This window comes from Rhodanobacter sp. Soil_C_14 (assembly GCF_057657335.1).
This window is the reverse complement of sequence record NZ_JBDGIQ010000001.1, coordinates 115,344-339,442: the sequence shown is the minus strand read 5'-3', so window position 1 is coordinate 339,442 and position 224,099 is coordinate 115,344. Positions and strand designations below refer to the sequence as shown.

General features: G+C 66.5%; 210 protein-coding genes, 7 tRNA genes and 1 other RNA gene (2 of these 218 cut by a window edge). 145 read left to right on the top strand and 73 right to left on the bottom strand.

Annotation, left to right across the window (positions count from 1 at the left end; all coding sequences use genetic code 11):
* Both AC3A56_RS01580 and AC3A56_RS01575 read left to right on the top strand, forming a co-directional pair.
* Positions 1-424 carry the 3' portion of a copper resistance protein B gene (locus AC3A56_RS01580; protein WP_487769121.1) on the top strand. 566 nt of this gene lie to the left of the window's left edge, so the window shows 424 of its 990 coding nt (coding positions 567-990); its start codon lies off the left edge, out of view; its stop codon occupies positions 422-424.
* Between the two features lie 151 nt (positions 425-575).
* Positions 576-3,467, top strand: a complete 2,892-nt coding sequence (locus AC3A56_RS01575) for a ligand-binding sensor domain-containing diguanylate cyclase (protein ID WP_487769120.1) — start codon at positions 576-578, stop codon at positions 3,465-3,467.
* A 3-nt stretch (positions 3,468-3,470) separates the two neighbouring features.
* Here AC3A56_RS01575 and AC3A56_RS01570 read toward each other — a convergent pair whose 3' ends face one another.
* Positions 3,471-4,400 (bottom strand): DMT family transporter, encoded by a 930-nt coding sequence (locus tag AC3A56_RS01570; protein ID WP_487769119.1) that lies wholly within the window; start codon positions 4,398-4,400, stop codon positions 3,471-3,473.
* Between the two features lie 171 nt (positions 4,401-4,571).
* Between AC3A56_RS01570 and AC3A56_RS01565 the strand changes: the two genes are divergently transcribed.
* Entirely contained in the window at positions 4,572-5,366 is a 795-nt protein-coding gene (locus tag AC3A56_RS01565; RefSeq protein ID WP_487769118.1) for a DUF4349 domain-containing protein, read from the top strand.
* A gap of 41 nt (positions 5,367-5,407) precedes the next feature.
* Here the strand turns inward: AC3A56_RS01565 and AC3A56_RS01560 are convergent, their stop codons facing one another.
* Complete coding sequence (locus AC3A56_RS01560; protein WP_487769117.1) at positions 5,408-7,570, bottom strand: AsmA family protein; 2,163 nt, start codon at positions 7,568-7,570, stop codon at positions 5,408-5,410.
* 128 nt (positions 7,571-7,698) lie between these two features.
* Complete coding sequence (locus AC3A56_RS01555) at positions 7,699-8,634, bottom strand: peptidylprolyl isomerase (RefSeq protein WP_487769116.1); 936 nt, start codon at positions 8,632-8,634, stop codon at positions 7,699-7,701.
* A gap of 150 nt (positions 8,635-8,784) precedes the next feature.
* On the opposite strand from AC3A56_RS01555, the gene AC3A56_RS01550 reads away from it, so the two are divergent.
* Together AC3A56_RS01550 and AC3A56_RS01545 are read left to right on the top strand one after the other, a co-directional pair.
* Complete coding sequence (locus AC3A56_RS01550) at positions 8,785-9,150, top strand: PadR family transcriptional regulator (protein WP_056718696.1); 366 nt, start codon at positions 8,785-8,787, stop codon at positions 9,148-9,150.
* Positions 9,147-10,070 carry a sensor domain-containing protein gene (locus AC3A56_RS01545; RefSeq protein WP_487769115.1) on the top strand — a complete coding sequence of 308 codons (924 nt, stop codon included), beginning with the start codon at positions 9,147-9,149 and terminating at the stop codon, positions 10,068-10,070. The genes AC3A56_RS01550 and AC3A56_RS01545 overlap by 4 nt, the downstream gene beginning before the upstream one ends.
* A 15-nt stretch (positions 10,071-10,085) precedes the next feature.
* Here the strand turns inward: AC3A56_RS01545 and AC3A56_RS01540 are convergent, their stop codons facing one another.
* The 3 genes from AC3A56_RS01540 to AC3A56_RS01530 form a co-directional block, all read right to left on the bottom strand.
* On the bottom strand, positions 10,086-11,288 hold the full coding sequence (locus tag AC3A56_RS01540) for a DUF1501 domain-containing protein (RefSeq protein ID WP_487769114.1): 1,203 nt from the start codon (positions 11,286-11,288) through the stop codon (positions 10,086-10,088).
* Positions 11,289-11,306: 18 nt separating this feature from the next.
* Positions 11,307-12,887, bottom strand: a complete 1,581-nt coding sequence (locus AC3A56_RS01535; RefSeq protein WP_487769113.1) for a DUF1800 domain-containing protein — start codon at positions 12,885-12,887, stop codon at positions 11,307-11,309.
* Between the two features lie 98 nt (positions 12,888-12,985).
* The gene (locus AC3A56_RS01530) at positions 12,986-13,273 is read right to left on the bottom strand and encodes a hypothetical protein (protein WP_487769112.1); all 288 of its coding nucleotides are present in this window, start codon (positions 13,271-13,273) and stop codon (positions 12,986-12,988) included.
* Between the two features lie 137 nt (positions 13,274-13,410).
* Between AC3A56_RS01530 and AC3A56_RS01525 the strand changes: the two genes are divergently transcribed.
* On the top strand, positions 13,411-14,019 hold the full coding sequence (locus AC3A56_RS01525) for a class I SAM-dependent DNA methyltransferase (protein WP_487769111.1): 609 nt from the start codon (positions 13,411-13,413) through the stop codon (positions 14,017-14,019).
* Between the two features lie 24 nt (positions 14,020-14,043).
* Here the strand turns inward: AC3A56_RS01525 and nth are convergent, their stop codons facing one another.
* A complete protein-coding gene (gene nth, locus AC3A56_RS01520; protein ID WP_487769110.1) occupies positions 14,044-14,679 on the bottom strand; it encodes an endonuclease III in 636 nt (211 codons plus the stop codon).
* The gene (locus AC3A56_RS01515; protein WP_487769109.1) at positions 14,676-15,296 is read right to left on the bottom strand and encodes an RnfABCDGE type electron transport complex subunit B; all 621 of its coding nucleotides are present in this window, start codon (positions 15,294-15,296) and stop codon (positions 14,676-14,678) included. Before AC3A56_RS01515 ends, nth begins: the two co-directional genes overlap by 4 nt.
* 68 nt (positions 15,297-15,364) lie before the next feature.
* Between AC3A56_RS01515 and AC3A56_RS01510 the strand changes: the two genes are divergently transcribed.
* The gene (locus AC3A56_RS01510) at positions 15,365-15,655 is read left to right on the top strand and encodes a hypothetical protein (protein WP_056718702.1); all 291 of its coding nucleotides are present in this window, start codon (positions 15,365-15,367) and stop codon (positions 15,653-15,655) included.
* Between the two features lie 61 nt (positions 15,656-15,716).
* On the opposite strand, the gene metG is transcribed toward AC3A56_RS01510, so the two are convergent.
* Positions 15,717-17,816: a methionine--tRNA ligase gene (gene metG, locus AC3A56_RS01505; protein WP_487769108.1), complete on the bottom strand. Its 2,100-nt coding sequence runs from the start codon at positions 17,814-17,816 to the stop codon at positions 15,717-15,719.
* A 299-nt stretch (positions 17,817-18,115) separates the two neighbouring features.
* Here metG and AC3A56_RS01500 point away from each other — a divergent pair, with 299 nt between their 5' ends.
* Genes AC3A56_RS01500 through AC3A56_RS01490 form a run of 3 tightly spaced genes read left to right on the top strand, consistent with a single transcriptional unit; the run spans position 18,116 to position 20,656 of the window.
* Positions 18,116-19,183 carry an MFS transporter gene (locus tag AC3A56_RS01500; protein WP_487769620.1) on the top strand — a complete coding sequence of 356 codons (1,068 nt, stop codon included), beginning with the start codon at positions 18,116-18,118 and terminating at the stop codon, positions 19,181-19,183.
* A 26-nt stretch (positions 19,184-19,209) separates the two neighbouring features.
* The gene (locus AC3A56_RS01495) at positions 19,210-19,872 is read left to right on the top strand and encodes an HAD family hydrolase (protein WP_487769107.1); all 663 of its coding nucleotides are present in this window, start codon (positions 19,210-19,212) and stop codon (positions 19,870-19,872) included.
* The gene (locus tag AC3A56_RS01490; protein WP_487769106.1) at positions 19,865-20,656 is read left to right on the top strand and encodes a DeoR/GlpR family DNA-binding transcription regulator; all 792 of its coding nucleotides are present in this window, start codon (positions 19,865-19,867) and stop codon (positions 20,654-20,656) included. The genes AC3A56_RS01495 and AC3A56_RS01490 overlap by 8 nt, the downstream gene beginning before the upstream one ends.
* A gap of 84 nt (positions 20,657-20,740) precedes the next feature.
* Here AC3A56_RS01490 and AC3A56_RS01485 read toward each other — a convergent pair whose 3' ends face one another.
* Entirely contained in the window at positions 20,741-21,205 is a 465-nt protein-coding gene (locus AC3A56_RS01485) for a DUF2147 domain-containing protein (RefSeq protein WP_487769105.1), read from the bottom strand.
* A gap of 189 nt (positions 21,206-21,394) precedes the next feature.
* On the opposite strand from AC3A56_RS01485, the gene apbC reads away from it, so the two are divergent.
* The 4 genes from apbC (at position 21,395) to AC3A56_RS01465 (ending at position 24,306) form a co-directional block, all read left to right on the top strand.
* The gene (gene apbC / locus AC3A56_RS01480) at positions 21,395-22,489 is read left to right on the top strand and encodes an iron-sulfur cluster carrier protein ApbC (protein WP_487769104.1); all 1,095 of its coding nucleotides are present in this window, start codon (positions 21,395-21,397) and stop codon (positions 22,487-22,489) included.
* A 14-nt stretch (positions 22,490-22,503) separates the two neighbouring features.
* Complete coding sequence (locus AC3A56_RS01475) at positions 22,504-23,028, top strand: NADPH-dependent FMN reductase (RefSeq protein ID WP_487769103.1); 525 nt, start codon at positions 22,504-22,506, stop codon at positions 23,026-23,028.
* A 94-nt stretch (positions 23,029-23,122) separates the two neighbouring features.
* Positions 23,123-23,689 carry a dCTP deaminase gene (gene dcd / locus AC3A56_RS01470; protein WP_056718709.1) on the top strand — a complete coding sequence of 189 codons (567 nt, stop codon included), beginning with the start codon at positions 23,123-23,125 and terminating at the stop codon, positions 23,687-23,689.
* Positions 23,690-23,802: 113 nt separating this feature from the next.
* Positions 23,803-24,306 carry a hypothetical protein gene (locus AC3A56_RS01465; protein WP_487769102.1) on the top strand — a complete coding sequence of 168 codons (504 nt, stop codon included), beginning with the start codon at positions 23,803-23,805 and terminating at the stop codon, positions 24,304-24,306.
* 76 nt (positions 24,307-24,382) lie between these two features.
* Here the strand turns inward: AC3A56_RS01465 and AC3A56_RS01460 are convergent, their stop codons facing one another.
* Positions 24,383-24,799 (bottom strand): HIT domain-containing protein, encoded by a 417-nt coding sequence (locus tag AC3A56_RS01460; protein ID WP_487769101.1) that lies wholly within the window; start codon positions 24,797-24,799, stop codon positions 24,383-24,385.
* Complete coding sequence (locus AC3A56_RS01455) at positions 24,796-25,467, bottom strand: dienelactone hydrolase family protein (protein ID WP_487769100.1); 672 nt, start codon at positions 25,465-25,467, stop codon at positions 24,796-24,798. Before AC3A56_RS01455 ends, AC3A56_RS01460 begins: the two co-directional genes overlap by 4 nt.
* Positions 25,468-25,729: 262 nt before the next feature.
* Between AC3A56_RS01455 and rimO the strand changes: the two genes are divergently transcribed.
* The 3 genes from rimO to AC3A56_RS01440 all read left to right on the top strand — a co-directional run bounded on the left by rimO (position 25,730) and on the right by AC3A56_RS01440 (position 29,027).
* Positions 25,730-27,067: a 30S ribosomal protein S12 methylthiotransferase RimO gene (rimO, locus tag AC3A56_RS01450; RefSeq protein ID WP_056718712.1), complete on the top strand. Its 1,338-nt coding sequence runs from the start codon at positions 25,730-25,732 to the stop codon at positions 27,065-27,067.
* 8 nt (positions 27,068-27,075) lie between these two features.
* Complete coding sequence (locus AC3A56_RS01445; RefSeq protein WP_487769099.1) at positions 27,076-27,885, top strand: DUF3025 domain-containing protein; 810 nt, start codon at positions 27,076-27,078, stop codon at positions 27,883-27,885.
* 125 nt (positions 27,886-28,010) lie between these two features.
* Positions 28,011-29,027, top strand: coding sequence for a phosphate/phosphite/phosphonate ABC transporter substrate-binding protein (locus AC3A56_RS01440; protein WP_487769098.1), 1,017 nt, complete (start codon positions 28,011-28,013; stop codon positions 29,025-29,027).
* Between the two features lie 25 nt (positions 29,028-29,052).
* On the opposite strand, the gene greB is transcribed toward AC3A56_RS01440, so the two are convergent.
* Together greB and AC3A56_RS01430 are read right to left on the bottom strand one after the other, a co-directional pair.
* Positions 29,053-29,565: a transcription elongation factor GreB gene (gene greB / locus AC3A56_RS01435; protein ID WP_056765746.1), complete on the bottom strand. Its 513-nt coding sequence runs from the start codon at positions 29,563-29,565 to the stop codon at positions 29,053-29,055.
* Between the two features lie 13 nt (positions 29,566-29,578).
* Positions 29,579-31,084: a helicase HerA-like domain-containing protein gene (locus AC3A56_RS01430; protein ID WP_487769097.1), complete on the bottom strand. Its 1,506-nt coding sequence runs from the start codon at positions 31,082-31,084 to the stop codon at positions 29,579-29,581.
* 115 nt (positions 31,085-31,199) lie between these two features.
* Between AC3A56_RS01430 and AC3A56_RS01425 the strand changes: the two genes are divergently transcribed.
* Positions 31,200-32,681: a lytic transglycosylase domain-containing protein gene (locus AC3A56_RS01425; protein ID WP_487769096.1), complete on the top strand. Its 1,482-nt coding sequence runs from the start codon at positions 31,200-31,202 to the stop codon at positions 32,679-32,681.
* Between the two features lie 35 nt (positions 32,682-32,716).
* Here the strand turns inward: AC3A56_RS01425 and AC3A56_RS01420 are convergent, their stop codons facing one another.
* Complete coding sequence (locus AC3A56_RS01420; protein WP_056718718.1) at positions 32,717-33,154, bottom strand: hypothetical protein; 438 nt, start codon at positions 33,152-33,154, stop codon at positions 32,717-32,719.
* Between the two features lie 177 nt (positions 33,155-33,331).
* Positions 33,332-34,177, bottom strand: coding sequence for an archaetidylserine decarboxylase (gene asd, locus AC3A56_RS01415; RefSeq protein WP_056765752.1), 846 nt, complete (start codon positions 34,175-34,177; stop codon positions 33,332-33,334).
* Positions 34,178-34,346: 169 nt separating this feature from the next.
* Here asd and prmB point away from each other — a divergent pair, with 169 nt between their 5' ends.
* The 10 genes from prmB (at position 34,347) to AC3A56_RS01365 (ending at position 44,378) form a co-directional block, all read left to right on the top strand.
* A complete protein-coding gene (gene prmB / locus AC3A56_RS01410; protein ID WP_487769095.1) occupies positions 34,347-35,306 on the top strand; it encodes a ribosomal protein L3 N(5)-glutamine methyltransferase in 960 nt (319 codons plus the stop codon).
* Positions 35,307-35,309: 3 nt separating this feature from the next.
* Positions 35,310-35,864: a GNAT family N-acetyltransferase gene (locus AC3A56_RS01405; protein WP_056718721.1), complete on the top strand. Its 555-nt coding sequence runs from the start codon at positions 35,310-35,312 to the stop codon at positions 35,862-35,864.
* Positions 35,865-35,898: 34 nt separating this feature from the next.
* Positions 35,899-36,987 (top strand): chorismate synthase, encoded by a 1,089-nt coding sequence (gene aroC, locus AC3A56_RS01400; protein WP_487769094.1) that lies wholly within the window; start codon positions 35,899-35,901, stop codon positions 36,985-36,987.
* 30 nt (positions 36,988-37,017) lie between these two features.
* Positions 37,018-38,007, top strand: coding sequence for a 2-hydroxyacid dehydrogenase (locus AC3A56_RS01395; protein WP_487769093.1), 990 nt, complete (start codon positions 37,018-37,020; stop codon positions 38,005-38,007).
* 37 nt (positions 38,008-38,044) lie between these two features.
* The gene (locus AC3A56_RS01390; protein WP_487769092.1) at positions 38,045-39,076 is read left to right on the top strand and encodes an aspartate-semialdehyde dehydrogenase; all 1,032 of its coding nucleotides are present in this window, start codon (positions 38,045-38,047) and stop codon (positions 39,074-39,076) included.
* A 1-nt stretch (position 39,077) separates the two neighbouring features.
* Complete coding sequence (locus AC3A56_RS01385) at positions 39,078-39,374, top strand: hypothetical protein (RefSeq protein WP_487769091.1); 297 nt, start codon at positions 39,078-39,080, stop codon at positions 39,372-39,374.
* A gap of 171 nt (positions 39,375-39,545) precedes the next feature.
* Positions 39,546-41,876 carry a motility hub landmark protein FimV gene (locus AC3A56_RS01380; RefSeq protein ID WP_487769090.1) on the top strand — a complete coding sequence of 777 codons (2,331 nt, stop codon included), beginning with the start codon at positions 39,546-39,548 and terminating at the stop codon, positions 41,874-41,876.
* A gap of 101 nt (positions 41,877-41,977) precedes the next feature.
* Complete coding sequence (truA, locus tag AC3A56_RS01375; protein ID WP_487769089.1) at positions 41,978-42,748, top strand: tRNA pseudouridine(38-40) synthase TruA; 771 nt, start codon at positions 41,978-41,980, stop codon at positions 42,746-42,748.
* Positions 42,745-43,368: a phosphoribosylanthranilate isomerase gene (locus AC3A56_RS01370; protein WP_056718728.1), complete on the top strand. Its 624-nt coding sequence runs from the start codon at positions 42,745-42,747 to the stop codon at positions 43,366-43,368. The genes truA and AC3A56_RS01370 overlap by 4 nt, the downstream gene beginning before the upstream one ends.
* 5 nt (positions 43,369-43,373) lie before the next feature.
* A complete protein-coding gene (locus AC3A56_RS01365; RefSeq protein ID WP_487769088.1) occupies positions 43,374-44,378 on the top strand; it encodes a cupin-like domain-containing protein in 1,005 nt (334 codons plus the stop codon).
* A 14-nt stretch (positions 44,379-44,392) separates the two neighbouring features.
* Here the strand turns inward: AC3A56_RS01365 and AC3A56_RS01360 are convergent, their stop codons facing one another.
* Positions 44,393-45,286 (bottom strand): LysR family transcriptional regulator, encoded by an 894-nt coding sequence (locus tag AC3A56_RS01360; RefSeq protein WP_487769087.1) that lies wholly within the window; start codon positions 45,284-45,286, stop codon positions 44,393-44,395.
* 126 nt (positions 45,287-45,412) lie between these two features.
* Between AC3A56_RS01360 and trpB the strand changes: the two genes are divergently transcribed.
* The 3 genes from trpB to accD are packed head-to-tail and all read left to right on the top strand — an operon-like array spanning position 45,413 to position 48,337.
* Positions 45,413-46,624, top strand: coding sequence for a tryptophan synthase subunit beta (trpB, locus tag AC3A56_RS01355; RefSeq protein ID WP_056719136.1), 1,212 nt, complete (start codon positions 45,413-45,415; stop codon positions 46,622-46,624).
* The gene (gene trpA, locus AC3A56_RS01350) at positions 46,621-47,421 is read left to right on the top strand and encodes a tryptophan synthase subunit alpha (RefSeq protein ID WP_487769086.1); all 801 of its coding nucleotides are present in this window, start codon (positions 46,621-46,623) and stop codon (positions 47,419-47,421) included. Before trpB ends, trpA begins: the two co-directional genes overlap by 4 nt.
* Before the next feature lie 46 nt (positions 47,422-47,467).
* On the top strand, positions 47,468-48,337 hold the full coding sequence (gene accD, locus AC3A56_RS01345; RefSeq protein WP_487769085.1) for an acetyl-CoA carboxylase, carboxyltransferase subunit beta: 870 nt from the start codon (positions 47,468-47,470) through the stop codon (positions 48,335-48,337).
* A 444-nt stretch (positions 48,338-48,781) separates the two neighbouring features.
* On the opposite strand, the gene AC3A56_RS01340 is transcribed toward accD, so the two are convergent.
* Both AC3A56_RS01340 and AC3A56_RS01335 read right to left on the bottom strand, forming a co-directional pair.
* Positions 48,782-49,345, bottom strand: coding sequence for a phosphatase PAP2 family protein (locus tag AC3A56_RS01340; protein ID WP_056765779.1), 564 nt, complete (start codon positions 49,343-49,345; stop codon positions 48,782-48,784).
* Positions 49,314-50,474 (bottom strand): glycosyltransferase family 4 protein, encoded by a 1,161-nt coding sequence (locus AC3A56_RS01335; RefSeq protein WP_056766062.1) that lies wholly within the window; start codon positions 50,472-50,474, stop codon positions 49,314-49,316. The genes AC3A56_RS01340 and AC3A56_RS01335 overlap by 32 nt, the downstream gene beginning before the upstream one ends.
* A 113-nt stretch (positions 50,475-50,587) precedes the next feature.
* Here AC3A56_RS01335 and AC3A56_RS01330 point away from each other — a divergent pair, with 113 nt between their 5' ends.
* The 16 genes from AC3A56_RS01330 (at position 50,588) to hisIE (ending at position 62,728) form a co-directional block, all read left to right on the top strand.
* Positions 50,588-51,022 (top strand): DUF4399 domain-containing protein, encoded by a 435-nt coding sequence (locus AC3A56_RS01330; protein WP_487769084.1) that lies wholly within the window; start codon positions 50,588-50,590, stop codon positions 51,020-51,022.
* Positions 51,023-51,087: 65 nt separating this feature from the next.
* Complete coding sequence (gltX, locus tag AC3A56_RS01325; protein WP_487769083.1) at positions 51,088-52,503, top strand: glutamate--tRNA ligase; 1,416 nt, start codon at positions 51,088-51,090, stop codon at positions 52,501-52,503.
* A gap of 33 nt (positions 52,504-52,536) precedes the next feature.
* Entirely contained in the window at positions 52,537-52,839 is a 303-nt protein-coding gene (locus AC3A56_RS01320) for a hypothetical protein (RefSeq protein WP_487769082.1), read from the top strand.
* A 28-nt stretch (positions 52,840-52,867) separates the two neighbouring features.
* Positions 52,868-53,356 carry a transcriptional repressor gene (locus AC3A56_RS01315; protein WP_056718737.1) on the top strand — a complete coding sequence of 163 codons (489 nt, stop codon included), beginning with the start codon at positions 52,868-52,870 and terminating at the stop codon, positions 53,354-53,356.
* A 94-nt stretch (positions 53,357-53,450) separates the two neighbouring features.
* Positions 53,451-53,885, top strand: a complete 435-nt coding sequence (locus tag AC3A56_RS01310; RefSeq protein ID WP_056718738.1) for a MerC domain-containing protein — start codon at positions 53,451-53,453, stop codon at positions 53,883-53,885.
* A 46-nt stretch (positions 53,886-53,931) separates the two neighbouring features.
* Positions 53,932-54,900 carry a cation diffusion facilitator family transporter gene (locus tag AC3A56_RS01305; RefSeq protein ID WP_487769081.1) on the top strand — a complete coding sequence of 323 codons (969 nt, stop codon included), beginning with the start codon at positions 53,932-53,934 and terminating at the stop codon, positions 54,898-54,900.
* Between the two features lie 66 nt (positions 54,901-54,966).
* On the top strand, positions 54,967-55,128 hold the full coding sequence (locus tag AC3A56_RS01300) for a 30S ribosomal protein THX (RefSeq protein WP_007805033.1): 162 nt from the start codon (positions 54,967-54,969) through the stop codon (positions 55,126-55,128).
* Positions 55,129-55,315: 187 nt separating this feature from the next.
* Positions 55,316-55,651 (top strand): YerC/YecD family TrpR-related protein, encoded by a 336-nt coding sequence (locus AC3A56_RS01295; protein ID WP_056718740.1) that lies wholly within the window; start codon positions 55,316-55,318, stop codon positions 55,649-55,651.
* Positions 55,648-56,541: an ATP phosphoribosyltransferase gene (hisG, locus tag AC3A56_RS01290; RefSeq protein WP_056718741.1), complete on the top strand. Its 894-nt coding sequence runs from the start codon at positions 55,648-55,650 to the stop codon at positions 56,539-56,541. The genes AC3A56_RS01295 and hisG overlap by 4 nt, the downstream gene beginning before the upstream one ends.
* A gap of 13 nt (positions 56,542-56,554) precedes the next feature.
* Positions 56,555-57,853 (top strand): histidinol dehydrogenase, encoded by a 1,299-nt coding sequence (gene hisD, locus AC3A56_RS01285; RefSeq protein ID WP_487769080.1) that lies wholly within the window; start codon positions 56,555-56,557, stop codon positions 57,851-57,853.
* A complete protein-coding gene (gene hisC / locus AC3A56_RS01280; protein ID WP_487769079.1) occupies positions 57,850-58,941 on the top strand; it encodes a histidinol-phosphate transaminase in 1,092 nt (363 codons plus the stop codon). Before hisD ends, hisC begins: the two co-directional genes overlap by 4 nt.
* On the top strand, positions 58,938-60,005 hold the full coding sequence (gene hisB / locus AC3A56_RS01275) for a bifunctional histidinol-phosphatase/imidazoleglycerol-phosphate dehydratase HisB (RefSeq protein WP_487769078.1): 1,068 nt from the start codon (positions 58,938-58,940) through the stop codon (positions 60,003-60,005). The genes hisC and hisB overlap by 4 nt, the downstream gene beginning before the upstream one ends.
* The gene (gene hisH / locus AC3A56_RS01270; protein ID WP_487769077.1) at positions 60,005-60,595 is read left to right on the top strand and encodes an imidazole glycerol phosphate synthase subunit HisH; all 591 of its coding nucleotides are present in this window, start codon (positions 60,005-60,007) and stop codon (positions 60,593-60,595) included. Before hisB ends, hisH begins: the two co-directional genes overlap by 1 nt.
* On the top strand, positions 60,592-61,320 hold the full coding sequence (gene hisA / locus AC3A56_RS01265) for a 1-(5-phosphoribosyl)-5-[(5-phosphoribosylamino)methylideneamino]imidazole-4-carboxamide isomerase (protein WP_056718746.1): 729 nt from the start codon (positions 60,592-60,594) through the stop codon (positions 61,318-61,320). The genes hisH and hisA overlap by 4 nt, the downstream gene beginning before the upstream one ends.
* Positions 61,314-62,084 carry an imidazole glycerol phosphate synthase subunit HisF gene (hisF, locus tag AC3A56_RS01260; protein ID WP_487769076.1) on the top strand — a complete coding sequence of 257 codons (771 nt, stop codon included), beginning with the start codon at positions 61,314-61,316 and terminating at the stop codon, positions 62,082-62,084. The genes hisA and hisF overlap by 7 nt, the downstream gene beginning before the upstream one ends.
* A 17-nt stretch (positions 62,085-62,101) precedes the next feature.
* The gene (hisIE, locus tag AC3A56_RS01255; RefSeq protein WP_487769075.1) at positions 62,102-62,728 is read left to right on the top strand and encodes a bifunctional phosphoribosyl-AMP cyclohydrolase/phosphoribosyl-ATP diphosphatase HisIE; all 627 of its coding nucleotides are present in this window, start codon (positions 62,102-62,104) and stop codon (positions 62,726-62,728) included.
* Between the two features lie 30 nt (positions 62,729-62,758).
* Here hisIE and AC3A56_RS01250 read toward each other — a convergent pair whose 3' ends face one another.
* Positions 62,759-63,610, bottom strand: a complete 852-nt coding sequence (locus AC3A56_RS01250; protein WP_487769074.1) for a LysR family transcriptional regulator — start codon at positions 63,608-63,610, stop codon at positions 62,759-62,761.
* 130 nt (positions 63,611-63,740) lie between these two features.
* Here AC3A56_RS01250 and AC3A56_RS01245 point away from each other — a divergent pair, with 130 nt between their 5' ends.
* Positions 63,741-64,742, top strand: coding sequence for a zinc-dependent alcohol dehydrogenase family protein (locus AC3A56_RS01245; protein WP_487769073.1), 1,002 nt, complete (start codon positions 63,741-63,743; stop codon positions 64,740-64,742).
* 124 nt (positions 64,743-64,866) lie between these two features.
* Here AC3A56_RS01245 and AC3A56_RS01240 read toward each other — a convergent pair whose 3' ends face one another.
* Positions 64,867-65,631: an SDR family NAD(P)-dependent oxidoreductase gene (locus AC3A56_RS01240; protein ID WP_487769072.1), complete on the bottom strand. Its 765-nt coding sequence runs from the start codon at positions 65,629-65,631 to the stop codon at positions 64,867-64,869.
* Between the two features lie 125 nt (positions 65,632-65,756).
* Between AC3A56_RS01240 and AC3A56_RS01235 the strand changes: the two genes are divergently transcribed.
* Positions 65,757-66,662: a LysR family transcriptional regulator gene (locus AC3A56_RS01235; protein WP_487769071.1), complete on the top strand. Its 906-nt coding sequence runs from the start codon at positions 65,757-65,759 to the stop codon at positions 66,660-66,662.
* A gap of 176 nt (positions 66,663-66,838) precedes the next feature.
* Here AC3A56_RS01235 and AC3A56_RS01230 read toward each other — a convergent pair whose 3' ends face one another.
* Entirely contained in the window at positions 66,839-67,654 is an 816-nt protein-coding gene (locus tag AC3A56_RS01230; RefSeq protein ID WP_487769070.1) for an MliC family protein, read from the bottom strand.
* Between the two features lie 244 nt (positions 67,655-67,898).
* On the opposite strand from AC3A56_RS01230, the gene AC3A56_RS01225 reads away from it, so the two are divergent.
* A complete protein-coding gene (locus tag AC3A56_RS01225) occupies positions 67,899-68,603 on the top strand; it encodes a DUF4386 domain-containing protein (protein ID WP_056765818.1) in 705 nt (234 codons plus the stop codon).
* Entirely contained in the window at positions 68,600-69,007 is a 408-nt protein-coding gene (locus AC3A56_RS01220; RefSeq protein WP_056718778.1) for a DUF6326 family protein, read from the top strand. The genes AC3A56_RS01225 and AC3A56_RS01220 overlap by 4 nt, the downstream gene beginning before the upstream one ends.
* Before the next feature lie 9 nt (positions 69,008-69,016).
* Here the strand turns inward: AC3A56_RS01220 and AC3A56_RS01215 are convergent, their stop codons facing one another.
* Genes AC3A56_RS01215 through AC3A56_RS01200 form a run of 4 tightly spaced genes read right to left on the bottom strand, consistent with a single transcriptional unit; the run spans position 69,017 to position 71,987 of the window.
* On the bottom strand, positions 69,017-70,030 hold the full coding sequence (locus AC3A56_RS01215; protein WP_487769069.1) for a C13 family peptidase: 1,014 nt from the start codon (positions 70,028-70,030) through the stop codon (positions 69,017-69,019).
* A gap of 19 nt (positions 70,031-70,049) precedes the next feature.
* Positions 70,050-70,736 carry an acireductone synthase gene (gene mtnC / locus AC3A56_RS01210; RefSeq protein ID WP_487769068.1) on the bottom strand — a complete coding sequence of 229 codons (687 nt, stop codon included), beginning with the start codon at positions 70,734-70,736 and terminating at the stop codon, positions 70,050-70,052.
* A 52-nt stretch (positions 70,737-70,788) separates the two neighbouring features.
* Complete coding sequence (locus tag AC3A56_RS01205) at positions 70,789-71,340, bottom strand: 1,2-dihydroxy-3-keto-5-methylthiopentene dioxygenase (protein ID WP_487769067.1); 552 nt, start codon at positions 71,338-71,340, stop codon at positions 70,789-70,791.
* Positions 71,337-71,987 (bottom strand): methylthioribulose 1-phosphate dehydratase, encoded by a 651-nt coding sequence (locus AC3A56_RS01200; RefSeq protein WP_487769066.1) that lies wholly within the window; start codon positions 71,985-71,987, stop codon positions 71,337-71,339. Before AC3A56_RS01200 ends, AC3A56_RS01205 begins: the two co-directional genes overlap by 4 nt.
* Before the next feature lie 164 nt (positions 71,988-72,151).
* Between AC3A56_RS01200 and AC3A56_RS01195 the strand changes: the two genes are divergently transcribed.
* Positions 72,152-72,484 carry a high-potential iron-sulfur protein gene (locus AC3A56_RS01195; RefSeq protein WP_056718783.1) on the top strand — a complete coding sequence of 111 codons (333 nt, stop codon included), beginning with the start codon at positions 72,152-72,154 and terminating at the stop codon, positions 72,482-72,484.
* 409 nt (positions 72,485-72,893) lie between these two features.
* Here AC3A56_RS01195 and AC3A56_RS01190 read toward each other — a convergent pair whose 3' ends face one another.
* Together AC3A56_RS01190 and AC3A56_RS01185 are read right to left on the bottom strand one after the other, a co-directional pair.
* Positions 72,894-74,354 (bottom strand): amino acid permease, encoded by a 1,461-nt coding sequence (locus AC3A56_RS01190; RefSeq protein WP_487769065.1) that lies wholly within the window; start codon positions 74,352-74,354, stop codon positions 72,894-72,896.
* Positions 74,355-74,443: 89 nt separating this feature from the next.
* On the bottom strand, positions 74,444-75,973 hold the full coding sequence (locus tag AC3A56_RS01185; RefSeq protein WP_487769064.1) for an amino acid permease: 1,530 nt from the start codon (positions 75,971-75,973) through the stop codon (positions 74,444-74,446).
* Positions 75,974-76,150: 177 nt separating this feature from the next.
* Here AC3A56_RS01185 and AC3A56_RS01180 point away from each other — a divergent pair, with 177 nt between their 5' ends.
* Positions 76,151-76,696 (top strand): NUDIX hydrolase, encoded by a 546-nt coding sequence (locus AC3A56_RS01180; protein ID WP_487769063.1) that lies wholly within the window; start codon positions 76,151-76,153, stop codon positions 76,694-76,696.
* Positions 76,697-76,702: 6 nt separating this feature from the next.
* Here AC3A56_RS01180 and AC3A56_RS01175 read toward each other — a convergent pair whose 3' ends face one another.
* The 5 genes from AC3A56_RS01175 to msrA all read right to left on the bottom strand — a co-directional run bounded on the left by AC3A56_RS01175 (position 76,703) and on the right by msrA (position 82,685).
* A complete protein-coding gene (locus tag AC3A56_RS01175) occupies positions 76,703-77,224 on the bottom strand; it encodes a 3-hydroxyanthranilate 3,4-dioxygenase (RefSeq protein ID WP_007805084.1) in 522 nt (173 codons plus the stop codon).
* Positions 77,225-77,333: 109 nt separating this feature from the next.
* Complete coding sequence (locus tag AC3A56_RS01170) at positions 77,334-77,927, bottom strand: fasciclin domain-containing protein (protein ID WP_487769062.1); 594 nt, start codon at positions 77,925-77,927, stop codon at positions 77,334-77,336.
* Positions 77,928-78,052: 125 nt separating this feature from the next.
* Positions 78,053-79,942, bottom strand: a complete 1,890-nt coding sequence (gene parE, locus AC3A56_RS01165; protein ID WP_487769061.1) for a DNA topoisomerase IV subunit B — start codon at positions 79,940-79,942, stop codon at positions 78,053-78,055.
* Positions 79,943-80,017: 75 nt separating this feature from the next.
* Positions 80,018-81,862, bottom strand: coding sequence for an ABC transporter ATP-binding protein (locus AC3A56_RS01160; protein ID WP_487769060.1), 1,845 nt, complete (start codon positions 81,860-81,862; stop codon positions 80,018-80,020).
* 112 nt (positions 81,863-81,974) lie between these two features.
* Positions 81,975-82,685, bottom strand: a complete 711-nt coding sequence (gene msrA, locus AC3A56_RS01155; RefSeq protein ID WP_487769059.1) for a peptide-methionine (S)-S-oxide reductase MsrA — start codon at positions 82,683-82,685, stop codon at positions 81,975-81,977.
* A gap of 170 nt (positions 82,686-82,855) precedes the next feature.
* On the opposite strand from msrA, the gene AC3A56_RS01150 reads away from it, so the two are divergent.
* Positions 82,856-83,674 (top strand): arylamine N-acetyltransferase family protein, encoded by an 819-nt coding sequence (locus AC3A56_RS01150; protein ID WP_487769058.1) that lies wholly within the window; start codon positions 82,856-82,858, stop codon positions 83,672-83,674.
* 1 nt (position 83,675) lies between these two features.
* Here the strand turns inward: AC3A56_RS01150 and AC3A56_RS01145 are convergent, their stop codons facing one another.
* From AC3A56_RS01145 to AC3A56_RS01135, 3 genes are read right to left on the bottom strand one after another with little or no spacing between them, the layout of a single operon-like run.
* Complete coding sequence (locus AC3A56_RS01145; protein WP_056765838.1) at positions 83,676-83,939, bottom strand: RNA-binding S4 domain-containing protein; 264 nt, start codon at positions 83,937-83,939, stop codon at positions 83,676-83,678.
* 23 nt (positions 83,940-83,962) lie between these two features.
* On the bottom strand, positions 83,963-84,400 hold the full coding sequence (locus AC3A56_RS01140) for a barstar family protein (RefSeq protein ID WP_487769057.1): 438 nt from the start codon (positions 84,398-84,400) through the stop codon (positions 83,963-83,965).
* Positions 84,397-84,822: a guanyl-specific ribonuclease gene (locus tag AC3A56_RS01135; protein WP_487769056.1), complete on the bottom strand. Its 426-nt coding sequence runs from the start codon at positions 84,820-84,822 to the stop codon at positions 84,397-84,399. The genes AC3A56_RS01140 and AC3A56_RS01135 overlap by 4 nt, the downstream gene beginning before the upstream one ends.
* A 148-nt stretch (positions 84,823-84,970) precedes the next feature.
* Between AC3A56_RS01135 and AC3A56_RS01130 the strand changes: the two genes are divergently transcribed.
* The gene (locus AC3A56_RS01130; protein WP_487769055.1) at positions 84,971-86,524 is read left to right on the top strand and encodes a POT-type proton-dependent oligopeptide transporter; all 1,554 of its coding nucleotides are present in this window, start codon (positions 84,971-84,973) and stop codon (positions 86,522-86,524) included.
* Between the two features lie 8 nt (positions 86,525-86,532).
* On the opposite strand, the gene AC3A56_RS01125 is transcribed toward AC3A56_RS01130, so the two are convergent.
* A complete protein-coding gene (locus tag AC3A56_RS01125) occupies positions 86,533-87,366 on the bottom strand; it encodes a DUF72 domain-containing protein (RefSeq protein ID WP_487769054.1) in 834 nt (277 codons plus the stop codon).
* On the bottom strand, positions 87,363-88,145 hold the full coding sequence (locus AC3A56_RS01120; RefSeq protein WP_487769053.1) for a phosphatase PAP2 family protein: 783 nt from the start codon (positions 88,143-88,145) through the stop codon (positions 87,363-87,365). Before AC3A56_RS01120 ends, AC3A56_RS01125 begins: the two co-directional genes overlap by 4 nt.
* 160 nt (positions 88,146-88,305) lie before the next feature.
* Between AC3A56_RS01120 and AC3A56_RS01115 the strand changes: the two genes are divergently transcribed.
* Together AC3A56_RS01115 and AC3A56_RS01110 are read left to right on the top strand one after the other, a co-directional pair.
* A complete protein-coding gene (locus AC3A56_RS01115; protein ID WP_487769052.1) occupies positions 88,306-89,979 on the top strand; it encodes a serine hydrolase in 1,674 nt (557 codons plus the stop codon).
* A 63-nt stretch (positions 89,980-90,042) separates the two neighbouring features.
* The gene (locus tag AC3A56_RS01110; RefSeq protein ID WP_487769051.1) at positions 90,043-91,671 is read left to right on the top strand and encodes an alpha/beta hydrolase; all 1,629 of its coding nucleotides are present in this window, start codon (positions 90,043-90,045) and stop codon (positions 91,669-91,671) included.
* Positions 91,672-91,773: 102 nt separating this feature from the next.
* On the opposite strand, the gene AC3A56_RS01105 is transcribed toward AC3A56_RS01110, so the two are convergent.
* Positions 91,774-94,176 carry a DUF3772 domain-containing protein gene (locus AC3A56_RS01105; RefSeq protein ID WP_487769050.1) on the bottom strand — a complete coding sequence of 801 codons (2,403 nt, stop codon included), beginning with the start codon at positions 94,174-94,176 and terminating at the stop codon, positions 91,774-91,776.
* A 172-nt stretch (positions 94,177-94,348) separates the two neighbouring features.
* Here AC3A56_RS01105 and AC3A56_RS01100 point away from each other — a divergent pair, with 172 nt between their 5' ends.
* On the top strand, positions 94,349-96,190 hold the full coding sequence (locus AC3A56_RS01100) for an ABC transporter ATP-binding protein (RefSeq protein WP_487769619.1): 1,842 nt from the start codon (positions 94,349-94,351) through the stop codon (positions 96,188-96,190).
* Positions 96,191-96,221: 31 nt separating this feature from the next.
* On the opposite strand, the gene arsH is transcribed toward AC3A56_RS01100, so the two are convergent.
* A complete protein-coding gene (gene arsH, locus AC3A56_RS01095; protein WP_200950336.1) occupies positions 96,222-96,989 on the bottom strand; it encodes an arsenical resistance protein ArsH in 768 nt (255 codons plus the stop codon).
* Between the two features lie 74 nt (positions 96,990-97,063).
* Between arsH and AC3A56_RS01090 the strand changes: the two genes are divergently transcribed.
* The 3 genes from AC3A56_RS01090 to AC3A56_RS01080 are packed head-to-tail and all read left to right on the top strand — an operon-like array spanning position 97,064 to position 99,022.
* The gene (locus AC3A56_RS01090) at positions 97,064-97,567 is read left to right on the top strand and encodes an arsenate reductase ArsC (RefSeq protein WP_487769049.1); all 504 of its coding nucleotides are present in this window, start codon (positions 97,064-97,066) and stop codon (positions 97,565-97,567) included.
* A complete protein-coding gene (gene arsB, locus AC3A56_RS01085; RefSeq protein WP_487769048.1) occupies positions 97,564-98,649 on the top strand; it encodes an ACR3 family arsenite efflux transporter in 1,086 nt (361 codons plus the stop codon). Before AC3A56_RS01090 ends, arsB begins: the two co-directional genes overlap by 4 nt.
* A gap of 4 nt (positions 98,650-98,653) precedes the next feature.
* The gene (locus tag AC3A56_RS01080) at positions 98,654-99,022 is read left to right on the top strand and encodes an ArsR/SmtB family transcription factor (protein ID WP_056718802.1); all 369 of its coding nucleotides are present in this window, start codon (positions 98,654-98,656) and stop codon (positions 99,020-99,022) included.
* A gap of 20 nt (positions 99,023-99,042) precedes the next feature.
* Here the strand turns inward: AC3A56_RS01080 and AC3A56_RS01075 are convergent, their stop codons facing one another.
* Positions 99,043-99,513 carry a cupin domain-containing protein gene (locus tag AC3A56_RS01075; RefSeq protein WP_487769047.1) on the bottom strand — a complete coding sequence of 157 codons (471 nt, stop codon included), beginning with the start codon at positions 99,511-99,513 and terminating at the stop codon, positions 99,043-99,045.
* A 9-nt stretch (positions 99,514-99,522) separates the two neighbouring features.
* The gene (locus AC3A56_RS01070; protein WP_487769046.1) at positions 99,523-100,320 is read right to left on the bottom strand and encodes an MBL fold metallo-hydrolase; all 798 of its coding nucleotides are present in this window, start codon (positions 100,318-100,320) and stop codon (positions 99,523-99,525) included.
* A 91-nt stretch (positions 100,321-100,411) separates the two neighbouring features.
* Between AC3A56_RS01070 and pdxR the strand changes: the two genes are divergently transcribed.
* On the top strand, positions 100,412-101,851 hold the full coding sequence (gene pdxR, locus AC3A56_RS01065; RefSeq protein ID WP_487769045.1) for a MocR-like pyridoxine biosynthesis transcription factor PdxR: 1,440 nt from the start codon (positions 100,412-100,414) through the stop codon (positions 101,849-101,851).
* 12 nt (positions 101,852-101,863) lie between these two features.
* Here the strand turns inward: pdxR and AC3A56_RS01060 are convergent, their stop codons facing one another.
* Positions 101,864-103,042, bottom strand: coding sequence for a mechanosensitive ion channel family protein (locus tag AC3A56_RS01060; protein ID WP_487769618.1), 1,179 nt, complete (start codon positions 103,040-103,042; stop codon positions 101,864-101,866).
* 133 nt (positions 103,043-103,175) lie between these two features.
* Positions 103,176-103,628, bottom strand: a complete 453-nt coding sequence (locus tag AC3A56_RS01055) for a PA2169 family four-helix-bundle protein (RefSeq protein ID WP_487769044.1) — start codon at positions 103,626-103,628, stop codon at positions 103,176-103,178.
* A gap of 215 nt (positions 103,629-103,843) precedes the next feature.
* Between AC3A56_RS01055 and AC3A56_RS01050 the strand changes: the two genes are divergently transcribed.
* From AC3A56_RS01050 to AC3A56_RS01015, 8 genes are all read left to right on the top strand, one after another.
* Entirely contained in the window at positions 103,844-104,269 is a 426-nt protein-coding gene (locus tag AC3A56_RS01050) for a heavy metal-responsive transcriptional regulator (protein WP_487769043.1), read from the top strand.
* Positions 104,266-106,764, top strand: a complete 2,499-nt coding sequence (locus AC3A56_RS01045) for a heavy metal translocating P-type ATPase (protein WP_487769042.1) — start codon at positions 104,266-104,268, stop codon at positions 106,762-106,764. Before AC3A56_RS01050 ends, AC3A56_RS01045 begins: the two co-directional genes overlap by 4 nt.
* Before the next feature lie 109 nt (positions 106,765-106,873).
* Positions 106,874-107,038 carry a hypothetical protein gene (locus tag AC3A56_RS01040; RefSeq protein ID WP_487769041.1) on the top strand — a complete coding sequence of 55 codons (165 nt, stop codon included), beginning with the start codon at positions 106,874-106,876 and terminating at the stop codon, positions 107,036-107,038.
* Positions 107,039-107,114: 76 nt separating this feature from the next.
* A complete protein-coding gene (folC, locus tag AC3A56_RS01035; protein ID WP_487769040.1) occupies positions 107,115-108,413 on the top strand; it encodes a bifunctional tetrahydrofolate synthase/dihydrofolate synthase in 1,299 nt (432 codons plus the stop codon).
* A 64-nt stretch (positions 108,414-108,477) separates the two neighbouring features.
* On the top strand, positions 108,478-109,491 hold the full coding sequence (locus AC3A56_RS01030; RefSeq protein WP_487769039.1) for an SPOR domain-containing protein: 1,014 nt from the start codon (positions 108,478-108,480) through the stop codon (positions 109,489-109,491).
* Between the two features lie 24 nt (positions 109,492-109,515).
* Positions 109,516-110,145, top strand: a complete 630-nt coding sequence (locus AC3A56_RS01025; protein ID WP_487769038.1) for a CvpA family protein — start codon at positions 109,516-109,518, stop codon at positions 110,143-110,145.
* A gap of 27 nt (positions 110,146-110,172) precedes the next feature.
* Positions 110,173-111,648, top strand: coding sequence for an amidophosphoribosyltransferase (gene purF, locus AC3A56_RS01020; protein WP_056765882.1), 1,476 nt, complete (start codon positions 110,173-110,175; stop codon positions 111,646-111,648).
* Positions 111,649-111,659: 11 nt separating this feature from the next.
* Positions 111,660-112,472 (top strand): ferritin-like domain-containing protein, encoded by an 813-nt coding sequence (locus AC3A56_RS01015; protein WP_487769037.1) that lies wholly within the window; start codon positions 111,660-111,662, stop codon positions 112,470-112,472.
* Positions 112,473-112,568: 96 nt separating this feature from the next.
* Here AC3A56_RS01015 and AC3A56_RS01010 read toward each other — a convergent pair.
* A tRNA-Pro gene (locus AC3A56_RS01010) sits at positions 112,569-112,645 on the bottom strand.
* Positions 112,646-112,809: 164 nt separating this feature from the next.
* Between AC3A56_RS01010 and hisS the strand changes: the two genes are divergently transcribed.
* The 3 genes from hisS to AC3A56_RS00995 all read left to right on the top strand — a co-directional run bounded on the left by hisS (position 112,810) and on the right by AC3A56_RS00995 (position 116,686).
* On the top strand, positions 112,810-114,198 hold the full coding sequence (gene hisS, locus AC3A56_RS01005) for a histidine--tRNA ligase (protein ID WP_487769036.1): 1,389 nt from the start codon (positions 112,810-112,812) through the stop codon (positions 114,196-114,198).
* A gap of 117 nt (positions 114,199-114,315) precedes the next feature.
* A complete protein-coding gene (locus AC3A56_RS01000; protein WP_487769035.1) occupies positions 114,316-116,262 on the top strand; it encodes an HAL/PAL/TAL family ammonia-lyase in 1,947 nt (648 codons plus the stop codon).
* A 25-nt stretch (positions 116,263-116,287) separates the two neighbouring features.
* A complete protein-coding gene (locus tag AC3A56_RS00995; protein ID WP_007805148.1) occupies positions 116,288-116,686 on the top strand; it encodes a DUF6165 family protein in 399 nt (132 codons plus the stop codon).
* A 12-nt stretch (positions 116,687-116,698) separates the two neighbouring features.
* Here the strand turns inward: AC3A56_RS00995 and AC3A56_RS00990 are convergent, their stop codons facing one another.
* Entirely contained in the window at positions 116,699-117,751 is a 1,053-nt protein-coding gene (locus AC3A56_RS00990) for a glycosyltransferase family 9 protein (RefSeq protein ID WP_487769034.1), read from the bottom strand.
* Between the two features lie 35 nt (positions 117,752-117,786).
* Here AC3A56_RS00990 and AC3A56_RS00985 point away from each other — a divergent pair, with 35 nt between their 5' ends.
* The 8 genes from AC3A56_RS00985 to AC3A56_RS00950 all read left to right on the top strand — a co-directional run bounded on the left by AC3A56_RS00985 (position 117,787) and on the right by AC3A56_RS00950 (position 122,926).
* The gene (locus tag AC3A56_RS00985; protein ID WP_487769033.1) at positions 117,787-118,518 is read left to right on the top strand and encodes a 3-deoxy-D-manno-octulosonic acid kinase; all 732 of its coding nucleotides are present in this window, start codon (positions 117,787-117,789) and stop codon (positions 118,516-118,518) included.
* Positions 118,515-119,273, top strand: coding sequence for an MBL fold metallo-hydrolase (locus AC3A56_RS00980; protein ID WP_056765896.1), 759 nt, complete (start codon positions 118,515-118,517; stop codon positions 119,271-119,273). The genes AC3A56_RS00985 and AC3A56_RS00980 overlap by 4 nt, the downstream gene beginning before the upstream one ends.
* Positions 119,274-119,367: 94 nt before the next feature.
* A tRNA-Ser gene (locus AC3A56_RS00975) sits at positions 119,368-119,457 on the top strand.
* Positions 119,458-119,674: 217 nt separating this feature from the next.
* An RNA gene (gene ffs / locus AC3A56_RS00970) (signal recognition particle sRNA small type) lies at positions 119,675-119,771 on the top strand.
* Between the two features lie 81 nt (positions 119,772-119,852).
* On the top strand, positions 119,853-121,526 hold the full coding sequence (dnaX, locus tag AC3A56_RS00965; protein WP_487769032.1) for a DNA polymerase III subunit gamma/tau: 1,674 nt from the start codon (positions 119,853-119,855) through the stop codon (positions 121,524-121,526).
* Positions 121,526-121,849, top strand: coding sequence for a YbaB/EbfC family nucleoid-associated protein (locus AC3A56_RS00960; protein ID WP_040672683.1), 324 nt, complete (start codon positions 121,526-121,528; stop codon positions 121,847-121,849). Before dnaX ends, AC3A56_RS00960 begins: the two co-directional genes overlap by 1 nt.
* Before the next feature lie 108 nt (positions 121,850-121,957).
* On the top strand, positions 121,958-122,557 hold the full coding sequence (recR, locus tag AC3A56_RS00955; protein WP_007805160.1) for a recombination mediator RecR: 600 nt from the start codon (positions 121,958-121,960) through the stop codon (positions 122,555-122,557).
* Positions 122,558-122,581: 24 nt separating this feature from the next.
* Positions 122,582-122,926, top strand: coding sequence for a histidine triad nucleotide-binding protein (locus tag AC3A56_RS00950; protein WP_487769031.1), 345 nt, complete (start codon positions 122,582-122,584; stop codon positions 122,924-122,926).
* Between the two features lie 48 nt (positions 122,927-122,974).
* Here the strand turns inward: AC3A56_RS00950 and AC3A56_RS00945 are convergent, their stop codons facing one another.
* From AC3A56_RS00945 to AC3A56_RS00920, 6 genes are all read right to left on the bottom strand, one after another.
* On the bottom strand, positions 122,975-123,556 hold the full coding sequence (locus tag AC3A56_RS00945; RefSeq protein WP_056765904.1) for a Slp family lipoprotein: 582 nt from the start codon (positions 123,554-123,556) through the stop codon (positions 122,975-122,977).
* 48 nt (positions 123,557-123,604) lie between these two features.
* Positions 123,605-125,569, bottom strand: coding sequence for a transglutaminase TgpA family protein (locus tag AC3A56_RS00940; protein ID WP_487769030.1), 1,965 nt, complete (start codon positions 125,567-125,569; stop codon positions 123,605-123,607).
* On the bottom strand, positions 125,566-126,519 hold the full coding sequence (locus tag AC3A56_RS00935; protein ID WP_056765907.1) for a DUF58 domain-containing protein: 954 nt from the start codon (positions 126,517-126,519) through the stop codon (positions 125,566-125,568). The genes AC3A56_RS00940 and AC3A56_RS00935 overlap by 4 nt, the downstream gene beginning before the upstream one ends.
* Positions 126,519-127,460 carry an AAA family ATPase gene (locus AC3A56_RS00930; RefSeq protein WP_056765909.1) on the bottom strand — a complete coding sequence of 314 codons (942 nt, stop codon included), beginning with the start codon at positions 127,458-127,460 and terminating at the stop codon, positions 126,519-126,521. The genes AC3A56_RS00935 and AC3A56_RS00930 overlap by 1 nt, the downstream gene beginning before the upstream one ends.
* 70 nt (positions 127,461-127,530) lie before the next feature.
* Positions 127,531-128,127 (bottom strand): Maf family protein, encoded by a 597-nt coding sequence (locus tag AC3A56_RS00925; RefSeq protein ID WP_487769029.1) that lies wholly within the window; start codon positions 128,125-128,127, stop codon positions 127,531-127,533.
* The gene (locus AC3A56_RS00920) at positions 128,124-128,579 is read right to left on the bottom strand and encodes a hypothetical protein (RefSeq protein ID WP_204111122.1); all 456 of its coding nucleotides are present in this window, start codon (positions 128,577-128,579) and stop codon (positions 128,124-128,126) included. Before AC3A56_RS00920 ends, AC3A56_RS00925 begins: the two co-directional genes overlap by 4 nt.
* Positions 128,580-128,761: 182 nt before the next feature.
* Here AC3A56_RS00920 and AC3A56_RS00915 point away from each other — a divergent pair, with 182 nt between their 5' ends.
* The 39 genes from AC3A56_RS00915 to AC3A56_RS00725 all read left to right on the top strand — a co-directional run bounded on the left by AC3A56_RS00915 (position 128,762) and on the right by AC3A56_RS00725 (position 170,689).
* Entirely contained in the window at positions 128,762-129,235 is a 474-nt protein-coding gene (locus AC3A56_RS00915) for a YceD family protein (protein WP_487769617.1), read from the top strand.
* Positions 129,236-129,298: 63 nt separating this feature from the next.
* Positions 129,299-129,493 (top strand): 50S ribosomal protein L32, encoded by a 195-nt coding sequence (gene rpmF, locus AC3A56_RS00910; protein WP_007081784.1) that lies wholly within the window; start codon positions 129,299-129,301, stop codon positions 129,491-129,493.
* A gap of 157 nt (positions 129,494-129,650) precedes the next feature.
* Positions 129,651-130,625, top strand: coding sequence for a beta-ketoacyl-ACP synthase III (locus AC3A56_RS00905; RefSeq protein WP_487769028.1), 975 nt, complete (start codon positions 129,651-129,653; stop codon positions 130,623-130,625).
* A 145-nt stretch (positions 130,626-130,770) separates the two neighbouring features.
* Positions 130,771-131,718: an ACP S-malonyltransferase gene (fabD, locus tag AC3A56_RS00900; RefSeq protein WP_487769027.1), complete on the top strand. Its 948-nt coding sequence runs from the start codon at positions 130,771-130,773 to the stop codon at positions 131,716-131,718.
* Between the two features lie 39 nt (positions 131,719-131,757).
* A complete protein-coding gene (gene fabG / locus AC3A56_RS00895) occupies positions 131,758-132,501 on the top strand; it encodes a 3-oxoacyl-ACP reductase FabG (RefSeq protein ID WP_056718830.1) in 744 nt (247 codons plus the stop codon).
* A gap of 197 nt (positions 132,502-132,698) precedes the next feature.
* Positions 132,699-132,938 carry an acyl carrier protein gene (gene acpP / locus AC3A56_RS00890; RefSeq protein WP_007805185.1) on the top strand — a complete coding sequence of 80 codons (240 nt, stop codon included), beginning with the start codon at positions 132,699-132,701 and terminating at the stop codon, positions 132,936-132,938.
* A 242-nt stretch (positions 132,939-133,180) separates the two neighbouring features.
* Positions 133,181-134,419 (top strand): beta-ketoacyl-ACP synthase II, encoded by a 1,239-nt coding sequence (fabF, locus tag AC3A56_RS00885; protein WP_007805186.1) that lies wholly within the window; start codon positions 133,181-133,183, stop codon positions 134,417-134,419.
* Between the two features lie 10 nt (positions 134,420-134,429).
* Entirely contained in the window at positions 134,430-135,776 is a 1,347-nt protein-coding gene (locus AC3A56_RS00880) for an aminodeoxychorismate synthase component I (protein WP_487769026.1), read from the top strand.
* On the top strand, positions 135,776-136,603 hold the full coding sequence (pabC, locus tag AC3A56_RS00875) for an aminodeoxychorismate lyase (RefSeq protein WP_487769025.1): 828 nt from the start codon (positions 135,776-135,778) through the stop codon (positions 136,601-136,603). The genes AC3A56_RS00880 and pabC overlap by 1 nt, the downstream gene beginning before the upstream one ends.
* A complete protein-coding gene (mltG, locus tag AC3A56_RS00870) occupies positions 136,600-137,634 on the top strand; it encodes an endolytic transglycosylase MltG (RefSeq protein ID WP_056718833.1) in 1,035 nt (344 codons plus the stop codon). The genes pabC and mltG overlap by 4 nt, the downstream gene beginning before the upstream one ends.
* On the top strand, positions 137,631-138,269 hold the full coding sequence (gene tmk, locus AC3A56_RS00865; RefSeq protein ID WP_487769024.1) for a dTMP kinase: 639 nt from the start codon (positions 137,631-137,633) through the stop codon (positions 138,267-138,269). The genes mltG and tmk overlap by 4 nt, the downstream gene beginning before the upstream one ends.
* A complete protein-coding gene (gene holB, locus AC3A56_RS00860; RefSeq protein WP_487769023.1) occupies positions 138,266-139,201 on the top strand; it encodes a DNA polymerase III subunit delta' in 936 nt (311 codons plus the stop codon). Before tmk ends, holB begins: the two co-directional genes overlap by 4 nt.
* Positions 139,198-140,151, top strand: coding sequence for a PIG-L deacetylase family protein (locus AC3A56_RS00855; RefSeq protein ID WP_487769022.1), 954 nt, complete (start codon positions 139,198-139,200; stop codon positions 140,149-140,151). Before holB ends, AC3A56_RS00855 begins: the two co-directional genes overlap by 4 nt.
* Before the next feature lie 191 nt (positions 140,152-140,342).
* A complete protein-coding gene (locus tag AC3A56_RS00850) occupies positions 140,343-143,192 on the top strand; it encodes a sensor domain-containing phosphodiesterase (protein ID WP_487769021.1) in 2,850 nt (949 codons plus the stop codon).
* A gap of 84 nt (positions 143,193-143,276) precedes the next feature.
* Complete coding sequence (locus AC3A56_RS00845; RefSeq protein ID WP_007805201.1) at positions 143,277-143,630, top strand: PilZ domain-containing protein; 354 nt, start codon at positions 143,277-143,279, stop codon at positions 143,628-143,630.
* Between the two features lie 285 nt (positions 143,631-143,915).
* Entirely contained in the window at positions 143,916-144,272 is a 357-nt protein-coding gene (locus AC3A56_RS00840) for an NADH-quinone oxidoreductase subunit A (RefSeq protein ID WP_007805203.1), read from the top strand.
* Positions 144,263-144,820 carry a NuoB/complex I 20 kDa subunit family protein gene (locus AC3A56_RS00835; protein ID WP_007805204.1) on the top strand — a complete coding sequence of 186 codons (558 nt, stop codon included), beginning with the start codon at positions 144,263-144,265 and terminating at the stop codon, positions 144,818-144,820. The genes AC3A56_RS00840 and AC3A56_RS00835 overlap by 10 nt, the downstream gene beginning before the upstream one ends.
* A 23-nt stretch (positions 144,821-144,843) precedes the next feature.
* Positions 144,844-145,572: an NADH-quinone oxidoreductase subunit C gene (locus AC3A56_RS00830; RefSeq protein ID WP_487769020.1), complete on the top strand. Its 729-nt coding sequence runs from the start codon at positions 144,844-144,846 to the stop codon at positions 145,570-145,572.
* A gap of 2 nt (positions 145,573-145,574) precedes the next feature.
* On the top strand, positions 145,575-146,828 hold the full coding sequence (locus tag AC3A56_RS00825; RefSeq protein WP_056718839.1) for an NADH-quinone oxidoreductase subunit D: 1,254 nt from the start codon (positions 145,575-145,577) through the stop codon (positions 146,826-146,828).
* A gap of 21 nt (positions 146,829-146,849) precedes the next feature.
* The gene (gene nuoE / locus AC3A56_RS00820; RefSeq protein WP_007805207.1) at positions 146,850-147,419 is read left to right on the top strand and encodes an NADH-quinone oxidoreductase subunit NuoE; all 570 of its coding nucleotides are present in this window, start codon (positions 146,850-146,852) and stop codon (positions 147,417-147,419) included.
* Positions 147,419-148,744, top strand: coding sequence for an NADH-quinone oxidoreductase subunit NuoF (gene nuoF / locus AC3A56_RS00815; RefSeq protein ID WP_487769019.1), 1,326 nt, complete (start codon positions 147,419-147,421; stop codon positions 148,742-148,744). The genes nuoE and nuoF overlap by 1 nt, the downstream gene beginning before the upstream one ends.
* A gap of 265 nt (positions 148,745-149,009) precedes the next feature.
* Complete coding sequence (nuoG, locus tag AC3A56_RS00810) at positions 149,010-151,331, top strand: NADH-quinone oxidoreductase subunit NuoG (protein ID WP_487769018.1); 2,322 nt, start codon at positions 149,010-149,012, stop codon at positions 151,329-151,331.
* Positions 151,332-151,335: 4 nt separating this feature from the next.
* Entirely contained in the window at positions 151,336-152,364 is a 1,029-nt protein-coding gene (gene nuoH, locus AC3A56_RS00805) for an NADH-quinone oxidoreductase subunit NuoH (RefSeq protein ID WP_056718842.1), read from the top strand.
* A 7-nt stretch (positions 152,365-152,371) separates the two neighbouring features.
* On the top strand, positions 152,372-152,863 hold the full coding sequence (nuoI, locus tag AC3A56_RS00800) for an NADH-quinone oxidoreductase subunit NuoI (RefSeq protein ID WP_007805211.1): 492 nt from the start codon (positions 152,372-152,374) through the stop codon (positions 152,861-152,863).
* Positions 152,864-152,871: 8 nt separating this feature from the next.
* Complete coding sequence (locus AC3A56_RS00795; RefSeq protein ID WP_487769017.1) at positions 152,872-153,516, top strand: NADH-quinone oxidoreductase subunit J; 645 nt, start codon at positions 152,872-152,874, stop codon at positions 153,514-153,516.
* Complete coding sequence (gene nuoK / locus AC3A56_RS00790; RefSeq protein WP_007805214.1) at positions 153,513-153,818, top strand: NADH-quinone oxidoreductase subunit NuoK; 306 nt, start codon at positions 153,513-153,515, stop codon at positions 153,816-153,818. Before AC3A56_RS00795 ends, nuoK begins: the two co-directional genes overlap by 4 nt.
* A 4-nt stretch (positions 153,819-153,822) precedes the next feature.
* A complete protein-coding gene (nuoL, locus tag AC3A56_RS00785) occupies positions 153,823-155,865 on the top strand; it encodes an NADH-quinone oxidoreductase subunit L (protein WP_487769016.1) in 2,043 nt (680 codons plus the stop codon).
* 13 nt (positions 155,866-155,878) lie between these two features.
* Positions 155,879-157,387 (top strand): NADH-quinone oxidoreductase subunit M, encoded by a 1,509-nt coding sequence (locus AC3A56_RS00780; protein ID WP_056765937.1) that lies wholly within the window; start codon positions 155,879-155,881, stop codon positions 157,385-157,387.
* A gap of 12 nt (positions 157,388-157,399) precedes the next feature.
* Positions 157,400-158,854, top strand: a complete 1,455-nt coding sequence (gene nuoN / locus AC3A56_RS00775) for an NADH-quinone oxidoreductase subunit NuoN (RefSeq protein ID WP_487769015.1) — start codon at positions 157,400-157,402, stop codon at positions 158,852-158,854.
* Between the two features lie 77 nt (positions 158,855-158,931).
* Positions 158,932-159,008 (top strand) — tRNA-Met (locus AC3A56_RS00770).
* A 197-nt stretch (positions 159,009-159,205) separates the two neighbouring features.
* Positions 159,206-159,736 (top strand): ribosome maturation factor RimP, encoded by a 531-nt coding sequence (locus tag AC3A56_RS00765; RefSeq protein WP_056718847.1) that lies wholly within the window; start codon positions 159,206-159,208, stop codon positions 159,734-159,736.
* Between the two features lie 118 nt (positions 159,737-159,854).
* Complete coding sequence (gene nusA / locus AC3A56_RS00760) at positions 159,855-161,360, top strand: transcription termination factor NusA (protein WP_007805223.1); 1,506 nt, start codon at positions 159,855-159,857, stop codon at positions 161,358-161,360.
* Between the two features lie 131 nt (positions 161,361-161,491).
* On the top strand, positions 161,492-164,305 hold the full coding sequence (infB, locus tag AC3A56_RS00755) for a translation initiation factor IF-2 (RefSeq protein ID WP_487769014.1): 2,814 nt from the start codon (positions 161,492-161,494) through the stop codon (positions 164,303-164,305).
* 148 nt (positions 164,306-164,453) lie between these two features.
* Positions 164,454-164,837, top strand: coding sequence for a 30S ribosome-binding factor RbfA (rbfA, locus tag AC3A56_RS00750; RefSeq protein ID WP_056765942.1), 384 nt, complete (start codon positions 164,454-164,456; stop codon positions 164,835-164,837).
* Between the two features lie 27 nt (positions 164,838-164,864).
* Complete coding sequence (gene truB / locus AC3A56_RS00745) at positions 164,865-165,791, top strand: tRNA pseudouridine(55) synthase TruB (RefSeq protein WP_487769013.1); 927 nt, start codon at positions 164,865-164,867, stop codon at positions 165,789-165,791.
* A 167-nt stretch (positions 165,792-165,958) separates the two neighbouring features.
* Complete coding sequence (gene rpsO / locus AC3A56_RS00740; RefSeq protein WP_007513234.1) at positions 165,959-166,228, top strand: 30S ribosomal protein S15; 270 nt, start codon at positions 165,959-165,961, stop codon at positions 166,226-166,228.
* An 83-nt stretch (positions 166,229-166,311) separates the two neighbouring features.
* Positions 166,312-168,420, top strand: coding sequence for a polyribonucleotide nucleotidyltransferase (pnp, locus tag AC3A56_RS00735; RefSeq protein WP_487769012.1), 2,109 nt, complete (start codon positions 166,312-166,314; stop codon positions 168,418-168,420).
* Positions 168,421-168,517: 97 nt separating this feature from the next.
* Positions 168,518-169,606, top strand: a complete 1,089-nt coding sequence (locus AC3A56_RS00730) for a poly(R)-hydroxyalkanoic acid synthase subunit PhaE (protein ID WP_487769011.1) — start codon at positions 168,518-168,520, stop codon at positions 169,604-169,606.
* 12 nt (positions 169,607-169,618) lie between these two features.
* Entirely contained in the window at positions 169,619-170,689 is a 1,071-nt protein-coding gene (locus AC3A56_RS00725) for a class III poly(R)-hydroxyalkanoic acid synthase subunit PhaC (RefSeq protein WP_487769010.1), read from the top strand.
* Positions 170,690-170,851: 162 nt separating this feature from the next.
* Here the strand turns inward: AC3A56_RS00725 and AC3A56_RS00720 are convergent, their stop codons facing one another.
* Entirely contained in the window at positions 170,852-171,811 is a 960-nt protein-coding gene (locus AC3A56_RS00720; protein ID WP_487769009.1) for a TolB family protein, read from the bottom strand.
* A gap of 109 nt (positions 171,812-171,920) precedes the next feature.
* Between AC3A56_RS00720 and mtnA the strand changes: the two genes are divergently transcribed.
* Both mtnA and gyrA read left to right on the top strand, forming a co-directional pair.
* Positions 171,921-172,946 (top strand): S-methyl-5-thioribose-1-phosphate isomerase, encoded by a 1,026-nt coding sequence (gene mtnA, locus AC3A56_RS00715; protein ID WP_056718854.1) that lies wholly within the window; start codon positions 171,921-171,923, stop codon positions 172,944-172,946.
* A gap of 302 nt (positions 172,947-173,248) precedes the next feature.
* A complete protein-coding gene (gene gyrA / locus AC3A56_RS00710; protein ID WP_487769008.1) occupies positions 173,249-175,861 on the top strand; it encodes a DNA gyrase subunit A in 2,613 nt (870 codons plus the stop codon).
* 74 nt (positions 175,862-175,935) lie between these two features.
* Here gyrA and AC3A56_RS00705 read toward each other — a convergent pair whose 3' ends face one another.
* Positions 175,936-176,424, bottom strand: a complete 489-nt coding sequence (locus tag AC3A56_RS00705; RefSeq protein WP_056765949.1) for a peroxiredoxin — start codon at positions 176,422-176,424, stop codon at positions 175,936-175,938.
* A 136-nt stretch (positions 176,425-176,560) separates the two neighbouring features.
* Here AC3A56_RS00705 and AC3A56_RS00700 point away from each other — a divergent pair, with 136 nt between their 5' ends.
* Together AC3A56_RS00700 and AC3A56_RS00695 are read left to right on the top strand one after the other, a co-directional pair.
* A complete protein-coding gene (locus tag AC3A56_RS00700) occupies positions 176,561-177,013 on the top strand; it encodes an Hsp20/alpha crystallin family protein (protein ID WP_487769007.1) in 453 nt (150 codons plus the stop codon).
* Between the two features lie 68 nt (positions 177,014-177,081).
* Positions 177,082-177,981 carry a DnaJ C-terminal domain-containing protein gene (locus AC3A56_RS00695; protein ID WP_487769006.1) on the top strand — a complete coding sequence of 300 codons (900 nt, stop codon included), beginning with the start codon at positions 177,082-177,084 and terminating at the stop codon, positions 177,979-177,981.
* A 69-nt stretch (positions 177,982-178,050) separates the two neighbouring features.
* Here the strand turns inward: AC3A56_RS00695 and pilH are convergent, their stop codons facing one another.
* The 11 genes from pilH to AC3A56_RS00640 form a co-directional block, all read right to left on the bottom strand.
* Positions 178,051-178,416 (bottom strand): twitching motility response regulator PilH, encoded by a 366-nt coding sequence (gene pilH, locus AC3A56_RS00690; protein WP_056718859.1) that lies wholly within the window; start codon positions 178,414-178,416, stop codon positions 178,051-178,053.
* Between the two features lie 69 nt (positions 178,417-178,485).
* The gene (locus AC3A56_RS00685) at positions 178,486-179,484 is read right to left on the bottom strand and encodes a YhdH/YhfP family quinone oxidoreductase (protein WP_487769005.1); all 999 of its coding nucleotides are present in this window, start codon (positions 179,482-179,484) and stop codon (positions 178,486-178,488) included.
* A gap of 14 nt (positions 179,485-179,498) precedes the next feature.
* On the bottom strand, positions 179,499-180,095 hold the full coding sequence (locus AC3A56_RS00680) for an LOG family protein (protein ID WP_487769004.1): 597 nt from the start codon (positions 180,093-180,095) through the stop codon (positions 179,499-179,501).
* Positions 180,096-180,124: 29 nt separating this feature from the next.
* Entirely contained in the window at positions 180,125-181,012 is an 888-nt protein-coding gene (locus tag AC3A56_RS00675) for a hypothetical protein (RefSeq protein WP_487769003.1), read from the bottom strand.
* A gap of 3 nt (positions 181,013-181,015) precedes the next feature.
* Entirely contained in the window at positions 181,016-182,230 is a 1,215-nt protein-coding gene (locus tag AC3A56_RS00670; RefSeq protein WP_487769002.1) for a hypothetical protein, read from the bottom strand.
* 243 nt (positions 182,231-182,473) lie between these two features.
* Positions 182,474-183,898, bottom strand: coding sequence for a dihydrolipoyl dehydrogenase (gene lpdA / locus AC3A56_RS00665; protein ID WP_487769001.1), 1,425 nt, complete (start codon positions 183,896-183,898; stop codon positions 182,474-182,476).
* Between the two features lie 101 nt (positions 183,899-183,999).
* Positions 184,000-185,205, bottom strand: a complete 1,206-nt coding sequence (gene odhB, locus AC3A56_RS00660) for a 2-oxoglutarate dehydrogenase complex dihydrolipoyllysine-residue succinyltransferase (protein ID WP_487769000.1) — start codon at positions 185,203-185,205, stop codon at positions 184,000-184,002.
* An 83-nt stretch (positions 185,206-185,288) separates the two neighbouring features.
* A complete protein-coding gene (locus AC3A56_RS00655) occupies positions 185,289-188,129 on the bottom strand; it encodes a 2-oxoglutarate dehydrogenase E1 component (RefSeq protein WP_056765956.1) in 2,841 nt (946 codons plus the stop codon).
* 325 nt (positions 188,130-188,454) lie between these two features.
* The gene (locus AC3A56_RS00650) at positions 188,455-189,405 is read right to left on the bottom strand and encodes a GNAT family N-acetyltransferase (protein WP_487768999.1); all 951 of its coding nucleotides are present in this window, start codon (positions 189,403-189,405) and stop codon (positions 188,455-188,457) included.
* Positions 189,406-189,415: 10 nt separating this feature from the next.
* Positions 189,416-190,612 (bottom strand): JmjC domain-containing protein, encoded by a 1,197-nt coding sequence (locus tag AC3A56_RS00645; protein WP_487768998.1) that lies wholly within the window; start codon positions 190,610-190,612, stop codon positions 189,416-189,418.
* Between the two features lie 30 nt (positions 190,613-190,642).
* Entirely contained in the window at positions 190,643-191,395 is a 753-nt protein-coding gene (locus AC3A56_RS00640) for a sulfite exporter TauE/SafE family protein (protein WP_204111153.1), read from the bottom strand.
* A 159-nt stretch (positions 191,396-191,554) separates the two neighbouring features.
* Here AC3A56_RS00640 and AC3A56_RS00635 point away from each other — a divergent pair, with 159 nt between their 5' ends.
* From AC3A56_RS00635 to AC3A56_RS00620, 4 genes are all read left to right on the top strand, one after another.
* Complete coding sequence (locus AC3A56_RS00635) at positions 191,555-193,408, top strand: assimilatory sulfite reductase (NADPH) flavoprotein subunit (protein ID WP_487768997.1); 1,854 nt, start codon at positions 191,555-191,557, stop codon at positions 193,406-193,408.
* Between the two features lie 77 nt (positions 193,409-193,485).
* Positions 193,486-195,171 (top strand): assimilatory sulfite reductase (NADPH) hemoprotein subunit, encoded by a 1,686-nt coding sequence (gene cysI, locus AC3A56_RS00630; RefSeq protein WP_487768996.1) that lies wholly within the window; start codon positions 193,486-193,488, stop codon positions 195,169-195,171.
* The gene (locus AC3A56_RS00625) at positions 195,168-195,890 is read left to right on the top strand and encodes a phosphoadenylyl-sulfate reductase (protein WP_487768995.1); all 723 of its coding nucleotides are present in this window, start codon (positions 195,168-195,170) and stop codon (positions 195,888-195,890) included. Before cysI ends, AC3A56_RS00625 begins: the two co-directional genes overlap by 4 nt.
* A gap of 56 nt (positions 195,891-195,946) precedes the next feature.
* Positions 195,947-197,704, top strand: a complete 1,758-nt coding sequence (locus AC3A56_RS00620; RefSeq protein ID WP_487768994.1) for a bifunctional sulfate adenylyltransferase/adenylylsulfate kinase — start codon at positions 195,947-195,949, stop codon at positions 197,702-197,704.
* Between the two features lie 38 nt (positions 197,705-197,742).
* Here the strand turns inward: AC3A56_RS00620 and AC3A56_RS00615 are convergent, their stop codons facing one another.
* Entirely contained in the window at positions 197,743-198,732 is a 990-nt protein-coding gene (locus AC3A56_RS00615; RefSeq protein ID WP_204111157.1) for a LysR substrate-binding domain-containing protein, read from the bottom strand.
* A gap of 307 nt (positions 198,733-199,039) precedes the next feature.
* Between AC3A56_RS00615 and cysG the strand changes: the two genes are divergently transcribed.
* The 12 genes from cysG to AC3A56_RS00555 all read left to right on the top strand — a co-directional run bounded on the left by cysG (position 199,040) and on the right by AC3A56_RS00555 (position 211,620).
* Positions 199,040-200,509: a siroheme synthase CysG gene (gene cysG, locus AC3A56_RS00610; protein ID WP_487768993.1), complete on the top strand. Its 1,470-nt coding sequence runs from the start codon at positions 199,040-199,042 to the stop codon at positions 200,507-200,509.
* Between the two features lie 60 nt (positions 200,510-200,569).
* The gene (gene cysK, locus AC3A56_RS00605) at positions 200,570-201,511 is read left to right on the top strand and encodes a cysteine synthase A (RefSeq protein WP_487768992.1); all 942 of its coding nucleotides are present in this window, start codon (positions 200,570-200,572) and stop codon (positions 201,509-201,511) included.
* A gap of 167 nt (positions 201,512-201,678) precedes the next feature.
* Positions 201,679-202,296: a glutathione transferase GstA gene (gstA, locus tag AC3A56_RS00600; protein ID WP_487768991.1), complete on the top strand. Its 618-nt coding sequence runs from the start codon at positions 201,679-201,681 to the stop codon at positions 202,294-202,296.
* 293 nt (positions 202,297-202,589) lie between these two features.
* Positions 202,590-202,674, top strand: a tRNA-Leu gene (locus tag AC3A56_RS00595).
* A gap of 90 nt (positions 202,675-202,764) precedes the next feature.
* Positions 202,765-204,057 carry a trigger factor gene (gene tig, locus AC3A56_RS00590; protein WP_487768990.1) on the top strand — a complete coding sequence of 431 codons (1,293 nt, stop codon included), beginning with the start codon at positions 202,765-202,767 and terminating at the stop codon, positions 204,055-204,057.
* A gap of 62 nt (positions 204,058-204,119) precedes the next feature.
* Positions 204,120-204,749, top strand: coding sequence for an ATP-dependent Clp endopeptidase proteolytic subunit ClpP (gene clpP, locus AC3A56_RS00585; protein ID WP_007805278.1), 630 nt, complete (start codon positions 204,120-204,122; stop codon positions 204,747-204,749).
* A 109-nt stretch (positions 204,750-204,858) separates the two neighbouring features.
* Complete coding sequence (gene clpX, locus AC3A56_RS00580; RefSeq protein ID WP_007805279.1) at positions 204,859-206,151, top strand: ATP-dependent Clp protease ATP-binding subunit ClpX; 1,293 nt, start codon at positions 204,859-204,861, stop codon at positions 206,149-206,151.
* Between the two features lie 169 nt (positions 206,152-206,320).
* Entirely contained in the window at positions 206,321-208,792 is a 2,472-nt protein-coding gene (gene lon, locus AC3A56_RS00575; protein ID WP_056718879.1) for an endopeptidase La, read from the top strand.
* A gap of 333 nt (positions 208,793-209,125) precedes the next feature.
* Positions 209,126-209,398, top strand: coding sequence for an HU family DNA-binding protein (locus AC3A56_RS00570; protein WP_007511239.1), 273 nt, complete (start codon positions 209,126-209,128; stop codon positions 209,396-209,398).
* A 19-nt stretch (positions 209,399-209,417) separates the two neighbouring features.
* Positions 209,418-209,492 (top strand) — tRNA-Val (locus AC3A56_RS00565).
* A 10-nt stretch (positions 209,493-209,502) separates the two neighbouring features.
* Positions 209,503-209,579: transfer RNA gene (locus AC3A56_RS00560), tRNA-Asp, on the top strand.
* A gap of 139 nt (positions 209,580-209,718) precedes the next feature.
* The gene (locus AC3A56_RS00555) at positions 209,719-211,620 is read left to right on the top strand and encodes a SurA N-terminal domain-containing protein (RefSeq protein ID WP_056718881.1); all 1,902 of its coding nucleotides are present in this window, start codon (positions 209,719-209,721) and stop codon (positions 211,618-211,620) included.
* Positions 211,621-211,725: 105 nt separating this feature from the next.
* On the opposite strand, the gene AC3A56_RS00550 is transcribed toward AC3A56_RS00555, so the two are convergent.
* Both AC3A56_RS00550 and gloB read right to left on the bottom strand, forming a co-directional pair.
* Positions 211,726-212,721: a transglycosylase SLT domain-containing protein gene (locus AC3A56_RS00550; protein WP_056765978.1), complete on the bottom strand. Its 996-nt coding sequence runs from the start codon at positions 212,719-212,721 to the stop codon at positions 211,726-211,728.
* 200 nt (positions 212,722-212,921) lie between these two features.
* Positions 212,922-213,686, bottom strand: coding sequence for a hydroxyacylglutathione hydrolase (gloB, locus tag AC3A56_RS00545; protein ID WP_487768989.1), 765 nt, complete (start codon positions 213,684-213,686; stop codon positions 212,922-212,924).
* A gap of 249 nt (positions 213,687-213,935) precedes the next feature.
* Here gloB and AC3A56_RS00540 point away from each other — a divergent pair, with 249 nt between their 5' ends.
* Genes AC3A56_RS00540 through dnaQ form a run of 3 tightly spaced genes read left to right on the top strand, consistent with a single transcriptional unit; the run spans position 213,936 to position 215,792 of the window.
* Positions 213,936-214,655, top strand: a complete 720-nt coding sequence (locus AC3A56_RS00540) for a class I SAM-dependent methyltransferase (protein WP_487768988.1) — start codon at positions 213,936-213,938, stop codon at positions 214,653-214,655.
* On the top strand, positions 214,648-215,091 hold the full coding sequence (gene rnhA / locus AC3A56_RS00535) for a ribonuclease HI (RefSeq protein WP_204111167.1): 444 nt from the start codon (positions 214,648-214,650) through the stop codon (positions 215,089-215,091). The genes AC3A56_RS00540 and rnhA overlap by 8 nt, the downstream gene beginning before the upstream one ends.
* Positions 215,088-215,792, top strand: a complete 705-nt coding sequence (gene dnaQ / locus AC3A56_RS00530) for a DNA polymerase III subunit epsilon (RefSeq protein WP_056718890.1) — start codon at positions 215,088-215,090, stop codon at positions 215,790-215,792. The genes rnhA and dnaQ overlap by 4 nt, the downstream gene beginning before the upstream one ends.
* A 498-nt stretch (positions 215,793-216,290) precedes the next feature.
* Here dnaQ and AC3A56_RS00525 read toward each other — a convergent pair whose 3' ends face one another.
* From AC3A56_RS00525 to AC3A56_RS00505, 5 genes are all read right to left on the bottom strand, one after another.
* The gene (locus tag AC3A56_RS00525; protein WP_487768987.1) at positions 216,291-216,482 is read right to left on the bottom strand and encodes a hypothetical protein; all 192 of its coding nucleotides are present in this window, start codon (positions 216,480-216,482) and stop codon (positions 216,291-216,293) included.
* Positions 216,475-216,672 (bottom strand): hypothetical protein, encoded by a 198-nt coding sequence (locus AC3A56_RS00520; protein ID WP_487768986.1) that lies wholly within the window; start codon positions 216,670-216,672, stop codon positions 216,475-216,477. The genes AC3A56_RS00525 and AC3A56_RS00520 overlap by 8 nt, the downstream gene beginning before the upstream one ends.
* A 5-nt stretch (positions 216,673-216,677) precedes the next feature.
* Entirely contained in the window at positions 216,678-217,697 is a 1,020-nt protein-coding gene (locus AC3A56_RS00515) for a phage major capsid protein (protein ID WP_487768985.1), read from the bottom strand.
* Positions 217,698-217,850: 153 nt separating this feature from the next.
* Positions 217,851-219,542: a hypothetical protein gene (locus AC3A56_RS00510; RefSeq protein WP_487768984.1), complete on the bottom strand. Its 1,692-nt coding sequence runs from the start codon at positions 219,540-219,542 to the stop codon at positions 217,851-217,853.
* 448 nt (positions 219,543-219,990) lie between these two features.
* A tRNA-Ser gene (locus AC3A56_RS00505) sits at positions 219,991-220,080 on the bottom strand.
* 111 nt (positions 220,081-220,191) lie between these two features.
* On the opposite strand from AC3A56_RS00505, the gene AC3A56_RS00500 reads away from it, so the two are divergent.
* Positions 220,192-220,893 (top strand): PP2C family protein-serine/threonine phosphatase, encoded by a 702-nt coding sequence (locus AC3A56_RS00500; RefSeq protein ID WP_487768983.1) that lies wholly within the window; start codon positions 220,192-220,194, stop codon positions 220,891-220,893.
* 255 nt (positions 220,894-221,148) lie between these two features.
* Positions 221,149-224,099, top strand: the 5' portion of a protein-coding gene (locus tag AC3A56_RS00495) for an RHS repeat-associated core domain-containing protein (protein ID WP_487768982.1). Its footprint extends 1,705 nt past the window's final position; the window shows 2,951 of its 4,656 coding nt (coding positions 1-2,951); its start codon is at positions 221,149-221,151; its stop codon lies beyond the right edge, outside the window.

The following is a 224,099-nucleotide window of genomic DNA, read 5'->3' as shown; positions in this document are numbered from 1 at the left end:
CCGCCAGCTGGGTGTCCGCCACGATATCGGCAATGGTCCGGCACGCAGTTGGATCGCCGTTGGCGTGCAGGGGCTCGCTCCGTACTGGTTCGAGCTGGAGGCCACCGGTTACGCCGGGGCCGGCGGGCGGACGGCCGCGCGCTTGCGCGTGGACTACGAGTTGCTGTTGACCCAGCGGCTGGTGCTGCAGCCGGAGCTGGAGGTGAACCTGTACGGCCGGCGCGATCCGCAGCGCCGCTTGGGTGAGGGCTTGTCCGACATCCAGTTCGGCCTGCGTTTGCGCTACGAGATCCGGCGGGAGTTTGCGCCCTATCTCGGAGTGAACTGGATACGTCGGGTCGGCGCGACCGCCGACTATGCACGCCACGACCAGCGGGCGGTGCGGGAGCGGCAATGGCTGGCCGGGGTACGGTTCTGGTTCTGAGATCGCGTATCGTCAGGGTGAGTCGACCCTTGTGGGCCGGTTGACGTATAACGGCATGGCACGCGTGGCGTGCCCTCGACGAACCCAACGGCAGGCGAGCTTGCAACTGATGCGACGGAGACGGACCTCACCGGGGTGGAGCCAGCGCTGCGTGCTGCTGCTGATGGCCGCGCTGCTGTCGCTGTTCGGCCTGTCCGCGTCGGCCCAGCAGCATTCGCTGACCACCTACGACCGCAAGTCGGGCCTGGAAAGCCAGGCCATCAACGTGCTGCTGCAGGACCGGCGCGGCTTCGTCTGGGCCGGCACCGAGATGGGCCTGTACCGCTTCGACGGCGGCAGCTTCGAGCGCATGGGTGCGGCGCAGGGCTTTGCCCGGGGCGAGTACGTCACCGCGATGGTGCAGAACCCGCGCATCGACCTGCTGTGGGTGGCCACCCAGTCCGGTCTGCGCGTCGGCGACGGCCTGCACTTCAGCAAGGTGGAGCCGGCGGGACAACCGCTGGTGGTCGACGTGGGCCGGCAGATGGTCGCGCTGGATGACGGACGGCTGCTGCTGGTGAAGAACGACCGGCTGATGGTGCTTTCCGGTGGTCGTGGCGGCCACGACTGGCAGTTGCGGCCGATGTTCGACGAGGCGCAGCTCGCCGCCGTGCCGCAGCTGCGCCGGATCACCGTGATCCACGCCACGCCCGGCCGCCTGTGGATCGGCTGCGATGGCTCGCTGTGCAGTGTCGATGACGCGGGCAAGGTGACAGTGCACGGAGAGGCTGAGGGCGTGCCCCGCGGCAGCTGGACTGGCCTGTTGCTGGACAGCCACGGCAGCCTGTGGCTGCGCGGCGTGCATCACCTGCGCACGCTGCCGGCGGGCGCCACCCGCTTCGTTCCGCGCGACCTGCCGGCGGGCGACATGGGCGTGGTGAGCGACAACGAAATCCTGGTGGAGGATGCGCAAGGGCACGTGCTGACGCCGACCAATCGCGGCCTGGCGCGCTGGGAGGGTGCGGGCTGGACCTTGATGGACAGTACCAACGGCCTGCCCGACATCGAGATCACCGCACTGCTGTTCGACCGCCAGGGCACGCTCTGGCTGGGAACCTACGGGCGCGGCATCTCGCGCTGGAACGGCTATGGACTGGTCGAGGGCTGGGGCCGCGGGCAAGGTTTCGACAGCGTGCCGAACTGGTCGATCCTGCGCTTCGATGCGCAGCACATCTGGTTCGCCAATGAGCTCGGCGGCAGCGTGCTGGCCGACGGCCAGACCCGTCTGCAGCCGTGGCCGATCCGCTTCGATCCGGCGCCGCGACAGATCCTCAGCCTTGCCCGCGCCAACGACGGCGCGATCTGGGCCGGCCTGTACGACCGCCGCGTGCTGCGCTACGACCCGACCAGCCAGCGCACCACGTTGGCGGCCGAATTGCCCGCATTCGTGAAGTTCCTGCATTTCGATCGGCAGGGCCGGCTGTGGATCGCCACCGTCAACGGCATCTACCGCATCGATCACGTCGACGCGCTGGCCGTGCGCGTTCCGGCGACGCAGACCACCGACCAGCAGTGCTCGGACATCGCCGAGGCCGCCGACGGAACCTTGTGGTTTGCCTGCAACGCCGGACTGCTGCGCTTTGCCGGCGGGCAGTGGACGCGCATGGACACCGGCAGCACGAGCATCGCCTCGGGCTTCAGCGCGGTGGCGGTGGGCACCGATGGCAGCCTGTGGCTGGGCGCGAACGAGCCCGGGTTGTTCCACGCCGCGGTGAGCGGCAGCCGGCTGTCGCTCACGCGCATCGTCGACACCTGGCTGGACAACACCCTGGTGTACTTCGTGCGCCGCGACCATCGGGGCTGGATCTGGGTGGGCGGCAGCGGCGGCGTGGACGTGTACGACGGCGCGCGCTGGACGCACTTGTCACAAGCCGATGGCCTGCTGTGGGACGAGACCAGCCAGAACGGATTCTTCGAGGATCGCGATGGCTCGATCTGGATCGCCACGGCGATCGGCGCCAGCCACATCCTGCAGCCGCAGGCCATGCTGGCCTATCAGCCCGGCAAGGTCCTGATCACCTCGGTGATGCAGGGATCGGCGCCGGTGAAGTCCGGCGACAGCATCCGTCTCGGCGGCCGGCACGCCGCGTTGACCGTGCACTACGCGCTGCTGGGGAAATCCTCGGGCGGACAGCCGCGTTATCGGTATCGACTGCAGGATTCGGAGTGGATCGAAACCGGCGCGAACGTGATCAATCTCGCCGGCCTGCCGTCCGGCGACTACCGCCTCGAGATCGAGGCGATCGACGACGACCACCGGACCGTCTCGCCGCCGGCCCAATTCGATTTCGGCGTGCCGCCGCCGTGGTGGCTGAGCTGGTGGGTCGGCCTGCTGGCGGTCTCGCTGCTGGCTTTGCTGATGGCGCTCAGCTGGCGCTGGCGTTCGCGCCGCCTGCGTCGGCACAACCGCCGGCTGGAAGCGATGGTCGCCGATCGCACTGTCGAGCTCACCGAGGAGAAGCGCGAGCTGGAACGGGCCCGCGCCGAGCTGTACCACCAGGCCACCCATGACAGCCTCACCGGCATGCACAACCGGCGGGCGATCCTCGACCAGCTGGCGGCGCTGCTGGAACCGGGCCAGCGTCCGCTGCCCGGGCTCGCCGTGGGGCTGATCGATGCGGATCACTTCAAGCGCATCAACGACACCCTGGGCCACCAGGCCGGCGACGCCGCGTTGCTGGCGATCGCCCGTCACCTGCAGCTGCACGTGCGCGACGACGACCGGCTGGGACGCTACGGTGGCGAGGAGATCCTGCTGCTGTTGCCCGGCATCGATCGCCCGCATGCCGAGCAGCGCATGCGCGACATCCAGACGGCGGTGAGCGCGGTGCCGCATCATTGGAACGGGCACGCGTTTGCGGTGACGCTAAGCATCGGCATGGTCTGGATCGGTGCCGAGGCGACTTCGGTCGAGGACCTGATCCGGCGCGCCGATGCGGCGCTGTACCAGGCCAAGAGCGGCGGTCGCGATCGCGTCGTGGTCGAGGCAGCGGGCGCCGACTGACGGTCAGTCGATGATGTTGTGGCTTTCGGTGGTGCCCAACAGCTCGGCCTGTTCCGGCATGCGCCGGCGCCGATGCAGCAGCGGGTGCATGAACACCGCAGCCAGGATCACCGCCACGCCGGCGTAAAACCACTGATCCAGCTCGTGCTGCTCGCCCAGCAGCACGATCGCCAGCACGATCGCGTAGACCGGTTCCAGGTTGGTCACCATCTGCGTACCGAACGCGCTCATGTGACGCAGCGCCACCAGCGCCAGCGCGAACGGCAGCAGGGTGCAGCCGAACGACAGCGCCAGCAACAGCAGCGCGTCGTGCAGGCCCGGCAGCACGAAGGCCGGCCCGACGTGCGGCAGCAGGGGCGCCAGCAGGGCGAGGAACACGGTGCCGGTGCCCAGTTCGATGAAGGTCACCGTGAGCGGATCGCCGTGTTCGACCAGGCGTTTGTTGAGCGAACCGAAGAACGCCACGAACAGCGCCGACAGCACGCCCACCGCGATGCCCAGACGCATGTCGTGGGGCACGCCGCCCACCACCATCACCACCCCCGGCACCACCGCCACGCCGATCAGCAGTTCGCGGGCATCGAACCTGCGTCGGGCGATCCATGGTTCGATGAAAGCCAGGAACACCGGGCCCAGCGCGATGCAGGTGGCGCCGACCGAGGCGTTCGAAAGCTTGATCGCCGCGTAGAAGGTGAGCCAGTGCAGCGACACCAGCACGCCGATGCCGGCATACGCCCAGATCAGCCGCGCAGGCATCGCACGCAAGCCGCGCCAGACTTGCGGCACCAGCAGCAGCGCCAGCGTGACCAGGGCCATCCGCCACAACACCAGCGGCAGGGCCGGCAAGGTGATCAGCTTGCCCAGGATCGCGGTGAAGCCCCACAGCAACACGCAGAAATGGATCTGCAGACGGGCCTGGCTGACGGCTTGCATGGGTATTCGCAGGGAAGGGCGGTGCGACATTCTAGCGTCCGCATCGGGGCAGGCGGATTCTCACAAGGCGCCTGCAATGACCGGTTTGGCCGGGCCTGTCGCTGCATCGTGGTTTGAGTTTGCATGCGGCTGTGGCAGATTGCCCGGACTGTCCTGCGCCGGGGGAATCGCATGTCACGTAACCGTTATGCCTGGATGGCGCTGTTGCTGCTGGGAGTGCTGCAGGTTCTCGCCGGATGCTCGAAGAAGCAGGAAGTCTCGCCGGCACCGATCAGCGGGGAAAGGTCGAAGGCCGGCGCGATGCTGGCCTACGAACATGTGCTGCGGATCAGGTTGCCCGGCGCCGAGATCGCCGGTCGCCTGGCGGCGGCCCGGCGGGCCTGTGAGACGGCCCGCTTCGGCGCCTGCAATGTGTTGCGCATCGAGCAGGCCGAACACGATGCCGAACTTGTCGTGCGGATCGTTCCGGACGGCGTCGAGCCGATGGCGAAGCTGGCCGCGCAGGGCGGCACGGTCGGATTCCGGCAGACCACGGCGGAGGATCTCGCTGATGCCGTCAACGACAACCAGCGTCAGCGCGAACTGCTCGAGAAGCATGGACAGCACCTGGCGGAACTGGCGGCACGCAAGGACATCGCCGTTGCCGATCTGATTGCGCTCAGCCACGAGCAGGCTTCGGTGGAGAGCCAGCTGCAATCGCTGCAGGCGGTGGCTGCCAACCAGCAACGCCGGCTGGATACCAATCGGCTCGAACTGCATTTCCGCGATGCCGGCACCTACTCGCGCAGCGGGCGTATCGGCGATGGTTTTTCCAGCCTGCTCGACGAAGCCACCGAGGGCGTGACCGATGCCCTGGGCTTGCTGGGCTATGGCCTGCCATTCCTGCTGCTGGCCTTCCCGCTGGCGCTGCTGTGGCGTCGGTTGTGGCGGCGGTTTACCCGCCGTGGATCAACGCAGGAGCGTTGACGAGGCGTCGCCTGGCCATTGGCGCCGGGCCGACGCAGCGCTTACTTCTTCGCCGCCGGCTTGCCCGCTGGCATCATCTTGCCCGAGCTGCGCAACTGCTGCAGCACGGTGCGGCAGGTGTTCTCGCCGTCGTCGTCATGGCTGGGCGCGACCAGGGCGAGCAGGGCGGCGGCCGGCGCCGCGACCACGCTCAACGCCACCGCGCCGGCGCCGCGGGCGATCAGTGGGCCGGGATGCACGCCGACGTTGGGGTTCTTCAGCGTGCCGTTGACGTACAGCGGCGAGCGCAGCGAGAACACGCGGAAGCCCTTGGTGTGGGGCGTCACGTCCAGGTCGAGTTTCTCGCTGGCCAGGTTCACCGTGCCGGTCACGTTGATCACCGCGTCGTCGGTGTCGAACACGAACAGGCGCATGTCGAACAGTCCGTCGCTGGCGGCCATGTCGGTGGCCGCGCAGTTGATCTCCACGGTCTTGTCGCCGAACAGCTTGCCGATGACGATGTTGCCCACGTTGAGGCCGGCGGTTTCCAGCAGGTTCTTGCTGATCGCGCCGTCGTTCATCAGCAGCTTCAGTTCGCCGTCCGCGCTGCCGAGCAGGGCGGCGATGGAATTGCCCTGGGCGCTGAGGTCGGCGTCGCCGTTGATCTCGCCGAAGCTGGTGTGCATCGGCTCGAAGGTGGGAAACAATTGCTTGAGCTTGAGATGGCGCGCGTTGAGTTTCAGCAGGCCGCGCATCGGCGTGCGGCTGCCGTCCAGCGTGATGTTGCTGCGCACCTTGCCGCCGGCCACGCCGAAGCTGAGCGGGTCCAGGTAGAGCGCGCCGTTGTTCATCACCAGGTGGGTGGCCAGCGAGTCGATCGGCAGTGCCTCGCCATGCACGATGCGCTCGCTGCTGAAGCTCACGTCGGCGTCCATCGCCTGCCAGCGTTCGGTGCGGAACGGTGCGACCGGCAGCAGTTTGTCGGCCGGCTGGGCGGGGCGATCATCGGCGGGCGCGGCCTTCGAGCTGCCGCCGATCAGCGGCGCGAGGTCGGCGAACTGCAGCAGTTTCGAGTGCAGCTTGCCGGTGAGTTTGGGGCGCTTGCCGCCGGTGACGAACAACAGGTCGCCAGACAGGTCGCTGCCGCCGACCCGACCGCGGAAATCCTGGTAGTGATAGCGGCTGCCCTTGGAGTGCAACTCTGCACTGAGATGACCCTCGGTCGCGTACGGCGGGGTGTCCGGCAGGGTGACGCCGGTGAGCGGATACAGCTTGGCCATGCTGGAGCCGGAGAACCACAGCTGCACGTCCAGCGCGCCCAAGTGCAGCGGATCGGTCAGGGTGCCGACCAGCGCGATGTGCGTGTCGCCCAGGTTCACGTCGGCCTGCAGGGGGAACGGCCGACCGGCGTCCTGCAGGGCGAGCATGGCGCCGGTCTTGCCGCGGCCCTTCAGCGGATTGCCCTGGTAGCTGCCCTCGGCGGTCCAGCCGAACTGGTAGGTGATCGCGCTGTCTGGCCGGTGTTGCCTGTCGGCGGCTGCGTTGTTTGCGCTGTCCGGCAAAGCCTTGTTCGTGCTCTCGGGCAAAGCCTTGCCCACGGCCTTGCTGGCTTGCTCGCGGGCGTCAGCGGTCTGCTGCGCCACGATCTGGTCGTAGGGAATCGCTCCCTGCAGCGGTTCGATGGTGGCCTTGAGCCGGGTGCGACTCGGCGCGTCGTCCAGGCTCAGCTGGCCTCGGTCGAAGCCGACCGTGCCCACGTCCAGCGTCCAGCTCGACGGTTGCTCGTTCCGGGGAAAACTGAAGTCCCAGCTGGCGCGGCCCTGCTTGTCGCGCTCCAGGTCCACGCTGGGCTTCACGAGTTGCAGCGACGGCACCTCGATGCGATGGGCGATCAGCGGCAGCGGCGAAAGCCTGAAGCGCAGCGCCTGCAGTCGGGCGAACTGCGGTTGCTGTGCCCACGGGGGATTGGCGATGCTGATGTCGCGTGCGGTGAACTCGGGCCACGGCAGCAGCGAGGCCAGCCAGCTGCCGTTGCGGTCGCGCCGCCAGTCGACGGTGAGGTCGCCGTTGATCGCGAATGGCCGTCCGATCGCCTTGCTCACCTTGTCGCTGATGAACGGACGCATCCGGTTCCAGTCGAAGGTGGCGATCACCACGACCAGGATCAGCAGCACCGCCAGCACGACTCCCACGATCCATGCGAGGACTTTGCGGCTGCGCTTCATGCTGGTCTCCTGTCACGGGGTCGCGAAGTCCATGCATAGCCCCCCGCGTGACAAGATTTCGTGGTGAAGTCCCTGCTGGCGTCAGCGGGGATTCATCCCCGCAGCGGCCGCGGGTGCGCCCGCCCGGTTCAGTGCACCGGTTTGGCGTCGCGCACCGGCACGGTGAGGCTGCACAGGCCGACCTTGCCCACCGGCTCGGGATAGAACGCATTGTGGCCCTGGCGGCTGGCATCGATCAGGGCCGCGAAGCTGGCGCTGTCGGTGCGCAGCACCTCGATCGCCGGGCGCTCCGGCGCCGGCATGTCGGCGGCCAGGCGCACCGACTCGATGCGGGTACGGCGGGCGGGATCGGCATAGAAGCCCATCGGCTCGGGCCCGCGCGGCAGGCCGGACAGCAGGGGCATGCCTTCCAGCACGCGGCCGGCGACGGCGAGGTTGTGATCCAGTTTGCGCGCCTGGCCGATCACCGCGTATAGCGAGCTGCCGCTGCCGCTGTCCGGCGCCACGTCGCGCGCCACGCCGACCGTGCCATAGCAATGCGCCACCCACTCCTTGCCGCTGGCCGGATCGCGGCCCACCGGGAAGCCCCCGCTGAAACCGACTTCGGGTGCGTAGACATCGCCATCCGGCAGTGGCGTCCACGGCTGCTTCGCAGCGATCGCGCGGCTGAACTCCGGCGGCAGGGTCTTGCTGGCCTTGCCCAGCGAACGGATCTTGTCCTTGTCGCCGTTCTCGTCATCGTTCGGATCGCCCCACTGGGTGACGAAGTTGTCCTGCACGCGGATGATCGCCAGCCCGTCGAAGTAATGCTGGCGCACCAGGGTGCGAATGTTCGCCGCATGCAGCGGGGTGAAATCCTGGGCCAGCTCGATCACCACGCGACCCGTCGGCAGCTGCATCACCAGCAGGTTCTGCGGATCGGGCCTGCGCCATTCGGCCGGCGCGGATTTCGCCAGGATTTCCTTGGTCGTCGGCGTGGGCTTGCCCTGCTCGGCAGCGAGGGCCGGCAACGCGGTCAGACTGCTGGCCAGCGCGAGACCGGCGATGAGATGGCGACGACGCATGGCATTCCCCTTGGGTGACCGATAGGCGAGGGCTGCAACTTAGCAGAGTGCCGCGACCAGTTGATCGCAGGCATGACTTCAGGCCCATGTACTAGTGTCAAGTTAATACTATGATTCACCTCAGTCTAAGCAGCAGTGCGGGTGAGCGGGATGGACGACAGCGTCAGCCAGTTGAAGAAGTTCCAGAAGGAGCTTTCCAGCGGCACCGTGTCGCTGGTGCTGTTGGCGGTGCTGGGGCAGTCGCGCCAGCCGATGTACGGCTACCAGATCGCCAAGCGGCTGGAGGAGGTGGGCGAGGGCGTGCTGGCCGGCAAGCAGAGCGCGCTGTATCCGGTGCTGCGCAATCTCGAAGCCGCCGGCCTGCTGGGCAGCGAAGTCGAGCCGTCCGTCAGCGGGCCGCCGCGCCGCTATTACCGCATCACCAAGCCGGGGCGCGAAGTCCTGCGCGAGTGGATCGCCGCGTGGAACGCCACCCGCGATTCCGTCGATAACGTCTTGCAAGGAGGGGTGTCATGAACGCGCCACGCAGCATCGCCGAATATCTTGAACAACTGCGCGCCGCCCTGCGTGGCGCGGACCCCGCCCTGATCCAGGATGCGCTGTACGACGCCGAGGAACACCTGCGTTCGGAACTGGCCGAGCAGCCCGAACGCGACGAAGCGGCGATGCTGGAACACGTGGTGGGCAGCTACGGCGCGCCGGACGAGGTGGCCGAGATCTATCGTGATCAGGAAATCCGCATCCAGCGCGCACTGCGCCCGCCGCCGCTGCCGAAGCGGCGTTCGCTGGCGGGGCGCTTCTTCGGCGTGGCGGCCGATCCGCGCACCTACGGCGCGCTGTTCTACATGCTGCTGTCGCTGGCCACGGGCATCTTCTACTTCACCTGGGCCGTCACCGGACTGTCGCTGTCGGCAGGTCTGTCGGTGCTGATCATCGGCCTGCCGTTCATCGTGCTGTTCTTCGGCAGCGTGCGCGTGCTGTCGCTGGTCGAGGGGCGCATCGTGGAGGCGATGCTGGGCATGCGCATGCCGCGGCGGCCGGTGTATCCCACCCAGGGCATGAGTCTGATGCGGCGCATCGGTCGCATGTTCACCGACGTGCACACCTGGACCACGCTCTGCTACATGTGGCTGATGCTGCCGCTTGGCATCGTGTATTTCACGCTCGCGGTGACCTTGCTCAGCGTATCCGTCGCCTTCATCGGCGCGCCGTTGGCGATGATGTTCCACAACGACTGGATGCCCGGGCTGTACGTGAACCACCAGGTTCTCGTGAACTGGGGCTTCGGCGCGCACGCGCCAGGTTGGGGCGACGCGATCGCGATGTGCGTGATCGGCATCGTGCTGCTGTTCGCCACCCTGCATCTGGCGCGCGGCCTGGGCCGGCTGCACGGCTACATCGCCAAGCACATGCTGGTGCCGCGTACGGCCGACTGAACGCGCGAACCTCGCTCAGACCAGTTGCAGGTCGCGCGGCCGTGCCTGCGGGAAGACGCTCTGCAACTGCTCGTTCGACAGCTCCCAGGTTCGCGCCAGCAAGCCGCCCAGGACGTCGCGGTAGTTGTTGAGCACCGGGTAGTCGCGGTTCTGCAGCAGGCCGGCGGAGTTCACCGCCGCCTGTTCGCCGGCGATGCGGCCACCGTTCACCTTGCCGCCCAGCACCCAGTGCACGGTGCCGTGGCCATGGTCGGTGCCCTTGTCGCCATTCTCGCGGAAGGTGCGGCCGAACTCGGACAGCACCACCACGGTGGTGTTGTTCCATTCGTCGCCAAGCACCTCGGCATAGGCGGCCAGGCCTTCGCCCAGGTTGCGCAGGTTGTTGGCCAGGCCGCCGCTGACGCTGCCCTGGTTGACGTGGGTATCCCAGCCGCCGATGTCGACGAAACCGAGCCGGTACTGGTCGCGCATCAGGGTGGCGATGCGCCGTGTCTCGCTGGCGAAGCTGCGGGCGCTGGGCGCGCCGCCGCTGGCCTTGATCATCTCGTTGCGCAGGTCCTCGGAGATCGATGCCGGCAGCGCGAGCCCGTCGGCGGTGGCGGCGGCCAGCGGCGTGCCCTTGTACATGTCGCCGAGGATCGCCGACTGGCGCGCATTGAAACGGGCCTTCGGATCGGCCTTCATCGAGATGTTGGGGATGTCCTTGCCGGCGCCCTGGAAACTCAGCGGCAGGTTTTTGGTGAAGGCGATCGCGGGCACGCCGCTGAGCTGGCCGGACAATCGCGCCAGGAAGCCGGACCGGAAACTGCCCCGGTGCGCGGTGGGCTGTCCCGATTCGATATTGTTCTGGGTCTCGAAGTGGCTGCGCGACAGGTCGTCGGTGCCGGCGAACGGCACGAAGGCGAGCTGCTTGCGCTGCCACAGCGGCAGCACCGATTCGCGCAAGACCGGATTCAGTCCCCACTGCGCATCCAGCGCGATCGCGCTGGCGGGATTGGCGGGGTCGGGCCTGGCGATCGCCAGGGTGGGGCGTGATTCGTAATAGAAATCGCTGGCGTACGGCACCAGCAGGTTGTTGCAGTCGTAGCCGCCGCGCAGGAACACCAGCAGGAAGCGCGGTGAGCTGGCGGGCGCGGCGAACAGGCTGCCGCTGAAGGACAGGGCGGGCAGGGCCGCCGCGGCGGAGGCGGCGGCCAGCAGGAATTGGCGACGGTTCATCATGGCTTTGCGGAAACCTCAGCGGTAATTGAAATCCGGCGACGACAGCAGGTAGGTATTCCATTCCGCTGCCGAAGTCGCCTTGCCCAATGCCGTCCGGGTGGCTTGCGACAGGCGCGGTTCGACCACGGCGCGGTAGAGCGGCGAGTCCAGCGCGGGCACGGCCGGGCGTGCCCGCGGCGTGGCCGGGTCCGGCTCGTCGGTGATGAACAGCTTGTTGCGGCCACTGCCGATCGCGCGGGCCACTTCGAATCGGGTCGCCATCTGGCCCGAGCCCGACCAGCTGGCGCTGTCCAGCGGCCAGCCGTCGGGCGTGACCCGGCCGAACACCGGCTCACCCATCTGGTTGAGCCAGTTGACCAGCGGCTGCGCGTTGCTGATCGGCTGGCCGTCGTAGGCAAGCTTCATCGCGGAAACCAGGAAACGGGTGGGGTCCTTGAACTTCCTCGCCTCGCCGTCGGTCAGCTCCGGCGAATCGAACATCGTGCGCAGTACCGCGGCGATGTCGCCGTCGCTGCGCTGGAAGGTTTCCGCCATCGCTTCGATCAGGGCCGATGGCGGCCGATCGGCCACGAAATACTCGGCCAGCTGGCGCGAGACGAAACGGGCGCAGGCCGGCTGCCGGGTGATCAGATCCATCGCCTGTTCGATCTCGCGATAGCCGCTGCCGTGGATGTGCTGGCCGAGCAGGGTCTTGTCGCTGAAGTCGTGCCGGTCCGGATTGAACACGAACAGGCCGTCGCGCACGAAGCCCGGCCGCGTGCGGCCGAAGCGACCGGCTCGCCGTGGTGCCGCCGGTGCGATGCCCGCGCCGGTAAGGATCAGCGCCAGTTGCTGCACGTCCTGCTGGGTGTAGCCCGAGCCGACGCCCAGGGCGTGCAGTTCCATCAGCTCACGGGCGTAGTTCTCGTTGGTCTTGCCCTTCACGTTCTTCGCGTTGTCGAGGTATTCCAACATCGCCGGGCTTTTCAGCGTGGCCAGCAGCAGGTCACGGAACTTGCCCAGTGCATGCGGCCGGATCGCGCGTTCCTCGTAGTCGGCCGCCAGCAGACGCACACGGCCCTTGGCGGCATACACGCTGAAGTGGTTGAGCCAGAACCACACCAGCTGCTCCTTCAACGGGTTGCTGCCGTAGATCGCATGCAGCAGTTCGGCCTGTTGCGCCTGCTGGGCCAGTTCGCGAGCCTGTTTTTGCAGGTTCTTCTTCGCGGCGACCCTGGCGTCGCCCTCAGGCATCGACTTGAGTTGACGCCGCGCTTCGGCGGCTTGGGCCAGCAGTTCCTGCGGCGGCGTGCTTATCGCCGGGTAACTGGCGATCAGGCGGGCGATGGCCGGAGGCAACGTGTCGTCGTGATTGGCCAGCTGGACATCGAGCCAGCGCTGGCGGCCGAGCTTGCGGTAGCTGGCCAGGCTGGCCGAGTCGACGCCGAAGGTCGCCCGCTGCAGCCAGCGCACGTCGGACGGAGCCAGCGGTCGGCCCGCGGAGTCCGGCGCATGCGCCGAGGCGGCGACAGACAGCAGCAAGGCCGCGGTGAACGGGAGCAGACGGCGTTGGAGCCTGCCGTGCCGAGCTTCAAACCGGGCGGTAGAGGGTTGCATGGCGGAACCTTGGCTGGGAGGCGCTGCGCGTCACGGCACCACAGAAGGCTTCAACGCCGCGCCCGCCCAACGGATGACACGGGCGTGGTTCCTGCCGTTCAGAACTCGTCCACGAACTCGATGCCGGCGGCCGCTTCCCCGGCCGCCTCCTCGGCGCGTGCGCGCACGTCGTCCGCGACGCCGTCATCGGGCGTGTCCACTTCGATGCGGTAGACGTGCCCCTCGCTGTCGCTCACCGAGTCGCTGGAGCTGGAGTCGTCGCGCATCCCGGAGACCAGGTCGTCGATTTCCTCGACGTGCTCGATGCGGTCGAGGCCGTGCAGGGTCGCGATGACGGCATCGGCGTCGGCGCGGCTGCCGATCAGGCGGAAGCGGACCATGGGCATGGGATTCTCCTCGGGGCGGCGATGGAAGCTGGCGGCGATGCTTGCATCGGCAGCGCATGCAGAAAGTGATGCCGCATCCGGATCGGCGGGTCGGGCGGGATACCATGGACGCTGCCCACGCTTGCCCGGACCTCTGCATGACCAAGACCTACGACCGCGCCTATTTCGACAAGTGGTACCGCGACCCGCGACATTCCGTGGCGTCGGCGGCCGAACTGCGGCGCAAGGTGGCGATGGTGGTGGCGCAGGCCGAGTATTACCTGGGGCGTCCCATCCGCAACGTGCTCGACGTGGGCTGCGGCGAGGCAACCTGGCGCGCGCCGCTGCGCGCGTTGCGGCCGGGGATCACCTACCGCGGCCTGGACGCCAGCGAGTACGTGGTGGCGCGCTACGGCCGCAGCCGCAACATCGGCCTGGCCCGCTTCGGCCAGCTGGAATACCTGCGTTTCGACGAGCGTTTCGACCTGGTCGTGTGCACCGACATGCTGCATTACCTGAAGCCGGCGGAAATCCGCGCCGGCCTGCAAGGCATCGGCGAGATGCTCGAAGGCGTGGCCTTCCTTGAAGTGTTCACCAGTCGCGACGACGTGGCCGGCGACCACCAGGGTTTCGTCTCGCGCGCACCGGCCTGGTATCTGCGCGAGTTCGGCGAAGTCGGCCTGCTGCCATGCGGCTCGCACTGCTACCTGGGGCCGCGGCTGGAACGGCACATCGCGGCGCTGGAGCGGGCGCAGTTGGCGGGGTGACTAGCGAGGAACGGGGCTCCTTCTTCACTCCACCGTCTTGTCCCTGTACCGGCACAAGTCGCGGATCACGCAGTGCGGGCAATCGGGCTTGCGCGCCTTGCACACGTAGCGGCCATGCAGGATCAGCCAGTGATGGGCGTCCTGCTTGAACTCCGCCGGCACCACTTTCTCCAGCTTGTCCTCGACCGCGCGCACGTCCTTGCCCGGCGCCAGGCCGGTACGGTTGGAGACGCGGAAGATGTGCGTGTCCACCGCGATGGTCGGCACGCCGAAGGCGGTGTTGAGCACCACGTTGGCGGTCTTGCGGCCCACGCCGGGCAGCGCTTCCAGCGCCTCGCGGGTGCACGGCACCTCGCCGTCATGCTGCTCGATCAGCAGGCGGCACAGCGCGATCACGTTCTTCGCCTTGGCGTTGAACAGGCCGATGGTGCTGATGTAGCGCTTCAGTCCTTCCTCGCCCAGGGCCAGGATGGCCTGCGGCGTGTTCGCCACGGGGTAGAGTTTGCGGGTGGCCTTGTTGACGCCGACGTCGGTGGCCTGCGCCGACAGCACCACCGCCACCAGCAGCTCGAACGGCGTGGTGTACGCCAGTTCGGTGGTGGGATGCGGGTCCAGTTCGCGCAGCCGCGAGAACAGCTCGATCACCTCGGCGCGCTTCACGGTTTCGACTCCTGCTGCTTCGCCCTGGCGCGGGCCAGCGCGGCCTGCACCGGGTTGACTGGTCCGGCCGCCGCTTCCACGGCAAGCTTGCGCGCCGCCAGCTCGGCCTCGCGTTCGGCGCGCTGGCGTTCGAGGCGCGATTCACGGCGCTGGAAGTGTTCGCGCGCCGCATCGGCATGGGCGACATCGATCTGCGCGGGCGGCATCGGTTCGAGCACGATGCAGTCGACCGGGCAGGCCGGCACGCACAGTTCGCAACCGGTGCAGTCGTCCGCCACCACGGTGTGCATCAGCTTCGAGGCGCCGATGATGGCGTCGACCGGGCAAGCCTGGATGCATTTGGTGCAGCCGATGCAGTCGGCCTCGACGATGCGCGCCAGCATGCGCGGATGTTCGATGCCATGCGCGGGGTCGAGTGGCAGTGCAGGGCGCTCCAGCAGGGCGGCCAGCTTCTCGATGCCGGCGATACCGCCGGGCGGGCACCGGTTGAAGGGCGCCTCGTTGCGGGCGATCGCCTCCGCATACGGTCGGCAGCCGTGATAACCGCATTGCTCGCATTGGGTCTGCGGCAGCACGGCGTCGATGCGGTCAGCGAGAAGGGTGACGGGATCACTCATGCGCAATGGCGGGGCGGGCGATAATCGGCACCCATTGTCCCGCAATTGCCATCGGTTGGAGTGTTGCCATGAAATCGTCGTTTCTCGCCTCGTTGTTGCTTACCGCCGTGCTGGGTGCCGGTGGTGCGATCGTGCTGACCCATGCCACTCCCGCGCAGGCGGCGTCGTCCGAAGTCCCCGGCGACACGGTGACCGTGTTCGTCGATGCCACCCTGGGTTTCCGCAAGAAGCACATGGCGAACCAGCTCACCAAGTCGCATGCCGACTACGCCGCGCGCGGCTACCGCTACGTGGACATGGCGCCGTACAACGAGAACGGCGACCTGGTCGGATTCTTCGTGACTTACACGAAGCAATAGCGGTTTTGGCCATTCATTTGTAGGAGCGCACCCTGTGCGCTCCTACAACGGCGTGGTCGTGTCAGCGGACGGTGGCGCCGGGCTTCGCGCCCTGGTCGGCGTCGAGCAGGAACAGGTCGCTGCCGCCGTCACCGGCGGACAGGATCATCCCTTCGGACAGGCCGAAGCGCATCTTGCGCGGCGCCAGGTTGGCGATGAACACCACGTTGCGGCCGACCAGCTTTTCCGGCTCGGCGTAGGCCGCGCGAATGCCGGAGAAGATCTGCCGCGTGCCCAGCGGGCCGGCGTCCAGTTCGAAGCGCAGCAGTTTGTCCGAGCCCTCGACGAATTCGCACGCGCTGACCTTGCCGATGCGCAGGTCGAGCCTGGCGAAGTCGTCGATGCCGATGGTGCCGGCGTCCGCGCTCTGCGACGCCGGATTCGATGCGGCAGGCTTGGTGTCTTCGGTCATGGGCTTCTTCTTCGGGGTTTTGGGGGCTTCGGCAGGGGCGCCGAGTGAATCCTTCGACGATTCGATCATCGCCTCGATGAGCCTGGGATCGATGCGGCCCATCAGCGTCTCGAATGCTTCGATGGTGTGATTGTGCAGGCTGCTGCGGGCGTCGTCGAAGTCGACGATGGGTGCGGCCAGGAATTTCTCGGCAGCGCCGACCGTGGCCGGCAGGATCGGCTTCAGCATGCCGGCCAGCAGCCGGAACGCGCCCAGTGCAAACGAACAGACATGGTGCAGTGCTTCGCGCTGGGTTTCATCCTTGGCCATCGCCCATGGCGCCTTGGCGGCGATGTGGCCGTTGACGATGTCGGCCATCAGCACGAAGCGGCGGGTGACTTCGGCGAATTCGCCGCTGTCGTAGAGTTCGGCGACGCCGTCGTAGTGCTCCAGCAGGCTGTTCCACAGGGCCGCTTCCTCGGCGCCGAACTGCGCGGCCAGGCGGCCGTCGAAGAACTTGTGGACGAAGCCGGCGGTGCGGCTGGCGATATTCACCCACTTGCCGACCAGGTGCGAATTGACCCGCTCTTCGAAGGCCTTCAGGTCGAGGTCCACGTCGACCGGCGTCTCGTTGAGCATGCTGGCGAAGTAGTAGCGCAGGAACTCCGGATGCAGGCCCGAATCGAGATAGGTGCGCGCCTGGATGAAGGTGCCGCGCGACTTGGACATCTTCGCGCCGTTCACCGTCAGGTAGCCGTTCACGTGCAGCGCCGTGGGCGTGCGGAAGTTCGCGCCGTGCAGCATCGCGGGCCAGAACAGGCCGTGGAAGTTGATGATGTCCTTGCCGATGAAGTGATGCATCTCGGCGTTGCTGTCGGCGGCGAGGAAGTCGTCGAACTGCAGGTCGGTCCGGTCGCACAGCGCCTTGAAGCTGGCCAGGTAGCCGACCGGCGCGTCCAGCCACACGTAGAAGAACTTGCCCGGCGCGTCGGGGATCGGAAAGCCGAAATACGGCGCGTCGCGCGAGATGTCCCAGTCCTTCAGGCCGCCGTCCAGCCATTCGCGCAGCTTCGCGGCCACGCCGCTGTTGGCCACCGGCTTGCCACCGGTGAACGCGCCGGCGAACCAGTCGCGCAGCAGGCCCTCGAACTTGCCCAGCTCGAAGAAGTAGTGCTCCGAGTCGCGCAGCACCGGGGTGGCGCCGGACATCACCGAATAGGGATTGATCAGGTCGGTCGGTGCGTAGGTGGCGCCGCAGTTCTCGCAATTGTCGCCGTACTGGTCCGGTGTCTTGCAGACCGGGCAGGTGCCCTTGATGTAGCGGTCCGGCAGGAACATCTGCTTTTCCGGGTCGAACAGCTGCTGGATGCTGCGCTTGGCGATGCTGCCGGCGTCGCGCAGACGCGTGTAGATCAGCGTCGCCAGTTCGCGGTTCTCGTCCGAATGGGTGGTGTGGTAGTGGTCGAACGCCACGCCGAAGGCGGCGAAGTCCGCCTCGTGGCCCTGGCGGATGCCTTCGATGTAGTTCTCCGGCGTCATGCCGGCCTTTTCTGCCGCCAGCATGATCGGCGTGCCGTGGGCGTCGTCGGCGCAGACATAGGCCACTTCGTTGCCGCTCATTCGCTGCGCGCGCACCCAGATGTCGGCCTGGATGTAGCCCAGCAGATGGCCCATGTGCAGCGGGCCATTGGCGTAGGGCAGGGCGTTGGTGACGAGCAGGCGACGACTCATGGTGGGCGGGCACTCCGGGATGACTGCGCATTATGCCATGCAGGTCCATCCCGATCGTGCGCCGACGCACGGGTCGCGGCGGGCCCGCCGTGCTCGTGGCGATGCCAGCGCGCGCCATCCGGTCGCCGGGACAGGCATCGACTGGTTTGCATGTTTTATCTTGTTTTTATACATTTGTGCACGTTTTGAACGCACTGGAAACCATCAGCGTGTCGAGAGAGTCCTTGCAGGCCGGGCAGCAGCGTTTGCCCGGCGCCATCCGCGCCACGCGCCTGATCTTCCTGGTGTCCGGTATCGGCATGGCCAGCTGGGCGCCGATGGTGCCGTACGTGAAGGCGCGGCTGGGACTGGACGACGCGGCTCTGGGCCTGGTGCTGCTGGCTTTCGGCGGTGGCTCGATGCTGTCGATGCCGCTGGTCGGCCTGCTGACCCACCGTTACGGCAACCGCCGGGTGATCAGCGTGGCCGGGCTGCTGCTGTGCGTGGCGATTCCCGTGCTCGCGATCGTGCCGGATGTGCTGATGCTGGCCATGACGCTGCTGTACTTCGGCGCGATGCTTGGCGCGGTGGACGTGGCGATGAATGCGCATGCGGTCGAGGTGGAGCGGCGCGACGGCCGCGCGTTGATGTCGGGCTTTCATGGGCTTTTCAGCATCGGCGGCCTGGTCGGCGCCGCGCTGATGAGCGCCTTGCTGGCGCTCGGCCTGCCGCTGGTGGTCGGTGCCCTGGCGATCGCGCTGCTGTTGATGCTGATCGTGCTCGGCCAACGTCGCGACCTGCTTGCCCGCGTGGGCGATGTGGCCAGGCAGACGGTGAAGTTCCGGCTGCCGCGCGGATTGGTGCTGCTGCTTGGCGTGTTGTGCTTCGTCAGTTTCCTGGCCGAGGGCGCCATGCTCGACTGGAGCGCGGTGCTGCTGCGTGACTTCCACGGCTTCTCCGCGGCGTCCGCCGGCATTGGCTACGCGTGTTTCTCGGTGGCCATGGCCGGCGGTCGGCTGGTCGGCGACCGGGTCATCGCGCGGCTGGGTCCGGTGTGGACGGTGCGCGTCGGCGCCGGCGTGGCGGCGTTCGGATTTCTTCTGGCTTCGATGGCGAACTGGCCGCCCGCTTCGTTGACCGGCTTCGTGCTGATTGGCCTGGGCGCCTCCAATATCGTGCCGCTGATGTTCAGTGCGGCGGGTCGCCTGCCGGGCCAGCCGCCGGCGATTTCGATCGCCACGGTGACTGCGCTGGGTTATGCCGGCCTGCTCAGTGGCCCGGCCTTGATCGGCTTCATGGCCCATGCCAGCAGTTTGCCGGCCGCGCTGGCCGTGGTCGCCGGCATGTTGCTGCTGGTCGCCGCCTCGGCGCGGATCGTGCGGCGTTGAATGACAGGTAACGCGAGGATGACGACATGAGCGAGCGCACGACCCGACGTGCCATGCCGGACACGGTGATCTTCGATCTCGGCGGCGTCCTGATCGACTGGAACCCGCGTTATCTCTATCGCCACCTGTTCGATGACGAGTCATCGATGGAGCAATTCCTGGCCGAGGTTTGCGATGGTCAGTGGAACGAACAGCAGGATGCAGGGCGCAGCTGGGACGAAGCCATCCGGCTGCGCAGTGCGGAGTTTCCCGAACATGCGGCCCTGATCGCCGCCTACCGCGCGCGCTGGGACGAGATGCTGCGAGGCCCGATGCACGACAGCGTGGCGATTCTCGAGGAACTGCGCGCGCGTGGCGTGCGCCTGTACGCCTTGACCAACTGGTCGCAGGAGACCTTTCCGCTGGCCTTCGAACGCTACCCGTTCCTGCAGGCATTCGAGGGCATCGTGGTGTCCGGGCAGGAGCGGATGATCAAGCCCGATCCGGCGATCTTCCAGCTGCTGCTGAATCGTTACGGGGTCGATCCGGTCCGTGCCGTGTATGTCGACGATGCCCCGCGCAATGTGGATGCGGCGGCGAAACTCGGCATGCATGCGCTGCAGTTCCGTGATGCCGCGTTGCTGCGTGGGGAACTGGTCGCGCTGGGGCTGCTCGATGGCACAGCACCGGAGGTGCGCCAGCATGGTTAAGGTGAATCCCGGCGAGATGCTGCCGCAGGAACGCCAGCAATGGATACTCGATCGACTGCGCCAGCGCGGTCGCGTGGTGGCGGTGGAGTTGGCGACGGAATTCGCGGTGTCCGAGGATTCGGTCAGGCGCGACCTGCGCGAACTGGCGACGCTGGGTCTGTGCAAGCGCGTCTACGGTGGTGCCTTGCCTATTTCCGCTACCGTCGCGCCGCTCAAGCAGCGACGACAGGAACATGCCGGCCGCAAGCTGGCGCTTGCCCGCAAGGCGGTGACCCTGGTGCGGCAGGGGCAGGTACTGCTGATCGACGCCGGTTCGACCAACGCAGCTATCGCCACCGCGCTGCCGCCGAATCTGGGGCTGACCGTGGTGACCAATGCACCGGATATCGCGCAGATCCTGCTCGAACGTGAAGGCTTCGACATCCTGCTGATCGGCGGTCGGGTCGATGCACGGATCGGCGCCGCCGTTGGCGCGCAGGCGGTGCAGGAAGTTCAGCGCGTGCGCGCCGACCTGTGTTTCCCCGGCGCCTGCGCGATAGATGCGAGCGGTGGGCTGTGGGGTTTCGACAGCGAGGAAACGTTGCTGAAGCGGGCGATGGTCGAGGCCAGTGGCGAGGTCGTCGTCGTCGCCACCAGTGACAAGCTCGGCACGGTGGCGACGCATCGGGTGGCAGCCATCGACGAAGTGCAGCATCTGGTGGTCGAACACGAGGTCGGTCGTGCGCTGCGTGCCAGCTTCACTGCCCGTGGCCTGACCGTGCATCGGGCCGACGCGCCCGCGTGAAGCAGGCTTGCTCGCCTAAAAGAAAAGCCTCATGCCAGGATCGCTGACATGAGGCTTGGCGCAGGGTGGAGCGATTGAACTGCGTCAGTTCTGGCGTTCCCAGGTCTGGCTGCGGCCGACCCAGGAGAAGCCGATGTAACCGCGCACGTTGAGCTTCTGCCCGCCGTCGAGCATCGACAACTTCACCTTGTAGACCTTGCCGGATTTCGGGTCGAGGATCTTGCCGCCATCCCAGACGTCGTCGTTGCGGTGCACGCCCCACATGATGTTCATGCCTTCGACCGGCTTGTCCTTGCGTTCGCCGTCGCACTTGCGGCACATCGCCACGGCGCCGTCGCGGGCGATGTCTTCCGGGCTGCGGTTGAGCAGCTTGACGATGTGCGCCTGCAGTTCGCCGTTGTTGTCGGTGATCTCGACGATCGACTTGGCCTGGCCGGATTCGTCGTCGATGGTCTTCCAGGTGCCGACCGGTGTGTCATTGGCTGCCATTACGGTACCGGCGCCAAACAGCAGGCTGGCGGCGATGACCCAACGAAATGCGTGCTTCATGGTGTTCCTCCCGTACGAAAGCGTATGGATGGGAGACTGGCGAGGATGGGGAAGGTCGTCAAGCTGCATTGCGCAAATGCTTGCGGCGCCCCGCAGCGCGCCGGCCACGGCCGGTTCGCGCTGATCTGGGTCAGCCGACCGAAGCCGGCGGGCTGGCATAATGGCGGCCCCGCATTCCCCCGAGCAGACATGACACAGGCGAACGAAGCCCTGGTCCGCCAGATCCTTGGCGGCCTTATCGATACCCACACCGGCGCGTCGCTGGGCGAAGCCGTGCGCGCGGTGGGCGTGGACGGCGGCAAGGTCTCGGTGGACCTGCAGCTGGGCTATCCGGCGGCCGGCGCCATCGACGTCATCGTCAGCCGGGTGCGCCAGGCGCTGGAGGCCGGTCCGGCGATCGAATCGGCCACCGTGTCAGTCACCAGCCGCGTCCACGTGCACAAGGTGCAAGGCACGCTGGGGCCGCTGCCGAATGTGAAGAACATCATCGTGGTCGCCTCGGGCAAGGGCGGCGTGGGCAAGTCGACGGTATCCGCCAACCTGGCGCTGGCGCTGCAGGCCGAGGGCGCCAGGGTCGGCGTGATGGACGCGGACATCTACGGCCCGAGCCAGCCGACCATGCTCGGCGTGCACGGCAAGCCGGCCTCGCCCGACGGCAAGAGCATCCTGCCGATGCAGGCGCATGGGATGCCGGTGATGTCGATCGGCTTCCTGGTGGAAGAGGACACGCCGATGATCTGGCGTGGTCCGATGGTCACCCAGGCGATGATGCAATTGCTCACCGATACGCGCTGGGAGCAGCTCGACTACCTGATCGTCGACCTGCCGCCGGGCACCGGCGACATCCAGCTCACGCTGTCGCAGAAGGTGCCGGTGGCCGGTGCGGTGATCGTCACCACGCCGCAGGACATCGCCCTGCTCGACGCGCGCAAGGCGCTCAAGATGTTCGAGAAGGTCGAGGTGCCGGTGCTGGGCGTGGTGGAGAACATGGCCACCCACGTCTGCTCGCATTGCGGCCACGAGGAAAACATCTTCGGCGAAGGCGGCGGCGAGCGCATGGCCAGCCAGTACGGCGCGGCTTATCTCGGTTCGCTGCCGCTGGACATCCGCATTCGCGAGCAGGCCGACAGCGGCAATCCCACGGTGGCGGCCATGCCCGATTCCGACCTCGCCATGCGTTATCGCGAGATTGCCCGCAATGCGGCGGGCCGCTTGTCGCGCCAGCCGCGCAACAAGTCGCTGGGCCTGGGCAAGATCGTGGTGCAAGGCGCACCCGCCGCATGAGGGTGGCGGCGCAGGTGTTATGCCTTTCCGGCAGCCTGCGCCGCGTGTCGTCGAACTCGGCGGCGCTTGAAGCGGCGTATCGCTTGGCGCCATCGACGCTGGAGCTGCTGCTCTACAAGGGTCTCGGCGAACTGCCGCTGTTCAGTCCCGATGCGGAGACCGCCCCGCTGCCGCCCGCGGTTGCCGAATTGCGGGAAGCGGTGGACTCGGCCGATGCCTTGCTGATCGCCTGTCCCGAGTACGCGCACGGCGTGCCAGGCGCGTTCAAGAACCTGCTGGACTGGCTGGTCGGCAGCCCGGACTTCCCCGGCAAGCCAGTGTTGCTGCTGAACACTGCGGCGCGTGGTTCGTATCACGCGCAGGAGGCGCTGGCCGAGATCCTCACCACCATGTCCGCGCAACTGCTGGCGGCCCAGCCGGTGATGGTGGCCTTGCCTGGCGCCGGCTGCTCGGTGACGCAGGTGCTGGAAAATGCCGATCGCTGCGCCGAATTGCAGGTGGCGCTGCGGCTGTTGGTGGAAGCGTTGGCGGCGCATTGACGGGCTTCGGCTGGCGCCGCGATGCCCTGACCGTGTATTTTTGACGATTGCGCCCCGGCCGTTCCGGGCTGCCAAGCCAACCAGCGGAGACAGCGTGAGCATCAAACCCGACAAGTGGATCCGCCGCATGGCCGAGAGTCACGGCATGATCGAGCCGTTCGAGCCGGGCCAGGTGAAGCTGCGCGACGGCAGCAAGCTGATTTCCTACGGCACGTCGAGCTACGGCTACGACGTGCGCTGCGCCCGCGAGTTCAAGATCTTCACCAACATCAACTCCACCATCGTCGACCCGAAGTCGTTCGATCCGACCAGCTTCGTCGACGTCGAGGCGGACGTGTGCATCATCCCGCCGAATTCGTTCGCGCTGGCGCGCACGGTGGAATACTTCCGCATTCCGCGCAAGGTGCTGACGATCTGCCTGGGCAAGAGCACGTATGCGCGCTGCGGCATCATCGTCAACGTGACGCCGCTGGAGCCGGAGTGGGAAGGCCACGTGACGCTGGAGTTCTCCAACACCACGCCACTGCCCGCAAAAATCTACGCCAACGAAGGCGTGGCGCAGATGCTGTTCCTCGAATCCGACGAGGAATGCGAAACCAGCTACAAGGACCGCGGCGGCAAGTACCAGGGCCAGCAGGGCGTGACCTTGCCGCGTACCTGAATGCCGTGACCGGACGGGCCCCCTGGGCACGTCAGTCGTTGCAGTCCGCGCTACACTTCCATCGATCCCGTCGTTTGATGGCTTCCATGTCCGATTGCTTCCAGGAGACCCGCATGATCCGTTTTTCCACGATGCTTAAGCGAGCCGCGGCCGCGCTCATGCTGGGCGGCGTGCTGGTGCTCGCCGGTTGCCACTCCGGCAGCACCAAAAGCGACGTCAGCACCGCTTCGATGAAGGGGCAGTTCGACGCCACCATCGAGTCCTACAAGGATGGCCAGTTCCTGCTGGATGGCGCCGTGCTCTCCGCACTCGACATGGGCAGCCATTTTGCCTATCTGAAGGATCAGGGGAAGCTGCCAAAAACCGTTCTGCTGCTGCCCAGCGACGATGCGAAGATCCGCAAGCGGCACCTGGAATACATGGCGCGCATGCAGATGGATTACGGCTTCACCGTGTTCTACGACAACAAGGGCACGCTGACCAAGATCAATCCGGTCGATACCAAGGCTCGCGCACTCGAAGATCATCATGCGCCGATGCAGTTGCCCGATTCGCAGAAGGGCAAGGAGGCCAGCAGTGGCGGCTTCGATCCCCAGCAGCAACAGCAGCAGTACTGACGGTTGATGGTGAAAGCGGAAATTGCCTGAATCCCCAAAGGCCGCAGCTCGTGCTGCGGCCTTTTTTGCGCAGATCCTAGCTGGCAAGTGCGTCGCGCAGCGCGGCAATCAGCTGCTCGCGTTGCGCGGCGGCGTAGGCCATCGCGCTGCCGTTTCCCCACACCGGCCCCGGCCAGGCGGAGTCACCATTGCGGCGCCCGACCACGTGCACATGCAGTTGCCGCACGATATTGCCCAGGGCGCCCAGGTTGAGCTTGTCGAACGGTGCCACGGTACGAAGCGCAGCGCCAGCGCGGGCCACCTCCTGCCACAGCAGGGTCTGCTCGTGGCTGCCGAGGTCGCCGACCTCGACCAGGCCGGTTCGACGCGGCACCAGGATCAGCCACGGATAGCGCGCGTCATTCATCAGCAAAACGTCGCACAAGGACAGTGAGGCCACCGGGCAGGTATCGGCTGCCAGTCGCGGGTCGAGGATGAAGCCCGCCTCGCTCATGCTGCGCCGGCCAGATGCTGGTCGAAGAAGGCCAGCGTGCGCTGCAGTGCGAGCCGGGCGCTGGCCTCGTGGTAGCTCGGGCTGCCATCGCGGTTGAACGCGTGATCGGCGGGGTAGGTGAAGGTGTCCATGTGCGGCAACGCCTCGCGATGTTTCGCCACCGCTTCGGGCGTGATGCTGTGGTCTTTCTCGCCGAAGTGGAACATCACCGGCGCCTTCGGTGTTTCGTGCAGGAACGGCAGGTTGCGCGCGCCGTAATAGCTCACGGACGGCAGCCCCAGACGCAGTGCGGCGAGCAGCGCGACGGTGCCGCCCCAGCAATAACCGACCGTGCCGATCCTGCCGGCCGAGCTGATCGATTCGGCGGCGCTGGCCACGTCCTCGAGCGCGCGCTCGAGCCCCAGTTCCGCCACCAGCTGTTTGCCGCGATTCGCGCCGACCATGTCATAGGGCAATTCGACGCCGCTTTCCAGCCGGTCGAAGAACGCGGGTGCGATCGCGGTATAGCCGTAGTCGGCGAAGCGGTCGGCCAGGTCACGGATGTGCGCGGTGACGCCGAAGATTTCCTGGATCACCACGATGCCGCCCTTCGGCGTGCCCGCCGGTTGGGCCAGGTAGGCGCCGATGCACTGCGTGCCGGAGGTAGGGATGTTGATGGACTGGCCCATGATGCGGCTCCTGCGGGGGAGTGACGATTCTAGGCATTGTGGCGGCAGGGAACAGGGAACGGGGAACAGGGAACAACAGCGAACGCGAACGCGGCGATGCTCTGGCCGTTCCCCGTTCCCCGTTCCCCGTTCCCCGTTCCCCGTTCCCCATTCCCCATTCCCCATTCCCCATTCCCCATTCCCCATTCCCCATTCCCCATTCCTCATTCCCCATTCCCGTATAATCGCCTGTTACCCCACAGCTTTTCACGGTAACCCGGCCATGTCCCAGGCTTCGCACAAGATCGGTTTCGTCAGCCTCGGCTGCCCCAAGGCGCTGGTCGATTCCGAGCGCATCCTTACCCAGTTGAAGGTCGAGGGTTACCAGATCGTGCCCAGCTACAACGAGGCCGACGCGGTGGTGGTGAATACCTGCGGCTTCATCGACGCGGCGGTGCAGGAGTCGCTGGATTCGATCGGCACGGCGCTCAACGAGAACGGCAAGGTCATCGTCACCGGTTGCCTGGGCAAGCGCGAGGCGCTGATCCGCGAGGCGTATCCGGACGTGCTGTCGGTCAGCGGCCCGCAGGACTACGCCAGCGTGATGACGGCGGTGCACAAGGCGCTGCCGCCGGTGCGCAACAAGTTCATCGACATCGTGCCGGACACGGGCGTGAAGCTGACCCCGAAGCACTATGCCTACCTGAAGATTTCCGAAGGCTGCAATCACCGCTGCAGCTTCTGCATCATTCCCTCGATGCGCGGCAACCTGGTCTCGCGCCCGGTCGACGAGGTGCTGCTGGAGGCCGAGCGCCTGGTCAAGGGCGGCGTGAAGGAGTTGCTGGTGATCTCGCAGGACACCAGTGCCTACGGCGTGGACCTGAAATACGCCGAGCGCGAGTGGCGCGGCAAGGCGTATCGCACGCGCATGACCGAGCTGTGCGAAGGCCTGTCGGAACTTGGCGTGTGGGCACGCCTGCACTACGTCTATCCGTATCCGCACGTGGACGAGGTGATGCCGCTGATGGCAGCCGGCAAGCTGCTGCCGTACCTGGACATCCCGTTCCAGCACGCCAGCCCGCGCATCCTGAAACTGATGAAGCGCCCGGGCAACATCGACCGGACGCTGGAGCGCATCCAGAACTGGCGCAGGCAGGTACCGGACCTGACCATCCGCAGCACCTTCATCGTCGGCTTCCCCGGCGAGACGGAGGCGGAGTTCGAGGAGTTGCTGGACTTCCTGCGCGAGGCAGAGCTCGATCGCGTGGGGGCGTTCGCCTATTCGCCGGTCGATGGCGCGAAGGCGAACGAGCTGCCCGACCCGGTCTCCGAGGAGCTGAAAGAAGACCGGCTGGAACAGTTCATGGCGGTGCAGGCGGAAATCTCCGCGGCGAAACTGCAGCGCAAGATCGGCCGCACGATCAAGGTGCTGGTCGACGAGGCCGGCGCCGATGGTGCGGTGGCGCGTTCGGCCGCCGATGCGCCGGAGATCGACGGCAGCGTGCTGATCGCCGACGGCCAGGCGCTGCGTCCGGGCCAGTTCGTCGAGGTGGTGGTGGAGTCGGCCAGCGAGCACGACCTGCACGCACGGCTGGCCCATCCGCAGCTCAAGGTCGTCTAATACCCGCCATGCGCTACGTCGCGCCGGCCCGCGACTGCGTCGATCCGGCGGTGTTCGCGCGGATGCCACTGGCGGCCTGGCGCGAATGGGCCGATCTGCTCGAAGGCGCGCGCTGGCCAACGATCGACGCGTTGAACCGGTACTGGCCGCACGACAGCCGCCCGCGATTCGTGGCGCAAACCCCCGCCTTGCTGGACGACGGCCTGCATTACGAACAGCGCATCGCCGAGCGTGGCCAGATCGCCACCCGTGAAGGCAACTGGCACGACCTTCTCAACGCGCTGGTCTGGCTTCGTCATGCCGGCCTGAAACAGGCGCTCAACGATCGCCAGGTTGTCGAGATCGCACGGATGGGGCCCAAGCGTCGTTCGGGCGCCCAATATGCGTTGACCCACTTCGACGAGGGCGGCGTCATGGTCGGCACCAGCGATCCCTCGCTGCTGGAGCTGTGGGATGCCCATGACTGGCACGGCCTGTTCTGGCGCAGGCGGCAGGCCTGGCTGGACGGAACGATCCGGTTGGAGCTGTTCGGTCATGCCCTGTTGGAGCTGGCGTTGAACCCGGGCAAGCTGCTGGTGGCCAAGGCGCTGGTGTTTCGTGTCGATGCCGGGAGCGATCTGGCGGCGCCGTGCGCCACGGCCATCCGCTCCGGCCGGCTGTTGAATGATCCGCTCGAACTGCGGCCGCTGCCATTGTCCGGACTGCCGGGCTGGGGTGAGCACAACGCCGATGAAGCCTTCCATCTGAGCACGCCCTGCTATCAGCCGCGTCGCGCGGGGCGCGATTATCCGCCGCCCTTCGTGGTGGTCCAGGCCTGAGCGCACGCCTTGCCCCGCCGGCCGATCACGACTATATACAGTGCATCGGGACACGGCTCGGGGAGTGCACGGCATTGGCCATCGCAAGCGCTTGGTGGTGCCATCGGCGGGGCAGACGCTGGTTCATGTCACTGGTCGTGGCGCTGTGCATCGCGCTGTTCGGCATCGGCCCTGCGGCGGCGGCGAAGGTTCCTGCTCCCGCGGAGACACCGATCCGTTTCGGCATCCTGCCGATCGGCAGCGCAGCCGAGTCCCTCGAGCAATGGCGTCCCCTGCTGGATGACGTCAGCAGGCGACTGCACCGCGAGGTGGTCACGGTATCGGTGGGCAGTTATGCCAGCCTGTCCAGTGCGATCGCCGGACAGCGGGTCGACGTCGCGTTCCTGTCCGGCCGGCTGGCCGTCGAGGCGGTGACCCGGCAGAACATGCAGGTGTTCGCGCAGTTCCAGCGCAGCGACGGTGCGCGAGGCAACGTGGCCACCCTGGTGGTGCGCGACGACAGCCCGATCCGCAACCTCGACGACCTGCTTGCCACGCCCGGTCAGGGCTGGCGTTACGCCCGCAGCGAGCACCTGTCGGTGACCGGCTACATCGCGCCCGAGGCCTATGTCTTCGCGCCGAAGGGACTCAACTCAGACACCTTTTTCGCCAGCGTGCGGGTGGGCGATCACCAGAGCAACTTGCTGGCCGTGGTCAACCGCGAGGCGGACGTGACCAGCAGCAACAACCCCGACATGGATCTGTTTCGCCGCAACTTTCCTCGCGAAGCGGCCCAGCTCAGGGTGATCTGGCGTTCGCAGCTGATTCCCTCCGGCGTGCTGGTGATCCGCGACGGCATGTCCCGGCGGTTGCGCCAGAAACTGACCGCGATCCTGCTCGACTACGGCAAGTCGCGCGGCGAGGCGGGCGAGCGGGAGCGCGCCGCGCTGGCGCGCATTCCGGATCTCGGCGGCTTCGTGGCGGTGGACAGTCGTGTGCTGACGCCGTTTGTCGACATGCAGTACACGCTGTTGCGGCAACAGGCCAGCCACGGTCAATGGGTCAGCCCGCAAGCCCTGCAGAATCGACTGGCGAAGATCGAGCAGGAACATCGGCAGGCCTTGCGGCTGCTGTCGCCGCATGGGGATGCAGACGGCAAATAGGCAGGCGGGCCATCCGGCTTGCCGTTCAGGCCCCGTCGTCGGCGTAACTCACGGCGACGATCGCGAACTCCGTGGGGCCACCGGGAAGCTCCGCCACGAATTCGTCCTCGACACGCCGTTTCAGCACTGCCCGCGCCAGCGGCGAATCGATGCTGATGAAGCCACGCCGTGCATCGGTCTCGTCCGGGCCGACGATGCGGTAGCGGACGATCTCGCCGGTGTCGGTGTTCTCCAGCTCGATGTGCGCGCCAAAGAACACCGCGCGGCGATCGGCCGGTGCGCCTTCGGCCACCTTCAGCGCGGGAATGCGCTTGCTGAGATAGCGCGCCCGGCGATCGATTTCGCCGAGCTGCTTCTTGCGATAGGTGTACTCGGCATTCTCCGAGCGATCACCCTCGGCTGCCGCCGCGGCCAGCGCCTTGACCACCTCTGGACGGCGCACGTGCCACAGATGATCGAGTTCGGCCTTGAGCCGCTCGAAGCCCTCGCGGGTGATGATCGCGGTGGAGCCGGGTGAGGGTGGTCGCCAGCGGCTCACGCAGCAACGCGCCTCAACGCTTGCCGCCGAAAATGCCGCCCAGCACGCCGCGCAGGATCTGCCGACCGAGCTGGCTGCCCGCGGTGCGCACCATCTGCTTGCCCATCGTCTCGATCATGCCCTGGCGTCGCTTGGTACCGAACAGGGCGTCGTGCACGGCGCCGCTCCAGCCGGGCTCCGCATCCTTGGCGGCACCCTTGGGTGCGTCGGCCGCCACGGTGGCAGCATCGGCGGCCTTGTCTTCGGCGCACTTGGTGAGCATCTCCGCGGCCGATTCGCGATTGACGGTGGTGTCGTATTTCGCGCCCACCGGCGAGCGCTGGCGGATGGTGCCGCGCTCGGCGTCGGTGATCGCGCCGATGCGGCAGCACGGCGTGGTCACCAGCACCTGTTCCACCGGCGTAGGCACGCCGCCATTGGCCAGAGTGGAAGCCAGCGCTTCGCCCACGGCCAGTTTGGTGATCGCCTCGGTAACGTCGAGTTTGGGATTGACGACAAAAGTTTCCGCAGCGGCCTTGACCGCCTTCTGGTCGCGTGGTGTGAATGCGCGCAGGGCGTGCTGGATACGGTTGCCGAGCTGGCCGAGGATCACGCCGGGCACGTCGTCGGGATTCTGCGAGCAGAAGTACACGCCCACGCCCTTGGAGCGGATCAGCCGCACCACCTGTTCGACCCGTTGCAGCAACGCCGGCGAGGCGTCGTCGAACAACAGATGTGCCTCGTCGAAGAAGAACACCATCTTCGGCTGGTCGAGGTCGCCCACTTCGGGCAACTGCTCGAACAGCTCGGACAGCAGCCACAGCAGGAAGGTCGAGTACAGCCGCGGCTTCATGATCAGCTGGTCGGCGGCCAGCACGTTGATGATGCCGCGGCCGCTCATGTCCTGGCGCATCAGGTCGGCCAGTTCCAGCGCCGGTTCGCCGAAGAACTGGTCGGCACCGTCACTTTCGAGTTTCAGCAGCGCGCGCTGGATCGCCGCGATGCTCTGCGTGCTGATCAGGCCGTACTGGGTGGACAGCGCCTTGGCGTTCTCGGCGGCGTAGGTGAGCAGGGCGCGCAGGTCGGCCAGGTCCAGCAGCAGCCAGCCCTGGTCGTCGGCGGCCTTGAACACCACTTCGAGCACGCCTTCCTGGGTGTCGTTCAATTCCAGCACGCGGCTGAGCAGGGTGGGGCCCATCTCGCTGACGGTGGCGCGCACCGGATGGCCGAGCTTGCCGTAGATGTCCCAGAACACCACCGGGTTCGCCTGCGCTTTCCAGTCGGTGAGCTTGAGCCTGGCCAGCCGCGCCTTGAGCTTGTCGCCCGGCTCACCGGCGGCCATCGCCAGGCCTGCCAGGTCACCCTTGGCGTCGGCCAGGAAACACGGCACGCCGAGGCGCGAGAAGCCCTCGGCCAGTACCATCAGCGAGACGGATTTTCCGGTGCCGGTGGCGCCGGCGATCATGCCGTGGCGGTTGCCGTAGTGCGGGTCCAGGTTGACGCTGGTGCTGTCGTTGCGGCCGATCAGGATCTCGGTCATGGCGTTCCATCCGGTGGTGTTTGCGTGATTGTAGCCAGAGCGTCGCGTGGCGGCGTGCGTTGAGTCGAGTCCCCGCGCCCGCTATGGTGGGCGTTTTCCGGGGGTGGTGTTTCTGATGTTGTCGTGTTCGGTGATGCGTTCCATCCGCCTGGCGTCGATCGCCGTGGCGGCCAGTCTTCTCGGTGCCTGTGCCAGCGGCCCGGCAAAACCTTCGGCCCAGGTCGGTGCGCTGTATGGCGAACTCGACGTCGCCAGCAAGGGTTACGAAACCGCCTTGCAGCAATCGCGCGAGGGCGACCTGCAGGCCTCGCAGGCGACCCTGACCCGGTCGCTGGATCGCCTGAAGGATGCATCGGCGCGCTGCGGGAATACTGCAGGCTGTGATCCGCAGCGCTTCTTCTCGACCTTTGATCACCTGCTGCGCCTTAAAGACGGCGATTTCGGCGGCGCGCAGGACCTGGACAGCGACGTCGATCCCGCGCAGGCGGCGCAGGCCATTGCCGGCAAGACCGGCGCGGCCAGCCTGCCGCAGGCTCAGCGCAGCGTGACCTTGCTGCATGGCCAGAAGCTTTCGCAGCTGATCGCGATGAACGGCCCGGTCAAGGCCGCGCTGGAGATGTGGCTGACCCAGTGGCGGCCGCAATTGATGGACGCGTACGTCAACTATCAATACATGCGCTACCAGATGTGGCCGGCCTACGAGAAGGCGGACCTGCCCGAGGCGCTGCTGTTCGGCATCATGGCCAAGGAATCCGGCGGCAAGGTCCACGCGGTCTCGCGTTCGGGTGCGGCAGGCCCGTTGCAGTTCATGTACGCCACCGGCATGCGCTTCGGCCTGGTCAGCGACGACGGCTTCGACACCCGCTTCGATCCGGCGGCCTCGGCGCGTGCCAATGCCGAGTACATGAACGAGCAGCTGCGGATTTTCAACGACAACCTCGAACTGACCATCGCTGCCTACAACGGCGGCGAAGGCCGCATCCGGCGGCTGGTCGGCGACGACACCTCGGTGAGTTTCTACGATCCGCGGATCTACAACGACCTGTCGCAGGAGACCCGCGATTACGTGCCCGCGGTGCTGGCCGCGGCCTGGCTGTTCCAGCATCCGGACAGCTACAACCTGCGCTTCCCCCGACTCGACGTCGTGCCCGGCACGATCACCCTGAAGCGGCCTGCGTCGCTGTCGGAGCTGACCGTCTGCCTCGGTTCGGCGGGCGGCATGAGCGACGGCTGGTTCCGCACGCTGCGCAACCTCAACCCCCGGCTCGATCCTCAGGTGAACCAGCCGGCCGGCACCGTGTTGCAGTTGCCGAAAGTCCTGGAGCGGTCCTACGCCTCGCGTTGTGTCGAGGGTCCGTGGCCGATCCTGGCCAGCGACCTGCACAAGGCGGTCATCCCGGTGGTCGCCACACCCGTGGCCAAGGCGCCGGCGAAGAGCCGGGGCACGAAGAACTATCGGGTGCGCCGCGGCGATACGCTGATCAGCATCGTGCGCAAGCTGCAGTGTTCGAGCGTGCAGGAGATTGCCGAGATGAATGGCATCCGCCACCAGCATCTGCGCATCGGTCAGCAGCTGAAGTTGCCGGTCTGCCGCTGAGCGGCGCGACCGGCAGCCGCTCAGGCGACGGCGGGTCAGGCGACGGCGGTCTGCTGCATCCAGCTGTCGACCGTGTTGCCCTGGCTCTGCGCTTCCTTCAGTTCGCGCAGCAGCTGCATCAGCTGGCGGTACTGCGGCTGCAGGCTCGCGTGGGGCGAGTTCTTGGTCTCGTGGTAGGCCACGGCCAGCCACAGCGCGATGCCGCGCATCGCCACTTCGGCATTGCCCGAACGGGCGCGCTCGTAGCCGGCTTCGGTGCCCTGGCCCCAGGGCAGGTAGCGCGCTTCGGGGGCGGTGCCGTGCAGGTGCGGGAAATCGCTGCGTGACGCCTGGCCGATTTCGCGCAGGGTGAGGGTGCTGAGGCGCTCATGGCTGCGCTTGGGCAGCGCCCGGACAATGCGTTCGATGTCGCGGAATTGGCGGCCAAGCTGGCGCGCGCGCATCATCACAAGGAATGGCGTCAATATTTGCATGAGATCCCCTCGGCGCTTGAATTCAACCGTGCCCCCTGCGCACGACTCCGACGCGGAGTGTAGCGGGTCAAACCGGTCAATTGCGCGCAGGACGTCACATACTGACGTGTCGCGTCAGGTCGGCCGGCCGCGCCGGCGACTTTCCGGCGGGGTCGACTCTCTGCCAGCGGGGCTGCTTCAGCCCGGGCGGTGGCCCAGCCGCTGACCGACCTGCACCGCCTGCTGCGGCGCGAGCGGATCCAGCTCGGCCATGCCTTCGGGCAACAGCATGATCACGGTGGAGCCCATGTTGAAGCGCGCCATCTCGGCGAAGCGCTCCAGGGTGATGTTCTGGCCGGCGAAGGACTTGCGCCTGATCGACGAGGCGTAGGGCGGAATCACCAGGCCGTCCCACACGGTGGCCACCGACGAGACCAGGATCGCGCCCACCATCACCACCACGAACGGCCCGTGCTCGCCATCGAAGTGGCAGACCAGCCGCTCGTTGCGGGCGAACAGGCGGGGGATTGCGGCCACCGCGAACGGTGCCACGCTGAAGATCCGGCCAGGCACGTGCACGGTTTCGCGCAGCGTGCCCTGCAGTGGCATGTGCACCCGGTGGTAGTCGCGGGGCGACAGGTAGACGGTGACGAAGCGGCCGTTGTGGAAAGGTGCGGCCGCGGCCTCGTCGCCGCCGAGCAGTTCGGCGGCGGTGTATTCCTGCCCCTTGGCCTGGAAGATGCGCCCCTCGACGATGGCGCCGGACTGGCTGATGCGGCCGTCGGCAGGCGAGACCAGGGCGGCCGGATCGGCGTCGGCCCGGCGTGCATCCGGGCGCAGCTTGCGGGTGAAGAACGCATTGAAGTGCTGGTAGGCCAGTGGGTCGGGCTGCGCCGCCTCGGCCATGTTCACCTGGTAATTGCGCACGATGGTGGTGATCAGCCAGTTCTTCCACGGCGCGAAGGTCCAGCGCGTGGCCCAGTAGACCAGGCGCGACAGGAAGCGGTGGGGCAGGGCGTACTGGAGGAATACTTTGAAAGTCATCCGCCCAGTATAGAGGGATACCGGCGCCGTTCACCCCGGGCGCAGGTTTGCAGGTGGAACGACCGGCCACTCGTGGTGATGCCCCTCGACTCCGCTGCGCCACGCCCCGGGCGAACGGTTGAGGTTACTGCCGAACCGAGGGCCAGCCGGCCCCGCTCCTGGCCGTATAATGCCCGGCCCCTCGCCGCACCCATGGATCGCCGTGACCGCCGAACTTGCCACCATCATCGACTTCATCCGTTATGGCGCCAGTCGCTTTTCAGCCGCCGGGCTGACCTTCGGCCACAGCCACGACAACCCGATCGACGAGGCCACCCACCTGGTGCTGGCCAGCCTGCATCTGCCGCCGGACATCCCGCCTGCCTACGGCGCGGGTCGGCTCACGGCCGAGGAGCGGGCGAACGTGCTGGCGCTGATCGAGCGTCGCGTGGGCGAGCGCCTGCCGGTGGCCTACCTGGTCGGCGAAACCTGGTTCGCCGGGCTGAAGTTCAAGAGCGACCGCCGCGCCCTGGTGCCGCGTTCGCCGATCGCCGAACTGATCGAGTCGGGCTTCGCGCCATGGCTGGATGAGCGCCACATCGAGCGGGCCCTGGACCTGTGCACCGGCTCGGGCTGCATCGGCATCGCGATGGCCGAGTACAACCCTGAGTGGCGGGTCGACATCGTCGACATCAGCGACGAGGCGCTGTCGCTGGCGCGCGAGAACATCGTGTTCCAGCACGTCGAGGACCGGGTCGAGGCGATCCGCTCCGACCTGTTCGCGGGCGTGGCGGGGCGTCAATACGACCTGATCGTGTCCAATCCGCCTTATGTCACCGAGGATGAGTACGCCGCGCTGCCGGGCGAATACGCGCACGAGCCGAAGCTGGGCCTCACCTCCGGCATCGACGGCCTGGACCTGTGCCTGCGCATGCTGGACGAGGCGGCCGACTACCTCACCGAGGACGGCCTGCTGATCGTCGAGGTGGGCGAGAGCGAGCATGCGCTGGCCGCGCTGCTGCCCGAAGTGCCGTTCATCTGGATCGAGTTCAAGGTCGGCCAGATGGGCGTGTTCGCGCTGGAGCGGCGCGATCTCGTCGAGCATGCCGACGCGATCAAGGCCGCGGCTGCCGCGCGCCGCCCGGGCTGAACGATGGAGCTGGTCACCGCGCGACTGCGGATCGATGCGCTGCGACCAGCCGACGCGCAAGCCCTGTTTGCCTGCCGCGCCGATCCGCGGGTGGCGCTTTATCAAGGCTGGTGCCCGGCCGATCTCGCCGCGGCCGGCGAGTTCATCGCGGCGCAGCCGGCGTCGCCTGCGCATGGCTGGTTCCAGAGCGCGATCCGCTTGCGCGAAGACGGCGCCCTGGTCGGCGACCTGGGCGTGTGCCTGCCCGAGGATCCGCGGGATTCGGTCGAGTTCGGCGTCAGCCTTGCCCCGGCCTGCCAGGGGCTTGGCTACGCCAGCGAGGCCGTGCGGGCGCTGCTGGCCTTCGTCTTCGGCGAGCTTGGCCGCCATCGCGTCCATGCCTCGGTCGATCCGCGCAATCTGGCCAGCATGGTCATGCTGCGGGCGCTGGGCATGCGCCAGGAGGCGCATCATCGCGAAAGCCTCTGGTTCAGGGGCGAATGGGTCGATGACGTGATTTTCGCCATGCTCGACCACGAGTGGCGCGCGCAGCAGGCAGGCGAGGCCCATCACGGTTAAGCTGTGCCGGTTTCCCTGTGGACGTCCAAACCCCGTGTCCAGCAACGCGTTCGGCAAACTGTTAACCGTCACCACCTTCGGCGAGAGCCACGGGCCGGCGATCGGCTGCGTGATCGACGGCTGCCCGCCGGGGCTGGCGATCGGCGCTGACGAATTTCGCACCGACCTCGATCGCCGCGCCACCGGCCGCAGCCGCTACACCTCGCAGCGGCACGAGGCGGACGAGGTGGAGATTCTTTCCGGCGTGTACCAGGGCAAGACCACCGGCACGCCGATCGCGCTGCTGATTCGCAACACCGACCAGCGCAGCAAGGACTACGGCGAGATCGAACAGACCTTCCGCCCCGGTCATGCCGACTACACCTACTGGCAGAAATACGGCATCCGCGACCCCCGCGGCGGTGGGCGGTCCTCGGCCCGCGAGACCACCATGCGGGTGGCCGCCGCGGTGATCGCCAAGAAGTGGCTGGCCGAGCGTCATGGCGTGCGCGTGCGCGGCCACCTGGCGCAGATCGGCGAGATCCGGCCCGCCGCCTTCGACTGGGATGCGGTGGAGCAGAACCCGTTCTTCTGGCCGGATGCGACCCAAGTGCCGGCGCTGGAGGACTACATCAACGCGCTGCGCAAGTCCGGCGATTCGGTGGGTGCCCGCGTCAACGTGGTCGCCGATGGCGTGCCGCCGGGCTGGGGCGAACCGATCTACGGCAAGCTCGACGGCGACCTGGCCAGTGCGCTGATGTCGATCAACGCGGTCAAGGGCGTGGAGATCGGCGACGGTTTCGCCGCCGTCGCCCAGCGCGGCAGCGAGCATCGCGACGAGATGCATTTGGACGGCTTTACGTCCAATCATGCCGGCGGTATTCTCGGCGGCATCAGCAGCGGTCAGCCGGTCACCGCCTCGATCGTGCTGAAACCCACCTCCAGCATCCTGATTCCCGGCCACAGCCTGAACCTGGCCGGCGAGCCGGTGGACGTGGTCACCAAGGGGCGGCACGATCCCTGCGTCGGCATCCGCGCCACGCCCATCGCCGAAGCGATGATGGCGCTGGTGCTGATGGACCACGCGTTGCGCCACCGGGCGCAATGCGGCGACGTGGGTGCGGTCGCGCCGCGCATCGCCTGACCTTCAACCGCAGCATCCGGAATCACGCCGATGACCGACAAGCCGCGCGTCTGGGTTTCCCGGCCCACCTTTCCGGGGATCATTGCCCGGCTGGAGCCGCATTTCCAGGTGACCGTCGAGGCGGAGGAGCGCAAGTTCAGCCAGTCGGAACTTGCGGCTCGGCTGGCCGGCCAGGACGCGGTGATCGTCGGGCTCAAGGATCGCATCGGCGCGGCCGAGATCGGCGCGGCGGAGCGCCTGCGCATCGTGGCCAACCTGGGCGTGGGCTACGACAACATCGACCTGGACGCCATGAGCGCCGCCGGCATCGCGGTGTCGAACACCGCCGACGTGCTCAACGAAAGCGTGGCCGACTACACCTGGGCCTTGCTGTTGGGCGCCGCGCGCCGGATGGGCGCCGCCGAGCGCTGGCTGCGCGCCGGACACTGGCAGGCCACCGAATTCAAGGCCTGGCTTGGCACCGACGTGCGCGGGCGCACGCTGGGCATCCTGGGCATGGGTCGCATCGGGCAGGCGATCGCGCGGCGCGCACTCGGGTTCGGCATGCCGGTGATCTACCACAACCGCACGCCCCTGCCCGAGGCGGACGAGCGGGGCTGCAACGCGCGTCATGTCGACAAGCAGCCACTGCTGCGCGAATCCGACTTCCTGGTGCTGGCGCTGCCGCTGACCACGCAGACCCGCCATGCCGTGGGCGCCGCCGAACTGGCCCAGATGAAGCCGACCGCGATGCTGATCAATATCGCCCGCGGCGGCATCGTCGACGACGCGGCGCTGGCCACGGCGTTGCGCGAACGCCGCCTGGCCGGTGCGGCGCTGGATGTTTTCGAGGGCGAGCCGAAGGTTCATCCGGGCCTGCTCACGCTCGACAACGTGGTGCTCAGCCCGCATATCGCCAGCGCCACCACCGAAACCCGCCGCGCGATGACCTCGGTGGCGGTGGACAATGTGCTGGCGATGTTCGGCCACGGTTCGCAGGCCGGGCGTCCGCCCAATATCCTCAACCCGAACGTGCTGTGAGCGGCACGGTCTTCCTATTCCGAGAGCAAGCCACCCCATGAGTCAGAAGAGCAGTTACAAGGTCGCCATGGTCGGCGCCACCGGTGCGGTCGGCGAGACCGTGCTGGCGATCCTCGCCGAGCGCGATTTCCCGGTCAGCGAGCTGGTGGCGCTGGCCAGCGAGCGTTCGGCCGGCGGCAAGGTCAGCTTCGCGGGCCGGGATATCACCGTGCAGTTGCTGGACACCTACGATTTCGAAGGCGTCGACATCGCGTTCTTCTCCGCGGGCGGCTCGGTCAGCCGCGAACACGCGCCGCGGGCGGCGGCAGCCGGTGCGGTGGTGATCGACAACACCTCCGAGTTCCGCTACCAGGACGACATCCCGCTGGTGATCAGCGAGGTCAACCCGCATGCGATCGCCCAGTACACCAGTCGCGGCATCATCGCCAACCCGAACTGCTCGACCATGCAGATGCTGGTGGCGCTGGCGCCGATCCATCGCGCGGCGCAGATCGAGCGGATCAACGTGGCCACCTACCAGTCGGTTTCCGGCGCCGGCCGCAGCGGGATGGAGGAACTGGGGCGGGAAACCGCGGCCCTGCTGAACTTCCAAAGCGTGGAGCCGGGCAAGAAATTCCCGGCCCAGATCGCGTTCAATGTCATCCCGCAGATCGACGACTTCCAGCCCAACGGCTACACCAAGGAGGAAATGAAGCTGGTGTGGGAGACCCGCAAGATCCTGGAGGACGAGTCGATCCAGGTGAATCCGACCGCGGTGCGGGTACCGGTGTTCTATGGCCATTCCGAGGCCGTGCACATCGAGACCAGCGAAAAGATCACTGCCGAGCAGGCCCGCGAACTGCTGCGCCAGGCGCCGGGTGTGGTGCTGGTGGACGAGCGCAAGCCGGGTGGCTATCCGACCCCGGTAGGCGAGGCGGCCGGTGCGGACGGGGTCTTCGTGGGACGGGTGCGCGAAGACATCTCGCACGACCGCGGGCTGGACCTGTGGATCGTGTCGGACAATATCCGCAAGGGCGCGGCGCTCAATGCGGTACAGATCGCCGAGTTGTTGATCGAGGACTATCTCTGAAATGCGTTTGATCCAGGTATTTGCATTGGCTTGTTTTGTGTCGGCGGGGGCAGCCTGGGCGACAGCCCCGGCGCAGGCGCAGCCGGGAGCCGCTGCTGCCGCCCGGGACGGGGCCAGCGCGCAGCGGAAGGTGGCGCGCAGCGAGGCCGAGGTCAAGCGCCTGAAACGCGACGTGCAGCGCCGGGAATCGGACAGCAAACGGGCTGGCGAGCGCCTGCAGGAGCAGGACAAGACGATCGCCGAGCTGCAGAAGCAGCTGCAGGAATTGCAATCCGGCCAGTCCGGCGGGCAGCATTGAAAGGCGATGCCGGGGTGAGAACACACCGCAGCAATGTATCGCAAGTATTCGTCGCGCCTATTGTTGATTGGCCTTCATGTAACTAAAGTGGCACCTCGATTGGGGTCGTGGTCGTCAATCGCGGCAACGCCAACCTAGAGAGTTGCGTCAGGATCGTTCGGGGGAACACGCATGAATCGTTCGTTGAAATTGTCGGTGCTGATCGCGCTGGCGCTGGGCACCAGCCAGGTGATGGCCATGGATCTGGGTCAGATCCAGGTCAAGTCGGCGCTGGGCCAACCGCTGCTGGCTGAGATCCCGCTGCATTCGGACAATCCGGCGGAGCTGCAGAATCTCAGTGTCCAGCTGGCTTCCAGCGAGGAATTCGCACGCGCCGGCATCGTGGGCGGACGCACCTCGATCCCGCTGCACTTCAGCGTGGCCAACGCCGGCGGCGCCCATCCGGTGATCCGCATCACCAGCAGTACGCCGGTGGATGACCCCTTCCTCGACCTGCTGCTTGAGGTGAACGGCAAGGCGGGCAAGAGCGTGCGCGAGTACGCGATCCTGCTCGACCCGCCGAATGCCGCCGCGAAGGCCCCGGTGGCGGCGACTCCCGCGCCCGTCCGCCCTGCGTCGCACCCGAAGGCAGCTGCCGCACCCGTCGCCGCAGCGCCGAAGGCGACCGCGCCGGCCCCCGTGACAAGGCCGGCCGCGCCGGTGGCCAGCAACGGCCAGCTCGGTCCGGTCGAGCGCGGCCAGACCCTGTCCGGCATCGCGCGCAACGTGGCTCCGTCCGGGGTCGACGTGCAGCAGATGATGCTGGCGCTCAAGCAGGCCAACCCTGACGCGTTCTACCGCGACAACATCAATGCATTGAAGAGTGGCGTGGTGCTGCGCGTGCCGACCTCGGCCGAGGCGCAGGCGATGTCCATCGCCGCCGCTGCCGCCGAAGTCCGTCGCCAGAACAGCGACTGGCGCGCCGGCGTGCCGGGCAAGCCCACCATCGTGGCCGATGCCGCCACCAGCGGGTCGACCTCCAGTGCCTCCACCGGCGCTGCCGGCAACGGCGACCGGCTCGCACTGGTGCCGGCCAGGCAGGGCAGTGGTGCCGGAACCCAGGGCGCGGGCTCGAGCGACAAGTCCACCGCCAGCCTCCGCCAGGATCTGCTGCGGAGCCAGGAAAGCCTGGCCAGCCTGCAGCAGCAGAGTACGGACCTGAAGACCCGGCTGAAGGACCTGGGCGACATCAACAGCAAGAACGAACGACTGCTGTCGCTGAAGGACAACGAGATCGCCGAGCTGCAGGCCAAGCTGGCCGCCGCGAGGAAGAGCGCCGGCATGCCGGCGGTTGCCGCCAGTGCGGCCAGGGTGACGGCTGCTCCGGCACCCGCCGTGCCCGCGCCGGTTGCGAAGACCGAGCTTGAGGCGGCCCATGCCAGCACGGCCATGACGCCGGCTGCAGCAAACACGCCCGCGCTGGCATCCACCGCGGCCAGTGCCCCGGTTTCCTCCGCCACCACGGTGACCACACCTCTGGCGGACTCGGCTGCAATCAAGCCGGTCGAACCGGTCAAGCCGGCAGTGACCAAGCCGGTCGCGCCGGCTCCCGCGCCGGTCGAGGAGCAGCCGTGGTACATGCAGACCTGGGCGTGGGCTGCCGGTGCCGGCGCGATCGTGCTGCTGATCCTGCTGGCGATGCTGGGCCGTCGCCGCAAGCCGGCTGCCGCGGCAGCCAAGTCGTCCACATCGCTGGCCGACCGTTTCGGATCCGTGCCCGGCGCTGCCGACCAGGATCTGCTGGGCGACGACGTCGACCAGGAAGAGTTGCTCGACCAGCTGGCCGAGCATCCGGATGACATCGGCCTGCACCTGGAACTGGTCACGCTGTATTACTCGCGCCGCGACGTCGATCATTTCGAAGCCGCCGCCGAGGCGATGCACGCCCACATCACCGATCCGCAGCAGGACGAGTGGCAGGACGTGCTGCACATGGGCGAGGACCTGGTGCCCGGTCATCCGCTGTTCGATCACCACGAAGCGTCCGCCGCGCACGACGAGGCCGACGCACGCGGCGAGTTCAACATCGACGACTACGCCGACGAGAGCGACGCGCCCACGGTGGTGTCCTCGATGCCGCCGCTGCCAGGCGCCGGCCCGAAGAAGGTCAGCGAGTACAACTTCAACTTCGATCTGACCCATCCCGCCGCAGCGCCGCCGGCGCGCCCGGAAGCGGCGGCAGAAGACGTCACGGTGGTGGCGCCCCGCACTCCCGCGGCGCCGGCGGAACCGGCTTCGGACTGGAATTTCGATGAGGCCGAGCGTGCCCCGGCGAGCCACGACGATGGCCAGGATCTGGGCGAATTCAACGACGATCCGGTGGACACCAAGCTCGACCTGGCGCGTGCCTATGTCGACATGGGCGACGCCGAAGGCGCCCGCGCCATGTTGGGCGAAGTGATGAAGGAAGGCAGCCAGATGCAGCGTGACGTGGCCAAGCGGCTGCTGGACAGCCTGCACTGAGTTTCCTGCTTCGTCTGGATGACGTCGGGTCGGCCTAGCCGGCCCGATGTCGTTTTGGCCTGCTAATCTTCGACGTTTCCCCCTCAGGTTCTGCACGATCCATGCGTATCGCTCTGGGCATCGAGTACGACGGCACCGACTTCTGCGGCTGGCAGCGGCTGAAGCAGGATGTCAGCGTGCAGGGCGCGCTGGAGCGCGCGCTGTCGATGGTGGCCGCGCATCCGGTCGAGGTCAGCTGCGCCGGTCGCACCGATGCGGGCGTGCATGGCCGCTGCCAGGTCGTGCATTTCGATACTGACGCCAGCCGCGACATGCGTGGCTGGGTGCTGGGCAGCTGCTCCAACCTGCCGAACAGCGTGGCCGTGCTGTGGGCGCAGCCGGTGCCGGACAGTTTCCACGCGCGTTACGCCGCGCGCAGCCGGCGCTACCGCTATCACCTGCTGAACCGGCCAGTGCGCGCGGCGCTGGATGCGCGCTATGTCACCTGGGAGCGCCTGCCGCTGGACGCCGGGCGCATGCACGCCGCCGCCCAGGCACTGCTGGGCGAGCATGATTTCAGCGCATTCCGCGCCTTGTCCTGCCAGGCGGCGCACCCGCGGCGAAGCGTGCTGGCGGTGAGCGTGCGGCGCGAGGGCGAACAGCTGTTCGTGGAGATCGAGGCGAATGCCTTCCTGCATCACATGGTGCGCAACATTGTCGGCTCGCTGCTGCCGATCGGCCGCGGCGAACAGCCGGTCGAGTGGATGGGCGAACTGCTGGCCGGTCGTGACCGCCAGGTGGCCGGTCCCACGGCGCCGGCTTCGGGCTTGACCTTCATCGGTCCACGCTACGAGCGTCACTGGCATCTGCCGGACGAGGTCAGCCAGCCATGACCCGGATCAAGTGCTGCGGCATGACCCGGGTCGACGACGCCGTGCTCGCCGCACGGCTGGGTGTCGATGCGATCGGGCTGGTGTTCACCGCGCGCAGCCGACGCCAGGTCGGCCTGCGTCAGGCCCGCGACATCGTCGAGTCGCTGCCGCCTTTCGTGGCGACCGTGGCCTTGTTCATGGACGACGAGGTGAGCCTGGTGGAACAGGTGCTGGAGCAGGTGCGGCCAGCGCTGCTGCAGTTCCACGGAGAGGAAACCGACCCCTGGTGCGCGCAGTTTGGCCATCCATTCCTGAAGGCGCTGGCGATGGGCGAGGGCGCTGCCGGTCTGTCGCGCCGGCACGATTACCCGCATGCCGCCGGCCTGCTGCTGGATGGCCATGCCCGTGGCGAGGCCGGTGGCAGCGGCAAGACGTTCGACTGGTCGCTGCTGGCGGAAGTGCGCGAGAAGCCGCTGATCGTTGCTGGCGGGCTGGACCCGGGCAACGTGGCGGAGGCCGTGCGCATGGCGCGACCGTGGGCGGTGGACGTGGCCAGTGGCGTGGAATCCGCGCCCGGCATCAAGGACCCGGCGCGGCTGGAAGCCTTCGTTCGCGCGGTGCGCGCGGTCGACGCGGAGTAGGCCGCATGCCGACTGCGATCGAGGAATATGGCCAGCGCGGCCAGCCACTCGAACTGGACGATCTGGTCGGCGGCGAGCGGCCGCGGGTGATCCGCGGACTGTGTCGCGACTGGCCGCTGGTGGGCTGGGCGCGGCAATCGGATACAGCGTTCGCGCAAGGTCTTGCCGCATGGGACAACGGCAGTGACGTCGACGCCTTGCTGATGGCGCCGGCCGAGGGCGGCGTGATCGGCTACAACAGCGCCTTCGACGGTTTCAACTATCAGCATCACCGGGTCTCGGTCACCCAGGTGCTGCAGCGGCTGGCCGCCTGCAGCCGACTGCCCGACCCGCCCGGTCTGGCCTTGCAGAGTGCCTTGATCGCCGAGTGCTTGCCGGGTTTTCTCGAACACCATGCACTGGCCTTCCTCGACCCGCAGATCCAGCCGCGCCTGTGGATCGGCAATCGCGTCACCACCCCGGCGCATTTCGACGAGTACGCCAACATCGCCTGCGTGGTCGGCGGCAGTCGGCGCTTTACCCTGTTTCCCACCGATCAGGTGCACAACCTCTACATCGGGCCGCTGGATTTCGCGCCCACCGGTGCGGCGATCAGCATGGCCCGGCTGGACCAGGTCGATGATCCGCGTTTCCCGCGCTTGCGCGACGCGCTGACCCATGCGCAGGTGGCCGAACTGCAGCCGGGCGACGCGATCTACATCCCGCCGCTGTGGTGGCACCACGTGGAGTCGTTGCAGCCGCTCAACGCGCTGGTGAATTACTGGTGGATTCCCGGCAGCGGCCGTGGCCGCGCCATGCCGACGGCACTGGATGGCCTGCTTCACGCCATCCTCAGCTTCAAGTCGCTGGACCCGGTCGATCGCGCGGCGTGGCGCACGCTGCTTGAGCATTACGTGTTCGGAGAAGAAGACCCCGCAGCACACATTCCCGCATCGGCGCGCGGCGTGCTGGGGCCGCTGACGCCAGCGCGGGCCGAGCAGCTGAAAGAGATGATCCGCCGCTATTTGTGACGTGTCGCCGCGGCTCAGCCGCCGGCCAGTTCCTGGCGCAGCCACCGGGCCAGTGCGACGGCGCGACGATCGCCGGAGCGCTGCGGCGTGGCCAGGATCCAGTGGCCCGTGGTGGGCTGGAATCCCCACGGCGCCAGCAGGCGCCCGGTCGCCAGATCGTCGGCCACCAGCGGCGCTGGTGCGATCGCCACGCCCAGCCCGGCGATGGCCGCTTCCAGCAGATGGTAGAGGTGCGGAAAACCCGCGCCGCCGGGCGGGCGCGGGGGCGGCAGATCCATGCCACGCAGCCAGTCCGGCCAGGCCTGCGGACGCGAGGTGGTGTGCAATACCGGCTCGTCGAGCAGGCAGCCGGGCGGCTGCCCCTGCAGTCGCGGCCAGCCGCCGTAGCGCGGGCTGACCACCGGGCCGATCCGTTCCGGCGCCAGCGTGTCGACCTGCCAGCCTGCGGGCCAGGGCGGCGCCGACAACAGCAGCAAGGCGTCCAGCCTGCCCAGTTCCGCCGTCGGCGATGACTCCTGTGCCGACAGATGCAGTCGCAACCCGGGCAGGTCGTGCGCCAGCCGATCCAGCCGCGGGATCAGCCAGCGCGCCAGCAGGCTGCTGGCGCAACCGAGCACGAACGGCGCCTGCGCGTTGTGCTCGCGCAGGGCGGCCCAGCTGTCGCGCAATTGCTCGAAGGCGAGGCCGGCGCCGGCGTGTAGTTGTTCGCCCGCAGCGGTCAGCACCAGTCCACGGCCCTGGCGTGAAAACAGCGGTCGGCCCAGCGCTTCGTCGAGCAGGCGCAGTTGCCGGCTGACCGCGCCATGGGTGACGTGCAGTTCCGCCGCGGCCCGGCCCACGCTGTGCAGTCGCGCCACCGCCTCGAAGGCGCGCAAGGCATTCAACGGTGGCAGTTCGCGCCCTGACATGATTGAGTTTTCCTGAGGTATGGAGGCGATCTTATCGCTTTTCCGCGCAGTCACGACTGCGATAATCTGCAGGACATTCCCGATCCGATGATCGGGATCTTCAGTTTTTCGCACAGGAATCCCGCCATGCCCCCGATCCAGGACTACCACCGCTGGCCCGACGAGCACGGTCGCTTCGGCGACTACGGTGGCAGTTATGTCGCCGAGACGCTGATGGCGCCGCTGGCCGAGCTGGCCGAGGCCTACGAGCGCCTGCGCCAGGATGCGGGCTTCCTCGCCGAACTGGACCGCGACCTGCAGCACTACGTGGGGCGGCCCAGTCCGGTCTATCACGCCGAGCGGCTGTCGCAGCATGTCGGGGGAGCACGCATCCTGCTCAAGCGCGAGGACCTGAACCACACCGGCGCGCACAAGATCAACAACACCGTCGGCCAGGCGCTGGTGGCCCGGCACATGGGCAAGCGGCGGATCATCGCCGAGACCGGGGCTGGCCAGCACGGCGTGGCCAGCGCCACCGTGGCCGCGCGCCTGGGCATGCAGTGCGTGGTCTACATGGGCGCGGTGGACATCGAGCGGCAGAAGATCAACGTCTACCGGATGAAGCTGCTGGGCGCCGAGGTGGTGCCGGTGACGTCCGGTTCGAAGACGCTGAAGGACGCTTTGAACGAGGCGATGCGCGACTGGGTCACCAACGTGGCCGACACCTTCTACATCATCGGCACGGTGGCCGGCCCGCATCCGTATCCGAAGATGGTGCGCGACTTCAACGCCATCGTGGGCCGCGAGGCGCGGGCCCAGGTGCTGGCGCAGTACGGCCGCCTGCCCGACGTGCTCACCGCCTGTGTGGGCGGCGGCTCGAATGCGATCGGCCTGTTCCACGCCTTCCTCAACGACGCCGGCGTGCGCATCGTCGGCGCCGAGGCGGCAGGCGAGGGCATCGCCACCGGTCATCACGCCGCTTCGCTGGCTGCGGGTCGCCCCGGCGTGCTGCACGGCAACCGCACCTATGTGCTGTGTGACGACAACGGCCAGATCACCGAGACGCACTCGATCTCGGCCGGACTCGACTATCCGGGCGTTGGCCCGGAGCACGCGTTCCTGAAGGACGCCGGGCGCGCCGAGTATGTCGGCGTGACGGACGACGAAGCGATGGAGGCATTCCACCTGCTGGCCCGCACCGAAGGCATCCTGGCAGCGCTGGAGTCCAGCCATGCGGTCGCCCAGGCGATGAAGCTGGCGCGCGAGCTGCCGAAGGACGGCATCGTGCTGTGCAACCTCTCCGGTCGCGGCGACAAGGACGTGCACACGATCGCCGCGCGCGAAGGAGTCGAGGTATGAGCCGCATCGATCGCCGCTTCGCCAAACTCAAGGCCGCCGGCCGCACCGGGCTGATCCCGTTCGTCACCGCCGGTGATCCCGCGCCCGGGCACATGGTTGCCCTGATGCATGCGCTGGTCGATGCCGGCGCCGACCTGATCGAACTGGGCGTGCCGTTCTCCGATCCGATGGCCGACGGTCCGGTGATCCAGCACGCCAGCGAGCGGGCGATCGCCCAAGGGGTCGGACTGAAGGAAGTGCTGGGTTGGGTCGGCGAGTTTCGCCGCCGCGATGCAGACACGCCGATCGTGCTGATGGGCTATCTGAATCCGGTCGAGATCCATGGCTACGCGCGCTTCGCGCAGGAGGCCGTGGCGGCCGGCGTCGATGGCGTGCTGCTGGTCGATTGCCCGCTGGAGGAATCGGCCGTGCTGCAGCCGCTGCGCGACGCCGGATTGCAGCAGATCCTGCTGGCCGCGCCCACCACCGCACCCTCGCGTATGGCGCAGCTGTGCGGTTCGGCCGAGGGTTTCCTGTACTATGTCTCGTTCGCCGGCATCACCGGTGCGGCACACTTGAGCACCGGCGATATCGCCACACGCGTGGCGGACATCCGCACCCGGGCGAAGGCGCCGGTGGCGGTGGGCTTCGGCATCCGCGATGCGGCAAGCGCGAAGGCGATTGCCGGTTTCGCCGATGCGGTGGTGATCGGCAGTGCGCTGGTCGAGCGGTTGTCGGGTGCCACCGACGCGGCGGAAATCACCGCCCGTGCGCAAGGTTTCCTGCAGCCGATCCGTGCGGCGCTGGATGCACACTGAAACGGTCGCCTGGCCGTTTCGGGTCAGGAACGTTTGAGGTGTTGCGATGAATTGGCTGCAGAAGATCATGAACCCGCGGACCCGTCCGCAGGGAACCAACGGCGGCAAGGGTTCGGTGCCCGAGGGTGTGTGGGAGAAGTGCGGTGGTTGCGGCACCGTGCTGTACAAGCCGGAACTGGAGCGCAACCTGATGGTGTGCCCCAAGTGCGGCCATCACCACTACATCAGCGCGCGGATGCGGCTGGACGCGCTGCTCGACGACGGCTCGGCGCAGGAACTGTGGGCCAGCCTCGAGCCCACCGATCCGCTGAAATTCCGCGACTCCAAGAAGTACCGCGACCGCATCACCTCGACCCAGAAGAAGATCGGCGAGAAGGATGCGATGGTCGCCATGAGCGGCAAGCTCAAGGGCCGGCCGTTGATGGCGGTGGCCTTCGAGTTCGCCTACATGGGTGGCTCGATGGGTTCGGTGGTGGGCGAGAAATTCGCCCGCGCCGCCGAGCGTGCGCTGGCCGACAAGAGCGCCCTGGTGTGCTTCTCCGCCACCGGCGGCGCGCGCATGCAGGAAGCGCTGTTCTCGCTGATGCAGATGGCCAAGACCTCGGCGGCACTGGCGCGCCTGCGCGATGCCGGCGTGCCCTACATCAGCGTGCTGACCAACCCCACCACCGGCGGCGTCTCCGCCAGCCTGGCGATGCTCGGTGACATCAACATCGGCGAGCCGAAGGCGCTGATCGGTTTCGCCGGTCCGCGGGTAATCGAGCAGACCGTGCGCGAGACCCTGCCGGAAGGTTTCCAGCGTTCGGAGTTCCTGCTCGACCACGGCGCGATCGACATGATCGTCGACCGCCGCGAGATGCGCGACAAGCTGGCCGACCTGTTCGGCATCCTGACCCGGGCCGATCGCGCCGCCTGAGTCGAGGCATTCGGTTGATCATGAGCGATGCCGCCTGCAGGCGGCATCGTCGTATCCGCCGCAGGGTTTTCCACAGCGGTTGTGGAAGTGTTGCGGCAAACCCTGTGGACAAGCGCGATTCCCCACTTGCCGATCAGTGACTTGCTACGCGCTGGTCACGAACTGTCCAGATCGCGGTGACCGGTTTCGCGCGTTCGCCGCATGCGTGCGACGCCAAGTTTTCCACAGCTGGTGTGGGTGTCTTCTGTACAAGCCTGTGGACAATCGTCGTTCGCCTTTTGCCGGCAGACACTTGGCTCACTTTGTCGATTTCTTGAGCGGTCGCGCGAAGTTCTCCACAGCGATTGTGGAGCGTGCCGGGTAAAGCCTGTGGACAAGTAGGCTATCTGTCTGAGCACAAAGGAACTCGCTACGGCGTGCGCAGAAGCTGCACAGCGAGCCGGCTCAGATCGTCATCGGCCACAGCCAGATCGATGCGCCACCCACGCCGCCGCCAAGCGCGATGGCGGCGAGCACGTCACTGGGATAGTGCAGCCCCAGGACCACTCGCGAAACTCCCACCAGCGTGGTGAAGCCCAGCAGCAAGGGTGCCAGCTGCGGATACCAGGCGAGTGCCACCACGGTGAAGCCCGCGGCCTGCATGGTGTGCCCGGAAGGGAAACTGAATTCATCCAGCGGCGGCATGCGGGCGATGACGCCGGGGCAGGCGCGGTAGGGGCGGGGTCGCCGGGTCCAGCGCTTGAGCACGCGGTACAGCAGCAGGGCCGTCAGGCCGGTGAGTGCCATGTGCAAGGCCGCGGACAGGCCGCGCTGACCACCAAGCATGGCCAGTGCAAGCATCAGCGTGTACCAGAACACGCCGTCGCCGAGCCGGCTGACGATGCCGAAGAGCATGCCCACCATGCGCCGTCCGCCCCAGTGGTTGGCGATTACGCAGACGCGGCCATCCAGTGCGAAACGCGGCCCGGGCAGGAGATCAGAAGTGGGCAGTGACGGCGGCGTGCTCATGCAGGTTCTCCTCGGCCATCTCGCGCAGCAGGGTTTCGAAATCGCGAATCACCGCTTCCGGTGAAAGTCCGGCCACGCTGGCGCGGGCAGCGCGGCCCATGTGGCGGATCAGGGCGGGGTTGCCGGCGAGCCGCACCGTGGCATCGATGAAACCCTGCGCATCGCCGGATTCGATGCCATAGCCGTTGATGCCGTGGTCGAGATGTTCGCGCGCCGCGCCTTGCGCATAGGCAACCACCGGCAGGCCGGCGGCGAGAGCCTCGATGATCACGTTGCCGAAGGTTTCGCTGAGGCTGGGGAACGGAAACAGGTCGGCGCTGGCCACGTGACGTGCCAGCGCCTCACCGCGCTGCATCCCGGCGAAGATGAAGTCCGGGTGCGCCGCCTGCAGTGCGGCCCGCGCGGGACCATCGCCGACCCAGACATAGCGCGCCTGCGGCTGTCGCTGGCGGATCGCGCCGAAGGCCTCGATCGCCAGCCCGAGATTCTTTTCCGCAGCGATGCGTCCCACGTAAAGCACCACGGGTGTGGCGGCGTCGACGCCCCAGCTGGCGCGCAAGGCGTCGTCGCGCCGACCCGGATGGAAGAGCTGCGTGTCCACGGCGCGGCGCAGCACGCGTGCGTTGGTGATGCCCATGGTGCGCAACTCCCGTGCGAGTGTGTCGGTCGGCACCAGCGTGGTGGCGGTGCGCAGGTGAAAGCGGCGCAGGTAGCCGCGCAGCAGCGGCGCGAGCAAGCCCACGCCGTAGTGGCTGGCGTAGTGATCGAAGCGGGTGTGGAAACCACTGCACAGCGGAATATCCAGTTGCCTGGCGGCACATGCCGCCGACCAGCCAAGCGGACCTTCGGTGGCGACATAGACCACGTCGGGCCGTTGCCATGTCCATTGCCGCTGCAACGCACGTCCGGCCGGCCAGCCGAAGCGCAAGCCCGGATAGCGGGGCAGGGAGGCGCCGCGCAGCTCGATCATGTCGATGCCGGGTTCAGCGCGGGATGGTTGTGGCTGGCGCGGCCGCACCAGCTGGATCTCATGTCCGCGGGCGGCGAGACCGCTGGCGAAGCCATGCACGGTCAGCGCGACACCGTTGATCTCGGGTGGATAGGTCTCACTGACAATCCCGATGCGCATGACCATGTCCGTGCCGGTTTGCCGCAGCATCGCCGCGTGGCGTTGCGACGGCATGGCGGACGCATGACGTGGCGCTTACACTGAAGCCTGTTTTCTTCCGCTGGAGACCGACGATGAAACGCATCCTGCTTGCCCTGGCGCTGACGGGACTGACCGCCACCGCGATCGCCGCCGAGGCTCCCGGCCTGCCCACCACGGCCGCGCCGGCCGGTGCGGAGGTCTACATCATCTCGCCCGGCGATGGCGCCACCGTGGGTCAGGAAGTCACCGTGCGGTTCGGCCTGAAGGGCATGGGCGTGGCACCGGCCGGCATCGGCAAGGAGCACGCCGGCCACCACCATCTGCTGGTCGACGTGAAGGATCTGCCCGCCGCGGGCCAGCCGATCCCGGCCGACGCGAACCACATCCACTTCGGTGGTGGTCAGACCCAGACTACGCTGAAGCTCGCCCCGGGAACGCATACGCTGCAACTGGAGCTGGGCGACCAGCATCACGTGCCATTCGAGCCGGCGCTGGTGTCGAAGAAGATCACCATCCACGTTAAGTGATCAGGCGCGGACGGGTGTCGCAGATCGGTTAAAATCGGCAGCTTCGCCTTCGCTGCCGACTACCGATGACCGTACGCACCCGCTTCGCCCCCAGCCCCACCGGTTTCCTGCACATCGGAGGTGCGCGCACTGCGCTGTATTGCTGGCTCGAATCGCGCCGTCGCGGCGGTGAATTCATCCTGCGCATCGAGGATACCGATCGCGAGCGGTCCACCGACGAGGCGGTGCAGGCGATTCTCGACGCCATGCACTGGCTGGATCTGGACGCCGACGAGGGCCCGTTCTACCAGACCCGGCGGCTGCAGCGTTACAAGGAAGTTGCCGACCAGCTGCTCGCCGCCGGCCACGCCTACTACGCCTATGAGAGCAAGGCCGAGATCGAGGCGATGCGCGAGGCCGCGATGGCGGCGGGCGAGAAGCCCCGCTACAACGGTCACTACCGCGACCACAACGAGCCCGGCTTTCATGAGGCCCGTCGAGAAGACCCCAACCGGGTGATCCGCTTCCGCAACCCGCACGAGGGTTCGGTGGTGTTCGAGGACAAGGTGAAGGGCCGCATCGAGTGGGCCAACACCGAGCTGGACGACCTGGTGATCTTCCGCTCCGACGGCTGGCCGACTTACAACTTCGCCGTGGTGGTCGACGACATCGACATGGGCATCACCGAGGTGATCCGCGGCGACGACCACGTCAACAACACGCCCCGCCAGATCAACATCTACAAGGCGCTGGGCGCGCCGGTGCCGGAGTTCGCGCATCTGCCGATGATCCTGGACAAGGAAGGCAAGAAGCTGTCCAAGCGCACCAGCGCGGTCAGCGTGATGGACTATCGCGCCGACGGCTTCCTGCCGCACGCGATCCTCAACTACCTGGTGCGGCTGGGCTGGTCGCATGGCGACCAGGAAATCTTCTCGCGCGAGGAGATGATCGCGCTGTTCGACATCGGCGACTGCAACAAGGCCGCCTCGCGTTTCGACACCGAGAAACTGGCCTGGCTCAACCAGCATTATCTGAAGACCGACGAGCCCAAGTCGCTGGCGGCCGAGTTCGAATGGCACCTGCAGCGCGCCGGCATCGATTTCAGCCAGGGCCCCGCGCCGGTCGACGTCATCGTGGCCTTGCGCGATCGGGTGCACACGCTGAAGGAAATGACCGAGCGCGCGGCGATCTGGTATGGCCCGATCACCGAGTGGGACGACAAGGCCGTCGCCAAGCACCTGAAGAACGGCAGTGCACCGGCCGTGCTGGAAGCGGCGAAGTCGCTGCTGGCCGAATGCGAATGGCAGCCCGGGCCGATCCATCAGGTGATCGAGCAGGTGGCGGCGCAGCTGGAACTGGGCATGGGCAAGATCGCTCAGCCGTTGCGGGTGGCGATCACCGGCACCCAGGTGTCGCCGTCGATCGATCAGACCTTGTACCTGGCCGGTCGCGCCGAAGCACTCAAGCGCATCGACGCTGCCATCGCGATGGCCCGCGGTTGATGCGGTTTTCGCTGATGGCGCACTGAGCGCGGCATGGACGAATGGCTGGCCAGGGCCACCCAGGGCGTCGATCCCGACGCACCGGGCGCGTTCTGGCACGTCTTCTTCAACCTGTTGAATATGCTGCCGTGGGCAGCCATGTTCTGGTGGAACCTGCTGTTTGTCGCGGTGGGAGCCTTGCTGGGCTGGTGGCGCGGGCGCTTGCTGGAAAGCATCGTCTGGGCCTGGGTGCTGGGGCCGATCGGCTGGATCGTGATCCTGCGCAAGCCCCGCCGGCTGCCACCGGCGAAGCCACCACCGCTGCCACAGAACCGCCGTCCGGTACCGCGCAGGTAGCGGTGTATGATCCGTACGAGGTGACATCTTGAGCCACGACGCCGCCAGCAACCCGCATCCGCACCACGCGCATCACCACGATGATGCGAAGGGTTTCGTGCGCGCCGTGGAGCATGCCAGCGAAGAACGCGGCCTGCGCCTCACCCCGCTGCGCAAGGAAGTGCTGGAGCTGATCGCCGCCGCGCACAAGCCGGTGAAGGCCTACGACCTGCTCGACCAGTTGCGCGAGAAGCACGGCAATGCGGCGCCGCCCACCGTCTATCGCGCGCTCGACTTCCTGCTCGAGAACGGCTTCATCCACAAGCTGGAATCGATCAATGCCTTCGTTTCCTGCCATCACCCGGCCGAGGCGCACCAGGTACCGTTCCTGATCTGCGACATCTGCTCCAGCGCCCAGGAAGTCTGCGACGAGCGCGTGGCCGAACTGATCGAGGCACAGGCGAAGGCGCTGGGTTTCCGGCCGCAGGCGCAGACCCTGGAAGTGCACGGCACCTGCCGGAACTGCCGCAAGGGCTGAGGTGGGTCCACGGGGCTGGCGGGCCGTAGTGTTATAAAGTAACATGTTGCCACCGGACATGGAGTCGCCCCGTCGGGCGGCGCCGGGTCAATCGATGAATCCCGAGCAGTCGAACAAATCCCGCTGGTGGCACCTGGCCGATCGCGTTGGCGCGATGGCATCGTTCCTGTGCGCGATCCACTGTGCGCTGCTGCCGTTCGTGCTGGCCCTGCTGCCGCTGATTGGCATGGAATTCCTGGCCGACCATCGCTTCGAACGCATCTTCGTGTTGTGCGCCTGCGTGCTGGCATCGCTGGTGCTGGTGCGCGGCTATCGCAGGCACCGGCGCCGCCTGCCGCTGCGCCTGGCCGTGCCGGGACTGTCGCTGCTGCTGCTCGGCATCGCCTTCATCGACCTGGGCTCGCCGATCCTGCACAGCGTGCTGGTGACTTGCGGCGGCATGCTGCTGGCGGCGGCGCACTTCGTCAACCTGCGGCTGGACAGCCATCGTGATGGCGTCCACGTGCACGGTCCGCAGTGCGCGCATTGAGCCGCGGTGATTGTGTAACGGCCATGCCGATTCCTAGCATGCGCGCATGAATACGCCGCACCATCACCACCAGCCTCACGGCTGCGAACATGCCACGGGGCAGGCGCATGACGGCGCCCACGAGCACGTGGCGGGTGGAAGCAGCCGCAAACTGCTGCTGGCGCTGGTTCTGACCGGCATCATGATGATCGTCGAGGTGATCGGCGGCCTGTGGTCCGGTTCGCTGGCCTTGCTGGCCGATGCGGCACACATGATGGTCGACACGCTGGCCCTGTTGCTGGCCGTGGTCGGTGCGTGGATGGCCACCCGCCCGGCCGATGCCAGGCGCAGCTACGGTTATGGCCGGATGGAAGTGCTGGCGGGTTTCGTCAATGCGCTGAGCCAGTTCGTGCTGGTGGCGTGGATCGCGTGGGAGGCGGTGATGCGCCTGCGCCATCCGGGCCTGATCCTTTCCGGCGTGATGCTGGCGGTCGCCGTCGCCGGTCTGCTGGTCAATGCGCTGGTGCTGCGCACCCTGCACGGGCATGCGCATGACGACGTCAACCTCGCCGGCGCCAGCCTGCATGTGCTTGGCGACCTGCTCGGTTCGCTGGCGGCGGTGCTGGCGGCGCTGGCGATCCGCTGGTTCGGCTGGCTGTGGGCCGATCCGCTGCTGTCGCTGCTGGTCTCGCTGCTGATCCTGAACAGTGCGTGGCGCTTGCTGCGGAAGTCGGCGCATATCCTGCTGGAAGGCGTGCCCGATGGCCTGGATACGAGCGAAATGGAGAGCTCGCTGCGCACGGCGGCGCCGGGTATCCGCGATATCCACCACCTGCACGTGTGGCAGCTCGCCTCGGGGTCACGCATGGCGACCGTGCATGCCGAGCTGGACGAGCGGGCGGACGGCGCCCTGGTGCTGCAGTCGATCAAGCGCCTGCTGCTGGAGCGTTTCGAGGTCCGCCACGTGACCGTGCAGATCGATCCCGGGGCGTGTCCCGACCCGTCCGGGGACTGTGCGGGACACGCTCGTCGCTGACTATCCCGCCATGCCGGGACGCTGCTATGATGGCAGGCCGTTCATCCAATAAATCAAGGAGTTCCCATGGGTAAGGGCGATCGCAAGACCCGTCGCGGCAAGACCTACCGCGGCAGCTACGGCAATACCCGTGCACACGGCGCGCTGCCGGCCGTGGTCGGTGCCAAGCCGACCGTGACCAAGCCGGCTGCGGCCAAGAAGGCGGCGCCGAAGAAGAAGTCGGCCTGAGCCAGCTTCGCCCGGCATTGCTGCAAGAAAACCCCCGCCTTGGCGGGGGTTTTTGCTTTTGGGGAATCGGGAGTCGGTGTGAGACCGGCCGCTGGCTGAACCGCCAGGGCAGGGGTTCGACGAGGGTTTGCTGCATGGCCGCCTGCCATGTATGATGCGCTCCACTGTGTTAACGCGTTAGTACATTATGAAGCGTCGATCGCTCGATCCCGAATCCCCGCCAGGCTCCGCCGAGCAGAGTCTCTGCGAGGCCTTGCTGTCCCTGCGCAACAGCGAGGAGATGGGCGCCTTTCTCAGCGACCTGTGCACGCCGGCGGAACTTGAAGTGCTGGTCGATCGCTGGCGGGTAGTGCCGTACCTGCTCGAAGGCGTGCCTTACCGCGAGATCCACGAGCGCACCGCGGTCAGCATCACCACCATTGGCCGGGTCGCGCGCTACCTCACCCAGGGCAGCGGCGGCTATCTGGCCGCGGCGGCCCGGGCGGCAAGGAAACAGGCTCAGGCGGCAAGGAAGAAGGCATGAAGCCGCGCGATCGCCTGCGCATCGCGATGCAGAAATCCGGCCGGCTGACCGAACCGGCGCTGGACCTGCTGACCCGTTGCGGACTGACCTTCCGGCAAAGCCGCGACAAGCTGTTCTGCTTCGGCGAAGGCGAGCCGGTGGATCTGCTGCTGGTGCGGGATGACGATATCCCGGGGCTGATCGCCCAGGGCGTGTGCGACCTGGGCATCGTCGGGCGCAACGTGCTGGGCGAGTTCCAGCTCACCGCCGGGCGTGACGGCGAGCCGCTCGACGAATTGCGGCCGCTCGGTTTCGGCCGCTGCCGCCTGTCGATCGCGGTACCCCAGGACATGGCTTACGGGGAGCCGAAGGATCTGGCCGGCACCCGCATCGCCACCTCGTACCCCGGCCTGCTCGGCGAATGGCTGCGCAGCCGCGGCATCGATGCGGGCGTGGTGACCCTGGCCGGTTCGGTCGAGATCGCTCCCAAGCTGGGCACCGCCGACGCGATCTGCGACCTGGTGCAGAGCGGCGGCACCCTGGTGGCGAACCAGTTGCGCGAAACCGACGTGTTGCTGGAAAGCGAAGCGGTGCTGGCCGGCCCGCTGACCCTGCCGGTGGACGAACGCGGCGACATGCTGGAGCTGCTGCTGAAGCGGCTGGACGGCGTGATCCAGGTGCGCGAATCGCGCCTGTTGCTGCTGCAGACCTCGCGCCACACGCTGGACGCGGTGACCCGCCTGTTGCCCGGTGGCCCGCAGCCGACCCTGCTACCGGTGGCGGGCCAGCCCGACCAGCTGATGCTGCAGGCGCTGTGCGCCGGCGAGGTGAGCTGGCGGCAGCTGGAGGAGATCAAGAAGGCCGGCGCGCGCGAGATGTTCGTGTTGCCGGTGGAGAAAATGCTGGCATGAAGAGCAGATTCGCATGAAGCGTCTGGACTGGAACGCACTGGATGAAGTCGCCCGTCGCGAGGCGCTGGCGCGACCGGCGCAGTCGCGGGCGGAGGCCTTGCGTCACGGCGTCGGGCAGATCATCGCTGCCGTGCGCGCGCGTGGCGATGCCGCGTTGCGCGAGTTCAGCGCGCAATACGATCGCTGCGCGCTGGAAGCGATCGCCGTGGACGAGGCTGAGTTCGCCGTCGCCGAGGCCGTGCTCGATCCCGCGTTGAAGGCGGCGATACGCGAGGCGGCCGAACGCATCGAGCTGTTCCATCGCGCCAGCGCACTCCAGCCGGTGGCCGTCGATACCGCGCCGGGCGTGCGGGTGGAACGGATGCTGCGCCCGATCGGCCGGGTCGGCCTGTACGTGCCGGCCGGTAGCGCGCCGTTGCCGTCGACCGCGCTGATGCTGGGCGTGCCGGCGCAGATCGCTGGCTGTCGCGAGGTGGTGTTGTGCTCGCCGGCACGCGCCGATGGCCGTTGCGACGAGGCGGTGCTGTACGCGGCCCGGCTCACCGGCGTGCACAAGGTATTCAAGCTCGGTGGCGCCCAGGCGATCGCCGCGATGGCCTACGGCACCGACAGCGTGCCCCGGTGCGACAAGCTGTTCGGGCCGGGCAATGCGTGGGTGACCGAGGCGAAGTTGCAGGTGTCGACCGATCCCGACAGCGCGGCGATCGACATGCCGGCCGGTCCGTCCGAGGTGCTGGTGATTGCCGACGCGGCGGCCAACCCGGCGTTCGTCGCCGCCGACCTGTTGTCGCAGGCCGAGCACGGGCCGGATTCGCAGGTGATCCTGCTCAGCCCGTCCACCGATCTGCTGGCCAGGGTGGCGGCGGAAGTCGAGCGGCAATGCGCCGACTTGCCGCGCGCCGACATCGCACGACAGGCGCTGGCGCAGAGCCGGCTGGTCCTGGTCGAATCGCTGGCGCAGGCGGTCGAGGTCAGCAACCGCTACGCTCCCGAACACCTGATCCTGCAGGTCGCCGAGCCGCGCACGCTGCTCGAGCGCATCGACAGCGCCGGCTCGATCTTCCTCGGCCAGTGGACGCCCGAGTCCGTCGGCGACTACTGCAGCGGCAGCAACCACGTGCTGCCCACGTACGGCCACGCGCGCAGCTACAGCGGCGTGTCGGTGGCCAGTTTCCAGAAGCAGATCAGCGTGCAGGAAGTGTCTGCCGACGGCCTGCGCCAGATCGGCCCGTGCACCGCGACGCTGGCGGCGGCCGAGCAACTGGAGGCGCACCGCCGCGCCGTGACCCTGCGACTGGAGGCCTTGGCATGAGCGTGCTCGAGCTGGCCCGGCCGGAGATCCGCGCGATGCAGCCGTATTCCTCGGCGCGCATGGAGGCCAGCGGCGGACAGGTTTTCCTCAACGCGAATGAATCGGCCTGGCCGCCGCCGGGCGACGATGGCCTGGGCTGCAATCGCTACCCGGAACCGCAGCCGGCGGCGCTGGTCGCGACCCTGGCCGCCCTGTACGGCGTGCGCCACGAGCAACTGCTGGTCGGCCGGGGCAGCGACGAAGCCATCGACCTGCTGATTCGCGGGTTCTGCCGTGCAGGCGAGGACGCGATCCTGATCCAGCCGCCCACTTTCGGCATGTACGGCGTCTGCGCCCGCATCCAGAACGCGGCAGTGATCGAGGTGGCGCTGGCGGATGACTTCACGCTGGACGTGGATGCGGTGCTCGCTGCCGTCACACCCGCGGTGAAGCTGATTTTCGTCTGCACGCCGAACAATCCCAGTGGCCAGTGCGTGCCACGCGAGGATGTCGAGCGTCTGCTGCAGCAGCTCGACGGGCGCGCCTTGCTGGTGGTGGACGAGGCGTACATCGAATTTGCCTTCGAGCGCAGCGTGGCCGATCTCATCGATCGTTACGAAGGCCTCGCCGTGCTGCGCACCTTGTCCAAGGCCTGGGCGCTGGCCGGTGCACGCATCGGCTGCCTGCTGGCCAATCCCGAAGTGATCGCGCTGCTGCGCCGGATCATGCCGCCATACCCGCTGCCGCTGCCGTGCGTGGCTGCCGCGATGGCGGCGCTTTCCGAAGCGGGGCAGGCGCAGGCGCGCGAACACCTGGCCGTGCTGCGCAACGAACACGAACGGGTGCGCGGCACGCTGGCCGCGCTGCCCTGCGTGCGCGGCGTGCTGCCGTCACAGGCGAACTTCCTCGCCGTGCGCTTCGACGACGCCGGCGCGATCTACCAGCGCCTGCTGGCCGCCGGTGTGGTGGTGCGCGACGTGCGGCGCTATCCGAAGCTGGGTGACGCCTTGCGCATCACCATCGGCACGCCGGCCGAGAACGACCGGATGCTCGCCGTCCTGGAGAGTGCGGCGACGCAAGGCCGGGATCTTTCCGAGGGATCGGCATGAAGCAGACAAAGTTCCTCTTCGTCGACCGTGACGGCTGCCTGATCGAGGAGCCAGCCGACGAGCAGATCGACAGCTACGCGAAGCTGGCCTTGTTGCCGGGCGTGATCGCCGCGTTGCAGCGCTTTGTGGCCGCGGGCTACGAACTGGTGATGGTCACCAACCAGGATGGTCTGGGCACCGACAGTTTCCCTGAAGCCGACTTCACCGGGCCGCATGACTTGCTGCTGGGCATCCTCGCCTCGCAAGGCATCCGCTTCCGCGAGGTGCTGATCGACCGCAGTTTCCCGCATGAGGGTCTCGACACGCGCAAGCCCGGCATCGGCCTGGCACGCCATTACCTGGCCGACGACAGCTGGAGCCGGGCCGCCTCGGCGATGGTCGGCGATCGCGAGACCGACCTGCAGTTCGCCGCCAATCTCGGTGTGCGCGGCTGTCGCGTCGGTTCGCTCGGAGTGAGCTGGGAAGCGCTGGCCCACGAACTGCTCGACGCGCCGCGTACCGCCACGGTGGTGCGCAACACGAAGGAAACCCGCATCACGGTCAGCGTGGATCTCGATCGCGTGGCCGAACCGCAGGCACATACCGGCCTGGGCTTCTTCGACCACATGCTGGAACAGATCGGCAAGCACGGCGGCTTCGCGCTTGAGCTGGCTTGCGATGGCGACACCCACATCGACGAACATCACACCATCGAGGACTGCGCACTGGCGCTGGGCCAGGCGCTGAAGCAGGCGCTGGGCGACAAGCGCGGCATCGGCCGTTACGGCTTCACCTTGCCGATGGATGAAGCGCAAGCCAGCGCGGCGCTGGATCTGTCCGGCCGTCCATGTTTCGTGTTCGAAGGCAGCTTCCCCCGCGAGCGTGTGGGCGAGGTGCCGACCGAGCTGGTGCCGCATTTCTTCCGCTCGCTGTGCGAAACGCTGGGCGCAAACCTGCACCTGAGCGTGCGCGGCGACAACGCGCATCACATGGTCGAGGCCTGCTTCAAGGTAGTGGCGCGCAGCTTGCGCCAGGCGCTGCGCCGCGAAGGCAGCGAGCTGCCGAGCACCAAGGGTGCGCTGTAATGAGCGTGGTGCTGGTCGATGCGGGCGGCACCAATATCGGTTCGGTGCGCTATGCGTTGCAGCGGCTCGGCGTGGACGCCGCGCTGACTTCCGACGCGACAACGATCCGCGCCGCCGACAAGGTGATCCTGCCCGGCGTCGGCGCGGCTGGCCCCGGCATGGCGCGGCTGCGCGAGCTGGGCCTGGTCGAGGTTTTGCGCGGGTTGACCCAGCCGGTGCTCGGCGTGTGCCTGGGCATGCAGTTGCTGTGCACGCATTCGGAGGAGGGCGATACCGCATGCCTCGGGGTGATTCCCGCGCCGGTTCGCCGCTTCGTCGAAGCGCCCGGCCTGCGCGTGCCGCACATGGGCTGGAACGCGTTGTCGATCCGGCGGAAACATCCGCTGCTGGCCGGGCTCGACGACGGCGAGCAGGCCTACTTCGTGCACAGCTACGCCGTGCCGACGGGGGAATGGACGCTGGCCGACAGTGATTACGGCGAGCCGTTCTCCGCAGTGATCGCCCGCGACAATTTCCACGGCATGCAATTCCACCCCGAGCGCTCCGCCGCCGTCGGCGCGAAGCTCCTGCAGAATTTCCTCGACCTATGAGTTTCGACATCATTCCCGCCATCGACCTGCGCGGCGGCCAGGTGGTGCGCCTGAAGCAGGGCGACTATGCGCAGCAGACGACTTACGCGGCCGATCCGCGCGAGCTGGCAAAGCGCTACGCGCAGGCCGGCGCAGCATGGCTGCACCTGGTCGACCTGGACGGCGCGCGCTCGGGCCGGCTCGACAATCTCGCGGTGATCGCGTCGATCGCTGCCGACGGCATGGCGATCCAGGCCGGCGGCGGCGCGCGCGAGGAAGCCGATCTGCAGCGACTGTTCGATGCCGGCGTGCAGCGCGTGGTGCTGGGCAGCGTGGCGATCCGCGATCCCGAACGCGTCGCCGGATGGCTGGCCAAATACGGCACGGAACGCCTGACCCTCGCGCTGGACACGCGCCATGTCGACGGACGCTGGGCGCTGCCCAGCGCGGGCTGGACCGAAGTCGAGGCGCGTACGCTGGACGAACTGGCGCCGTGGTATGCCGCCCGCGGTGCGCGCCACCTGCTGTGCACCGACATCGACCGCGACGGCATGCTGGCCGGTTTCAATCTCGATCTCTATCGCCATCTTGCCGAGTCCGTTCCGTCGCTGGCGGTGCAGGCTTCCGGCGGCGTGCGTTCGCTGGACGACATCCGCGCGGCGCGCGAAGCCGGCGCATGTGGCGTGATTCTCGGCCGCGCGCTGCTGGAAGGACGCTTCACGGTCGAGGAAGCACTCGCATGCTGAGTCGCCGCATCATCCCCTGCCTCGACGTGCGCGATGGCCAGGTGGTCAAGGGCGTGCGCTTCCGCGATCACGTGGTGATGGGTGAGATCGTGGATCTCGCGCTGCGCTATCGCGACGAAGGCGCCGACGAACTGGTGTTCTACGACATCACCGCCAGCCCCGAAGGGCGCAGCGTGGATCGCGGCTGGGTCGAGAAGGTTGCCCGCGTGATCGACATTCCGTTCTGCGTCGCCGGCGGCATCCGCTCGGTCGACGAGGCCCGCGCCGTGCTGCACGCGGGCGCCGACAAGATCTCGGTGAACTCGCCCGCGCTGGAACGCCCCGCGCTGATCGACGAACTGGCTGCCGCGTTCGGCGTGCAGTGTGTGGTGGTCGGCATCGACTCGTTGCGCGACGCCGATGGTGAATGGCGCGTGCGCCAGTACACCGGCGACCCCACGAAAACCCAGGCGCTGGCACGCCGCACGCTGGACTGGATGGTCGAGGCACAGCAGCGCGGTGCGGGCGAGATCGTGCTGAACTGCATGGGCAGCGACGGCGTGCGCGCGGGTTACGACCTCGAACAACTCTCCGTCGCCCGGGCAATCTGCCACGTGCCGCTGATCGCCTCCGGTGGCGCCGGCGCGCCGGAACATTTTCGCGATGCCTTCGTTGATGCCGACGTCGACGGCGCGCTGGCCGCCAGCGTGTTCCACTCCGGCGCCATCGCGATCCCCGCACTCAAGCACTACCTGCACGAATGTGGCGTAGCGGTGCGCCGGTGAGCCACGAGGAAGCAACGATGAGCGACAACACCGATACCAGCCGCCTCGACTGGGCCAAGGGCGATGGCCTGCTGCCGGCGATCGTGCAGCACTGGCTCACCGGCGAAGTGCTGATGCTGGGCTACATGACGGCCGCGGCCTTGGCCGAAACGCAGCGCAGCGGCCACGTCACTTTTTACAGCCGCAGCAAGCAGCGGCTGTGGACCAAGGGCGAAAGCTCCGGTCACGTGCTCGTGCTGAAGTCGGTCCGCATCGACTGCGACGCCGACACCTTGCTGATCCAGGCCGACCCACGCGGCCCCACCTGCCACACCGGCACCTCCAGCTGCTTCGGCGACGGCGCTAACGTGCGACCGCCGCTAGGTTTTCTCGCCGAACTCGACGCGCTGGTGGCGCAGCGGCACGCCGAGCGTCCCGAAGGCAGCTACACCACCACGCTGTTCGACGGCGGCATTCGCCGCATCGCGCAGAAGGTGGGCGAGGAGGGTGTCGAGACGGCACTGGCCGCCGTGGCGCAGGGAGATGACGAGTTGCTGGGCGAAGCGGCGGACTTGCTGTTTCACCTCACCGTGGCGTTGCGGGCCCGCGGGTTGTCACTGGCGGATGCAGTGAACGTACTGGCTGACCGGCACCGTGATGGATAGAGAGGCGAAGGCGTCTTTCTCCTGTCGTTCTCAGTTGGCCAACCGCGCAACCACCAGGTCCAGCAGCGCCCTCAGCCGCGCCAGCCGGCGCATGTCGCGGTGATAGCCGATCCAGGTTTCACGCGCCGGTGGCTCTTCGCCCAGGTCGATGCGCCGCAAGCCGTCGAGCGCATCGCCCAATGGACGCGGCAGGACCGCAACGCCTGAACCCTGCATGCACATTCTTGCCTGCACGGCGCGCGCGTTGCTGCGAAACGCCACGCGGGCATTCGGGAGCACGCGCTGCAACCACGCGACGTCGGGCATGTTGCCGAAGGCGCTGTCCATGGTGATCAGCCCGGCACCTTCGCCATCGCCGGCGCGGGGCAGGGGATAATCGGCAGCCATGTACACGCCGTACGGCATGTGCAGCAGCTTGCGCGAAACGATGTCGGGTTCGTCGAACGGCTTGATGCGGAACGCCAGGTCGGCTTCGCGGCGTGACAGGCTGAGGAAACGCGTGTCGGTCAGCAGTTCGACGGTGACGCGCGGATAGGCCCGAGCGAATTCCGCGATGACCGGTGTCAGCAGGTGTTCGGCGAACCAGTCCGAGGCGGTGATCCGCAGCAGGCCGTCGAGTTGGCGTTCCTGGCCGGCCAGCTGGCGCTGGAACGCGAGTGCTTCGTCCTCGATGCGTTCGGCGTGGTTGAGTACCGCCGACCCTTCATCGGTGAGCACGAAACCTTCCGAGGTGCGCTGGAACAGCTTGTGTCCCACGGCGTTTTCCAGTGCCTGCAACCGGCGGCCCATGGTGGGCTGGGTTTGTCCCAGCTTGCGCGCGGCGGCACCGAGCGTGCCCTCGCGTGCGATGGCCAGGAAGACACGCAGATCGCTCCATTCCATCGCGGCACCTCGTTGGAAAGCCAGGTCGGAAGCCATGCAATTATGCATGGATAAAATGCAAAATATTGGATTTTCAAACGAAATTGACGGGCGTAGCGTGGAGACCACTTCCTCCCACGCCGAGTACGCCATGACTATCGCTTCCTCCATGCAAGCCGCCGTTCTTGAAAACCACGGCGCCCCATTCCGCCTGACCAGCATCGCCCGCCCCGTGCCGCAGGCGGGCCAGGTGCTGGTGCGCATCATGGCCAGTGGCGTCAATCCGCTGGACCTGAAGATCCGCAGCGGTGCCGCCGAACACGCCCGTCATCCGCTGCCGGCGATCCTGGGCATCGACATGGCCGGCGTCGTCGTCGCGCTGGGTGCGGGCGTCACCGGCCTTCGGGTGGGTGACGAGGTCTACGGCATGACGGGTGGTGTCGGTGGCGTGCAGGGTTCGCTGGCCGAATATGCCGCCGTGGATGCCAGCCTGCTGGCGCTCAAGCCCGCGCACTTCAGCGTGCGCGAGGCGGCCTCGCTGCCGCTGGTCTTCATCACCGCGTGGGAAGGTCTGGTGGATCGTGCTCACGTAGGCGCTGGCCAGACCGTGCTGGTGCAAGGCGGCGCGGGCGGCGTGGGCAGCATGGCGATCCAGATTGCCCGTGCTTTCGGCGCGACCGTTTTCGCCACGGACACCGCGGCGCGCGGTGGCATCAGCCAGCAACTGGGCGCGACGCCGATCGACCACGAGCAGATGCCGGTCGAAGAACAGATAGCCGTCCATACGGCCGGTCGCGGTTTCGACGTAGTGTATGACACCGCCGGCGGCGCGAGCCTGGATGCATCGTTCAGGGCCGTGGCGCGTTTCGGCCACGTGGTCAGCTCGCTGGGTTGGGGTACGCACGCGCTGGCGCCCCTCTCGTTCAGGGCCGCCACCTATTCCGGCGTGTTCACCTTGCTGCCCTTGCTGACCGGCGAAGGCAAGCCGCATCACGGCGAGATCCTGCGCGAAGCCACGCGCTTGGCCGAGGCAGGGATGGTCAGGCCGCTGCTGGACGCGCGCCGGTTCGAGCTGGCCACGGTCGGTGAAGCCCATGCCTTGATCGAGCAGCGACAGGCGCGCGGCAAGGTGGTGGTCAGCATCCAGGGATGAAGCATCGCGACGGATGGCCCGGCCGGAACGCCTGGCCATCCGTCGCCTCGGTGCCTGTCAGTTGTCTCGATGAGATCGTGAAGCGCAGATGTCGTCGATGCAGGACTGGCGCACCCCGCGACCGTCAGAGAAACATGCCGCCCGAAGCCTCCACGCGCTGCGCGTTGATCCAGCCGCTGCCCGGGGCGAGCAGTGCCGCCACGGCACCGCCGATGTCGTCGGGCAAGCCGGCGCGGCCCAGCGCCGTGTTGCCGGCGATCAAGGTGTTGAGTGCCGCGTTGTCGCGTACCGCGCCGCCGCCGAAATCGGTTTCGATCGCACCCGGGGCCAGCGTATTGACCCGGATGCCGCGTGCGCCCAGTTCCTTGGCCAGGTAACGGGTGAGCACCTCCACGCCACCTTTCATGCTGGCGTAGGCCGCGTAGCCGGGCAGCGCGAAGCGGGTCAGGCCGGAGGAGACGTTGATGATGCGGCCGCCATCGGCGATCAGCGGCAGCAGGGCCTGGGTCAGGAAGAAGGGGCCCTTCAGATGGACGGCCATCATCGTGTCGAACTGCTCCGGCGTGGTATCGGCGATGGGCGCGACCAGGCCCATGCCGGCGTTGTTGAGCAGGAAGTCGAAGTGCTCGCGTTGCCAATGATCGGCGAGGACCTTGCGTACCGCGTCGGCGAACCCGGGAAACCCGCTCGCTTCCGACACATCCAGCTGCAGGCTTGCCGCGCGGCGACCGAGCGCCTCGATCTCGGCCACGACAGCGCGCGCGTCGTCGATGCCGCTGCGGAAGGTAAGGATCACGTCCGTGCCCTGGCGGGCCAGGGCGATGGCGGCGTTGCGACCGAGGCCGCGGCTGCCCCCGGTGATCAGGGCGATGGGAGTCGGGATAGTCATGGCAGGTCCTTGGTGTTGGCCGGAACAGTCCGGCGTGGTTGGGTGGGTGCCAGACTATTGGTAGTCATGATCGCAATAAATAATCAGTATATGATTTGAATGTTCATATATGGATAACAATACGCATGCACGACATCGATGCCATGAAAATCTTCGTCCGCGTGGCCGAGCGCGGCAGCTTCACCCAAGCCGCCGCCGACCTGGGTTTGCCCAAGGCCAGCGCATCGAATGCCGTGCAGCGGCTGGAGTCACTGCTGGGAACGCGCCTGCTGCATCGAACCACGCGCCGGGTCGAGCCGAGCCAGGACGGCCTGGCATTCCTGGAGCGCTGCCGCGACGCGCTGGACGCGTTCGATGAACTGCAGTCGATGTTCCGCGACGACGACCGCCACCTGCGCGGACGGCTGCGCGTGGACATGCCGACCACCGCGGCCCGCGCCTTCGTGCTACCGCGTCTGCCGGAGTTTCTGGCCGCGCATCCCGGCATCGAGCTGGAGCTGAGCTGCGCGGACCGACGCGTCGACCTGGTTCGCGAGGGTTTCGATTGCGTGCTGCGGGTAGGCGTTCTGGAAGATGTCGACAACCTGGTGGCGCGGCCGCTGGGCAGTTACGACATCGGCACATTCGCCAGTCCCGCCTACCTGGCGGCGCATGGCGAGCCGCGCACTCCGGCCGAGCTGGACGGCCATCGGATGGTGCATTACGCGCAGAACTTCGGCGGCACTTCCGACGGCTTCGAGTACGTCGACGAAGCGGGTGTGCACGTGCTGCCGCTTGCCGGTGCAGTCACCGTCAACAACACCGACAGCTACCAGGCCGCGTGCGTGGCTGGCCTGGGCCTGATCCAGGCGCCGGTGGCGGGCATGCGGCATCTGGTCGATGCCGGCCTGGTGAAGGAATTACTGGTGGACCATCGCGCCGAACCGATGCCGGTGAGCCTGCTATATGCCAGTCGCCGGCACTTGCCACGGCGCGTGCGCGTGTTCATGGATTGGCTGGCCGAATGCGGCGAGTGGAACGCGGGATCGTGAGCCAGGGCAACGTCACGCCACCGATTACGCCAAGCCGGCACGGCAATCTCGCCGTGCCGCCGACATCCATGGAAGCACCAAGCGTGCGCGGCGGCAGCTTCCTCCGTGCAAGGTCGCAGATGCGCTTTCGACCAGATTGATCCCTCCCGGATTGTTCAGCGGGTGAGTTCCAGTCCTCACGGGGCTACGCAGTGGACGCCGCGGGCTGATGCGATGTTTTCGCGGGGCCTGAGCTTGGCGAGCCAGGCGTCGTGCATGCCCTTGCTCCACCATTGCCAGTGATCGTCCACGTAGCGCGCGCCGCTGGCGGACACGGCGATGTGCAGGTGGTGGGTCCGGTCGTCGAAGGTGAGCGTCGCGGTATCGGTGTCGGGATAGACGGCTTGCACGGTGCGTCCGTCATCGCAGGCATAAGCCATCGGCTTGGCCATAGTGGACAAGGGCGCCGCGACGGGCGTGAACGGGCTCAACGCATAGGCGGACGGTTGGCCGCCGGCGCCGCACAGGCGGCCGGTGAACGCGGCGGAAATCCGTTGCTGGCCGAGCGCGAGCGTGAGCCGGGCCGGTGCTTCGCAATGGCCGTTGTCGTAGACGTCGCCCGACACCCAGCGCATGTCGCTGGTGACGACCGCGCCCGGCGCGAGCGTGATCGGGGAATGCGAGGCGGCATCCGGCCCGGTCGGAGTTTGCGCCACGATGTTCAGCGTCTGCCCGCCGGAATCCGCGAAGCTCGGCAGCGGGCGCGCAGGGATCGTGCAGGCGGCCGCGCCGGTGTTGCGCAGGACCAGCATCGTGCCCGAATGCGACATGCCGTTGAAACGCCCGCCAGCGGGATCGAGGGTGAGGGCGAGCTGCGACGACGCGCAGGCAATGATCCGCGTATTGGCCGCGCCTGGCGGGGCCGCGTCGGCCTGGGTGGCGTCGGTCTGCGGCGACTGCGAAGTACAGGCCATCAGTGTCAGCGCCAGGGCGGCGATCAGGAACGTACGCAACATCGTCCGATCCGGCGTGGCTCCTGGCAGACGACGGCCTGCCTCGGCAGGAGTCCTGTTTGCAGTGGGTCTTTTCATTGCCGGGTTCCCTGGAAGACGGTCGAGGAAGTTAACACCCGGATCGCGAAGCTCTTGTCAGAGCCTGGCGATCACTGTGTTACTTCCGGCACTCAAGGGACGATCTCGCTGCATCGACACTGCCGAGAGGACGCCGCAAGGCGAGGTGATGGATCGCGGGGGTCACATGACGAACGAAAACCGGCTGGCCCGCTGTGCGGGGCTGGTCTATCTGGTGGTGGTCGTGACCGGCTTCTTCAGCCTGGGCTATGTGCCGGGCAGGCTTGCTGCGCCAGGCGATCCGCCGGCCATGCTGGCCAATATCGTGGCGCACGAAGCCTTGTTCCGCGCGGGCATCGTCTCCTTCATGATCGAACAGGTGGCCTTCCTGCTGCTGCCGTTGTTGCTGTTTCGCCTGCTTCATCGCGTTCACCAGCGCGCGGCCGTCGCGATGGTCGTGCTGGCGGTCACGGCCGTGCCGATCGCCCTGATCGGGGTGATGCATCGACTCGATGCACTGTGGCTGTTGACCGATAGCCATGGCTTGCCGATAGAGACGATGACGCCGCTGGCATTGCTTGCCCTGAGGTCGTATGGCCACGCCATTTTCGTGGCCAGCCTGTTCTGGGGGCTGTGGCTGTTGCCGTTCGGCTATCTCGTGTGCACCAGCGGCATGCTGCCGCGCCTGGCTGGCTTGCTGCTGATGCTGGGCGGTATCGGCTACCTGGTGGACGTGTTTGCCGACTTGCTGCTGCCGGGATATGCAGACACGGCGTTTTCCAACTACGTCCACCTGCCGGCAGCCCTGGGCGAGATCGGCACCTGCCTGTGGCTGCTGCTGATGGGCGTGCGGGCAGGTGGTGCACAAGCTCATCCGAGGAGTGCGACATGAGCGCCACATCCCTGGTCGACATCAAGTTGCACGTGCGCTTCAAGCTGTCGGCGCTGTGGACGGCGCTGATGTTCTGCTACATCTACGGCGACTACTTCGGCCTCTACGTGCCGGGCAAGTTGCAGGGCATGCTGGGCGGGGAAGGGCCGGTCGGTCCGGTGAGCGAGGCGACCCTGGTCGGCACCGCCCTGCTGCTGGCCGTGCCGGGGCTGATGGTGTTCCTGTCGCTGCTGCTGCCGCCCCGGCTGTGCCGCTGGCTCAACATCGGGCTGGGCCTGTTCTATACGGCGATCATGCTGCTGACGATGCCGGGCGCGTGGTGGTTCTACATCGTGCTGGGCGTGATCGAGGTGGCGTTGTCGCTGCTGATCGCCGCCATGGCGTGGCGCTGGCCACGGAGTTGATGCGGCGGGCTAGGGCGTCGGGCGGCTGCCGGCCGCCGCCGGTGCCGCGGGTTCGAACGGTATCGCCGGCCCGGGAGTGATGCCCTTGCGCCACCGCGCCAGCTGATCGCGGATGCCGCTGCCGATATCGATCTGCGGTTCGGACGGGGTGAGGTTGTCCTGTTTTTCCCACGCGGCGATATCGTTGCGGGCCCGGGTGAATGCGTCGGCGAAGTTGTCGCTGTGGTTCAGCGCATCGACCAGCCAGGCCTTGCCGAAATAGGTGATGTCCGAGTCGCTGCCGCAGCCGAACGAGCTGCGATCGCTGCGGGCGGCGGTGAGCACCATCGTGCCGGGGCCGCGCAGTGGCGGCAGGAAGCCGCCGGAATAGCAGGCGTTGATCACCACGACCTTCCACTTGAACGGATGCAGGGCGAGGATGCCGGCGAGGTCGCTGGCGCCGATCGGGTCCAGCGGCAGCGGGTCCATGTCGACCAGCAATTGGTGATCCTCGCTGCCGTGGCTGGTCACGTAGAGCAGCAGGATGTCGTCGGGCTGCATCACCTTGCCCAGTCCGTCGAGCGCCATTTCCAGATTGCTCCAGCTGGCCAGCGGACGGGTGGACAAGGTGGCCGGGTTGTTCTCCAGCACCAGGCTGTGCGTGCCGGGCCCGAAGCGCCGGGTGAACAGCCGGGCGGCGTATTCGGCTTCGTTGCGGAACACGTCCTCGCCGCCGTCGCCAGCGAAGGTCAGCAGGTACAGGTTCGGCCTGCCGGGCGTGCGCGGGCCGAGTTCGGCCAGCGCCTGGCGCATCATCCGTGGTTGCGCGTAGAGCACCTGCTCCGGTGTCGGCGCCTGGTCGGGCCAGCGCTCGCCATCGTCGACCGTCATGTCCGGGTCCGCCACGTCCTGCGGCAGGATGGCCGAAGTGGCGGCTGCGGGAGCGCCGGCCGCATGCGGCGAGACGGCGGGTCGGCCCGACCACCACGCGTTCAGCAGCACGCCGGCGGCGAGTGCGAGCAGGATGGTCAGGGCGTTGCGCATGGCGGACGTGCGTGCCCGGTCAGACGGCGATCGTGTCGAAATCGCGATGGACCGGGTGGCGCGGCGTGGCCGGCAGCGCCTGCGGCTCGCGCACCAGCCATGCGGTCTGGAAACCTGCCTCGCGGGCGGCGTCGAGTTCCTCGACGATGTCGGACAGGAACAGCAGGTGCTGCGGCTGTTCGCCGACCGCCTCGGCGATGCGCCGGTACGACCCGGCTTCGCGCTTCGGTCCGGTTTCGGTATCGAAGTAGCCGGCGAACAGCGGGCCCAGGTCACCTGCCTCGCTGTACCTGAAGAACAGCTGTTGCGCGGGCACCGAGCCGGACGAGTAGACGTACAGGCGCAGGCCGTCGGCGCGCCACTGGCGCAGGCGGGCGGCGACTTCCGGGTACATGTGGGCGCGGTAGTCGCTGGCCTCGTAGCCGTCCTTCCAGATCATGCCCTGCAGCGCCTTCAGCGCGGTGGACTTGCGGTCCTGGTCGATCCAGCCCAGCAGCAGTTCGATGATGTCCTGGCGACTGGCCTCGATCAGCCCGGCTTCGCGGGCGGCCTCGTGCAGCCAGTGCTGCACTTCGGGCCGGTCGCCGTGGGTTTCGACGAAGGCCGGCAGGCGTTTGCGCGCGTACGGGAACAGCACGTCGCGGACGAAGTCGATCGAGCTGGTGGTGCCCTCGATGTCGGTGACGATGGCGCGGATTTCGGTCATGGATTCGGGATTCGGATACGCGGCAGCGGGGCGTCGTCTGCGTGCGGGCGGGTTACTGCTTCGCCTGCATGCGGGGGAAGCCGGCGGCGATGTCGTCGCCGGTGAAGTTCGCTACCCAGCCTTCCTTGTTGGTGAACAGCCGGATTGCCACGAAGTACGGCGACTCGCTCATGTCGAACCAGTGGCGGGTGCCGTCGGGCACGCCGATCAGGTCGCCCTGTTCGCACAGGATGTCGTAGACCTTGCCGTCGACGTGCAGGGTGAACTGGCCGGAGCCGGCCACGAAGAAACGCACCTCGTCCTCGCTGTGGGTGTGTTCGCTGAGGAATTTCTGGCGCAGCGTGGCGCGGTCGGGGTGGTCGGGGGTGAGGCTGATCACGTCGACCGCCTGGTAGCCCTTCTCGCCCATCAGGCGGTCGATGTCGCCGCGGTAGGCGGCGATCACCTCGTCCTGGCTGGCGCCGGGCACGATCGGCTGGGTGGCGGCCCACTGTTCGAAGCGCACGCCGATCCTGCCCAGTTCGGCGGCGATGGCGGCATGGTCGTCCAGCACCGCCAGCGGGGATTGCGGGCGGCTTTCGTCGAAGATGTGCAGTCGGCTCATGATGCCCTCAGCTGTTTCAGGTCCAGTTCGCAGGCCAGCAGGAACTCCAGCGCTTCCAGGTGGCGCCGGGTTTCGGCCATGTCGCGGCCCCAGGTGTAGATGCCGTGGCCGTCGATCAGGTAGGCATGCAGGGGCTTGCCTGCATCGAGCCAGGCATCGACCCGGACGACCAGTTCGGGCATGTGCTGGGTGTTGGGGAACACCGGGATTTCCAGCACGCTGTCATGGCTGTGATAGCCGCTGATGGCCTTCTGCAGCTCCCAGCCCTGCAGGCGGATCACACCGTCATCGGCGTACAGGCGCGAGGCGACGCTCTGCGTGCGCGAATGCGTGTGCAGCACGGCCTGCATCTGCGGCCAGCGCCGGTAGATCTGGGTATGCAGCGCCGTTTCCGCACTGGGACGCGCATCGGTGCCCACGGCGTTGCCGGCCAGGTCGATCAGCATGATGTCGTCGCGACCGAGCCGGCCCTTGTGCTTGCCTGACACCGTGATCGCCGCGTGTGCGTCATCGACGCGCATCGAGAAATTGCTGCTGGTCGCGGGCGTCCAGCCGAGCTCCGACAGTTCGCGCGCGGCTTCGACGATGGCGTCGGCACGCTGATCGAACAGGCTGGCAGGTATCGTGGCCGGAAGTGTCTGGATCATGCGTTTTGGACGTCCAAATGGAGGCCGACTATACCACGCGGCCATTCTCGCCCTGGCTGTAATGAGAGCCATTCTCGCAAGTCAGGAAAAATTTGCCCGCGGCGCGTAACATCGGCGCGAGTCCGGGGCAGGGTGCGCCGGATAGTTACGACGGAGGCTTGCCCATGTCGAAAGAACAAGATATCGAATCGCGTCGCCGATTCCTCAAGGTTGCCGCCGGAACCGCCGCTGCGGCCGTGGTTGTCGGCGGCCTGCCGCGCCTTGCGCGTGCGGCCGACCTGCCGCCGGTGACCGAGGCGGACCCGACCGCCAAGGCGCTGGGCTATGTCGAGGATGCCAGCAAGTCGACGAACGCGAAGTACAAGGCCGGTGACGACTGCGCCAACTGCCAGTTCTATACCGGTGGCGCGACCGGTCGTGGTCCGTGCCAGCTGTTCCCGGGCAAGTCGGTGAATGCCAAAGGCTGGTGTGTGTCGCACACGCCGAAGAAGGCCTGATCGCGCGCATCAGCGGTCGCATCATCGCTCATGAAAAAAGCCGGCTCTCGCCGGCTTTTTTCATGAGCGCCCGCATGGAGCGAAAGCGCGAAGCGAATTTCGGACAAAAGTGCGGCTCGGACACGTCAGGCTGAGGAGCTACCCACCTGACAAGCCGAGCCGCGATCCGGGGCCCACTGCCAAGTGATCAACCCGCGGACTGGCGATGATACTCCCGACTTCGCCGAATGGGCGGCCAGCCCCTCGATTTCTCTTGAAAAGTTATCGTTAAATAAAGCAAAAACAGTGAGTTGCCGCTCAACTTCTCAGAAAATTTGTGAAACAGGCCTCGTGAGAGCCAGTTTTCCTGTAGTCATCATTAAGACGCAATTGATCGAAATTTGGCGACATTTGGCGCCAATCGCCGACGTCAGCTTTCCGGGCCGGCCGCCGCTGCCGCCAGCCGCAAGGCGCTGTGCCGGCGGCTGTACAGGAAGTAGATGGCGAAGCCGAGCAGGGTCCAGATCCCCAGGATGGCCCAGTTGAACCAGTCCAGGCTGAACAGCAGGGCGAAGCAACTGGCCACGCCGGCCAGGCAGGTGAACCAGACCCACGGCACGCGGAACGTGCGCGGCAGATCGGGCAAGGTGTGACGCAGGATCAGCACGCCCGCGCACACCGCGGAGAAGGCGATCAGCGTACCCATCGAGGTGAGGTTGGCCAGCAGGTCCAGCGGGAACACCGCGGCGAGCAGGGCGATCATGGCGCCGGTGATCAGGGTGTTGATGTGCGGCGTGCGGTAGCGCGGATGCACCTTGGCGAACACCTTCGGCAACATGCCGTCGCGGGCCATGATCATGAAGATGCGCGGTTGCGCGATGATCATCACCAGGATCACCGAGGACAGGCCGATCATCGCGCCGATCTCCACCACCAGACGCAGCCAGCCCAGCTGCGGGATGGCGGCCACTGCGGTAACCACCGGCTCGGAGGTATCGAGCAGGGAGTAGGGCACCAGTCCGGTCAGCACCGCGGCCATGGCCAGGTACAACACGGTGCAGATCACCAGCGAGACCAGGATGCCGAAGGGCAGGTCGCGCTGCGGATTCTTGCATTCCTGGGCCGCGGTCGAGGTTGCCTCGAAACCGATATAGGCGAAGAACACCATGGCTGCGCCGCGCATGATGCCGGACCAGCCGTACTTGCCGTCGCCCTGCGGTTCCGGGATGAACGGATGCCAGTTCTCCGGGTTCACGTAGCGGTAGCCGGCGACCACCACGATGACGATCAGGCCCACCTTGACCAGCACCATCAGCGCGTTGAGGCCCGACGACTCGCGGATGCCGATGTAGCACAGCCAGGTGAGCGCCATCACGATGGCGACCGCAGGCAGGTTGAACAGGTGGCCGGTGACCACCAGGCGCCCGTCGGTGAACGCCAGCGGCGCCTCGGTGAGCGCCACCGGCAGGTGCAGGCCCATGTGATCGAGCAGGCTGGTGAAATAGCCGGTCCAGCTGGCCGCCACGGCCGAGGCGGAGATGCCGTACTCGGCCACCATGTTCCAGCCGATGAACCACGCGGCCAGTTCGCCCAGCGAAGCGTAGGCGTACGAATAGGAGCTGCCGGAGATCGGGATCACCGTGGCGAATTCGGCGTAGCACAGCGCGCTGAAGCCGCTGCAGATCGCCGCGATGATGAAGGAGATCAGCACCGCCGGACCGGCATGTTCCGCCGCCGCCGTGCCGGTGACCACGAAGATGCCGGTGCCGATGACGGCGCCGATGCCCAGCGCGGTGATGCCCCACGGACCGAGGGTGCGGCGCAGTCCCGGGCCGTGACCGTGGTCGTCATTGCTGAAATCGGTCTTGCGGGCGAGCAACTGCTTGAGCATGGGATTCGTCTTCGAAGGCGGACATCAGGCTCCGTCGACGGAACCCCTCAAACGCAGCGGCCGGCGTGGTGGGCGCCGGCCGCCGGGTGTCACTGCGCGCTCTGGCGCAATTTGCTGTTGCGGTAGCCGTAGAAGGCGTAGACCAGGAAGCCGATGACGATCCAGCCCACCAGCAGCGGCCAGCGCACCTGGAAGGCCTGCCAGAACAGGAACATGCAGGCGAAGGCGCCCAGCGGGCAGACCAGCCACGGCAGCGGCACGCGGAACGCGCGCGGCAGTTCCGGACGGGTACGACGCAGCACCAGCACGCCGATGCATACGGTGGCGAAGGCGAGCAGGGTGCCCATCGAGACCAGGTCGCCGAGCACGTCCACCGGGAACAGGCCGGCCAGGAGGCAGGCGATCACACCCACCAGGATGGTGCCGATGTACGGGGTGCGGTGCTTCGAATGCAGCTTGCCCAGCGCCTTGGGCAACAGTCCGTCGCGCGACATCGAATAGAAGATGCGCGGCTGGCCCATCAGCATCACCAGGATCACCGAGCTCAGGCCGGCCAGTGCGGCGAACACCACCAGGACCTTCAGCGAGCCCAGCAGGTAGCTGGAGGCGGAGCCGGGGGCGACATTGCCGAGCACATAGTTGATCGCGGTGGCGACCGGCTCGGGCGTGTTGAGCATGCGGAACGGCGTGGTGCCGGTCATGACCGCAGCCATCGCGATGTACAGCACGGTGCAGATCAGCAGCGAACCGAGGATGCCGATCGGCATGTCGCGCTGTGGATTCTTCGCTTCGCCGGCGGCGGTGGAAACCGCGTCGAAGCCGATGTAGGCAAAGAACACCAGGGTGGCGCCGCGATAGATGCCGCTCCAGCCGAACTTCGAACCGCCCTCGTTCGCCGGGATGAAGGGATGCCACAGGTCGGCATTGATGTAGTTGAACATCACGATCAGGAACAGCACGATCACGGTGACCTTGATCGCCACGATGATCGCGTTGACCGTGGCCGACTGGGTGATGCCCATGTAGCACAGCCAGCTGATCGCCCCGACGATGAGGATCGCCGGAAGGTTGATCAGCGCGCCGGTGAAAACCAACTTGTGACCGCCTTCGGCGAAGGTGAGCGGCGCCGACGAGAGCGCTGCGGGCAGGGTGAAATTCACGCCCGTCATCGAGCTGAGCATTCGCAGCATCTCGCCGAAATAACCCGACCAGGCGACCGCCACGGTCGATGCAGCGAACAGGTATTCGAGCACCAGCGCCCAGCCGATGAACCAGGCCACCACTTCGCCGAGGGTCGCGTAGGAGTAGGAGTAGGCACTGCCGGACACTGGCAGCATCGCGGCGAACTCCGCGTAGCACATGCCGGCCAGACCGCAGGCAAACGCTGCGATCAGAAAGCTGAAAATGAGTGCGGGGCCGGCGAACTGTGCCGCCGCCGTGCCAGTGATGGCGAAGATGCCGGCGCCGATCACTGCACCGATGCCGAGCATCACCAGATGCCGAGCCGTCAGTACGCGCTTTAGAGTGACTTCGCCCTCGGCGCCGCCTTCGACGGGTTCGCCAGCGTCCACGTGAGGCATTGCCTCGATCGTGTGAGTGGCAAATAGACCTTTTATCATCAACTTCCCCTCAGGTGATTTTGCCCGCGTCCGCTCTGCGGCGGATGGATGAAACGGGTGGGCAATGGCGGGCCAACATAGCCCATGCGGCAAAGGTTGTACAAGCTCCACTCATGTTGCGGCGAAACATGCCGCGACCGGCTTTCAGGCAGTCGTTCCACTCATCGCGGGACATCCATGCAGCAACCGATCATCATCATGTTCGAAGCTTTCCAGCGCTACCGTGACCAATGGCAGGGGGAGTCCGCGGTCGTCGCGCAGTTCGACAGTTTTCTGCATGCGCACGCGCATGGATTCGAGCGGAGCAACGTCGCCGGCCACTTCACCGGCTCGGCCTGGCTGATCAGCGGCGACGGCAGGCGCGTGCTGCTGATGCATCACCGCAAGCTGGACCGCTGGTTGCAGCCGGGTGGTCATGCCGATGGCGACACGGATCTTGCCCGGGTCGCCCTGCGCGAGGCGGAAGAGGAAACCGGCCTGACCGGTCTTCGCGTCGAGGGCGACATCTTCGACATTGATCGACACCGCATCCCCGCCCGCGCGAACGAGCCGGAACACTGGCATTACGACGTGCGCTACATGGTGCGCGCGGGGACCGACGAATCGTTTGTGGTCAATGCCGAATCGCATGCGCTGGCATGGCGACCGGTGGGCGAGGTGGCCGCTGACGAGACACTCGATGCTTCGCTGCGACGGATGGCGCGCAAGTGGCTGGAGCGGTAGCCCGCCCTACGCGTATTTTTCCGGCGCCGGATGGACCTGGCCGCATTCGCTGCAGGTGCGCGCATCGATCGAGCGATAGAAGCGTTCGAACACCGGCGGGAAATCACTCTCGATGCTGTCGAGGGTGAAATACTCCTCGTACAGCTTGTGGTTGCACTGCTCGCAGAACCACATCAGGCCATCCTTCTCGCCGGTCATGCGGCGACGCTCGATCACCAGCCCGATCGAGCCGGCGGCGCGGTTCGGTGAATGCGGCACGCGCGGGGGCAGGTAGAAGATCTCTCCTGCGCGCAGGGGGATGTCGCGGGCCACGCCGTCGTCCTGAACTTTCAGCGTGATCTCGCCTTCAAGCTGGTAGAAGAATTCGGGGCCTTCGTCGTAGTGGTAGTCGGTGCGCGCATTCGGGCCGCCCACGATCATGATGATGAAGTCGCCGTCGACGATGCACTTGTTGCCCACCGGCGGTTTCAGCAGGTGGCGGTGTTCGTCGATCCAGCGCTGCAGGTCGAGGGGCGGCAACAGGGCCATGCGCAATGCTCGCGGGGAACCAGCTCGCACCATAGCGCCGCCATCGTCACAAAAGAAGCCGCCCGGGCGACCCGGGCGGCTTCTTTTTGTGGCGATCGCAACTTCGCTGTTACGGCATCAGCACCTTGTCGATCACGAAGATCTCGCCGTTGGACTGGGCGACGTCGGCGATCGTGATATTCGCGACATTGCCCTTGGCATCGGTGACGGTCCACTTGCCGTTCTTGCCAGCGACGGTGATCGAGTCGCCCTCGACCGTCTTCAGCATAGCCTTGCCGGCGTGGGCCTTGGCCAGCTTGGCCAGGTCGTGCGCGGTGTATTTGCCCGGCACCACGTGGTAGGTGAGGATATTAGTCAGCGTGGCCTTGTTTTCCGGCTTCAGCAGATTGTCCACGGTACCGGCGGGAAGGGCGGCGAACGCCTCGTTGGTGGGCGCGAACACAGTGAACGGACCCGTGCCTTCGAGCGTCTCGACCAGGCCGGCGGCCTTCACCGCGGCGACCAGGGTGGTGTGATCCTTCGAGTTCACCGCGTTCTCGATGATGTTCTTCGTGGGATACATGGCAGCGCCGCCAACCATCACGGTCTTCTGCATGCTCATCGACTCCATCTGGCCGGCCATCGCCATCGGCACCACGGCAGCGGTGGCCAGAGCCATGGAAAGGCCGATGGCCAAGGCACGCATGCGGGAAAGGGTCTTCATGAATGTTCTCCAGGTTTTCCGCTTCGCGGATTGGAAGCAACTGGAGATACGCAGCTTGCATCGGAACGGATGCACGGGAGCCGCCTGGCATCCAGTGCAGGGTAGTCAGGCCAGCGACGCTCGGTTCAGACTTCGAGTGTGGCAAGGTCGCCTTTTTCTTCCAGCCACGCCTTGCGGTCACCGGCACGCTTCTTGGCCAGCAGCATGTCCATCAGTTTCGACGTGCCGTCGTCGTCGCCGATGGTCAGCTGCACCAGCCGGCGCGTGTCCGGATGGATCGTCGATTCGCGCAGCTGCGGCGGATTCATCTCGCCCAGGCCCTTGAAGCGGGTGGTGCTGACCGCGCCCTTCATCTTCTCGCGCTCGATCCGCTGCAGCATCGCTTCCTTCTCGCCCTCGTCGAGGCAGTAGAACACCTGCTTGCCCACGTCGACGCGGAACAGCGGCGGCATCGCCACGAACACGTGGCCTTCGCTGACCAGCCTCGGGAAGTGCCGCAGGAACAGCGCCGACAGCAGGGTGGCGATGTGCAGGCCGTCGGAGTCCGCATCGGCCAGGATCACGACCTTGCCGTAACGCAGGCCGGACAGGTCGTCCTTGCCCGGATCGCAGCCGATCGCCACCGCCAGGTTGTGCACTTCCTCGGACGCCAGCACCGAGGTCGATTCGACTTCCCAGGTGTTGAGGATCTTGCCGCGCAGCGGCAGGATCGCCTGGAACTCCTTGTCGCGCGCCTGCTTGGCGCTGCCGCCGGCCGAGTCACCCTCGACCAGGAACAGTTCGGTGCGGGTGAGGTCGGTGGCGGTGCAGTCGGCCAGCTTGCCGGGCAGTTGCGGGCCCTGGGTGATCTTCTTGCGCACGATCTGCTTGGCGGCTTTCAGTCGTGCGCTGGCGCGCTCGATCGCCAGCTGGGCGATGCGTTCGCCGGTGCCCACGTTCTGGTTCAGCCACAGGCTGAAGGCATCGTGGATGACGTTCTCGATCATGCCGGCGGCCTGGCGCGAGGACAGCCGCTCCTTGGTCTGGCCGGCGAACTGCGGGTCCTGCAGCCGGGCGGACAGCACGAAGGCGATGCGCTCCCACACGTCTTCCGGCGCCAGCTTCACGCCGCGCGGCAGCAGGTTGCGGATGTCGCAGAACTCGCGGATCGCGGTGGTCAGGCCGGTACGCAAGCCGTTGACGTGGGTGCCGCCCTGGGCGGTGGGGATCAGGTTGACGTAGCTTTCCTGCACCAGCTCGCCTTCGGCCAACCAGGCCAGCGCAACCTCCATGCCCTCGGTATCGCGGGCCATCTGGTGCACGAACAGCTCGTTCGGCAACACCTCGTTGCCGTCGAGTTCGCCGCGCAGGTAGTCGCGCAGGCCATCTTCGTAATGCCACTCGATGACTTCGCCGCTGGCTTCGTCGGTGAGCTTCATGTTGAGGCCGGCGCACAACACCGCCTTGGCGCGCAGCAAGTGCTTGAGCTTGCCCAGCGAAATCTTCGGTGAGTCGAAATATTTTGCTTCGGGCCAGAAGTGCAGGGTGGTGCCGGTGCGCTTCTTGCCGACCGTGCCGATCACTTCCAGCGGGCTGACCATGTCGCCATGTTCGAACGCCATCGCATACTCGGAGCCGTCGCGACGGATGTTCACTTCGACGCGGTCCGACAGCGCATTGACCACCGACACGCCAACGCCGTGCAGGCCGCCGGAGAAACTGTAGTTCTTGCCGCTGAATTTTCCGCCCGCGTGCAGCCGGGTCATGATCAGCTCGACGCCGGACACCCCTTCCTCCGGATGAATGTCCACCGGCATGCCGCGGCCGTCGTCGCTCACCGACACCGAGCCGTCGGCGTGCAGTATCACCTCGATCGCACTGGCGTGGCCGGCCAGCGCCTCGTCCACCGAGTTGTCCACTACCTCCTGCACCAGGTGGTTCGGCCGGGTCGTGTCGGTATACATGCCAGGGCGGCGTTTGACCGGGTCCAGGCCGGACAGGACTTCGATGTCGGCGGCGTTGTAGCGACTGCTCATGCGTGTGTTTCGATTAAGACGAGACGACGAAGCATGGGGCGCGCGGGCGGGCAGGGTCAAGCCGATCGCGCTGAATCAGCGGTAGCCCTGCGCCTGCAGCGAGAACAGATGCGCGTAATGCCCGTCCTCGGCCATCAGCTGCACGTGGTTGCCGCGTTCGATGATGCGGCCGTCCTGGATCACGATGATCTGGTCGGCCATGCGCACGGTGGAAAAGCGGTGCGAGATCAGGATCGCGATGCGGCCGCCGGAGAGTTCGCGGAAGTGTTCGAAGATGGTGGCTTCGGCTTGGGCGTCCATCGCGGCAGTGGGTTCGTCCAGCACCAGGATGTCGGCGCGTGAGCGCATGAAGGCGCGGGCCAGGGCGATCTTCTGCCACTGGCCGCCGGACAGCTCGCGGCCGTCGTTGAACCACTTGCCCAGCTGCGTATCGAAACCGGCCGGCAGGCTGTCGATGAAATCGCTGGCCATGCCCTTGTCGCTGGCCTCGCGCCAGCGCGCCTCGTCGTCGAAGTGGGTGACGTCGCCGGCGCCCACGTTCTCGCCCACGCGCATCTGGTAGCGGGCGAAGTCCTGGAAGATCACCCCGATGCGCTGCAGCAGCACGGCTTCGTCCCACTCGCGCAGGTCGGTGCCGTCGAGCAGGATGCGGCCGCTGTCGGGCGTGTACAGGCGCGTGAGCAGCTTGATCAGGGTAGTCTTGCCCGAGCCGTTCTGGCCGACCAGGGCCAGCGATTCGCCAGGGCGGATGTGCAGGTCGATATCGCGCAGCGCCGGCTCGCCGGCGCCGGGATAGGTGAAGCTGACCTGCTCGAAGCGGATGCCGTCGTCGGGCCTGGCACCGCGCTGCGCCATGCCGGTCGCCGGCGGCACCGGGGTTTCCAGGTATTCGTACAGCGTGGAGAGGTAGAGGTTGTCCTCGTACATGCCGCCGATCGCCGACAGCATCGCCGACACGGCCGACTGGCCCTGGCGGAACAGCGCCAGGTACATCGTCATCTGGCCCAGGGTGATGCGCGCCATCACCGTGCTGGCGGCGATCCACGCATAGGCGCCGTACAGCGCCAGCGTGCCCAGCAGGCCCAGCACGAAACCCCAGCTGTCGCGACGCACGGCGAGGTCGCGGTCGGCGCGGTACAGACTGTGGAAGATGTCGCGATAGCGCTGCAGCAGCAACGGGCCGAGGCCGAACAGCTTCACTTCCTTGGCGTGGTCCTCGCGCGCCAGCACCGTTTCCAGGTACAGCTGCATGCGCGTTTCGGGCGAACGCCAGCGGAACAGGCGGAACGCGTCGCCGGAGAACTTCGTTTCGGCGAAGAACGAGGGCAGGCCGGCCAGCAGCAGCACGGCCACTGCCCACGGCGAGAACTGGAACAGCAGGCTGCCGTAGCTGAGCAGCGAGATCGCGTTCTGGCCCAGTCCGAAGGTGCGCGTCACCAGCGACAGCGGCCGGCTCGATGCCTCGCGCCGGGCGCGGGTGAGCTTGTCGTAGAACTCCGAATCCTCGAAGTGCGCCAGCTCCAGGGTCAGCGCCTTCTCCAGGATCATCACGTTGACGCGCTGGCCGAGCTGCGCGCGCAGCAGCGACTGGCACAGCGACAAACCGCGTTGCGCGCCGGCCAGCGCGGCCACCAGCAAGCCTTCCAGCGCCACCCATTCGAAGACGGATCGCAGCGGGGCGGTTCCGTGGGCAGCCCACAACGTGCTGGCGCGGACCACGGCGTCCACGATATGCGCACCGACGTAGGCGATGCCGGCCGGCAGCAGGCCGGCGACCAGGGTGAGCGCGGCCAGCGCGATGGTCAGCCCGCGGCTGGTGCTCCAGACCAGTTCCAGCGCGCGCCCGCTATAGCGGAACACGCCCAGAAAGCTGCGGGTGAGTTCCTTCGGTGGAGCAGGAGGGGCGGCATGAGGCGGCACGTGGGGAGGATATCGGAGGCGCGCAATGACGCGCGAAGCTTCCGAGATGGGGGCCGTGCCGCCTCAGGCAACCCGAGGCGGGAAGATCACCTGCGATGCAGCCCGGCTCGCTTCAGTGCAACTGCACTTCCACAAGATGCCGGGGAGCCTGATAGAGCTCGGGAAACAGCTGCTGCAGGTGGGCGATCTTGGGCGCATCGTTGAACACGATGTACGGGTTGTTCGGATGCAGGTCGTAGTAGTGCTGGTGGTAAGCCTCGGCCGGATAGAAGGCCTTGAGCGCCACCACCTGGGTGACGATCGGTGCGCCGAACGCCTTGATGGAGGTCAGCTGGGCGATGTAGCCGGTGGCGATCTTCCGCTGCTCGTCGTTGGCGTAAAACACCACCGAGCGATACTGCGTGCCGCTGTCGGGGCCTTGCCGGTTGAGCTCGGTGGGGTTGAGCGCGACGGAGAAGAACACCTGCAGCAGCTGGCCGTAGCTGACCCGGGATGGATCGAATTCCACTTTCACCGACTCGGCGTGACCGGTGTCGCCGTTGCCGACCTCTTCGTAGTGCGCCGTATCGGCGTCGCCACCGGAATAACCGGCGGTGACCCGCTGCACGCCCTTGATGCGTTCGAACACCGCCTCGATGCCCCAGAAACAGCCGCCGGCGAACACGGCGACTTCGTTGTGCGCGGTCGAATGGGCGGCATCGACGGCCGGAGCGGGCAGGCGTGCCAGCTCGCCGGCCACCGCCGTGGGCTGGCAGGCGGCGAGGCCGGTGAGCAGGATGGCGCCGAGAAACGGAAGCAGGCGAAACGCACGATGGCGGAACATGGGCAACCTCGCGGACGATGGGCATGCATGGATGTCACGCGCAGTGGACGGCCATGGCTACCTGCCGTTCCGGTGCGCTCAACCAGTCATTCGCTGATCGAGCATTCGCGGTTACATGCAGGCACGCGGCGCGCTGGCTACCATGGGCGTCGACCTGACCGGAGAGCGGCGTGCCTGAAGCGATCGACCTGAACGCCTATCTGCACCGCGTGGGCTGGACCGGTTCGGTCGCGGTCGACCTGGCCACGCTGGGCGGGCTGGCCATCGCGCACGTGGCCTCGATTCCGTTTGCCAATCTCGACCCGCTGATGGGCCGGCCGGTGGAGCTGGGCCTGGCGGCACTGCAGCGCAAGCTGGTGGATGAAGGGCGCGGCGGTTACTGCTTCGAGCAGAACCTGCTGTTCGAGGCGGTGCTGCGCGAGATCGGCTTCGAGGTCAGCGGCCTGATCGCCCGCGTGCTGTGGAGGCATCCGGAGGATGCGGAAACGCCGCAGACCCACATGTTGCTGCACGTCGTGCTGGATGGAGAGGGGTGGCTGGTCGACGTCGGCTTCGGTGGCCATGTGCTCACCGGTGCGCTGCGATTGCAGAGCGATATCGAGCAAGCCACGGGCCACGAGCCGTTCCGGTTGCTGCAGCGCGACGCCGAGTGGCGCATGCAGTCGCTGGCTCGTGGCGAGTGGCGCACGTTGTACCGCTTCGATCTGCGGCGGGTGCCGATGGTCGATTACGTGGTAGCCAACCATTACGTGTCGACACATTCCGCTTCACGCTTCGTGAGCAACCTGCTGCTCGGGCGGACCACGGCGGATCGACGGTTGAGCCTGCTCAATTACGAGTTCACCGCGCGGCGGATCGGACACGAACCAACGCGCCAGCGCCTGCGTGACGTGGCGGAGCTACGGGAGCTGATGGAGCGCGAATTCCTGCTGCGCATTCCCGCCGACGCGGACTTCAATCGCCGGCTGGAAGGTTTGCCGCGAGACTGATTCAGCCGGGGCGGCTGGCCTGCGGACGGCCGTCGTCGAAGCCTTCCGGGTCGGCCAGCACGTGGATTTCCACGTCGTCGATGGTGGCCACCTGGCCTGCGTGGATCTTGCAGGTCTTGCGCAGCTCGATCTTGCCATCCACCGCCACCGCGCCAGTGGCCACGATCGCCTTGCCGGCGCCGCCGCTGTCGCACAGGCCGACCAGCTTGAGCAGCATGTTCAGCTCGACGTAGTCGCCTTCCAGTTCAAATTCGATGGTTTGCATGGTGTTCCGGATTGGTGGAATAGCTACGGTGAAGAATGTTCAAAAGCGCTGTCGGGCAGCGCCAGGAAGGCGAACCAGGGACGATCGTGTTCCTCGCCGAAGGTGGCGGCATCGTCGAGCATGCCCAGCAGGATGTCGTAGTCGGCGCCGGCCGCTTCGCGCAATTCGTCGACGTGCTCGAACAGCAGCACGTAGCCCCACGACGGCATCCAGCCCAGGTCGCGCAGGCAGTCGGCCAGTGCGTCCCAGTTGTAGCCGAAGCTGGCGGGCAGCTGCAGCGACACGGCGAGGCGGCGCAGCAGTTCGTCCTTGTCGTGGCAACCGGCCAGGTCGGTGCGGCACACGCACAGGTCGTCGCGAGTGGCGGCGCGATCGAGCCGGTCGATGTCGTCGTCGCCGACGAAGTACACCCCGCTCTGGCTGGGCCGGGTCAGGTCCAGATCGAAACGCTGCGCGCTCATCGCGCCACCTCGAAGCGGCGGAAGCTGCGGTAGTGATCGTCGGTGTAGTACCACTCCACCGGCGGCGTGCCGCCGGTGACGATGCGTCGTGCGCCGCGGGTGCGCGCGCCCGGCGTCTCCACCGTGTACTCGTGGTAGTAGCCGCGCGGCTGTTTTGGCAGCAGGCCTTCGTAGTTGCCGAACACGGCGCCGTCCTGACTGTGCTCGAACGGGCCGCCCCGGTTGATCCGCTGCACCATCTCGCGCGCCTGCGCCGGCAGCGAGGCGTCGCCAGACTGGGCTTGCGGTGCGCGCGTGGCGACCTCGCCCCCCGCAGGGGTCGGGGTGGGTGCGATCGTGCTTGGCGTGCCGGCGTGGCGGTTCCACATCGTCACCGCAAGGATGACGATCGCCAGCAGGATCAGTGGTTTGAGTTGGCGCATGGGTTCGACGAGCGGCAGAAGGCGCCGCGAGCTTAGCAGGGGCCGGGGCGCTGCCGGCCGCGCCGGCTTCCTTCATCGCAGGAAATTACGCACACTCGAGCTTCCCTGGACGCAGCCCTGCGCTGTCCGCCCGAATCCTGGAGTCTGGATGAGCACTACCCCCGACCACGCCACGGGCCGTTTGCCGCGGCAGATTGGCTACATCATCGGCAATGAAGGCTGCGAGCGCTTCTCGTTCTACGGGATGCGCAACATCCTAACGCCGTTCCTGATCACCACCTTGCTGCTGTACATGCCCGAGGGGCAGCGCATCCTGGCGGCGAAGGACATCTTCCATACCTTCGTGATCGGCGTGTACTTCTTCCCGTTGCTGGGCGGCTGGCTCAGCGATCGCTTCTTCGGCAAGTACAACACCGTGCTGTGGATGAGCCTGGTCTACTGCGCGGGCCACGCCTGCCTGGCGATCTTCGAGCACAACCGGCTGGGCTTCTTCACCGGGCTGGCGCTGATCGCGCTGGGCGCGGGCGGCATCAAGCCGCTGGTGGCGTCGTTCGTGGGCGACCAGTTCGACCAGTCGAACAAGCACCTGGCGAAGATGGTGTTCGACGCGTTCTACTGGATCATCAACTTCGGCTCGTTCTTCGCGTCCTTGCTGATGCCGCTGTTCCTGCGCCACTACGGTGCGGCGGTCGCGTTCGGCATTCCCGGTGGCCTGATGTTCATCGCCACCGTGGTGTTCTGGCTGGGCCGCAAGCAGTACGTGATGGTGCCGCCGGGGCCGCCCGACCGGGATGCGTTCTCGCGGGTGGTCCGCACCGCCTTGCTGGCGCAGCGGCCCGGCCAGGCGCGGCCCGGCTTGTGGGTCGCGGCGATGGCCGTGGCGCTGGCGCTGGCTTCGTTCGCGCTGGTGCCGTCGCTGGGTTTCGTGATCTGCGCATGCATCGCGCTGGTGCTGCTGATCGGCGGCGTGGGCGGCGGCGCGTGGCTGCAGATGGATCGGGCGCGCGGCCTGCATCCGGATCACGCCGTCGATGGCGCACGCAACGTGCTGCGGGTGCTGGTGATCTTCGCGCTGACCACGCCGTTTTTCTCGCTGTTCGACCAGAAGGCCTCGACCTGGGTGGTGCAGGGTGGCGAGATGACCATGCCTTCATGGTTCGTGCCCGCGCAGATGCAGGCGCTGAATCCGCTGCTGGTGATGCTGCTGATCCCGTTCAACAACTTCGTGCTGTATCCGCTGTTGCGCCGGCTCGGTTACGAGCCCACCGCGCTGCGCCGGATGACGGCGGGCATCGCCTTCAGCGGCCTGGCCTGGATCGTGGTGGGCGGCCTGCAGGTGGTGATCGACGGTGGTGATCCGCTCTCCATCGTGTGGCAGGTGTTGCCGTATGCGCTGCTGACCTTCGGCGAGGTGCTGGTGTCGGCGACCGGGCTGGAGTTTGCCTACAGCCAGGCGCCGGCTTCGATGAAGGGCGTGGTGATGAGCTTCTGGAACCTCACCACCACGGTCGGCAACCTGTGGGTACTGCTGGCCAACGCGGCGGTGCGCAACGACACGGTAACCGGGTCGATCGCCACCAGCGGGCTCAGCATCACCGCCTTCCAGATGTTCTTCTTCGCGGCGTTCGCGCTGCTCGCCGCGCTGGCGTTCGGCCTGTATGCGCGGCGTTACCGCGAGGTGGATTACTACCGGCCGGCCTGACCTGCGGATTACGCCGCGGCATCGACGCGCTTTTGCAGCGCCATCGCGGCGGCCGGGTTGCGGTGCTTGGCGGCGCTGATGAAGAACACGAACACGTCGCGCGGCGAGGCCTTTTTCTGCAGCGCCGCGACGTGCGGCAGTTCGGCGATGTCGTGGCCGGCGGCCCAGTCGCGTGCATGCCCGGCCCAGCGATCCAGCTCGGCGGGAGCGTAGCCGGCGGGGTGGTCGTCTTCGCTGCGCATCAGCCGGGCGTAGCTGAAATCACCGGTGAGGTCGGCCAGCGACGGGTACTTCGGCGAATCGGTGAACACGGTGGGGATGCGGTGGCTGCGCGCCAGTTCCACGTATGCGGCGTCGAGGAAGCTGGGGTGGCGCACTTCCAGCACGTGGCGCAGCGGCTGGCCGTCCAGTTCGCGGGGCAGGGTGTCGAGGAAGGCGGCCAGGTCGTCGGCGTCGAACGGCCGCGACGGCGACAACTGCCACAGGATCGGCCCCAGCCGATCGCCCATTTCCGCCAGGCCGCCATGGATGAAACCGCTGGCGCCCCTGGTCGCGTCGGCCAGGTGGCGGCTTTCCACCACGTAGCGCGGCGCCTTCAGCGAGAACACGAAACCTTCCGGCGTTTCCTTCGCCCACTTCGCGTAGGTGGCGGGCTTCTGCGCGCCGTAGAAGGTGCCGTTGATCTCGATCGCGCGCAGTTGGCGGCTGGCGTATTCCAGCTCGCGCCGCTGCACCAGCTTCGGCGGATAGAAGTTGTCGCGCCACGGCGCGTAGGTCCAGCCGCCGATGCCCACGCGAACGGTCGGGCCGTGATGAGTCCTGGTGGCAAACAGGTCGTTCATGGTGATGTCTCCGGCGGCGGTTGGCGCAGGGTTTCGGCGACCACGATGCACACCACCAGCCACGCCGCGCCCGCGGCATAACCGGCCATCACGTCGCTGAAGTAATGCACCTGCAGCAGGATGCGACTGATCCCGATCATCCCGATCAGCAGCACGGCGGCGGCGATGATCGCGCGGTGGAAACGCGGCGTCAGCCGCAGCAGCACATAGGCCAGCATGCCGTAGAACACCATCGCGCCGAACGCGTGGCCGCTGGGGAAGCTCCAGCCCGGCTCGACGATGAAGCCATGATCATGCAGCGGCCGCACCCGCTGGAACAACGCCTTGAGCCCGCCGTTGATCGGCAGGATGCCGAACAGCGCGATGATCCACGCGCCGGCCAGTCGCCGATGCCTGCGCCACAGCAAAAACACGGCGATCACGGCGGACAGCGGCGCCACCCAGAGCAGGTCGCCCAGGTGGGTGAGCATGGCGATCGCGTGCAGTACCGGCGTCGGCAACTGCGCGCGCAGCTGTTCGGCCAGGTTGGTGTCGAAACCGGGCAACCTGCCGCCGTGTTGCGCGTTGACCGCGAAGGCGATGGCCGTGAAGGCCAGGGCCAGCAGCAGCGCCAGCAGCAGGCCGACATGCCGGCGCAGCACCACCGCCGGCTCGCCCCGATGGCGCGCGCGGCGCTGCCAGCGCGCGTTGTGCTGCCAGGCCAGGTCGCCGGCCAGCAGGGCCAGCAGCAGCAACAGGGCCCACAGTGGCAGCGCGTGGGCCGCGATCCATTCCGGCATGGCATCCATCGTGTGTGCGTTTCCGTGTCCGCTTTCGATCGCCCATGATCGGCGGTCACCGGCGCGGCGTCGAGCCGGGCGGGCCCGGCATGACTTCCAGCGCTGGCCTTGCGCCGGATTTGCCGCGATAGTTGGGCGATCACCACCGGCGGAGTCTTCGATGTCCCAGCGACCCCTTTCCCTGCGTCTGGCGCTTTGCTGCGCGCTGCTCGTTTCCGCCACGGCTGCCTCGGCGCAGTCGCCCGCCGCGCAGTCGCCGCCGCCGGTATCCACCGGCGACCGCGTGCGACCGATGCTGCCGGCGCAGCTGCAGGATTTCAGCGCCTACGTCGACAGTGCGCGCAAGACCTTCGACGTGCCCGGCATCGCGGTGGCCATCGTCAAGGACGGCAAGGTGGTGATGGAGCAGGGCTTCGGCCTGCGCGAGATCGGCAAGCCGGACCAGGTCGATGCCCGCACGCTGTTCGCGATCGCCTCCAATACCAAGGCGTTCACCGCGGCAGCGCTGCAGCAGCTGGCGGACGCGGGCAAGCTGAAGATGGACGACCGGGTGATCGATCACCTGCCGTGGTTCCGCATGTCCGATGCCTACGTGACGCACGAGATGCGCATCCGCGACCTGCTGGCGCATCGCAGCGGACTCAGCCTGGGCGCCGGCGACCTGCTGTACTGGCCGCCGACCTCGTACTCGACGAAGGAAGTCGTGCAGCGACTGGCCCACGTGCCGATCAAGAACGGCTTCCGCAGCGGCTATGCCTACGACAACATCCTGTTCGCGGTGGCGACCCTGGTGATCGAGCAGGCCTCCGGCCAGAGCTACGCCGACTACGTGCGCGAGCACCTGTTCCAGCCGGTCGGCATGGACGAGTCGCTGGTCGACATGACCTACCTGAAGCCGGGCATGGACGTGGCGATGGGCCACGCCAAGGCCGACTTCAAGGATCTCAAGCCGGTGCCGCCGATGGCGTGGCTGAACGATCCGGGCGCCGGCGGCATCTATTCCAGCGTGCACGACCTGGCCAAGTGGATGAACGTGCAGCTGGCCGGCGGCGTGTTGCCGGGCACGGGCAGCGACGGCAAGCCGCAGCGCCTGTTCTCCGACAAGGCGCACCAGGAAATGTGGACCATGCTCACGCCGATCCGGGTCGGCAAGCCGTCGGTGCCCGCAATGGCGGCGCTGACGCCAAACTTCTCCGGCTACGGTGAAAGCTGGTTCCTGTCCGACTACCGGGGCCAGAAACTGGTCTGGCACACCGGCGGCTGGCCGGGCATGGTGTCACGGGTGACCCTGGTGCCGGAGCAGAACCTCGGCGTGGTGGTGCTGACCAATGCCGAGTCCGGCGCCGCGTTCAACGCGGTGACCTATCGTGTGCTGGATGCATATCTGAATCCGGACCAGAAGACCGACTGGGTGGCCGTGTACGACAGCGCGGTGAAGAAGTCCGAGGCGAAGGCCGACGACAGCCTGGCCAAGCATGAGGCGGCGCGCGACAAGCACAGCAAGCCGTCGCTGGCGCTCGCCAGGTACGCGGGCACCTATCGCGACCCGTGGTATGGCGACGTCATCGTCAGCCGCGAAAACGGCAAGCTGCGACTGCGCTTCTCCAAGACCGCCCAACTGGTCGGCACCATGACGCCATGGCAGCACGACACCTTCACCGTGCGCTGGGACGACCGCACGCTGAACGCCGACGCCTTCGTCAATTTCGACCTGGATGTGGACGGCCATATCACCGAAATGCGCATGCAGCCGATCTCGCCGCTGACCGATTTCAGCTTCGACTTCCAGGACCTGCGCATGGTGCCGGTCGACGGGAAGTCGGACGCCGACTGATGATGATCTGCGGCCGGGGCAATCGCGCCCCGGCTGATGCTTGGCAACCCGGGGGACATCGAAATGCGTGATTTGCGTGGCGTTGCGGCGATCGTGTTGGGCTGCGGGCTGTTCGCCAGCGTGGCGGTGGCGCGTACCGAGGCGCCGGTGGCGCACAGCCCGTTCCATGTCGAGTTGGGCGAAGCACTGACCCAGCCAGCGTCGGGTCGGTTGCTGTTGTTTGCGGTGGACGCCAAGGCTGCCACGGCAGCGGCCAAGGACGGCAAGGTCGAGCAAGTCGACGCCAGTCCGTTCGGCGCCACCCAGGCTTCGGTGGCCGCGCGCGAGGTCAGCCGGCTGATGCCGGGGCAGGGCGTGGACATCGACGCGGATCGCCTGGCGTTTCCCGCCGGCTGGTCACAGCTGCCGCCGGGCGACTATCTGGTGCAGGCCGTGCTGGACGTTAACCACGACTACAACTACGGCGGACGCGGCGCGGGCGACCTGGTCAGCGACGTGGTGCGCATGCATCTTCCGGCCAGGACCACGCCGACCCTGCAGCTGGCTCGCGTGCTGCCGGCGCATGCGGCGTGGACGCTGTCGCCGTCAACGCCCGAGGCGGTACGCAAGGCGCTGCCCGACGCACGCCGTCATGCCCGGTCGATTGATTTTGTCAGCCCTTCATTGAGCGCTTTCTGGGGCCGGTCGATCCACATGCGCGGCTGGGTCGTCTTGCCGCCGGGTTACGACACCAACGCGGCAGCGCGTTATCCGGTTGTCTACAGCACGCACGGTTTCGGCGGCAACGTCGATCGTTTCACCGGCAGCATAGCGACCGTGTGGCAGAGCATGAGCAGCGGACAGATGCCGCCGATGATCTGGGTGTTCCTGGACGAGTCCAGCGCCACCGGCACCCATGAGTTTGCCGACTCGGTCAACAACGGCCCGTGGGGACAGGCGCTGACCACCGAGCTGATTCCGCAGCTGGAATCGGTCTACCGGATGGACGGCAAGCCGAACGGCCGCTTCCTCAACGGCCACTCCTCCGGTGGCTGGGCCACCTTGTGGCTGCAAACCCGCTACCCGAAAGTTTTTGGCGGCACCTGGTCGACCTCACCTGATTCGAGCGACTTCCACGATTTCACCGGCGTGGATCTTTACGCGCCGAACGCGAACGTCTACCACCGCGCCGACGGCTCGGCCTATCCGCTGGTGCGCGACAAGGGCAAGGTGCTGGCCAGCTTCGAAGCCTTCGCCAAACTCGAACGCGTGCTCGGCGAATATGGCGGCCAGATGGCCTCGTTCGACTGGGTGTTCTCGCCGCGTGGCGCCGACGGCCGGCCGGTGCCGATGTTTGATCGCGACACCGGCGTGGTCGATCCGGCGGTGGTCGCCTACTGGCGCGACCATTACGACATCGCCCATCGGGTTCAGACGAACTGGCCGGCGCTCAAGCCAAATCTGGATGGCAAGATCCATCTGATTGTGGGTACCGCCGACACCTTCTATCTCGACGGTGCCGCGCACAAGCTCAAGGCCGTGCTGGATGGGCTGGGAGCGACATCGGACTTCCGTTTCCTGCCCGGCAAAACCCATTTCGACCTGTACGTCGTGGGCAAGGACCGCGTGGGGCTGCTCAAGCAGATCAGCTGGGAGATGTATGCGGTCGCGCGGCCGGATTCAAAATTGAAACCCGCTGCCGCGGCGCCCTGAAACGACATCGGCGCGTCGATTGACCGAAGGTCGGCCAGGTGCCGGCCTTCGGTTTTTCAGGCCGCGGCGTTGAGGAGTGAGCAAGTGAAGGGCCGCGACCACTCACCCCTGGCCGTCGATGCTCTCGTCCAGCGGCGGCAGCGTGCGGACCAGCATGCTTTGCGGGCTGCTCATCGGCAGTTTCTCGCTGCGCAGGCGTTCGAGGATCTCGAACAGCAGATCGCTTTTCACGCCGCCGACCTCGCGCGGGCTGCCCACGTAGGCCACGCAGTTGAAGGTCATCGCGCCGGCGGTGACGTTTTCCAGCTGCACGTACGGCGCCGGCGTGGCCAGCGTGCCGTGGTGGGCGCGCAGGATGCCCAGCACCAGTTCGCGCACCTTGCCCGCGTTGGTGTCCAGCGGCATCGGCAGCTTGATCTGCACGCGGCCCAGGGCGTTGGCCTGGGTGACGTTGCGCACGTTCTGGGTGATCAGCTGCGAGTTCGGCACGATCACGGTGGAGCGGTCCCACATCTGGATTTCGGTGGCGCGCACGTTGATGCGGCGGATGTCGCCCTCGACGTCGCTGCTCAGGCTGACCCAGTCGCCCACCTTCACCGGCCGCTCGACCAGCAGGATCAGCCCGGAGATGAAGTTCTGCACGATCGCCTGCAGGCCGAAGCCGATGCCCACCGACAGCGCGCTGACGATCCACGCAATGCTCTTGAGGTCCACCTGCAGCGCGGCCAGGGTCAGCACCACCACCAGCAGCCCGCCGAGATAGCCGAGCAGGGTGATGATGGATTCCTGCATGCCCCGATCCATCGCGGACTTGGGCAGCAACTGTTCGCGTAGCCAGCGCTTGAGCACGCGCAGCACCAGCACGCCGGCCAGCAGCACCAGCACGGCGGTGATGATGCTGGCCGGGTTGATCGCCAGCTCGCCCAGCTTCAGGTTGCCCAGGGTCTGCCGGGCGCTCACCAGCAGGTCGCCCGGACCGGCGCCGAACGGGGTGAGCACGGTGGCCAGCGCCACCAGCACCAGGCCCACGCGCACGATGCCCACCAGCAGCACGTTGGCCTGTTCCAGCTTGTGCGACGGCAGGGTCAGGCTGGCCTGCAACTGCTGGCCGCCCCGCCCGCGTGGCGACAGCAAGGTGTTGATCAGGTCAGTCAGCAGGTGGACCAGCAGGTAGGTGGTGGCAAAGATCAGGCCGACCCAGAGCATCTGCCTGGCCAGGAAGAAGGCCATCGCGATGAAGCCGGTGGCCACGCACAGCCAGCTGACCACCACGCCGAGCGAGGCCGCCGCAACCAGCAGGCTGACCCACACGGGCCGCTGCGCGGGCTCGCCGCCGTCCCGGGCCAGTTCGCTGCGGCTGCGGCGCAGGCGCCACAACGCCGCGCCGATCAGCCCGCTGATGACCAGGGCGAACAGTCCGCGGGTGGCCACGGTGGCGGGCAGGCTGGTGCCGATCGTGCGGGTGGTGCGCTCGACCATTCCGGCCAGCAGCGCTGCGGCGGCAAGCAGCCACGGAAACGGCTGCAGCCATTGCGCGGTGAGGTCCGACAGCGCGGGCAAACGCCAGGAAGGACGCCGTACCGACAGCAGGGCGCGACCCAGCCCGGTGATGAAGGCGGCCAGGCAGACCAGCCGCACCAGGGACGTCATCAGGTTTTGCGTGTCGTCGTCGAGAACGTCGTTCCAGTTCAGTCCCGTGTAGGCCAGCTGGGCGGCGAGCCCGGTCGTCAGCACGGCAGTCAGCGCCACCGCGGTGGCCATCGCGCTGCGCCGCAGGTGTCCGTCCGGCACATGGCGGGCGGCCAGCGCCAGCAGCAGGCGCTCCAGCACCCAGCGGCCGCCGGCCAGCAGCAGCACGGCCGCCGCCAGGCACCACAGCAGCGGCTGCCGGTTCGGCGGTTGCCAGGCATCGTTGACTGCCGCGGTGAAGCGCGTGCCCAGGCGCTTCAGGCGCACCAGGTCATCGGGAAAGGTGCGCACGGGGCCGGCCCAGAACGCACGGCTGAATGGCGTGGGCGTGCGCGAGGCCAGTCGCGCCTGGAACTGGTCGTTGCGCAGGCCGGTGATCTGGGCGGCCAGCTGCATCGCGTTCTGGTTGAGCAGTTGCGACTGCTTGATCTGCGCGTCGAGGTCGGCCTGCGCCTTGTCCAGCTTTCGGCGTTGCGCCGCCACTTCCGGCGCTTCGGCCGGCGCTCCCTTCGCCGGCGCCGGACCCAGCACCGCCAGTTGGGCCTGCAAGGCGGTCATCTGCGGCGCGAGACTGGCGGTGAGCTGGCGCGACTGATCCTGCACGGCCAGCGCGGTGCTGCGCAGGTCGGCCAGCGGCGCATCGGGTGTGGGGTTCTTCAGTGCAAGCTTCACTTCGTCGAGCTGGCTGCCCAGCTGGTCCAGCGCCTGTGCCGGCGAGACCGCCGCGGTATCAGCTGAGGTACCGTCCTGCGCGTGCAGGGTGGCAGCACCGAAGATCAGCAGGAGGGATAAGGCGAGGCGAGGCAGTCTGGACATCCGCGCATGATCGGAGCGCGCCCGCGGGTGGTCAATCGCGGCGAGCCGGCAAGCGCTCGCCGGCGTGGCTGGCGTTCAGATTGGGCTGCACCGGGCTTCGACATTGCCCGCCCGTGAGCACGCCGCCGACTTGCCGCACAATACACACCCGCCAACATCCGGGTTCTCCATGATTTTTCGCTGGTTCGAGTCCCTCATCGACGCGTTCAAGGAACCCGTCGACGGCATGCCACCGCAGTCGGTGTGGCGCTTCTACGCGTTCTACCTGCGCCAGGTGTGGCCGGTGTTCGCCGTGGCGATCGTGCTGGGTTTCGTGGTGGCGATCATCGAGGTGTCGCTGTTCGGCTTCATCGGCAGCATCGTGGACATGGCCAGGGGCGCGCCGCCGGCGGATTTCTTCCGCCTGCACGGCAACGAACTGCTGTGGATGGGTTTCGTGGCGCTGATCGCGCGGCCGCTGGCGATCGGCACGCACGACCTGCTGGTGAACCAGGCCATCGTGCCCAGCCTGACCAACCGCATCCGCTGGCAGAACCACCGCTACGTGATCCGCCAGAGCCTGGGTTTCTTCCAGAACGATTTCGCCGGCCGCATCGCCAACCGCATCATGCAGACCGGCGGTGCGCTGCGCGAATCGGCGGTGCAGATTGTCGATGCGATCTGGTACGTCAGCATCTACACCGGCAGCGCCATCGTGCTGTTCGCCCAGGCGGATTTCTGGCTGGCCGCGCCGCTGTTCGCCTGGGTGTTCGCCTACGTGGGCCTGCTGGCATTCTTCGTGCCGCGGCTGAAGCAGCGCTCGTGGAAGGCCTCGGAGGCGCGCTCGAAACTGATGGGCCGGATAGTGGACGGCTACAGCAACGTGCTGACGCTCAAGCTGTTCGCGCATACGCGCCGCGAGGAAGCCTACGTGGCCGAGGCGATGATGGATCAGACCGACAAGCTGCGCCGGATGACCCGCATCACCACCGCGCTGGACGCCAGCATCACCACCCTCAACGGCTTCCTGATCGTGGGCACGTCGGCGCTGGCGTTGTGGCTGTGGAGCGAGGGTCGGGTGACGGTGGGCGCGATTGCGCTGTCGACCGGGCTGGTGATCCGCATCAACAACATGTCCGGCTGGATCATGTGGGTGGTCAACGGCATCTTCGAGGATGTGGGCACGGTGCAGGACGGCATCACCACCATCGCCCAGCCGCGCGCGGTGCAGGATCGCGACGACGCGGTGCCGCTGGCGGTGACCGACGGCGTGGTGCGTTTCGAGAACATCCATTTCCACTACGGCAAACAGGGCGGGGTGATCGCCGGGCTCGACCTGGCCGTGCGCGCGGGCGAGAAGATCGGCGTGGTCGGGCCGTCCGGCGCTGGCAAGTCCACCCTGGTCAACGTGCTGCTGCGGCTGTATGACCTCGAGGCCGGGCGCATCCTGATCGACGGCCAGGACATCGCCCGCGTCACCCAGGAAAGCCTGCGTTCGCAGATCGGCGTGGTCACCCAGGACACCTCGCTGCTGCACCGCTCGATCCGCGACAACCTGCTGTATGGACGTCCGGACGCCAGCGAGGCGCAGGTTGCCGAAGCGGTGCGCAAGGCCCGCGCCGACGAATTCATTCCCGCCTTGAGCGACGGCGAAGGCCGCCGCGGTTACGACGCCCTGGTCGGCGAGCGCGGCGTGAAGCTTTCGGGCGGCCAGCGCCAGCGCATCGCGATCGCCCGCGTGCTGCTGAAGGATGCGCCGATCCTGGTGCTGGACGAGGCCACCAGCGCACTCGACTCCGAGGCGGAGGCGGCGATCCAGGAAAGTCTCGACCTGCTGATGCAGGGCAAGACGGTGATCGCCATCGCCCATCGCCTGTCCACCATCGCGCGGATGGACCGACTGGTGGTGCTGGACAAGGGACAGGTCGTCGAGACCGGCACGCACGCCGAGCTGATCGCGCGCGAGGGTTTGTACGCGCGGCTGTGGAAACGGCAGACCGGCGGCTTCGTGGCCGCGGAGGATGCGCCGGCCTAGCCGGCGGTTGCGGCGGGCGTGAGTTGCGGGCTCAGCATGCTCCGCTGCTGCAGCAAGCGGGTTTGCCCGCCGTCGCCGCACTTTCCAGTACCTCGGCCGCGGCCGCCAGTGCACGCGCCGCGGCGGCGCCCTTGCGTTCGCTGTAGCGGCTGACCAGGTAGTCGCTACGTCCGCGCACCAGCAGGGTGAACTTGAACAGCTCCTCCATCACGTCCACCACGCGGTCGTAGAACGGTGACGGCTTCATCCGGCCGTCGGCGTCGAACTCCTGCCAGGCCTTGGCCACCGAGGACTGGTTCGGGATGGTCACCATGCGCATCCAGCGGCCCAGCACGCGCAGCGCATTCACCACGTTGAACGACTGCGATCCGCCGCTGACCTGCATCACCGCGAGCGTGCGCCCCTGCGTGGGCCGCACGCTGCCGTCTTCCAGCGGCAGCCAGTCGATCTGGTTCTTGAATACGCCGGTGATCGTGCCGTGCCGTTCGGGGCTGACCCAGACCTGGCCTTCGGACCACAGCGACAGCGCGCGCAATTCCTGCACCTTGGGGTGGCTGGCCGGCACGCTGTCCAGCATCGGCAATTCGTGCGGGTCGAACACCCGCGTCTCGGCGCCGAACTGGCGCAGGATGCGCTCGGCTTCCAGCGCCAGCTTGCGGCTGAACGATTGCGGGCGCAGCGAGCCGTACAGGATCAGGATGCGCGGCGGGTGGTCGGCATCGGCCGGCAAGGCCAGCTTGGCCAGGCTGGGCGTGTCCAGCGCTTCGGCGGCGATATGGGGCAGATCCTGGATCGGCACGGTGCGGTTCCTGTTGCCTTGGTTTTATGATTCTATCATTATGGAAATATGGAAACCAATCCGGAATCGCCGCCATGCATCCGTGTCGCGTCCTGTTCATCTGCACCGGCAACTCGGCCCGCAGCATCCTGTCCGAGGCCACCCTCAATCACCTGGGCAAGGGTCGCTTCGCGGCGTTCAGCGCCGGCAGCCAGCCGACCGGCCGCGTCCATCCGCAGGCGATCGAGGAACTCAAGGCCTTGGGCATCGCCACCGAGAGACTCAGCAGCAAGTCGTGGGATCGCTTCACCGAGGCGGGCGCGCCGCCGCTGGACATCGTGATCACGGTTTGCGACAACGCGGCGAACGAGAGCTGCCCGGTGCTGTTCGGCGACTTCGTGAAGAGCCATTGGGGCCTGCCTGATCCAGCGGCCGCTCGGGAAGCGGACACCGCCGCGGCGTTCCGGCGTGCGCATGCGCTGATCGTGCGGCGGATTACCGCGCTGCTGCAGCTGCCGGTGGAAATGATGGGCCGCGATGAGCTGAAACAGACGCTTGACCGCATCGGCAGCCTCACCGGCGAGGAAGCCGGCGCATGAACCAGCCATCCGCAGCACTCGCTGCCGGCGCGGTTCCTGCGGACGGCGCCCGCATCGGTTTCTTCGAGCGCTGGCTCACGCTATGGGTCTTGCTGTGCATCGTCGCCGGCACGCTGCTGGGCCATCTGCTGCCTGGTAGCTTCGCGGCGCTGGGCGGCATGCAGGTGGCCCGGGTGAACCTGCCGGTCGCGGGGCTGATCTGGCTGATGATCATCCCGATGCTGCTGAAGATCGACTTCGGCGCGCTGGGCGGCGTGCGCCGGCAGTGGAAGGGCATCGGCGTCACGCTGTTCGTCAACTGGGCGGTAAAACCCTTTTCGATGGCGCTGCTGGGTTGGATCTTCATCCGCCAACTGTTCGCCGGACAGCTGCCGGCGGCGCAGCTCGACTCCTATATCGCCGGCCTGATCCTGCTGGCCGCCGCGCCGTGCACGGCGATGGTGTTCGTGTGGAGCAACCTGTGCAACGGCGAGCCGGCGTTCACGCTGAGCCAGGTCGCGCTGAACGACGCCATCATGGTGGTGGCCTTCGCGCCGATCGTGGCGCTGCTGCTGGGCATCTCCTCGATCACCGTGCCGTGGAACACGCTGTTGCTGTCGGTGCTGCTGTACATCGTGGTGCCGGTGGCGCTCAGCATGCTGCTGCGGCGTCGGCTGCTGGCGCACGGCGGCAAGACGCGGTTGCAGCAACTGCTGCAGCGGCTGGGGCCGGTGTCGCTGGGCGCGCTGCTGGCCACCCTGGTGCTGCTGTTCGGTTTCCAGGGCCGGCAGATCCTCGCGCAGCCGGCGATCATCGCGCTGCTGGCGGTGCCGATCCTGATCCAGGTGTATTTCAACGCCGGCCTGGCGTACTGGCTCAATCGCCGCTTCGGCGTGCCGCATTGCGTGGCCGGTCCCTCGGCACTGATCGGCGCCAGCAACTTCTTCGAGCTGGCGGTGGCCACCGCGGTGGGCCTGTTCGGCGTGCATTCCGGCGCGGCGCTGGCGACCGTGGTGGGCGTGCTGATCGAGGTGCCGGTGATGCTGTCGGTGGTGCGCATCGTCAATCGCAGCAAACGCTGGTATGAAGCAGCCCGGGAGTAGCGTCATGCAGAACAAACAGGCCATCACCATCCTCGCCGCGCTCGCCCAGGAGTCGCGGCTCGCGGTCTATCGGCTGCTGATCGAACATGCGCCGGAAGGACTGGCGGCCAGCGCGATCGCGGAAAAGCTGGGCCTGCCCAACGCCACGCTGTCCTTCCACCTGAAGGAGCTGTCGCATGCGGGCCTGGTGAGCAGCCGGCAGAGCGGGCGCTTCATTTATTACGCGCCGGTGATCGAGGTGATGAACGACCTGATCGGCTATCTCACCGACCACTGCTGCAGCCAGTCCGGCGGCACGTGTTCCACCGCCGCCAAGTGCGCCCCGGGCAAGCGGCGGGCTGTTGCGGCCAGGCGTCGGCCAAACTCTGCCTGAGCCGCCTGGCACCGCTGCGATCAGTCCATCAGGTCCTGGATCGCCAGCCCCTGTTCGCGGCAGTAGCGTTCGTATTCCGCCAGCTGCGTGCTGGCCGACGCACGTCCGGTCACCACGCCGCCGGGGCCGAGGAACTCGACCGTGCCCATCACGATCACCAGCGCCAGCATCGGCTCGTCGCCGACGATCTTCCACCAGTCGGTGTTGCCCGGCGGTTCGTAGACGTAATCGCCGGGACCGATCAGCTCGCCGGTGCACAGCTTGCGGGTACCGCTGAGGTTGTAGGCGTGGATCTCGCCGGTGTGGCGATGCAGCGGCATCACCGTGCCCGGTTCCATCCGCAGTAGTTCGACGAAGCCGCGGTCGTCGGCGAAGAAGCGCAGCGGGCTGGACGATTTGCCGGGGCTGGAGGAGGGCACCCAATGCCGCGCGGCGGCGGTGCTGAAGCGGGCGGGCAGGTAGTCGTGCAGGCGGGCGGATGGCGTGGTCATGGTGGTGGCTCAGGCGGCGATGGCGGAAAGGTAGATGTCGAACGAGGCATCCACCGCCGCGCGGCCGCCGCCGACGATGTTGCGGCCCCAGGTGAAGCCGTAGACGTCCTCGAAGTCGTAGCCGGCCAGGCGCGCCTGCATGCCGCGCACGGCCTCGGGCGGCATCGGCGTGAAGTTCGGATAGCTGTGCATGAAGGAGACGTGGCGGCGGTTGCTCACCACGTGCGGCGCGTCGCCGGAGAACAGCGCGCCGCCGGGCCGCGGTCCGTCCTTCCAGTGCAGCACCGTGCTGCCGGGGAAATGGCCGCCGCTGCGGATCAGGGTCACCGCACCGGACAGCCGGTACGCGTCGCCGCGCCAGAACTGCACGTTGGGCGAGGGCCGGCGTACCCAGTCGCGGTCCGCCTCGTGCAGCAGGATCGGCACGTTGCCGAGCGCCTCGCTCCACTCCAGCATCGAGGCGTAGAAATGCGGATGCGAGATCGCGATCAGGTCCACGCCACCGCGCGACTGCAACGCTGCGACGGCTTCGTCGGTAACCAGGCTCAGCGATTCCCACAGGATGTTGCCCGCGTCGGTGGGCAGGTACAGCGCGCGCTGGTTGATCGCGAAATCCGGCGCCAGCCCGATGCCGAGCACGCCGGCTTCGTCCTGCATGCGCAGTGTGTGGGTGGCTTTCAGCGCCTGGTGGGTCGTCCACGTCTGGCCGTGCGCGCCGACGTACTGGCGCTCGTCCTCGCAGACGGCGCAATGCGCAGGAGTGTTCGGGTACTGGGTACCGCAGGTTTCGCAGATGGCTTTCGTCATGGTCTGGTCTCGCTTGGGGCGGGCGGTGCCCGTACGGTGCAGACTCTAGGCATAATCTGGACCCTTGATTGATCCATTCGTGAGATATTCGATGGAACCAGTTTTTCCGTTCCCCGTGCTGCTGCCGCGCGGTGCCGGCTCGCTCACGCAGGCGCTGCACCAGCAGTTGCGCGCGGCGATCCTCGATGGCCGCCTACCGCCGCACGCCGCGCTGCCCGCCACGCGCAAGGTGGCCGAGGCGCTGGGCGTGGCGCGCAATACGGTGGTCGCCGCCTACGACCTGTTGATCGCCGAGGGCTATGTGGTGCCGCGCCAGGGCGCTCGGCCGCAGGTCGCCGAATTCGCGCGGCGCCGGTCGATGCCAGCGCGCGCCAGCGTGGACGAATCGCGTCTTGCGCCGGCGTGGCGCACACCATTCCTGCAGCCGTCGCCCGCGCGCAGCCTGCCCGAGCGCAATTTCCGCCTGGGCATTCCGGATCACCGGCATTTCCCGCACGAGGTCTGGCGTCGGCTGATGGCGCAGACGCTGCGCAGGAGCGCGCGCGAACCGTTCGCCTATGCGCCGTCGCAAGGCATCCCCGCCTTGCGCGAGGCGATCGCGCAGCACGTGGCGTTTGCCCGCGCGGTGGCCTGCAGCGCCGACGACGTGATCGTCACCTCCGGCGCGCAGCAGGCGTTCGACCTGATCGCCCGCCTGCTGGTCACGCCGGGACAGACGAAGGTGGCGGTGGAGGAGCCGGGTTACCCGCCGGTGCGCGCCGCGTTCGCCGCGGCCGGCGCGCAGCTGGTGCCGTTGCCGGTGGATGACGAAGGCCTGTGCGTCGAGCGCCTGCCCGAGGACGTGCGCATCATCAGTGTCACCCCGTCGCACCAGTCGCCCACCGGCGTGGCAATGTCGCTGCGCCGTCGCGCGGCCTTGCTCGATTTCGCGCGCCGCCATCACGCCGTCATCGTCGAAGACGACTACGACGGCGAATTCCGCTTCGGCGGCCGCCCGCTGGATGCCCTGCAGACGCTGGATCGCGACGCGCAGGTGTTCTACGTCGGCACTTTCTCCAAGAGCATGTTCCCCTCGCTGCGCAAGGGCTTCGTGGTGGCGCCGGCGTGGGCGCGCAGCGGGCTGGTCACGGTCAAGCACTGTGTCGACTCGCATTGCGACGGCATCACCCAGGCCGCGCTGGCCGCCTTCATCCGCGACGGCCACCTGGCGCGGCATGTGCGCCACATGCGGCCGATCTACGCCGCGCGGCGCGAGGCTTTGCTCGACGGCCTGCAGCGCGGGCTCGGTGAATGGCTGCAGCCGATCCCGTCCGAAGCCGGTCTGCATCTGGCCGCGCGCCTGCGCGACTCGGCGCGGGCGTCGAAGCTCATGCCGGTGGTGTTGCGTGCCGCCGCCGGGGCGGAAGCCACCGCCGACTACGCGATGACACGCGATGTCGAGCCGGCGGTGACCTTCGGCTACGGCGTGATCGACGCGGCGGATATTTCGGCGGCGCTGGCCGGCCTGCGCCGGTCGTTGCGAAAACTCTAGGGGGTCACGCAGTCACGCCCGGATCGGCGTGGCGCCAGCGTCGTCGTCATGCGGACGCAGCGGTCCTTCATCCTCGGGCGAAGGGCTGTGCTGCGCGGGCGGCACGGCAGGATCGGGAAGGTCCGGAGCCTGCCCGCCGCGACTGAGTTCGCCGCGCCAGCGCGGCAATGCGTCGGGATAGTGGGCCTGGATGAAGGCGATCAGGCCTTCGCGCACTAGGCAGCGAAGGTCCCAGCCACGACCGGAATCCGAGGTGCTGACCAGTGCGCGCAGCTGCATGGCGTGTTCGTCGGTGTCGGTCACCTGCAGGATGCAGACGCGACGATCCCACAGTTCCGACTGGTCGCATAGCCGCGCCAGTTCCTCGCGCAGTGGCGCCAGCGGCGTGCGGTAGTCGAGCTTGAGATACACCGTGCCGATCAGTTGCGCGCTCTGCCGGGTCCAGTTCTGGAACGGGTTTTCGATGAACCAGTTCAGCGGCACCACCAGCCGTCGTTCGTCCCAGATGCGCACCACCACGTAGGTGCCGGTGATCTCCTCGATGCGGCCCCATTCGCCTTCGATGATCACCACGTCGTCGAGCCGGATCGGCTGGGTCAGGGCAATCTGCAGGCCGGCGATCAGGTTGCTCAGCACGGGTTTGGCGGCCAGTCCGATCGCCAGGCCCGCCACGCCGGCCGAGGCGAGCAGGCTGGTGCCGAGCTGACGCACGCCGGGAATGGTCATCAGGATGATCGCGGCGCCCAGGATGATCACGATGACGTCGGCCGTGCGTCCGAGCACGCGCACCTGGGTCACCACGCGGCGCGCCCGCAGGTTGTCGGCCACGTCCATCGGATGGTTGCGGATCGCGGCATCCTCGAACGCGCCGATGCAGCGCACCACCAGCCACGTACACGCGCCCAGCAACGCGATCAGCGAGAGATGCTGCAGCAGGGTGAACAGCGGCGAGACGCTGGCGGGCCAGGTGCGCAGGCAGATCGCCAGCGCCAGCAGGGGCAGCACCCACTCCATCGGACCGCTGGCGCGGCGCAGGAGATCCGAAAGCACTGGTTGCCGCGTCGCCACGCGGTCCAGCGCGGCATGGGCCACGACGCGCACGAGCAGGGCAAGCATCAGGCCGGCCACCAGCGCCAGGCCAAGGCGTGCCCACGGATCAGCGGCCCAGGTCGAGAGGAAATCGCTCAGCATGGTGTCCAGCCTGCCGCTTTCGATGTGGAAGAAATGTCGGCTGGCGGACGGGCGTCGGCGCATGCGCGCGAAGAAGGGCACCTTGCGGTGCCCTTCGTTCGTTGCCGAATCGCGAGTCGGTCAGCTGGCAAGATCAGCTGGCATGGAACGCCTGCTTGATGTCGCGCATCTGGTCATGGCCGTTGCGCACCGAGGTGTAGACATCGGCGATCACCGACAGCGTATGGGGCGAGATCTCGTCGTCCTTCATCGCGTCCTCGAATTTCGACTTGATGTGATCCTCGCCGCGTTCGACCTCGTCGACCACGGCCTTGTTGTCGGCCTTGGTGAGGCTGGTGCGCAGGTTGACGAACATCCGGTGCGCCGAGGCCAGCACGGTGCCGTCGTCCTCGGGTTTGCCGCCCAGCGAGCGCACGCAGTTCTGCAGGGCCGACGCCGCGGTGCGGCGCTCGCCGGAGCGTGCGCGGAACAGCGAGACCAGCGGTTCGCTTTTCGCATCCTTGGCCGCTTCGGCGTAGCCGTCGGCGCTGTCCAGCGTGGTCTCGATCAGGCTGTTGAGGGTCTTGATGTCGTGTTGGTTATTCATGAGTTCTCCTTGCGGATTCCGATGGGAACGATGGTGGCAGGGGAATCGCCGTGGACGAGTACACGGGAACGCAGGTGACGGAAGCGCCACGGCTTTGTTCAGACCCGTGGTTTGCGTTCATCTTGATGCGTCGTTGCGCGGCTGAGTGCGCGCCGGAGAAGGGCGCGTCTCGCTGCTTGACTCTGGACCTTGATCAAGGGTCTAGACTTGTCCGCATGAACACAAAACTCCCCTCCCTGACCATCGGTGCCGTCGCCAGGCGCGTCGGCGTGGCGATCGACACGATCCGTTATTACGAGCGCGAAGGCCTGCTGCCCGAACCCGAACGGCGCGCTTCCGGCTATCGCAGCTACGGCGAGGCCACGGTGACGCAGCTGCGCTTCATCCGCCGCGCCAAGGATCTCGGCTTCACGCTGGAGGAGATCCGCGAACTGCTGGCGCTGTCGGCGGATCGCCAGCGCGGGGTGAAGGCGGTGAAACGGCGGGCGGAAAAGCGGCTGGCGGCGATCGAGCAGCGCATCGTCGAACTGCAGCGCGTGCGCGATGGACTGGCGCAACTGGTGGCCTCGTGCCCCGGACACGGCAAGCCGGAGGAGTGTCCGATCCTGCGTGCACTGAACGACGAAGAGGTGTCGGCATGAACGCGCAGGCGTGTTGCCACGGCAGCGGCAAGGCGACCGACCCGGTCTGCGGCATGACGGTCGATCCGGCCACGTCGAAGCATCAGTCCATGCACGACGGGCAGGCCTTCCATTTCTGCTGCGGCGGCTGCAAGGCGAAGTTCGAGGCGGAGCCGGCGCGTTATCTGGCCGCACCTGCCGCCCACGATCATGACCACGCTGCGCAACGGGTGAAGGACCCGGTCTGCGGCATGAGCGTGGACCCGCACACCGCAAAACATCGCGCCGAACACGACGGCTACCCGTACTACTTCTGCTCGGCGCGTTGCCGTGAGAAGTTCGTGGCCGACCCGGCCGCGTACCTGGGCGAGCGCCAGCCCGCGCCGGCTGCGCCTGCCGGCACGATCTACACCTGCCCGATGCATCCGGAAGTGCAGCAGGTCGGCCCCGGCGACTGCCCGAAGTGCGGCATGGCGCTGGAACCGATGATGCCTTCGCTGGACGACGACGACGGCGGCGAACTGCGGGCGATGACGCGGCGCTTCGGATGGCTGGTGGCGCTGACCTTGCCGGTGTTTGCGCTGGCGATGGGACCGCACCTGTTCGGCTGGCATCTGCCCGCGCCGTGGGCTGGCGTGGCCGGCTGGGTCGAGGCGGTGGTGGCCAGCGTCGTGGTGTTGTGGGGCGGTGCGCCGTTCTTCGGGCGCGGCTGGCGCTCGCTGAACCCGTGGTCGCCGAACATGTATACGCTGATCGCGCTGGGCACCGGCGTGGCGTGGCTGTACAGCGCGGTGGCGTTCCTGCTGCCCGGCATTTTTCCGGGCGGTTTCCGCGACATCCATGGCCGCGTCGCGGTGTATTTCGAGTCGGCGGCGGTGATCGTCAGCCTGGTCACCCTGGGCGATTTCTTGGACCTGCGCGCGCGGCGGCGCACCGGGGCGGCGCTGAAGGCGTTGCTGGGGCTGGCGCCGAAGACCGCGCGGCGGATCGCCGCCGACGGCAGCGAAAGCGATGTGCCACTCGACGAGGTGCGCGCCGGCGACGTGCTGCGCGTGCGCCCCGGCGAGAAGCTGCCAGTCGACGGCGTGGTGATCGACGGCGAGAGCCACGTCGACGAGTCGATGCTCACCGGCGAGCCGATGCCGGTGATCAAGGCGAAGGATGATCCGGTCACCGGCGGCACTGTGAACCAGGACGGCGCGCTGACCATGCGCGCCCGGAAGGTCGGCGGCGAAACCCTGCTGGCGCAGATCGTGGCGCTGGTGGCGCAGGCACAACGCAGCCGCGCGCCGCTGCAGCGCGTGGCCGACCGGGTCGCGGCGTGGTTCGTGCCCGCGGTGGTGGGGATCGCGTTGCTGGCTTTTGCCGCCTGGGCGATGGCCGGGCCGGAACCGCGCCTGACGCATGCGCTGATTGCCGCGGTGTCGGTGCTGATCATCGCCTGTCCCTGCGCGCTGGGCCTGGCCACGCCGATCTCGATCATGGTCGCCAGCGGTCGCGGCGCGCAGCATGGCGTGCTGTTCAAGGACGCCGGCGCGATCGAATCCCTGCGCGACATCGACACCCTGGTGGTGGACAAGACCGGCACCCTGACCGAAGGCAAGCCGGCGCTGACCGCGCTGGTGATCCTGGGCGAGCAGTCGCGCGAGCAATTGCTGGCGCTGGCTGCCGCACTGGAGCGGCCCAGCGAACATCCGCTGGCGCGGGCGATCGTCACGGCCGCCGATGCCGAAGGCGTGGCGGTGCTGGCGGCGACGGGGTTTCGTTCGTTGATCGGGCGCGGCGTCAGCGCGACGGTGGACGGCAGCACGGTGACGCTGGGCAATGCGAAGCTGATGGCCGAGTCGCGTGCTGCGGTCACCGACGATGCGAGCATCCGTGCCGAGCAACTGCGTGAACACGGCGCCACGGTGATGTTCCTCGCCGTCGACGGCACCCTCGCAGCGCTGCTGGCGGTGGCCGACCGGATCAAGCCGGACACGCCCTCCGCCATCCAGGCGCTGCACGCGGCCGGCCTGCGCATCGTGATGCTCACCGGCGACAACGCCACCACCGCGCAGTCGGTGGCGCATGCGCTGGGCATCGACGAGGTGCATGCGGATGTCTCGCCGGCGGACAAGGCTGCGGTGGTGAACCGGCTCAAGGCCGAGGGCCGTCGCGTGGCGATGGCCGGTGACGGCATCAACGACGCGCCGGCGCTGGCCGCTTCCGACGTCGGCATCGCGATGGGCGGCGGCACCGACGTGGCGATGGAGAGCGCCTCGGTGACCCTGGTCAAGGGTGAGCTGGGCGCGATCGTGCGGGCGCGCAAGCTGTCGCAGGCCACCGTGCGCAATATCCACCAGAACCTGTTCTTCGCCTTCGTCTACAACGCGGTGGGCGTGCCGCTGGCTGCCGGCGTGCTGTATCCGTGGTTCGGCATCACGCTGTCGCCGATGATCGCGGCGCTGGCGATGAGCCTCAGCTCGGTGTCGGTGGTCAGCAATGCCTTGCGGCTGCGGCGTGCGCCGCTGTGAGGCCTGCGTCGTGACGATTGTCACCGGCGATGCTTGACGGTGGCGACTGTGGCCGGTGGCGCGTCCGTTCGATCATGCTCCCGCACCACGGTGGTGCCGGAGAGCATCCATGAACGTCATTCCCGAAACCCACGGCACGCTCGACAAATACCTGCCCCTGCTGCTCGGCCTGATGGCTGCGCTGTTGGTGGGCAGGACGCTGAGGAAGACCCTGTGGAGCGCGTTCGCGCTGTACATGGCCTTGCACTACAGCGGCATTCATCCGTTTGGCTGAGCGCATGCCCTAGACTTCGTGCCTTCCGTTCGCGCATCGGCGCGGACGCTGCCACTCTCCAGCACAAAGTCACCGCATGAGCCGCACACTCGCCGAATGGCTGGCGTACCAGGAACGCGTCAACGTCCACAGCATCGAGCTGGGCCTCGAACGGGTACGCGAGGTGTGGTCGCGGATGGGCGCACCGGCACCGGCGCGGCAGGTGATCACCGTCGCCGGCACCAATGGCAAGGGCTCCACGGTGGCCTTGCTGGAGGCGATGCTGCGCGCCGCGGGCCGCCGCGTGGGGGCATTCACCTCGCCGCATTTGCTGGCCTACAACGAGCGCGTGCGCATCGACGGGGCGGATGCCGACGACGCGGCGCTGATCGCCTCGTTCGAGCGGATCGAGGCTGCGCGCGGCAGCGTCCCGCTGACCTATTTCGAGTTCGGCACGCTGGCCGCGCTGGACCTGTTCGCGCGGGCCGAGCTCGACGTGGCCGTGCTGGAAGTGGGCCTGGGCGGGCGGCTGGATGCGGTCAACATCATCGACGCCGATGCGGCGGTCATCACCACGGTCGACCTGGACCACATGGACTGGCTCGGGCCGGATCGCGACAGCATCGGTCGCGAGAAAGCCGGCATCGCGCGGGCCGGGCGACCGGCGATCGTGGGCGAGCTGGACCCGCCAGCGGGCCTGCTCGCCGCGCTGGACGCCTGCGGCGCCCGCGTCGAGCGCGCCGGCATCGATTTCAGCGTCGAGCGCCATGCGGACGGCTGGCGCTGGCGCCACCGCGACGGCAGCGCGATGGAGCTGCCCGATCCGGCCCTGTCCGCGCCGGTGCAGTACGCGAACGCGGCGGCGGCGATCGCCGCGCTGCACGCGCTGGGTGACGAGAGGCTCACGCCCAGCGCGTTCTTTGCCGCGATCAGCGTGGGCCTGCACGAGGTGCGGGTGCCGGCGCGACTGCAGCTGATCAGCGGCGAGATCCCGATCATGGTGGATGTCGGGCACAACCCGCAGGCGGCCCGCGCCCTGGCCGAATGGCTGGACGCGCAACCGGAGACCGCGGTGCGTGCCGTATACGGTGCGCTGGCCGACAAGGATGCCGCGGGCGTGATCGCGGCGCTCGGCGACCGCGTCGATCATTGGCACCTGGCCGGGCTGGACCGGGACAGCCCGCGCGGCATGAGCGTCGATGCGCTGGGCACCATCCTGCGGCAGACCCTGCCGCAGGCCTCGTGCACGGCGCACGCCGACGTGGCGGCGGCGTTGCAGGCGGCGCGTGCCGCCGCGAAAGCGGGCGACTGCATCCTCGCGTTCGGCTCGTTTTTCGTGGCCACTGCGGTGCTGGCTGAACACGCGGCCATGGCGGGCGGCGTCGACGCCGGATGACCGTTGCCCGCGGCAGGTATAATCGCCGTGTTGTGCACTGCCTTTGCCGTCCTGGAGCGATAACTTGAAAACACGCCTGCTGGGAGCCGCCGTCCTGATTGCCTTGGCGGTTCTGTTCGTGCCGATGTTCTTTTCCAGTACGCCGCCAGCCCCCGGTGGTGACCAGGCCGTCAACCTGGCGATTCCGCCGGCACCCGATCGCGACCTGCAGACCCGCACCATGAGCCTTGCGCCCGACGCCGCCAGTGCCTCGGGCACGGTGGCGCCACCGGCCGAAACCGTCACGCCCGGATCAGGTGACCGGCTGGCCACGGTGAACATCGGCTCCAGCCGTCCGCGCGACGTGGAGACCGATCCGCAGGCCGGCCAGGCGCCGCCGCCGACCACGGTGACCATCGGCTCGGGCGCGTCGCCCAGCCAGCCGGTGATTCCGCAGCGGGACAAGCCGACGGCGACGACCCCGCCGGCGGCGAGCAAGCCGTCTGCCTCCGTCGAACCGGCCAAGCCGGTGGCGGTCACCCCGAAGCCCGCGCCGACACCTGCCGCGGTCGGTCGTGGCAACTACACGCTCAACCTCAGTGCCTATGCCAGCGCCGCCGGCGCGGCCAGCCTCGAACGCCGCGTGCGCGCCCTGGGCTATCCGGTCAGCGGCCAGACGATCACCCAGGCGGGCAAGCCGCGCACCCTGGTCACCGCCGGCCCGTTCGAAACGCGTGCCGCGGCCGAGGCGGCCCGGCTGAAGATCACCCAGTCGATTCCCGGCGTGCCGGCGCGGCTGGAACAGGACGCCAGCCGCGACAGCGCGCCGGCCAGCGCACCCGTGGCCCACGAGTCCGCCAAGGCCGGTGGCTGGGCGGTCCAGCTGGCGGCGGTCAGCGCCCAGGCCGACGCGATCGCGCTGCGCGACAAGCTGCGCGCGAACGGTTTCGACAGCTTCGTCGATTCGGTGCAGGCCAGCGGCAAGCAGTTGTGGCGCGTGCGGGCCGGCCCGCAGACCCAGCGCGGCGACGCGCAGCGCGTGCACGACCAGATCAAGGCGAAGCTGGGCATCGACGGCAACGTCGTCCCGGTGCCCTGAGTTCAGCGGCAAGCTGGCGAACCCATGAACTGGACCGACTACATCATCCTTGGCGTGCTGGCCCTGTCCGTCCTGGTCGGGCTGTGGCGCGGGCTGGTTTCCGAGGTGCTGGCGCTGGTGATCTGGATCGCCGCGTTCTGGGTGGCGTGGAGCTTCGGTCCGGCGGTGGCCCGACATTTCGAGCACGTGATCGAGCTGCCCTCGGCGCGGATCATCGTCGGTTACGGCCTGTGCTTCGTCGCCGTGCTGATTCTGGGCGCGCTGCTGCGCTTCGTGATCAGCCGGCTGGTCGAAAGCACCGGCCTGTCCGGCACCGACCGCCTGCTAGGCATGCTGTTCGGCCTGGTGCGGGGCGTGCTGCTGGTGACCCTGCTGGTATTCCTGATCGGCTTCACCGCGTTCACCCGTGATCCATGGTGGCAGCAGTCCGTGCTGCTGCCCCAGTTCCAGCACGTGGCGGCATGGCTGGGCCAGCAGGTGCCGCCCAGCGTGCGCGATTACATCCACCCGCCGGCCGTGCTCGATCGCCTGTCCGGCTTGCCCGCGACCCTGCCTGCCTCCATATCCGGCGCGTCACCCGCGCCAGCGGCGACCTCCATCCATCCGGCATCGCCGGCCGCGGCCAGCTCGGCTGCGCCGCCCCGGAATTTCTGAACACATCTCCCGAAGCAGGCAACAACCATGTGCGGAATCATCGGCATTGTCGGTACCACCGAAGTGGCATCGGCGCTTTATGACGGACTGACGGTGCTGCAGCATCGCGGCCAGGACGCCGCCGGCATCGCCACCGTGGACGGCTCGCGGCTGCGCCTGCACAAGGGCAACGGCCTGGTCCGCGACGTGTTCGGCCAGAGCGCGATGGCGGGCCTGCGCGGACGCATCGGCATCGGTCACTGCCGGTACCCCACCGCCGGCTCGGAAGGTTCGGCCGAGGCGCAGCCGTTCTACGTGAATTCGCCCTACGGCATCGCGTTCGCCCACAACGGCAACCTGGTCAACACTGACGCACTGCGCCGCGAGATGTTCGAGGGCGATCGCCGCCACATCAACACCGAATCCGACTCCGAGGTTCTGCTGAACGTGCTGGCGCACGAGCTGCAGATCCAGGATCGCATGGCGTTGACGCCGGACCACATCTTCAAGGCGGTGGCCGGCGTGCATGCGCGGGCCCGCGGCGGCTATGCCTGCATCGCGCTGCTGCTGGGCTACGGCCTGATCGCGTTCCGCGACCCCAACGGCATCCGCCCGCTGGTGCTGGGCGAGCGGATCACCGGCGAAGGCCGTGAATACGCGGTGGCCTCGGAGTCGGTGGCGCTGGACATCCTGGGCTTCAAGCGCATCCGCGACGTGGCGCCGGGCGAGGCGGTGATCATCACCGACGACGGCCAGTTGCACAGTCGCCGCTGCGCCGAGGGCGCGACGCATACGCCGTGCATCTTCGAATACGTGTACCTGGCGCGGCCCGACTCGATGATCGAGGACGTCTCGGTGTACAAGGCGCGCCTGCGCATGGGCGAGAAGCTGGCCGAGAAGATCCTGCGCCTGCGCCCGGATCACGGCATCGACGCGGTGATCCCGATTCCCGACACCGCGCGCACCGCGGCCAGCGCGCTGGCCGGCGCGCTGGGCGTGCCGTTCCGCGAGGGCTTCGTCAAGAACCGCTACATCGGCCGCACCTTCATCATGCCGGGGCAGGGCGAGCGGGTGAAATCGGTGCGCCGCAAGCTCAACGCGATCGACCTGGAGTTCCGCAAGAAGAACGTGTTGCTGGTGGACGACTCGATCGTGCGCGGCACCACCTCGAAGCAGATCATCCAGATGGCCCGCGACGCCGGCGCCAAAAACGTCTACTTCGCCTCCGCCGCGCCGCCGGTGCGCTACCCGAACGTCTACGGCATCGACATGCCGTCCACCTCGGAGCTGGTCGCCGCCGGGCATACCGAGCAGGAAGTGGAGCACGTGCTGGGCGCCGACTGGCTGATCTACCAGGACCTGAAGGACCTGATCTGGGCGGTGCAGGACGGCAACGAGAACCTGCAGCAGTTCGACACCTCCTGCTTCTCGGGCGAGTACATCACCGGACTTGACCAGCGTTACCTGGAGCAGATCGAAATGCTGCGCTCGGACGACGCCAAGGCGGCACGGCGCGTCGTCTGAATCCGTGCCTCGTGACTGATCTCCACGCTGCTGCCAGGCGCTGCCTCGACGCCACCGACCCGGCCGAGAAGCTGCGCCTGACCCACGAGACCTGGCAGGCCTTTCTCGCCGGCGAGTTGCGCGCCGATCCCGACTCGCCGCCACCCGAGCCGATCGGCGCGCCCGGCCGCCCGGCGAAGCCGCGCCTGGTCAATGCACGGCAGGTGCCGCAGCGCGGGCTGGGCAGCGCCGAAGGGCGGGCCGCGCTGGTGCATGCGGTGGCGCACATCGAGTTCAACGCGATCAACCTGGCCTGGGACGCGGTCTACCGCTATCGCGACAAGCCGGCCGACTATTACCGCGACTGGGTCAGTTGCGCCCACGACGAGGCCCGGCACTTCGCCATGCTGTCGGCACGGCTGGCCGAGCTGGGCCATGCCTACGGCGACTTCGACGCGCATGACGGCCTGTGGGCGATGGCCGAGAAGACCGCCGCGCACGACACCGCCCGGATGGCGCTGGTGCCCCGCGTGCTGGAGGCGCGCGGACTGGATGTCACGCCGGGCATGATCGAGCGCCTGCGCAAGCTGGGCGACCAGCGCACGGTGGCGATCCTCGAGGTGATCCTGCGCGAGGAAGTGGCCCACGTCGCCGCCGGCACCCGCTGGTACCGGCACTGCTGCGAGCGCGACGGCGTCGATCCGATCGACACCTTCTTCGTCCTGCTGCGCGACTACATGGGCGCGACCCTGCGCGGCCCGTTCAACCGGCCAGCACGACTGGAGGCGGGCTTCCTGGAAGAGGAGCTGGATCGCCTGGCGGCGCTGTCGCCGATGCCGGGCTGAGCGGACTGGCGGCGAAGCCAAATAAAAAAACCAGCTTAGGGCCGGCAGCGAGGCAAATAAAAAAGCCGGCCTGAGGCCGGCTTTTTTATCGAATTTTGGTCGGGGTGACAGGATTCGAACCTGCGACTTCTACGTCCCGAACGTAGCGCTCTACCAGGCTGAGCTACACCCCGTGGGAAGCCGCGTATCTTAATCGCGGATCGGGAGCTTGGCAACAGGTTTGCGCGATCCGGCTGGCGACGATGCTGGGGAAGGCTGCTGGCGTTCTGTTAATCTTGACGGCTGCCGTCGCGCGCCCTCGCGCGGCGGAATGTCCACCCCGTCAGTAGAGGATTCCATGGCGCTTACCCCGGCCCGCACCATGCCCGGCGTGCTCGAGCTGCTGCCGCTCGACCAGATCGCATTCCAGCGCATGCTCGACGTGATCCGCCGCAATTACGAGCGTTTCGGCTTCCTGGCCATCGAAACGCCGGTCATCGAGTACTCCGACGTGCTGCTGACCAAGACCGGCGGCGAGACCGAGCGCCAGGTCTATTTCGTGCAGTCCACCGGTGCGCTCAACGCGGCCGGCAAGGTCGACGAAGGCATGCCGGAACTGGCGCTGCGCTTCGACCTCACCGTGCCGTTGGCGCGTTACGTGGCCGAGCACGAGCGCGACCTGAGCTTTCCGTTCCGTCGCTACCAGATGCAGAAGGTGTACCGCGGCGAGCGCGCCCAGCGCGGTCGCTTCCGCGAGTTCTACCAGTGCGACATCGACGTGATCGGCAAGGACTCGCTGTCGGTGCGCTACGACGCCGAGATTCCCGCGGTGATCCACAGCGTATTCCGCGAGCTGGACATCGGCCCGTTCACCATCCACATGAATAACCGCAAGCTGATGCGCGGCTACTTCGAAAGCCTGGGCGTGCTCGACGCCGAGCAGCAGATGCTGGTGCTGCGCGAGGTGGACAAGCTGGACAAGCGCGGCGCCGACTATGTGCGCGACACGCTGACCGGCGCAGCCTTCGGCCTCGCCGCCGAGGTGACGGCGAAGATCCTCGCCTTCGTGCAGGTGCGCTCCACCTCGCTGCAGGACGCGCTGGACAAGCTCGATGCGCTGGGGCCCGGCCCGGAGGCGATGGAGCAGGGCCGCGCCGAGCTGAAGGAAGTGCTGAACCTGATCCACGCCTTCGGCGTGCCCGAAAGCGCGTACGCGCTGAACCTGTCGATCGCCCGCGGCCTCGACTATTACACCGGCACGGTCTACGAGACGACACTGAACGATCACCCGCAGATCGGCTCGATCTGTTCCGGCGGGCGCTACGAGAACCTGGCCGGCCAGTACACCAAGTCGCACCTGCCCGGCGTGGGCATCTCGATCGGCCTGACCCGGCTGTACTGGCAGCTGCGCGACGCCGGCCTGATCGACACGGCCAAGAGCACGGTCGACGTGCTGGTGACCCAGATGGACGAAGCGCAGCTGCCCGCCTACCTGGCGCTGGCCGGCGAACTGCGCGGCGCCGGCATCGCCACCGAGGTGGTGCTGGAAGGCGGCAAGCTGGGCAAGCAGTTCAAGTACGCCGACCGCGCCGGCATCCGCTTCGTGATCGTGCTGGGCGAAGACGAAATCGCCAAGGGCATGGTCACGGTCAAGGACCTGCGCCGCGAGGACCAGTTCGAAGTAGCGCGCAGCGAGCTGATCAAGACGCTGCGCGTGGAGCTGGAGCAGGCCGCGGCGATGGGCTGATGGTGCGGATGGTCTGAGGCAGGGCGTCGCCTCTCACCTCCCTCATTGCCACGAAGACGGGAGGCGCTTCACGACAGCGAAGCTGGCAGTCCGACTTCACGTTGCGACAAATTCAAAATGGATTCCCGCCTTCGCGGGAATGACGCAACAGATGCGGAGCATTTTTCAGTGAGCAAAACGATTCTTCTCGACGGCAGCAGCCTGACGCGTGCGCAGCTGGTGGCGGTGGCGCGGCAGGGGGCCTCGGTGGCGCTGGATCAGGCGCAGCTCGCACGCGTGCAGCGCGCCGCGGATTTCCTCGCCGAAAAGGTCAGCTGCGGGGAGCCGACCTACGGCGTCACCACCGGCTTCGGCAGCAACGCCGACAAGCTGCTGGGCGCGCACCGCGTGCGCGACGAGCTGCCGGCCAGCCACGCCGGCGCGCCCGAGGGCACGCTGATGGAGGAACTGCAGCACAACCTGATCATCACCCACGCGGTGTGCGTGGGTAAGCCCTTTGGCGAGGACGTGGTGCGGGCGATGTTGCTGATCCGCATCAACACCTTGATGCGCGGGCACTCGGGCATCCGCGTCAGCACGCTCGAAGCGTTGACCGCGATGCTCAATGCCGGCGTGGTGCCGGTGGTGCCGGAGAAGGGTTCGGTAGGCGCCAGCGGCGACCTGGCGCCGTTGTCGCACCTGGCGATCGTGCTGCTGGGTGGCGGCGAGGCGTTCCATCGCGGCGAGCGGATGAGCGGCGGCGAGGCGCTGAAGCGCGCCGGACTCCAGCCGATCCGCCTGTCGTTCAAGGAAGGCCTGGCGCTGAACAACGGCACCGCGCAGATGCTGGCCACCGGCGCGCTGGCGCTGGACACGCTGGAGGCCTTGCTGGACACGGCCGACGTGGCGGCGGCGATGACCCTCGACGCGTTCGCCGGCCGCAGCGGCGCGCTGCGCCCGGAAGTGCACGCCCTGCGCCCGCATCCGGGCCAGGTGGACGTGGCGGCGCGCGTGCGCGAGCGGCTGGCCGGCTCGACCCTGCTCGACATTCCGTATCACCTGGTGCCGCGCTTCAAGTCGTGGACCGCCGAGGCGTGGAGCGAACCGGACGACCAGGCGCTCAGTTTCGACATCGGCTGGGATTGGGTGCCGGCCAACCAGCGCCACGGTCGCGAGGCGTTCTACAGCCGCTTCCTGCCGTTCAAGGGCGGCAAGAAACACCAGCCGCAGGATGCCTACAGTCTGCGCTGCATGCCGCAGGTGCATGGCGCGGTGCGCGATGCGTGGGCGCAGGCGTGCCGGGTATTCGACATCGAACTGAACTCGGTCACCGACAATCCGCTGATCTTCCCCGACAACGACGCCGCCGAATTCATCGAGGAGCAGGTGATCTCGGCCGGCCATTTTCACGGCATGCCGCTGGCGCTGGCGATGAGCTACGTGAAGGCGGCGATCCCGGTGCTGGCGTCGATCTCCGAGCGTCGGCTCAACAAGCTGGTCGACCCGGCCACGAATGATGGTTTGCCGGCCTTCCTCACCGGCAACGAGGATGGCACCGATTCCGGTTTCATGATCGTGCAGTACACCGCGGCGGCGCTGGTCAACGACCTGGCTACCCGGGCGCATCCGGCCAGCGTGTATTCGGTGCCGACCAGCGCGAATGCCGAGGACCACGTCTCGATGGGCGCCAACGAGGCGCGCCACGTGCTGGAGATGATGGAAGACCTCGGCCACGTGCTGGCGCTGGAGCTGTACACCGCGGCGCAGGCGCTGGATTACCGCCAGGAGATGCTCAACGCGGCCCGCCGGCTGGCCACGCGCGGTGGCTGGCAGGCGCTGGCGGCGAAGATCGCCAACGCGCCGCGCGAAGACCAGCCGCACCACCCGCAGTTCGTCGCCGAGGTGCAGCAACTGGCCGCGGCACTGGCCGGCGCGGGCGACTTCCACGCCGGCGTCAGCGTGCGCGAAGCCCACGCGGTGCTGCGCGGGCAGATCGATTTCATGCATCGCGACCGCGCGATGGACGGCGACATCCGCGCGGTCTGCGCACTCGTGCGGGATGGCGCGTTCCGCGCCGGCCACTGATTCGACTTTCCAGGGAATACATCTCATGAGCCTGATCCAGACCCCGGTGTCCTACGGCGAACTGATCGACAAGATCACCATCCTCGAAATCAAGTCGCGTCGCATCGCCGACGAGGCGAAGCTGGCCAACGTGCGCAACGAACTGGACCTGCTCAACGCCACCTGGGCCAACGATGCGGCCTCGCAAACCGACATCTCGGACGAGCGTGCCCGCCTGCTGGCGGTGAACGAGCTGCTATGGGACATCGAAGACAGGATCCGCCTGAAGGAACGCGCGCAAGCGTTCGACCAGGAGTTCATCGAGCTGGCGCGCGCCGTGTATTTCCGCAACGACGAGCGGGCCGCGTTCAAGCGCGAGATCAACCTCAAGCTCGGCTCGCAGCTGGTTGAGGAAAAGTCGTACCAGGATTACCGCGCGGTCTGAATCTCCGGCGTTTCAGCCGAGGCCGAGTTCCCTTGCCGCGGCCTCGTAGCGTTCGACCACGTCGCCGACGCTGATCAGGTCCATCACGCCGGGCTTCTCGATCTTGCTGCCCCAGGGAAGGTCGCCGGCCGGCTTGCCCAGGTACTTGCGCGCCGCCTCGTCGTATTTGTTCACGCACCAGCGGCGGTCGGAGTACGGCCCGGATCGATCCGGATTGCTCGCGGCATGCAGGCCCAGCACCTTCGTGCCCACCGCGTTGGCCATGTGCATCGGGCCGGAGTCCGGCGTCAGCAGCAGCTGCGCCCGGCCGAGCATCGCCAGCAGCTTCTTCAGCGTGTCCTTGCCGGTGAGGTCGAGCGGCTGGCGCCGGCAGGCCGCCAGCACCGCATCGGCCATCGCCCGTTCGCCGGCGGAAGGTCCGCCGATCAGCGCCACGCGCCAGCCCCGCGTGGCGGCATGATCCATGACCGTGGCGTAGCGCTCCGGCCGCCAGTTGCGCAGCGCATGGCTGGAGGTGGGACTGACCAGCAGGGTGGGTACGTCGCCGGGCAGCTGTTCGGCGGCCCATGCATGCGCCTCGTCCGGAATCGGGATATCCCAGCGCACCCGGGTCTGCTTCAGGCCGAGCGGCTCGCAAAAGCTGCCGATCGCATCAAGCACGTGTTCGCTACTGCGCGCCGGGATGCGTTCGTTGATGACCAGCCCGTGCAGATCCTTCGAACGCGCTCGGTCATAGCCGACGCGGCGATCGGCGCTGATGCCCAGGCTCAGCAGGTTCGAGCGCATCGCCACCTGCATCTGCAGCAAGGCATCGAAGCGCTGTCCGCGCAGCGCCGCGTGCACCGCGCGCATGCCGGCCCAGCCGGCGGCCTTGTCGAAGGTGACGAACTCCACGCCGGGCAGATCGCCGACCAGCTTGCGTTCGAGCTTGCCCACGATCCACGTCAGCGACGTGTCCGGCCATGCCTGCTGCAGTGTGCGCAGCAGCGGCACCACGTGGGTGACATCGCCGATGGCGGAGGTGCGCAACAGGCAGATCGAGGCGGGTGTCGGGTTCGGGGTCATGGGGCCTGGGTTAGAATCGTGGGCATTCACCGGGCATGATGATGCAGGAACGAACCCACAACGATGCCGAAGGCGCGATTCTGTTCGACGCGACGGTGTCGTCACAAGTCGGGCATGAATGGTTCGCCGCGGATTACTGGGGCGAACGCGGTGCGTTGCGGACGCAGTCGGGTGGCCGCGGCGGCGTCGCGATCATCACCACGCCGATCGGTGAATGCGTGCTGCGGCATTATCGTCGCGGTGGCCTGGTGGCGGCGCTGATGGGCGATCGCTACCTGTGGACGGGCGCCGCGCGCACCCGTCCGTTTGCGGAATTCCGCGTGCTGGCCGAGATCGCCCGGCTGGAGTTGCCCGGCCCGGTCGTGGTGGCCGCGCGCTATCGCCGGCATGGCCTGTTCTACAGCGCCGACCTGATCACCCGCCGCATCGCCGACGCGCAGACCCTGGCCGAATGCCTGGCAAGCGGGCGGATGGACGGCGAACTGGCCGAAGAGGTCGGTGCGCTGGTGGCACGCTTTCACCGCGTCGGCGTCTGGCACGCCGATCTCAATGCGCACAATGTGCTGGTGACGCCGGAGCAGCTGTACCTGATCGACTTCGATCGCGGACGCATGCGCATTCCCGCCGGAAGCTGGCAAACAGCCAACCTGCAACGCCTGCGCCGCTCGCTGCTCAAGCTTGGCGCCGCCGCCGCGGGCGAAGCGGCGTTCGAGGAAACCCTGTGGCAACCCCTGCTGTACCGCTATGGGCGTACGCTCAATCCATGAACTGGCATCTGAACTTTCTCGGCGTCGGCGCGGCGCACGCGGCGGAGCTCGGCTCCTCCGCGGCGGTGCTCGAGCGCGATGGCGTGCCGCTGCTGCTGGTCGATTGCGGCCCCGACACGCTGGACCGCTACATGGCGACCTACGACGCGCTGCCGTCGGCCGTCTTCATCACGCACACCCACATGGACCATGTCGCCGGACTGGAGCGACTGTTCATCAAGCTGTGGTTCGACGGGCACCTGCGCGGCACCACCCGCGTCTTCCTGCATGCCGGCCTGATGCCCTGGTTGCAGGCGCGCGTGGCTGACTACCCCGGCGTGCTGGCCGAAGGGGGCGTGAACTTCTGGGAAGCGTTCCGGCTGATCCCGTGCACGCGCGGCTTCTGGCTGGACGGCTTGTGGTTCGACGTGTTCGCCACCCGCCACCACGTACCGGGAACCTCGTACGGACTCGCCCTGGACGGCTGCTTCGCCTATACCGGCGACACCCGGCCGATCCCCGAGGTGCTGGCGCGCCATGCCGGGGGCACGGGGCTGATCGCTCACGACTGCAGCCTGGTCGGCAACCCCTCGCACACCGGCATCGACGACATCGAACGCGAATACCCCGCGTCGCTGCGTCGACAGATGATCCTCTATCACTACGGCAGCGCTGCCGATGGTGAAGCGCTGGCCGCCCGTGGTTATCGTGTGGCTGCCACGGGCGAGCGTGTTGCGCTGGCGCCACCTTCTGCGCCTCGCGCTGATGCTGGCTGAGCGACCTGGTCGCTTGCCTGTATCCGAGCCTGCGGCTATCCTTCCGCTTCTTTGTCGGGCAACGCATGCTTGGCAGAGGCGGTTTCACCCATGCGGAGAGGTGTCCGAGTGGTTGAAGGAGCACGCCTGGAAAGTGTGTATAGGGTAAAACCTATCGCGGGTTCGAATCCCGCTCTCTCCGCCAGTGAGTGAAACCGTATGACGCAGGCTGAGGTTCGACAAATTCGTCTGGAACGAATTTGGACAGCCGCAGGCTGGCCCCTCGCGGAGCGAGGGGTGAGGTCCAGGATGGGCCGAGCAATCCCGCTCTCTCCGCCAGAATTCGAGTAGTGCGACAGCCTTGACGGGCTGGCGCAACAGCAAAACAACCAAGCGATATCGCTTGACGTCCATGGTGGCCCCGTCGGTCCCCCCGCGACGATAGTTCGCAAACTCCGCCAGGTCCGGAAGGAAGCAACGGTAGCGAATGATTCGGGTGCCGGGGTGTGGCTGGCGGGGCCGCCGCCATTTCGGGCGTGCCGTTACTGACTTGGCCGCCCCGACTTGGCACAATCGGTCTTTGCCCCAACGTTGGTAGCCATGTCCTATCAAGTACTCGCCCGCAAGTGGCGTCCGCGCAAGTTCGCCGAACTGGTCGGGCAGGAACACGTGGTGCGTGCGCTGACCAACGCGCTTGATACCGGCCGCATGCACCACGCCTACCTGTTCACCGGCACCCGCGGCGTCGGCAAGACCACCATCGCGCGTATCTTCGCCAAGTCGCTGAACTGCGAGCGCGGCCAGTCGGCCGATCCCTGCGGCGAGTGCTCGGTGTGCGTGGCGGTGGACGAGGGCCGTTTCGTCGACCTGCTGGAGATCGACGCGGCCAGCAACACCGGCGTGGACGACGTGCGCGAGGTGATCGAGAACGCCCAGTACGCACCGTCGCGCGGCCGCTTCAAGGTGTACCTGGTCGACGAGGTGCACATGCTGTCGAAGAACGCGTTCAACGCGTTGCTGAAGACGCTGGAAGAACCGCCGCCGCACGTGAAGTTCCTGCTTGCCACCACCGACCCGCAGAAGCTGCCGGTGACGGTGCTGTCGCGCTGCCTGAAGTTCAACCTGAAGCGGCTGCTGCCGGAGCAGATCTCCGGCCAGATGCGGCACATCCTGGGCGCCGAGAACATCAGCTACGACGACAGCGCGATCGGCGAGCTGGCACGCGCCGCCGACGGTTCGCTGCGTGACGGCCTGTCGTTGCTGGATCAGGCGATCGCCTACGGCGGCGGTGCGTTGCATGCCGACGACGTGCGCACGATGCTGGGCAGCGTGGCGCGGGGGCAGGTGCTGGGCGTGCTCGATGCGCTGGCCGCCGGCGATGGCGAGCGGCTGCTGGTCGAGTGCCGGCAGATCGCGTCGTATTCGCCGGATTTCGGCGGCGTGCTGGACGATATCGCCAGCGTGCTGCACCGCCTGCAGCTGATCCAGCTGATTCCCGGCTATCGCCCCGACGAAGCCAGCGAGGACGACGGCGAGCTGTCGTCGCTGGCCGAACGGATCACGCCCGAAGACGTGCAGCTGTACTACCAGATCGCCACCTCGGGCCGGCGTGATCTCGCACTGGCACCGGATGCGCGTACCGGTTTCGAGATGGCCCTGCTGCGCATGCTGGCGTTCCGTCCCGGCGACGGCGCGCCGTCGGCGCGCGTCGAGCGACCGGCGAACAATCAAGCCGCCGCACCGCGGCCGCCTGCGCCCGCGCCTGCGCGTGCTCCCGCGGCGCCGGTGCGTGCAGTGGAAGTTTCAGCTCCTCCGGTGGCTGCTGCGCCAGCGCCCGCGCCGGCTGTTCCCGTGACGCGCGACGCCGATGGCCTGCCCGATTGGGAATCGCTGATCGAGCGCGCCGGCCTGCGTGGCCCGTTCAGCGTGCTGGCGCAGAACGCCATCCTGCGTGAACGCGACGGCCAGACCCTGGTGCTGGCCCTGCAACCGGCGCACATGAGCATGGCGGTCGAGCCAATGGTCAGCCAGATGGAGGAACGCATCGGCAACGCGCTGGGCGAGCGCATCAAGCTGCGTTTCGTGAGCCAGAACCAGGCCGCCGGCGCGCAGACCCCCGCGGCTCGCGCCGCGCAGGCACGCAACAGCGCACAGGCCGCTGCCGAGCAGGCGATCGAGGACGATCCGCTGGTGCAGACGCTGAAGCGCGATTTCGGCGCACGCGTGGTGCCGCAATCCATCAAGCCCTTTGACAACGAATCCGGAGCCAGGTGATGAGAGGACAGATCGGTCAGCTGATGCAGCAGGCCCAGCGCATGCAGGAAGACATGAAGCGCGCGCAGGAGGAAATCGCCAAACTGGAAGTCACCGGCAGCGCCGGCGGCGGCCTGGTCAGCGTGGTGATGACCGGCGCCCACGAAGTCCGCCGCGTGCAGATCGACCGGCAGACCTTCGCCGACGATCCCGAGATGGCCGAAGACCTGGTCGCCGCCGCGATCAACGATGCGGTGAACAAGGTGGCCCAGGTCAGCAAGGACCGGCTCGGCGGCGTCACCGCCGGCATGAACCTGCCGGCCGGCTTCAAGATGCCGTTTTGAGGCTGGGAATGGGGAATCGGGAATGGGGAATCGGAACGTCAAGAGCATGAAACGCCTCGCTCCGCTTCTGCCATTCCCCATTCCCGATTCCCCATTCCCGGATATTGCATGAGCGGCTCCCCACTTCTCGCCGAACTGATCGAAGCGCTTCGCTGCCTGCCCGGGGTAGGCGGCAAGAGCGCGCAACGGATGGCCTTCCATCTGCTGGAGCGTGAGCGCGATCGCGGCCTGAAACTCGCGGCGGTGATGGAACAGGCGATGCAGCGCATCGGTCATTGCGAGCGCTGCCGCAATTTCAGCGAAGAGCCGTTGTGCGCGCTGTGCGCCAGCGCCACTCGTGACCGCCAGGTACTTTGCGTGGTGGAGTCGCCGACCGATCTGGCGGCGATCGAGCAGGCCACCGGTTTTCGCGGCCAGTATTTCGTTCTGATGGGTCGCCTGTCGCCGCTCGATGGCCTGGGGCCGGAAGAGCTGGGCCTGCTGCAGCTGAGCCAGCGCCTGGGCGAAGGCGAGGTCGAGGAACTGATCATCGCCACCAACCCCACCGTGGAAGGCGAGGCCACGGCGCATTACCTGGCCCAGCTGGCCCGCGCCGGCGGCGTGCGGCCGACCCGGCTGGCGCATGGCGTGCCGTTGGGCGGCGAACTGGAATACGTCGACCGCAGCACGCTGGCACACGCCTTCGGCGGTCGCCAGCTGCTGGACTGAAGCCTTGATCCGAGGGAGCCCGACATGAGCGACACGATTTTCAGCAAGATCATCCGGCGCGAGATACCGGCGGACATCGTCTACGAGGATGACGAGGTGCTGGCCTTCCGTGACCTCAATCCACAGGCTGCGGTGCACGTGCTGTTCATTCCCAAGCGGCCGCTGGCCACGCTCAACGATGCGGTGGCGGGTGATGCGGAACTGCTCGGCAAGCTGCTACTGGCGGCGGCGAGCTACGCCAAGTCGGAGGGTTTTGCCGAGCAGGGCTATCGCACCGTGATCAACTGCAACGAGGATGGCGGCCAGACCGTGTTCCACCTGCACGTGCATCTGCTCGCCGGCCGCCGGCTGCACTGGCCGCCGGGCTGAGATGGGAGCAAAAAAACGCCGGCTGCGAGCCGGCGTTTTTCTGGATGCTTATTTCTTCGGGGGCGGCGGGGGCGGGCGCACCACGATCACCCGGCGCGGATAGAAACCGCCGTACGGATAACCGCCCCAATACGGACCGAAGCCGGGACCCCAGAACGGGTCATAGAAGCCCGGCGGATAGTTCACCACCACCGGCCGCTTCGGCCACAGGTAGACCACGTCGGCCTCCACCCGCGGGTAGGCGTAGTCGAACTCGCCGACCTTCTGCGACACCGTGCCGTGCAGGGTGCCGGTGACGGTCAGCTCGCGGCCGCGAACGAACACTTCCGGATCGTAGAAGCCATTGCGGCAGGCCACGAAGCGGCCGAGATTCTCGCCGTTGCTGCCGGCCGTGGGGCGCGCCTGGCTGTCGAGCGGGCGGGACAGCAGGTAGAAGCAGGTCTGCTGGGGACCCGGCTCGGTCTTGATGATTTCGCCGCCCCAGCGCACGTGCGTGCCGCCGGCGCCGCCTTGCTGTGCGCTTGCGGTGGACACGTCGGCATAGGTGCCTTCCAGCGGTTTCGGAATCGTCGCGCAGCCTGCCAGCAAGGCCAGGGCTGCGGCGAGCGTCAATGGGCGGTACAGGGACATGGGGATATCTCCAAACGGGGGCAGCGATGACGGCCGTCGATTCGACGGCTATTTGACCACGCGGGCGATACGGAAATCCCGTACCGACCGGATGAAGCGGCGCAATGGTTCAGTTGGCGGTTCGGCATGGGCGTAGCGCAACTCAAGATAACTCCTCATCAGCTCGGCCAGTTCCTCGCGTCGATCAGGCAATGCATCGGCAGCGCGGCGCAGGTAATCCTGCGGGCCTTCGCCGCGCCGGCGCACGATGCCCTTGCGCGCCAGCTTGCGTTCCAGCTCGCGCATGGCCCCGCGCAACGGGTCACGCGGCTGTCGCCGGCGCAGGGCCCAGACCAGGCCGATCGCGACAAACAGCGTGCTGCTGATCGCCAGCAGCCAGCCCAGTGTCGCGGTATCGACATCGCGAATGCCGAACGGCTGCAACAGGCCGCGCTGGCGCAAGGCGTCGAACCCGATAACGCCCTGATCCCACCAGCGGTTGACAATGTCCCAGCGGTTGCGCAAACCCTGCAGCCAGTCGGTGCGGTACCAGGCCAACTGGTCGCCGGCCGCGGCGGCGGCACCTTGCGACACGCGTTCCGGGCGCACGGCGGCGGTGGGGTCGACGCGCACCCAGCCGCGACCGGGCAGCCACACTTCGCTCCAGGCGTGGGCGTCGGAGTTGCGCACCAGCAGGTAATTGGCGGCCTTGTTCCAGTATCCGCCCTGATAGCCGGTGACCACCCGGGCTGGAATGCCGGCGGCCCGCATCAGCACGGTGAAGGACGAGGCGTAGTGTTCGCAGAAACCTTCGCGGGTGCCGAACAGGAAGTCGTCCATGGCGTTGCGCCCCAGCGGTGCCGGAGCCAGCGTGTAGCGAAAGCCGCCGTCGTGGAACAGCGCGAGCGCGGCGCGCACGATGGCGCCGTCGTCGCCGCCGTGACTCTGTCGCCACTCCCGTCCCAGCGCCAGCGCCCGCGGGTTGAATCCGTCGGGCAATTGCAGCCAGCGACGCCGATGTGGGCCCAGCTTCGGTTCCAGTCGATAACGCGTGGCCGAACTCAGGCTGTAGCGGAGCGTGTCGTTGACCGGCTTGTCGGCGACCACCACCCGGTCGGCCCGCATGCGGGCACCGTCCGGCGGGTCGATCGGCATGTCCAGGGTGGGCAGCACGTTCTGGTGGCTGGCGACGAGGCTGACGTGATAGCTCGTGGCGCCGGCGACTTCCAGCTTCGACGGCGCCAGCGCGGCGAGGTCGCGGAACGTCCAGGTGAAGCCGTCGTAGCGGGCCATGACGTAGGCGCGGAAATAGCGCTGGGCGCGGGCCGGCGGGTCGCCATCGAAAGTCACCCGCATGGCTGGGCTGTCGTCCATCATCAGCTCGGCAAACTTGCCCGGCGACATGCTGTCGGCCAGGCCCGTGCTGGCCTGGTCGGGCGTGGGCGCGCCCCACAGCGGCGAGTCGAGTCGGGGAACCAGCAGGAAGGCCAGCAGCGCCAGCGGCAATGCCGCGCCGATCAACCCCAGGCCGGGCAGCAGCGAGCGCGGCAGGCTGTCCGTCGCCTGTGCGGGTTCCAGTGCCCGCAAGGTCGCCAGCGCAGGCAGCAGGCCGAGAGCGACGGCTACGGTGGCGACCATGCCCTGACCCGACAACAGCGCCGCCATCAGGGCGAAGCAGGCGAAGCTGATGCCGACCCGGGCGTCGCGGATGGTTTCGGTCTCCAGCAGCTTCAGCACCAGCAGGCCCACCGCCAGCGCGGTGCCGGGTTCCCGGCCGAAAACATTGCCGTACTGCAGGAACACCGCCAGTGTCAGCAAGGCCAGCATCGGCAGCTTCAGCCAGCGCGGCACGCGACCGGCGCGTTGTCGCCGTTGCCACCAGCGCCAGCCGAGCACCACGGCCAGCACCGCCACGAGCCACCACGGCATGTGCAGGGCATGCAGGCCGAGCACCATTGCCAGGGTCAGGCTGAGCAGGTCGAAAGCGCGGGCGTCGACGGGATGGACGGGCGCGGCGGCTCGCAGGCGGCTCATGGCAATTGCGCCAGCGCGTTCATGCAGCGCGCGTAGTGCAGCGGCCCGTTGCTGCTGGCGATCTCGTCGCCGGGCAGCCACAGGCTGTAGCTGCAGCGCTGCGCCTCCGCCTCGTCCACCCAGCGGGCGAGGCGGGCGATGCGCGCCTCGTTCTCCATGCCGCCAAGCTGGCGCCAGTCGAGCTGCCATTGCGGGCGGCTTTGCGGCTGTTCGAAATCCTTGACCAGCAGATTTTCGTGGCGCGCACTGCTTTTCCAGGCGATGTGGCGGCGCGGGTCGCCGACCCGGTAGTCACGCAAGGCGGCCAGTTCGTCGCCACGGTACAGCCGCATGTGGCGGGCATCACCCGCCGGCGCGCGGGGTGGCGGACCGGCATCCTCCGCGCGCGGCCACACCAGCACGGCCTGCTCCGGTCGCAGCCAGCTCCAGGCGCGGAACATGCCCAGCGGCCAGCTGCTCCATACCCGCATGCGCGGCATCGCCTGCCAGCCACGCTTTTCGGTGGCCAGGGAAAGTTGCACCGCGGTGCCGCTGCGACCATCGAGCGCGAAGGCGATGGTGCCGTCGGCAAGCTCCACGCGAATCGATTGGCGCGCACGGGCGGAGTCGAATTCCAGGGTGAGCGTGAGCGGGTCGCCGGCCACCGCGTGGCCGGGGCGGACATGTGCCAGGCGCAGGCCGTCGAGGTTGCGGAATGCCACCAGCATGCTCGCCGCACTGGCGGCGCCGAGCAGGCAGGTCAGCAGCAGGGCGGCGTTGTTGCTGTAGTTCAGCGCGCCGGCGAGCATCACCAGCAGCAGCACGGAGAAGCCCAGGCCGAAACCGGTCGGCACGATGTAGATGCGGCGCCGGTGCAGTTCGATCGGCAGGCTTTCCGGGCGGCGATAGCGGGTGAGTGCGGGCAGCCGGCCTTCGGCCCAGCGTTGCAGGCGTTGCATCACGCTGCGCATCAATCCACCGCGACCTCGGCCAGCAACTGCCGGGCCAGCGTGTCGCCATGGGCGCCACGTGCCGGCAGCAGGCGGTGGGCGGCCAACGGAACGAACAGCGCCTGCAGGTCTTCCGGCAGCACATGGTTGCGATGGTGGAGCAGGGCCCATGCCCGTGCCGCGCCTAGCAGGGCGAGGCCGGCGCGTGGCGACAGCCCCACCCGAATGTCGGCATGGCGGCGGCTGGCGCTCAGCAGGGCCTGCAGATAATCGAGCAGGGCATTGCTGGCGGTGATCGACTGCGACTGCCGATGCAGCTCGATCAGCGCCGCCGCATCCAGCTTCGGGCGCAACTGCGCCAGCAGGTCGCGCCGGTCGCTGCCGCCGAGCAGGGCCCGTTCGGCGGCGGCGTCGGGGTAGTCCAGCGACAAGCGCAGCATGAAGCGGTCGAGCTGGGAATCGGGCAACGGGAAGGTGCCGTTCAGATCCAGCGGGTTCTGCGTGGCAACCACGAAGAACGGCTGCGCCAGCGCGTGGGTCTGGCCGTCCACGGTGACTTGGCCTTCGGCCATCGCCTCCAGCAGGGCGCTTTGCGTTTTCGGACTGGCGCGGTTGATCTCGTCGGCCAGCAGCAGGCCGGTGAAAATCGGGCCGGGGTGGAAGCGGAACTGCGCCGTCTCGCGTTCGTAGACGCTGACCCCGAGGATGTCCGAAGGCAGCAGGTCGCTGGTGAACTGCACGCGCTGGAAGTCCAGCGCGAAGGTGGCGGCCAGGGCGTGCGCCAGGGTGGTCTTGCCCACGCCGGGCACGTCTTCCAGCAGCAGGTGGCCGCCGGCGATCAGGCAGGCGAAGGCCAGTTTCACCTGCCGCGGCTTGCCGAGCAGCACCAAGTTGACCTGGGCCATCGCGGCATCCAGTCGCTGCTGCAGGGATTCTTCGTGAGGCTGGGTCATGGCGGACATCGTGGCAGGGTTCTTCGCTGGCGTGACGGGTGCCAGTGTAGCCGCCCCGCAGGGATGTTCCGGGACGGCCTCAGGGCAGGGCGACGCCGGCTTCGCGCAGCAGGCGCGCCAGTGCGATCAGGGGCAGGCCGATCAGCGCGCTGGGGTCGTGGTTGTCGATGGTTTCGAACAGGCTGATGCCGAGACCCTCGCACTTGAAGCTGCCGGCACAATCCAGGGGTTGTTCGCGTTCCACGTAACGAAGGATTTCGTCGGCCTGCAGCGGGCGGAAGCGCACGCGGGTCAGGTCGACATGGGTGTGTTGCCGATGCTGGCGGGTGTCGATCACGCACAGCGCGGTATGGAACACCACCTCGCGCCCCGAGCTGGCGGCAAGCTGCGCGCAGGCATTCTGCGGGTTGCCCGGCTTGTCCAGCAGCCGGTCGTCCAGCGTGGCGACCTGGTCCGAACCGATCACCAGCGAGTCCGGATGGAGCGCAGCCACGGCCTCGGCCTTGGCGATGGCCAGGCGCAAGGCGCGTGCCCCGGGCGCTTCGCCGGGCCATGCCACCTCGTCGGTTCCCGGCGCGGCCTGTTCGAACTGCGGCAGCAGCCGGCGCAGCAGTTCGGCACGGTAGCGCGAGGTCGAGGCCAATACGATGCGGGGTGAGGGGCCGGCCTGGATCATGGGTCCGATTCGCGCCGGATATGTTCGCGCATGGCGCTGTCGAGATCGGTCTGCGCCTGGTCGAGTGCCTTCAGCAGCGGTTGCAGGCGGCTGCGTGTATCGCGCATCGAGGTGGCGGCCTCATCCAGTTCCTGCTGGCTGGCATGCGGCGAGCGATCCCTGATCCACAGGCGTTGCTGCAGCAGGGCGCGCAGGCCGGCGTCGACCGCATGTCGGGCCTCCTGCTCGCTGGCGGCGGGCAGGTCCGGGTTCAGCGACATCACCGCATGCGCCTGTTGCAGGCCGGCGCGGCAGGTCTTCAGGTCTGCTTCCAGGCGATCGGCCAGGTCGAGCAGGTTGTTCAGGCTGCTGCCGCGCAGGTTCTGGCGCCGCCGCAGCAGCAGCGCGCTGGCGGCAAGGCCGACCAGCAGCACCAGCAGCGCGACGAGGCCCAGGGTGAGGTAGGAGTTCAAGGGCAGCGGCTCGGGCGACAGGGAGAGCAAGTCTGCCGCATCGGGGGCAAATCAGGCAAAATGCGCCGCCGACCACCCATTTCGGGGGTCCGGGCGCCGCACCAGTTGACTTCAGGCGGCCTGGAACCTAACATTTCGCGATTATGTCCGTGACACTGCCAGAGTCCGTGGACGCTTGGCGCATGGTCTCGGCGCGGCGTTCGTTCGAGGGAACGCTTCCTGTGGCGTCCATGTCACGCCTGTGCGAGGCGTTGGCCGATACCGTTGGATCGGTGCATTTCGAGCTGGATTTCGGGCGCGACGAGCTGGGCATCAGCTATGTCGACGTCCGCGCCACCGGGTCGCTGAGCGTGACATGCCAGCGCACGCTGGAGCCGTTCGACTTGCCGGTGACGGTGGACACGCGGCTCGGCCTGATCAGACAGGAGCGCGAAGAGGCGGGATTGCCGCCCGATTGCGAGCCGCTGCTGGTGGCCGAGGATGGCCGGTTGAATCCGGTGGATGTGATAGAAGACGAATTGTTGTTGGCGCTGCCGCTGATTCCGATCAATCCGGACAGCAGCCTGCCCGACGAAGCGATCAGCCAGGAACCGGAGACCTCCGGCGAAGGGCAGTCGGAAAATCCGTTCGCGGTGTTGCGCGAATTGAAGAAGTAAACGCCGACCCGAGTCATCGGGTCATCAAGTCACAGATCATCAAGTTTCCGTTGGAGAACTACCATGGCAGTTGCCAAGAGCCGCCGTACCCCGTCCACCCGCGGCATGCGCCGCTCGCACGATTCGCTGAAGACCGTGCAGCTGTCGACCGATCCGACCAGTGGCGAGGTGCATCTGCGCCATCACGTCACCAAGGACGGTTACTACCGCGGCAAGAAGGTGATCGAGACCAAGGGTGCGGTGTCGGTCGAGGATTGATCTGCTTCGGGAGCCCTTCGGGGTTTCCGGGCCTGATCGGCAAAACGGCGCGGTGACGCGCCGTTTTGCGTTGTTGGACAGCCGGATGCCGGGCGCGGCGGTTGCACTGGTGCCGCCCAAGGCGTTCAATCCCAAGTTTACGTTGATGGACAGCTGAATGGCCCAGATCTACTCCCGCATCATTGCCACCGGCAGCGCGCTGCCGGAGCGCGTGGTAACCAACGCCGACCTGGAAAAGATCGTCGAGACGAGTGACGAGTGGATCCGCAGCCGCACCGGCATCCGTCAGCGTCATATCGCTGCCGACGGCGAGACCACCGGCGACCTGGCCTTCCGTGCCGCGCAGCAGGCGCTGGAGGCAGCCGGCGTCAAGGCGTCCGAGCTTGATCTGATCATCCTGGGCACCACCACGCCGGACATCATCTTCCCGTCCACCGCCTGCCTGGTGCAGCATCGCCTGGGCGCCAACGGCTGCGCCGCGTTCGACGTCAACGCCGCGTGCTCGGGCTTCGTCTACGCGCTGGGCATCGCCGACAAGTTCATCAAGAGCGGACAGTCGAAGAAGGTCCTGGTGATCGGCGCGGAAACGCTGACCCGGATGGTCGACTGGACCGAGCGCGAGACCTGCGTGCTGTTCGGTGACGGCGCCGGCGCGGTGGTGCTGGAGGCTTCGAGCGAGCCGGGCATCCATGCCACCTGCCTGCATGCCGATGGCGGCCACAAGGAACTGCTGTACAACCCGGTGGGTGTCTCCGTCGGTTTCAAGGATGAGCCCAACCACGGCGTGCGCATCCGCATGGCCGGTCGCGAAGTGTTCAAGGTCGCGGTGAAGACGCTGGACTCGCTGGTCGAGGAAACCCTCGCCGCCGCCGGCATGAACGAGTCGCAGATCGACTGGCTGATTCCGCACCAGGCCAATCTGCGCATCATCGAGGCGACCGCCAAGCGCCTCAACATGTCGATGGAGCGCGTCATCGTCACGGTCGACAAGCACGCGAACACGTCGTCGGGCTCGGTGCCGCTGGCGCTGGATTACGCGGTGCGTTCGGGCAAGGTGCAACGTGGCCAGAACCTGCTGCTGGAAGCCTTCGGCGGCGGTTTCACCTGGGCGTCCGCGCTGCTGCGCTATTGATCCGGCAAGCGTTTCCATGCCGGTCACGATGCCGCCCTCGGGCGGCATCGCATTTTGCGATGCCGGCGGATTCGCGAAATACAGCTGCGTATGGCGGCCCATGCATGGCACCATGTTCGCTTTCGTCGACGGGATTCGCCCATCCATGAGTTCACCCGCTTCCTCGCTCGCTTTCGTCTTTCCCGGCCAGGGTTCGCAGTCGGTCGGCATGTTGGCCGAACTGGCCGCCGCACACAGTGAAGTCCGGGCCACCTTCGACGAAGCTTCGCAAGGCGCCGGTATCGATCTGTGGAGCCTGAGCGCCCAGGGTCCGGAAGATCAGCTCAACCGTACCGAGAACACCCAGCCCGCGCTGCTCGCGGCCAGCGTCGCGGTGTGGCGGGTGTGGCAGAAGCTGGGCGGCGCGCAGCCGGCCCGCCTGTCAGGTCACAGCCTGGGCGAATACAGCGCGCTGGTTTGTGCCGGAGCGATCTCCCTGCATGACGCGGCCGCGCTGGTGGCCGAACGCGGCCGGCTGATGCAGGCCGCGGTGCCGGCGGGCGTCGGCGCGATGGCGGCGATCCTCGGCGGCGACGACGCGCAGATCGCGGCGGTGTGCGACGAGGTAGCGCAGGGCCAGGTGGTGGCGCCGGCGAATTTCAATTCGCCCGGCCAGCTGGTGATCGCCGGCAACGCCGAGGCGGTCGATCGCGCGCTGGCGCGACTGGCCGAGCTGGGCGTGAAGAAGGCGATCAAGCTGGCGGTGTCGGTGCCGTCGCATTGCGCACTGATGCGCGAAGCGGCCGACAAGCTGGGCGAGCGGATGGCGACGGTCGACTGGAAGCTGCCCTCGGTGCCGGTCATCCAGAATGCCGAGGCGTGCAGCTACGGCAGCGTCGAGGAGATTCGCGGGGCGTTGCAGCGCCAGCTGTACATGCCCGTGCGCTGGACCGAATGCGTGCAGGCGCTGACCGCCGGTGGCGCCACGCGCGTCGCCGAATGCGGCCCGGGCAAGGTGCTGGCCGGCCTGATCAAGCGCATCGACAAGAGCATCGAGGCGCGCGCGATCGGCGCGCCGGCGGATCTCGATACCGCACTCGCCGAGTGGGCCTGACGGCCCCTCGATCATCGAATTTCCGAAGGAAAGTTGTTCATGAGCAAACCACTGCAAGGTGAAATCGCGCTGGTCACCGGCGCCAGTCGCGGCATCGGCGCGGCGATCGCGGACGAACTGGCGGCGATGGGCGCCACCGTCATCGGCACGGCCACCAGCGACGGCGGTGCCGCCGCCATCGGCGAGCGCATGGCCGCCCATGGCGGTCACGGCCGCAAGCTGGACGTCACCGACGGCGCGGCCGTCGAGGGCCTGGTCGAGGCGATCGCGAAGGAGTTCGGCACGGTCTCGATCCTGGTCAACAACGCGGGGATCACCCGCGACCAGTTGTTGATGCGCATGAAGGAAGAGGACTGGCAGGCGATCATCGACACCAACCTCACCTCGGTCTACCGCACCTCGAAGGCGGTGATGCGCGGCATGATGAAGGCGAAGAAGGGTCGCATCATCTCGATCGCCTCGGTGATCGGCCTCACCGGCAATCCGGGCCAGGCCAATTACGCGGCGGCCAAAGCGGGCATCATCGCGTTCTCCAAGTCGCTGGCCCGCGAGATCGGCAGCCGCGGCATCACCGTCAACGTGGTAGCGCCGGGCTTCATCGATACCGACATGACCCGGGCACTGCCCGAGGACGCCAAACAGGCGATGCTGGGGCAGATCGCGCTGGGGCGGCTGGGCGAGGCGAAGGACATCGCCAGCGCGGTGGGCTTCCTGGCCTCGCCGGCGGCTGCCTACATCACCGGAGAAACACTGCACGTCAACGGCGGCATGTACATGCCGTAGCGTGGGTTGACGCAGTTGTCGCCAGCAGCTTCGTTTTAGGCGACAATTGCGCTTTCGTGCCGGTCAGCGGGGGTCTGACCCCCGTGATGCCGGCCCATCGTGGCAGCCTTGCGGTTTAGCCACTACAATGCGCCGGCCTTTTGCAGGCTTTGAGCCGGCACAGACAAATCAATTACTCCTTGAGAGGTATGGGCAACATGAGCACCATCGAAGAGCGCGTCAAGAAAATCGTCATCGAGCAGTTGGGCGTGAAGGAAGATGAAGTCACGGCGAACGCTTCGTTCGTTGACGACCTGGGCGCAGATTCGCTGGACACGGTGGAACTGGTGATGGCACTCGAAGAAGAATTCGAGACCGAGATCCCGGATGAAGATGCCGAGAAGATCACCACCGTGCAGCAGGCCGTCGATTACATCAAGGCCCACTCCAAGGATTGATCGGCAGTGAATTGACCGCCGTTGAGCGGATGGGCTCGCCTGGTGCGGGCCGGTTCGTTCACACGGCGGTACCGAAGGCTGCGCCATCTTGGCGCAGTTTTCGTTTCTGCATTTTGTAACGTCCGATCCCGTATGGTCGCCGGGGAATCCGGCGGCCCGGATGAATCGCGGATCGGACGAGTCATGGCTTTACCTGCGCTGTCGGCAGCGGCAGACCCGCGCAATCACGTAAGGAAATCAGCATGAGCAAGCGACGTGTGGTAGTGACCGGCATGGGCATCATCTCGCCGGTCGGCAACGACATCGCCAGCGCCTGGGATCGCGTCGTCCAGGGCGTCAGCGGGATCGGCCCGGTCACGCATTTCGACACCTCCGCTTATTCCACGCGCATTGCCGGCCAGGTCAGCGGCTTCGATCCGGCTGACTGGATGGCGGCGAAAGACGTCAAGAAGATGGACCCGTTCATCCACTATGGCGTGGCCGCTGGCACCCAGGCCCTGCGCGATTCCGGGCTGGAAGTGACCGAGGCGAATGCGCCCCGCATCGGCGTGGCCGTGGGCGCCGGCATCGGCGGCCTGTACACGATCGAGGCGACCGCGCTGGAGCTGGCCGCCAAGGGCCCGCGCCGCGTCTCGCCGTTCTACGTGCCCAGCTCGATCATCAACATGGTCTCGGGCCAGCTGTCGATCATGTTCGGCCTGAAAGGCCCGAACATCGCCTGCGTGACGGCGTGCACCACCGGCACCCACAACATCGGCCTGGCCGCGCGGATGATCCAGTACGGCGATGCCGACGCGATGATCGCCGGCGGCGCCGAGTTCGCCACCACCGGCACCGCGATGGCCGGCTTCTGCTCGGCCAAGGCGATGTCCACCCGCAACGACGAGCCGACCAGGGCCAGCCGTCCGTGGGACAAGGATCGCGACGGCTTCGTGCTGTCCGACGGTTCCGGCGTGCTGATGCTGGAAGAGTACGAACACGCCAAGGCCCGCGGCGCTCGCATCTACGCCGAGCTGGTCGGTTTCGGCATGAGTGGCGACGCGTACCACATGACCGCACCCAGCGAGGGTGGCGAAGGCGCGGCGCGCTGCATGCAGACGGCGCTGGACGATGCACGCCTGAACCCCGCCGAGGTGCAGTACGTCAATGCGCATGGCACCTCCACGCCGCTGGGCGACCTGGGCGAGGTGATGGCGGCGAAGAAGGTGTTTGGCGACCATGCCTACAAGCTGGCGATGAGCTCGACCAAGTCGACCACCGGCCACCTGCTGGGTGCGGCCGGCGGCGTCGAGGCGATCTTCACCATCCTGGCGCTGCGCGACCAGGTGCTGCCGCCCACGATCAACCTGGACAATCCCGGCGAAGGTTGCGATCTCGACTTCGTGCCGAACACCGCGCGCGAGGCGAAGTTCGACGTGGCGATCTCCAACTCGTTCGGCTTTGGCGGCACCAACGGCACGCTGGCCTTCCGTCGCGTCTGACGCGCCACGCGTGACCTGCCATCGCCGCATCCTGTCCGGCCGGCGCGACCTGCTCGCGCCGGCCGCTTCATTTCCCGCGCGCTATCCCTGCCTGCTGGAAAGCGTGGTGCATGGCACCGCGCAGTCGCGCTACGACATCCTGTTCGGATTTCCCGAAGACTCGCTGAGCCTGCACGCGGACGGGAGCCTGCGCGACCACGACGGACGGCAGCGGGAAGGGCGCTTCCTCGACGCGCTGGATGAGGACTGGCGCGCCGCCCGCCTGCCGCCCGCGGACGACGACCTGCCGTTCCATGGCGGCTGGGTGCTGCTGCTGGCCTATGAACTGGCCGGCGAAATCGAGCCGGGCCTGCGCCTGCGCCCGCCCGCCGAGCTGCCCCTGGCGCTGGCGCTGCGCTGCCCGGCGGCGGTGATCGTCGACCATGCACGTGACTGCACGATCCTGGTCGCCGAGGAGGCGCGGGAGGATCTTCTCGACCGGCTCGAAGCGGATCTCTGCGCGGAATCCTCGATCCCGCCGCTGGCCGGACCGTGCGGTTGGGACGAGGACGCGCCGGAACATTTCCTCGAAGGCGTGGCGCGCATCCACGAGCATCTCCATGCCGGCGACATCTTCCAGGTGAACCTGTCGCGCGCCTGGCGCGCCCGTTATGCGCAGCCGCCCACCGCGGCCTCGCTCTACGCGGTATTGCGCCGTGCCAACCCGGCGCCGTTTGCGGGCCTGCTGCAGCAGCCGGGCTGGGCGGTGGTGAGCTCGTCGCCGGAACGGCTGGTCGAAGTGCGCGGCGGCGTGGCGCAGACCCGGCCGATCGCCGGCACCCGTCCACGCGTGCCCGGTGACGACGATGCGGCGCGCATCCGCGAGCTCAGCGCGCATCCGAAGGAGCGCGCCGAGCACGTGATGCTGATCGACCTGGAGCGCAACGACCTGGGTCGGGTCTGCATTCCGGGCACGGTCGCGGTCGACGAGCTGATGGTGGTGGAGAGTTACGCCCACGTTCACCACATCGTCTCCAATGTACGCGGGCGACTGCGCAGCGAGGTGACGCCCGGCGAGGTGATTGCCGCGACGTTCCCTGGCGGCACCATCACCGGTTGTCCCAAGGTGCGCTGCATGGAAATCATCGCGGCGCTGGAAGACGCGCCACGCGGCGCCTATACCGGCGCGCTGGGTTATCTCGATCGCAACGGTGAGCTCGACTTGAACATCCTGATCCGCACGCTGACCCTGCTGGGCAACGAAGTGAGCCTGCGCGCCGGCGCCGGCATCGTGGCCGATTCGGTGGCGGCCAGCGAGCTGGCGGAAACCCGTGCCAAGGCGCGCGGGCTGCTGCGCGCGCTGGGAGTGCCGGACTGATGTCTGCGCGCATCCTGGTCGACGGCGCAGCGGCGCAGCAGGTTTCGGTGCTGGATCGTGGCCTGGCCTACGGTGACGGCCTGTTCGAAAGCATTCGCCTGGTCGGCGGCGTCGCGCCCCTGTGGTCGCGTCACATGCAACGACTGGCCGATGGCTGCGCGCGCCTGCGGATTCCCGCGGCCGACCCGCAGCAACTTTGGCGCGAGGCGTTGCAGGTCAGCGCCGGCATGCCGCAGTCGGTGGTCCGCATCACGCTCAGCCGCGGCCAGGGTGAGCGCGGCTACGCGCTGCCGGTCCACGTGCAACCCACCCGCGTGGTGGCTGCATTCGCACCACCGCAAGTGGATCGGGACGTGTATGCGCAAGGCGTGCGCATGCGCGTCTGCGCCATCCGCATGGCGGAACAGCCCCTGCTGGCCGGCATCAAGCATCTGAACCGGCTGGAGCAGGTCATGGCGCGGGCCGAGTGGGATGATCCGGCGATCGCCGAAGGCGTCCTGCTGGATAGCCACGAGCGGGTGATTTCGGCGACCATGGCCAATCTGTTTGCGGTGATCGATGGTCAGTTGCTGACGCCATCGCTGGTCCGTTGCGGCGTGGCCGGGGTGGCGCGAGCCGAGGTGCTGGCATGCTGTCCCGAGGCGCGAGTGGGTGACATGAAGCTGGCGATGCTGCACGCGGCGGACGAGTTGTTCCTCAGTTCGAGTGTGCGCGGCATCGTGCCGGTGCGTTCGCTCGATGGACGTGACCATCGGCCCGGTGCACTCACGCGCCGGTTGCAGCAGCATTGGCAGGACCTGGGTTTCACGATGGAGCAGGCTGGATGAGTGACAAACGGGTGCGCGGCCGCGCATGGCTCAAGCTGCTGGTGCTCCTGTTGCTGGCGGCGGCCGGCGCCGTGTTCTATCTCGGCAACGCCTATACGCGGTTCAATTCGACGCCGCTGAACGTGGCGGCCGGCGGTGGCAGCATCGAGGTGGCCCGGGGTAGCAGCTTCAGGGACATCGTCGCCGACCTGCGCCGGCAGGGCCTGAGCACGGCCAACCCGCTGTACTGGCGGGCGCTGGCGGCGCAGATGCGAGTGGCCGGCAAGCTGCATGCCGGCGAGTACGCGCTCGAGCCGGGCATCACGCCGCGCCAGCTGCTGGCCAACATGGCGGCAGGCCGGGTGCTGCAGCGCAATTTCACCATCGTCGACGGCTGGACCTTCGCCGAGCTGCGCCAGGCGCTGGCCAGGGCGGAGAAGCTGCAGCACGACAGCGCGAACCTGGATGACGCCGCCCTGATGCAGAAGATCGGTGCGGGCGGCGAGGCGCCGGAAGGGCGCTTCCTGCCCGAGACCTATGCCTATGTGAAGGGCGACAGCGATCTGGACATCCTGCGCCGTGCGCACGCCGCGATGGTGAAGACGCTGGATGAATTGTGGCCGGGCCGCGCGCCGGACCTGCCGCTGGCCACGCCGTACGAGGCGCTGATCCTGGCCTCGATCGTGGAGAAGGAAACCGGCCTTCCCGTCGAGCGGGCGCAGATCGCCGGGGTGTTCGTGCGGCGGCTGCAGAACCACATGCTGCTGCAGACCGACCCCAGCGTGATCTACGGCATGGGTGCGAACTACGCCGGCAATATCCGCAAGAGCGACCTGACCACCGACACGCCGTTCAACACCTATACCCGGGCCGGCCTGCCGCCGACGCCGATCGCCTTGCCCGGCAGGCCCGCGCTGGTCGCGGCCCTGCATCCGGCCGCCGGCGACGCGCTGTATTTCGTGGCGCGTGGCGATGGCGGCCACGTGTTTGCGCGCTCGCTGGAAGAACACAATCGCAATGTCGACTGCTACCAGCGGAAGCGTTGCCGATGATCGCGCGAGGGAAGTTCATCAGCCTCGAAGGCGGCGAGGGCGCGGGCAAGAGCACCTTGCTGGCCGGCCTGCGCGAACACCTCGAACGAAACGGCGTGTCGCTGGTGCAGACGCGCGAACCCGGCGGAACCACCGTGGGCGAGGCCGTGCGTGCCATCGTGCTCGATCCGGCCCAGCGCGGCATGGCCGCGGAAACCGAACTGCTGCTGATGTTCGCCGCGCGTGCGCAACTGGTGCGCGAGGTGATCGAGCCGGCGCTGGCGGCGGGGCGCTGGGTGCTGTGTGACCGCTACGCTGATGCCAGCCATGCCTACCAGGGTGGCGGTCGCGGCCAGCCGACCGAACGCATCGCGGAGCTGGAACGCTGGGCCTGCATGGGCGTGCAGCCGGACCTGACCCTGCTGCTCGACCTGCCGGTGGCCACCGGGCGGGCGCGCGCCGCCGGACGCGGCGACGCCGACCGCATCGAGGTCGAGGCGGATGCCTTCTTCGAGCGCGTGCGTGCCCGTTATCGCGAGCGTGCCGCGGCCGAACCCGAACGGTTCCGGACGCTCGACGCCGGCCAGTCGCCGGCCCAGGTGCTGGCTACCGCCACGATGGCATTGGAAGACCTGCTGGCCGGGGCGCGGCCATGAGCGTGCTGTCCTGGCAGGTTCCGCACTGGGCGCGGCTGCAGGCGAGTCGCCAGCGCGGGGCACTGGCGCACGCCCTGCTGGTCTGCGGCGCCGCCGGCCTGGGCAAGCGCGCGTTCGTCCAGCATTTCATGCAGGGTCTGCTGTGCAGTGAGCCGGTGGACGGCGAGCCCTGCGGCCATTGCCGCAGCTGCCTGCTGATCGCCGCCGGTTCCCACCCGGACCTGGTCACCTTGAGTTTCGGGCTGCGCAAGGACGGCGTGCAGCGCAGCGAGATTGTGGTCGACCAGATCCGCGAACTGTCCGCGCGGCTGGCGATGAACAGCCAGTTCGGCGGCTGGCAGGTGGCAGTCATCGACCCTGCCGACGCGATGAACGCGGCTGCCGCCAATGCGCTGCTGAAGACGCTGGAGGAGCCGGCCGCGCAGACCATGCTGATCCTGCTGGCCGATGCGCCCTGGCGCCTGCCGCAGACGATTCGCAGTCGTTGCCAGCGGGTCGAGTTCCAGCTTCCGGCCGAAGCCGATGCGCTGGCCTGGCTGCAGGACGAAGGCGTGCGCCATCCCGCGGAGGCGCTGGCGGCGGCTGCCGGCAATCCCGGCCTGGCCCTGGCCTGGGCCGGCGAGGGCGCGCTGGAGCGCCGGCAGGAAGTGCGCAAGGACCTGGCGGCGCTGGCCGCCGGCCGGGGACAGCCCATCGAGGTCGTCAAGCGCTGGCTGGACAACGAGCCGGCGCAGCGGCTGTGGTTCGCCGCCCAGGCCACCGCGGACGAGATCCGCGCACGTTCATCAGCCAGCACCACCCCGTTGGCCAGCGCCATGGACGTCGAGGCGCTGGCGCACTGGTATGACGCGGTCAATCGTACCCGCGAGGCCCTGCGCGGGCCGCTTCGTGGCGACCTGTTGCTGCTCGAACTGCTCGCGCAGTGGCGATGACCCCGGCTGGCGGCATCTCGCTGACGTCGGCGGCGATGGATGGCCTGCCGGAGTTTTCCGGGCAGACCCGGTTGCTGGTGGTCGCGCCGCATCCGGATGACGAAACCATCGCCACCGGCCTGCTGATCCAGCGGGTGCGTGCGGCGGGCGGCGAGGTGCGCATCCTGCTGCTCACGGCCGGCGACAACAATCCCTGGCCGCAGCGCTGGCTGGAGCGACGCATCCGCATTGGCGCCGACGATCGCAAGCGCTGGGGCCAGCGCCGTCGTGGCGAGATGTTGCAGGCGCTGCAGCAGCTTGGCCTGGCTGATTCGAGCCTGCAGTCGCTGGGCTGGCCGGACATGGGACTGACCGAACTGCTGTTGCAGTCGTCCGAGGCCACCGTGGCGACGCTGGCGGCGGCCATCGATGCGTTTCGCCCCAGCCTGGTGCTGGCGCCGGCGCTGTCCGACCATCATCCGGATCATGGCTCGGCGCACGTGCTGGCGCGCCTGGCCCTGGCAGCGCAGGCCGACCCGCCGCCCCTGCTGGGCTACCTGGTGCACGGGGAGCGGGGCGACGAGTCCTTCGAAGTGGCCGGCAGCACCTTGCAGCTCGCCCGCAAGCTCGCTGCGCTGGAGGCACATCGCAGCCAGATGGCACTCAGCGGCACGCGCATGCGGCATCTGGCCGGCCGGCCGGAGTGCTGGGCCTGGCCAGCCCCGCCACTGGCGGCCTTGCCCTGGCGGCCGCCAGCCTGGTTGAACCCGTGGCTGCGGCTCAGCGTGGTCAGTGCAGCGGGGGTGGAACGCTGGCGCTGGGCACAGGCCCCGCTGCAACGCGACGATGCCGGAAGCTGGCGCCTGTTGCCCTCCGTCGTGGCACGGCAGGCGCCGGTCTTCGCGCGCCTGACCCTGGCCTTGCCCACGCCGTGGATTTTCGATCACTGGGGCTGGTGCGAACTTTCCTGATCGGCTGCCCGTACAGGACGGCTCTTGCGCGCCCCGGTTGACCGGGCTAGCTTGAGGCAGGGGGAAGATGACGGTGGCCTGGTCCGTCATCACGTCCGGTCACGCAATCCGGTGACGGCAATTCCAGTGGTTCCAGCAGCTGCCTGGAAGGGCAGACGTCATCGCAGCCGGTCCATCCGGCGGACATCCGAATGCACATATCGGAGCAGGACTCGACGCAGGTGGCAGCCGATGCCGCGTCAGGCGAGAGTTTCCATGCCGCGTTGTCCGAGATCGGGCAGCTGCTGGTGCGTGCGCTGGAGCCGGCAGTCCTGTACGAGGCGGTGATCGAGGTCCTGCAGCGCCAAATCGGCGCGCGGCTGGTGATGGTGGGCGAACTGGACTACCGCAGCGGCTGGCTGCAGCGCATCGCGCCCGCCGACGTGGCTGCCGGGATGGCCGACATCTACCCCGAACGCATCCCGTTTTCGGCGGCGCAGCCCGCGTTCTGGCGCGGCGAGCCGCAACTCGAAGCCGACATCCGCCACAGCGAGGCCCTGCAGATGTTCCGGCCCGCCTACGCAAGGCACGAAGTGGGTGCCGCGCTGGCCGTGCCGGTGCTGAAGTTTGGCGAAGTCTGCGCGGCGCTGATGATACGGGCCGCGCACGCCGATTATTTCTCGCCGCGGATGATCGAGCTGCTGCAGCAGGCGGCGATCAGCATCGGGTTCGGTCTCGAAGCGCACGAGCAGCGCACGCGCCTGCTGCTGTCGGTGCAGGACGAGGCGCGCCAGCGGCGTGCGCTGCGCCTGCTCAGCGAGATGATCAAGCTGGTCACCCACAGCGAAAGCGAGCCGTCGCTGTTGTCCGGCGCCTGTCGCGTGCTGCGTGCCATCGGTGGTTACAGCGCTGCCTGGATCGGCCTGCTCGAAACCGGTGATCCGGGTCGCCTGCTTCAGCAGGCGCACGAAGGGCTGGACGCCGGCTTGCTGCAGGATCTCCAGTCGAGCCCGCTCGATCGGACGCCCGCGGGCGTCATGGTGGCCAGGGCGCTTGCACTGGGTCAGCCCCAGTCGAGCCATCCGGGCACGGCGCAGTCCGGATGTGCAGACGTGCAGTCGCTGCTGGCCTTGCCGCTGCGTGTGGCCGGGGCGATCGCCGGTTGCCTGGTCGTCGGCGCGGCCACGGCGGATGCCTTCGGCGACATCGAGATCCAGGCCTTCGCCGAGATGGCGGTGGAGCTGGGGCTGGGTATCCAGGTGCAGCGCGCCCAAACGGCCAGGCTGGCGGCGGAACAGGAACTGCGCTTCAACCTGCAGTATTTCCGCACGGTGCTGTCCAACCAGCACGCCGGCATCCTGGTGGTGTCCGAGGACGACCGCGTGGGATTTGCCAACGAGGCCTTCTGCACCCTGTTCGGCCTGCCCGAATCGCCCGCCGAGCTGGAGGGAAGGGCGGCGGACTGGCTCTACGCACGACTGCTTTCAACCTATGCCGATCCGGCATCCGCCGAACGGCGAATCGGCCAGATCCTGCAGCAGGACCTGCCCGTCAAGGGCGATGAAGTGACCATGGGCGACGGGCGCATCTTCCTGCGCGACTTCACCCCGGTGCGGGTCGGCGAGGTTGCCAGTGGACGCCTCTGGCATCACCGCGACATCACCCGGCAGAAGATGCACGAGGCACGTGTCGAGCGGCTGGCCTTCTATGACGTGGTGACCGGATTGCCGAACCGCCGCCTGCTGTTCGAGCTACTGGAACAGGCTCGTACCCGCGCCGGCACGCAAGGCAGCCTGCTGGCTGTGGGCGTGCTGGACCTGGATCGCTTCAAGAGCGTCAACGACACGATCGGCCATGGTGGCGGCGACCATGTGCTGGCGGAGGCCTCGGCGCGGGTCGTGGGCATGTTGCGCGAGGCGGACGTGCTGGCCCGCTTCGGCGGTGACGAGTTCGCCCTGGTCATCCCGGGCCTGGACAGCCGCGAGCAGCTCGACGTGATCAGCCGCTGCATCCTCCAGGTCCTGCGCGCGCCGTTCAATCTGATGGGCGAGCAACTGTACCTGTCGGCCAGCATCGGCTGGACCCTGTTTCCGCTGGACGAATCGGATGCCGAGGGCCTGGTGCGGCATGCCGACCTGGCGATGTACCAGGCCAAGGACGAGGGCAAGGATCGCGGCATGTTGTACGAGCCGGCGATGGAGCTCGAGCAGGTCCGCCTGCAGGCGATGCGCGAACGGATCGCGCAGGCCCTGCAGCAGGATCAGCTGCTGCTGCTGTTCCAGCCGATCGTCTATATCGACGGCCTGCCGGGCCTGCACGGCGTGGCCGGCATGGAAGCCCTGCTGCGACTGAGTGACAGCGATCCGCTGGTCGAGCCGGGCAATTTCATGCACGTGCTGGACGACCCGCAACTGGCTCGCCCGATCGGCCGCTACGTGCTGGAAGAGGCGCTGCGCTGCTGCCAGTCGTGGATCCGCGCGGGCGTTTCGATCCCGGTGTCGGTCAACATCAGTACCCGCCACCTGCTGCATCCGGCCTTCTTCACCGACATCGACGCCGTGCTGGAGAATTATCCCGACGTGATGGACGTGGGCTTCGGCATCGAGGTGACCGAGACCGGGCCGAGCATGGACCACGCCCGCGCCAAGGAAGTGATCGAGGAATGCCGCCGCCGCGGCATCCGCGTGGGCCTGGACGACTTCGGCACCGGCAGCGCCTCGCTGAGCCACATCCAGAAGCTCGACATCGAACACATCAAGCTGGACCAGAGCTTCGTGCGCGACATCATCAGCAACGACCGGAACATGGCGATCGCCGCGGGGGTGATCACCACGGCGCGCATGCTGGCCAAGGCGGTGATCGCCGAGGGCGTGGAAACGTCCGATCAGGGCGACCTGCTGGCCTCGCTCGGTTGCCATCAGTTGCAGGGCTTCTGGATATCCCGGCCCATGCCGGCCGCGCAGGTGCCGGACTGGGTTGCCGGCTGGGTTCCGCCGGGGTCCTGGGGCAGCCTGGTGAACGAGCGCCAGTCGCTTCTGGCGAGCCAGCAGGGCATTGCGTGACGCCGCCCGGTGGTATGCGCCGCTGACAGCCTCTAAGATCCGTCCCATCGACCGGACGTGTCACACGTCCGGCAGGAGCCAAGCATGAAACCCATGGGCGCCCGGCAGGGCATCATCTCGCTGAAAATCAAGGATGCGGCGTCGCTGTACAACGCGTACATGCCGTTCCTCAAGCACGGCGGCCTGTTTGCCGCCACCGCGCAGTCCTATTCGCTGGGCGACGAGGTGGTCCTGCTGGTGACCCTGGCGGAGGAAACCGAGCGCATCTCGGTGGTCGGCAAGGTGGTCTGGGTCAGTCCGGTCGGCGCCCAGGGCAATCGCACCGCTGGCATCGGCATCCACTTCAACGAGTCCGGCGATGCGGAAGCCGCCCGCAGCCGGATCGAGAACATCCTGGCCGGCACCCTCAACTCCGAGCGCCCCACGCACACGATGTGATGCGTGGGCGTCGCCGCGTCCGTACTTTGTGACGGGCATGTGTGGTGCGGTTAGTCGGCACGCAATCAGCCGTCAAGGCTTGTTGTACCCCCTCGCACTGATACAATGGCGGGATTCGCGAAATCTTTTCGCGAGACGTCGGACGTCCATGGCAGCAACGCCTGCGGACGGGGCTGGAAAGCCCAGGGTCCCAGCGGCCTGCCGAATCGAAATCGCCGGACCGTGAGTTGCCCGATCACACCCACGGTCACTGATGCGCCCAACGGCGCGGAGGTAAGTTGCATCGTGCTTGCCGAATACTGGCCTGTCCTGTTGTTCATCGGCGTCGCTGCCGGCCTTGGCGTGGTGCTGCTGGCCATTGGCCTGCTGGCGGGCCCGCGTCGTCCCGAGGCGGAGAAGCTGGCGCCGTACGAGTGCGGCTTCGAGGCGTTCGAGGACGCCCGCATGCGCTTCGACGTGCGCTACTACCTGCTTGCCATCCTGTTCATCATCTTCGATCTGGAAATCGCCTTCCTGTTTCCGTGGGCGGTGGTCTTCCAGCAGCTCGGCGTGATCGCGCTGATCGAGATGGGCCTGTTCCTGCTGTTGCTGGTCATCGGTTTCGCCTACGTGTGGAAGAAGGGAGCACTCGAATGGGAGTGATGGATTCCGTCAGCCGGGTGATGCACAACCCGGAGCCGTTGAACCTGGTCGACGACATCCTGCTGCCCGCCGGCGACAATCCGGTGGTGCAGCGTGGCTTCGCCACCACCAGCATCGACGCGCTGATGAACTGGGCGCGCACCGGCTCGATGTGGCCGATGACGTTCGGCCTGGCCTGCTGCGCGGTGGAGATGATGCATGCCGGCATGTCGCGACTGGACCTGGACCGCTACGGCGTGATCTTCCGTCCCAGCCCGCGCCAGTCCGACGTGATGATCGTGGCCGGCACCCTGGTCAACAAGATGGCCCCGGCGCTGCGCAAGGTCTACGACCAGATGCCCGAGCCGAAGTGGGTGATCTCGATGGGCAGCTGCGCCAACGGCGGCGGCTATTACCACTACTCCTATTCCGTGGTGCGTGGTTGCGACCGCATCGTGCCGGTGGACATCTACGTGCCAGGCTGCCCGCCCACGGCCGAAGCGCTGATCCACGGCATCCTGCAGTTGCAGAAGAAGATCCGCCGCACCAGCACCATCGCGCGCTCTTGAGCGGCACATCCGAAGGCGCAGCCATGACCGATACCCCCAAGACCTCGCTGGCCACCCAGCTGATCGCGCGATTCGGCGACACGCTGAGCATCAGCACGGTCCGCAATGAAACCGTCGCCGAACTCGCAGCGGCCGACCTGATCGCCGTGGCCACCGCGCTGCGCGACGAGCCGGCGTTCCGCTTCAGCGAACTGATCGACCTGTGCGGCATCGACTATCTCGGCTACGGCCAGACCGAGTGGGATACCGATACCGTCTCCGGCACTGGCTTTTCCCGCGGTGTGGAAGGCGAAGCCCAGGGTCGCTTCGACTGGGCCGGACGTCCCCGCGGCGGAAGCCAGCCGCGCCGCTTCGCCGCGGTGATCCAGTTGCTCTCGATCGAACACAACCGGCGCTTGCGCCTGCGCGTGTTCTGCGCGGACGACAGCCTGCCGGTGGTGCCTTCGCTGACCCTGGTGTGGCCGGGCGTGAACTGGTTCGAGCGCGAGGCGTTCGACCTGTACGGCATCATCTTCGATGGCCATCCCGACCTGCGCCGCATCCTCACCGACTATGGCTTCGTCGGCCATCCGTTCCGCAAGGACTTCCCGCTGATCGGCAACGTCGAAGTGCGCTACGACCCGCTGCAGAAGCGGGTGATCTACGAGCCGGTGTCGATCGAACCGCGCGTGCTGGTTCCACGCACCATTCGCGACGATGCCGACCTGATGCAGGCCAAGGCCGAAGCCGCCGATCACTGGCGGGAGAATTGAGCATGCAAGAGATCCGCAACTACACGATGAATTTCGGCCCGCAGCATCCGGCCGCCCATGGCGTGCTGCGCCTGATCATGGAGATGGACGGCGAGACCATCGTCCGCGCCGATCCCCACGTGGGCCTGCTGCATCGCGGTACCGAGAAGCTGGCCGAGTCCAAGCCTTTCAACCAGTCGATCGGCTACATGGACCGGCTCGACTACGTGTCGATGATGTGCAACGAGCACGCCTACGTGCGCTCGATCGAGACCCTGCTGGGGATCGCGGCGCCGGAGCGTGCGCAGTACATCCGCACCATGTTCGACGAGATCACCCGCATCCTGAACCACCTGATGTGGATCGGCTCGAACGCGCTCGACCTGGGCGCGATGGCGGTGATCCTGTACGCGTTCCGCGAACGCGAGGAACTGATGGACGTCTACGAGGCGGTGTCGGGCGCGCGCATGCACGCCACGTACTATCGCCCCGGCGGCGTCTACCGCGACCTGCCCGAACAGATGTCGAAGTACCGCGAGTCGCCGTGGCACAAGGGTGCCGACCTGAAGCGCATCAACAGCTGGCGCGAAGGTTCGATGCTCGACTACCTCGAGGCGTTCACCGCCGACTTCCCGTCCAAGGTGGACGAGTACGAGGAACTGCTCACCACCAACCGCATCTGGAAGCAGCGCACCGTCGGCATCGGCGTGATCAGCCCGGAACTGGCCCAGCAATGGGGCATGACCGGCGCGATGCTGCGCGGCTCGGGCGTCGAGTGGGACCTGCGCAAGAAGCAGCCGTACGCGAAGTACGCCGAGATGGACTTCGACATCCCGGTCGGCGTCAACGGCGACTGCTACGACCGTTACCTGGTGCGCGTGGAAGAGATGCGCCAGTCCAACCGGATCATCCGGCAGTGCGTGCAGTGGCTGAAGGCCAACCCCGGCCCGGTGATGGTGAAGAACTTCAAGGTCGCCCCGCCGTCGCGGGTCGAGATGAAGGAGGACATGGAAGCCATGATCCATCACTTCAAGCTGTTCACCGAAGGCTATTGCGTGCCGGCCGGCGAGACCTATTGCGCGGTCGAGGCGCCCAAGGGCGAGTTCGGCTGCTACCTGGTTTCCGACGGCGCCAACAAGCCGTTCCGCGTGCACCTGCGCGCACCGGGCTTCGCCCACCTGTCATCCATGGACACCATCGTGCGCGGCCACATGCTCGCCGACGTGGTGGCCATGATCGGTACCTATGACCTCGTGTTCGGCGAAGTGGATCGCTGAGCCGGCACGACGGAGAAACCCATGAAAGCCACCGGACATTTCGAGCAGGTCAGGAACGTCGACCCGTTCGCCGTACTCACCGAACACACCCGCCGGCACATCGATGCCTGGGCGGCCAAGTTCCCGCCGGACCGCAAGCGCTCGGCGCTGATCCAGGCGCTGTTTGGCGCGCAGGAGCAGAACCATGGCTACCTCACCGACGAGCTGATCACCGCGGTGGCCAAGTATCTCGAGCTGCCGGCGATTTGGGCGTACGAGGTGGCCAGCTTCTACTCGATGCTGGAAACCAGGCCGGTCGGCCGCAACAACGTGGCGATCTGCACCAACATCTCGTGCTGGCTCAACGGCGCGGAAGACCTGCTGCGCCACTGCGAGACCAAGCTCGGCATCAAGGCGGGCGAAAGCACGCCCGATGGCCGGATCTATCTGAAACTGGAAGAAGAATGCATCGCGGCGTGCGTGTACGCGCCGGCGATGACGGTGAACGGTCATTACCATGAGCGCCTGACCGTCGAGAAGATCGACGCGATCCTCGATGGCCTGAGCATGGATGGCCCTGCGCACGGCCACGACGCCGAGGGGAACCACTGATGGCTGTCGGACCCGCACCCCAGGACCACCAGGTCGTCTACACTACGTTGCATTTCGACAAGCCGTGGTCGATGGAAAGCTACGAGAAGGTCGATGGCTACCAGGCGTGGAAGAAGATCCTCGCCGAGAAGCCCGATCCGGCCTCGCTGGTCGACGAGATCAAGAAGAGCAGCCTGCGCGGCCGTGGCGGCGCGGGCTTCCCGACCGGCCTGAAGTGGTCCTTCATGCCCAAGGGCGACATGCAGAAGTACATCCTGTGCAACTCGGACGAGTCCGAGCCGGGCACGGCGAAGGACCGCGACATCCTGCGCTACAACCCGCATGCGGTGATCGAGGGCCTGGCCATCGCCTGCTATTGCACCGGTTCCACCGTGGCCTACAACTACCTGCGCGGCGAATTCCATCACGAGCCCTACGAGCACATCGAGGAGGCGCTGAAGGAAGCTTACGCCGCCGGCCTGCTCGGCAAGAACGTGCAGGGCAGTGGCATCGACGTGGACATCTACAACGCGCTCGGCGCGGGCGCCTATATCTGCGGCGAAGAAACCGCGCTGATGGAATCGCTGGAAGGCAAGAAGGGCCAGCCGCGCTTCAAGCCGCCGTTCCCGGCCGGTTTCGGCCTGTATGGCAAGCCGACCACGATCAACAACACCGAGACCTATGCCTCGGTGCCGGCGATCCTGCGCAACGGCGCCGACTGGTTCCTCGACCTCGGCAAGCCGAACAATGGCGGCCCGAAGATCTTTTCCGTCTCCGGCCACGTCAACAACCCCGGCAATTTCGAGATCCGCCTGGGCACGCCGTTCTCCGAGCTGCTGGCGATGGCCGGCGGCGTGCGCAACGGCCACAAGCTCAAGGCGGTGATCCCCGGCGGCTCGTCGATGAAGGTGCTGCCGGCCGAGATCATGCTCGACAGCACGATGGACTACGACTGCCTGCAGAAGGCCGGTTCGGGCCTGGGTTCCGGCGCGGTGATCGTGATGGACGAAACCACCTGCATGGTCAGGGTCTGCCACCGCATCTCGCGTTTCTACAAGGCCGAGTCGTGTGGCCAGTGCACGCCGTGCCGCGAGGGCACCGGCTGGATGCACCGGGTGCTGACCCGCATCGTCGAGGGCAGGGGCACCGAGGAAGACCTGCATCGGCTGAAGGCGATCGCCGGCCAGATCGAGGGCCACACCATCTGCGCATTCGGCGAAGCCGCCGCGTGGCCGGTGCAGGGCTTCCTGGCCCGCTTCTGGAATGAATTCGAATACTTCGTGCAGCACGGTCGCTCGATGGTCGAGGACAAGCTTGCACAAGCCAACTCTGGAGTTGCTGCATGAGTGCGCAGCCGAGGAGCCAGAATTCATACGCCGAGCACCTCGCGTTGCGCCTGAGCGGTCGTCAGGTGGTAGCGCGTGGCGCAGTGCCAGACTGGGTGTCTGGCCAAGCCGCGGGCTGCCGCATGGCGGCCGCTCAGGCGCAACCCTCCGGGCCGGGTCTGTTTGCCCGCAATCCTGCGTCATTGCTCAGTCATGTATCGACATACAATCCTTCGCGCTTCCTTGTCTTGCGCGCAAACAGCTCCCGGCGCGAGGTGCTCGGCGTATGAATTCTGGCTCTAACACCGCGCCGGACCTGATCAACATCGAGGTCGACGGCAAGCCGACGCAGATCCGCAAGGGCGCGATGATCATCGAGGCGGCCGACGCGATCGGCGTGTCGATCCCGCGTTTCTGCTATCACCGCAAGCTGCCGATCGCCGCCAATTGCCGCATGTGCCTGGTCGACGTGGAGATGGGCGGCAAGCTGATGCCCAAGCCGCAGCCGGCGTGCGCCACTCCGGTGGCCGAAGGCATGAAGGTGATGACGCGCTCGGACAAGGCGCTGAAATTCCAGAAAGACGTGATGGAATTCCTGCTGATCAACCATCCGCTGGACTGCCCGGTCTGCGACCAGGGTGGCGAGTGCGAATTGCAGGACGTGGCGCTGGGCTATGGCCGCAGCGTGTCGCGCTACACCGAGCGCAAGCGCGCCGTGGCCGACGAGAACATCGGGCCGCTGGTCGCCACCGAGATGACCCGCTGCATTCACTGCACCCGCTGCGTGCGCTTCACCAGCGAGATCGCCGGCAGCTATGAGCTCGGCGGCATGGGGCGTACCGAAGACCTGCAGATCGGCACCTATATCGGCAAGACGATCGAGACCGAGCTGTCCGGCAACATCATCGATGTCTGCCCGGTCGGCGCGCTGACCAACAAGCCGTTCCAGTTCAAGGCACGTGCCTGGGAGCTGGTCGCCAAGCCGTCCGTCGGCTACCACGATGCGCTGGGTTCCAACCTGTGGCTGCACGTGCGCCGTGGCGAGGTGCTGCGCACCGTGCCTCGCGACAACGAGGCGGTCAACGAGTGCTGGCTGTCCGATCGCGACCGCTACAGCCACCAGGGCATGTATGCCGACGACCGCATCGGCAAGCCGGAGATCAAGCGCAACGGCCAGTGGCAGGTGGTTGGCTGGGAAGAGGCGCTGGAATTTGCCGGCGAGGCACTGAAGAAGGCGCCGGGCAGCGAGCTGGGCATGCTGGTTCATCCGGCCAGCTCGAACGAGGAAGGCGATCTGCTGATGCGGCTGGCCCGCGGCCTGGGCAGCGCCCACGTCGATCATCGCCTGCGCCAGCTCGATTTCGCCGACAACCCCGTGGCGCGCCCGTTCGGCTTGCCGGTGGCGGAAGTCGGCCAGGTCCGCGCAGCGTTGCTGGTCGGTTCGGACCTGCGCCACGAGATGCCGCTGCTCAACCACCGCATCCACCAGGCGACCAAGAAGGGCGCCAGGATCTACGCGATCAATCCGGCGCGTTTCGATTTCAATTACAAGCTGGCCGGTGAGGCGATCGTTGCCCCGTCGGCCATGGTCGACGCCCTGATGACGCTGGCCAGGGCGGCAGTCGCCGCGGGCGCTTCGGCGCCGGCGGCGCTGGCCGACGCCATTGCTGCGGTAGCGGGCGACGACGCCGGCAACGACACGATCGCGGCGCTGAAGTCGGGCCCGGCGGTGGTGATCCTGGGCGAGGCCGCGGTAACCCATCCGCAGGCGTCCTGGTTGCGTGCCATCGCCCGTTTCATTGCCGACGCCACGGGCGCCGGCTACGACGAGTTGCCGGTGGGCGCCAATGCGGTGGGCCTGGCCCAGCTCGGCGTGGTGCCGGGCAATGGCGGGCTGGACGCGCAGGCGATGCTGGCGCAGCCGCGCAAGAGCTATGTGTTGTACGGTGTCGAGCCGCCGCACGATTTCGCCGATGGCGCAGCGGCCCTGAACGCCTTGCGCGCGGCCGAGCAGGTGGTGGCGTTCAGCGCCTACGCCAGCCCGGCGCTGCGCGAGGTGGCCGACGTGATCCTGCCGATCGCCTTGCTGCCGGAAAGCGAGGCCACCCTGGTCAACGTCGACGGCCTGGCCCAGGGCGTGGCGGCCGGCGCGAAGGCACCGGGGGAGGCCCGGCCGGGCTGGAAGGTGCTGCGTGCGCTGGGCGGCGCGCTGCAACTGGCCGGTTTCGAGTTCGACGATCTTGCCGGTCTGCGCGAAGGTATCGCCGGGCGGGCGGTCTCCGAACGCCAGGGTCTGGCGGCGCGCGTCACGACGGGCGGCCTGAGCCGTCTGGCGACCTGGCCGATCTATCGCATGGATGCCGTGCTGCGTCGTGCCACGGCGCTGAATGCGCATCCGCTCAATCGTGCCCCGGCGGCGCGCATGAATGCCGCCGAGGCGACCCGCCAGGGTCTTGCCGTCGGCGACACCGTACGTGTGGTCGAGGCCTCGTTGCCGCTGGTGATCGATGCCGCCGTGCCCGATGGCGCGGTCTGGATCGAGGCTGCGCATGACCTCACCGCCACGCTGCCGCCGTATGGCGCGTCCATCACCCTGAGCAAGGCTTAAGCAGATGCTTGATCAACTCATCCATCAGCTCGTCGTGCCGATCCTGTACATCCTGGCGATCGTGTTGCCGCTGGTGCTCGCGGTGGCGATGTTCGTCTACTGGGAGCGCAAGGTTCTCGGCTGGATGCACGTGCGCATGGGACCGAACAAGATCGGCCCGTTCGGCGTGCTGCAGGCCTTCGCCGACGTGGTGAAACTGCTGATCAAGGAAGTGATCCTGCCGACCAAGGCGAACCGCTTCCTCTACTACATGGCACCGATGATCGCGCTGGTGCCCGCGCTGGCGGTGTGGGCGGTGGTGCCGTTCAGCAGCTCGATGGTGCTGTCCAACGCGAACGCCGGCGTGCTGTACCTGCTGGCGATGACCTCGATGGGCGTGTACGGCATCATCATCGCCGGCTGGGCGTCCAACTCGCGCTATGCGCTGCTCGGCGCGATGCGTTCGGCCGCGCAGGTGATCTCATACGAGCTGGCGATGGGCCTGTGCCTGGTCTGCGTGCTGGTGCTGGCCGGTTCGCTGAACCTCACCGAGATCGTCAACGCGCAGGCCGGCAGCAAGGGCATCTTCGACTGGTTCTGGCTGCCGTTGCTGCCGGTGTTCGTGATCTATTTCATCTCCGGCGTGGCCGAGACCAACCGCGCCCCGTTCGACGTGGCCGAGGGCGAGTCGGAGATCGTGGCCGGCTTCCACGTGGAGTACTCCGGCTCGGCGTTCGCGCTGTTTTTCCTGGCCGAATACGCCAGCATGATCCTGGTCAGCTTCCTGGCCGCGATCCTGTTCATGGGCGGCTGGCTGTCGCCGTTCCCGGCCTCGTGGGGCTTCATCGGACACGGTGGTTTTCCGTGGCTGCTGCTCAAGGCCTTCCTGTTCTCCTTCATGTTCCTGTGGTTCCGCGCCACCTTTCCGCGCTATCGCTATGACCAGATCATGCGGCTGGGCTGGAAGGTGTTCATTCCCATCGCCATCGCGTGGGTTTTCGTGGCGGGCCTGATGAAGTACTACGGCCTGGTCAGCATCGGCACGGGGGCCTGAGGATCCAATGAATCGCATTTCCGCCTATTTCAAGAGCCTGCTGCTGATCGAGCTGCTGCAGGGCATGGCGCTGACCATGCGCTACATGTTCAAGCCCAAGTACACGATGCGCTACCCGATGGAGCACATCCCCAAGTCGAACCGCTTCCGCGGCCTGCACGCGCTGCGCCGCTACGCGAACGGCGAGGAACGCTGCATTGCCTGCAAGCTGTGCGAGGCGGTGTGCCCGGCGCTGGCGATCACGATCGACTCGGCGCCCCGCGAGAGCGACGGCCAGCGTCGCACCACCCGCTACGAGATCGACCTGTTCAAGTGCATCTTCTGCGGCTTCTGCGAAGAAAGCTGCCCGGTGGACTCGATCGTCGAGACCTCGATCCACGAGTACCACTTCGAGAACCGCGGCGAGAACGTGGTGGACAAGCAGAAGCTGCTTGCCATCGGCGACCGCTTCGAACAGCAGATCGCCGCCGACCGCGCACAAGACGCGGCGTACCGCTGAGGCCCCCGATGAATCCCCAACTGCTTCAACTCATCTGCTTCTACGCCTTCGGCTTCGTCACCGTGGCCGCCGCGCTGTCGGTGATCACGCTGAAGAATTCGGTGCACGCGGTGCTGGCGCTGGTGCTGACCTTTTTCAGCGCCGCCTGCCTGTGGCTGCTGCTGGAGGCCGAGTTCCTCGCCCTGGCGCTGATCGTGGTCTACGTCGGCGCCGTGATGGTGCTGTTCCTGTTCGTGGTGATGATGCTCGACATCGACCAGGAGAAAATGCGCGAGGGCTTCGTGAAGTTCCTGCCGATCGGCCTGTTCGTGGCCGCGATCATGCTGGCGGAAATGCTGGGCCTGATCGGCGTGCGCGCGATGCAGGCGCACGTGATGGGCGCCGATCCGGCGGTGGCCGCCGGTGTGTCCAACACCGCCTGGCTGGGCCGCGCGCTGTACACGAGCTTCCTGCTGCCGTTCGAGATTGCGGCGCTGATCCTCACCGTGGGTATCGTGGCCGCCGTGGCGCTGACCCTGCGCGAGCGTCGCGACGCCCGCTACGAGTCGGCCAGCCAGCAGGTCAGGGCGGACCCGAACCGTCGCGTGCGCATCGTGAAGATGGCCGCTATCCGTCCCGACGAATCGACCGAATCACAGGAGCCGCAGCCATGATCACGCTTGCGCACTACATCGTGCTGGGCGCGGTGCTGTTCTGCATCGCCGTCGCCGGCCTGTTCATCAACCGCAAGAACGTGATCGTGCTGCTGATGTCGATCGAGTTGATGCTGCTTGCCGTGAACATGAACTTCGTGGCGTTCTCGCGCTTCCTCGGCGACGTGTCGGGGCAGGTGTTCGTGTTCTTCATCCTCACCGTGGCCGCGGCAGAAGCTGCCATCGGCCTGGCGATCCTGGTGCTGCTGTTCCGTACGCGCAGCACGATCAATATCGCCGACATCGACAGCATGAAGGGTTGATCCGATGCAGCTTTCAACATCCATCCTGCTGACGATTGCGCTGGCGCCACTGGTCGGCTGCCTGCTGGCCGGTTTCTTCGCCCGCTTCATCGGCCGTGCCGGTTCGCACAGCGTGACCATCCTGGGTCTGCTGGTGTCCTGCGCGCTGTCGTTCTACGTCCTGTACCAGCTCACCCTGGGCGGCGCGGCTGAGTACAACCAGAACCTCTACACCTGGTTCCAGATCGGTCCGTTCAATGCCAGCGTCGGCTTCATGGTCGACCGCCTGACCGCGATGATGCTGGTGGTGGTGAGCTTCGTGTCGCTGCTGGTGCATGTCTATACCATCGGCTACATGCGCGACGATCCGGGCTACACCCGCTTCTTCAGCTACATCTCGCTGTTCACCTTCTCGATGTTCATGCTGGTCATGAGCAACAACTTCATGCAGCTGTTCTTCGGCTGGGAAGCGGTGGGCCTGGTGTCGTACCTGCTGATCGGCTTCTGGTACAAGCGGCCGACCGCGATCTTCGCCAACCTCAAGGCGTTCCTGGTCAACCGCGTGGGCGATTTCGGCTTCCTGCTGGGCATCGCCGCGGTGCTGTATTTCCTGGGCACGCTGGATTACGCCACCGCGTTCAACGCGGCGCCGGGGCTGGTCGGCAAGACCCTGCAGATCACCGCGCACACGCAGTGGGATGCGGCCACGGTGATCTGCATCTGCCTGTTCGTCGGCGCGATGGGCAAGTCGGCCCAGGTGCCGCTGCACGTGTGGCTGCCCGATTCGATGGAAGGCCCGACCCCGATCTCCGCGCTGATCCATGCGGCGACCATGGTCACCGCCGGCATCTTCATGGTGGCGCGCATGTCGCCGCTGTTCGAGCTGTCGTCGACGGCGCTGAGCTTCGTGCTGGTGATGGGCGCGACCACGGCGCTGTTCACCGGTTTGATCGGCATCGTGCAGAACGACATCAAGCGGGTGATCGCGTACTCCACGCTGTCGCAGCTGGGCTACATGACGGTGGCGCTGGGCGTGTCGATGTATTCGGGCGCGGTGTTCCACCTGATGACCCACGCGTTCTTCAAGGCGCTGCTGTTCCTCGGCGCCGGCTCGGTGATCATCGCGATGCACCACGAGCAGGACATGCGCTACATGGGCGGCCTGCGCAAGTACATGCCGATCACCTGGATCACCATGTGGATCGGTTCGCTGGCGCTGGTGGCCATTCCGTTCACCTCGGGCTTCTACTCCAAGGACGCGATCATCGAGGCGGTCGGCGAGTCGCATCGCTGGGGCGCGCATTACGCCTACTTCTGCGTGATGGCCGGTGCACTGGTGACGGGGCTGTACACGTTCCGCCAGATGTACCTGACCTTCCACGGCAAGGAGCGCTTCACCGTGGCCGAGCATCACGGTCATGGCCACGACGGGCATGACGATCATGGCCATCACGAGCCGGGCGTGCTGGCGCATGCGCCGAAGGAGTCGCCGTGGGTGGTGACCCTGCCGCTGGTGCTGCTGGCGATTCCGTCGCTGCTGGTGGGCTTCTTCACGGTCGGTCCGATGCTGTTCGGCAATTGGTTCGGCAACGCGATCCACGTGGAAGAGGCCAACAACGTGCTGGCCGAACTCGGTCACGAGTTCCACGGTGCGGCGGCGATGGCCCTGCATGGCTTCACCCAGCTGCCGTTCGTGCTGGTGGTGATCGCGTTCGTGACGTGCACCTACATATACCTGTTCAATCCCGCGCTGGCCGGTCGGATCAAGTCCGCGCTGAAGCCGCTGTGGACGGTGCTCGATCGCAAGTACTGGGTCGACAACGTGTACTTCGCGCTGTTCGCCCGCGGTGGCGTGATGCTGGGCCGGGTGTTCTGGAAGGCCAGCGAGACGGCGGTGATCGATGGCGCGATGGTCAATGGCTCGGTGGGCCTGGTGCACCGTATCGCTGCCACGACGCGCCGGCTGCAGTCGGGTTACCTCTATCACTACGCGTTCGCGATGATTCTCGGCCTGATCCTGCTGCTTGGCGGGTACTGGTTCATCGGCTCCGTGCCGGTCGGGCAATAAGGGAAACAGATCCATGTTCAATCATTTGCTCAGCCTGTTGATCTGGCTTCCCGTCATCGGCGCCATCCCGGTGCTGCTTGCCGGCTCGGCCCGCCCGAACCTGGCCCGCTGGTTGTCGCTGCTGGTGGCGGTGCTGACCTTCGTGGTCAGCCTGTTCCTGCTGGTGCAGTACGACCCTGCCGGCAATGCCATGCAGCTGGTCGAAAGCCATCTGTGGATCGCCTCGTGGGGTGTCCATTACGGACTGGCGGTCGACGGCATCTCGGTGGCGCTGATCGTGATGACGACCTTCGTCGGCATCCTGGTGATCGTGGGCGCCTGGGAAGTCATCCAGGACAAGCCGCACCAGTACATGGCCGCGATGCTGATGCTGGAAGGCCTGCTGATCGGCGTGTTCTGCGCCACCGACGCGCTGCTGTTCTATGCGCTGTTCGAGGCCATCCTGATCCCGATGTTCATCCTGATCGGCATCTGGGGTGGTCCGCGCCGCGTGTACGCCACGCTGAAGTTCTTCATCTACACGTTCTTCGGCTCGGTCTTCATGCTGATCGCGCTGCTGTACCTGTACCAGAAGGCGCACACGTTCGACCTGGCCACGCTGGCGGCGCTGCCGCTGACGTTCAAGGAGCAGGCCTGGATCTTCTTCGCGTTCCTGATCGCGTTCGCGATCAAGGTACCGATGGTGCCGGTGCACACCTGGTTGCCGGACGCCCACGTCGAGGCGCCCACCGGCGGCTCGGTGGTGCTGGCGGCGGTGATGCTCAAGGTGGGCACGTACGGCATGTTGCGCTTCATCCTGCCGATCGTGCCGGACGCGGGCGCGCATTTCGCGTGGATCATCATCGTGCTGAGCCTGGTCGCGGTGGTCTACATCGGCTATGTCGCGCTGGTGCAGGAAGACATGAAGAAGCTGGTGGCGTATTCGTCCGTGGCGCACATGGGCTTCGTCACGCTGGGCATCTTCATCGCGTTCGCGCTGGTGCGCGAGCAGGGCAATACCGACATGGCGCTGCTCGGCATGCAGGGCGCGATGATCCAGATGATTTCGCACGGCTTCGTCTCCGGCGCCATGTTCACCTGCATCGGCGTGATGTACGACCGCCTGCATACCCGGGCGATCAAGGATTACGGCGGCGTGATCAACGTGATGCCGTGGTTCGGCTTCTTCTACGTGCTGTTTGCCATGGCCAACTGCGGCCTGCCGGGCACCAGCGGTTTCGTCGGCGAGTTCATGGTGATCCTGGCCAGCTTCAGCGCCAATCCGTGGATTGCGCTGTTTGCCGCCTTCACCCTGATCATCGGCGCGGGCTACACGCTGTGGCTGGTCAAGCGCGTGCTGTGGGGCGAGATCACCAACCCGCACGTGGCCGAGATGAAGGAAATCAACGGCCGCGAAACCTTCGTGCTGGCGTCCTTCGCCGCCGCCGTGCTGGCGCTGGGCATCTGGCCGCAGCCGCTGGTCCACCTGATGGATGGCTCGGTGGCGCAGCTGGTGCAGCAACTCGCCATTCACAAGATTTGATCGGGACCGAACATGCCAACACTGAATGACATCCTGATCCTGCTGCCGGAGTTCTACCTGGTCGCAGCGGCGTGCCTGCTGTTGCTGCTGGACGCCTTCATGAAGCCCGCGCAGCGCCCGTTGCTGCACTGGCTGTCGATCGCCGTGCTGCTGGTGGCGATCTACCTGGTGATCGCCGGTCAGCCCACGGAGGCGAGGAGCGCCTTCGGCGGCATGTTCCTGCGCGACGACGTGGCCGAGATCCTCAAGGTGTTCGCGCTGGCCACCACTGCGCTGGTCTTCGTCTACGCCCGCCCGTACCTGATCGACCGCAAGCTGCTGGGCGGCGAGTTCTACACGCTGATGATCTTCGCGGTGATCGGCATCATGCTGCTGGTCTCGGCCGGCAACCTGGTCACGATCTATCTGGGACTGGAGCTGCTGTCGCTGTCGTCCTACGCGCTGGTGGCGCTGAACCGCGACGCGAAGCTGCCGCCGGAGGCGGCGATCAAGTACTTCGTGCTGGGCGCACTGGCTTCGGGCATGCTGTTGTATGGCATGTCGATGGTCTACGGTGCTTCCGGCATGGGCGGCACGCCGACGCTGGACCTGGCCCAGCTGCACAACGTGATGAGCTACACCACGGCACCGACGCTGCTGCTGTTCGGCCTGATCTTCATGATCGTCGGCATCGGCTTCAAGCTGGGTGCGGCGCCGTTCCACATGTGGATTCCGGACGTCTACCAGGGCGCGCCCACGCCGGTCACCACCTTCATCGCCTCGGGTTCGAAGCTGGCCGCATTCGGCATGGCCTGGCGCCTGCTCGATGGCGGCATGGGCGACCTGTCGCAGCATTGGCAGCTGATGCTGGCGGTGCTGGCGGTGTTGTCGCTGGCGATCGGCAACCTGGTCGCCATCGTGCAGACCAACCTCAAGCGCATGCTGGCCTATTCGACCATCTCGCACATGGGCTACCTGCTGCTGGGCCTGGCGGCTGCCGGCCCGGAAGGCTATGCGGCGGCGATGTTCTACGCGATCTGCTATGCGCTGATGGGCGTGGCGGCCTTCGGCGTGATGCTGGCGATGAGCCGGGCAGGGTTCGAGTGCGAGGAAATCGCCGACCTGAAGGGCCTCAACCAGAAGTCGCCGTGGATGGCCTTCCTGATGCTGCTGGCGATGTTCTCGCTGGCCGGCGTGCCGCCGCTGTTCGGCTTCTGGGCCAAGGTGCTGGTGCTGGAAGCGGCGATCCACGCGGACATGCTGTGGCTGGCGATCGTCGGCATCGTGTTCGCGATCATCGGCCTCTACTACTACCTGCACGTGGTCAAGGTGATGTACTTCGACAAGCCGGCCGAAGGCAGCCAGTTGCAGGCGCAGGCGGACAAGCCGCTGCGCGTGGTGCTGTCGATCAATGCGCTGTCGTTGCTGGCGCTGGGCCTGTACTGGGGCCCGCTGCTGGGATGGTGCCGTCGTGCATTCGGTCTCTGAATCGCCGATGGATGCCATTGCTGAACGATTGAGGCTTGCAAGAAACCGGCCACCCCGGTAAACTCTTCGGACTCTGATGCGGGGTGGAGCAGTCTGGCAGCTCGTCGGGCTCATAACCCGAAGGTCGCAGGTTCGAATCCTGCCCCCGCTACCAGATCTTTCTTGATGCAAGAAAGCCTCCTCGTGAGGCTTTTTTGTTGGGCGCACGGATGCGTCGTGCCTGACGGCTCCGGCTGTCGAGCGCACCGGAAAGAGCTGCACGAGGAGGAACATCGGCGTGATAAGGAAATGGGCCGTTGGAGCCCATTTTTTGTTTCTGCCGTTCTGACGGAGTGAGTCGGGAAGACGACCATGGATACACAGGCACTGGCACAACGCTTCACCGAGGTACTGGCCGATCTGGGCCTGGAATGCCTTGGCGTGGAGTTCAATCCGTCGCATGGGCAGAGTACCCTTCGCGTCTACCTGGACCTGCTGGACAAGACGACCGGTGACGGTGAACGCCGCGAGGTGGGTATCGAGGATTGCGAATCCGCCAGCCGTGAATTGTCCGCCATGCTCGACGTGGAAGACCCGATTCCGGGCCATTACGTGCTGGAAGTTTCCTCGCCGGGTCTGGATCGTCCGCTGTTCACCGCAGAGCAGTTTGCGCGGGTCGACGGACAGGAAGTGAAGTTGCTGCTGAAGGCGCCGCTGGAAGGGCGTCGCCGCTTGCGCGGCAAGCTGGTTTCGGTGGAAGGCGAGCACATCGTGCTGGAAGCCGAAGGCAAGACATTCGAATTCGATCACGCGCTGGTGGAAAGTGCGCGTGTGGTGCCGGACTGGGTGGCGCTCGGTTATGCGCCGCAGCCCAAGCGCGGCGGCAAGAAGCCGGCCGGTTGAGGCCAGTCGGAAACAAATTGAGAGTGCGGCCATGGACGGCCGCTTTTTGATCCTGGCGTTCAGGGATGAACGCAAAAGTTAACCTTCGGGTGCCGTCGGCATCTATGGAGCAACTGCAATGAGCAAAGAACTTTTGCTGGTCGTCGACGCGGTCGCCAATGAAAAGGGCGTGCCGGAAGAAGTGATTTTCGAGGCGATGGAGGCCGCGCTGGCCTCGGCCGCGAAGAAGCGCTATCCCGACGAGGAGCCTGATGTTCGGGTGTCGATCAATCACGACACCGGCGAGTACGAGACCTTTCGTCGCTGGGAAGTGATTGCCGACGATGGCGAGATGGAATCGCCGTCCTACCAGCTGCGCCTGATGGATGCGCTGGACGAGCGCGCCGATGCCCAGGTGGGTGAATACATCGAGCAGCAGGTCGAGAACGCCGAATTCGGCCGCATCGCGGCGCAGGCCGCCAAGCAGGTGATCGTGCAGCGCGTGCGCGAGGCCGAGCGCCAGCAGGTGGTCGATGCCTTCGCCGATCGCGTCGGCGAGCTGGTCACCGGCATCGTCAAGCGCGTCGAGCGCGGCAACATCTACCTCGACCTGGGCAGCAACGCCGAGGCGTTCATCCCGCGCGACAAGACGATTCCCCGCGAATCGGCCCGCGTCGGCGATCGCGTGCGCGGCTATCTTTACGAAGTGAAGTCCGAAGCCCGCGGCCCGCAGCTGTTCGTGTCGCGCGCTGCACCGGAATTCATGATCGAGCTGTTCAAGCTGGAAGTGCCGGAAGTCGGCCAGGGCCTGGTGGAGATCAAGGGCTGCGCCCGCGATCCGGGTGACCGCGCCAAGATCGCCGTGCTGGCCCACGACAGCCGCACCGATCCGATCGGCGCCTGCATCGGCATGCGCGGTTCGCGCGTGCAGGCGGTGTCGAACGACCTCAACGGCGAGCGCGTCGACATCATCCTGTGGCACGAGAACCAGGCGCAGTTCGTCATCAACGCGATGGCGCCGGCCGAAGTGCAGTCCATCATCATGGACGAGGAAAAGCACTCGATGGACATCGCGGTGGCCGAGGACAAGCTGTCCCAGGCGATCGGCCGTGGCGGCCAGAACGTGCGCCTGGCCAGCAAGCTGACCGGCTGGCAGCTCAACGTGATGACCCAGGACCAGGTCACCGCCAAGAGCGAATCCGAGCAGGAGGCTGCACGCACCCTGTTCATGGACAAGCTCGAAGTCGACCAGGAAATCGCGGTCATCCTGGTGCAGGAAGGTTTTTCCAGCATCGAGGAAATCGCCTACGTGCCCAGCGCCGAGCTGCTGGCGGTCGAGGGCTTCGACGAGGACATCGTCGAGGAACTGCGCGCCCGCGCCCGCGATGCGCTGCTGACCGAGGCACTGGCGGTGGAGGAGGGCGTGGAAGAGCATCAGCCTTCCGACGAGCTGCTGGCGCTCGACGGCATGGACGAGGCCACCGCTTATGCACTGGCCGCGCGTGAAGTGGCCACGGTCGACGACCTGGCCGACCTGGCGGTGGATGACCTGATCGATATCGAAGGCATGGACGAGGATCGCGCGGCAGCGCTGATCATGGCTGCCCGGGCACCCATGATTGCGCGACTGGAGAAAGGCGGCTAACCGCGGACGGCAACACCCCGGATGGGTGTGCCGCGAAAGGCTTCTCGCAAGCCTTTCACCACGGATGGAGGTGGCGGTGGCGACAATGCCGCACAGACGATAAGCGCGGGAACGGCGGAGCAAAGAACACGATGTCGGACGTCACGATCAAACAACTCGCCCAGGTACTGGGCATGCCGGTCGACAAGCTGCTGACGCAGCTTGGCGAGGCGGGCATGAAATTCTCCGACCAGGAGCAGGTCATCAGCAGCACCGAGAAGGTGAAGCTGCTTGGCTTCCTGCGCCGCACGCATGGCAAGAGCGAGGCGGTGGCCGAGGTCGACGACAGCGCTCCTCGCCAGATCACCCTCAAGCGACGCACGGTCGGCGAGCTCAAGGTCGCCACGCCCGGCGGGCGCGGCGCCGCCGCCACGGCCAAGACGGTCAACGTCGAAGTGCGCGCCAAGCGCACCTACGTCAAGCGCAGCGTGATCGCCGAGGAAGCCAGCGCCGAGCCCGAGCGCGAGGATGCCGTGCGCAAGCTGCAGGAATCGCAGCAGCAGCGCGAGCAGGAAGAGCGCGAGCGCATCGAGGCCGAACAGCGTCGGCAGGCGGAAGCGCAGCAGCGTGCCCTGGACGACCAGCAGCGCAAGGCCGAACAGGAGCAGCGCGAGGCGGAAGCCGCTGTTCCCGAGGTCGAGCCTGTCACGTCCGGAAAGGTCGAGGCAGCAGCCGAGCCGGAATCCGCCCCCGAGGCGCCGTCCGCGGTGGCTGCGGCCGACGATGCGTCGACCGTGCAGCGCATCGATCAGCGCGAGCTGGGCATGATCCTGCCGCGCATCCACGAGCCGCGCAAACGCGAAAAGCTGGTCAAGCCGGCCGCGGCCCCTGCCGCGCCGGCCGCTGCCGCGGCAACGCCAGCCCGTGCCGCGACGGCGGCAACGCCGGCGACGGCGGGCAGCGATGCCGCCCGCGGCAAGCCCAAGCATTCGCGCGAGCGCGCCGAGCTGCCGGGCAACAAGGAAGATCGCGAGGCGGGCAAGCGTTTTGCCGGTGGCCAGATGCATCTGAGCGAAGCCGACCGTGCCCGCCGCTCTTCCTCCAGCGGCAAGCGTGGCAAGCCCGGCCGCAGCGGCGGCCGCGAGATGTCGCGCAGCAGCGCGCCGAGCGGTCCGCACGGGTTCTCGCGTCCCACCGCACCGGTGGTGCGCGAAGTGGTCATCAGTGACAGCAACGTCGTCGCCGACCTGGCCCAGAAGATGGCGGTCAAGGGTTCCGAGGTGGTCAAGGCGCTGTTCAAGATGGGCGTGATGGCGACCATCAACCAGACCGTCGACCACGACACCGCCGTGCTGGTGGTCGAGGAGCTTGGCCACACGCCGGTCGCCGACAACCAGAACAACGCCGAGGAAACGCTGGCGGCGCACACCCAGAACGTCGAGCTGGAAGGCGAGAAGATCACGCGCCCGCCGGTGGTCACGATCATGGGCCACGTCGACCACGGCAAGACCTCGCTGCTCGATTACATCCGCCGCACCAAGGTTGCCTCCGGCGAAGCCGGCGGCATCACCCAGCACATCGGCGCGTACCACGTGGAAACGTCGAAGGGCGTGATCACCTTCCTGGACACCCCCGGCCACGCGGCGTTCACCTCGATGCGTGCCCGTGGCGCGCAGTCGACCGACATCGTGATCCTGGTGGTGGCGGCCGATGACGGCGTGATGCCACAGACGGTGGAAGCGGTGAAGCATGCGCGCGCCGCCAAGGTGCCGCTGATCGTCGCGGTCAACAAGATGGACAAGGACGGCGCCAACCCCGACAACGTCAAGCAGGGCCTGGTGCAGTACGAAGTGGTGCCGGAAGACTGGGGCGGCGACGTCCAGTTCATCCCGGTGTCGGCCAAGACCGGTGCCGGCGTCGAGGATCTGCTCGATGCGATCTCGGTGCAGGCCGAGGTGATGGAATTGAAGGCCGTTGCCGATGGCCGCGCCTCCGGCGTGGTGATCGAGTCCAGCCTGGACCGCGGTCGTGGTCCGGTGGCGACCGTGCTGGTGCAGCAGGGCACGTTGCGCAAGGGCGACTTCGTGGTCTGCGGCGTCGAATACGGCCGCATGCGCGCGCTGATCGACGAAACCGGCAAGCAGGTGACCGAAGCCGGTCCGTCGATTCCGGTGCAGGTGCTGGGTCTGTCCGGCGTGCCGGAGACCGGTGACGATTTCGTCGCCGTCGAGGACGAGCGTCTGGCCCGCGAGGTCGCCGAGGAGCGTCAGCAGAAGCGCCGCGAGACGCGCATGGTCAGCAAGAGCAATCGGCTCGAGGACATCATCGCCAAGATGGGCCAGGGCGTGGAGCAGCAGACGCTCAACATCCTGGTCAAGGGCGACGTGCAGGGCTCGGTCGAAGCCTTGCGCGAGTCGCTGACCCAGATCGGCAACGATCGGGTGCGGGTCAACGTGGTGGCCTCCGGCGTGGGCGGCATCACCGAGTCCGACGCCACCCTGGCGGCCGCGTCCAAGGCGTTGATCATCGGTTTCAACGTCCGCGCCGACGCGTCGGCGCGCAAGGTGATCGAGACCAGCGGCCTGGACGTGCGCTACTTCTCGATCATCTACGACGTGATCGACCAGGTGACCCAGGCAGCCACCGGCCTGCTCGGCATGGAAGTGCGCGAGGACATCATCGGCACCGCCGAAGTCCGTGACGTGTTCCGCAGCTCCAAGTTCGGCGCGGTGGCCGGTTGCATGGTCACCGAAGGCACGGTCAAGCGCAGCAAGCCGATCCGCGTGCTGCGCGACAACGTGGTGATCTTCGAGGGCGAGCTGGAATCGCTGCGCCGCTTCAAGGAACTGGTCGACGAAGTGCGCAACGGCATGGAGTGCGGCATCGCCGTCAAGCAGTACAACGACGTCAAGCCGGGCGACCAGATCGAGTGCTTCGAGCGCACCGAGGTGGCACGCACGCTTTGACCTTGAGCCCCTCTCCCCTTGGGAGAGGGGTTGGGGTGAGGGTCCACGACCTGCGTGAAGTTTCATACAGGGTCGTGAACCCTCATCCGCCCCTCGCGGGGCACCTTCTCCCAAGGGGAGAAGGGATATCGTCCTTCGGAGTTTTCCTATGCCCTCCCGCGACTTCAAACGTACTGACCGCATCGGCGCCGAATTGCGTCGCGAGCTGGGCTTGCTGGTGCACGCGGCCGTGCGCGATCACGGCTTGCCGTCGGTCAGCGTGTCGGACGTGGAGATCACCCGCGACCTGGACTGGGCGACGGTGTGGGTCACCGCGATGCTGCCCGAGCAGGGTCTGCCCGCGGTGAAGGCGCTCAATGCCATCAGCCATGAGATCCGTCATTCGCTGGCACACAGCGGCATGCGCATGCGCCGGGTGCCGGAGCTGAAGTTCAAGTACGACGATTCGGTCGACAAGGGCGAGCGGATCGAGTCGCTGCTGCGCGAGCAGGCCCGCACCATCGCGCCGCCGGACAGCGACGCCGAGGACTGAGCGGTTGCAAGGATCGTCGCTGAATCCATGAGTCGCCAGTCCCGCATCCAGTTCCGTGACCTGCACGGGATCGTCCTGCTCGACAAGCCGCTGGGTCTGAGTTCCAACCAGGCGCTGCAGGCCGTGCGTCGCCTGCTGCGTGCGTCCAAGGGCGGCCACACCGGTGCGCTTGATCCGCTGGCCACCGGACTGTTGCCGCTGTGTTTCGGCGAGGCCACCAAGCTGGCTGGCAGCCTGCTCGGCGCGCGCAAGGCGTATCTGGCCGAATGCCGGCTGGGCATCACCACCGATACGGCTGACAGCGAAGGCGAGATCGTTCGCCAGTTGCCGGTGCCGCCGCTCGACGCTGCGGCGATCGAGACGGCGCTGGCCAGGCTTCGCGGCCGCATCCTGCAGGTGCCGCCGATGTATTCGGCGCTGAAGCACGACGGCGAGCGGCTTTACGCCAAGGCGCGCCGGGGCGAGGTGGTCGACGTGCCCGCGCGCGAAGTGGACGTGCACCGCCTGGAATTGCTCGAGCGTGACGGGGAAACCCTGCGCCTGCTGGTGGAATGCGGTTCGGGCACCTATGTCCGCTCGCTGGCGGTCGATCTGGGCGAGGATCTCGGCTGCGGCGCCCACCTGACCGCATTGCGGCGGATCTGGGTCGAGCCGTTCCGCGAGCCGCAGATGGTGACCCTGGCGCAGCTCGAGCAGGCCGCGGAGCAGGGTGACGAAGCACTGCTGGCATGGCTGCTGCCGGTATCGGCGGGCCTGTCGGATCTGCCGGTCCTGCACCTGGACGAGGCGCAGAGCATGGCGATTTCACGTGGTCAGCAGATCAGCCTGCCGGGGTTGCCGGAAGCCGGCCGCTGCGCGGCCTACGCCAGCGACGGTGCGCTGCTGGCGCTGCTGGAAAGCGATGCGGAAGGACGTGCCCGCGTCATTCGCGGCTTCAACTTGCCGCCGGACTGACCGATTTGCCCGCAAAACGCCTTGCGCACTTGTTGTAACAGCACTCCCATCAGTAGAATAGACAAGTTATTTCAACGCTTTCACTCAACTAGGCGAAGCTTGCGCTTGCGTCATCGCCGATGATGCAAGCGCAAGCTTCGCATCGCCTTATCAAGGAAACGTACTCCATGTCCCTTACCGCAGAACAGACCGGCAAGATCATCGCTGATTTCGGCCGCGTGCCGAACGACACCGGTTCGACCGAAGTCCAGGTGGCGCTGTTGTCCGCCCGCATCGACCACCTCACCGGCCACTTCAAGGAACACAAGCAGGATCACCACTCCCGCCGTGGCCTGCTGAAGCTGGTCAATCAGCGCAAGCGCCTGCTCAGCTATCTGAAGGATCGCGATCTTGCGCGCTATCAGACCCTGATCGAACGCCTCGGCCTTCGCCGGTAATTTCGTGCGTTCATCCGTGAACGCAAAGATCAAGAGGCGCCCATCCGTGGGCGCACTTCTCAATCAGATCAGGAATTAAGCACGTGGCAAAAGTAACCAAGTCATTCCAGTACGGTAATCACGAAGTCACACTGGAGACGGGCGAAATTGCCCGCCAGGCGTCCGGTGCGGTCATGGCCAGCATGGGTGGCACCGTGGTGCTGGTCACCGCTGTCGCTGCGACCAAGCAGAAGGAAGGCCAGGATTTCTTCCCGCTCACCGTCGACTACGTCGAGAAGTTCTATTCCGCCGGCCGCATCCCCGGCGGCTTCTTCAAGCGCGAAGGCCGTCCGACCGAGAAGGAGACACTGACCTCGCGCCTGATCGATCGCCCGGTGCGCCCGCTGTTCCCGGAAGACTTCAAGAACGAAGTGCAGGTCATCGCCCAGGTCGTCTCGCTGAACCCGGAAGTCGACGGTGACATCGTGGCCCTGCTCGGCGCCTCTGCCGCGCTGAGCCTGGCCGGCATCCCGTTCAAGGGCCCGATCGGCGCTGCCCGCGTCGGTTATGCCAACGGCAAGTACCTGCTGAACCCGTCGCAGACCGAACTGAAGACCTCCCAGCTGGACCTGGTCGTCGCCGGTACCGCCGGCGCCGTGCTGATGGTGGAATCCGAAGCGCAGCTGCTGTCCGAAGACGTGATGCTCGGCGCGGTGATGTTCGGTCACCAGCAGATGCAGACCGCGATCCGCGCGATCGCCGAACTGGCCACCGAGGCCGGCAAGCCGTCGTGGGACTGGAAGGCTCCGGCCCGCAACGAGTCGCTGGTTGCCGCCGTCAAGGGCGCGGTCGGCGAGCAGCTGACCGCCGCGTTCCAGGTGCGCGACAAGCTGGAGCGTCGCGACGCGATCTCCGCGATCAAGGCCGACGTGCTGGCCGGCCTCAAGGCGCAGGCCGAAGAGAACGGCTGGTCCACCGCCGCGCTGGCCAAGGAATTCGAGGAACTCGAATACCACACCATGCGCGACAGCGTGCTGAAGACCAAGGTGCGCATCGACGGCCGCCAGCTGGACGACGTGCGCGCGATCACCGCCCGCGTCGGCGTGCTGCCGCGCACCCATGGTTCGGCGCTGTTCACCCGCGGTGAGACCCAGGCGCTGGTCGTCATCACGCTGGGCACCACGCGTGATGCGCAGATCATCGACGCCCCCGGCGGCGAGTCGAAGGACCCGTTCCTGTTCCATTACAACTTCCCTCCGTTCTCGGTGGGTGAAGCCGGTCGTTTCGGTGCGCCGAAGCGTCGCGAGATCGGCCACGGCCGCCTCGCCAAGCGTGGCGTGCAGGCGGTCAAGCCGAGCATCGAGGAATTCCCGTACGTGGTGCGCGTGGTCTCGGAAATCACCGAGTCCAACGGTTCCTCGTCGATGGCCTCGGTGTGCGGTTCCTCGCTGGCGATGATGGATGCCGGCGTGCCGCTGAAGGCGCCGGTCGCCGGTATCGCCATGGGCCTGGTCAAGGAAGGCAACGATTTCGTCGTGCTGTCCGACATCCTGGGCGACGAGGATCACCTCGGCGACATGGACTTCAAGGTGGCCGGTAGTGCCGACGGCATCTCCGCGCTGCAGATGGACATCAAGATCGACGGCATCACCGAAGAGATCATGAAGGTGGCGCTGGCTCAGGCCAAGCAGGGTCGCCTGCACATCCTCGGCGAAATGGGCAAGGCGCTGACCACCGCCCGCACCGAAATGAGCGAGTTCGCCCCGCGCCTGATCACCATCAAGATCCACCCGGACAAGATCCGCGAAGTGATCGGCAAGGGCGGCGCCACGATCCGCTCGATCACCGAAGAGACCGGCACCACGATCGACATCAGCGACGACGGCACCATCATCGTCGGCTCGGTCAATCGCGAGGCGGGCGAAGCGGCGAAGAAGCGCATCGAGCAGATCACCTCCGACGTCGAGCCGGGCCGCATCTACGAGGGCAAGGTCGCGAAGCTGATGGACTTCGGTGCGTTCGTGACGATCATGCCGGGCAAGGATGGTCTGGTCCACGTGTCGCAGATCTCCGACGAGCGCGTCGAGAAGGTCTCCGACAAGCTGAAGGAAGGCGACATCGTCAAGGTCAAGGTGCTGGAAGTCGACAAGCAGGGCCGCATCCGCCTGTCGATGAAGGCCGTGACGGAAGACGAGCGCGCAGCAAGCGTCTGAGTTTTCGCTTCGTCAGCAGTAACATGAAGAAGGCCCGGCTCACGCCGGGCCTTCTTCGTTGCGGGCCGATGATCCGCTGTCATGACCTTTTGCTAGGATGGCGAGAACCGTTGACGAGGACGCACCGATGGCCGATCCGGCGAATGATTTCATGAAGGACTATCAGGCGCTGGCGCAGCAGTCATGGGACTCCTGGACGCGGCAATTCCAGCAGCCATCCGCGGCCAACCCGTTTGCGCCCCCACCGTCGCAGGCGACGGGCACCGATACGCTGGAACGCACCCTGTCCGGCCTGAAAGGCTATTTCGACTGGATGCAGAATGCTGCCAGCGGAGGCGTGACTCAGCGGCCATCCACTGACTGGCAGCAGCAATTGCAGCAGATGTTCGGGACCGGCAACCCGCCCTTTGCGCAGGCCTTCGGTGGCATCGACAGTGCCGGTGCCGAGAGCTTTGCGCGGCAGTGGCAGTCCTGGTCGCAGGCGGCACAACGCATGGGCCTGGGCGACATGCCGGGTGCGCATGGTCCGACGCCGGCATTCGGCCTCAATCGCGAACAGCAGATGCAGCAGCAGGAACTGGGCATGGCCTTGCTGGCGTCCTTGCAGGCGTCCGCCAGATACCAGGAGCTGATCCAGAAGGCCAACACGCAAGGCATGCAGCGCCTGCAGGAAAAGTTGACGGCACACGCCGCGCCGGGGCGCCAGGTCGATTCATTGAAAGGCCTGTACGACTTGTGGGTGGACGCTTCCGAGGAGGCCTACGCCGACATCGCGCTTTCCGTGGAATTCCGCGACGCCTATGGCGAGATGGTCAACACGCAGATGCGCGTGCGCCAGTTGCAGCAGCGACAGACCGAGCAGATGTGCCAGCAGCTCGGCGTGCCGACTCGCAGCGAGGTGTCGAGCCTGGGCCAGCGATTGCAGGCCTTGCGCCGCGAGTTCCGTGCCAGCCAGGCCGGTGCTTCCGGCGGTCATGCCGACGAGCTCGTCGCCTTGCGCCGCGAAGTGGCTGCGTTGAAGCGTCAGCTGGGTGATCGCCCGGCCACGAAGCCCGCGGCGGGAAAGACGGCTGCGGCGAAACCGTCGGCCGCCGCGAAGAAATCTGCAGCGACGAAGAAGCCTGCGGCAAAGGGCGCGCGCAAGCCTGCCACCACGTCCACGGCCAGCGCGCGCAAGCGCAAGTAAGGGAGCGTTGTCATGCAGAGTCCATTGCACATCGATCCGACCAAGGCATTGGCCGACATGTCGGCGTTCCAGCGCAAGCTGGCCGCCGGCATGGCCAACCTGCGCAACATGCGCGAACCCGAATACGCGAACACGCCGCGCGAGCTGGTCTACAGCGAGGACAAGCTCCAGGTCTGGCATTTCACCGGCCACGGCAAGGCCACCTCGAAGACACCGCTGCTGATCGTCTACGCGCTGGTCAACACGGTGTGGATGACCGACCTGCAGGCTGACCGCTCGATGGTGCGCAACCTGCTGGAGCAGGGCGAGGACGTCTACCTGATCGACTGGGGCTACCCCGACGGCGCCGACCGCTGGCTGACCCTGGACGACTACATCAACGGCTACCTCGATCGCTGCGTCGACGCGGTGCGTGCGCGCCACGATCTGGACGCGATCAACCTGCTCGGCATCTGCCAGGGCGGCGCGTTCTCGCTGTGCTACACCGCGCTGCACCCGGACAAGGTGAAGAACCTGATCACCATGGTCACCCCGGTGGACTTCCACACGCCGGACAACATGCTGTCCAGCTGGTGCCGCAGCATGGACGTGGACTTGTTCGTCGACACCATGGGCAATATCCCTGCGGGCCTGATGAACTACGTCTACCTCACCCTGAAGCCGGTGCGGCTGAACCAGCAGAAGTACATCGGCATGGTCGACATCCTCGACAACCCGACCGAGCTGGAGAACTTCCTGCGCATGGAACGCTGGATCTTCGATTCGCCGGACCAGGCCGGAGAAGCGTTCCGCCAGTTCATCAAGGATTTCTACCAGGGCAACAAGCTGGTCAAGGGGACGCTGGAGATCGGCGGCAAACCCGTAGATCTTGGCATGGTGACGCAGCCGGTGCTGAACATCTTCGCCGAGCAGGATCACCTGGTGGCGCCGGACGCTTCGCGCGCGCTTGGCAGGCATGTCGGCACCACCGACTACACCCAGCTCGCGTTCAAGGGCGGCCACATCGGCATCTACGTTTCCGGCCGTGCCCAGCGCGAGGTGCCGCCGGCGATCCACCACTGGCTGGCGGAGCGCTCCCGCTGAATTCAGTGCGATAGAGATGGAGGCAGTTTGCCGCTTGTCGCGGGATGGCATGCAGCACCGATCTCATGGGCGATGGCCAGTTCCGCGTTGAGGAGCGATTGCTGTCTTCGCAGGAATCGCAAAACCAAGGAACTGGCACAGCTGCCCATCACTCCACCAGCGTCATTCCTGCGAAGGCAGGAACCGCATTTCCGTACGAGGCATTGTCATCGACGGGCGAACCATGGTCGGGCACGCCGGCGGCCATGCCTCGCTGCCATCCGGCTGCCAGACATAGAACTCGCCGGAGCGTGGCCCCTTGGTATCGCGCGCGAACAGCAGGGATTTTCCGCTCGGCGAAAATGCCGCGCCGATTTCGCTGCCATTGACGTTCACCGCCGGCCCGAGGCTGCGGCGCTCGCTCCAGCCATCCTGCCGGCGCTCGCTCTGGTACAGGCCGCCATCGGCCATCACGATCAGCCGCCGGCCGTCCGGTGAAGGCAGCGGTTCGTACTCATCGCCCGGCGTATTGATCGCCTTGCCCAGGTTCTCCACCCGCCAGTGGCCCGAGTTGTCTTCGCGGGCACGCCAGATGTCGGTCTTGCCGAAGCCGCCCGGGCGATCGGAACCGAAATACAGCCAGCCGTCTGGCGCCGGGCGCGGGAACCACTCCTGGCCGCGCGAATTGACCGGCGGTGGCAATCGTCGAGGCTCGCCCCAGCCACCCCCATCGCGGCGGTCGACCTCCCAGATGTCGAGGTCCTGGCGTTTCTGGCCGTCCATCGAACGAGTGGAGATGAAGTACAGGTGCTTCCCGTCCGAGGTGATGAATGGATCGGCCTCCACGCCGTCGCCTGCGAAGCTGGCATCGGCAGGCGTGCCCCAGCCGTCGGCGTTGCAGTGGCTGACCATGATTCGCCCGCCGCGGAAACTCGGCGAGCTGCGCACGAAGTAGAAGTCGCCATGTCCCGGATCGAAGGCGCCGTGCGACTCGAACAACTCCGACGAGATGCGTGGTGGCGCCCACGGTGCGGTGGCCGGTGCCGCGTTCGCACACAGGATCGTGCTTGCGCCGAGTAGACCAAGGGCGAGCGAAAGATGCCAGCCGGTTGCGCGCTTCGGGTGACGATTGCCGTTCGTCATGCGTGTACTCCCTCGTGTCGTCGGTACGACTATAAGACGGCGGCGGATCGGCCGGGCCCGCCCGGGCGCATGCTACGCTTTCCTTTTCCTTGCATGCGGTCCGAGAGCAATGACGATTTCGCCGACGCCAACCCGCGAACACGATTCCATCCGTGCCGTGCAGTGGCAGGGCGATCATTTGCGCCTGCTCGATCAGCGCCTGCTGCCGGCCGAAGAGCACTGGATCGATTGCCGCGATGCGGAGCAGGTCACCCAGGCGATCCGCGATCTGGTGGTGCGCGGAGCGCCGGCCATCGGCATTGCTGCGGCCTGGGGCGTGGCGATGGCTGCGCTGCAGGGCGCGACGCTGGAGCCGGTATTGGCAACCTTGCGTGCCGCCCGCCCCACGGCGGTGAACCTGATGTGGGCACTGGATCGGATGAAGAAGCGCATCGCCGCCGGTGCCGATGCCGACGCACTGGTGCGCGAGGCGCAGGCGATCCAGGATGAAGACCTGGCCGCCAATCGGCACATGGGCGAGCTGGGGGCATCGCTGATCACGGCCGGTTCGGGAGTGTTGACACATTGCAACACCGGCTCGCTGGCCACCGCCGGTTACGGCACGGCGCTGGGCGTGATCCGCGCCGGCGTCGCGGCGGGGCGGATCGCGCGAGTCTATGCCGGCGAAACCCGGCCATGGCAGCAAGGTGCCAGGTTGACCATGTGGGAACTGATGCGCGACGGCGTCCCGGCCCAGCTGATCGCCGATTCCGCCGCCGCCCACCTGATGAAATCCGGTGCGGTGCAATGGGTGATCGTGGGTGCCGACCGGATCGCCGCCAACGGCGACACCGCGAACAAGATCGGTACCTACCAGCTGGCCATCGCCGCGAAATACCACGGCGTGAAGTTCATGGTGGTGGCGCCGTCCTCCACGGTCGACATGGCCACGGGCACGGGCGAGGAAATCGAGATCGAACTGCGTGATGCGGCCGAGTTGCTGAGCACCGCCGGCCGCCGCACGGTGGTCGAGGGCGCACAGGCGTGGAATCCGGTATTCGATGTGGCGCCCGCCGAACTCATCGACGCGATCGTCACCGAGCGCGGCGTGATCGAGCGGCCGAACAGCCTCGCCATGCAGGCGATGTTCGGCTGAAAAGCACCTGGCCGGGTACTTTCCGGGAGGCCCCTGGCCACCTTCTGCCGGACCCGCGTGGCCGCTTGCGCACACCTGTCGCAGCGGCTTCGGCGGCCTTGCTGCTGATCAATATGTAAGCAGTCTGCGGAGCGCTTTGCACAAGCTGTGAAGCTCGGCTGCAAGTTGTTGATTTTGAAAGGCTAAATCCTGTCGTTTTGGGGCTGCTTGTGCTAAAATCGACGGGTTGATTTCGGGTCGCTTGCGCATGCGCCGGAGGCGCGGCACCAGCGTCCTTTTTTTGTCATCAAGGAAGCCGATTCATGGCAGAACTCGCCAAAGAAATCATTCGCGTCAACATCGAAGACGAGATGCGCCAGAGCTACCTCGATTACGCCATGAGCGTGATCGTGGGGCGCGCTCTTCCCGATGTGCGCGATGGTCTGAAACCCGTGCATCGCCGCGTGCTGTTCGCGATGAGCGAGCTGGGCAACGTGTGGAACAAGCCGTACAAGAAATCGGCGCGCGTGGTCGGTGACGTGATCGGTAAGTACCATCCGCATGGCGACCAGTCGGTTTACGACGCGATCGTGCGCATGGCGCAACCGTTCTCGCTGCGCTACATGCTGGTCGACGGCCAGGGCAACTTCGGCTCGGTCGACGGCGACAACGCCGCGGCGATGCGATACACCGAAGTGCGCATGTCGCGGCTCACCCACGAGCTGCTGGCCGACATCGACAAGGACACCGTCGACTTCGGGCCGAACTACGACGAGAGCGAGCACGAGCCGCTCGTGCTGCCGTCGCGCGTGCCGACCCTGCTGGTAAACGGTTCGGCCGGCATCGCGGTCGGCATGGCCACCAACATCCCGCCGCACAATCTCAACGAAGTCATTGCCGCGACGATCGCGCTGATCGATGAGCCGGCGCTATCGATCGACCAGCTGATGCATTACGTGCCGGGTCCGGATTTTCCGACCAGCGGCATCATCAACGGCTCGTCCGGCATCATCGAGGCCTACCGCACCGGCCGCGGCCGCATCCTGGTGCGGGCCAGGGCGGAGATCGAAACCGAGGCCAACGGCCGCGAAACGATCATCATCCACGAGCTGCCCTACCAGGTGAACAAGGCGCGGCTGATCGAGAAGATCGCCGAGCTGGTCAAGGAAAAGAAGCTCGAAGGCATCAGCGAGCTGCGCGACGAGTCCGACAAGGACGGCATGCGCGTCGTCATCGAGATCCGCAAGGACGCGATGGGCGACGTGGTGCTGAACAACCTGTTCCAGCAAACCCAGCTGCAGGTCACCTTCGGCATCAACATGGTGGCCCTGCTGGATGGCCAGCCGAAGCTGCTGAACCTCAAGGACATCCTCGAGGCGTTCATTCGCCACCGTCGCGAAGTGGTCACCCGCCGCACCATTTTCGAGCTGCGCAAGGCACGCGCTCGCGCGCACATCCTCGAAGGCCTTACCGTGGCGCTGGCCAACATCGACGAGATGATCGAACTGATCAAGACCTCGTCGTCGCCGGCCGAAGCACGCGAGCGCATGCTGGCACGCAAGTGGCAGCCGGGCATGGTCGGCGCCTTGCTCTCCGCCGCCGGCGCCGATGCATCGCGACCGGAGGACATGGACCCGCGCGAAGGCCTGAAGGCCGACGGTTACCAGCTGTCCGAGATCCAGGCCCAGGAAATCCTGGCGATGCGCCTGCATCGCCTGACCGGGCTGGAGCAGGAAAAGCTTTCCGACGAGTACCGTCAGATCCTCGAGGCGATCCGCGCCCTGATCGAGATCCTGGAAAACCCCGATCGCCTGCTCGAGGTGATCCGCGAGGAACTCGAGGCGATCAAGGCCGAGTTCGGCGATGCCCGTCGCACCGAGATCCAGCATTCGCAGGAAGATCTCAACGTGCTCGACCTGATCGCGCCGGAAGACGTCGTGGTCACGCTGTCGCATACCGGCTACATCAAGCGCCAGCCGGCCAGCACCTACCGCGCGCAGAAACGCGGCGGCAAGGGGCGTTCGGCTTCCGCGCTGAAGGACGAGGATTTCGTCGAGCAGCTGTGGGTGGTCAACACGCATGACACCTTGCTGGCCTTCACCAGCACCGGTCGGGTCTACTGGCAGAAGGTCTACCAGATTCCCGAGTCGGGCCCGGGTGCGCGCGGCAAGCCGATCATCAACCTGCTGCCGCTGGGCGAGGGCGAGAAGGTGCAGGCGGTGCTGCCGATCCGCGAGTATGCCGAAGATCGTTTCGTGTTCTTCGCCACCAGGCACGGCACGGTGAAGAAGACCCCGCTGTCCGAGTTCGCCTTCCAGCTGCAGAAGGGCAAGCTGGCGATCAAGCTGCATGATGACGACGCCCTGGTCAACGTGGAACTGACCGACGGCAACAGCGACATCCTGCTGTTCGCCTCCAACGGCAAGGTCAATCGTTTCGACGAGAACACTGTGCGCTCGATGGGCCGCACCGCTTCCGGCGTGCGTGGCATGAAGCTGGTCGGTGGCGCCGAGGTGGTGTCGCTGATCGTGGCGGCCGAAGGCGACATCCTCACCGCCACCGCGCGCGGCTACGGCAAGCGCACCGAACTGGCCGAGTTCACCAAGAAGGGCCGCGGCACCCAGGGCGTGATCGGCATCCAGTGCTCCGAGCGCAACGGTGCGCTGGTGGGCGCGGTGCAGGTCACCGAGGCGCACGAGCTGATGCTGATTTCCGACCAGGGCACGCTGGTGCGTACCCGCGTGGCGGAAGTTTCGCAGCTCGGTCGCAATACCCAGGGCGTCACCCTGATCAAGCTGCCGGCCGACGAAACCCTGGTCAGCGTGATGCGGCTGGATGCGGAAGAGGACAACGGCGAGGATGCCGAAGTCGTCGGCGCAGACGTGCCCGGTGGTGGCGACGATGCGGGGACCGAGCCGGCGGCCGGCGAAGAGTAGGCCGCCCTCCTGGCGAAACGAAAAACCCCGGCATCGCCGGGGTTTTTTTTGAGTCCGTGGCGGGCGTGGCGGATTCAGCGCAGGCTGTCGACCGCCGCCAGCATCGCCTCGGCGCTGGAAACGCGCAGTTCACCGGGTGCCTCCACCTGCACCAGGCGCGCCACGCCATCCTCCGCATACAGCGCAAAACGACGCGTGCGCAGGCCCATGCCGAAGGCGCTGCCATCCAGCTCCAGCCCCAGGGCGCGGGTGAAACTGGCGTTGCCGTCGGCGAGCATCAACAGGCCGGCCGGAACCTGCTGCGAGGCGGCCCAGGCCTGCATCACGTAGCCGTCGTTCACCGCCAGGCACATCACGTCGATGCCACGCTGCCGGAACTCGGCGAAATGTGCCGAGTAGCCAGGCAGGTGCCGGTTCGAGCAGGTCGGGGTGAACGCGCCGGGCACGCCGAACAGCAGCACCTTGCGTCCGGCGAACAGGGCGGCGGTCTGCGCTGGCTGGATGTCGCCGTCGATGCACTGGACGGCAGTGTCGGGAATCGTGTCGCCGGGCTGGATGCTCATGCGGGTCTCGGGTCGGGGAGGGGATCGCGCCATGCTAAACGTGCCGCGGCGGGCTGTCGCCTTGAATCGTCCGCGGCCGCACCTATTTTCTGTCTCAGGCGGTAATCGACCGCAAACCAATGCAAGGAGACAAACAATGAACCTGGGTCGTCATGGCATCTGGAACGCGGGCAACGGCCTGCCCGAAGAGATCCGTCAGGCGTTCGACCGCTTCCTGCAACCGGAAGACGGCGATGCCTCCAACGTGGTCACCAGCCAGTGGGCGCCACGCGTCGACATTCGCGAGGACGAGCAGCGCTTCGTGATCCTGGCCGACATCCCCGGCGTGGACCCGGCGCAGATCGAGGTGAGCATGGACAAGGGCATCCTCACCATCAAGGGCGAGCGTAATGCCGTTGCCGCGGAAAAGGACGGCAAGTTCACCCGGGTCGAACGTGCGCGCGGCGCCTTCCATCGCCGTTTCGCCCTGCCGGACAGCGCCGATGCCGAGGGTGTGACGGCGACAGGCAAGTTCGGCGTGCTGGAGATCGTGATACCGAAGAAGGCGCAGGCGACGCCGCGGCGCATTACCATCAACGTGAACCACTGAGGATCGGGTGGCTGATCCCGCGGCGGCGTCGACCCGCCGCGGGTTTTGCGTGAGTCGGGGAGCGGTGAGTGGAATTCAAAGACTATTACGAGATCCTGGGTGTGAAGCCCGATGCCAGCGAGGCCGAGATCAAGTCGGCCTATCGCAAGCTCGCGCGCAAGTACCACCCGGACAAGAACAAGGAAGCCGGCGCCGAAGAGAAGTTCAAGGCGGTCAATGAAGCCAACGAGGTACTCAAGGATGCCGAGAAGCGGCGTTCCTACGACCAGTTGCGCGCCGGCGGCTACCGGCAGGGCGAGCAGTTCAGGCCGCCGCCCGGCTGGCAGGGCCAGCACGGCTTCGGTGGCGGTGACGATAGTGACTTCAGCGACTTCTTCGAGAGCCTGTTCGGGCGCGGCGGTGCCGCGGGTGGTGGCCACCGCGGCCAGCCGCGCCCGCGTCGCGGCCAGGATGTGCAGGCCTCGGTGCAGATCGACCTGCAGACGGCGTTCGATGGCGGTCGCACGCGGCTGGCGATGCACGATCCGGCCGGTGGCGAGCGCGTGCTGGAAGTGAAGATTCCCGCGGGCATCCAGCCCGGCCAGGTGATCCGCCTGTCCGGCCAGGGCCAGCCCGGCATGGCTGGTGGGCCGAACGGCGACCTGCTGCTGGAGGTGGGCATCCGTGATGACGCGCGTTTCCGCCTGGACGGCCGCAACGTGGTGCACGTGCTGCCGATCACGCCGTGGGAGGCGGCACTGGGCGCGGCCGTGCCGGTGCCGACCCTGGCCGGAACGGTCGACCTGCGCATCCCGGCGGGTTCGCAATCGGGGCGCAAGCTGCGGCTGAAGGGCCGTGGCATGCCTGGTGCCCATCCCGGCGACCAGCTGGTGGAGCTGTCCATCCGCACGCCACCGGCGGACACCGACGAGCAGCGTGCCGCCTACGATGCGCTGCAGGCGGTGTTCGGCGACTTCACCCCGCGGTAACGTTTGACGGGTGTGTAGACAGAAGAACGGCGCCCTGGGGCGCCGTTTCTCGCTGCATCCGGTGATTGTTCAGCCCGGCAGGAATTCTTCCAGGGCCTTGACCAGCTCTTCCTCGCGGATCGGCTTGGTCACATAGGCCTTGGCACCCTGGCGCATGCCCCAGACCTTGTCGGTTTCCTGATCCTTGGTGGTGACCAGGATGATCGGGATGTGTGCCGTGTCGGCGTTCTTGCTGATCGTGCGGGTCGCCTGGAAGCCGTTGAGGTTGGGCATGACCACGTCCATCAGGATCAGGTCCGGCTTTTCGGCCTTGGCCACTTCCACGCCGGCGGCACCGTCTTCGGCGGAAAGGGTTTCATGCCCGAGTTTTTCGACGATGCGCTTGATGCCAAGCAGCTGTGAAGGGGAGTCGTCGACGATCAGGATGCGTGCCATAGAAAAATAATCCCCTGCGAGTTTCGTTGATTCTAAGCCGTGGTGATGGTACTTCCAAGCGCAGTTTCTTCAAACCGTGCTGTCGATGCGCACCAGGGTACGTCCGAAGGATTCGCCTGCGAGCATACGCGCAAACACGCCCGGCAGCTCGTCCAGCCCTGCTTCGAGGGTGACGATGCGTTCCAGCTGCCGGGGTTTCCAGTCGCTGGCCAGATGCTGCCAGACGCTGTCGCGCAGGTCGCGGGCGGTGCCCGCCGAGGCGATCCCGAGCAGGCTGGCGCCGCGGATGATGAACGGCATGACGGTGCTGTCGAAGGCGATGCCGCCGGCGTTGCCGCAGATCGCCACGTTGCCGTACGGGCTGATCAGGGGCAACAGGCCGCCCAGCATCGCGCCGCCGACGTTGTCCAGCGCGCCGCCGAAGCGGGCGGAGTCCATCGGCTTGCCGCTGAAGGCGAGCTGGTGGCGATCGACGCATTCGCGGGCACCGAGCGCGCGCAGCGCATCGAAGTGTTCCGCCTTGCCGCTGATCGCGTGCACTTCGTAGCCGGCACGGCTGAAGATATCGATCGCCAGCTGGCCCACGCCGCCGCTGGCGCCGGTCACCGCGATCGGGCCCAGGGCCGGCGTCTGCCGATTGTCCTGCATGCGCAGCAGCGCGAGCGCCGCGGTGAAACCGGCGGTGCCGATGATCATGCTTTCGCGCAGGCTCAGCCCGGCAGGCAGCGAAATCGTCCAGCGCGCGTCGAGCCGGGCGTATTCGCCATAACCGCCGTCGCGTGTCTCGGACAGGCCGCTGCCGGTGCACAGCACGGCGTCGCCCTCCTTGAACGCGGGGTCGGTGGAGGCCACCACCCGACCGGCCACGTCGATCCCGCCGTTCAGCGGGTAGCTGCGCAGGATGCGCCCCTTGCCAGTGCCGGCCAGGGCGTCCTTGTAGTTCACCGACGAGTAGGCGACCTTGATCAGGACTTCACCCGGGGACAGCGCGTCGGGGGTCATGTGCTCGATGCCGGCACGATGGCCGGCGTCGTCGTGGTGGATGCGGAAAGCGCGGAAACTGTTCATGGCGGTGTCTCCGGTCAGGCGTCGACGCTGCGGGTGTCGATCCACTTCGGCACGTAGCTGCCCTGGTAAGCGGCCATCCAGTCGAACAGCTCCGCCATGCTGTCGCCGAACCAGATGCCATCGCGCTGCTCGGCCCGCACGAAGTTTTCCTGGACCATGTGCTGCATCATCTGGCGCAGGTCGCGATAGTAGCCACGCACGTCGAGGAAGGCGCAGGGGTACCGATGCAGGCCGAGCTGGGCCCAGGTCAGCATCTCGAACATCTCGTCCATGGTGCCGAAGCCGCCGGGCAGGGCGACGAAGGCATCGGACAACTCGTACATGCGCGTCTTGCGCTGATGCATGGTTTCCACCACCACCAGCTCGCTGAGCCCCGGATGGGCCACTTCCAGCTCCACCAGCTGGCGCGGAATCACCCCGATCACCTTGCCGCCACCGGCGAGCACGGCATCGGCCACCACGCCCATCAGGCCGACCTTGCCGCCGCCATAGACCAGCGCGATGCCGCGCCGCGCCATTTCCGTGCCGAAGGCATGGGCCTGTTCGGCGTACTCGGGATGGCGGCCAGAGCTGGAGCCGCAGTAGACGCAGAGGGCGGTGGGTTGAGGCATGGATTTCCGGTTCTCGTGAAGAGGGGTCTTCATGGCGGTGGCAGGCACTTCGGGGTGATGGTCAGGCCGCTCATCAGGGCTTCCGAATCCCGCAGAAAGGCTTTCCGCCAGCGGGCGTAGTCTTTGCCGCCGCCGCTGCTCATGTAAGTGATGCCGAAATAAACCGTGAGGATGCTGCGGTCGGACAGCGTGCGGCTGTAGTTGAACGCCGTCGGCAAGCTTCGTCCGGGTTGTTCGTTCCATACGTAGCGCAGCCATGGCAGGCCGTTGAAGAGGAGTGTTTCATATGTGCTCGGTGGGGACAGCAGCATATGCTTGAGCTGGTAGTCGATGATGGCTTGCGCATCTTCCGGATGCATCGTTTTGAATTCTTCTTTGACATCCCGGCGAAGCTCCCAGTTTCTGCCGCCCTGGGACTCAAGAAACAGCTCGTAATCACCGCGCAAATAGCGTTCCAGTCCGGCCATGTCACCTACGTCAAGCTGCACGCCACGTTTGACGCGCTCGATCTGCCATATCGGGGTGATGATGGCGTACGGGTCACGCGGTATGGGAAGGTAGCGTTTGATATCCCAGATATCCCATAAGGGGCCGTAGTAGCTCCAGTTGCTTCCGCCAATTTTGGCGTATGCGTGTTCTGCCCTTTCTTTCGATGCACGCTCACTGAAGCTTTGGTCGTCCTCCAAATCGATTCTGCTGGGTCGAGATCCCGTGCCAAAATAAGCGCGAGGCAGGAAAAAATCGATGTCGACCGACCCGCAATCAACGTGTTGGTGCGTGCAGTCGTCCAGTAATGGGCCGCCGCGCAACGGCTTGAGCGGGGCGATCATGGCGCGCAGCTTGCGCACTGGCCATGACGACGACAGTCGGCGTGAGCGTCCGTCCGGCAGGAGCGGTGGCAACGAAGAGTCGTTCATGGCTCAGTCCTTGGGCAGGTAACGGCAGGCTTGCCGTGCCAGCAAATGGTGGCCGGTGAAGTGTAGCTGGTCGATATACGTCTCCAGCCCCAGGTAGGGCAGCGTATGTGGGCTGGCGAGGGCATTGCCACCCTTGACCATCCGCGAGAAGCACAGTGCGCGGAGCAAGCCGCTGGTGGTCAGCGCATTGCACCCGGCCACGTTGGGCACGGGATCAAGCGGATTGTTGCGTACCCGGTCGACCTTGATGCCCACCTTCTGGCAGGCCAGCTCGGTATCCACGAGGTTCGATCCCATCCCGTGCAGGCTGACGCGGTGGCAATCCAGTCGGCCACCCAGCGCTGCCAACTTGACGGCGCGGCTGAAAATGATGGCGCCTTGGCTGTGCGCGACCCAGTGTGTTTGATGATTGCGTTGTTGCGCTTCGCGCAGTACGGCGGCAAGGTGGTGGGCGTTGCTGCTGCTTTCCCTATCCAGAGCGCGCTTGTCGTAGATGCACTCGAACAGATCTTCCCAAGCGCTGTCCGTGGGATTGTGGAACAAGCTGTATTGATCGAAACCGCCCTCCGGATAGGCCGTATCGAGATGTGTGCCCATCAACCAGGTCGCCTTGGTGAGATCGTTCTGCATGCCGTTGACGGCGGCATAGCGGGTTTCCACGCGATGCGTGGGGTTTGGCTTGCCCCATGCAGCCTTTAGGCGATCCGTTACTGCTTCGCTATCCGCCCCAAGCTGCCTGAAATTTTCGGAAAACCTGGCGTCTCCCGTCCGGTTGACGACATAGAGCAGGTTGCGTTCCAGGTGCGGGTAATCGGGCTTCGCACCAACCAGCTTCGCATCGAACCAGATCTGATCCACCTTCACCCGCCCGTCCGGAGCCACCGCATAGGCAATCGCGTAGTGATAGCTCTTGAAGGGATAGTTGACCCGCCGGAGACGCTGCATGGCATTGCGTCGCCTGGCATCCGAGTGCCGCGGATCAGTGGGCGACGTCACGATCTGCAGTAACTCCTCGGCTACCTTGGCTCGGTCGAAGTCGTTCATCGCACAGAGCTGACGCCAAGCCTCGTCGCTCAAGCGGAGCTTGGCGTTGAGTCGGATGAAACGGTCGCTGCGGGTGGGAAACAGGTTGCGGATCGGCTCGTGCTCATCGGCGGCTTGCGCCCAGCTGCAGCACTTGTCTGCGTCGCGGTAGCGTCCTTCGATCAAACGTGTCATGTGCTCTCCTTAGCATGGTTGCGGCGCGACGATTGCACGCCGTCAGCTGATGGTAGTGAAGCTGCCTGCGCCGCGGCCAGCACCTCCGCAGGCCATGGCCGGATGACGTGGGGCGCAAGTCGACAGGGTCAATCCTGGAGGCGCCTCCCTAAAAAAAGCGGCCTGCGCGTGTCACCACGAGCAGGCCGCGTCGATCCCCGTCAGCGGCCACCGTGGCCTGCATGACGCGAGGGCATTGTGAGCTCAATTGCCCTTATGGATGGCGCGCTTGTCGACCGACAGGGCGGCTTCGTGCACGGCTTCGGACAGCGTCGGATGCGCGTGGACGATGCGTGCCAGATCCTCGGACGAGCCCTTGAATTCCATCGCCACCACGCACTCGGCGATCAGCTCGGAGACGCCCGGGCCGACCATGTGCACGCCCAGGATGCGGTCGGTTTCGGCGTGGGCGATCATCTTCACCTGGCCAATGGCCTCGTTCATCGCCACGGCGCGGCCGATGGCGGCGAACGGGAAGCTGCCAACCTTGTACGGCACGCCGGCGTCCTTCAGTTCCTTCTCGGTCTTGCCGGCCCAGGCCACTTCCGGCTCGGTGTAGATCACGAACGGGATGGTGTCGTAGTTGACGTGGCCGGCCTTGCCGGCGATCCACTCGGCCACCGCCACGCCTTCCTCGGAACCCTTGTGTGCCAGCATCGGGCCGCGCACCGCGTCGCCGATCGCCCACACGCCGTCCACGCCGGTGTGGCAGTGTTCGTCGACAAGAATGCGACCGCGCTCGTCCAGTTTCACGCCGGCGTCGTCAGCCAGCAGGTTCTGCGTGTAGGCGCGGCGGCCGACGGCCACCAGCAGCTTGTCGACGATAAGCTTCTGCTCGCCGCTCTTATCGGTGTAGGTGAGATGCACGCCGTCCTTCTTCACCTCGGCCTTGTTGAGCTTGGCGTCGAGCTTGATGTCCAGGCCCTGCTTGGCGAACTCCTTGGCGGCAACCTTGGCGATGTCGGCGTCGGCCACCGAAAGGAAATCGGGCAGCGCTTCGATGATGGTGACCTCGGAGCCCATGCGGCGCCACACGCTGCCCAGCTCCAGGCCGATCACGCCGGCGCCGATCACGCCCAGGCGCTTCGGCACCTCGGTGAAGTCCAGCGCACCGGCATTGTCGACGATCGCCTTGCCGTCGAACTTGGCGAACGGCAGCTCGATCGGAATGGAACCGGAAGCCAGGATCACGTTGGTCGCGCTGATCGTCTGCTTGCTGCCATCGGCGGCGGTGATCTCGACCGAGTTGCCCTTCAACAGCTTGCCGGTACCGAAGAACGGGGTGACCTTGTTCGCCTTGAACAGCTGGGCGATGCCACCGGTGAACTGCTTGACGATCTTGTCCTTGCGGCCGATGAACGTGCCCATGTCGACCTTGGCATCGCCCACGCTGATGCCGTGCACCGGCAGGTTGTGCGCGATGTTCCAGAACTGGCGCGAGGAGTCGAGCAGCGCCTTGGACGGGATGCAGCCCACGTTGAGGCAGGTGCCGCCCAGCGCGGGCTTGCCGTCCTTGCCGGTGAACGCGTCGACGCAGGCCGTCTTCAGGCCCAGCTGCGCGGCGCGGATCGCGGCCACGTAGCCGGCCGGGCCGGCGCCAATGACGATGACATCGAATTTTTCGCTCATGGTTTTGGTGTCCTTTTAAGCGGGAACAGGGAACGGGGAACGAGGAACAGGTGCGGCTCTGGCCGTTCCCCGTTCCCTGTTCCCCGTTTCCGCTTTTTTGATTACAGCCCCAGCAGCATCCGCTGCGGATTCTCCAGCTGGTTCTTGATGTCGACCAGGAACAGCACCGCGTCCTTGCCGTCGATGATGCGATGGTCGTAGGACAGCGCGATGTACATCATCGGGGCCGCGATGATCTGGCCGTTCTCGACGATGGCGCGCTCCTTGATCGTGTGCATGCCCAGGATCGCGCTCTGCGGCGGGTTGACGATCGGGGTGGACAGCAGCGAGCCGAAGGTGCCGCCATTGGTGATGGTGAACGTGCCGCCCTGCAGGTCGTCCAGCGACAGCTTGTTGGCGCGCGCCTTGGTGGCGTAGTCGGCAATGCCCTTTTCGACGTCGGCGAAGCTCATGTCCTGCACGTCGCGCAGCACCGGCGTGACCAGGCCCTTGTCGGTGGACACCGCGATCGAGATGTCCTGGTAGCCGTGATAGATCACGTCGTTGCCGTCGACCGACGCGTTGACGAACGGATAGCGCTTCAGCGCCTCGGCGGCGGCCTTGACGAAGAAGCTCATGAAGCCGAGCTTGATGCCGTGTTCCTTCTGGAACGCTTCGCCCAGCGTCTTGCGCATCTTCGTCACTTCGCTCAGGTTCACTTCGTTGAACGAGGTGAGCATGGCGATCGAGTTTTTCGACTGCATCAGGCGCTCGGCGATGCGAGCGCGCATGCGGGTCATCGGCACGCGTTCTTCCGGACGCGAACCCGGAGTCGGCTTCGCCGCCGGCGCGGCGGGAGCCGCGGCAGGACGCGAGCCGGCGTTGACCACGTCTTCCTTGATGATGCGGCCGTCGCGGCCGGTGCCGGCGATGGCGGAGGTGTCGACCTTGTTCTCGGTGGCGACGCGCTGCGCGGCGGGCGAAAGCTCGGCGGCGGCCTTCGACGCGGCGGGGGCGGGCGCCGCGGCGGCGGGCGCCGGAGCGGCAGCAGCGGGGGCTGCGGCTGCCGGTGCCGGTGCGGCGGCTGCGGCACCTTCCTCGATGATCGCGATGATCTGCTCGCTGTTCACCGTGTCGCCGACGTCGTGACGGATTTCCTTCAGCACGCCGTCAACCGGCGAGGGCACTTCCAGCACCACCTTGTCGGTTTCGAGGTCGACCAGGTTCTCGTCGCGCTTCACCGCGTCGCCGGCTTTCTTGTGCCAGGTGGCAATGGTGGCGTCGGAGACCGACTCGGGCAGGACGGGGACTTTGAGTTCGATGGACATGTGAATCCTTGAGTTAGTGCGCTCATCCATGATCGCGAAGATCAAGAAGCGGCCGTCCTGGCCGCACTGTTCGGAAAAGCCGCTTATTCTGCAGAGTGATCGGTGCCGACCGGCGCGACCAGCGCCTGTTCGACGAGTGCCGCCTGTTCGGCGACGTGGGTGTTGTGGTGGCCAGCCGCCGGTGCCGGCGAACGGGCGCGACCGGCGTACGACAGGCTGTGCTTGACGCCGGTGCAGGCCTGCAGGTGATGGCGGATCTGGAACCACGCGCCCTGGTTCATCGGCTCTTCCTGGCACCAGATCACTTCCTTGGCGGAAGGGTACTTGTCCAGTTCGGCGGTGACCTCGACGCGCGGGAACGGATACAACTGCTCGACGCGCACGATCGCCACGTCCTTCAGTTCGCGCTTCTCGGCTTCTTCCAGCAGGTCGTAGTAGACCTTGCCCGAACACAGCACCACGCGCTTGACCTTCTTCGCGGCCAGCTCGCGATGCTCGCCGATCACCAGCTGGAAGCTGCCGTTGGCCAGCTCGTCCAGGGTGGACACCGCCAGCTTGTGGCGCAGCAGCGATTTCGGCGTCATCACGATCAGCGGCTTGCGCACCGGGCGCAGCATCTGCCGGCGGATCATGTGGAAATCCTGCGCCGGCGTGGTCGGCACGCAGACCTGCATGTTGTCGAACGCGCACAGCTGCAGGAAGCGTTCCAGACGCGCGGAAGAATGTTCCGGGCCCTGACCTTCATAGCCGTGCGGCAGGAACAGCGCCAGGCCGCACAGGCGGTTCCACTTCGCTTCGCCGGAGCTGATGAACTGGTCGATCACCACCTGGGCGCCGTTGGCGAAATCGCCGAACTGGCCTTCCCAGATGTTCAGCGTGTCCGGGTCGGTGGTGGAGTGGCCGTACTCGAACGCCATCACCGCTTCTTCGCTGAGCAGCGAGTCGATCACCTCGACGTCGGCGCTGGCGCGCACGTTGGCCAGCGGCATGTAGGTGTGGCCGTCCTTCTGGTCATGCAGCACCGCATGGCGGTGGAAGAAGGTGCCGCGGCCGGAATCCTGGCCGACCAGGCGCATGTCGTAGCCGGCATCGACCAGGGTGGCGTAGGCGAGATTTTCGGCGAAGCCCCAGTCGGCCGGCTGCTCGCCGGCGGCCATCTTGCGGCGGTCGTCGTAGATCTTCGCCACGCGCGCCTGCAGGGTGAGGTCGGCGGGCAGGGTGAGGATCTTGCTGGAGAGCTCCTGCAGCTTCTGCCGGGGCACGCCGGTGTCGACCGGGGTCGACAGCTTGCCGCCGATGAACTTCGCCCAGTCGACGTGGCCGTCGCGCACCGGCGACGGGTCGAGGTCGGTCATCGGCGCGCCCGCTTCCAGCCGTGCGCGATAGGCTTCGAACTGCTTCTGCGCTTCGCCGTCGGCCAGCACGCCCTGCTTGACCAGCTGCTGCTGGTAGAGGTCGCGCGTGGTCGGGCGCTTGCGGATGATCTGGTACATCACCGGCTGCGTCGCGGCCGGTTCATCGGCCTCGTTGTGGCCGTGGCGACGGTAGCAGACCAGGTCGATCACCACGTCGCGGCGGAACTGCTTGCGGAAATCGTAGGCGATCCGGGTCACCAGGATCACCGCTTCGGGGTCGTCGCCGTTCACGTGCAGCACCGGCGCGTTGACCATCTTGGCCAGGTCGGTGCAGTACATGGTGGAGCGCGCGTCCTGCGGATTGGAGGTGGTGAAGCCGACCTGGTTGTTGATCACGATGTGCAGGCTGCCGCCGATGCGGAAACCACGGGCCTGCGACATGTTCAGCAGCTCCATGTTCACGCCCTGGCCGGCGAACGCGGCGTCGCCGTGGATCAGCACGGCCATCGACTGCGTGTGCGCGGTGTCGCGGCGGCGGGTCTGGCGCGCGTGCACCGAACCGGTCACCACCGGGTTGACGATCTCCAGGTGCGACGGGTTGAACGCCAGCGCCACGTGCACGCCGCCCTTGGGCGTCTTGACGTCGGCGGAGAAGCCCATGTGGTATTTCACGTCGCCCGAGTGGGCCGGATCGTCGGGGTGGTCGAACTTGCCCTCGAACTCGTCGAACAGGGTCTTCGGCGGCTTGCCGAGGATGTTGACCAGCACGTTGAGGCGGCCGCGATGGGCCATGCCGATGACCAGTTCCTTGATGCCGTTGTCGCCGGCTTCGCGCACCACGTCGTCGAGCATCGGGATCAGGCTGTCGCCGCCTTCCAGCGAGAAGCGTTTCTGGCCCACGTACTTGGTGTGGAGGTAGCGCTCCAGTCCCTCGGCGGCGGTGAGGCCATCCAGCACGCGCTGCTGCCCGGCCTTGTCCAGGCCGCTCTGGCCGGCAGCCTGTTCCAGCCGGCTGTAGATCCAGTTGCGCTGCTCGTGGTTGCTGATGTGCATGAACTCGGCGCCGATCGTGCTGGCGTAGGTCTTCTGCAGGCGGGCCAGCAGGTCGCGCAGCTTCAGGCGCAGGCCGCCGCCGGCGTAGTTGCCGGTGTCGAATTCGGTGTCGAGGTCGGCATCGGACAGGCCGTGGAAGGCCAGGCCCAGGTCGGGTGCCGTCATCTTCTCGGTCAGGCCGAGCGGATCGAGGTCGGCGGCAAGATGGCCGCGCGAGCGGTAGGCGGTGAGCAGGCGCAGCACGCCGGCCTGCTTGCGCGCGTGTTCATCGCTGACCGGCGCGGCCGTGGCGCCGTTGTGGCGCTGCTTCTGTGCCGCTTCGATGCGGGCGATGGCCGCGGTGTGGGAGACGTCGCCGGACTCGCGACCCTTGAACGATGAGAAATACGTGGCCCATTCGGCGGGAACCGACGAGGCGTCGGCCAACCAGGCGTCATACAGCGATTCGACGTAATCGGCGTTGCCGCCTGCGAGTTGGGAAGATTCGAAGAACTCGCTGATCAGGTTTGTAGTCACGTCACCACCGGCAGGAAGGGATGCTTGAGCTCATCCGTGTCACGTTGAAGTCGCGGTTACCGGTCGGTTTTCAAGCCCGACAGGCCGCTGATACGGATGACTGGGGAGAATCCCCATGATTATAGCCTTTGGGTGCTGCGACGCGGCAAGCTGCGAATGGCCTGGAACGGCCCGTGCGGGGGCTTCTCAGACCAAGGTCGTAGCCCGGTTCCGGCGCGGCCAGCGGTTTCATGCGGTTTGCGTCGCGTCGCGGCTGGCCAGGCAGGGCGATCCCGGGCCAGCTGCGGTTCAGTCCGTCTGGCCCAGTCCGATTGAGCCAGTCCGCTCAGATATTCAGCGACTGCAGCTCGCTGGCCCGTTCGGCACGCTCCCACACTTCGTCGAAGTGCTGTTGCAGCGGCGCCTGGCTGGCGCGGTCGTGGCGGGCGGCGCGGCCCTGGGGGCGCGCGGCCTCGGGCAGGAACAGGTAGCCGCCGGCGTCGTTGAGCAGATAGGCCGCGAGGTAGGCCAGGTCGACTTCATCGACCGGCATGCGGATCTGGATCGCGCTGGGCAGGCGTTGCGCCAGGGCGATCAGTCGATGGTCACCGCGCAGCGCGGCGGCCGGATCGTGCAGCAGGATGCGGATCTGCGCCCCGCGGCCGGAGATCGCGATGCGTCGCAGCTCGGCCAGTTCGTCCGGGCTGGCGTAGGCATCGCTGCCCAGCAGGGGCAGGTGGATGTCCAGCCGATGGCGGGCATCGGCCAGCAGTTGCAGGCGCGCCGCCGCGGTCTCGCCGCGCGTGCCGGCAGCGAGCGTGCCGATGTCGGGCAGTGCTGCCGGCACATCGTCCGCTGCGGGCAGGGCCAGGCGCATCGCCTGATGGGGCAGGCCGGCGTCCTCGAAGGTCTCGCCGAAAGCCGCGAAGCCTTCGCGCTCGTAGAAACCCTGGGCGCTGACCTGGGCATCCAGCTTCACCTCCGGCCAGCCCTGGCTGCGGGCCCGGGAAATCATCTCGCGCAACAGCGCCTGGCCGACGCCACGACCGCGCCAGTCGCGCAGCACGGCCATGCGACCGATCTTGTGCTGCGGGGTGAGCCGGCCGCAGCCGATCGGCTGGCCATGCTCGTCGCGCGCCAGCAGGTGCCAGCAGTCCACATCGAGTCCGTCGCGCTCGCGCTGCTCGGGCACGCCCTGTTCGTGGATGAACACGGTTTCGCGCAGGTCGAGCAGGGCGGCTTGCTGGTCGGGGTTCGACCAGTCGGCGATCTCGATGTGGAAGTCCTGCAGTTTCATCGGTGCGTGCTCAGCGACGTTGGCGGGATTTGCGCACGATCAGGTGACCATCGTTGACCAGCGCCAGCAGCAGCTTGCGTTCGGCGGCGCTGATCTTCCTGGCGGGGGTATGGCTGCGCTGCTCGCACAATGCCTGCGCCAGCGCCGGCGTGGCCGGGTAGGCGGCGCCGCTGACATACAGCGTGCAGGTCGACTTGTCGCGGTGCCAGGCCAGCCGCGACCACGGGTGACGCAACAGTTGCGCGCCGCCTTCGAGTTGCTTGAGGAAGGCCTCGACGCTCAATGGCTTGTCCAGCGGCGCCGGGATCTGCGCGTTGCGGTAGCGCGTGATGAAACGGCCGAACCAGTCGTGCAGCAGGTCGTCGCGCAGGGCCGCGGCGAACGGCAGCGTGCTCTTCAGGCGCTCCAGCGCGGCGCGGTCTATCTCGCCGGTGGCCCTGGCCGGTTTCAGGTCCGGGTCGGCGTAGCGCAGCTCGTCCGGCAACTGTTCGGCGATGTAGTCGGCCAGGTCGCCGGTCAGCTCCGCCTGCGACGGCGCGCGCATGCCCACCGAAAACGTCATGCACGGACCGCCGAACGCCACGCCGTCGTGCGGTACGCCCGGCGGCAGGTACAGGATGTCGCCGGCGTCAAGCAGCCATTCGTGGGTCGGTTCGAACAGCGCCAGCTGCTTCAGTTCCACGTCGGGGCGGAAGGCCTTCGGCGCCAGCGGATCATCGCTGATCGCCCAATGGCGCTGGCCCAGGCCCTGGATCAGGAACACGTCGTACTGGTCGACGTGCGCGCCGACGCCGCCGCCGGGCTCGGCATAGGACACCATCACGTCGTCCATCCGCCAGCTGGGCAGGAAGCTGAAGTGCTGCAGCAGGCCGGCCACGTCCGCGTCCCACTTGTCGACATCCTGCACCAGCAATGTCCAGTTGCTGTCGGGAGTATTCGCGAAATCTGCCTCGCCGAGCGGACCGGGATGGACGTGCCATTGGTCGCGCTTTTCGTCATGCACGATCAACCGGGCCAGGGCGGCAGGCTCGCAGGCCAGGCCGGCCAGATCGTCCGGCTGCAGCGGCGGCTGGAAATCGGGAAACGCCTGGCGGATCAGCAGCGGACGCTTCTGCCAGTAGTCGCGGAGGAAGCGGGCGGGCGACATGCCCAGTGGCTGCCGGGCCGAGCCGCGGACTTCGATGGGGAAAACAGTGGGTTTGGTCATGCCGCCATTGTAGCCGCGGGCGAGGGTGGATCAGCGCAGGGCCTGGGCCACGCCATGCAGTCCCAGTCCGAGCACGGCGGTCGCCGCCAGCAGGGTCGCCGCCCGTGGCGGCAGACGCCGGGTGAGCACGGCGCCCAGCGGCGCGGCGGCGACGCCGCCCACGATCAGCCCGAGCACCGCGACGCCATGGCTGGCACCGACATGCCACAGGAAGCTGACGCTGGCCGCGGCGCTGACCGCGCACTTGGCCAGGTGCACCGTGCCGATCACCATGCGCGGGGTGGCGCCCCGGGCGACCAGGGCGGTCACCGTGATCGCGCTCCAGCCGCCGCCGGCGACGGCGTCGGCAAAGCCCGCGACCAGGCCCAGCGGCCGCGTCGCCGACGGGATGCGGTCATCGTGCTCGCCCGGTGCTCGCCTGCCGCGCAGCAGCAGGCACAGGCCCATGCCGAGCAGGTACGGCGTCAGCGCCATTCGCATCCATGCCGCCGGCACGTGGCTGAGCACCAGCGCGCCGATCACCGCGCCAGCCACGCCCGGTAGCGCCAGGGCCCAGAACAGCCTTCGTCGCACGTTGCCCGCAGCCAGATGGCTGAGGCCGGAGGCGCCACAGGTGAAGGTCTCCGCGTAATGCACGCTCGCGCTGGCCACCACCGGCGGCAGGCCGAGGCCCAGCAGCATGCTTGCCGCCGTGATGCCGTAGGCCATGCCCAGGGCGCCGTCGATCAGCTGGGCCAGCGCGCCCACGGCGGCAAAGGTGATGAATTCGGAGAATGCTGGCATGTGTCCGGGGCGCCTGGCGGTTCGGCGAAGTATTGGCGGCGGCCGTCGGGCGCGGAAATAAGCCGTCGGCATATGTACATGGCAAGGCATCCTTTCACGGCTATGCGATGGGGCAATACTTTGGATGTCCAGACGTATGGACGTCCAAACGAGATTGTCGTGAATTCAGTCGTCGCCAGAAACATTGCCGATGCCGAGCCGCCCGCGGACAGGCTTGACCTGCTGACCAGGGGCCTGGACGGACTGGGCGCGGCCCAGCTGTACTGGGTGGCCGCCTGGGCGGCCGCGCATGCGGGACAGCTCCAGCGCCACGGCGCGGCGGCGCCCGTCCCGGCGGCGCAGGCGGGCGAGCGGCTGACCATCCTCTACGGCAGCCAGACCGGCAACGCCCGCCGCATCGCCACGGCGCTGGCCAGTCGCAGCGAGGCGCTGGGCCTGCCGGTGCGGCTGCTGCGCGCCGACGCCTACCCGCAGCGCGAACTGGCGCAGGAGCGTCACCTGCTGGTGGTGGTCAGCACCCAGGGCGACGGCGAGCCGCCGGATGACACGCGTGGCCTGTTCGAGTTCATCACCGGCAAGCGGGCGCCGAAATTGCCAGCGCTGCAGTTCGCCGTGCTGGGGCTGGGCGACTCCAGCTATCCGCAGTTCTGCACGATCGGGCGCCAGCTGGACGAACGGCTGGCGGCGCTGGGCGCCAGCCGCCTGCATCCCTTCGGCGAAGCCGACCTGGAGTTCGAACTGGTCGCCGAACCCTGGTCGGAGCAGGTGGTGGAGCGCGCCCGTGATGTGCTCAAGCAGGTCACGGCACCCGGGCGGGTGACGCCGTTGCATGTGGTGCCGCCAGCCAGCGCGCATTCCCGCGAACAACCGTTCAGCGCGGTGGTGCTGGCCAACCAGCGCATCGTCAGCCGGGACAGTACCCGCGACATCCGCCATCTGGAGCTGTCGCTGGAAGGTTCCGGCCTGCGCTACCAGCCGGGTGATGCGCTGGGCGTATGGCCGCGCAATCCGCCGGCGCTGGTGGCGCAATGGCTCGACCTCCTGCAGCTCGATGGCGCGGGCGAAGTGAGCTGGAAGCATCGCCGTCAGCCGTTTCGGCAGTGGCTGGAGCGCGATTGCGAACTCACCCGCCTGCATCGCGGCTTCATCACGGCGCTGGCCGCTACCGGCGGGCACGCCGAACTGGCTGGGCTGCTGCAGCCGGAAAACGCGGCCCGGCTGGCCGCGGTGCTGGCCGACGACCAGCCCATCGACCTGCTGCGCCGCCATCCCGCGACCTGGCAACCCGAAGCCCTGCTGGCGGCGCTGCGGCCGCTGGCGCCGCGGCTGTACTCGATCGCCTCCAGCCCGGCGGCCGTGGGCGAGGAGGTGCACCTGACCGTGGCCGTGGTCGATTACGAAGCCGATGGCCATGCCCACTGGGGCGCAGCCTCCAGCCTGCTGGCCGCCAGCGGCGAGGACGCCCGGCTGGAGGTCTTCATCGAGCCGAACGAGCGCTTCCGGCTGCCGGCCGACGACGCGCGCGACATCATCATGATCGGCCCCGGTACCGGCGTGGCCCCGTTCCGCGCCTTCGTGCAGGAACGCCGCGAGCGCGGGGGCAGTGGCCGCAACTGGCTGTTCTTCGGCAACCGTCATTTCGCCAGCGACTTCCTCTATCAGGTGGAATGGCAGCAGGCGTTGACGGATGGCGCGCTGCACCGACTCGATCTGGCGTTCTCGCGGGATGACGCTCTTACTGAAAGTCCGCACAAGGATGTGCGGGGTGTTGCGAGGGATTCGCATAAAACCTACGTGCAGGATCGTCTGCGCCAGCGTGGCGCCGATCTGTACGCCTGGCTCGATGGCGGCGCACATCTCTATGTCTGCGGCGACGCGAAACACATGGCGCGCGACGTGCACGCCGCCCTGATCGAGGTGGCCGTGGCCCACGGCGGTCATTCCGCCGAATCCGCCGAGGCTTGGCTGGGCGAGCTGCTGCAGCAGGGTCGCTACGCCCGTGACGTCTATTAGTTGATGCGCTCGCCCCTGGAAGCTCGAGCCAGGAAACGGCCGGCCATGGCCGCACTCTTCAGAAAAAGAATGTTCCGATGTTTTCCCATCTCGAAAAAATCAAGGCTGAAAGCCGCTTCCTGCGGGGTGGCATCGCCGAGGGCCTGGCCGATCCGGTCACCGGCGCGATCAGCGACGACGACACCAAGCTGCTGAAATTCCACGGCAGCTACCAGCAGGACGATCGCGACCTGCGCGAGGAGCGTCGCCGGCAGAAGCTGGAGCCGGCCTACGCCTTCATGTTGCGCGCGCGCCTGCCCAGCGGCGTGGTGACGCCGGCGCAGTGGCTGGTGTTCGACCGCATCGCCCGCGAGTACGCCAGCGGCTCGCTGCGCATCACCACGCGGCAGACCTTCCAGTGGCACGGCATCATCAAGCGCCAGCTGAAGCCGACCATCGCCGCGATCCACGCGGCGCTGGCCAGCACCATCGCCGCCTGCGGCGACGTGGTGCGCAACGTGGTCAGCACGGCCAACCCGGTCGAGTCCGCCGCGCACGCCGAGGCGTACGCCTGGGCCACGCGGCTGTCCGCCGAGCTGGCGCCGAAGACGCGGGCGTATCACGAGATCTGGCTGGACGGCGAGCAACTGGCAGGCGCGCCGGAGGTCGAGCCGCTGTACGGCGCGACCTATCTGCCGCGCAAATTCAAGATCGGCCTGGCGATCCCGCCGCTCAACGACATCGACGTGTTCGCCCAGGATCTGGGCCTGATCGCGATCATCGAGCAGGGCGTGTTGCGCGGCTTCAACATCGCCATCGGCGGCGGCATGGGCGCCACCCACGGCGACGCCAGTACCTATCCGCGGCTGGCCAGCGTGATCGGCTTCGTCGTGCCGGAGCAGTTGTTCGAGGTCGCCGAGACGGTGATCGGCGTGCAGCGTGACTGGGGCGACCGCGCCGAGCGCAAGCATGCGCGACTGAAATACACGCTGGACCGGCACGGCCTGGACACGTTCACGGCGGAACTGGCATCGCGGCTGGGTTATGCGCTGGCTCCGCCGCGCGAGCACCGCTTCGAGCACAACGGCGACCGCTATGGCTGGGTCGAGGGACACGATGGCCGCTGGCATCTCACCTTGCACATCGAGTCCGGCCGGCTTGCCGACACCGGCGACCGGCGCTGGCTCAGCGGCCTGCGCGAACTGGCGAAGGTGCACGCGGGCGACTTCCGCCTGACCTGCAACCAGAACGTGATCATCGCCAACGTGCCGGCCGCCGAGCGAGCGCGCGTCGATGCGATCGTGCATGCGCATGGCCTTGGCGAATATCGCGCGCAGAGCGGCATCCGCCGTCATGCGATCGCCTGCGTGGCCTTGCCCACCTGCGGCCTGGCGATGGCCGAGAGCGAACGCTACCTGCCGGCGCTGCTGCCGAAGCTGGAGTTGCTGCTGGCCCGCCACGGCCTGGCTGACGCGCCGATCCTGCTGCGCCTGTCCGGCTGCCCCAACGGTTGCTCGCGGCCTTACCTGGGCGAGATCGCCCTGGTCGGGCGCGGGCCGGGTCGCTACGACCTGCGCCTGGCTGCCGACTTCAGCGGCCAGCGCCTGAACCAGGTGTATCGGGAGAACATCGACGAGGCGACGATCCTCGACGCGCTCGATCCGCTGTTTGCGCGCTACGCGAATGAACGGGGCGAGGGCGAGGGTTTCGGCGATTTCCTGCTGCGCGCCGGCATCGTGGCGGCGGTGAAGCCACGGCATATTCCGCTGGCGGTGCTGGCATGAGCGCGGTGCTGGCCGCGGCCGTGTCGCTCGAACCGCAGGCATTGGCGGAACTGAATGCGCGGTTCGCCACGCTCGACGCCGAGCAGCGCGTGGCGTGGGTGTTCGAACACATTCCGGGTGAACACGTGCTGTCGTCGAGCTTCGGCGCACAGGCGGCGGTGTCGCTGCACCTGCTGACCCGCCAGCGCGCCCGCCTGCCGGTGGTGCTGATCGACACCGGCTACCTGTTTCCCGAGACCTACCGCTTCGTCGACGAGTTGACCGAACGGCTCGCGCTGAACCTCAGGGTCTATCGCGCGCCGCTCAGCCCGGCCTGGATGGAAGCGCGCCACGGGCGGTTGTGGGAGCAGGGCGTGCCCGGGCTGGACCAGTACAACCGCTTGCGCAAGGTCGAGCCGATGCAGCGGGCGCTGGCCGAACTGGGCGCGACCGGCTGGTTTGCCGGCCTGCGCCGGGGACAGTCGCGCAGCCGCCAGGCGATCGACTTCGTCGAGCATCGCCAGGGCCGCTGGAAGTTCCATCCGCTGGCGGACTGGAGCGACCGCGACATCGGCCAGTACCTGGCGCGCCACCAGCTGCCTTACCACCCGTTGTGGCAGCGCGGCTACGTCTCCATAGGCGACACCCACACCAGCCATCGCTGGGAGCCCGGCATGGACGCCGAGGACACCCGCTTCTTCGGACTCAAGCGCGAATGCGGACTGCACGGCATCGCGTAAGCCACTTGCCGTCGCCTCGCGACGGCCTTCTCGCCACCTACTGGAAACTCGCCAACATGAGCCACTCCGCGCTTGCGCCCACTCCTGAAGCCGCTCCCGACGACGCCCTGATCGCCCCCCATGGCGGCGCGCTGAAGGAGCTTTATCTACCGCCAGCCGAAGCCGAAGCGCTGAAGCAGCGCAGCACGCAATTGCCCGGCGTCGACCTGGACACGCGCCAGCTGTGCGATCTCGAATTGCTGCTCAGCGGCGCGTTTTCGCCGCTGGAAGGTTTCCTCGGCCGCCGCGACTACGATCGCGTGGTGGAGGAACTGCGCCTGGAAGACGGCACCTTGTGGCCGATCCCGATCACCCTCGATGTCGGCGAGGAGTTCGCGGCCGACCTGGTGGTCGGCGACGAGGTCGCGCTGCGCGACAGCCAGGGCGTGCCGCTGGCGGTGCTGGAGGTGAGCGATATCTACTGGCCCGAGCGCCTGCACGAGGCGAAGCAGGTATTCGGCAGCACCGATCGGCTGCATCCGGGCGTCGCCGAACTGCTGGAACGCACCCGGCCGGTGGCACTGGGCGGTCGCCTGCGCGGCATCCAGCGTCCTGCGCACCACGATTTCGGGGAACTGCGCGACACTCCGCGCAGCCTGCGCGCGTGGTTCGCCGAGCATGGCTGGAGCCGCATCGTGGCGTTCCAGACCCGCAACCCGATGCATCGCGCCCACCGCGAACTGACCCTGCGCGCCGCGCGGCAGGTCGGCGCGAAGTTGCTGATCCAGCCCTCGGTCGGCCGCACCAAGCCGGGCGACGTCGATCACTACACCCGCGTGCGCTGCATCCGCGCCTTGCTGCCGCACTACCCGGCCGACAGCGTGAAGTTGTCGCTGCTGCCGCTGGCGATGCGCATGGGTGGCCCGCGCGAGGCGCTGTGGCACGCGATCATCCGCAAGAACTACGGCGCCAGTCATTTCATCGTGGGCCGCGATCATGCCGGTCCCGGCAAGGATTCGAATGGACGTCCGTTCTACGGCCCGTTCGAGGCGCAGCAGTTGCTGGAGCGGCACCAGGAGGAACTGGGCATCCGCATCGTGGCGTTCCCCGCGATGGTCTATGCGGCCAACCGCGATACCTACCTGCCGTCCACCGAAGTCGCCGAAGCCGACGAGGTGCGCGACATCTCCGGCACCGAATTGCGCAGGCACCTGCATGAAGGCAGCGAGATCCCCGCGTGGTTCAGCTTCCCCGAGGTGGTGAAGATCCTGCGCGAACGTCATCCGGTGCACCAGCCGCGCGGCTTCGCGCTGTTCTTCACCGGGCTGTCCGGCGCCGGCAAGTCGACCATCGCCCAGGCGGTGATCGCCCAGTTGCTGGAGCACACCAGCCGCCCGGTCACCGTGCTCGACGGCGACGAGGTGCGCAAGCACCTGTCGCGCGGGCTGGGTTTCTCGCGCGAGGATCGCGCCGCCAACGTCACCCGCATCGGCTACGTGGCCAGCGAGATCGTGCGCCACGGCGGCATCGCGGTGTGCGCGCCGATCGCGCCGTATGCCGACGCGCGGGCCGAGTCGCGGGCGCTGGTCGAGGCGCATGGCGACTTCATCGAGATCCACGTCGCCACCGCGCTGGAGGTGTGCGAGGCGCGCGATCGCAAGGGGCTCTACGCCCAGGCACGCGCCGGCAAGATCGCCAGCTTCACCGGCATCAGCGACCCGTATGAGGTGCCCGAGCAGCCGGAGCTGCGCATCGATGGCCACGCCGCCGAGCCGGCAGCGCTGGCCCGCCAGGTGCTGGCCCTGTTGCGCAACAAGGGCCTGCTCGACGATTGATGACGTCTTGCGGGGCGGGCGCCGCCCGCCGGCCAGGCTCAGGCGGCGAGCGCGGCCTGCCGGCGCTCCCGCCAGTGCGGCACTCCGGTCCATTCGCCGGCGGCGGTGTCGCCGGCCAGCACCCGCGCCACGTCGCGGCGGTCGAGATGCGGCGCGAACTGCGTGACGAACTCCAGCACGTACTCGCGCAGCACGCTCTCGCGACGCAGCACGATCCAGGTCGTGCATTGCGGAAACAGGTGATCGGCCGGCAGCACGGCCAGGTCGGTGTCGGCCGGCAGCATCGCCATCTCGGCCAGCACGCCGATGCCGAGCCCGGTGCGCACGTAGGTCTTGATCAGGTCGGCATCGCCGGCGGTCATCGCGACATGCGGCTGCAGCTGGCGCGCCTCGAACGCGCGGCGCAGGGAGGAGTCGGCCTTGACGGAAGAGTCGTAGCTGACTAGTGGGAGTTTCGCCAGGGCGTCCAGCGAAGGCGGCTGGCCGCTGGTGGCCAGCGGATGCTCCCGCGGCGCAAGGATCACCCGATGCCAGCGATAGGCCGGCAGCGCGATGCCGCTGCCGGGCGGCGCGCCGGCCGTGCTGATCACCGCCAGATCGACCCGGCCTGCTTCCAGTTGCGCCAGCACCTCGCTGTCGCGGCCCGGCTGCAGGTGCACGCTGACTCGCGGATAGCTCTGGCTGAGCATGCCGATCGCGGCGGGCAGGGCGAAGCGGGCCTGGGTGTGGGTGGTGGCGATGCGCAGCTCGCCGTGCGCCTCGTTGCGCAGGTTGGCGGCGATCGAGCGGATGTTGGCCGCTTCGGCCAGGATCGTGCGCGCCCGCTCCAGCACCTGCCGGCCGGCATGGGTCACCGTGTCCAGGCTCTTGCCCTTGCGCACGAACAGCTGGAAACCCAGTTCGTCCTCAAGTTGCCGCAGTTGCTTGCTCAGGCCGGGCTGGGTGGCGTGCACGCGTTCCGCGGCCAGGGTGATGTTCAGGCCGGAGTCGGCGATGGCTACCAGGTAGCGCAGTTGGGTCAGGGTCATGGCGAAGTTCTCGTGTACGGTCGGGATCGTGGAGGCGAGGCGCGAACGAAACACGGATACATCGCGTGGCAGCCGGCTTGGTCGGGGCGGGCACAAGGCCGCAGGCCGCCACCGGGGACGGGGCTTCAGGGGATGCGTGGCCTGGACGTGATTTCATGATCAGACGTCTATACGTCCATTTGATGGATTGGTCAAGTTTTCGGCAACATGCCGTGGCGGCATATGCGCGGTGGCGCAAATCATTTGTCGTCGCCGCCGACGCCCGGATAGCGTGATCGCATCGCCATACCTGCACCGGACGCATCGCATGAAGTTGTATCCCCTGTTCGCCGATCTGTCCCGCCGCGCCGTGCTGGTGGTCGGCGGTGGCCCGGTGGCCGAACGCAAGGTGGCGGCCTTGCTCGGCGCGCAGGCGCAGGTCACGGTGAATGCGCCCACGCTGACGCCGCAGCTGCGGCGGTGGGTGGCCGATGGCCGCGTGGCCCACCGCCACGAATCGTTCCGCGAAAGCTGGCTGGATCGGGTCTGGCTGGTGGTGGCGGCGACCTCGGATGTCGAGCTGAACCGCCTGATCGCGACCTTTGCCGAGTTGCGTCGGATCTTCGTCAACGTGGTGGACGACGCAGCCCTGTCGAGTTTTCACGTGCCGGCCGTGGTCGACCGGTCGCCGCTGACCATCGCCATCTCCAGCGGCGGCGAGGCGCCGATGCTGGCCCGGCTGGTGCGCGAGCGGCTGGAGGGCTTGCTGGATCACTCGCTGGGCGCGCTGGCCACGCTGGCGGCCGGCCTGCGCAAGCGCATCCGGGCACGGCATCCGGACATGGCTGCGCGCCGGCGCTTCTACGAGAACCTGTTCACCGGTCCGGTGGCGGGCCTGCTGCGGCAGGGCCGGCCGGAAGCCGCCCGCCAGGCGGTGGAAGCGACGATGCTCGCGCCGCCGGAGGCCCCGACCGGTTCGGTGGTGCTGGTGGGCGCCGGTCCCGGCGATCCGGGCCTGCTGACCTTGCGGGCGCTGCGCGCGCTGAACGAGGCGGACGTGATCCTGCACGATCGGCTGGTCAGCGCCGAGGTGCTGGAACTGGCCCGGCGCGACGCCGAACGGATCGAGGTCGGCAAGCAGGCAGGCCGCCATCACACCAGCCAGGACGCCATCCACGACCTGCTGCTGCAGCACGCGCGGGCGGGGCGGCGGGTGGTGCGGCTGAAGGGCGGCGACCCCTTCGTGTTCGGTCGCGGCGGCGAGGAACTGGAATTCCTGCGCGCTCACGCCATTCCCTATGAAGTCGTGCCCGGCATCACCGCCGCCGTGGCCTGCGCGGCTTATGCGGGCGTGCCGTTGACCCACCGCCATCACGCCCAATCGGTGCGCCTGGTCACCGCGCATGGCCAGTCGCCGGACCAGTCGCCGGACTGGGCGCTGCTGGCCCAGGAACGGCAGACCCTGGCGGTGTACATGGGCGTGGCCGAACTGGGCGCGCTGCAGGCGGGCCTGCTCGCCCACGGCCGGGCGCCGACCACGCCGTTCGCGCTGATCGAGAATGGCTCGCGCCCGGAGCAGCGCGTGGTCACCGGCACCCTGGCCAACCTGGTCGAGCGTGCGACGTTCCATGCGGTGCGCTCGCCGGCCTTGCTGATCGTGGGCGAAGTGGCCGCGCTGGCGCCTTCGCTGGCCTGGTTCGGCCAGCCGCCACTGGGAGCCACGGTGCATGCCCTCCGCACGCAGGAGCGCCCGTCGGCGGCGCCCGACGTGCTGGCCGCGCTGCATCGCGCCGGATGAACATTTTTGCCGCGACGGGCGCATGATGCCCGTCGACTTTCCTGCCTTAGGAGTCTTGCCATGATCCACAACAGCATTCTCGACACCATCGGCAACACGCCGATCGTCCGCCTCCACCGACTGGCGCCAAAACACGTCGAACTCTATGTGAAGGTGGAGGCCTTCAATCCGGCCGGGTCGGTCAAGGATCGACTGGCGCTGGCGATCATCCTGGACGCCGAGCAGCGCGGCGTGCTGAAGCCGGGGCAGACCGTGGTCGAGGCCACTTCGGGCAATACCGGCGTGGCACTGGCCGCGATCTGCGCGGCCCGTGGCTATCCGTTCGTGGCGGTGATGGCCGAGACGTTCTCGATCGAGCGGCGCAAGCTGATCCGCGCCTACGGCGGCAAGGTGGTGCTGACGCCTGCGGCTGCACGGGGCACCGGCATGGTCGACAAGGCACTGGAACTGGCGAAGAAGCATGGCTGGTTCTTCACCAACCAGTTCGAGAACCCGGCCAACCCGGCCTACCACCGGCAGACCACGGCGCCGGAAATCCTGCGTGACTTCGCCGGGCGCCGGCTGGACTACTTCGTCAGCGGCTGGGGTACCGGCGGCACGCTGACCGGTGTGGGCGAGGTGCTGAAAGTGGCACGACCAAACGTGCAGGTGGTCGCCACCGAGCCCACCGTGGCTGCCCTGCTGTCTGGCAAGGAATGGCAGCCGCACAAGATCCAGGGCTGGACCCCGGACTTCGTGCCGGCGGTGCTGAATCCGAAGGTGGTGGATCGCATCGTGCTGATCGACGACGTGCTGGCACGCGACACCTCCCGCGAGCTGGCCCAGCGCGAAGGCATCTTTGCCGGCATTTCCTCGGGCGCCACGCTGGCCGCTGCGCTGGAAGTGGCGAAGGGTGCGCCGGAAGGTTCGGTGCTGCTGGCGATGCTGCCCGATACCGGCGAACGCTACCTGTCGACCTTCCTGTTCGAAGGCGTCAACGAGGGTTCGGACGAGGTCGAGTGATCGGCGGCTGAATTACCCGGGACAGCAGGTTCCATGGCGCGGTGATGCCGCGTGCGGGACTGGCCGGCGGTGACGTCGTATCCAGTGGCAACCATGGCGACTAACATGAAGGTTCGTCGCGCGCTCGCTACCCGCGACGCCCCTCGTGTCCCCCATGGAGAAACCGGATGAAGCTGTATTACATGCCTGGCGCCTGCTCGCTCTCGCCGCACATCGTGGCGCTGGAAGCCGGCCTGCCATTGCAACTGGTCAAGGTCGACGGCAAGACCAAGCGCACCGAGAGCGGCGACGACTTCCTGCAGGTCAACCCGAAAGGCTACGTGCCGACGCTGCAGCTGGACGGCGGCGAAGTGCTGACCGAAGGTCCGGCGATCGTGCAGTATCTGGCCGACCAGAACCCGGCCAGCGGGCTGGCGCCGGCCAACGGCACGCTGCCGCGCTACCACCTGCAGGAGATGCTCGGCTACATCAACTCCGAGCTGCACAAGACCTACAGCCCGCTGTTCAACCCGGCCACGCCGGAGCCGGCGCGGCAGGAGCGCAAGGACTATCTGCGCAAACGTTATGCAACGCTCGATGCCACGCTGGCGAAGCAGGAGTGGCTGCTGGGCGGGCAATTCACCGCCGCCGACGCCTATCTGTTCACCGTCACCAACTGGGCGAAGCACGTGGACCTGGACCTGTCGGAATTCAGGTCGCTGGCCGCATTCCAGCAACGCGTGGCGGCGCGGCCGATGGTGCAGGCGGCGATGGAAGCCGAGGGTCTGCTCAGGAAGTCGGCGTAACCGGGCCACATCCGCAAGGGCCGGCGCCGCGAGGTGCCGGCGTTTTGCATGCGGCAGGTGTCCATGCGCGGCGAATCCGGCGATCGCCGGGCGCCTGCCGGCGGGTAGCGCCAATTGCCGGCGATGGCTTGTGCTACCGCACGGCGCAACCGTAAAATGGTCCGCTTTCGTATAAGGTAATCATCGACTTAGGCGATCACGCCGGTTGATCTGGGGGCGACGGCGGGCCGCGCAGGCGGCTCGCATTGGCTTTGCATATCAGTTGGTTAGGGTCGTTTGACGAGGGTGGCAAGGCGAGAGTGGCGGAATTGGTAGACGCACCAGATTTAGGTTCTGGCGGTTAACCCCGTGGGGGTTCGAGTCCCCCCTTTCGCACCATGCCCCGTTGATTTCCCTTGATTTCCGGGCGACACAGCCGCCATGGCGCCGGTGCGGGCCCACAACATTCAGGTAGTACCAGGAGACGTCATGCAGGTTTCGGTTGAGAACATCGGCTCGCTCGAGCGCAAGCTCACGGTGAAATTTCCGGCGGAGCGGTTTGAGACGCAGGTCAGCGCACGCATCGCGGAAATGGGTCGCACGGTTCGCCTGAAGGGCTTCCGTCCGGGCAAGGTGCCCACCACGGTGATCAAGCAGCGTTTCGGCGACCAGGTTCGCGGCGAGGTTCTGTCCGACCTGATCGGCAGCACGCTGCGTGAAGCCGTGCAGCAGGAAAAGCTGCAGCCGATCGCGAACCCGTCGATCGACACCACGGGCAAGCCGGAAAACGGCGAGATCGCCTACACCGCCACCTTCGAGATCATGCCGGAGTTCCCCCAGGTCGACGTGGCCGCGCTCGAGATCAAGCGCCCCGTGGCCGAGGTCAGCGACGCGGACATCGACAAGATGCTGGAGACCCTGCGCCAGCAGCGTCGCAGCTTCGACGAAGTCGAGCGCGCCTCGGCCGATGGCGACTTCGTGATGTTCGAATATTCCGCCAGCGCGGACGACTACCGTTTCCCCGCCGAAGGCCAGGAACGCGCCGGCAGCGTGCTCGGTTCGGGCACCCTGTTCAAGGCACTGGACGAAGCGCTGACCGGCCGCAAGAGCGGTGAAAGCTTCGAGACCGACGTGCTGTTTCCGGAAGATTTCCGCAACGATCAGCTGGCCGGGAAGAATGCGAAGGTCAGCTTCAGCATCATCAAGGTGCAGGAACCGAAGCTGCCCGAGATCGACGCCGAATTCGCCAAGCTGTTCGGCATTGCCGACGGCGATCTGGAAACCTTCCGCAAGGAAGTGCGGGCCAACCTGGAGCGCGAACTGAAGGCCGCGCTGATGGGCCGCCTGAAATCCGAAGTGGCCGAGAAGCTGGCGGTGACCCACGCCGAGCTGGATGTGCCGAAGCTGATGGTGCAGTCCGAGGCGCGCAACATGGCCGCCGGCAGCGTGCCCCAGGGCCAGCAGCCGCCGCCGCAGCTGATCGAGGCCGCCATGCCGGTGGCTCGCCAGCGGGTGATCGCCGGTCTGCTGATGGGCGAAATCGCCCGCAAGCAGGAGATCAAGATCGATCGCAAGCGCGTGGCCGAGCAGCTGGCCGCGATTGCCTCGACCTATGAAGAACCGGAAAAGGTCATTGAACTGTACAACGGCGACCCCCAGTTGATGTCCGGGCTGCAGAATCGCGTGATGGAAGATCAGGTGGCGGAGTGGGTGGCGGAACACGCCACGACCACCCAGCTGGATCTCACGTTCGACGAGGTGATGCGTCCAGTCAGCGCCTGAGCAACCAGGCTGGAAAACCGGCCCGGGCAACCACCCGGGCTCATCAACGGAGAGCTGCAGACATGGCCATGGATACTATCCAGAACCTCAATTTGGTCCCGATGGTCGTCGAGCAGACCGCTCGCGGCGAGCGCTCCTACGACATCTATTCGCGCCTGCTGAAAGAGCGCGTGATCTTCCTGGTGGGCGAGGTCAACGACCAGGTCGCGAACCTGATCGTGGCGCAGATGCTGTTCCTGGAGTCGGAAAATCCGGACAAGGACATCAATTTCTACATCAACAGCCCCGGCGGTGCCGTCACCGCCGGTCTGGCGATCTACGACACCATGCAGTTCATCAAGCCGAACGTCAGCACGATGTGCATCGGCCAGGCCTGCAGCATGGGTTCGTTCCTGCTGATGGCCGGCGCCAAGGGCAAGCGTTTCGCGCTGCCGAACTCGCGCATCATGATCCATCAGCCCTCCGGCGGCGCGCAGGGCCAGGCCACCGACATCGAGATCCAGGCCCGCGAGATCCTTTACATCCGCGAGCGCCTGAACAAGTTGTACGTCGAACACACCGGCCAGCCGCTCGAGAAGATCGAGCTGGACATGGAGCGCGATCGCTTCATGAACGCGGTGGACGCGAAGGCGTATGGCCTGATCGACGAGGTGCTCGACAAGCGCGCTGGCGAAACGGTGAAATCGGCCTGAGTTCCGGTTTCCACACCACGGTCACGAGAGGGGCTCCGCGTCTGCAGGCAGACGCGGAGCCCTGTGTTATTCTCGCGGCGCATCCAGATTTACCAGCGGGACCGAGAGTATGAGTGACGACCGTCAGGGGCGATCCAGCGACAGCGGCAAGATTCTCTATTGCTCTTTCTGTGGCAAGAGCCAGCATGAAGTGCGCAAGCTGATCGCGGGCCCGTCCGTGTTCATCTGCGACGAATGCGTCGAGCTCTGCAACGACATCATCCGCGAGGAACTGGAGGAGAAGGCCGCTTCGGGCCGGACCCAGTTGCCGAAGCCGCGCGAGATCCGCGAATCGCTGGATCAGTACGTGGTCGGCCAGAGCCGCGCCAAGAAGGCGCTCGCCGTTGCGGTGTACAACCATTACAAGCGGATCGAATCGCGCCAGAAGAGCGACGACATCGAACTGGGCAAGTCCAACATCCTGCTGATCGGGCCGACCGGCTCGGGCAAGACGCTGCTGGCCGAAACGCTGGCGCGCCTGCTCAACGTGCCGTTCACGATCGCCGACGCGACCACGCTGACCGAAGCCGGCTACGTGGGCGAGGATGTCGAGAACATCATCCAGAAGCTGTTGCAGAAGTGCGACTACGACGTCGAGAAGGCGCAGTCGGGCATCGTCTACATCGACGAGATCGACAAGATTTCGCGCAAGAGCGAGAACCCGTCGATCACCCGCGACGTTTCCGGCGAAGGCGTGCAGCAGGCACTGCTGAAGCTGATCGAGGGCACCCTGGCCTCGGTGCCGCCGCAGGGCGGTCGCAAGCATCCGCAGCAGGAATTCCTGCAGGTCGACACCAAGAACATCCTGTTCATCTGCGGTGGCGCGTTCTCCGGCCTGGACAAGGTCATCCAGCAGCGCTCCGAGACCACCGGCATCGGCTTTTCCGCCGAAGTGCGCTCCAAGGAGCGCACCGAGAACCTCGGCAAGGTGCTGGCCGAAGTCGAGCCGGCCGATCTGGTGCGCTTCGGCCTGATCCCGGAGTTCGTCGGACGCCTGCCCGTGGTGGCCACGCTGGACGAGCTGGACGAAGCGGCGCTGGTGAAGATCCTCACCGAGCCGAAGAACGCGGTGACCAAGCAGTTCAGGAAGCTGTTCGAGATGGAAGAGGTGGAGCTTGAGTTCCGCCCCGAAGCATTGCAGGCCATTGCCCGCAAGGCGCTCAAGCGCAAGACCGGCGCCCGCGGCCTGCGCACCATCCTGGAGCAGGTGTTGCTGGACACGATGTACGAGCTGCCCTCGCTGGAACACGTCAGCAAGGTGGTGGTGGACGACGCCGTGATCGAAGGGCAGGCCGAGCCCTACCTGATCTACCGCGGCAACCTGCAGCAGCGCGTGGCGGGCGAGGGCGGCGACGCCGCCTGATTCTTCGCGCCCCTGCATCGACGACGGCTCCGGTGGATATTCCCGGAGCCGTTTCTTTTTCGGCCGACCGCCGACCTTGACTAGGTTGGCCGTCGCCTCCACTTGACGAGTTGGGATGCCCGGCGCAGTGTCGGGTTGAACGCACAATCGACCGAGGGACCCCTCTTTCATGGCCAAGAACGCCCCCCTTCCTGCTGCGCTGGACGCTCTGCCGGTATTGCCGTTGCGTGATGTCGTGGTTTACCCGCACATGGTGATCCCGCTGTTTGTCGGTCGCGACAAATCCATGCGTGCGCTGGAGCGCGCCATGGAGGGCGAGCGGCAGATCCTGCTGGTTGCGCAGAAGAGCCCGGACATCGACGATCCGGAAATTTCCGACCTGCACCAGATCGGTACGCTGGCCGGCGTGCTGCAACTGCTGAAGCTGCCCGATGGCACGGTGAAGGTGCTGGTCGAAGGCCAGTCGCGCGTGTCGGTCGAGGACTTCAAGGAACGGGACGGCATGCTGACCGCGCGTTCGCGCGTGATCGAGCCGGTCTACAACGCGAAGGAGCGCGAGCTCGACGTGGTTTCGCGCACGCTGATCTCGCTGTTCGAGCAACTGGTCAAGCAAAGCCGCAAGTTGCCGCCGGAAGTGCTGGCCAGCCTGTCCGGCGTCGACGATCCCTCGCGGGTCGCCGATTCCATCGCCGCGCACCTGTCCGTGCGCATGGCGGACAAGCAGAAGGTGCTGGAGACCGCGGACGTCGGTCAGCGGCTGGAGCTGCTGATCGGCCTGGTCGACGGCGAGATGGACCTGCAGCAGGTGGAAAAGCGCATCCGCGGCCGCGTGAAGTCGCAGATGGAGAAGAGCCAGCGCGAGTACTACCTCAACGAGCAGATGAAGGCGATCCAGAAGGAGCTGGGCGACAGCGAGGATGGCCCCAACGAAGTCGAGGAACTGCAGAAGAAGATCGAGGGCTCGGGCATGCCCAAGCCGGTGCTGGCCAAGGCGCGGCAGGAGTTCAACAAGCTCAAGCAGATGTCGCCGATGTCGGCCGAGGCCACCGTGGTGCGCAACTACCTCGACTGGCTGGTCGGCGTGCCGTGGAAGAAGCGCAGCAAGGTGCGCAAGGACCTGCAGCTGGCCCAGGAAGTGCTGGATGCCGATCACTTCGGCCTGGAGAAGGTCAAGGAACGGATCCTCGAATATCTCGCCGTGCAGCAGCGCGTGTCGGTCATGAAGGGGCCGATCCTGTGCCTGGTCGGACCGCCGGGCGTGGGCAAGACGTCGCTGGGCCAGTCGATCGCCAAGGCCACCAACCGGAAGTTCGTCCGCATGAGCCTGGGCGGCGTGCGTGACGAGGCCGAGATCCGCGGGCATCGGCGCACCTATATCGGCTCGATGCCCGGCCGCATCGTGCAGAACATCAACAAGGTCGGCGCGAAGAACCCGCTGTTCGTGCTGGACGAGATCGACAAGATGTCGATGGATTTCCGTGGCGATCCGTCCTCGGCGCTGCTCGAGGTGCTCGACCCGGAACAGAACCACGCGTTCAACGATCACTATCTCGAAGTGGACCTGGACCTGTCCGAGGTGATGTGGATCGCCACCGCCAATTCGCTGAACATTCCAGGTCCCCTGCTGGATCGCATGGAGGTCATTCGCATTCCCGGTTATACCGAGGACGAGAAGCTCGGCATCGCGCAGAAGTACCTGCTGGCCAAGCAGTTGAAGGCGAACGGCCTGAAGCCCGAGGAACTCAGCGTCACCGAGGAAGCGCTGCGCGACATCGTGCGCTACTACACGCGCGAGTCGGGCGTGCGCAACCTGGAGCGTGAGGTTTCCAAGATCTGCCGCAAGGTGGTCAAGGAACTGACCTTGGGGCAGGTCAGGAAAGCCAAGGGCAAGCCTGCGGCCAAGACCGCCAAGGGCAAGGCTAAGGCTGCTCCGGACAAGGTCAAGGTGACATCGGAAAACCTCGACCACTACCTGGGCGTGCGCCGGTTCGATTTCGGTCGCAAGGAATTGCAGAACGAGGTGGGGCTGGTCACCGGCCTGGCCTGGACCCAGGTCGGTGGCGAGCTGCTCAGCATCGAAGCCTCGGTGGTGGCGGGCAAGGGCCGGCTGGTGCACACCGGCCAGCTCGGCGACGTCATGAAGGAGTCGATCCAGGCCGCCTTGTCCGTGGTGCGCGCCCGCGCCGACCAGCTCGGCATCGACCCGGAGTTCCACCAGAAGCTCGACGTGCACATCCACGTGCCGGAAGGCGCCACGCCAAAGGACGGTCCTAGCGCTGGCATCGCGATGTGCACGGCTTTGGTGTCGGTGTTGACCCGGGTGCCGGTACGCTCCGAAGTCGCGATGACCGGCGAGATCACCTTGCGTGGTCGGGTGCTGCCGATCGGCGGGCTGAAGGAGAAGCTGCTCGCGGCGCACCGTGGCGGCATCACCACGGTGATCATCCCCGAGGACAACAAGAAGGATCTTGCCGACATGCCGGCCAACATCACCTCGTCCATGCAGATCCATCCGGTGCGCTGGATCGACGAGGTGCTGGACATCGCGCTGGAGCGCCCGTTGCAGCCAAGCACGGCAAAGGCTGATGCTCCCGCAGCCGTTTCCGGTGATTCGACGGAAGCCCATTCGCTGACCCACTAGGTTTCGGCGTCGGCCAAGTTGAGGAACGCCACGCTCGCGCGTGGCGTTCTTTTGCGTGTTCGTCACCGTTCGGCGAAGTTCGCCCTAGTCGTTCGGTACTTGTTTTGCAAGCGGATCGACAACGGCCAGATCTGGCGAAAACGTTGCTGTGGCTTGTGTTGCGCCTTCCTGCAACGCACTGGTATAAAGGCGCTACCGCAGTCCCGGCGTTGTTCATCAGCGCAGCGATGCGGGGTTGCGTCATGGCATCCTGCGAGCCAACCATCCATGCCGGTGCTGTCGGGTTCTCCGGAACGACCGCGCCGACGAAATCCGAACGAGGGAGTTTTCTCAATGAATAAAACTGATCTGATCAATGCCATTGCCGAGAAGGCCGAGTTGACCAAGGCCGACGCTGGCCGCGCTCTGGAAGCCTTTTTCGAGACCGTGCAAAAGTCGTTGAAGAAGGGTGAGGACGTTTCGGTTGTCGGCTTTGGCACGTTCACCGTGCGCAAGCGCGCTGCCCGCACCGGCCGCAACCCGCGGACCAACGAAGCGATCAAGATCAAGGCGTCGAAAGTGCCCGCGTTCAAGGCTGGCAAGACCTTGAAGGATGCCCTAAACTAAGCGGCTGACGCTTGGTTTCGGGTGCTTAGCTCAGCGGTAGAGCGTCGCCCTTACAAGGCGGTGGTCGTAGGTTCGATCCCTACAGCACCCACCAGAAAAAATGCGGAGTGGTAGTTCAGTTGGTTAGAATGCTGGCCTGTCACGCCGGAGGTCGCGGGTTCGAGTCCCGTCCACTCCGCCACAGTTCGCAAGGGCGCCCGTGTGGCGCCCTTGTCATTTGAGCGGTTCGTTCGCGTCCGGCAATATCGGGCGGCGCGGGCCGGTTTGCTGACCTGAGCCATGCGCGTCATGCGCTTTCACCATCTTGCGGGAAGATTTCGATGCTGCAGGCAATGCGTAACAAGATGCATGGATGGCCGTCCATCATCCTTCTGGGGGTTTGCGTCTTTGCGATGTCGCTGTTCGGCATGGAGAGTTACTTCATGTCGCACGACGAAGCCTACGTGGCCAAGGTCGGCAAGCACGAGATCGACCAGCGCGCGTTCCAGGACCGCGTGAACCAGGTGCGTCAGCAGCAGGTCGCCCAGCAGGGCGAGCAATTCGATTCCAGCTCGTTCGAGAAGCCCGAGACCAAGTTGCGCATCCTCGACGGCATGGTCGACGAACAGCTGTTGCAGCAGGCCAATGAGGATTGGGGGCTGCGGGTATCCGACCTGGCGATGCGCGACTACATCGCTTCCATTCCTGCGTTCCAGGTCAACGGCAAGTTCGACGGAACCAGCTATCAGGCCTGGCTGACCAGCCAGTACAAGACGCCGGAAATGTTCGAGCGGGAAATTCGTTCGTCACTGGCGATCCAGTTGCTGCCCTCGGCGATCAACGCCAGCACCATCGTCAGCGATGCCCGCCTCGACCAGTTCCTGAAACTGCAGGCCCAGCGACGTGACCTGCGTTACTTCGTGTTGCAGCGCCCGACGCTGGAAAACAGCACGGTGAGCGACGCCGAGATCGAGGCCTGGTACAAGTCGCATCAGGCCGACTACATGAAGCCCGAGACGGTCTCGGTGAAGTACATCGAAGTGGTCGGTGCCGACCTGCCTCTGATCGCGGAGCCCAGCGATGAGGATCTGCGCAAGCGCTATGCCAGCGAGAAGCAGCGTTTCGTGCAGCCGGAACAGCGCCTGGTTTCCCATATCCTGATCAACGTGCCGGCCAACGCCACGCCGGAGCAGCAGAAGGAAGCGCTGGCCAAGGCCGACAAGATCGCCGCGGAGGCGACCCCCGCCGATTTTGCCAAGCTGGCCCAGCAGGATTCGCAGGATCTGGGTTCGCGCCGTCTGGGTGGTGATCTGGGCTGGCTCGAGAAGGGCGTCACCAACGAAGCCTTCGATTCGGCGTTGTTCGCATTGCAGAAGGGGCAGATTTCCAAGCCGGTGCTGTCGACCGACGGTTACCACATCATCTGGTTGCGCGATGTTCGCAGCGGCCAGTCGAAGCCGTTCGAGGAAGTGCGCGACCAGCTGGTCAAGGAAGCGACGGCGGCCGATCGCGACCGCAACTACAACGACGTCGCGGGCAAGATGTCCGACAACACTTACCAGAATCCCTCTTCGCTGGAGCCTGCCTCGGTGGCGCTGAAGCTGCCGATCAAGACCACGGCGCTGTTTTCGCGCCAGGGCGGCGAAGGCGTGACGGCGAATCCGAAGGTGATCGCCGCGGCCTTCAGTGACGACGTGCTGGTGCAGGGAAACAATTCGGCCCTGATCGATCTGGGCAACAACCATTCCCTGGTGTTGCATGTCGACCAGCACGTTCCGGCCGCGGCCAAGCCGCTGGCCGAAGTGCGCGCCGATGTGCAGCAGAAGATTCTCGATGAGCGCATGGCTGCGGTCGAGAAGAAGCAGGCCGACGAGGCCCTGGCGCGCCTGCACAAGGGCGAGGCGATGGATGCGGTGGCCAAGTCGCTTGGCGCGACCGTCACGACGGTGAGCGAGGCGGTTCGGCATGCCCAGGTGCCTGCGCCCCTGCTGACCCGGGCCTTCCTGATGCCGCATCCGGTGGACAACAAGCCGCAATTTGCCGCGGTCGACATGCTGGACGGCAACTATGCCCTGCTGGCGGTGGACAAGGTGCAGGACGGCGATCTGACCAAGCTGCTGCCGGAGCAGCGCGAGTCGCTGCGCCAGCAGATGGCGCAGGCTTATGGTTACGAGGCCGCCCGCGAACTGATTGACCACCTCAAGGCGAAAACCGAGATCAAGATCAACAAGCAGAGGCTGTAGGCACCGGCGGTCCTGCATCGCTTGAAAGAAAAGGACGACCTCGGTCGTCCTTTTCTTGTTCCGGCCGAGGTGGTCCCTGCCCAGGCAGGCCGGTCCGCGATGGCGTCAGTTCGGTGCGCTGATCTGCAGCGTCTGACCGGGCTTCAGCGAGTGCTTGCCGAGATGGTTCCAGCGCTTGAGCTGATCCACGCTGACCGCGTAGGTGCGGGCGATCTGCCACAGGCTGTCGCCGCGCTTGACGGTATGTATCCGGCGCTCGCTTTGGTCGCTGGTGGAGCTGATCGCCGGGGCATCGGCTGCCGTCGCCTGCAGCAGGCCGTTGTCGTCGTTGCTGTCGGCAAGCTCGGGCAGGGCGTCGCTGAACCGGCGGGCGTGTGCCGCGGGCATCATGAGGTATGAGGCGGCTGCGGTGTCGATCGTGTTGCTGCCAAACGCCCCGTTCAGTCGCTTCAGTGCGTCCAGCGTCATGCCGGCGCGATCGGCGGCCTGCGCCATCGACATCGCGTGCGGCACATCGGCCTGTACCAGATGCTGCTCGCCGGGCAAGGTCGGCAAGCTGACGTTGAAACGGTCCGGCTCGCGCACGACGCAGGCGATCGCCAGCAATTTGGTCAGGTGTTCGCGGGTCACCTTGCGCACGGGCAGCGTGGGAATGGTCGGCTGGTCGGGTGGTGCGCCATGCAGCCTGATGGCCTTGCGGATGGCGAACTCGCCCGCGTTGTAGGCATAGTCGACCGTCCGCCAGTCACCGAACTGCTTGTGATACTGCTCCAGCAGTTTCATCACGGCATTGGCCGAGGCCGGCACGTCGAGGCGGCCATCGTAGTGGCGGTCCACGCGCAGCCCCAGTGATCCGGCGGTGACCGGCATCAGTTGCCACATGCCGGCGGGCCGGTGCTTGCGCGCGGCGATCGGCCGGAAATGGCTTTCCACCCATGGCAGCAACACGAACTCGCCGGCCACGTCATAGTCTTCGGCAACTTTCTGCACGTAGACCAGGCGTGGCAACACCGCTTGCAATTGGCTCTCGAATTGCTTCGGATGGCGCGTGTATCGCCTGGCCCATCCCAGCACGGCCGGGTCGGCGTCGCAGCCCGGCATCGCAAAACTCCCGCGCAGTCGCGTCCAGACATCGGTGCCCGCCGTCTGTGCAGCGGGTGATTCGATGTCTGGTACCGGTGCCACCGGTGCAGGCACGGGGGAGGGGATTTCGACGGGTGCAGTGGTCGGCTGCAGCGGTGCGTTGGCACATGCCGCCAACAATGCGCAGAGGGCCGCCGGCAGGATTCGGATGGCCAGCTTCATGCGCGAAAATCGTCCTTGGCGCGACGCAGGGCGGCGAAACGCGCCACGCGATCTTCCCCGCTGCCTTGCTGCCGTGCCCAGTCGACGACACCGGCGGTGTCGACGCGCAGAAAGGGGTTGCAGGCCAGTTCGTTGCCCAGCGGAACCGGCAGGGTGGGACGGGAGCTTTCGCGCAGACTGGCCACGTCCCGCAGTCGCCTGGCCAGGTCCGCGTTGGCGGGCTCGACGGTCGATGCGAATCGCCCGTTCGCCGCGGTGTATTCGTGCCCGGCACAGACCAGCGTGTCGGCGGGCAGTTGCGCCAGGCGATCCAGCGAGGCAAGCATCTGCGCCGGCGTGCCCTCGAACAGGCGGCCGCAGCCCATGCTGAACAGGGTGTCGCCGCAAAACAGCAGGCCGGCTCCCACGAAGGCGATATGACTGAGGGTATGCCCCGGAACCGCGATGACGTCGAAATGGATGGATGGCGCGGTCAGCTCGATGCGATCGCCATCGACCGCCGGCTGGAAAGGCTGCCCGATATCCGGGTGGACCGGTGCGTGGACAGGCACCTCGTGACGTGCACGCAGGGCGGACATCCCGCCGATGTGGTCGGGGTGATGATGGGTGAGCAAAATGGCGCGCAGCCGCAGCCCTCGCGCCGCCAGCGCCTGTTCCACGACGGCTGCATCGCCCGGGTCGACGACGACGGCGTTCCCGTCGTCGTCATGCAACAGCCAGATGTAGTTGTCGGCCAAGGCCGGTAACGGAAGGAGATGCACGAAGGGGATCCGCTGCGTTGGGAAAGCCCCCAGGGCGCGGGGACTTGCTGTGGAACGACAGACGCGGCCATCCCGGGCGCGCTTGAGGCGGTCGACTATAAATTGACGCTACGGCGGACTCGTTAGGCTGGCGTTAAATGCCCGGTCGACCGTTCAGCTGTGTGCGGCAGTTCCGCTCGATGAGTGACCTGCTGAGTCATGGCAGCAACCGTTACACTGTGAAGAGCAATAGATGCCGGACCGGTTTGCATGCAGCATCGCGATGACGAGGTCTACTCCAGCCCACCCATGCTTCGTTTGCTGGACGAGCAAAGCCAGGCATTGAAGCCCGGGCTGCGGCGTTGTGTCGGCACGCATGGCCTGCTGCTGGATGCATCCCCACGGTATCCCCGACCGGCCTTGCCGTTGCTGGGTTGCTGGACCTCGCTGGCCGTGAGCGACGGTGGCTACGACGGCGATCTGCGCGCCAGGGCGGACGAACCGCTGCCCTTCGTCGACGATGCATTCGAGCTGGTGCTGGTGCGGCAGGCGCTGGAACTGGCATCGCATCCCGCCGCGTTGCTCGATGAACTCATTCGGGTGCTGGCGCCCGGCGGCACGCTGGCGTTGACCGGCGTGCATCCGCTGGGTTGCTGGTCGGCCTGGCTGCATTGGCGCGCCCGCGGCAGGTCGCTGGCGCTGCAGATGCCGTGGCGCCTGCGCCACCGCCTTGAGCGCGAAGGTCTGCTGGTCGAGCGGGTGCTGCGGATCGGCAGCGTCTGGCCGGGCGCCGCCGTGGCGCGGCGCAGCCCTGCCAACGTGTTCGGCGGAGGTTACCTGCTGCTGGCGCGAAAGCACCGGCGAGCGGTCACGCTGCTGCGCTCGCGCCCGCAACAGGTGCGGGTGCCGGGCAGCGGCCAGCTTTCCCCGGCGGCGCGCCGTGGCGCGTCGCTCCAGATTTTTTCAGGAACTGCAAAAGACGATGAGTGAAGTGGAAGCCTTTACCGATGGTGCTTGTCTGGGCAACCCCGGACCCGGCGGCTGGGCCGCCCTGCTGCGTGCCAAGGGCAGCGAGCGCATGGTCGCCGGCGGCGAGCCGGCCACCACCAACAACCGGATGGAATTGATGGCGGCGATTGGCGCGCTGGAGACCCTGACCCGGCCCTGCCAGGTCGTCCTGACCACCGATTCCCGTTACGTGATGCAGGGCATCGAACAATGGATGCCGAAGTGGCGTGCCAATGGCTGGCGCACCGCGGACAGGAAGCCGGTGAAGAACCAGGACCTGTGGCAACGCCTGTCCGATGCCGTCGGCGCCCATCAGGTGCGCTGGAAATGGGTGAAGGGCCACAACGGCCACGCCGAGAACGAACGGGTCGACCAGGCCGCGCGCGAGCAGGCCGAGTCGATGAAGGGCCGGGCATGAGGCAGATCGTCCTCGACACCGAAACGACCGGCCTCGAAGTCCGCCAGGGACACCGGCTGGTGGAAATCGCCTGTGTGGAAATGGTCGAGCGCCGGCTCACCGGCCGGCACTACCAGACCTACCTCAATCCGGATCGGGCCATCGACGAAGGCGCCCGCCTGGTCACCGGCATCGAGGACGAGTTCCTGCTCGACAAGCCGCGTTTCCCCGAGGTGGTGGAGGAGTTCCTGGCCTTCATCGATGGCGCCGAACTGATCATCCACAACGCCAGTTTCGACATCGGCTTTCTCGATGCCGAGCTTGCCCGGCTGGACAACGGCGCTGGCAGGATCGGCGACCGCTGCACGGTGCTGGATACGCTGGCGATGGCCCGCGAGCGCTACCCCGGCCAGCGCAACAGCCTCGATGCGTTGTGCAAGCGCCTGGGCGTCGACAACTCCCGCCGCGACCTACACGGCGGCCTGATCGACGCCCAGTTGCTGGCCGACGTCTATCTGGCGATGACATCCGGACAGGTGGCGTTCGACCTGGGTTTCGAGGGCGCCGCCGAGCAGCATGACGTGATGGTTGTGGCGCCGGTGGTGTTGCGTTCGCGGCCACAGGTCCTGTACGCATCGGAGGAAGAACTGGCCTTGCACGAGCAGAGGCTGGATGCGCTGGACAAGAGTGCGGGTGGGGTGAGTGTTTGGCGGGGAGCTTGATTGGTTGGCGAGGTAAGGGGGGTACCGGTTAACCCTGGTCGATTCTCACTGCCGTGTTACTACCGGAAAAGCAAGGCGCGTGCGAAGGACGATGCGGCGCCGCGCGGGTGGGATTGTTCGGCCCATCCTTGGGCCGAACCCCTTCGCGCTGCGCGCTACGGGGCCAGCCTGCGGCTGTCCAACAAGCTCCTGGCAAATTTGTCGACGACGAAGGCAGGATGCCGTAGTCGAACATCGGCGTAGCCGATGGCCCGCAGGGCGAGGCGCAGGATGCGCCGAGTAACCCGGGTGGGTTCTCACCTCAGCCGTCACCGCCAGAAAAGCAAAACGCCCCACGAGGGGGCGTTTTGCTTTTCTGGCGGAGAGGGTGGGATTCGAACCCACGGTACGCTTACACGTACGCCTGATTTCGAGTGCGCTATCGGGGCGACGGCAAGCCCTTGAATGGCAGGCGTCTCAGGACTCTGGCGCTCGGCATGTCGGCGGGTGGCTGATAGTTCATCCATCGCTATCGCCTCCCTTGCCACGCACCTGCTGCTCTAGGCGCTCAATGCGCTCCTGGTTCTGCGCCAGGCGCACACGGTACTTGCGCAGCTCCTTGTGCATGTCGTTGAGCAAGTCCACTACCTCGCCCATCGTGGCCGGCTGTGCACGCTGCGCAGGCGTGCGTTGTATGCGGTGGTCAGACATGGCCGCCTCCCTTGCTGACCTGTTGCTCAAGCTGCTTCATCCGCTGCTGAAGTTCCTTGTGCGATTTGACGATAGGTGCCAGCAAGTCATAGAAGCGGCCGACGGTTAGTGGACTGCTGCGCACTTGCTGGGGAAGGAGCTCTGCGATCTCTTCCCACGACTTGGTTGCGTTGGTCTTTTCCTTGGACATGGCGATCACCACTGCACGTCTTCGATCACGACCACACCCGAGGCCCGCGTCACGTCGAAGCCCAGCCAGCGGGTCACGAGCAGTGCAGCGGAATCCGTCTGGAAGAGCGACACCAGGTTCTGCGCACCGTTGGCCGGGTCGGTCGCCAGTTGCAACGTTGCCTGGTCGCTGGCGTCCAGCATCGGGTCTTCGGCACCGCCGGCAATGGCCGTGGCGTCCAGTAGCACCGCCTTGCGGCCGTTGCTGTCGGCGGCCGGCACCTGGTCACAGACAAGCACGGGCACGCCCGCCAGTTCGCCGCCATTGGGCGTCATGGACGGGAACGCCTGCTCGCCGGTCGTGGTGGCCTTCGTCGCCAGGCGATTGGCGGTGTGCACATCGATCACGAGGTACGGTTTTCCGGTTGCCGAGATGTTTACCGACTCAAGCGCCGCGCCAAGGTCGGCCAGGGGCGATGCCGAACCCGTTACCGACGACGCACCTGTGGCCACACGAGCCAGGAAAGCGGCGTTGGTGCCAGCCGCGACACCATTGCGCAGTTCCGTCGCCAGCAGCATGTTGCCGGCAGCCGTGGTGCCGTTAATCAGTTCCGATGTGAGGGCCACCAGCGCCTGCACCTTGAAGGGGTCAAGGTCTTGCCCATTGAATGCCAGGCTGCTGACGGGCGTGGGCGCACCTTCGCCAACGACATGGCCTGCCGCCACCACAGTGGAAATGGCTAGGCGCTTCCGCAGAGGCACACGGCGCAGCACGTTGTCAGCGAGAAGGCGATCCAGCACCGACACGGCAGGAAGGGTTTCAATAAAGCCTGCTGCGACCAGGGTATGGCCGACCAGGTTGCCCGCCCAGCCCGCATCCGCGACGCTGCCGGCTGACATGGCCGAGCGCAGCACGGTGGCCACGTGAAACCCGTTCGAGCTCTGGTCGGCGTACTGCGCAGCCAGGGACAGCCTGCCGCCCGCCTTGGCGAGGCACTTCGCCATCAGCACATAGTCGGCCACTTGGGCACTTTGGATCATCGACATAGGAAACACTCCTTGGCATGGCCACCGCACAATGCGATGGTGCAGCCCAAGGGTGTTGTCCCGGCCGGAATGGGCCTAGGTGGAAGCGTGATGGTTCGTGATGCCACCGCGTACACCGAGCGAATGTCGGTGCATGTGGTCATCCTCGCAATCTCAGGGATAGTCGATAGCTACGCCGGGCAGGCCAAACCGATTTCGAGCCTGTATGGGTGCACTACCTGGGGTTCCATCTGGATTTTTAATTGCCACTGATGCACCATCTCCACTTATACCGAGAAGACCGATAAATGTGTGGCAATTTGTACACTTGCAAATACAACTATTATCCCTAGTTGCATACTCAACATGAGTGCCGCAGTTGCATGTTATTCGAACAGTGGAGCACCTTGAAAACGATTTTTCGGCAACGAAGGCAATCAATGAGCATTTCTTTTTATCCTGGTCGCTTGCGCTGCGAGTACATACCGTTGGAACATTCAAAGTTTCTTCATCGCACCTGTCTAAGTCAGTTATCATAACAAAATTGACAGAATCGTCCGTATCCTGCGGCTTATGTTTAGTCGCAATTCTGTTTAACTTAGCTTGGCTGTCAGTATCGAGATTTTCAATCTTTGTTGCGTCGCCACCTAATACGTCGCCCAGCCCTATCTGCGACAATACATAATCAACTTCATCGGCAAGCTCAAGAAGCTTAAACCTTGATCCACAGTCATGGCAAAACCTATCCCATTCATGATGAGGTGGCCTCAGTTCAACATGGCCTCCACATATGCATTTAATCCTTAAGGTTGCTCCAGAGGTAATACTTCCTTTTCGGACTGGCTCAATAAGTTGGCGATAAAGTATTTTTCGAACGTCTTGTACTGTGGTTACTGAAGTGTCGAGCACTCTTTCCCAGTCAGCTGGGATTCCGCCAGCCAAGGTTTTGGTGATTGCCTGCTTGAGCACCGGTACTAGCAAATCCGCATAGGCCCCTGCACATTCAGAGAGGAGTCGCAGTTTTAGTTCGGCGAAATTTTCAGCCTTTGGCGTAAATGAGTCACCACTACCACCCATAATGAATTCAGGATTCTGGCCGCCGATGGCTAGTACGGTTACATATCCGGAGTGAACAAAATCCGAGCAGAAACCAAAAAGAAGATCGATATTTTGACGCTGATGATCTGGCAGATTTACTGATTGACTGGCAACTAGTAAGCGCTGAGGAAATTGCTCTCGCGAATTCTTAGTAAACGATGAGTTCTTTCGATCTCTATTGGATAGGGATGTGTAGGCATTCAACGCCGCCTGCATATCCGATGACGCGATGTTCGCATGAAGTGATGGCGGCGCGACGACGGCAAAGCTAAGTAATGATTGCAGAAACTTATAGTTTAGTTGAAGGCTGTCGAATGTCGTAAGTTGATAGGCCGCTTGGACAAGAATATCAAGAAATCCTCGTACTGCTCCACCTAATTTTATGAAGGTACTAAACGATGGGATGATGTCACGCACCCTGTCCATGTCGACAGCGGGAGCGGGGCGCGCCTCCTCGAGCAAAAAATCGGCCGTTTGATGGACATTTCGCATCAGAACTGGCGCAATTGTCCGGTAAAAATACTTTGGAGTACCTGCTACTTTGAATTCGCTTGCAAGTTCGGAATCACTATTGAGTTTTTCAGACCATTTACCAATGATACTGTCGACGGATTCAATCGCATTTTCGACTGCTTTGTGTAGATTGCGTGTTTGAACCCTTAGAGTAGGATAGTGAGCCAACGCCGCGGATGATCTCTTGGCAGTCAATACATTTGCGATTGCCTGAAGGACATCAGCCTCAGTAGGGAGCGGAGTCGGGGTTGACATTTTCTTGGCTCCTGATGCGATCTTTTGTGGTGTGAGATGAGCGATTAGGCGACACCTGGCAACAGCTGACTAGACACGCCGTGTTGGCGATTTCTGTTTGCCTGGCACGTGCTGTACCCGGCGAGCGCGCCGACAAGCGCGATGCCCACAAGAATCTTCATGTTGTCCCTGTCCCTGTCCCTGAAGTGCTGTTGCGCTCTCAGGTTAGATCGCAGGCGCTGCTGGTGCCAGTAGCACCGCAGCACACTACGCTTGCACCGCCTCGCGCAGGGCCTCCACAGCGCTCTGCGCGGGCCTTGCGGGCACAAGGGGTGTGCCAAGGTGCGGAAGGGCGCGCTGTACGCGAGGCCGCGCGAAATTCGTACACCAGTCGTACACAGCGAAAAATGGGCTGGTCGACAGGCAAGAAAAAAGGGCCACGCTTTTCGGCATAGCCCTTTGATTTCATTGGCGGAGAGGGTGGGATTCGAACCCACGGTACGCTTACACGTACGCCTGATTTCGAGTCAGGTACATTCGACCACTCTGCCACCTCTCCGGTGCGTTGCATGGTGGCTCATGCGAGCCGGGAATCATACGCGAGCGAACTTGCCGTGACAACAACCTTGTCTTCCGGCATGCTGCTACGGCTCGCCTCCATTGAATACCCATGATCGAATTCGGACACGGAACGCACGTCGGCCTGCGTCGTACGCGCAATGAAGACACTTATTACGCCGATGCTTCACTGGGCCTGTTCCTGGTGGCCGACGGCATGGGTGGTCACCAGCATGGTGAAGTGGCTTCGGCGCTGGTGCGCGATCAGGTCGTGCAGCAGGTCAGGGAGGGGAGCAGCCTGCTGGAGGCTGTGCGTGGCGCGGCCGGGAGCCTGCTCGGGTGCGCCCGTGACAGCTTCGACATCCTGCCCATGGGCACCACCATTGCCGCACTTCGGGTGGATGGCGACAGCCACGAAGTGGCCTGGGTCGGCGACAGCCGGATCTACCAGTGGAAGCAGGGCTTGCGGCAGGTCAGCCATGATCATTCCCTGGTTCAGGCGCTGGTCGAGGCGGGACAGCTGGACCCGGCGCAGGCGGCGGAACATCCGCAGCGCAACGTGCTCACCCAGGCGCTGGGTGTCACCGCCATGGAACAGCTGCACATCGGAATGGCGCGAGGCAAGCTTGAACCCGGCATGAGCTTCCTGCTGTGCAGCGACGGCCTGACCGAGGGCGTCAGCGACACCACCATCGCGCAGAAGATGGCCCGCGCCGACCTCTCGGCGCAGGAGTGCGTCGACCAGTTGCTGCTGTGCGCCCTGGACAGTGGCGGCGACGACAACGTCACGATCCTGATCGTGCGTTCGCGCTGAAGCGCGGGCCGGTTGCTGCATAAAAAAGGGGCCGCTTTCGCGGCCCTCACTATTTCAGCGAGTAAAAATTTGATCGGAACCTGTACGCGTTACACGTCACTAATGCCGAGAAGCCCCAGTATCCGGGGAGCTTTCAACAGTGGTGCGCAATCACGGTCTGCGTAATTTATTGCGATTTATTGCACGCTTGACACCCTCCCTCCGATTGGTCGATGCTCAACAATAAGCTGCGCCGTGTAGCGGTCGGGGACTAGCATGAAGCTATTAAATGCGTCGAGCGAGGCGGAACCTTTGGCGGCGCCTAAAATGCATCGTTCCGCACTTGCAGCACCAAGCTTTCGCTATAAAAATGACGATCGCAAACCCCAAGCTCAGATGGCGCTTCTATACCGTTCTCTGCAGTTAATTTCGAAAGGACTTGGAATGATGACCTGCGAACTGGCGACAAAAAAGTTTTCATTTACAGATACGCAAAAAGAAAAGCCAAGGAGGCTGTTTAGAGCGAAAACCGCTGCTTTATGCGCAGCTATTGTCGTCTCGGTCGGCGCCAGCAATTTCATTGCATTGCCCGCCAGAGCGGTAGCCGCAGCCAACGGATCCAGTAATAACTGCACCGCCGACAGCGACAGTTCCAGCGACTGCAGTGGTAGTGGCGGTGGTGGCAGTGGTACCCAAACGACCGACTATCCACCGGTGACTGTTACAGCTACTGCACCTGACGAAGTTACAGTTACCGCACCTGACGAACCCAACTGGAATTTCAACAATATCTTCGGCAGCGAAGAGTCGACAGGTCTTATTTCTCCTCCGGTGATAGGCCCTCAAGGGGGTGGCGGATTGCACACGCCAATGAGCGACAAGCCAACCGCCAAAAAGAAGCAAAATAGAAATCCCTGCCCGAACGCGGCGGGCGACCCCATTATGGTCAACGCAGGTAACAAGGCGATATCGGTTGTCGACTTTGCCGAGCCGGGCGAGATGGGACTCAGATTCGAGCGGTATTACAACTCGAAATTTGAAAGTATCAATGGCAACGTTAATAGCAGTATAGGTGCGTGGACCACCAACATTGATTTTACGTTATTCAATGTGAAATGCGTTTCAAACGCTGGTTCTTCCGGGCCCGCCAACCTATGTGCTCCGGTTAGGCTATACCGCCCGGATGGATCCTATCTCGATTTTAGCCTCGTACATCCCATCTATTCAAATCCTAGTGGAGCCCCATTTCAGATGGTTGGCCCTTTCACGCCCGTGGGGACGGCTACGCTTAATTATAATACCAATGGCACCTATACTCTTCATGACGAGGATGCCAAGGTTTTTACCTACAGTTCAAATGGTTTGCTGCTGTCAATAATGGATCCGTCGAATGTGGGATGGATAATTACCCATCCTGATTCGAACACTACTATTGTTACTCATACAAATGGGCAGTCGATAAAAATCTCGCTGATTAGTGGGACAAATACGCTTGGATCGTCTCGGCAGGTTAACGTTACGGATCCTTCCGGTAACGTGTACAAATTTAGCTCGACGTACTCCATCGGGTCGGCCATTCTAACTCAAACGAGTCATATTGGAACGATTGATTCGGTTACGATGCCAGGCCTTCCCGGCACCACAATCAGCTACAAATACCTGCCGGCAACATACTCCCCAATAATCACCGACTCGCTGCTTAATGAAGTTGATTACAATGGCGTACCGCATGATGTGACGACGTACGACAGTAGTGGCAACGCCAACATGACAAGTATGGCGGATGGAAGCCAAAAGATTTCCATAGTATATAGTTCAAATAGCACTGGTCGAGTTGCTACGTTGACCAATGCGCTGAACCATAGCCTTGTCTATCAGTACGACAACAGTGGCTTGCTCCTATCCATCAAGGGTAACGCGTCTGCAAACTGCGACGCTTCGTATGCGAGCAATACCTACGACGCCCAAGGAAATATGGCGTCGTCAACAGACAACAACGGCAATATTACGGTCTACTCTTATGATGCCAATGGTCTTTTGCTAAAGACCGTTGAGGCCTTCGGGACGGCGTCTGCGCGTACTACAGATTATGTATGGGATCCGACGCCTGGTACCAATCGCCTTCTGTCAATCAAGGTCGAGGGCTATGTTGAGAAGTCATACGCTTATAACGCGCAGAACCGGATGGCTTCGGTTAAAGTTACAGATTTGACTGGAATTGGAAATACGCCTCCTCAAGTCACCACGTATTCCTATGTGCTGAGTCCCAACCACATGGTGACATCTATGGTAGTCACCAACCCTTCACTCAGCAACGGCAACACGGTGACCAGTAATTATAACGCTCAAGGCTTCCTTACCACGACGACAAATGGCTTGGGGCAGTCGACAACTTACGGTGCTTTTACCGCGCTTGGACGCCCTGGAACCATCACCAATGCAAATGGTGACATCACTTATTACGTGTATGACACACTCGGTCGATTAGTCACCAAATCTCATGCGCATTCGGGTGTGACAAATACCGGCCACGTCAGCTACGACGCAATTTCCGGACGGCCTTCGTTGATTGTTAATTACGATAATGAGCAAACGAGGAACGTCTACGATGTCGACTTTAAATTAGTCTCGTCGACATGGACTGGCCCCAGTGGCGCCAGTATTAAAACGGTATACACATATGACGCTCTGGGCGATGTCACGAGCGCAACGCGTACATTAATAGGCAGCAACACACCTGCGATCAGCGAGTACCGCGATTACGACCAGCTTGGTCGCGAGATTGCCGTACGTGGAAACCATGGCCAGAAAGTCAAGACCACCTATGACTTGGATGGCAATATTTCCCTTAGAGTGGATGCGTTGAATAGAAGTACGTCGACTCAGTACGACAGTCTGAACCGTCCAGTGGCGGTTGCCGATGCAAATGGAGGGGTCACCAAGTACCAATATGATCTTGGTGGTCACGTTATTCGGGTCACTGATCCCCGTAACCTCGTCACGTCATATGCATATGACGGTTTCGGCCAACGTTGGACCGTAGCTAGTCCAGATACTGGCGCCACTCACTACGCATATGACGTCTACGGCCGGCTGTCTTCGATCACAAGAAACAGTGGAGCAATCGTCACGTACGCCTATGACGTTCTAAATCGCGTCATCTCTGAAAGTGCCGGTGGCCAGACTCATGCATTCACCTATGATTCGTGCGCCAACGGCGAGGGTCG

What these genes read in the sequence shown, in the direction of transcription:
- AC3A56_RS01040 (WP_487769041.1), top strand. Translation starts at nt 106,874, where the DNA reads ATGAACGTCATTCCCGAAACCCACGGCACGCTCGACAAATACCTGCCC.
- AC3A56_RS00765 (WP_056718847.1), top strand. Translation starts at nt 159,206, where the DNA reads ATGGATACACAGGCACTGGCACAACGCTTCACCGAGGTACTGGCCGAT.
- AC3A56_RS01430 (WP_487769097.1), bottom strand. Translation starts at nt 31,084, where the DNA reads ATGACCGAGATCCTGATCGGCCGCAACGACAGCACCAGCGTCAACCTG.
- AC3A56_RS01535 (WP_487769113.1), bottom strand. Translation starts at nt 12,887, where the DNA reads ATGCAACCCTCTACCGCCCGGTTTGAAGCTCGGCACGGCAGGCTCCAA.
- AC3A56_RS01245 (WP_487769073.1), top strand. Translation starts at nt 63,741, where the DNA reads ATGACTATCGCTTCCTCCATGCAAGCCGCCGTTCTTGAAAACCACGGC.
- AC3A56_RS01510 (WP_056718702.1), top strand. Translation starts at nt 15,365, where the DNA reads ATGAAATCGTCGTTTCTCGCCTCGTTGTTGCTTACCGCCGTGCTGGGT.
- AC3A56_RS01560 (WP_487769117.1), bottom strand. Translation starts at nt 7,570, where the DNA reads ATGAAGCGCAGCCGCAAAGTCCTCGCATGGATCGTGGGAGTCGTGCTG.
- AC3A56_RS00935 (WP_056765907.1), bottom strand. Translation starts at nt 126,519, where the DNA reads ATGCGCAGCGTGATGCAACGCCTGCAACGCTGGGCCGAAGGCCGGCTG.
- hisD (WP_487769080.1), top strand. Translation starts at nt 56,555, where the DNA reads ATGAAGCGTCTGGACTGGAACGCACTGGATGAAGTCGCCCGTCGCGAG.
- lon (WP_056718879.1), top strand. Translation starts at nt 206,321, where the DNA reads ATGGCCAAGAACGCCCCCCTTCCTGCTGCGCTGGACGCTCTGCCGGTA.
- AC3A56_RS01555 (WP_487769116.1), bottom strand. Translation starts at nt 8,634, where the DNA reads ATGCGTCGTCGCCATCTCATCGCCGGTCTCGCGCTGGCCAGCAGTCTG.
- AC3A56_RS00980 (WP_056765896.1), top strand. Translation starts at nt 118,515, where the DNA reads ATGAACTGGCATCTGAACTTTCTCGGCGTCGGCGCGGCGCACGCGGCG.
- AC3A56_RS01550 (WP_056718696.1), top strand. Translation starts at nt 8,785, where the DNA reads ATGGACGACAGCGTCAGCCAGTTGAAGAAGTTCCAGAAGGAGCTTTCC.
- nuoF (WP_487769019.1), top strand. Translation starts at nt 147,419, where the DNA reads ATGGCTGTCGGACCCGCACCCCAGGACCACCAGGTCGTCTACACTACG.
- AC3A56_RS00985 (WP_487769033.1), top strand. Translation starts at nt 117,787, where the DNA reads ATGATGATGCAGGAACGAACCCACAACGATGCCGAAGGCGCGATTCTG.
- AC3A56_RS00675 (WP_487769003.1), bottom strand. Translation starts at nt 181,012, where the DNA reads ATGAACGACTCTTCGTTGCCACCGCTCCTGCCGGACGGACGCTCACGC.
- recR (WP_007805160.1), top strand. Translation starts at nt 121,958, where the DNA reads ATGAGCGGCTCCCCACTTCTCGCCGAACTGATCGAAGCGCTTCGCTGC.
- tmk (WP_487769024.1), top strand. Translation starts at nt 137,631, where the DNA reads ATGATCGCGCGAGGGAAGTTCATCAGCCTCGAAGGCGGCGAGGGCGCG.
- AC3A56_RS00855 (WP_487769022.1), top strand. Translation starts at nt 139,198, where the DNA reads ATGACCCCGGCTGGCGGCATCTCGCTGACGTCGGCGGCGATGGATGGC.
- AC3A56_RS00645 (WP_487768998.1), bottom strand. Translation starts at nt 190,612, where the DNA reads ATGACCAAACCCACTGTTTTCCCCATCGAAGTCCGCGGCTCGGCCCGG.
- AC3A56_RS01500 (WP_487769620.1), top strand. Translation starts at nt 18,116, where the DNA reads ATGGCCAGCTGGGCGCCGATGGTGCCGTACGTGAAGGCGCGGCTGGGA.
- acpP (WP_007805185.1), top strand. Translation starts at nt 132,699, where the DNA reads ATGAGCACCATCGAAGAGCGCGTCAAGAAAATCGTCATCGAGCAGTTG.
- AC3A56_RS01545 (WP_487769115.1), top strand. Translation starts at nt 9,147, where the DNA reads ATGAACGCGCCACGCAGCATCGCCGAATATCTTGAACAACTGCGCGCC.
- AC3A56_RS00830 (WP_487769020.1), top strand. Translation starts at nt 144,844, where the DNA reads ATGACCGATACCCCCAAGACCTCGCTGGCCACCCAGCTGATCGCGCGA.
- trpA (WP_487769086.1), top strand. Translation starts at nt 46,621, where the DNA reads ATGAGCCGCATCGATCGCCGCTTCGCCAAACTCAAGGCCGCCGGCCGC.
- rnhA (WP_204111167.1), top strand. Translation starts at nt 214,648, where the DNA reads ATGAGTGAAGTGGAAGCCTTTACCGATGGTGCTTGTCTGGGCAACCCC.
- AC3A56_RS01330 (WP_487769084.1), top strand. Translation starts at nt 50,588, where the DNA reads ATGAAACGCATCCTGCTTGCCCTGGCGCTGACGGGACTGACCGCCACC.
- mltG (WP_056718833.1), top strand. Translation starts at nt 136,600, where the DNA reads ATGAGTGACAAACGGGTGCGCGGCCGCGCATGGCTCAAGCTGCTGGTG.
- AC3A56_RS01320 (WP_487769082.1), top strand. Translation starts at nt 52,537, where the DNA reads ATGGACGAATGGCTGGCCAGGGCCACCCAGGGCGTCGATCCCGACGCA.
- nuoG (WP_487769018.1), top strand. Translation starts at nt 149,010, where the DNA reads ATGAATTCTGGCTCTAACACCGCGCCGGACCTGATCAACATCGAGGTC.
- AC3A56_RS00555 (WP_056718881.1), top strand. Translation starts at nt 209,719, where the DNA reads ATGCTGCAGGCAATGCGTAACAAGATGCATGGATGGCCGTCCATCATC.
- fabF (WP_007805186.1), top strand. Translation starts at nt 133,181, where the DNA reads ATGAGCAAGCGACGTGTGGTAGTGACCGGCATGGGCATCATCTCGCCG.
- AC3A56_RS01340 (WP_056765779.1), bottom strand. Translation starts at nt 49,345, where the DNA reads ATGAGCACGCCGCCGTCACTGCCCACTTCTGATCTCCTGCCCGGGCCG.
- AC3A56_RS00700 (WP_487769007.1), top strand. Translation starts at nt 176,561, where the DNA reads ATGAACCTGGGTCGTCATGGCATCTGGAACGCGGGCAACGGCCTGCCC.
- AC3A56_RS01300 (WP_007805033.1), top strand. Translation starts at nt 54,967, where the DNA reads ATGGGTAAGGGCGATCGCAAGACCCGTCGCGGCAAGACCTACCGCGGC.
- hisB (WP_487769078.1), top strand. Translation starts at nt 58,938, where the DNA reads ATGAAGCAGACAAAGTTCCTCTTCGTCGACCGTGACGGCTGCCTGATC.
- AC3A56_RS01220 (WP_056718778.1), top strand. Translation starts at nt 68,600, where the DNA reads ATGAGCGCCACATCCCTGGTCGACATCAAGTTGCACGTGCGCTTCAAG.
- msrA (WP_487769059.1), bottom strand. Translation starts at nt 82,685, where the DNA reads ATGTTCCGCCATCGTGCGTTTCGCCTGCTTCCGTTTCTCGGCGCCATC.
- AC3A56_RS01310 (WP_056718738.1), top strand. Translation starts at nt 53,451, where the DNA reads ATGAATCCCGAGCAGTCGAACAAATCCCGCTGGTGGCACCTGGCCGAT.
- AC3A56_RS01115 (WP_487769052.1), top strand. Translation starts at nt 88,306, where the DNA reads ATGTCCCAGCGACCCCTTTCCCTGCGTCTGGCGCTTTGCTGCGCGCTG.
- pdxR (WP_487769045.1), top strand. Translation starts at nt 100,412, where the DNA reads ATGGAACCAGTTTTTCCGTTCCCCGTGCTGCTGCCGCGCGGTGCCGGC.
- AC3A56_RS01295 (WP_056718740.1), top strand. Translation starts at nt 55,316, where the DNA reads ATGAAGCGTCGATCGCTCGATCCCGAATCCCCGCCAGGCTCCGCCGAG.
- AC3A56_RS00640 (WP_204111153.1), bottom strand. Translation starts at nt 191,395, where the DNA reads ATGCCAGCATTCTCCGAATTCATCACCTTTGCCGCCGTGGGCGCGCTG.
- AC3A56_RS00620 (WP_487768994.1), top strand. Translation starts at nt 195,947, where the DNA reads ATGAGCCACTCCGCGCTTGCGCCCACTCCTGAAGCCGCTCCCGACGAC.
- nuoN (WP_487769015.1), top strand. Translation starts at nt 157,400, where the DNA reads ATGCCAACACTGAATGACATCCTGATCCTGCTGCCGGAGTTCTACCTG.
- apbC (WP_487769104.1), top strand. Translation starts at nt 21,395, where the DNA reads ATGACACAGGCGAACGAAGCCCTGGTCCGCCAGATCCTTGGCGGCCTT.
- dnaX (WP_487769032.1), top strand. Translation starts at nt 119,853, where the DNA reads ATGTCCTATCAAGTACTCGCCCGCAAGTGGCGTCCGCGCAAGTTCGCC.
- AC3A56_RS00850 (WP_487769021.1), top strand. Translation starts at nt 140,343, where the DNA reads ATGCACATATCGGAGCAGGACTCGACGCAGGTGGCAGCCGATGCCGCG.
- AC3A56_RS01075 (WP_487769047.1), bottom strand. Translation starts at nt 99,513, where the DNA reads ATGACCACGCCATCCGCCCGCCTGCACGACTACCTGCCCGCCCGCTTC.
- rpsO (WP_007513234.1), top strand. Translation starts at nt 165,959, where the DNA reads ATGTCCCTTACCGCAGAACAGACCGGCAAGATCATCGCTGATTTCGGC.
- hisH (WP_487769077.1), top strand. Translation starts at nt 60,005, where the DNA reads ATGAGCGTGGTGCTGGTCGATGCGGGCGGCACCAATATCGGTTCGGTG.
- nuoE (WP_007805207.1), top strand. Translation starts at nt 146,850, where the DNA reads ATGAAAGCCACCGGACATTTCGAGCAGGTCAGGAACGTCGACCCGTTC.
- AC3A56_RS01370 (WP_056718728.1), top strand. Translation starts at nt 42,745, where the DNA reads ATGACCCGGATCAAGTGCTGCGGCATGACCCGGGTCGACGACGCCGTG.
- AC3A56_RS01060 (WP_487769618.1), bottom strand. Translation starts at nt 103,042, where the DNA reads ATGCTGAGCGATTTCCTCTCGACCTGGGCCGCTGATCCGTGGGCACGC.
- AC3A56_RS01250 (WP_487769074.1), bottom strand. Translation starts at nt 63,610, where the DNA reads ATGGAATGGAGCGATCTGCGTGTCTTCCTGGCCATCGCACGCGAGGGC.
- AC3A56_RS01185 (WP_487769064.1), bottom strand. Translation starts at nt 75,973, where the DNA reads ATGATAAAAGGTCTATTTGCCACTCACACGATCGAGGCAATGCCTCAC.
- arsB (WP_487769048.1), top strand. Translation starts at nt 97,564, where the DNA reads ATGAACCAGCCATCCGCAGCACTCGCTGCCGGCGCGGTTCCTGCGGAC.
- AC3A56_RS01540 (WP_487769114.1), bottom strand. Translation starts at nt 11,288, where the DNA reads ATGAACCGTCGCCAATTCCTGCTGGCCGCCGCCTCCGCCGCGGCGGCC.
- accD (WP_487769085.1), top strand. Translation starts at nt 47,468, where the DNA reads ATGAATTGGCTGCAGAAGATCATGAACCCGCGGACCCGTCCGCAGGGA.
- AC3A56_RS01445 (WP_487769099.1), top strand. Translation starts at nt 27,076, where the DNA reads ATGCGCTACGTCGCGCCGGCCCGCGACTGCGTCGATCCGGCGGTGTTC.
- AC3A56_RS01240 (WP_487769072.1), bottom strand. Translation starts at nt 65,631, where the DNA reads ATGACTATCCCGACTCCCATCGCCCTGATCACCGGGGGCAGCCGCGGC.
- AC3A56_RS01365 (WP_487769088.1), top strand. Translation starts at nt 43,374, where the DNA reads ATGCCGACTGCGATCGAGGAATATGGCCAGCGCGGCCAGCCACTCGAA.
- AC3A56_RS00915 (WP_487769617.1), top strand. Translation starts at nt 128,762, where the DNA reads ATGGTCTCGGCGCGGCGTTCGTTCGAGGGAACGCTTCCTGTGGCGTCC.
- AC3A56_RS00670 (WP_487769002.1), bottom strand. Translation starts at nt 182,230, where the DNA reads ATGACACGTTTGATCGAAGGACGCTACCGCGACGCAGACAAGTGCTGC.
- AC3A56_RS01140 (WP_487769057.1), bottom strand. Translation starts at nt 84,400, where the DNA reads ATGAGCGCGCAGCGTTTCGATCTGGACCTGACCCGGCCCAGCCAGAGC.
- AC3A56_RS01205 (WP_487769067.1), bottom strand. Translation starts at nt 71,340, where the DNA reads ATGAGCCGACTGCACATCTTCGACGAAAGCCGCCCGCAATCCCCGCTG.
- nuoK (WP_007805214.1), top strand. Translation starts at nt 153,513, where the DNA reads ATGATCACGCTTGCGCACTACATCGTGCTGGGCGCGGTGCTGTTCTGC.
- AC3A56_RS01090 (WP_487769049.1), top strand. Translation starts at nt 97,064, where the DNA reads ATGCATCCGTGTCGCGTCCTGTTCATCTGCACCGGCAACTCGGCCCGC.
- infB (WP_487769014.1), top strand. Translation starts at nt 161,492, where the DNA reads ATGTCGGACGTCACGATCAAACAACTCGCCCAGGTACTGGGCATGCCG.
- AC3A56_RS00550 (WP_056765978.1), bottom strand. Translation starts at nt 212,721, where the DNA reads ATGCCGGGCTGCGACGCCGACCCGGCCGTGCTGGGATGGGCCAGGCGA.
- AC3A56_RS01120 (WP_487769053.1), bottom strand. Translation starts at nt 88,145, where the DNA reads ATGCCGGAATGGATCGCGGCCCACGCGCTGCCACTGTGGGCCCTGTTG.
- odhB (WP_487769000.1), bottom strand. Translation starts at nt 185,205, where the DNA reads ATGTCCATCGAACTCAAAGTCCCCGTCCTGCCCGAGTCGGTCTCCGAC.
- AC3A56_RS01050 (WP_487769043.1), top strand. Translation starts at nt 103,844, where the DNA reads ATGAACACAAAACTCCCCTCCCTGACCATCGGTGCCGTCGCCAGGCGC.
- nuoL (WP_487769016.1), top strand. Translation starts at nt 153,823, where the DNA reads ATGCAGCTTTCAACATCCATCCTGCTGACGATTGCGCTGGCGCCACTG.
- AC3A56_RS01425 (WP_487769096.1), top strand. Translation starts at nt 31,200, where the DNA reads ATGTTGTCGTGTTCGGTGATGCGTTCCATCCGCCTGGCGTCGATCGCC.
- AC3A56_RS01125 (WP_487769054.1), bottom strand. Translation starts at nt 87,366, where the DNA reads ATGAACGACCTGTTTGCCACCAGGACTCATCACGGCCCGACCGTTCGC.
- mtnA (WP_056718854.1), top strand. Translation starts at nt 171,921, where the DNA reads ATGACGATTTCGCCGACGCCAACCCGCGAACACGATTCCATCCGTGCC.
- AC3A56_RS00680 (WP_487769004.1), bottom strand. Translation starts at nt 180,095, where the DNA reads ATGCCTCAACCCACCGCCCTCTGCGTCTACTGCGGCTCCAGCTCTGGC.
- hisC (WP_487769079.1), top strand. Translation starts at nt 57,850, where the DNA reads ATGAGCGTGCTCGAGCTGGCCCGGCCGGAGATCCGCGCGATGCAGCCG.
- AC3A56_RS01565 (WP_487769118.1), top strand. Translation starts at nt 4,572, where the DNA reads ATGTCACGTAACCGTTATGCCTGGATGGCGCTGTTGCTGCTGGGAGTG.
- AC3A56_RS01420 (WP_056718718.1), bottom strand. Translation starts at nt 33,154, where the DNA reads ATGCAAATATTGACGCCATTCCTTGTGATGATGCGCGCGCGCCAGCTT.
- hisF (WP_487769076.1), top strand. Translation starts at nt 61,314, where the DNA reads ATGCTGAGTCGCCGCATCATCCCCTGCCTCGACGTGCGCGATGGCCAG.
- hisA (WP_056718746.1), top strand. Translation starts at nt 60,592, where the DNA reads ATGAGTTTCGACATCATTCCCGCCATCGACCTGCGCGGCGGCCAGGTG.
- AC3A56_RS00720 (WP_487769009.1), bottom strand. Translation starts at nt 171,811, where the DNA reads ATGACGAACGGCAATCGTCACCCGAAGCGCGCAACCGGCTGGCATCTT.
- dnaQ (WP_056718890.1), top strand. Translation starts at nt 215,088, where the DNA reads ATGAGGCAGATCGTCCTCGACACCGAAACGACCGGCCTCGAAGTCCGC.
- AC3A56_RS00940 (WP_487769030.1), bottom strand. Translation starts at nt 125,569, where the DNA reads ATGAGCCGCCTGCGAGCCGCCGCGCCCGTCCATCCCGTCGACGCCCGC.
- AC3A56_RS01490 (WP_487769106.1), top strand. Translation starts at nt 19,865, where the DNA reads ATGGTTAAGGTGAATCCCGGCGAGATGCTGCCGCAGGAACGCCAGCAA.
- AC3A56_RS00540 (WP_487768988.1), top strand. Translation starts at nt 213,936, where the DNA reads ATGCAGCATCGCGATGACGAGGTCTACTCCAGCCCACCCATGCTTCGT.
- AC3A56_RS01485 (WP_487769105.1), bottom strand. Translation starts at nt 21,205, where the DNA reads ATGAAGCACGCATTTCGTTGGGTCATCGCCGCCAGCCTGCTGTTTGGC.
- AC3A56_RS01455 (WP_487769100.1), bottom strand. Translation starts at nt 25,467, where the DNA reads ATGGGCCAGTCCATCAACATCCCTACCTCCGGCACGCAGTGCATCGGC.
- purF (WP_056765882.1), top strand. Translation starts at nt 110,173, where the DNA reads ATGTGCGGAATCATCGGCATTGTCGGTACCACCGAAGTGGCATCGGCG.
- AC3A56_RS00725 (WP_487769010.1), top strand. Translation starts at nt 169,619, where the DNA reads ATGCAGAGTCCATTGCACATCGATCCGACCAAGGCATTGGCCGACATG.
- parE (WP_487769061.1), bottom strand. Translation starts at nt 79,942, where the DNA reads ATGAGCAGTCGCTACAACGCCGCCGACATCGAAGTCCTGTCCGGCCTG.
- AC3A56_RS00925 (WP_487769029.1), bottom strand. Translation starts at nt 128,127, where the DNA reads ATGATCCAGGCCGGCCCCTCACCCCGCATCGTATTGGCCTCGACCTCG.
- AC3A56_RS01390 (WP_487769092.1), top strand. Translation starts at nt 38,045, where the DNA reads ATGAGTCAGAAGAGCAGTTACAAGGTCGCCATGGTCGGCGCCACCGGT.
- gltX (WP_487769083.1), top strand. Translation starts at nt 51,088, where the DNA reads ATGACCGTACGCACCCGCTTCGCCCCCAGCCCCACCGGTTTCCTGCAC.
- pilH (WP_056718859.1), bottom strand. Translation starts at nt 178,416, where the DNA reads ATGGCACGCATCCTGATCGTCGACGACTCCCCTTCACAGCTGCTTGGC.
- AC3A56_RS01170 (WP_487769062.1), bottom strand. Translation starts at nt 77,927, where the DNA reads ATGAAGACCCTTTCCCGCATGCGTGCCTTGGCCATCGGCCTTTCCATG.
- holB (WP_487769023.1), top strand. Translation starts at nt 138,266, where the DNA reads ATGAGCGTGCTGTCCTGGCAGGTTCCGCACTGGGCGCGGCTGCAGGCG.
- fabD (WP_487769027.1), top strand. Translation starts at nt 130,771, where the DNA reads ATGAGTTCACCCGCTTCCTCGCTCGCTTTCGTCTTTCCCGGCCAGGGT.
- AC3A56_RS00960 (WP_040672683.1), top strand. Translation starts at nt 121,526, where the DNA reads ATGAGAGGACAGATCGGTCAGCTGATGCAGCAGGCCCAGCGCATGCAG.
- AC3A56_RS00945 (WP_056765904.1), bottom strand. Translation starts at nt 123,556, where the DNA reads ATGTCCCTGTACCGCCCATTGACGCTCGCCGCAGCCCTGGCCTTGCTG.
- AC3A56_RS00510 (WP_487768984.1), bottom strand. Translation starts at nt 219,542, where the DNA reads ATGTCAACCCCGACTCCGCTCCCTACTGAGGCTGATGTCCTTCAGGCA.
- AC3A56_RS01195 (WP_056718783.1), top strand. Translation starts at nt 72,152, where the DNA reads ATGTCGAAAGAACAAGATATCGAATCGCGTCGCCGATTCCTCAAGGTT.
- AC3A56_RS00905 (WP_487769028.1), top strand. Translation starts at nt 129,651, where the DNA reads ATGGCCCAGATCTACTCCCGCATCATTGCCACCGGCAGCGCGCTGCCG.
- AC3A56_RS01360 (WP_487769087.1), bottom strand. Translation starts at nt 45,286, where the DNA reads ATGTCAGGGCGCGAACTGCCACCGTTGAATGCCTTGCGCGCCTTCGAG.
- AC3A56_RS01460 (WP_487769101.1), bottom strand. Translation starts at nt 24,799, where the DNA reads ATGAGCGAGGCGGGCTTCATCCTCGACCCGCGACTGGCAGCCGATACC.
- hisG (WP_056718741.1), top strand. Translation starts at nt 55,648, where the DNA reads ATGAAGCCGCGCGATCGCCTGCGCATCGCGATGCAGAAATCCGGCCGG.
- AC3A56_RS00990 (WP_487769034.1), bottom strand. Translation starts at nt 117,751, where the DNA reads ATGACCCCGAACCCGACACCCGCCTCGATCTGCCTGTTGCGCACCTCC.
- lpdA (WP_487769001.1), bottom strand. Translation starts at nt 183,898, where the DNA reads ATGAGCGAAAAATTCGATGTCATCGTCATTGGCGCCGGCCCGGCCGGC.
- AC3A56_RS01105 (WP_487769050.1), bottom strand. Translation starts at nt 94,176, where the DNA reads ATGTCCAGACTGCCTCGCCTCGCCTTATCCCTCCTGCTGATCTTCGGT.
- AC3A56_RS01110 (WP_487769051.1), top strand. Translation starts at nt 90,043, where the DNA reads ATGCGTGATTTGCGTGGCGTTGCGGCGATCGTGTTGGGCTGCGGGCTG.
- AC3A56_RS01530 (WP_487769112.1), bottom strand. Translation starts at nt 13,273, where the DNA reads ATGCCCATGGTCCGCTTCCGCCTGATCGGCAGCCGCGCCGACGCCGAT.
- clpX (WP_007805279.1), top strand. Translation starts at nt 204,859, where the DNA reads ATGAGTGACGACCGTCAGGGGCGATCCAGCGACAGCGGCAAGATTCTC.
- AC3A56_RS00515 (WP_487768985.1), bottom strand. Translation starts at nt 217,697, where the DNA reads ATGTCGATGATCCAAAGTGCCCAAGTGGCCGACTATGTGCTGATGGCG.
- rbfA (WP_056765942.1), top strand. Translation starts at nt 164,454, where the DNA reads ATGCCCTCCCGCGACTTCAAACGTACTGACCGCATCGGCGCCGAATTG.
- AC3A56_RS01495 (WP_487769107.1), top strand. Translation starts at nt 19,210, where the DNA reads ATGAGCGAGCGCACGACCCGACGTGCCATGCCGGACACGGTGATCTTC.
- folC (WP_487769040.1), top strand. Translation starts at nt 107,115, where the DNA reads ATGAGCCGCACACTCGCCGAATGGCTGGCGTACCAGGAACGCGTCAAC.
- AC3A56_RS01070 (WP_487769046.1), bottom strand. Translation starts at nt 100,320, where the DNA reads ATGACGAAAGCCATCTGCGAAACCTGCGGTACCCAGTACCCGAACACT.
- AC3A56_RS00570 (WP_007511239.1), top strand. Translation starts at nt 209,126, where the DNA reads ATGAATAAAACTGATCTGATCAATGCCATTGCCGAGAAGGCCGAGTTG.
- cysI (WP_487768996.1), top strand. Translation starts at nt 193,486, where the DNA reads ATGTTTTCCCATCTCGAAAAAATCAAGGCTGAAAGCCGCTTCCTGCGG.
- AC3A56_RS01515 (WP_487769109.1), bottom strand. Translation starts at nt 15,296, where the DNA reads ATGAGTGATCCCGTCACCCTTCTCGCTGACCGCATCGACGCCGTGCTG.
- gstA (WP_487768991.1), top strand. Translation starts at nt 201,679, where the DNA reads ATGAAGCTGTATTACATGCCTGGCGCCTGCTCGCTCTCGCCGCACATC.
- AC3A56_RS01335 (WP_056766062.1), bottom strand. Translation starts at nt 50,474, where the DNA reads ATGCGCATCGGGATTGTCAGTGAGACCTATCCACCCGAGATCAACGGT.
- hisIE (WP_487769075.1), top strand. Translation starts at nt 62,102, where the DNA reads ATGAGCGACAACACCGATACCAGCCGCCTCGACTGGGCCAAGGGCGAT.
- AC3A56_RS00845 (WP_007805201.1), top strand. Translation starts at nt 143,277, where the DNA reads ATGAAACCCATGGGCGCCCGGCAGGGCATCATCTCGCTGAAAATCAAG.
- AC3A56_RS00795 (WP_487769017.1), top strand. Translation starts at nt 152,872, where the DNA reads ATGAATCCCCAACTGCTTCAACTCATCTGCTTCTACGCCTTCGGCTTC.
- AC3A56_RS00520 (WP_487768986.1), bottom strand. Translation starts at nt 216,672, where the DNA reads ATGTCCAAGGAAAAGACCAACGCAACCAAGTCGTGGGAAGAGATCGCA.
- trpB (WP_056719136.1), top strand. Translation starts at nt 45,413, where the DNA reads ATGCCCCCGATCCAGGACTACCACCGCTGGCCCGACGAGCACGGTCGC.
- AC3A56_RS01395 (WP_487769093.1), top strand. Translation starts at nt 37,018, where the DNA reads ATGACCGACAAGCCGCGCGTCTGGGTTTCCCGGCCCACCTTTCCGGGG.
- clpP (WP_007805278.1), top strand. Translation starts at nt 204,120, where the DNA reads ATGGCCATGGATACTATCCAGAACCTCAATTTGGTCCCGATGGTCGTC.
- cysG (WP_487768993.1), top strand. Translation starts at nt 199,040, where the DNA reads ATGAAGTTGTATCCCCTGTTCGCCGATCTGTCCCGCCGCGCCGTGCTG.
- AC3A56_RS01525 (WP_487769111.1), top strand. Translation starts at nt 13,411, where the DNA reads ATGACCAAGACCTACGACCGCGCCTATTTCGACAAGTGGTACCGCGAC.
- metG (WP_487769108.1), bottom strand. Translation starts at nt 17,816, where the DNA reads ATGAGTCGTCGCCTGCTCGTCACCAACGCCCTGCCCTACGCCAATGGC.
- mtnC (WP_487769068.1), bottom strand. Translation starts at nt 70,736, where the DNA reads ATGACCGAAATCCGCGCCATCGTCACCGACATCGAGGGCACCACCAGC.
- gyrA (WP_487769008.1), top strand. Translation starts at nt 173,249, where the DNA reads ATGGCAGAACTCGCCAAAGAAATCATTCGCGTCAACATCGAAGACGAG.
- AC3A56_RS00825 (WP_056718839.1), top strand. Translation starts at nt 145,575, where the DNA reads ATGCAAGAGATCCGCAACTACACGATGAATTTCGGCCCGCAGCATCCG.
- AC3A56_RS01305 (WP_487769081.1), top strand. Translation starts at nt 53,932, where the DNA reads ATGAATACGCCGCACCATCACCACCAGCCTCACGGCTGCGAACATGCC.
- AC3A56_RS01045 (WP_487769042.1), top strand. Translation starts at nt 104,266, where the DNA reads ATGAACGCGCAGGCGTGTTGCCACGGCAGCGGCAAGGCGACCGACCCG.
- AC3A56_RS01145 (WP_056765838.1), bottom strand. Translation starts at nt 83,939, where the DNA reads ATGCAAACCATCGAATTTGAACTGGAAGGCGACTACGTCGAGCTGAAC.
- fabG (WP_056718830.1), top strand. Translation starts at nt 131,758, where the DNA reads ATGAGCAAACCACTGCAAGGTGAAATCGCGCTGGTCACCGGCGCCAGT.
- AC3A56_RS01055 (WP_487769044.1), bottom strand. Translation starts at nt 103,628, where the DNA reads ATGAATAACCAACACGACATCAAGACCCTCAACAGCCTGATCGAGACC.
- AC3A56_RS01385 (WP_487769091.1), top strand. Translation starts at nt 39,078, where the DNA reads ATGCGTTTGATCCAGGTATTTGCATTGGCTTGTTTTGTGTCGGCGGGG.
- prmB (WP_487769095.1), top strand. Translation starts at nt 34,347, where the DNA reads ATGCCCGGCCCCTCGCCGCACCCATGGATCGCCGTGACCGCCGAACTT.
- rpmF (WP_007081784.1), top strand. Translation starts at nt 129,299, where the DNA reads ATGGCAGTTGCCAAGAGCCGCCGTACCCCGTCCACCCGCGGCATGCGC.
- nuoH (WP_056718842.1), top strand. Translation starts at nt 151,336, where the DNA reads ATGCTTGATCAACTCATCCATCAGCTCGTCGTGCCGATCCTGTACATC.
- pabC (WP_487769025.1), top strand. Translation starts at nt 135,776, where the DNA reads ATGTCTGCGCGCATCCTGGTCGACGGCGCAGCGGCGCAGCAGGTTTCG.
- AC3A56_RS00685 (WP_487769005.1), bottom strand. Translation starts at nt 179,484, where the DNA reads ATGAACAGTTTCCGCGCTTTCCGCATCCACCACGACGACGCCGGCCAT.
- AC3A56_RS01380 (WP_487769090.1), top strand. Translation starts at nt 39,546, where the DNA reads ATGAATCGTTCGTTGAAATTGTCGGTGCTGATCGCGCTGGCGCTGGGC.
- AC3A56_RS00995 (WP_007805148.1), top strand. Translation starts at nt 116,288, where the DNA reads ATGAGCCTGATCCAGACCCCGGTGTCCTACGGCGAACTGATCGACAAG.
- truA (WP_487769089.1), top strand. Translation starts at nt 41,978, where the DNA reads ATGCGTATCGCTCTGGGCATCGAGTACGACGGCACCGACTTCTGCGGC.
- AC3A56_RS00705 (WP_056765949.1), bottom strand. Translation starts at nt 176,424, where the DNA reads ATGAGCATCCAGCCCGGCGACACGATTCCCGACACTGCCGTCCAGTGC.
- AC3A56_RS00835 (WP_007805204.1), top strand. Translation starts at nt 144,263, where the DNA reads ATGGGAGTGATGGATTCCGTCAGCCGGGTGATGCACAACCCGGAGCCG.
- AC3A56_RS00780 (WP_056765937.1), top strand. Translation starts at nt 155,879, where the DNA reads ATGTTCAATCATTTGCTCAGCCTGTTGATCTGGCTTCCCGTCATCGGC.
- AC3A56_RS01135 (WP_487769056.1), bottom strand. Translation starts at nt 84,822, where the DNA reads ATGCGCCAACTCAAACCACTGATCCTGCTGGCGATCGTCATCCTTGCG.
- AC3A56_RS01200 (WP_487769066.1), bottom strand. Translation starts at nt 71,987, where the DNA reads ATGATCCAGACACTTCCGGCCACGATACCTGCCAGCCTGTTCGATCAG.
- AC3A56_RS01025 (WP_487769038.1), top strand. Translation starts at nt 109,516, where the DNA reads ATGAACTGGACCGACTACATCATCCTTGGCGTGCTGGCCCTGTCCGTC.
- nusA (WP_007805223.1), top strand. Translation starts at nt 159,855, where the DNA reads ATGAGCAAAGAACTTTTGCTGGTCGTCGACGCGGTCGCCAATGAAAAG.
- AC3A56_RS01405 (WP_056718721.1), top strand. Translation starts at nt 35,310, where the DNA reads ATGGAGCTGGTCACCGCGCGACTGCGGATCGATGCGCTGCGACCAGCC.
- AC3A56_RS01080 (WP_056718802.1), top strand. Translation starts at nt 98,654, where the DNA reads ATGCAGAACAAACAGGCCATCACCATCCTCGCCGCGCTCGCCCAGGAG.
- nuoI (WP_007805211.1), top strand. Translation starts at nt 152,372, where the DNA reads ATGAATCGCATTTCCGCCTATTTCAAGAGCCTGCTGCTGATCGAGCTG.
- rimO (WP_056718712.1), top strand. Translation starts at nt 25,730, where the DNA reads ATGTCCCAGGCTTCGCACAAGATCGGTTTCGTCAGCCTCGGCTGCCCC.
- AC3A56_RS01570 (WP_487769119.1), bottom strand. Translation starts at nt 4,400, where the DNA reads ATGCAAGCCGTCAGCCAGGCCCGTCTGCAGATCCATTTCTGCGTGTTG.
- AC3A56_RS01190 (WP_487769065.1), bottom strand. Translation starts at nt 74,354, where the DNA reads ATGCTCAAGCAGTTGCTCGCCCGCAAGACCGATTTCAGCAATGACGAC.
- AC3A56_RS00650 (WP_487768999.1), bottom strand. Translation starts at nt 189,405, where the DNA reads ATGAAACTGCAGGACTTCCACATCGAGATCGCCGACTGGTCGAACCCC.
- AC3A56_RS00525 (WP_487768987.1), bottom strand. Translation starts at nt 216,482, where the DNA reads ATGTCTGACCACCGCATACAACGCACGCCTGCGCAGCGTGCACAGCCG.
- cysK (WP_487768992.1), top strand. Translation starts at nt 200,570, where the DNA reads ATGATCCACAACAGCATTCTCGACACCATCGGCAACACGCCGATCGTC.
- AC3A56_RS01215 (WP_487769069.1), bottom strand. Translation starts at nt 70,030, where the DNA reads ATGCGCAACGCCCTGACCATCCTGCTCGCACTCGCCGCCGGCGTGCTG.
- AC3A56_RS01225 (WP_056765818.1), top strand. Translation starts at nt 67,899, where the DNA reads ATGACGAACGAAAACCGGCTGGCCCGCTGTGCGGGGCTGGTCTATCTG.
- AC3A56_RS00930 (WP_056765909.1), bottom strand. Translation starts at nt 127,460, where the DNA reads ATGTCCGCCATGACCCAGCCTCACGAAGAATCCCTGCAGCAGCGACTG.
- tig (WP_487768990.1), top strand. Translation starts at nt 202,765, where the DNA reads ATGCAGGTTTCGGTTGAGAACATCGGCTCGCTCGAGCGCAAGCTCACG.
- AC3A56_RS01175 (WP_007805084.1), bottom strand. Translation starts at nt 77,224, where the DNA reads ATGGCCCTGTTGCCGCCCCTCGACCTGCAGCGCTGGATCGACGAACAC.
- AC3A56_RS01235 (WP_487769071.1), top strand. Translation starts at nt 65,757, where the DNA reads ATGCACGACATCGATGCCATGAAAATCTTCGTCCGCGTGGCCGAGCGC.
- AC3A56_RS01000 (WP_487769035.1), top strand. Translation starts at nt 114,316, where the DNA reads ATGGATTCCCGCCTTCGCGGGAATGACGCAACAGATGCGGAGCATTTT.
- AC3A56_RS00500 (WP_487768983.1), top strand. Translation starts at nt 220,192, where the DNA reads ATGATCGAATTCGGACACGGAACGCACGTCGGCCTGCGTCGTACGCGC.
- hisS (WP_487769036.1), top strand. Translation starts at nt 112,810, where the DNA reads ATGGCGCTTACCCCGGCCCGCACCATGCCCGGCGTGCTCGAGCTGCTG.
- AC3A56_RS00730 (WP_487769011.1), top strand. Translation starts at nt 168,518, where the DNA reads ATGGCGAGAACCGTTGACGAGGACGCACCGATGGCCGATCCGGCGAAT.
- AC3A56_RS01130 (WP_487769055.1), top strand. Translation starts at nt 84,971, where the DNA reads ATGAGCACTACCCCCGACCACGCCACGGGCCGTTTGCCGCGGCAGATT.
- asd (WP_056765752.1), bottom strand. Translation starts at nt 34,177, where the DNA reads ATGACTTTCAAAGTATTCCTCCAGTACGCCCTGCCCCACCGCTTCCTG.
- truB (WP_487769013.1), top strand. Translation starts at nt 164,865, where the DNA reads ATGAGTCGCCAGTCCCGCATCCAGTTCCGTGACCTGCACGGGATCGTC.
- AC3A56_RS00950 (WP_487769031.1), top strand. Translation starts at nt 122,582, where the DNA reads ATGAGCGACACGATTTTCAGCAAGATCATCCGGCGCGAGATACCGGCG.
- AC3A56_RS01465 (WP_487769102.1), top strand. Translation starts at nt 23,803, where the DNA reads ATGATCCGTTTTTCCACGATGCTTAAGCGAGCCGCGGCCGCGCTCATG.
- AC3A56_RS00625 (WP_487768995.1), top strand. Translation starts at nt 195,168, where the DNA reads ATGAGCGCGGTGCTGGCCGCGGCCGTGTCGCTCGAACCGCAGGCATTG.
- AC3A56_RS01180 (WP_487769063.1), top strand. Translation starts at nt 76,151, where the DNA reads ATGCAGCAACCGATCATCATCATGTTCGAAGCTTTCCAGCGCTACCGT.
- AC3A56_RS00615 (WP_204111157.1), bottom strand. Translation starts at nt 198,732, where the DNA reads ATGACCCTGACCCAACTGCGCTACCTGGTAGCCATCGCCGACTCCGGC.
- AC3A56_RS01440 (WP_487769098.1), top strand. Translation starts at nt 28,011, where the DNA reads ATGTCACTGGTCGTGGCGCTGTGCATCGCGCTGTTCGGCATCGGCCCT.